At 43.0% G+C, this 230686-nt stretch carries 206 protein-coding genes, 1 tRNA gene, 1 other RNA gene, 2 pseudogenes, 2 riboswitches and 2 other annotated features (1 of these 214 cut by a window edge); of the genes and pseudogenes, 165 read left to right on the top strand and 45 right to left on the bottom strand.

From position 1 onward, the window contains the following. On the bottom strand, positions 1 to 667 hold the beginning of the coding sequence (locus tag FS736_RS13725) for an NEW3 domain-containing protein (RefSeq protein WP_144478184.1). The gene continues 1844 nt to the left of window position 1, outside the view; only the first 667 of its 2511 coding nucleotides appear in the window; its start codon is at positions 665 to 667; the stop codon falls past the left edge of the window. A 400-nt stretch (positions 668 to 1067) separates the two neighbouring features. On the opposite strand from FS736_RS13725, the gene FS736_RS13720 reads away from it, so the two are divergent. From FS736_RS13720 to argH, 5 genes are read left to right on the top strand one after another with little or no spacing between them, the layout of a single operon-like run. Beyond that, positions 1068 to 2279: an ROK family transcriptional regulator gene (locus FS736_RS13720; protein ID WP_144478182.1), complete on the top strand. Its 1212-nt coding sequence runs from the start codon at positions 1068 to 1070 to the stop codon at positions 2277 to 2279. 15 nt (positions 2280 to 2294) lie between these two features. After that, positions 2295 to 3383, top strand: a complete 1089-nt coding sequence (locus tag FS736_RS13715) for an extracellular solute-binding protein (protein ID WP_144478180.1) — start codon at positions 2295 to 2297, stop codon at positions 3381 to 3383. A 12-nt stretch (positions 3384 to 3395) separates the two neighbouring features. After that, positions 3396 to 4490 carry an ABC transporter ATP-binding protein gene (locus FS736_RS13710; RefSeq protein ID WP_144478178.1) on the top strand — a complete coding sequence of 365 codons (1095 nt, stop codon included), beginning with the start codon at positions 3396 to 3398 and terminating at the stop codon, positions 4488 to 4490. Further along, positions 4487 to 6178, top strand: coding sequence for an ABC transporter permease (locus FS736_RS13705; protein ID WP_144478176.1), 1692 nt, complete (start codon positions 4487 to 4489; stop codon positions 6176 to 6178). The genes FS736_RS13710 and FS736_RS13705 overlap by 4 nt, the downstream gene beginning before the upstream one ends. 41 nt (positions 6179 to 6219) lie before the next feature. After that, positions 6220 to 7710, top strand: coding sequence for an argininosuccinate lyase (gene argH / locus FS736_RS13700; protein WP_144478174.1), 1491 nt, complete (start codon positions 6220 to 6222; stop codon positions 7708 to 7710). Positions 7711 to 7962: 252 nt separating this feature from the next. Here the strand turns inward: argH and pgaD are convergent, their stop codons facing one another. The 3 genes from pgaD to FS736_RS13685 form a co-directional block, all read right to left on the bottom strand. Beyond that, positions 7963 to 8331 carry a poly-beta-1,6-N-acetyl-D-glucosamine biosynthesis protein PgaD gene (pgaD, locus tag FS736_RS13695; RefSeq protein WP_144478172.1) on the bottom strand — a complete coding sequence of 123 codons (369 nt, stop codon included), beginning with the start codon at positions 8329 to 8331 and terminating at the stop codon, positions 7963 to 7965. A gap of 9 nt (positions 8332 to 8340) precedes the next feature. Beyond that, the gene (gene pgaC, locus FS736_RS13690) at positions 8341 to 9579 is read right to left on the bottom strand and encodes a poly-beta-1,6-N-acetyl-D-glucosamine synthase (protein ID WP_260983604.1); all 1239 of its coding nucleotides are present in this window, start codon (positions 9577 to 9579) and stop codon (positions 8341 to 8343) included. Between the two features lie 234 nt (positions 9580 to 9813). Continuing rightward, positions 9814 to 11448 (bottom strand): bifunctional metallophosphatase/5'-nucleotidase, encoded by a 1635-nt coding sequence (locus FS736_RS13685; protein WP_186326787.1) that lies wholly within the window; start codon positions 11446 to 11448, stop codon positions 9814 to 9816. Between the two features lie 243 nt (positions 11449 to 11691). On the opposite strand from FS736_RS13685, the gene FS736_RS13680 reads away from it, so the two are divergent. Then, entirely contained in the window at positions 11692 to 12399 is a 708-nt protein-coding gene (locus FS736_RS13680; RefSeq protein ID WP_186326786.1) for an N-acetylmuramoyl-L-alanine amidase, read from the top strand. Positions 12400 to 12517: 118 nt separating this feature from the next. On the opposite strand, the gene FS736_RS13675 is transcribed toward FS736_RS13680, so the two are convergent. Next, positions 12518 to 13624, bottom strand: a complete 1107-nt coding sequence (locus FS736_RS13675) for an acyltransferase (RefSeq protein ID WP_144478393.1) — start codon at positions 13622 to 13624, stop codon at positions 12518 to 12520. 260 nt (positions 13625 to 13884) lie between these two features. On the opposite strand from FS736_RS13675, the gene FS736_RS13670 reads away from it, so the two are divergent. Beyond that, positions 13885 to 14151, top strand: a complete 267-nt coding sequence (locus tag FS736_RS13670; protein ID WP_144478168.1) for an IDEAL domain-containing protein — start codon at positions 13885 to 13887, stop codon at positions 14149 to 14151. Positions 14152 to 14235: 84 nt separating this feature from the next. On the opposite strand, the gene FS736_RS13665 is transcribed toward FS736_RS13670, so the two are convergent. Further along, positions 14236 to 14727: a sigma-70 family RNA polymerase sigma factor gene (locus FS736_RS13665; RefSeq protein WP_144478166.1), complete on the bottom strand. Its 492-nt coding sequence runs from the start codon at positions 14725 to 14727 to the stop codon at positions 14236 to 14238. A gap of 666 nt (positions 14728 to 15393) precedes the next feature. On the opposite strand from FS736_RS13665, the gene FS736_RS13660 reads away from it, so the two are divergent. From FS736_RS13660 to FS736_RS13640, 5 genes are all read left to right on the top strand, one after another. Beyond that, positions 15394 to 15945 carry a competence protein ComK gene (locus tag FS736_RS13660; protein ID WP_186326785.1) on the top strand — a complete coding sequence of 184 codons (552 nt, stop codon included), beginning with the start codon at positions 15394 to 15396 and terminating at the stop codon, positions 15943 to 15945. Positions 15946 to 16243: 298 nt separating this feature from the next. Further along, entirely contained in the window at positions 16244 to 16519 is a 276-nt protein-coding gene (locus tag FS736_RS13655) for a glycerol-3-phosphate responsive antiterminator (protein WP_260983603.1), read from the top strand. Between the two features lie 226 nt (positions 16520 to 16745). Further along, entirely contained in the window at positions 16746 to 17570 is an 825-nt protein-coding gene (locus tag FS736_RS13650; RefSeq protein ID WP_144478160.1) for an MIP/aquaporin family protein, read from the top strand. A 50-nt stretch (positions 17571 to 17620) separates the two neighbouring features. After that, positions 17621 to 19111 carry a glycerol kinase GlpK gene (gene glpK, locus FS736_RS13645; protein ID WP_144478158.1) on the top strand — a complete coding sequence of 497 codons (1491 nt, stop codon included), beginning with the start codon at positions 17621 to 17623 and terminating at the stop codon, positions 19109 to 19111. A 129-nt stretch (positions 19112 to 19240) separates the two neighbouring features. Continuing rightward, positions 19241 to 19414, top strand: coding sequence for an FAD-binding protein (locus FS736_RS13640; RefSeq protein ID WP_144478156.1), 174 nt, complete (start codon positions 19241 to 19243; stop codon positions 19412 to 19414). A gap of 112 nt (positions 19415 to 19526) precedes the next feature. Here the strand turns inward: FS736_RS13640 and FS736_RS13635 are convergent, their stop codons facing one another. Continuing rightward, a complete protein-coding gene (locus tag FS736_RS13635) occupies positions 19527 to 20213 on the bottom strand; it encodes a C40 family peptidase (protein WP_144478154.1) in 687 nt (228 codons plus the stop codon). 906 nt (positions 20214 to 21119) lie between these two features. Between FS736_RS13635 and FS736_RS13630 the strand changes: the two genes are divergently transcribed. The 4 genes from FS736_RS13630 (at position 21120) to FS736_RS24340 (ending at position 26096) form a co-directional block, all read left to right on the top strand. Beyond that, on the top strand, positions 21120 to 21770 hold the full coding sequence (locus FS736_RS13630) for a 5-bromo-4-chloroindolyl phosphate hydrolysis family protein (RefSeq protein WP_144478152.1): 651 nt from the start codon (positions 21120 to 21122) through the stop codon (positions 21768 to 21770). Beyond that, positions 21770 to 22948 carry a toxic anion resistance protein gene (locus FS736_RS13625; protein ID WP_144478150.1) on the top strand — a complete coding sequence of 393 codons (1179 nt, stop codon included), beginning with the start codon at positions 21770 to 21772 and terminating at the stop codon, positions 22946 to 22948. The genes FS736_RS13630 and FS736_RS13625 overlap by 1 nt, the downstream gene beginning before the upstream one ends. A gap of 182 nt (positions 22949 to 23130) precedes the next feature. Further along, the gene (locus tag FS736_RS13620) at positions 23131 to 25608 is read left to right on the top strand and encodes an SH3 domain-containing protein (protein WP_144478148.1); all 2478 of its coding nucleotides are present in this window, start codon (positions 23131 to 23133) and stop codon (positions 25606 to 25608) included. Positions 25609 to 25796: 188 nt separating this feature from the next. After that, positions 25797 to 25887: riboswitch (cyclic di-GMP riboswitch) on the top strand. Between the two features lie 47 nt (positions 25888 to 25934). Continuing rightward, entirely contained in the window at positions 25935 to 26096 is a 162-nt protein-coding gene (locus tag FS736_RS24340; RefSeq protein ID WP_186326783.1) for a hypothetical protein, read from the top strand. A 466-nt stretch (positions 26097 to 26562) separates the two neighbouring features. On the opposite strand, the gene FS736_RS13615 is transcribed toward FS736_RS24340, so the two are convergent. Then, on the bottom strand, positions 26563 to 27021 hold the full coding sequence (locus FS736_RS13615; RefSeq protein ID WP_144478146.1) for a hypothetical protein: 459 nt from the start codon (positions 27019 to 27021) through the stop codon (positions 26563 to 26565). Positions 27022 to 27266: 245 nt separating this feature from the next. On the opposite strand from FS736_RS13615, the gene galE reads away from it, so the two are divergent. Beyond that, positions 27267 to 28286, top strand: a complete 1020-nt coding sequence (gene galE / locus FS736_RS13610; protein WP_144478143.1) for a UDP-glucose 4-epimerase GalE — start codon at positions 27267 to 27269, stop codon at positions 28284 to 28286. A 475-nt stretch (positions 28287 to 28761) separates the two neighbouring features. Next, positions 28762 to 30624, top strand: a complete 1863-nt coding sequence (locus FS736_RS13605; protein ID WP_186326782.1) for an LTA synthase family protein — start codon at positions 28762 to 28764, stop codon at positions 30622 to 30624. A 175-nt stretch (positions 30625 to 30799) separates the two neighbouring features. Here FS736_RS13605 and FS736_RS13600 read toward each other — a convergent pair whose 3' ends face one another. The 3 genes from FS736_RS13600 to FS736_RS13590 form a co-directional block, all read right to left on the bottom strand. Then, complete coding sequence (locus FS736_RS13600; RefSeq protein ID WP_144478139.1) at positions 30800 to 31816, bottom strand: acyltransferase family protein; 1017 nt, start codon at positions 31814 to 31816, stop codon at positions 30800 to 30802. A gap of 208 nt (positions 31817 to 32024) precedes the next feature. Beyond that, a complete protein-coding gene (locus tag FS736_RS13595) occupies positions 32025 to 35972 on the bottom strand; it encodes a S8 family serine peptidase (protein ID WP_144478137.1) in 3948 nt (1315 codons plus the stop codon). Between the two features lie 188 nt (positions 35973 to 36160). Then, on the bottom strand, positions 36161 to 38131 hold the full coding sequence (locus tag FS736_RS13590; RefSeq protein WP_144478135.1) for a S8 family serine peptidase: 1971 nt from the start codon (positions 38129 to 38131) through the stop codon (positions 36161 to 36163). A 188-nt stretch (positions 38132 to 38319) separates the two neighbouring features. Between FS736_RS13590 and FS736_RS13585 the strand changes: the two genes are divergently transcribed. The 12 genes from FS736_RS13585 to FS736_RS13530 all read left to right on the top strand — a co-directional run bounded on the left by FS736_RS13585 (position 38320) and on the right by FS736_RS13530 (position 52899). Continuing rightward, positions 38320 to 40494 (top strand): N,N-dimethylformamidase beta subunit family domain-containing protein, encoded by a 2175-nt coding sequence (locus tag FS736_RS13585; protein ID WP_144478133.1) that lies wholly within the window; start codon positions 38320 to 38322, stop codon positions 40492 to 40494. A 413-nt stretch (positions 40495 to 40907) separates the two neighbouring features. Beyond that, entirely contained in the window at positions 40908 to 41792 is an 885-nt protein-coding gene (gene galU / locus FS736_RS13580; RefSeq protein WP_144478131.1) for a UTP--glucose-1-phosphate uridylyltransferase GalU, read from the top strand. Positions 41793 to 41812: 20 nt separating this feature from the next. Continuing rightward, positions 41813 to 42490, top strand: coding sequence for a sugar transferase (locus FS736_RS13575; RefSeq protein ID WP_144478129.1), 678 nt, complete (start codon positions 41813 to 41815; stop codon positions 42488 to 42490). Between the two features lie 33 nt (positions 42491 to 42523). After that, entirely contained in the window at positions 42524 to 43642 is a 1119-nt protein-coding gene (locus FS736_RS13570) for a polysaccharide pyruvyl transferase family protein (RefSeq protein ID WP_144478127.1), read from the top strand. A gap of 21 nt (positions 43643 to 43663) precedes the next feature. Continuing rightward, positions 43664 to 44332, top strand: a complete 669-nt coding sequence (locus FS736_RS13565) for a CatB-related O-acetyltransferase (protein ID WP_144478125.1) — start codon at positions 43664 to 43666, stop codon at positions 44330 to 44332. Beyond that, positions 44325 to 45785: a lipopolysaccharide biosynthesis protein gene (locus FS736_RS13560; protein WP_144478123.1), complete on the top strand. Its 1461-nt coding sequence runs from the start codon at positions 44325 to 44327 to the stop codon at positions 45783 to 45785. Before FS736_RS13565 ends, FS736_RS13560 begins: the two co-directional genes overlap by 8 nt. 6 nt (positions 45786 to 45791) lie before the next feature. Further along, positions 45792 to 46883 (top strand): polysialyltransferase family glycosyltransferase, encoded by a 1092-nt coding sequence (locus tag FS736_RS13555; protein WP_144478121.1) that lies wholly within the window; start codon positions 45792 to 45794, stop codon positions 46881 to 46883. Positions 46884 to 46905: 22 nt separating this feature from the next. Beyond that, on the top strand, positions 46906 to 48708 hold the full coding sequence (gene pssD / locus FS736_RS13550; protein ID WP_144478119.1) for a PssD/Cps14F family polysaccharide biosynthesis glycosyltransferase: 1803 nt from the start codon (positions 46906 to 46908) through the stop codon (positions 48706 to 48708). Beyond that, positions 48705 to 49202: a glycosyltransferase gene (locus tag FS736_RS13545; protein ID WP_144478117.1), complete on the top strand. Its 498-nt coding sequence runs from the start codon at positions 48705 to 48707 to the stop codon at positions 49200 to 49202. The genes pssD and FS736_RS13545 overlap by 4 nt, the downstream gene beginning before the upstream one ends. 12 nt (positions 49203 to 49214) lie before the next feature. Next, the gene (locus tag FS736_RS13540) at positions 49215 to 50852 is read left to right on the top strand and encodes a cytidylyltransferase domain-containing protein (RefSeq protein ID WP_144478115.1); all 1638 of its coding nucleotides are present in this window, start codon (positions 49215 to 49217) and stop codon (positions 50850 to 50852) included. Next, entirely contained in the window at positions 50849 to 51904 is a 1056-nt protein-coding gene (locus FS736_RS13535; protein ID WP_144478113.1) for an N-acetylneuraminate synthase family protein, read from the top strand. The genes FS736_RS13540 and FS736_RS13535 overlap by 4 nt, the downstream gene beginning before the upstream one ends. 218 nt (positions 51905 to 52122) lie before the next feature. Further along, a complete protein-coding gene (locus FS736_RS13530; protein ID WP_144478110.1) occupies positions 52123 to 52899 on the top strand; it encodes an alpha/beta hydrolase family protein in 777 nt (258 codons plus the stop codon). A 104-nt stretch (positions 52900 to 53003) separates the two neighbouring features. Here FS736_RS13530 and tagU read toward each other — a convergent pair whose 3' ends face one another. Then, on the bottom strand, positions 53004 to 53945 hold the full coding sequence (gene tagU, locus FS736_RS13525) for a polyisoprenyl-teichoic acid--peptidoglycan teichoic acid transferase TagU (protein ID WP_144478108.1): 942 nt from the start codon (positions 53943 to 53945) through the stop codon (positions 53004 to 53006). A gap of 157 nt (positions 53946 to 54102) precedes the next feature. On the opposite strand from tagU, the gene FS736_RS13520 reads away from it, so the two are divergent. The 18 genes from FS736_RS13520 (at position 54103) to FS736_RS13435 (ending at position 76610) form a co-directional block, all read left to right on the top strand. Further along, positions 54103 to 54504, top strand: coding sequence for a hypothetical protein (locus tag FS736_RS13520; RefSeq protein WP_144478106.1), 402 nt, complete (start codon positions 54103 to 54105; stop codon positions 54502 to 54504). 156 nt (positions 54505 to 54660) lie between these two features. Then, positions 54661 to 56364, top strand: a complete 1704-nt coding sequence (locus FS736_RS13515) for a cell wall-binding repeat-containing protein (protein WP_144478104.1) — start codon at positions 54661 to 54663, stop codon at positions 56362 to 56364. A gap of 155 nt (positions 56365 to 56519) precedes the next feature. Next, complete coding sequence (locus tag FS736_RS13510) at positions 56520 to 57707, top strand: processed acidic surface protein (protein WP_144478102.1); 1188 nt, start codon at positions 56520 to 56522, stop codon at positions 57705 to 57707. 4 nt (positions 57708 to 57711) lie between these two features. Further along, the gene (locus FS736_RS13505) at positions 57712 to 58338 is read left to right on the top strand and encodes a class D sortase (RefSeq protein WP_260983602.1); all 627 of its coding nucleotides are present in this window, start codon (positions 57712 to 57714) and stop codon (positions 58336 to 58338) included. 175 nt (positions 58339 to 58513) lie between these two features. After that, a complete protein-coding gene (locus FS736_RS13500; RefSeq protein ID WP_144478100.1) occupies positions 58514 to 60694 on the top strand; it encodes a SpoIID/LytB domain-containing protein in 2181 nt (726 codons plus the stop codon). A 361-nt stretch (positions 60695 to 61055) separates the two neighbouring features. Beyond that, positions 61056 to 62567 carry a cell wall-binding repeat-containing protein gene (locus FS736_RS13495; protein WP_144478098.1) on the top strand — a complete coding sequence of 504 codons (1512 nt, stop codon included), beginning with the start codon at positions 61056 to 61058 and terminating at the stop codon, positions 62565 to 62567. 293 nt (positions 62568 to 62860) lie between these two features. Beyond that, a complete protein-coding gene (locus FS736_RS13490) occupies positions 62861 to 63919 on the top strand; it encodes a glycosyltransferase family 4 protein (protein WP_144478096.1) in 1059 nt (352 codons plus the stop codon). A gap of 68 nt (positions 63920 to 63987) precedes the next feature. Then, entirely contained in the window at positions 63988 to 65226 is a 1239-nt protein-coding gene (locus FS736_RS13485) for a glycosyltransferase (RefSeq protein WP_186326781.1), read from the top strand. Then, positions 65223 to 66563 carry a flippase gene (locus FS736_RS13480; RefSeq protein ID WP_144478092.1) on the top strand — a complete coding sequence of 447 codons (1341 nt, stop codon included), beginning with the start codon at positions 65223 to 65225 and terminating at the stop codon, positions 66561 to 66563. Before FS736_RS13485 ends, FS736_RS13480 begins: the two co-directional genes overlap by 4 nt. 51 nt (positions 66564 to 66614) lie before the next feature. Then, on the top strand, positions 66615 to 67631 hold the full coding sequence (locus FS736_RS13475) for a Gfo/Idh/MocA family protein (RefSeq protein WP_144478090.1): 1017 nt from the start codon (positions 66615 to 66617) through the stop codon (positions 67629 to 67631). Positions 67632 to 67654: 23 nt separating this feature from the next. Next, complete coding sequence (locus FS736_RS13470) at positions 67655 to 68989, top strand: nucleotide sugar dehydrogenase (RefSeq protein WP_144478088.1); 1335 nt, start codon at positions 67655 to 67657, stop codon at positions 68987 to 68989. A gap of 74 nt (positions 68990 to 69063) precedes the next feature. Next, positions 69064 to 70125: a non-hydrolyzing UDP-N-acetylglucosamine 2-epimerase gene (gene wecB / locus FS736_RS13465; protein ID WP_144478086.1), complete on the top strand. Its 1062-nt coding sequence runs from the start codon at positions 69064 to 69066 to the stop codon at positions 70123 to 70125. A 3-nt stretch (positions 70126 to 70128) separates the two neighbouring features. Then, complete coding sequence (locus FS736_RS13460; RefSeq protein ID WP_144478084.1) at positions 70129 to 71346, top strand: glycosyltransferase family 4 protein; 1218 nt, start codon at positions 70129 to 70131, stop codon at positions 71344 to 71346. A 16-nt stretch (positions 71347 to 71362) separates the two neighbouring features. Further along, a complete protein-coding gene (locus tag FS736_RS13455) occupies positions 71363 to 72496 on the top strand; it encodes a glycosyltransferase family 4 protein (RefSeq protein WP_144478082.1) in 1134 nt (377 codons plus the stop codon). 21 nt (positions 72497 to 72517) lie between these two features. After that, positions 72518 to 73627 carry a DegT/DnrJ/EryC1/StrS family aminotransferase gene (locus FS736_RS13450; protein WP_144478080.1) on the top strand — a complete coding sequence of 370 codons (1110 nt, stop codon included), beginning with the start codon at positions 72518 to 72520 and terminating at the stop codon, positions 73625 to 73627. A gap of 18 nt (positions 73628 to 73645) precedes the next feature. Continuing rightward, positions 73646 to 74356, top strand: a complete 711-nt coding sequence (locus FS736_RS13445) for an acyltransferase (RefSeq protein WP_144478078.1) — start codon at positions 73646 to 73648, stop codon at positions 74354 to 74356. Between the two features lie 83 nt (positions 74357 to 74439). Then, positions 74440 to 75936, top strand: coding sequence for an O-antigen ligase family protein (locus FS736_RS13440; RefSeq protein ID WP_144478076.1), 1497 nt, complete (start codon positions 74440 to 74442; stop codon positions 75934 to 75936). Beyond that, positions 75933 to 76610, top strand: coding sequence for a GumC domain-containing protein (locus FS736_RS13435; RefSeq protein ID WP_144478074.1), 678 nt, complete (start codon positions 75933 to 75935; stop codon positions 76608 to 76610). Before FS736_RS13440 ends, FS736_RS13435 begins: the two co-directional genes overlap by 4 nt. Before the next feature lie 23 nt (positions 76611 to 76633). On the opposite strand, the gene FS736_RS13430 is transcribed toward FS736_RS13435, so the two are convergent. Both FS736_RS13430 and FS736_RS13425 read right to left on the bottom strand, forming a co-directional pair. After that, the gene (locus FS736_RS13430; protein WP_260983601.1) at positions 76634 to 77581 is read right to left on the bottom strand and encodes an LCP family protein; all 948 of its coding nucleotides are present in this window, start codon (positions 77579 to 77581) and stop codon (positions 76634 to 76636) included. 174 nt (positions 77582 to 77755) lie between these two features. Further along, the gene (locus FS736_RS13425; RefSeq protein WP_144478070.1) at positions 77756 to 78394 is read right to left on the bottom strand and encodes a YigZ family protein; all 639 of its coding nucleotides are present in this window, start codon (positions 78392 to 78394) and stop codon (positions 77756 to 77758) included. 396 nt (positions 78395 to 78790) lie between these two features. Between FS736_RS13425 and FS736_RS13420 the strand changes: the two genes are divergently transcribed. The 27 genes and pseudogenes from FS736_RS13420 to prfB all read left to right on the top strand — a co-directional run bounded on the left by FS736_RS13420 (position 78791) and on the right by prfB (position 107233). Continuing rightward, positions 78791 to 79933 (top strand): sensor histidine kinase, encoded by a 1143-nt coding sequence (locus FS736_RS13420; protein WP_144478068.1) that lies wholly within the window; start codon positions 78791 to 78793, stop codon positions 79931 to 79933. Positions 79934 to 80003: 70 nt separating this feature from the next. Continuing rightward, entirely contained in the window at positions 80004 to 80687 is a 684-nt protein-coding gene (locus FS736_RS13415; protein ID WP_144478066.1) for a response regulator, read from the top strand. 150 nt (positions 80688 to 80837) lie between these two features. Then, the gene (gene sda, locus FS736_RS13410) at positions 80838 to 80999 is read left to right on the top strand and encodes a sporulation histidine kinase inhibitor Sda (protein ID WP_260983600.1); all 162 of its coding nucleotides are present in this window, start codon (positions 80838 to 80840) and stop codon (positions 80997 to 80999) included. 236 nt (positions 81000 to 81235) lie between these two features. Further along, positions 81236 to 82075, top strand: coding sequence for a DegV family protein (locus tag FS736_RS13405; RefSeq protein ID WP_144478064.1), 840 nt, complete (start codon positions 81236 to 81238; stop codon positions 82073 to 82075). Between the two features lie 320 nt (positions 82076 to 82395). After that, a complete protein-coding gene (locus tag FS736_RS13400; protein WP_144478387.1) occupies positions 82396 to 83808 on the top strand; it encodes an ATP-dependent helicase ComFA in 1413 nt (470 codons plus the stop codon). Continuing rightward, positions 83805 to 83996: pseudogene (locus FS736_RS25415) on the top strand (double zinc ribbon domain-containing protein); the annotation flags it as partial. The gene FS736_RS13400 and the pseudogene FS736_RS25415, both read left to right, overlap by 4 nt. A gap of 3 nt (positions 83997 to 83999) precedes the next feature. Continuing rightward, positions 84000 to 84506, top strand: coding sequence for a ComF family protein (locus FS736_RS13395; RefSeq protein ID WP_313959728.1), 507 nt, complete (start codon positions 84000 to 84002; stop codon positions 84504 to 84506). Between the two features lie 29 nt (positions 84507 to 84535). Further along, complete coding sequence (locus FS736_RS13390; protein WP_144478060.1) at positions 84536 to 84937, top strand: TIGR03826 family flagellar region protein; 402 nt, start codon at positions 84536 to 84538, stop codon at positions 84935 to 84937. Between the two features lie 78 nt (positions 84938 to 85015). After that, on the top strand, positions 85016 to 85285 hold the full coding sequence (flgM, locus tag FS736_RS13385; protein WP_144478058.1) for a flagellar biosynthesis anti-sigma factor FlgM: 270 nt from the start codon (positions 85016 to 85018) through the stop codon (positions 85283 to 85285). A 56-nt stretch (positions 85286 to 85341) separates the two neighbouring features. Then, positions 85342 to 85812 carry a flagellar protein FlgN gene (locus FS736_RS13380; RefSeq protein ID WP_144478056.1) on the top strand — a complete coding sequence of 157 codons (471 nt, stop codon included), beginning with the start codon at positions 85342 to 85344 and terminating at the stop codon, positions 85810 to 85812. A gap of 18 nt (positions 85813 to 85830) precedes the next feature. Next, on the top strand, positions 85831 to 87381 hold the full coding sequence (flgK, locus tag FS736_RS13375; RefSeq protein WP_144478054.1) for a flagellar hook-associated protein FlgK: 1551 nt from the start codon (positions 85831 to 85833) through the stop codon (positions 87379 to 87381). A gap of 10 nt (positions 87382 to 87391) precedes the next feature. Further along, positions 87392 to 88282, top strand: a complete 891-nt coding sequence (flgL, locus tag FS736_RS13370) for a flagellar hook-associated protein FlgL (protein ID WP_144478053.1) — start codon at positions 87392 to 87394, stop codon at positions 88280 to 88282. A gap of 60 nt (positions 88283 to 88342) precedes the next feature. Next, complete coding sequence (locus tag FS736_RS13365) at positions 88343 to 88933, top strand: DUF6470 family protein (RefSeq protein WP_144478051.1); 591 nt, start codon at positions 88343 to 88345, stop codon at positions 88931 to 88933. A 14-nt stretch (positions 88934 to 88947) separates the two neighbouring features. After that, entirely contained in the window at positions 88948 to 89391 is a 444-nt protein-coding gene (gene fliW, locus FS736_RS13360; protein WP_144478049.1) for a flagellar assembly protein FliW, read from the top strand. A 4-nt stretch (positions 89392 to 89395) separates the two neighbouring features. Continuing rightward, positions 89396 to 89614: a carbon storage regulator CsrA gene (gene csrA / locus FS736_RS13355; protein WP_144478047.1), complete on the top strand. Its 219-nt coding sequence runs from the start codon at positions 89396 to 89398 to the stop codon at positions 89612 to 89614. A 151-nt stretch (positions 89615 to 89765) separates the two neighbouring features. Beyond that, positions 89766 to 90935: a flagellin N-terminal helical domain-containing protein gene (locus FS736_RS13350; protein WP_144478045.1), complete on the top strand. Its 1170-nt coding sequence runs from the start codon at positions 89766 to 89768 to the stop codon at positions 90933 to 90935. Positions 90936 to 91028: 93 nt separating this feature from the next. Beyond that, positions 91029 to 91116, top strand: a riboswitch (cyclic di-GMP riboswitch). A 56-nt stretch (positions 91117 to 91172) separates the two neighbouring features. Continuing rightward, positions 91173 to 94877, top strand: coding sequence for an OmpL47-type beta-barrel domain-containing protein (locus FS736_RS13345; RefSeq protein ID WP_186326780.1), 3705 nt, complete (start codon positions 91173 to 91175; stop codon positions 94875 to 94877). 138 nt (positions 94878 to 95015) lie between these two features. Further along, a complete protein-coding gene (locus tag FS736_RS13340; protein ID WP_144478041.1) occupies positions 95016 to 98465 on the top strand; it encodes an Ig-like domain-containing protein in 3450 nt (1149 codons plus the stop codon). A 113-nt stretch (positions 98466 to 98578) separates the two neighbouring features. Continuing rightward, entirely contained in the window at positions 98579 to 98947 is a 369-nt protein-coding gene (gene flaG, locus FS736_RS13335; RefSeq protein ID WP_260983599.1) for a flagellar protein FlaG, read from the top strand. 13 nt (positions 98948 to 98960) lie between these two features. Further along, complete coding sequence (locus tag FS736_RS13330) at positions 98961 to 100463, top strand: flagellar hook-associated protein 2 (RefSeq protein ID WP_144478039.1); 1503 nt, start codon at positions 98961 to 98963, stop codon at positions 100461 to 100463. 32 nt (positions 100464 to 100495) lie between these two features. Next, positions 100496 to 100897: a flagellar export chaperone FliS gene (fliS, locus tag FS736_RS13325; RefSeq protein WP_144478037.1), complete on the top strand. Its 402-nt coding sequence runs from the start codon at positions 100496 to 100498 to the stop codon at positions 100895 to 100897. After that, complete coding sequence (gene fliT / locus FS736_RS13320) at positions 100897 to 101241, top strand: flagellar protein FliT (protein WP_144478035.1); 345 nt, start codon at positions 100897 to 100899, stop codon at positions 101239 to 101241. The genes fliS and fliT overlap by 1 nt, the downstream gene beginning before the upstream one ends. A gap of 9 nt (positions 101242 to 101250) precedes the next feature. Next, on the top strand, positions 101251 to 101637 hold the full coding sequence (locus FS736_RS13315; protein ID WP_144478033.1) for a DUF8042 domain-containing protein: 387 nt from the start codon (positions 101251 to 101253) through the stop codon (positions 101635 to 101637). A 174-nt stretch (positions 101638 to 101811) separates the two neighbouring features. After that, positions 101812 to 102357 carry a ribosome hibernation-promoting factor, HPF/YfiA family gene (hpf, locus tag FS736_RS13310; RefSeq protein ID WP_144478030.1) on the top strand — a complete coding sequence of 182 codons (546 nt, stop codon included), beginning with the start codon at positions 101812 to 101814 and terminating at the stop codon, positions 102355 to 102357. A 108-nt stretch (positions 102358 to 102465) separates the two neighbouring features. Beyond that, the gene (locus FS736_RS13305) at positions 102466 to 103308 is read left to right on the top strand and encodes a DUF1028 domain-containing protein (RefSeq protein WP_144478028.1); all 843 of its coding nucleotides are present in this window, start codon (positions 102466 to 102468) and stop codon (positions 103306 to 103308) included. Positions 103309 to 103507: 199 nt separating this feature from the next. Then, positions 103508 to 106021: a preprotein translocase subunit SecA gene (secA, locus tag FS736_RS13300; RefSeq protein ID WP_144478026.1), complete on the top strand. Its 2514-nt coding sequence runs from the start codon at positions 103508 to 103510 to the stop codon at positions 106019 to 106021. Positions 106022 to 106122: 101 nt separating this feature from the next. Further along, positions 106123 to 107233, top strand: a protein-coding gene (gene prfB / locus FS736_RS13295) for a peptide chain release factor 2 (RefSeq protein ID WP_144478023.1) whose coding sequence is annotated in 2 segments (ribosomal slippage) — positions 106123 to 106194 and positions 106196 to 107233 — 1110 coding nt in all. Because the reading frame shifts where the segments join, the coding sequence is not laid out codon by codon here. 228 nt (positions 107234 to 107461) lie between these two features. On the opposite strand, the gene FS736_RS13290 is transcribed toward prfB, so the two are convergent. Both FS736_RS13290 and FS736_RS13285 read right to left on the bottom strand, forming a co-directional pair. After that, positions 107462 to 108322: a nuclease-related domain-containing protein gene (locus FS736_RS13290; protein ID WP_144478021.1), complete on the bottom strand. Its 861-nt coding sequence runs from the start codon at positions 108320 to 108322 to the stop codon at positions 107462 to 107464. Positions 108323 to 109381: 1059 nt separating this feature from the next. Next, positions 109382 to 111949: a CoA-disulfide reductase gene (locus FS736_RS13285; protein ID WP_144478019.1), complete on the bottom strand. Its 2568-nt coding sequence runs from the start codon at positions 111947 to 111949 to the stop codon at positions 109382 to 109384. Between the two features lie 419 nt (positions 111950 to 112368). Here FS736_RS13285 and FS736_RS13280 point away from each other — a divergent pair, with 419 nt between their 5' ends. The 7 genes from FS736_RS13280 to FS736_RS13250 all read left to right on the top strand — a co-directional run bounded on the left by FS736_RS13280 (position 112369) and on the right by FS736_RS13250 (position 120206). Further along, entirely contained in the window at positions 112369 to 113208 is an 840-nt protein-coding gene (locus FS736_RS13280; RefSeq protein ID WP_251543288.1) for a YitT family protein, read from the top strand. A 51-nt stretch (positions 113209 to 113259) separates the two neighbouring features. Continuing rightward, on the top strand, positions 113260 to 113571 hold the full coding sequence (gene cccB, locus FS736_RS13275; protein WP_144478017.1) for a cytochrome c551: 312 nt from the start codon (positions 113260 to 113262) through the stop codon (positions 113569 to 113571). 448 nt (positions 113572 to 114019) lie between these two features. Then, the gene (gene ftsE, locus FS736_RS13270; RefSeq protein WP_144478015.1) at positions 114020 to 114706 is read left to right on the top strand and encodes a cell division ATP-binding protein FtsE; all 687 of its coding nucleotides are present in this window, start codon (positions 114020 to 114022) and stop codon (positions 114704 to 114706) included. Next, a complete protein-coding gene (gene ftsX / locus FS736_RS13265) occupies positions 114696 to 115589 on the top strand; it encodes a permease-like cell division protein FtsX (protein ID WP_144478013.1) in 894 nt (297 codons plus the stop codon). The genes ftsE and ftsX overlap by 11 nt, the downstream gene beginning before the upstream one ends. A 116-nt stretch (positions 115590 to 115705) precedes the next feature. Continuing rightward, positions 115706 to 117031 (top strand): murein hydrolase activator EnvC family protein, encoded by a 1326-nt coding sequence (locus FS736_RS13260; RefSeq protein WP_144478011.1) that lies wholly within the window; start codon positions 115706 to 115708, stop codon positions 117029 to 117031. A gap of 201 nt (positions 117032 to 117232) precedes the next feature. Next, positions 117233 to 118684, top strand: coding sequence for a S41 family peptidase (locus FS736_RS13255; protein ID WP_144478009.1), 1452 nt, complete (start codon positions 117233 to 117235; stop codon positions 118682 to 118684). Positions 118685 to 119012: 328 nt separating this feature from the next. After that, on the top strand, positions 119013 to 120206 hold the full coding sequence (locus FS736_RS13250) for a PDZ domain-containing protein (RefSeq protein ID WP_144478007.1): 1194 nt from the start codon (positions 119013 to 119015) through the stop codon (positions 120204 to 120206). Positions 120207 to 120252: 46 nt separating this feature from the next. On the opposite strand, the gene FS736_RS13245 is transcribed toward FS736_RS13250, so the two are convergent. The 4 genes from FS736_RS13245 to FS736_RS13230 form a co-directional block, all read right to left on the bottom strand. Beyond that, positions 120253 to 121377: a Ger(x)C family spore germination protein gene (locus FS736_RS13245; RefSeq protein ID WP_186326779.1), complete on the bottom strand. Its 1125-nt coding sequence runs from the start codon at positions 121375 to 121377 to the stop codon at positions 120253 to 120255. Next, complete coding sequence (locus FS736_RS13240; protein ID WP_144478003.1) at positions 121358 to 122485, bottom strand: GerAB/ArcD/ProY family transporter; 1128 nt, start codon at positions 122483 to 122485, stop codon at positions 121358 to 121360. Before FS736_RS13240 ends, FS736_RS13245 begins: the two co-directional genes overlap by 20 nt. 16 nt (positions 122486 to 122501) lie before the next feature. Next, positions 122502 to 124007, bottom strand: coding sequence for a spore germination protein (locus FS736_RS13235; RefSeq protein ID WP_260983598.1), 1506 nt, complete (start codon positions 124005 to 124007; stop codon positions 122502 to 122504). A gap of 128 nt (positions 124008 to 124135) precedes the next feature. Then, the gene (locus FS736_RS13230) at positions 124136 to 125473 is read right to left on the bottom strand and encodes a sodium-dependent transporter (protein ID WP_144478001.1); all 1338 of its coding nucleotides are present in this window, start codon (positions 125471 to 125473) and stop codon (positions 124136 to 124138) included. A gap of 85 nt (positions 125474 to 125558) precedes the next feature. Then, positions 125559 to 125783: a binding site (T-box leader), on the bottom strand. A gap of 117 nt (positions 125784 to 125900) precedes the next feature. Here FS736_RS13230 and iadA point away from each other — a divergent pair. Beyond that, on the top strand, positions 125901 to 127070 hold the full coding sequence (gene iadA, locus FS736_RS13225; protein ID WP_144477999.1) for a beta-aspartyl-peptidase: 1170 nt from the start codon (positions 125901 to 125903) through the stop codon (positions 127068 to 127070). A gap of 250 nt (positions 127071 to 127320) precedes the next feature. On the opposite strand, the gene FS736_RS13220 is transcribed toward iadA, so the two are convergent. The 4 genes from FS736_RS13220 to FS736_RS13205 are packed head-to-tail and all read right to left on the bottom strand — an operon-like array spanning position 127321 to position 130307. Next, positions 127321 to 128514: a chromate transporter gene (locus FS736_RS13220; RefSeq protein WP_144477997.1), complete on the bottom strand. Its 1194-nt coding sequence runs from the start codon at positions 128512 to 128514 to the stop codon at positions 127321 to 127323. Continuing rightward, positions 128511 to 129305 (bottom strand): ABC transporter permease, encoded by a 795-nt coding sequence (locus FS736_RS13215; protein ID WP_144477995.1) that lies wholly within the window; start codon positions 129303 to 129305, stop codon positions 128511 to 128513. The genes FS736_RS13220 and FS736_RS13215 overlap by 4 nt, the downstream gene beginning before the upstream one ends. After that, entirely contained in the window at positions 129305 to 129940 is a 636-nt protein-coding gene (locus FS736_RS13210; protein ID WP_144477993.1) for an ABC transporter ATP-binding protein, read from the bottom strand. The genes FS736_RS13215 and FS736_RS13210 overlap by 1 nt, the downstream gene beginning before the upstream one ends. A gap of 58 nt (positions 129941 to 129998) precedes the next feature. Then, on the bottom strand, positions 129999 to 130307 hold the full coding sequence (locus FS736_RS13205; RefSeq protein ID WP_144477991.1) for a PadR family transcriptional regulator: 309 nt from the start codon (positions 130305 to 130307) through the stop codon (positions 129999 to 130001). Between the two features lie 269 nt (positions 130308 to 130576). On the opposite strand from FS736_RS13205, the gene FS736_RS13200 reads away from it, so the two are divergent. From FS736_RS13200 to FS736_RS13175, 6 genes are all read left to right on the top strand, one after another. Continuing rightward, positions 130577 to 131635, top strand: a complete 1059-nt coding sequence (locus FS736_RS13200) for a YncE family protein (protein ID WP_144477989.1) — start codon at positions 130577 to 130579, stop codon at positions 131633 to 131635. 87 nt (positions 131636 to 131722) lie between these two features. Beyond that, a complete protein-coding gene (locus FS736_RS13195) occupies positions 131723 to 132364 on the top strand; it encodes an NAD(P)/FAD-dependent oxidoreductase (protein WP_186326778.1) in 642 nt (213 codons plus the stop codon). A gap of 182 nt (positions 132365 to 132546) precedes the next feature. Beyond that, positions 132547 to 132792, top strand: coding sequence for a FeoA family protein (locus tag FS736_RS13190; protein WP_144477987.1), 246 nt, complete (start codon positions 132547 to 132549; stop codon positions 132790 to 132792). Next, positions 132792 to 133487, top strand: coding sequence for a FeoB small GTPase domain-containing protein (locus FS736_RS13185; protein WP_144477985.1), 696 nt, complete (start codon positions 132792 to 132794; stop codon positions 133485 to 133487). The genes FS736_RS13190 and FS736_RS13185 overlap by 1 nt, the downstream gene beginning before the upstream one ends. Continuing rightward, the gene (locus tag FS736_RS13180; RefSeq protein WP_144477983.1) at positions 133487 to 134887 is read left to right on the top strand and encodes a nucleoside recognition domain-containing protein; all 1401 of its coding nucleotides are present in this window, start codon (positions 133487 to 133489) and stop codon (positions 134885 to 134887) included. The genes FS736_RS13185 and FS736_RS13180 overlap by 1 nt, the downstream gene beginning before the upstream one ends. Before the next feature lie 202 nt (positions 134888 to 135089). Beyond that, complete coding sequence (locus tag FS736_RS13175; RefSeq protein ID WP_144477981.1) at positions 135090 to 135611, top strand: hypothetical protein; 522 nt, start codon at positions 135090 to 135092, stop codon at positions 135609 to 135611. Positions 135612 to 135647: 36 nt separating this feature from the next. Here the strand turns inward: FS736_RS13175 and FS736_RS13170 are convergent, their stop codons facing one another. Beyond that, the gene (locus FS736_RS13170; protein WP_260983597.1) at positions 135648 to 137180 is read right to left on the bottom strand and encodes a multicopper oxidase family protein; all 1533 of its coding nucleotides are present in this window, start codon (positions 137178 to 137180) and stop codon (positions 135648 to 135650) included. A 210-nt stretch (positions 137181 to 137390) separates the two neighbouring features. Here FS736_RS13170 and FS736_RS13165 point away from each other — a divergent pair, with 210 nt between their 5' ends. The 18 genes and pseudogenes from FS736_RS13165 (at position 137391) to uvrA (ending at position 159290) form a co-directional block, all read left to right on the top strand. Then, entirely contained in the window at positions 137391 to 137909 is a 519-nt protein-coding gene (locus FS736_RS13165) for a hypothetical protein (RefSeq protein ID WP_144477979.1), read from the top strand. Between the two features lie 24 nt (positions 137910 to 137933). Then, the gene (locus FS736_RS13160; protein WP_144477978.1) at positions 137934 to 138803 is read left to right on the top strand and encodes a hypothetical protein; all 870 of its coding nucleotides are present in this window, start codon (positions 137934 to 137936) and stop codon (positions 138801 to 138803) included. A gap of 107 nt (positions 138804 to 138910) precedes the next feature. Beyond that, positions 138911 to 140317, top strand: coding sequence for an MATE family efflux transporter (locus tag FS736_RS13155; protein ID WP_186326799.1), 1407 nt, complete (start codon positions 138911 to 138913; stop codon positions 140315 to 140317). 111 nt (positions 140318 to 140428) lie between these two features. Continuing rightward, on the top strand, positions 140429 to 140911 hold the full coding sequence (locus FS736_RS13150) for a hypothetical protein (RefSeq protein WP_144477974.1): 483 nt from the start codon (positions 140429 to 140431) through the stop codon (positions 140909 to 140911). Continuing rightward, entirely contained in the window at positions 140898 to 141386 is a 489-nt protein-coding gene (locus FS736_RS13145) for a hypothetical protein (RefSeq protein WP_144477972.1), read from the top strand. Before FS736_RS13150 ends, FS736_RS13145 begins: the two co-directional genes overlap by 14 nt. A gap of 73 nt (positions 141387 to 141459) precedes the next feature. Next, the gene (locus tag FS736_RS13140; protein WP_144477970.1) at positions 141460 to 142308 is read left to right on the top strand and encodes an ABC transporter permease subunit; all 849 of its coding nucleotides are present in this window, start codon (positions 141460 to 141462) and stop codon (positions 142306 to 142308) included. Next, positions 142305 to 143234 carry a peptide ABC transporter permease gene (locus FS736_RS13135; RefSeq protein ID WP_144477968.1) on the top strand — a complete coding sequence of 310 codons (930 nt, stop codon included), beginning with the start codon at positions 142305 to 142307 and terminating at the stop codon, positions 143232 to 143234. The genes FS736_RS13140 and FS736_RS13135 overlap by 4 nt, the downstream gene beginning before the upstream one ends. 213 nt (positions 143235 to 143447) lie before the next feature. Beyond that, positions 143448 to 145295, top strand: coding sequence for a GAF domain-containing sensor histidine kinase (locus tag FS736_RS13130; protein ID WP_260983596.1), 1848 nt, complete (start codon positions 143448 to 143450; stop codon positions 145293 to 145295). Next, positions 145270 to 145926 carry a response regulator gene (locus FS736_RS13125; RefSeq protein WP_144477964.1) on the top strand — a complete coding sequence of 219 codons (657 nt, stop codon included), beginning with the start codon at positions 145270 to 145272 and terminating at the stop codon, positions 145924 to 145926. The genes FS736_RS13130 and FS736_RS13125 overlap by 26 nt, the downstream gene beginning before the upstream one ends. 156 nt (positions 145927 to 146082) lie before the next feature. Continuing rightward, on the top strand, positions 146083 to 147510 hold the full coding sequence (locus FS736_RS13120) for a S8 family serine peptidase (RefSeq protein ID WP_144477962.1): 1428 nt from the start codon (positions 146083 to 146085) through the stop codon (positions 147508 to 147510). Between the two features lie 304 nt (positions 147511 to 147814). Then, entirely contained in the window at positions 147815 to 150274 is a 2460-nt protein-coding gene (locus FS736_RS13115; RefSeq protein ID WP_260983595.1) for a S8 family serine peptidase, read from the top strand. Between the two features lie 121 nt (positions 150275 to 150395). Continuing rightward, positions 150396 to 151076, top strand: a complete 681-nt coding sequence (locus tag FS736_RS13110; protein WP_260983594.1) for an HAD family hydrolase — start codon at positions 150396 to 150398, stop codon at positions 151074 to 151076. Beyond that, positions 151069 to 151476, top strand: a pseudogene (locus FS736_RS13105) (GNAT family N-acetyltransferase). The gene FS736_RS13110 and the pseudogene FS736_RS13105 overlap by 8 nt, the downstream one beginning before the upstream one ends. Before the next feature lie 146 nt (positions 151477 to 151622). After that, on the top strand, positions 151623 to 152198 hold the full coding sequence (locus FS736_RS13100) for a helix-turn-helix domain-containing protein (RefSeq protein WP_260983593.1): 576 nt from the start codon (positions 151623 to 151625) through the stop codon (positions 152196 to 152198). Between the two features lie 128 nt (positions 152199 to 152326). After that, on the top strand, positions 152327 to 153568 hold the full coding sequence (locus FS736_RS13095) for an EAL and HDOD domain-containing protein (RefSeq protein ID WP_144477958.1): 1242 nt from the start codon (positions 152327 to 152329) through the stop codon (positions 153566 to 153568). A 327-nt stretch (positions 153569 to 153895) separates the two neighbouring features. After that, positions 153896 to 154123, top strand: coding sequence for a CsbA family protein (locus tag FS736_RS13090; protein ID WP_144477956.1), 228 nt, complete (start codon positions 153896 to 153898; stop codon positions 154121 to 154123). 300 nt (positions 154124 to 154423) lie between these two features. Further along, positions 154424 to 156403 carry an excinuclease ABC subunit UvrB gene (gene uvrB / locus FS736_RS13085; RefSeq protein WP_144477954.1) on the top strand — a complete coding sequence of 660 codons (1980 nt, stop codon included), beginning with the start codon at positions 154424 to 154426 and terminating at the stop codon, positions 156401 to 156403. A gap of 7 nt (positions 156404 to 156410) precedes the next feature. Next, positions 156411 to 159290, top strand: a complete 2880-nt coding sequence (uvrA, locus tag FS736_RS13080) for an excinuclease ABC subunit UvrA (RefSeq protein WP_144477952.1) — start codon at positions 156411 to 156413, stop codon at positions 159288 to 159290. A gap of 62 nt (positions 159291 to 159352) precedes the next feature. Here the strand turns inward: uvrA and FS736_RS13075 are convergent, their stop codons facing one another. After that, positions 159353 to 160222, bottom strand: a complete 870-nt coding sequence (locus FS736_RS13075; RefSeq protein ID WP_186326777.1) for a polysaccharide deacetylase family protein — start codon at positions 160220 to 160222, stop codon at positions 159353 to 159355. 287 nt (positions 160223 to 160509) lie between these two features. Here FS736_RS13075 and FS736_RS13070 point away from each other — a divergent pair, with 287 nt between their 5' ends. Genes FS736_RS13070 through FS736_RS13055 form a run of 4 tightly spaced genes read left to right on the top strand, consistent with a single transcriptional unit; the run spans position 160510 to position 162525 of the window. Further along, positions 160510 to 160824, top strand: coding sequence for a magnetosome magnetite crystal formation protein family (locus FS736_RS13070; protein WP_144477948.1), 315 nt, complete (start codon positions 160510 to 160512; stop codon positions 160822 to 160824). Between the two features lie 12 nt (positions 160825 to 160836). Continuing rightward, complete coding sequence (locus FS736_RS13065) at positions 160837 to 161952, top strand: DUF4097 family beta strand repeat-containing protein (RefSeq protein ID WP_144477946.1); 1116 nt, start codon at positions 160837 to 160839, stop codon at positions 161950 to 161952. 13 nt (positions 161953 to 161965) lie between these two features. Further along, positions 161966 to 162157: a PspC domain-containing protein gene (locus tag FS736_RS13060; RefSeq protein ID WP_144477944.1), complete on the top strand. Its 192-nt coding sequence runs from the start codon at positions 161966 to 161968 to the stop codon at positions 162155 to 162157. 2 nt (positions 162158 to 162159) lie between these two features. Then, positions 162160 to 162525 carry a phage holin family protein gene (locus tag FS736_RS13055; RefSeq protein ID WP_144477942.1) on the top strand — a complete coding sequence of 122 codons (366 nt, stop codon included), beginning with the start codon at positions 162160 to 162162 and terminating at the stop codon, positions 162523 to 162525. Between the two features lie 65 nt (positions 162526 to 162590). On the opposite strand, the gene FS736_RS13050 is transcribed toward FS736_RS13055, so the two are convergent. The 5 genes from FS736_RS13050 to nagA all read right to left on the bottom strand — a co-directional run bounded on the left by FS736_RS13050 (position 162591) and on the right by nagA (position 166622). Continuing rightward, a complete protein-coding gene (locus FS736_RS13050) occupies positions 162591 to 163313 on the bottom strand; it encodes an N-acetylmuramoyl-L-alanine amidase (protein ID WP_313959727.1) in 723 nt (240 codons plus the stop codon). Positions 163314 to 163430: 117 nt separating this feature from the next. Next, complete coding sequence (locus FS736_RS13045) at positions 163431 to 163658, bottom strand: DUF2164 domain-containing protein (RefSeq protein ID WP_144477938.1); 228 nt, start codon at positions 163656 to 163658, stop codon at positions 163431 to 163433. 278 nt (positions 163659 to 163936) lie between these two features. Next, on the bottom strand, positions 163937 to 164659 hold the full coding sequence (locus tag FS736_RS13040) for a GntR family transcriptional regulator (protein WP_144477936.1): 723 nt from the start codon (positions 164657 to 164659) through the stop codon (positions 163937 to 163939). A 42-nt stretch (positions 164660 to 164701) separates the two neighbouring features. Beyond that, positions 164702 to 165427, bottom strand: coding sequence for a glucosamine-6-phosphate deaminase (gene nagB / locus FS736_RS13035; protein WP_144477934.1), 726 nt, complete (start codon positions 165425 to 165427; stop codon positions 164702 to 164704). A 22-nt stretch (positions 165428 to 165449) separates the two neighbouring features. Then, positions 165450 to 166622 (bottom strand): N-acetylglucosamine-6-phosphate deacetylase, encoded by a 1173-nt coding sequence (gene nagA / locus FS736_RS13030; protein WP_144477932.1) that lies wholly within the window; start codon positions 166620 to 166622, stop codon positions 165450 to 165452. 247 nt (positions 166623 to 166869) lie between these two features. On the opposite strand from nagA, the gene hprK reads away from it, so the two are divergent. The 13 genes from hprK to hisIE all read left to right on the top strand — a co-directional run bounded on the left by hprK (position 166870) and on the right by hisIE (position 178329). Further along, positions 166870 to 167805, top strand: a complete 936-nt coding sequence (gene hprK, locus FS736_RS13025; RefSeq protein ID WP_144477931.1) for an HPr(Ser) kinase/phosphatase — start codon at positions 166870 to 166872, stop codon at positions 167803 to 167805. Between the two features lie 320 nt (positions 167806 to 168125). Beyond that, positions 168126 to 168938 (top strand): prolipoprotein diacylglyceryl transferase, encoded by an 813-nt coding sequence (gene lgt / locus FS736_RS13020; RefSeq protein ID WP_144477929.1) that lies wholly within the window; start codon positions 168126 to 168128, stop codon positions 168936 to 168938. 61 nt (positions 168939 to 168999) lie between these two features. Continuing rightward, complete coding sequence (locus FS736_RS13015) at positions 169000 to 169944, top strand: nucleoside recognition domain-containing protein (RefSeq protein ID WP_144477927.1); 945 nt, start codon at positions 169000 to 169002, stop codon at positions 169942 to 169944. Beyond that, positions 169934 to 170578: a pyrophosphatase PpaX gene (ppaX, locus tag FS736_RS13010; protein WP_144477925.1), complete on the top strand. Its 645-nt coding sequence runs from the start codon at positions 169934 to 169936 to the stop codon at positions 170576 to 170578. Before FS736_RS13015 ends, ppaX begins: the two co-directional genes overlap by 11 nt. 1 nt (position 170579) lies before the next feature. After that, positions 170580 to 171122 carry an acyltransferase gene (locus tag FS736_RS13005; protein ID WP_144477923.1) on the top strand — a complete coding sequence of 181 codons (543 nt, stop codon included), beginning with the start codon at positions 170580 to 170582 and terminating at the stop codon, positions 171120 to 171122. 543 nt (positions 171123 to 171665) lie between these two features. Further along, positions 171666 to 172841: an ATP phosphoribosyltransferase regulatory subunit gene (locus FS736_RS13000; RefSeq protein WP_144477921.1), complete on the top strand. Its 1176-nt coding sequence runs from the start codon at positions 171666 to 171668 to the stop codon at positions 172839 to 172841. Then, positions 172838 to 173461, top strand: a complete 624-nt coding sequence (hisG, locus tag FS736_RS12995; protein ID WP_144477918.1) for an ATP phosphoribosyltransferase — start codon at positions 172838 to 172840, stop codon at positions 173459 to 173461. Before FS736_RS13000 ends, hisG begins: the two co-directional genes overlap by 4 nt. Before the next feature lie 28 nt (positions 173462 to 173489). Next, positions 173490 to 174755, top strand: coding sequence for a histidinol dehydrogenase (hisD, locus tag FS736_RS12990; protein ID WP_144477916.1), 1266 nt, complete (start codon positions 173490 to 173492; stop codon positions 174753 to 174755). A gap of 25 nt (positions 174756 to 174780) precedes the next feature. Continuing rightward, the gene (gene hisB, locus FS736_RS12985) at positions 174781 to 175368 is read left to right on the top strand and encodes an imidazoleglycerol-phosphate dehydratase HisB (RefSeq protein ID WP_144477914.1); all 588 of its coding nucleotides are present in this window, start codon (positions 174781 to 174783) and stop codon (positions 175366 to 175368) included. Between the two features lie 192 nt (positions 175369 to 175560). Next, positions 175561 to 176202 carry an imidazole glycerol phosphate synthase subunit HisH gene (gene hisH, locus FS736_RS12980; protein WP_144477912.1) on the top strand — a complete coding sequence of 214 codons (642 nt, stop codon included), beginning with the start codon at positions 175561 to 175563 and terminating at the stop codon, positions 176200 to 176202. Continuing rightward, positions 176199 to 176930, top strand: a complete 732-nt coding sequence (hisA, locus tag FS736_RS12975) for a 1-(5-phosphoribosyl)-5-[(5-phosphoribosylamino)methylideneamino]imidazole-4-carboxamide isomerase (protein ID WP_144477910.1) — start codon at positions 176199 to 176201, stop codon at positions 176928 to 176930. Before hisH ends, hisA begins: the two co-directional genes overlap by 4 nt. Beyond that, positions 176930 to 177688, top strand: coding sequence for an imidazole glycerol phosphate synthase subunit HisF (gene hisF, locus FS736_RS12970; protein WP_144477908.1), 759 nt, complete (start codon positions 176930 to 176932; stop codon positions 177686 to 177688). The genes hisA and hisF overlap by 1 nt, the downstream gene beginning before the upstream one ends. Continuing rightward, the gene (gene hisIE / locus FS736_RS12965) at positions 177685 to 178329 is read left to right on the top strand and encodes a bifunctional phosphoribosyl-AMP cyclohydrolase/phosphoribosyl-ATP diphosphatase HisIE (RefSeq protein WP_144477906.1); all 645 of its coding nucleotides are present in this window, start codon (positions 177685 to 177687) and stop codon (positions 178327 to 178329) included. The genes hisF and hisIE overlap by 4 nt, the downstream gene beginning before the upstream one ends. Before the next feature lie 25 nt (positions 178330 to 178354). On the opposite strand, the gene FS736_RS12960 is transcribed toward hisIE, so the two are convergent. Next, the gene (locus FS736_RS12960; RefSeq protein ID WP_144477904.1) at positions 178355 to 179326 is read right to left on the bottom strand and encodes a nuclease-related domain-containing protein; all 972 of its coding nucleotides are present in this window, start codon (positions 179324 to 179326) and stop codon (positions 178355 to 178357) included. A 478-nt stretch (positions 179327 to 179804) separates the two neighbouring features. Here FS736_RS12960 and FS736_RS12955 point away from each other — a divergent pair, with 478 nt between their 5' ends. The 7 genes from FS736_RS12955 (at position 179805) to FS736_RS12925 (ending at position 186787) form a co-directional block, all read left to right on the top strand. Next, on the top strand, positions 179805 to 181313 hold the full coding sequence (locus FS736_RS12955) for a tetratricopeptide repeat protein (RefSeq protein ID WP_144477902.1): 1509 nt from the start codon (positions 179805 to 179807) through the stop codon (positions 181311 to 181313). 222 nt (positions 181314 to 181535) lie between these two features. Further along, positions 181536 to 182486 carry a thioredoxin-disulfide reductase gene (gene trxB, locus FS736_RS12950; protein ID WP_144477900.1) on the top strand — a complete coding sequence of 317 codons (951 nt, stop codon included), beginning with the start codon at positions 181536 to 181538 and terminating at the stop codon, positions 182484 to 182486. 556 nt (positions 182487 to 183042) lie between these two features. Next, positions 183043 to 183501, top strand: coding sequence for an NUDIX hydrolase (locus FS736_RS12945; RefSeq protein ID WP_144477898.1), 459 nt, complete (start codon positions 183043 to 183045; stop codon positions 183499 to 183501). 83 nt (positions 183502 to 183584) lie between these two features. After that, a complete protein-coding gene (gene rapZ / locus FS736_RS12940; RefSeq protein ID WP_144477896.1) occupies positions 183585 to 184478 on the top strand; it encodes an RNase adapter RapZ in 894 nt (297 codons plus the stop codon). After that, positions 184475 to 185458 carry a gluconeogenesis factor YvcK family protein gene (locus FS736_RS12935; RefSeq protein ID WP_144477894.1) on the top strand — a complete coding sequence of 328 codons (984 nt, stop codon included), beginning with the start codon at positions 184475 to 184477 and terminating at the stop codon, positions 185456 to 185458. The genes rapZ and FS736_RS12935 overlap by 4 nt, the downstream gene beginning before the upstream one ends. Positions 185459 to 185562: 104 nt before the next feature. After that, complete coding sequence (gene whiA, locus FS736_RS12930; protein ID WP_144477892.1) at positions 185563 to 186510, top strand: DNA-binding protein WhiA; 948 nt, start codon at positions 185563 to 185565, stop codon at positions 186508 to 186510. Between the two features lie 19 nt (positions 186511 to 186529). Continuing rightward, positions 186530 to 186787 (top strand): HPr family phosphocarrier protein, encoded by a 258-nt coding sequence (locus tag FS736_RS12925; RefSeq protein WP_144477890.1) that lies wholly within the window; start codon positions 186530 to 186532, stop codon positions 186785 to 186787. 62 nt (positions 186788 to 186849) lie between these two features. On the opposite strand, the gene clpP is transcribed toward FS736_RS12925, so the two are convergent. Beyond that, positions 186850 to 187455: an ATP-dependent Clp endopeptidase proteolytic subunit ClpP gene (gene clpP, locus FS736_RS12920; RefSeq protein WP_079506851.1), complete on the bottom strand. Its 606-nt coding sequence runs from the start codon at positions 187453 to 187455 to the stop codon at positions 186850 to 186852. A 362-nt stretch (positions 187456 to 187817) separates the two neighbouring features. Between clpP and FS736_RS12915 the strand changes: the two genes are divergently transcribed. Further along, positions 187818 to 187889 (top strand) — tRNA-Arg (locus FS736_RS12915). A 155-nt stretch (positions 187890 to 188044) separates the two neighbouring features. Here FS736_RS12915 and FS736_RS12910 read toward each other — a convergent pair. Further along, the gene (locus FS736_RS12910; protein WP_144477888.1) at positions 188045 to 188203 is read right to left on the bottom strand and encodes an anti-repressor SinI family protein; all 159 of its coding nucleotides are present in this window, start codon (positions 188201 to 188203) and stop codon (positions 188045 to 188047) included. A gap of 151 nt (positions 188204 to 188354) precedes the next feature. Continuing rightward, positions 188355 to 188954 carry a TetR/AcrR family transcriptional regulator gene (locus FS736_RS12905; protein ID WP_144477886.1) on the bottom strand — a complete coding sequence of 200 codons (600 nt, stop codon included), beginning with the start codon at positions 188952 to 188954 and terminating at the stop codon, positions 188355 to 188357. 225 nt (positions 188955 to 189179) lie between these two features. On the opposite strand from FS736_RS12905, the gene rpoN reads away from it, so the two are divergent. The 14 genes from rpoN (at position 189180) to ssrA (ending at position 204086) form a co-directional block, all read left to right on the top strand. Then, positions 189180 to 190523 carry an RNA polymerase factor sigma-54 gene (gene rpoN, locus FS736_RS12900; RefSeq protein ID WP_144477884.1) on the top strand — a complete coding sequence of 448 codons (1344 nt, stop codon included), beginning with the start codon at positions 189180 to 189182 and terminating at the stop codon, positions 190521 to 190523. 155 nt (positions 190524 to 190678) lie between these two features. Further along, a complete protein-coding gene (locus tag FS736_RS12895) occupies positions 190679 to 190939 on the top strand; it encodes a glutaredoxin family protein (protein WP_144477882.1) in 261 nt (86 codons plus the stop codon). A gap of 123 nt (positions 190940 to 191062) precedes the next feature. Continuing rightward, on the top strand, positions 191063 to 192088 hold the full coding sequence (locus FS736_RS12890; RefSeq protein WP_144477880.1) for a sugar-binding transcriptional regulator: 1026 nt from the start codon (positions 191063 to 191065) through the stop codon (positions 192086 to 192088). 50 nt (positions 192089 to 192138) lie between these two features. Continuing rightward, positions 192139 to 193146 carry a type I glyceraldehyde-3-phosphate dehydrogenase gene (gene gap, locus FS736_RS12885; protein ID WP_079506865.1) on the top strand — a complete coding sequence of 336 codons (1008 nt, stop codon included), beginning with the start codon at positions 192139 to 192141 and terminating at the stop codon, positions 193144 to 193146. 129 nt (positions 193147 to 193275) lie between these two features. Further along, on the top strand, positions 193276 to 194460 hold the full coding sequence (locus FS736_RS12880) for a phosphoglycerate kinase (RefSeq protein WP_144477878.1): 1185 nt from the start codon (positions 193276 to 193278) through the stop codon (positions 194458 to 194460). Positions 194461 to 194610: 150 nt separating this feature from the next. After that, a complete protein-coding gene (gene tpiA / locus FS736_RS12875; RefSeq protein ID WP_144477876.1) occupies positions 194611 to 195372 on the top strand; it encodes a triose-phosphate isomerase in 762 nt (253 codons plus the stop codon). Next, on the top strand, positions 195365 to 196906 hold the full coding sequence (gpmI, locus tag FS736_RS12870; protein ID WP_144477874.1) for a 2,3-bisphosphoglycerate-independent phosphoglycerate mutase: 1542 nt from the start codon (positions 195365 to 195367) through the stop codon (positions 196904 to 196906). The genes tpiA and gpmI overlap by 8 nt, the downstream gene beginning before the upstream one ends. 18 nt (positions 196907 to 196924) lie before the next feature. After that, positions 196925 to 198223: a phosphopyruvate hydratase gene (gene eno, locus FS736_RS12865; RefSeq protein WP_144477872.1), complete on the top strand. Its 1299-nt coding sequence runs from the start codon at positions 196925 to 196927 to the stop codon at positions 198221 to 198223. 341 nt (positions 198224 to 198564) lie between these two features. Further along, on the top strand, positions 198565 to 199314 hold the full coding sequence (locus FS736_RS12860) for a polysaccharide deacetylase family protein (RefSeq protein WP_260983592.1): 750 nt from the start codon (positions 198565 to 198567) through the stop codon (positions 199312 to 199314). A 126-nt stretch (positions 199315 to 199440) separates the two neighbouring features. After that, positions 199441 to 199674, top strand: coding sequence for a preprotein translocase subunit SecG (gene secG / locus FS736_RS12855; RefSeq protein ID WP_144477870.1), 234 nt, complete (start codon positions 199441 to 199443; stop codon positions 199672 to 199674). A gap of 166 nt (positions 199675 to 199840) precedes the next feature. Beyond that, positions 199841 to 200587 carry an alpha/beta hydrolase gene (locus FS736_RS12850; RefSeq protein WP_144477868.1) on the top strand — a complete coding sequence of 249 codons (747 nt, stop codon included), beginning with the start codon at positions 199841 to 199843 and terminating at the stop codon, positions 200585 to 200587. Between the two features lie 34 nt (positions 200588 to 200621). Continuing rightward, positions 200622 to 203003, top strand: a complete 2382-nt coding sequence (rnr, locus tag FS736_RS12845; RefSeq protein WP_144477866.1) for a ribonuclease R — start codon at positions 200622 to 200624, stop codon at positions 203001 to 203003. A gap of 122 nt (positions 203004 to 203125) precedes the next feature. Continuing rightward, a complete protein-coding gene (gene smpB / locus FS736_RS12840; RefSeq protein WP_079506883.1) occupies positions 203126 to 203593 on the top strand; it encodes an SsrA-binding protein SmpB in 468 nt (155 codons plus the stop codon). A 157-nt stretch (positions 203594 to 203750) separates the two neighbouring features. Then, positions 203751 to 204086: a transfer-messenger RNA gene (ssrA, locus tag FS736_RS12835) on the top strand. Between the two features lie 419 nt (positions 204087 to 204505). Here ssrA and FS736_RS12830 read toward each other — a convergent pair. After that, positions 204506 to 204913: an LAGLIDADG family homing endonuclease gene (locus FS736_RS12830; protein ID WP_144477864.1), complete on the bottom strand. Its 408-nt coding sequence runs from the start codon at positions 204911 to 204913 to the stop codon at positions 204506 to 204508. A gap of 266 nt (positions 204914 to 205179) precedes the next feature. On the opposite strand from FS736_RS12830, the gene FS736_RS12825 reads away from it, so the two are divergent. The 8 genes from FS736_RS12825 (at position 205180) to hpaB (ending at position 212087) form a co-directional block, all read left to right on the top strand. Beyond that, complete coding sequence (locus tag FS736_RS12825) at positions 205180 to 206091, top strand: YIEGIA family protein (RefSeq protein WP_144477862.1); 912 nt, start codon at positions 205180 to 205182, stop codon at positions 206089 to 206091. 3 nt (positions 206092 to 206094) lie between these two features. Beyond that, positions 206095 to 206301 (top strand): capping complex subunit for YIEGIA, encoded by a 207-nt coding sequence (locus tag FS736_RS12820; RefSeq protein WP_144477860.1) that lies wholly within the window; start codon positions 206095 to 206097, stop codon positions 206299 to 206301. A gap of 428 nt (positions 206302 to 206729) precedes the next feature. Continuing rightward, positions 206730 to 206897, top strand: coding sequence for a hypothetical protein (locus FS736_RS24335; protein WP_186326776.1), 168 nt, complete (start codon positions 206730 to 206732; stop codon positions 206895 to 206897). Between the two features lie 295 nt (positions 206898 to 207192). Beyond that, positions 207193 to 208098 carry a hypothetical protein gene (locus FS736_RS12815; protein WP_144477859.1) on the top strand — a complete coding sequence of 302 codons (906 nt, stop codon included), beginning with the start codon at positions 207193 to 207195 and terminating at the stop codon, positions 208096 to 208098. Between the two features lie 38 nt (positions 208099 to 208136). Beyond that, positions 208137 to 209270: a glycoside hydrolase family 25 domain-containing protein gene (locus FS736_RS12810; protein WP_144477857.1), complete on the top strand. Its 1134-nt coding sequence runs from the start codon at positions 208137 to 208139 to the stop codon at positions 209268 to 209270. A 218-nt stretch (positions 209271 to 209488) separates the two neighbouring features. Beyond that, positions 209489 to 209929, top strand: coding sequence for a GNAT family N-acetyltransferase (locus tag FS736_RS12805; RefSeq protein WP_144477855.1), 441 nt, complete (start codon positions 209489 to 209491; stop codon positions 209927 to 209929). A 135-nt stretch (positions 209930 to 210064) separates the two neighbouring features. After that, positions 210065 to 210478 carry a hypothetical protein gene (locus FS736_RS12800; protein WP_144477853.1) on the top strand — a complete coding sequence of 138 codons (414 nt, stop codon included), beginning with the start codon at positions 210065 to 210067 and terminating at the stop codon, positions 210476 to 210478. Between the two features lie 172 nt (positions 210479 to 210650). Further along, positions 210651 to 212087, top strand: coding sequence for a 4-hydroxyphenylacetate 3-monooxygenase, oxygenase component (hpaB, locus tag FS736_RS12795; protein WP_144477851.1), 1437 nt, complete (start codon positions 210651 to 210653; stop codon positions 212085 to 212087). Between the two features lie 325 nt (positions 212088 to 212412). Here the strand turns inward: hpaB and FS736_RS12790 are convergent, their stop codons facing one another. Continuing rightward, entirely contained in the window at positions 212413 to 213147 is a 735-nt protein-coding gene (locus FS736_RS12790) for a YwaF family protein (protein ID WP_144477849.1), read from the bottom strand. A 120-nt stretch (positions 213148 to 213267) separates the two neighbouring features. Here FS736_RS12790 and FS736_RS12785 point away from each other — a divergent pair, with 120 nt between their 5' ends. Together FS736_RS12785 and FS736_RS12780 are read left to right on the top strand one after the other, a co-directional pair. Next, on the top strand, positions 213268 to 213699 hold the full coding sequence (locus tag FS736_RS12785) for a DUF2935 domain-containing protein (RefSeq protein ID WP_144477847.1): 432 nt from the start codon (positions 213268 to 213270) through the stop codon (positions 213697 to 213699). A 151-nt stretch (positions 213700 to 213850) separates the two neighbouring features. Further along, positions 213851 to 214414: an FAD-dependent oxidoreductase gene (locus FS736_RS12780; RefSeq protein WP_144477845.1), complete on the top strand. Its 564-nt coding sequence runs from the start codon at positions 213851 to 213853 to the stop codon at positions 214412 to 214414. Positions 214415 to 214472: 58 nt separating this feature from the next. Here FS736_RS12780 and FS736_RS12775 read toward each other — a convergent pair whose 3' ends face one another. The 4 genes from FS736_RS12775 to FS736_RS12760 all read right to left on the bottom strand — a co-directional run bounded on the left by FS736_RS12775 (position 214473) and on the right by FS736_RS12760 (position 215924). Beyond that, positions 214473 to 214661 carry a DUF2188 domain-containing protein gene (locus FS736_RS12775; protein ID WP_313959722.1) on the bottom strand — a complete coding sequence of 63 codons (189 nt, stop codon included), beginning with the start codon at positions 214659 to 214661 and terminating at the stop codon, positions 214473 to 214475. A 191-nt stretch (positions 214662 to 214852) separates the two neighbouring features. Beyond that, a complete protein-coding gene (locus tag FS736_RS12770) occupies positions 214853 to 215293 on the bottom strand; it encodes an Hsp20/alpha crystallin family protein (RefSeq protein WP_144477843.1) in 441 nt (146 codons plus the stop codon). Positions 215294 to 215317: 24 nt separating this feature from the next. After that, entirely contained in the window at positions 215318 to 215560 is a 243-nt protein-coding gene (locus FS736_RS12765) for a spore germination protein (RefSeq protein WP_144477841.1), read from the bottom strand. Positions 215561 to 215654: 94 nt separating this feature from the next. Then, positions 215655 to 215924 (bottom strand): spore germination protein, encoded by a 270-nt coding sequence (locus FS736_RS12760; RefSeq protein ID WP_144477839.1) that lies wholly within the window; start codon positions 215922 to 215924, stop codon positions 215655 to 215657. Between the two features lie 227 nt (positions 215925 to 216151). Here FS736_RS12760 and FS736_RS12755 point away from each other — a divergent pair, with 227 nt between their 5' ends. Both FS736_RS12755 and FS736_RS12750 read left to right on the top strand, forming a co-directional pair. Continuing rightward, positions 216152 to 216448 carry a spore coat protein gene (locus tag FS736_RS12755; RefSeq protein WP_395883517.1) on the top strand — a complete coding sequence of 99 codons (297 nt, stop codon included), beginning with the start codon at positions 216152 to 216154 and terminating at the stop codon, positions 216446 to 216448. A 76-nt stretch (positions 216449 to 216524) separates the two neighbouring features. Then, positions 216525 to 216953, top strand: coding sequence for a cell wall hydrolase (locus FS736_RS12750; RefSeq protein ID WP_144477837.1), 429 nt, complete (start codon positions 216525 to 216527; stop codon positions 216951 to 216953). A 25-nt stretch (positions 216954 to 216978) separates the two neighbouring features. On the opposite strand, the gene FS736_RS12745 is transcribed toward FS736_RS12750, so the two are convergent. Further along, entirely contained in the window at positions 216979 to 217212 is a 234-nt protein-coding gene (locus FS736_RS12745; protein ID WP_144477835.1) for a hypothetical protein, read from the bottom strand. A gap of 157 nt (positions 217213 to 217369) precedes the next feature. Between FS736_RS12745 and FS736_RS12740 the strand changes: the two genes are divergently transcribed. Together FS736_RS12740 and FS736_RS12735 are read left to right on the top strand one after the other, a co-directional pair. Further along, positions 217370 to 217825 (top strand): MarR family winged helix-turn-helix transcriptional regulator, encoded by a 456-nt coding sequence (locus FS736_RS12740; protein WP_144477833.1) that lies wholly within the window; start codon positions 217370 to 217372, stop codon positions 217823 to 217825. A 1-nt stretch (position 217826) separates the two neighbouring features. Further along, positions 217827 to 220946 carry an MMPL family transporter gene (locus tag FS736_RS12735; RefSeq protein ID WP_144477831.1) on the top strand — a complete coding sequence of 1040 codons (3120 nt, stop codon included), beginning with the start codon at positions 217827 to 217829 and terminating at the stop codon, positions 220944 to 220946. Between the two features lie 37 nt (positions 220947 to 220983). On the opposite strand, the gene FS736_RS12730 is transcribed toward FS736_RS12735, so the two are convergent. Together FS736_RS12730 and brnQ are read right to left on the bottom strand one after the other, a co-directional pair. Continuing rightward, positions 220984 to 221616, bottom strand: coding sequence for a DsbA family oxidoreductase (locus FS736_RS12730; RefSeq protein ID WP_144477829.1), 633 nt, complete (start codon positions 221614 to 221616; stop codon positions 220984 to 220986). Positions 221617 to 221896: 280 nt separating this feature from the next. After that, positions 221897 to 223228 carry a branched-chain amino acid transport system II carrier protein gene (gene brnQ, locus FS736_RS12725; protein ID WP_144477827.1) on the bottom strand — a complete coding sequence of 444 codons (1332 nt, stop codon included), beginning with the start codon at positions 223226 to 223228 and terminating at the stop codon, positions 221897 to 221899. A gap of 95 nt (positions 223229 to 223323) precedes the next feature. Further along, positions 223324 to 223567: a binding site (T-box leader), on the bottom strand. A 711-nt stretch (positions 223568 to 224278) separates the two neighbouring features. Here brnQ and FS736_RS12720 point away from each other — a divergent pair. From FS736_RS12720 to FS736_RS12710, 3 genes are all read left to right on the top strand, one after another. Next, the gene (locus FS736_RS12720) at positions 224279 to 225169 is read left to right on the top strand and encodes a selenium metabolism-associated LysR family transcriptional regulator (RefSeq protein ID WP_144477825.1); all 891 of its coding nucleotides are present in this window, start codon (positions 224279 to 224281) and stop codon (positions 225167 to 225169) included. 89 nt (positions 225170 to 225258) lie between these two features. Beyond that, a complete protein-coding gene (locus FS736_RS12715; RefSeq protein ID WP_144477823.1) occupies positions 225259 to 225531 on the top strand; it encodes a ubiquitin-like small modifier protein 1 in 273 nt (90 codons plus the stop codon). Between the two features lies 1 nt (position 225532). Then, on the top strand, positions 225533 to 225805 hold the full coding sequence (locus tag FS736_RS12710) for a MoaD-like domain-containing protein (RefSeq protein WP_144477821.1): 273 nt from the start codon (positions 225533 to 225535) through the stop codon (positions 225803 to 225805). 337 nt (positions 225806 to 226142) lie between these two features. Here the strand turns inward: FS736_RS12710 and FS736_RS12705 are convergent, their stop codons facing one another. Then, on the bottom strand, positions 226143 to 227984 hold the full coding sequence (locus FS736_RS12705) for an aldehyde ferredoxin oxidoreductase family protein (RefSeq protein WP_144477819.1): 1842 nt from the start codon (positions 227982 to 227984) through the stop codon (positions 226143 to 226145). Between the two features lie 142 nt (positions 227985 to 228126). Between FS736_RS12705 and FS736_RS12700 the strand changes: the two genes are divergently transcribed. Together FS736_RS12700 and FS736_RS12695 are read left to right on the top strand one after the other, a co-directional pair. After that, on the top strand, positions 228127 to 229155 hold the full coding sequence (locus FS736_RS12700; RefSeq protein WP_222125070.1) for a ThiF family adenylyltransferase: 1029 nt from the start codon (positions 228127 to 228129) through the stop codon (positions 229153 to 229155). Positions 229156 to 229212: 57 nt separating this feature from the next. Then, on the top strand, positions 229213 to 230580 hold the full coding sequence (locus FS736_RS12695) for an FAD-binding oxidoreductase (protein WP_144477817.1): 1368 nt from the start codon (positions 229213 to 229215) through the stop codon (positions 230578 to 230580). Positions 230581 to 230686 lie beyond the last annotated feature (106 nt).

The following is a 230686-nucleotide window of genomic DNA, read 5'->3' as shown; positions in this document are numbered from 1 at the left end:
CCGTGTCTTTTGATTCGGCAGGGAGGAAGAGCTTTTTAATCTGCCATACTGATAATCCTTCTTTTAACTGTTCAGGGTAGACTGAAGGATCTGCTGCATCTTCAAATGCTTTCTCACTCAGGATTTCCATTGCGCGGTGATGACCGTGCTGTGTCGGGGAGTTCCTGAATGAAGGCATGACGATATCCGGCTGGTATGTCCGGATGAAACGGATCAAACGCTCGTACGCAACATCTTTATCCCATTTTGAAAGTGTCTCATCAGGGCTTTTTGAAAAACCGAAGTCGTAGATTGCATCGTTCGTGGTTTCGCTTAAGTGATAAGCGGTAACACCAGTGATCTTGGCGGCTTCGATCATTTCGCGGGAACGGATGATTCCAAGGCCATTTCCAAGCTCATTGCCGATTTCGTTCTGGCCGCCTTCACCGCGGTTCGCGATCATGCTGGCGGTTTTAACGCCGAGTCCTCGTGACAGATACGCTAAAAAGTCGCTTCGCTCATCATCGGGATGGGCGCCGGTATTCAGGAAGGTCACGGTCGTGTCGAGTGGCTTCACTGCATTCCAGAGTTCGACGTCAGGCTCCTGGGTCTGGGCAGCTGAACTGCTTAAGGGCAGCATGGAAACGACTAGCAATAACGAGAGCAAACCAATAAAGTACTTCCTCATTTTTGTAACCCCTTTCATTTTTGAGTTTTGCTGAGAAATAATGAACACTCCTTCCTCTGTATGTATTTGTAGGTTAGTTAATCTGCCTAACTAACAACAGATATAACACCTAATTCAAGATAATCATAGTTAGATAATATTGTAAAATAAATAATTGTCAGAATATTAAAAATGGTTATTTATATCCATTTTGCAGGTGGGTAAATGGAACCAACTGGATATTTTATTTTATAAGGAAGCGACAGATCAAGAATATCTTTCAAATTGAAAAAATATATTTTTCTTAAACACGATTTTAAATTTTCAGAACTTTATGGTTGTAAACGGTTACAAAGTAATGTATATTTTTAGTTAATTAGTAAATCTTACTAACCAAAAAGAATTTTAAGGCCGTGATGTTATGAATCTAAGTGGAACACCGGTACAGCTGAAATCACTCAACAAGAAAAGGGTGCTACAGTGCATTCAGGAAAGTTCACCGATCTCCAGGGCGGAAATAGCCGCGAAAATCAATATCAGCAAGCCAACCGTATCATTACTGGTTGATGAATTGATTCAGGAAAAGTGGATTTTTGAGAAGGGGATTGGTGAGTCGACGTCACAGGGAGGCAGAAGGCCAATCCAGCTGTACTTCAATGAAAAGGCAGCATACATAATCGGAACGGATATTGGCGGGACGAAAGTGAAGACGGTTATTTGCGATTTGAATGGGAACATCGTTGCGAGTAGCAGTTTTAACACTTGCCAGTATCTAGACTCAGGGCTGCTGAAGCAGATTGCCAGAGAAATAGAGTTTATGGTGAACAAGGAAGGAATCGAAGACGAGAAGATCCTCGGAATGGGTGCAGGCGTTCCGGGAATCACTGAGACGGCAAACGGGATTGTCGTTGAGGCCCCGAGCCTGAACTGGGTCCGGTATCCTTTTATTACAGAGGCGAAGCGTCATATTCCGTACCCGGTTCATGTCGATAACGATGTGAATGTCGCAGCGCTTGGCGAGCAGTGGCTTGGAAATGCGCGCGATAAGCAGAGTGTGCTGTTCATCGCCGTCGGCACGGGAATCGGCAGCGGAATTATCATCAACAATCAGCTATACCGCGGCTCGTCCAGCGCGGCTGGTGAAATTGGCTACATGGTGACGGACAAGAATGATATGAAAAATGAGTTCAAGCCGATTTTTCACCGCTATGGCTATCTTGAAAGCGTAGCCGGCGGTAAATCGATTGGAGACAGGCTGACAAGGTGCATCCAGAAGGAGCCGGAGCATCCCTTGCACCAACAAGCACTTGCCTCCGAGCTGTCGGGGGAGGTGGCGTTCAAGCTGGCGAAAAGTGGTGATCAGATTGCGCTTAAAGTCATTGATGAAGCCATTGAGCATCTGGCATATGGGGTTGTGAATGCTGCCAGTTTGCTGAATCCAGAGATTGTTATTTTAGGAGGTGGTGTTCTTAAATCATCCGATTTCATTCTGCCGAAGCTGCAGGAGATTGTGAATCAATACCTTCCTAGTTCAGTCCAGCTGAAGACGTCCCAATTGGGTGACAACGCAGGGGTTCTTGGTGCCGTGTCACTGTTCATGAGGGAACATGAAAGTTTGATTAAATACCATTAATGAGGGGGAGTTTCTGTGAAACACAAGAAGAAAGTTTCAATTATCACGGCTTTGACTTTATCTGCATCACTATTTTTAGCGGCATGCAGCTCTGAAGAGGGATCTAGCAAACCGGCAGGAGATAATGGCTCCAAAGACAAGCTGGAAGATAAAGTGGTGATTTATTCTCCACACGGAAAAGATATTTTATCAGAATTCGAGAAGCAGTTTGAAGCTGAATATGACGTCGATGTCGAATGGCTTGACATGGGTTCCCAGGAAGTCCTTGACCGTGTCCGTTCTGAAAAGAATAACCCTCAGGCAGACGTATGGTGGGGAGCCCCATCCGTCATGTTCGACCAGGCCAAGGACGAAGGACTTTTACAGCCGTATGAACCTTCCTACTCCGGGGCATTGGCTGATAATTTCCACGAAGCAGACTGGAACTGGTCAGGAACAAGCCAGACACCTGAGGTTATCATGTACAACAGCAAAGAGCTGACAAAGGAAGAAGCGCCGAAGGATTGGGATGACCTGCTTGATCCGAAATGGAAGGATGAAATCATCATTCGTTATCCGCTTGCTTCCGGTACGATGAGAACGATCTTCTCTGCGATGATCTACCGTGATTTCAAGGATTCCCAGGACACAGCAAAGGGTTATGAGTGGCTTGAAAAGCTTGATGCGAATACGAAGGAATACTCTGCTAACCCGGAAATGATGTACAACAAGGTTGCCAAGGGTGAAGGTTCCGTCTCTGTCTGGGCAATGCCAGATGTTGTCATGCTGAAGGAAAACAAGAACTATCCATTTGAGTTCATCGTTCCTGAAAGCGGAACGCCAGTCCTGACTGAAGGAATCGCGATCGTGAAGAATGCGCCGCACCAGAAAGCGGCTGAAGCATTCTATGAGTTTGTCAATACGCCTGAAGCGGCGAAGCTTTTAGCAGAAAAATACTACCGCATCCCTACTCGTGATGATGTGAAGGATCTGCCGAAGTGGATCACGGATACTGAAATCAAGGCGATGGATATCGACTGGAAGGTCTTCCAGGACAATAGTGATGCGTGGATGAAGTATTGGGATGAAAACATTAAGAGCGGAGAAAAAGAAATCAAAGAATAGGATGTGTACGGTATGGCGTCGATAAAAATAGAAAATGTCCAAAAAGCCTTCGGAAAGGTAGTGGCAGTTGATCATTTGAATCTGGAAATCAATGATGGGGAGTTCTTTACCTTCCTCGGACCGAGTGGCTGCGGCAAGACGACAACGCTGCGGATGATTGCCGGATTCTATTATCCTACCAAAGGTGTCGTGCGATTTGGCGATAAAGATATGACGCGTGTACCTCCTGAAAAAAGAAATACGGGCATGGTTTTCCAAAACTATGCCCTTTTTCCTCATATGACGGTCTTTGAAAATGTCGCGTTTGGATTGAAGGTAAGGAAGATGGCCTCCAGTGAAGTAAAAACCAGGGTGCACGAGGTCCTTCGCAAGGTCAGGCTCGAGCAATACGCCGATCGTCAGGTGAGTCAGTTGAGTGGAGGTCAGCAGCAGCGTGTGGCTCTTGCGAGGGCATTAGTGATTGAACCTGAAATCCTGTTGCTGGATGAGCCGTTAAGCAACCTGGATGCGAAACTGCGCGACGAGATGCGGGCGGAGATCCTCAGGCTGCAGAAAGAATATAAGATTACGACGATTTATGTTACCCACGACCAGGCAGAGGCGCTGTCGATGAGTGACAGGATCGCTGTCTTCAATTTCGGGGTGTGCCACCAGGTGGGGACGCCGTCGGAGATTTATAATGAACCGGCCAATGACTTTGTTGCCAGTTTCATAGGCGAGATCAATCTTCTTCCTGTAAAAGTGGAGCAGGTTGACGACGCTCTTGTCACTGTCTCGGCTGGTGAAAATCAATTTGTTGTACATAATACGCCTTTTAATTTTAGTAGGGAAAACGAAGATCGTGAATTGTCCCTCTCGGTTCGTCCTGAGTCCGTGAAGATTCTTGATGAAAAGGTTGATAGGCACAATGTTTTTAAAGGAATAGTTGAAAAAGTACAGTTCTTCGGAACGATCATCAATCTGGCGGTAAAGGTCAATGACTTGCTGCTTGAGGTGAATGTGCTGAATCATGTTTCAGCGAATCTGAAGCCGGGAGCGGATGTATGGGTTGAGCTTCCTGCCGACCAAATCAGATTGATTCCGATGTTAAGCGGTGATGTGTCATGATGAAAAATCGCGATAACCGGCTGACATTATATTTGCTGATTCCAGTGCTGCTTGTCTTGATTGCCTATGTCCTATACCCATCAATAAGGACGATTCTTGAAAGTCTGCAAAAAGAGGGCAGTTTTACATTTGGGAACTTTGAGGACTTTTTCTCGCAGGAATCGAAGACGAATCTGCAAGCGTTGTGGAATTCGGTCTATATATCTGTCCTCAGTGTTTTGGTGAGTGCGGCAATCGGGATTCCGCTGGCGTTTATTTTTAACCGGTATGATTTCCCTGGCAGAGGTTTTTTCGCAACGGCTGCGATCATGCCGATCGTCCTGCCGTCATTGGTAGGGGTTATGGCATTCATGTTCCTTTATGGGGAAACTGGGCTTGTGCCGAACGCGATTAAGGATTTGTTTGGACTGGAAGAAGTGCCTTTTAAAATCGGCGGGATTTCAGGCATCCTGATTGTTCATGCTTATACGATGTATGTTTATTTCTACATGACGGTGTCATCGGCAATCCATAAAATCGACCCGTCGCTTGAGGAGTCGGCATACAATCTGGGCGCCAGTCGTTTCCAGGTGTTCTGGAAGGTGACGTTCCCGCTGTTGACCCCCGCAATCGTTGCCGCTTCGCTGTTGGTGTTCATGATTTCGATGGCCTCCTTCAGTGCGCCGTTCTTGCTGGCGGGCGGATTCCGGGTGCTGAGCCTGCAGATTTATTTTTCGAAGATTAATGGAGACATGGAAGTTGCTGCGACTCAATCTGTCATTCTGTCGATTGTGTCGATTTCCTTCTTATTGTTCATGCGCTGGTACCAGAACCGCAAGGACTACCGGATGGCGTCAAAGGGAATTGGCGCGCACCGCAGTGAAGTGAACAATCCGGTGCTGAAATGGACGATGGTGTTCATTGGCGTCATCGGCGTTATCATCCTGCTGCTGCCGCATTTCACGATTCTGCTGCTGTCGCTCGTTCCGGATGGAACCTGGACATGGCAGACGTATCCGTCGGTGTTTAACTTTGAAAACTATCGCTTGCTGCTCGAAGACCCGAATATCTTCAAGCCTCTGAAAAACAGCTTGCTGTTGTCAGTGATCGCGACGGCGGGGAACCTGGTGTTCGGTGTGCTCGCTTCGTATGTGTTGGTTAAGCGGAAGTTTGTCGGCAAAAGCTTTGTTGATATCCTCGTGATGATTCCGTGGGCATTGCCGGCGACGGTCATCGGGATGAACTTGATCATTGCTTTTAACGAGCCGAATATTTTCTCGTTCGGGAATATCCTTGTCGGTACATTCTGGATCTTGCCGCTTGCATACTTTATCAGGCATATTCCGCTCGTTGTCCGCTCGACAAACGCTGTTTTGGAGCAGCTGGATGACTCGATTGAGGAAGCCTCAAGAAGCCTTGGGGCAAAATGGTTCTACACATTCCGTAAGGTTATTTTACCAATCATTATGCCTGGCGTGCTATCAGGGACTTTGCTGGCATTTGTGGAATCTGTCGGTGAGTTCCCGACATCGGTATTGCTGTATACGATTTCAAACAGGCCGATTTCAATTGAAATCATGAACCAGCTGCGGATGTTCAATATGGGCCAGGCAGCTGCATATGGGATGATTCAGATTGTCTTGATCGCAGTCGTCTTGCTTATTTCGAACAAGTTCTTCGGGGTCAAGGCCGAACAGTCGTTATCTTAAGGCTGGAATATTAGCATAATCATAGAATCGGAGATGAAAATATGAACAAGCTAGAAGAGTTTATCAAGAATGAAGGGGCGGCTTTTCCCGGGAAGACGTATATTGAGGCACTGCTGAAGCCGGTCTTCAATGACCAGCGGGATTATTTGTTCCATGTCATGTTTGATATCCACCGGGCGCATGTGATTATGCTTGCTGAACAGGGGATTATCGAAAAAGATGAAGCGAAAGTGATGCTTGAGGGGATTAATAAGGTTGCCGTGACGGATGTCGGGCAGCTGAGTTATGAGCCGCAGTTCGAGGATTTATTTTTCATGATGGAAGCGAAAATCGGCGAGGAAATCGGCGCTGAGCTTGCCGGTAAAATCCATATCGGCCGCAGCCGCAATGATATGGGGGTCGCAATGTACCGCCTCGTGCTCAGGGAGCATCTCGTCAATTTGCTTGCAAGTGCCTATCAATTGAGCGAGGCGTTGCTTGAGCAGGCTGAGAGCCATACCGATACGATCATTACTGGTTATACACATACGCAGCCAGCCCAGCCGACGACACTGGGGCATTACTTCCTGGCTATCTATGATGTTTTGGGACGCGATATTCAGAGACTATGGGCGGCTTATCGGACGGTCAACCAGTCCTCGCTTGGGGCTGCTGCCCTGACGACGACGGGATTCCCGATCAGTCGTGAGCGTACTCGGGAATTGCTAGGGTTTGACCGGATTGTCGAGAATTCCTATGACTCGATTGGCGGAGGGGATTACCTGCTTGAGACTGCTTCAGCATTGATGACGAGCATGGTGAACACCGGCCGCTGGATCCAGGACTTCCTTCAGCATGTCACACGCGAATTCGGTTCTTTTTACGTCGCCGATCCTTACGTGCAATGCAGCAGCATTATGCCGCAAAAGCGCAATCCGGTGTCGATTGAGCATTCCCGCTCGATTGCCAGCAGTGCTTATGGGGACGCGCTTGCCGCTTTCAATATGGTCCACAATACACCATTCGGCGATATCGTCGATACAGAAGACGATTTGCAGCCGCACTTGTACCGAGCTTTCAATAACGCCAACCGCGTCTGGAAGCTGATGTACGCGGTGATTGCGACACTGAAAGTGAACGGAGAGCACACGAAAGAAATGGCGAAGAAGTCCAGCATCACGATTACAGAACTGGCGGACACGTTGGCCCGTGAATATGGCGTTCCATTCAGGAAAGCCCACTCGATTGCAAGCTTCATTTCCAAGGAGACTGTTAAAGAAGGAAAAGAACTTTACGAATGGGACGTCGAAGCGATTAACACGGTGATTCAGCAATTCGTCAACGTGTCACTCACAGAAGAAGAATGGCAAAAAATCATTTCGCCAGAATACTTCATCGAAATTCGCGACTTGCCAGGCGGGCCAAGCCCGAAAGAGGTTATGCGGATGATTGGGGATAGAAAAGAGAAATTAAGCAGAGACCTGGAGAAATACACAGAAAAAGTACGTGTATTGGATGAGAAGAGGAAAGAGTTGGTTGGATTTAGGTTTTAATATCGGGCAGGGAAGCCCTTTGCCTCCTTTTTAATTCGACAGGTGTGTCACCACCCGAAATTATCGAAAGGGAAGCACTAACCTTTGCTTCCAATGGTTCAAGATTCTGCTTCATGTCTCCATAAAAAAGAAGCACAGTAACTACACTATATTTCGATCACCGGGAGCAGCAATCCGCAGGAAGCAAGCAAAAGATTAAAAAGATAAGACAAGGGAACGGTTTCTGAATGGAATAACCGTCCCCTTGTTTTTTTAGTTTCGTTCAATATAGCTACCTTTTTTAATGGTTTCCAGTTCGACTTCTGTCATCTGAAAATACTCAGCCAGATCTTTTTCATTTGTTTGCGGCGGGAACGTCCTTCTTTTAAGGTGGCCGTATTTTCGCCTGTTATAGGAACTCCACCAGCTCAAGGAAGCAGCACTTGTGATGCCCACAAGGAATGTGAAGAGCAGTATGGAATTTGCATTGTCCAAGTTTAATTCAAGAAAAGTGAAATCAAGGTTTCGTTCAAAGTGAGAACTTAAGTTATATAAGAACAGGATGAGAAATAGCCAGCCGAAAAAAGTGAAAAACAGATCGATGATTTTTCGCGGTTTGGACTGTTTGCTGTTGATGATCATGGCTTCTCCTTACAGGTGGAGCCCGCGGTCGGGACTCTCCCAGGTTGCGAATTGGTTTTTATTTTTCCTAAGGATTTTTAATCCTCTAGGAAGCGCCCTGATAACAAGCAGGGCATTGATATGCCAGTAAAGGATTGGGTACCAGATTCCCCATAGCATGTATTTCAGGATCCCTTTTTCATACTTCCTCTCAATATAAAGAGCGACCAGGAATTGCAGTAGACAAATAATAGATAGGTAGTTTCCTATCCATAATATCGGCAGGATGAATTCCTGATGGAATATATAGTTGTACAGCATCATCAGCAGAGAGATAAACCAGGTGATTGACCAGACGACGCTAAGTACCTGTTCGATATAAACCGGGTATAATCTTCGCTGGCGCCAGTCGAGAAAGATATCCATATGGCGCAGGGTGACTTCGATGCCGCCCTGAGTCCATCGCAAACGCTGCTTCCAAATTCCTCTCAATGTTTCCGGTACGAGCATCCAGCAAAGCGCCTTCGGTTCGTACCGGACATCCCAGAACCTTCTTTGCAGCTTCCAGGTAATCCCGATATCATCAGTAATAAGGTCTGTATCCCACATTCCTGCATCCAGCAGGGCTTTTTTACGAAAAACAACAAACACTCCGGAAACCGTCATGACTTTTCCAAGCACTCTTTGCGTCCTTTTTATCAGTCCGATAATACTCGCATACTCAACCAGCTGGATTTTTGCGAGCAGGCTTGTCCGGTTGCGGATTCTAGGATTGCCTGTCACCGCACCCACTCTTTCCCCGTTATTGGGTGTAATGAAATGAGGGACAATATAGGTTAATGCGTCTTTGTCGAGGATGGCGTCACTGTCAATCGTCGCGATGAGTTCGCCTTTAGAAGCCAAAACTCCCTGTTTCAGGGCATTCGCTTTTCCTTTGTTGTTCACGACATTGACAACACGCAATTTCGGGTACAGTTCCAGCAACGATTTGAGTATATCCATCGTGCGGTCTTTGCTGCCATCGTTGATAACGATCACTTCAAAATAGGGATAATTGAGCTCTGAAGCATATTTTACCGTTTCCTCAATTGTCTGTTCCTCATTGTATGCCGGAATCAACAGGGAAACAAAAGGCAGCTCCTCTATTTTGTGTTCGAGAAAGAAATCCCGTTTCTCTTTTTTTACATAATAAATCAAACTTCCAGTAATCCAAACAATTCCCATGACCAGTGGATAATAAAATAGAAACAGCACCAAGAAGTTGATCAAATTCGCACCCGTCCTATTAAAATGTGAGTTGTAATAAGAAGATATTACTTTGTGGGTGATAGAAATAGCAATCTATTTTTGGTGGAGAATGTGCTGCCAAATTATGGAGTGATTATATTTATGCCATTAGAGAGAGGGAGGAAGAATTAGTCCGGTGTAATTCTGCGGAGTAATGTAGTATTTTTAAATATAAAAATGCCCAGCAACCATCTCGGTTTGCTGGGCACTTCTTCATTAGTTTGCTAGGTCGATAATTCGGCCTTCAACAGCAGGACTTACTGTCTTGTTTTCTTGCTGGTTCACATATTCAGTGAAGATTTCCCAGTCAACGAAACCAGGTTCGCTTACACGTCCCTCGCTATAAGCTTTTCCGAATACATCATATCCGTCTCCGCCTTTAGCAGTAAAAGTGTTTGTTGCAACTGCATATGTTTTAGTAAGATCCAGGCCTACGTAGTTGACGCTATCTTCCTTCACTTCAACTGACTGAACACGCTGGCCAGCCGGAAGAGAACTGTCATAAGTGAATTTTAATCCTGAGACCTGCAAGAATCCTCCAAATGCTGTTGGGGCGTCCTTGACGCTATGCTCCAATGCTTCTTTGATTTCAGCGCCAGTAAGCTGCATGATTCCTAAAGAATTTCCGAATGGCATGACTTCTAGTACCTTCGCCATCGTAATGTCTCCCGCATTAACGGAAGTACGGATCCCGCCGCCGTTTTGGACCGCAATTACTGTATTAGGGTTGATCGTTTTTGCTTTTGCGAGCATTCCATCCGTAATCAGATTTCCAAGATTCGTTTCAACTGTTCTTGCCGCAGGGTTTCCACCAATCAAATCAACAGCAGTTGTCCCGATTACTGTGTTTTTCATCTCATCAACAGCAGGTTTGTATTTTTCGTTCAGGATTTTAGCTGCTTCTTGATCATCTTCGAAATTTTTCACATCCAACAATTCGCCAGCATATTCGATAACACGGCCATTTTTATTAAATTTAACATCCAGGGTACCAAGGAACTTGCCATACTCATTTGCCTGGACGATGACTGTCGGTTCTTTGCCGGCTTCCACTAAAATTGGCTCGTCCAACTTAACATGAGTATGACCGCCTACGATGACATCGATGCCTTCAACTTCTTCAGCAAGTGTGAGGTCATTGTCTCCTCCGCCATCATTCAGACCGATATGAGTCAGCGCAATGATTTTATTGACTCCTTGCTTTTCAAATGCTTCAACTGCAGCTTTTGCTTCATTGATGTAGTCAGTGAATTCGACACCCTCTCCAGGGCTTGAGATATCAACTGTTTCAGCCGTCGTGAGGCCAAAGATACCGATTTTCTCCCCATTTACCTCTTTTACGATGCCTTTGTAGACTTCCCCGTCATCTGCTTTAGAAGAGAATTCATTATTTGATAGCATATTCATATTTTCATCATTATCAAAGTTTACGTTTGCATCAACGAAGGGGAATTCCGCTCCTTTTACGAAATTAGCAAGAGTGGCGGTTCCTTTATCAAATTCATGATTTCCGAAAGTCATGGCATCATAGCCCGCCAGATTCATGAACTCCAAATCTGCCAGTCCCTGAAACTCGTTAAAATAGAGGGTGCCTGAAAAAACATCCCCTGCATCTAATAATAATGTATTAGCGTTCTCTGCGCGCACTTGATTAATCGCCGAAATTCTTTTAGCAACTGAGTCTAAATGCGCATGCGTATCATTGGTATGCATGACTGTTAACTCGTAAGGCTTGCCAGGCTTCTTGCCTTTCATGTTCGCCGATGCTGCAGGAACAGCAATTGATGACAAAAGAATAGCAGAAGCAGCTACTGATAAAAGTTTGCGGTAGATCTTGTCCCGATGCTTCATTAACAATTTTCCCCCTTGTAATAAAATAGTTTGAACCTAACCTAAGCAGGAAGCCAGGTGCCAAATCACTTTTATTCTATCAAATTTATATTAATGATAAGTAAATTAATTGAAAAATAAGAGAATATAGTTCAAAAGAATCGTATCAATAGATCTAAATGATTCTTTTTCCATTTGGAAGGAGTTTAGATAATAAACACGAATTAGGATAGTAAGATGATAGAAGAATGTTGGGGGAGAAGAATGAATAAGAGGCTAGTAATGGCCGTATTGGCTATTTTTATTTTCATGGCAGGCGGGTGTTCTCAAAGGTTTGAGGAAGAGGCTGTGGCAAAAACGAAGGCTGAAAATCCGAAGCTGGCTTCTTCCGGAATTCAAGTTCCGGTGAAGAAGGACTTCATGCCAAATATGAATTTTGTGCCAAGGAGCGATATAAAAACTCATGTGGTATTGCATTTTATCAGCAATGCCGCCAATAATCCCAAGAATCCTTATGTATATGAAGAAATCAGGCAGATTTTCATTGATTACGATGTTTCTCCTCATTATATGATTGACCGTGATGGTGACATTTACTTTTTGTTGCCGGAAAGCCGCAGAGCCAGGCATGCGGGAAAGGGAGAACTGTTGGATTTCCCTGATTACAAGGATAGCCTGAATGACTATTCTATTGGAATCGAACTGATGGCAATTGGAACAGAAGCTGAAATGAAATCTGTGATGACCTCCAATGACTATAAAAAAATCCCACAAGAACATATCGGTTACACCGAAGCACAATATAAATCTCTTAATCTGCTGCTTGATGACATCCTGGCAAGGAATAAAAAGGTTAAACGAGACAGAATACATATCATTGGTCATGATGAATACGCACAGGAACGAAAGACGGATCCAGGAAATCTGTTTACCTGGTCAAAGATAGTAGGAGAGAAACGACAGGATGAGTAGTAGCAGCTCCTCCATAAATGACCAGTGTTTTTTTAAAAGTAACTATTAATGCAGCTCGAGCACCAAAACTGCAAAATTAAAAGAGAGCTGCTTTTTTGCAAGCTCTCATTTTATTTTGCTATTTAGCAACAGATACTTCATTAACTCTTGGTTGAATCTGTTTATTACTGCCAGAGACTTTAAGTTTAGGGACAGTTAAAATATAGCTGCTGAAGGGAAGCCGCTGTATTAGTTTTGTAAAAATGATTGTCCCTAAAAGAATGATTCCGAAAGTAATAGGGAATAAAGAAGTTTTCCAAAAAATTTGCGGAGCAAATCTATCGAATATGTTAATCACAAATGGATGGATAAGATAAATAGCCATTGATAGGCTGCCTATTTCCTTTAGGAATTTATCAAATATATTTATCTTTTTTAAACTGTCCATGATACCTGCCATAAACAATGTCAAAATAGGAATATTAATGAAGTTGGTTACCCTGTTAGAAGGGATGGAACCGACACTTCGGTACTCCATTACTGCTAATATGACCACCATTACAGCAACCAGACTTAGGGAGAATTTGAACTTCTTGGAAAAGGATTGAAGGGGCTCCCAATAATAAGCTAAAAATCCTCCAAAAACAAAGAAGAAAATCCATTCCGGCAGGAAAGCACGCTGGCTTATTACTAATGCTGGCATTCCTTCAAAGAAGGCAGAAACATCAACTTTCACAAAGTACCAGTTAATGATTGCTGCTAGTATCAATATGAGGGGCCAGACTATTTTTGAACGGATTAGCTGCAATAGTGGAAAAATAAGATAGAACTGAAAGACGAGTGCTATGAAATATAAGTGATGGAAAGCATTACCTGATAGAAAGTTTACCAGGAATAAATTTGAACCGTCCTTCATTGGATTGATTTTTAAAGCGAAATATGAAAATAAAAGATAAAAGATACTCCAAATTAAAAAAGGAATGCCGATTTTAGTAAACCTGCTTGAGACAAACTTATTGAGTTTAAATCCTTTTTTCCTTGTCTGGTAGAACAGCAGGAAACCGCTTATCATAGCAAACATCGGTGTACCAAAGCGGCTGATTTGATTAATAAAAAAGGTATAATCATTATACTGTTTGCCATGTTGATAGAAATAAGCAGCTGAAACATGGACAAGGAGGACCATTAAACTTGCGATTGCCCTGATATAATGAATTTCATAAATATGCTCACATTTATTGCTCATTTCCATCTCACAACCTTCTTATAAATGTAGAGAAATCCTTCTACATCATATAAGAGAAAAAGTTAGATTTCCTTATTTTAATTATCATTTAACCATTTTGTATTATTTTTTTAATATAATTACTATTTATTGGATGAGTTCTCTTTATCATTTCTAATCTAATTCTTTTTTGAAAATTGAAAATCGCTGAATATGTTATATTCCTGTAAAATTGGGTAAATAGTAAGTAACAATTACCTAAAAGAAAGTAGGGATTGAAAGTGAAGAACGACAAGAACTCTAATTATTATAAACAAGAAATGAATTTGAATATGTACATGGACACCATTCATGATCAAGACAACACTGAATTGATTTTGAATAGGGAAAAAACAAGGTATACAGAAGGTGCCAGCAAAATTATCGAAAAGGTTCAGATGGAGTTCTTGGAGAAAAGAAGAGCAGAGGAAATTGATTTGGCTCTTGCGAACAGGGATAAAGAAAGGTTTATGAAATTGACTTCGGAAAACTGGAAGGATGCTTTGTAGAGTGAAAGTAACAAGGATATTGAGAATATAAAAACGCCTGAAACCATGAATGAATTGTCGGTTTCAGGCGTTTTTTTTTTCAGGTTAATCTGCTACTTCCATCCATTGCTCCTTAAGCTTCTTTTTCGCACTGCTCCGCCACTGCTTGACCGCTGACAGGGAGACATTCTCTTTATCGGCTATTTCCCTGACTGATAGGAAATCGACGCAAGTGTAGATGACCCACTTTGTTTCTTTTTCAGTAAGCATCTGGCAGTAGCTTAGTAAAAACTCGACTTCAAGTGGATGGTCAGTGTTCGTTTCTTCGACGGTTTCCCAGTATTCCTCTTTTGGATGAACACTTCGTTCTTCCAGCCGATTGTTTCGGTTCATTTCATTCAGGATGTGTCCTTTCACGAACGTATATGCATAGTTGGTGAAGTCGCCTTTTTCTGGATTAAAGGCCTCAGAAGCCTCCCATAGACCGACAAGCCCGATATGAAAGTAATCTTCTTTATTTTTATAGATATTCAGTGCGCGGATGATTTTATGGATCATCGGTTCATATTGTTTCGCCAGCTGTTCAAAGCTTTCCATTTTGCAATCCTTTCGGGATCGCGCGCGTTCCATTGTATTCCCGGGTAGCTCTAACATACTCCTGGAACAGAAGAGGGTACCAATCACGAAAATTCATTTTTTAAAGGCAAAATGGCTAAAAAACTTCAAAATATGCTTCAAAACTGATTTTTGGAGACCTTATTAAGAAAAAGCTGTAAATTAGCGAAGAAATCAAGGATGGAAAGTGAAATTGTGAATTATTTTAGACAATTACCAAAAAAATTTTTCTTAATGGATAGGGGGTTACTTACTCTCGCCACTATAGTAGTAACACCATAGCATTGGCCCGAAATAAAGAAAAAACGGGCCTAAATGCTGGCCCGCTGAAAAATATATTATACTAATAAAATGAAATTTTGGCAATATTCCATAAGAACTAGAATTCATGTAACATAAAAATACAGATTTACATAGAAATACCACTATCAATATAATAATACCTATAGGGCTATACGCAGCCACCAAGATCATTTTTACATAAAGCTCTGTTCAAATAGACAGGAGGGTATGATGAAAAATAAAAGTGAAAAGCCCCGGGAAAATAGTCAGGCGGACATTTCCCGAGGACAAGGTGTGTTGGGTATGCCAACTCTGTTAGTATACCTTTTTTGTGAAATAAAACAAATACAAAGGAGGTCAAAAATAATGAATCTAATAAGTGACTATACAATTAATCAGGAAACAGTATTGCTGACTGGGGAATACAACGAATACGGAAAGCTTTGCGCGAGAGTAATTGAAGGAGAAGTCCCTTATCTGATCGATAAGAAACCACTTGAAATCATAAATAAAACATTGCTCGGTTTAGGGTCAGACTTCAATGCCGGCCGGAAGAGCTCCAGGGAAATACTCGGAGAAATCTATATGTGTCCGATCAAGATTAACTGCAATCTTGGTATCTGGCTGTTCCCGACTAAGTCATACAATGATGACTTTTGTGTCTGGTTTTCCCTGGCACATGTAAAAGGAACAAAAGCAATCGGCATCCGAAAAACAGAAGTATACCTAAGCTATAATCACACCTTTGTCATCAACATGAAAGAATCCCATTTCAACCAAAGAAGAAAGAAAGCGATAGAATTGCGCGAAGAGATGATGAAAAACTCCCAGGGAATGCTCACCTTCTACGTCGAAAAGCCCAAAAAAGGCTTGACGATTCGGGAAGGTGAAGGGAGAAACAGGTACAGGATAAAGTGAAAAAGAGAAGTGCCTGGGAATTGGGGCAGAGATCCACTTTAGACGAAATGGTTGACATCGCAAGAAGGTTACTGGACTAGAAAAGCCATTGATGGTGGGATACCAGTCAACAGCCAGTGTCTTCTCCTGAAAATTCCATCAGGCACTTGGCGGGAAAGCCCGAACAGATTAGATAGAACCACCAGGATCCACGTCACATAAATCCGTTCTTCATCATCCTCCAGAAACACATAATCGATGAATATACCATTTCAGGGACTCACCACTTAAGTTTTTAGAATGAAAGTTAATCAAACGTTTGATTAAGGGGAGAACTCCAGGGGCCTGGGGTTCTTCTTTATTTAACTTTATCATTGCGTTCCAGCGTGTGTTACTTCTCGATTCCCATACACTTGAGAAGACGAAGCCGGATCATATTGAAGTCCTTCCGGGCGTAGTACTCGAGCTTATTGCTGAAGTGAATGAAAGGATGAATATCCAGCTTTTCGAAGGAGGGTTTATCAGGAGTATAGAACTTGAAGCTGGTGCAAAAACGGTTACGAACGTCAAAAAAATCATGTTGGAAGCATTTTGAATAATTTCACTGTTACTAAAAAAAATCAAAATAATGAGAAAAAGTCGTTGACAGCGTTTTCAACATTCGGTATACTTCATGGTACAAGTTAAGAATGTGACGGAGAATGGGAGATTCACACAGAAATGCCTAGGTTTTTTTTAGGCATGCTGTTTGTGGATCTCCCTTTTTTGTTTCTTCTTGGCTGTATACACATTAACAAGGACACACGAAAGGGGAACTGTGTATGTCACCATTTATGGGAGAGGTAGTTGGCACGATGATTTTGATTGTCTTCGGTGCGGGGATTGGTGCTGGCTCATCGTTGAAAAATTCTTATGCGAAGGACGCCGGCTGGATTGTCATTACGATAGCGTGGGGACTTGCGGTTACAATGGGAGTTTTTGCGGTAGGATCGATAAGCGGGGCACATCTTAACCCTGCGGTTACTCTGGCGCTTGCGATTGATGGCTCATTTCCATGGGCAGATGTACCAGGCTATATGCTGGCCCAGATGATTGGGGCGATCATCGGGGCGACACTAGTGTTCCTGCATTATCTTCCACATTGGAAGGCAACCGATGACCCTGGTGTAAAATTGGGCGTTTTTTCTACAGGCCCGGCAATTCCAAACACTTTTTCAAATCTATTCAGTGAGATTTTCGGCACTTTTATTCTTGTTTTAGGATTATTATTTATCGGAGCAAACAAGTTTACTGAAGGGTTGAACCCTATTGCAGTTGGATTATTGATTGTTGTAATTGGAATGTCTCTTGGCGGTACAACAGGATATGCGATTAACCCGGCACGTGATCTCGGCCCGCGTATTGCCCACTTTGTGCTGCCGATTCCAGGCAAGGGAGGATCGAACTGGGGCTATTCTTGGATTCCGGTTGTTGGCCCGCTACTGGGAGGTTCACTTGGAGCAGTCGTTTATAAAGTGCTTTTCAAGGGAGCAATCACAGGGACTTTTTGGAGTGTAGTTGGTATAGTAGCAGTAGTACTGGCATTAGCTTATACAGTAGGGAAAAAACAAGAAGGGCAATTGGATACATCTAAAGTTGGCGCATAAAAAACGATAAACTTGAAAGCGTTTAAGTCGATAAGGGGAGGAAGAATGAAATGGAAAAGTATATTCTATCTTTAGACCAGGGAACGACAAGTTCAAGGGCGATTCTTTTTGACAAAGCGGGAAAGGTTGTACATGTTGCGCAAAAGGAATTCACGCAGATTTTTCCGAAACCGGGCTGGGTGGAACATAATGCAAATGAAATTTGGGGCTCTGTTCTCGCTGTTATTGCGAGTGTATTATCTGAAGCAAATGTTAAACCTGGGCAAGTAGCGGGAATAGGAATTACAAACCAGCGCGAGACTACAGTGGTATGGGATAAAGAAACAGGCGTCCCTGTCTATAACGCAATCGTCTGGCAATCACGCCAGACAAGCGGCATTTGCGATGAACTTAAGGAAAAAGGCTACAATGATCTTTTCCGTGAAAAAACAGGTTTGCTCATAGATGCTTATTTCTCAGGCACAAAAGTGAAATGGATCCTTGACAATGTAGAGGGTGCGAGACAAAAAGCAAATGAAGGAAAGCTGTTATTCGGTACGATTGATACCTGGCTGATCTGGAAGCTTTCTGGTGGACGTGCCCATGTTACGGACTATAGCAATGCTTCACGCACGCTCATGTTCAATATATATGACCTGAAATGGGATGAAGAGCTTCTTGATATTCTTGGAGTACCAGCTTCCATGCTTCCGGAGGTTAAGCCTTCTTCTGAGGTGTATGCGAACACAATTGGTTACCATTTCTTCGGCCAGGAAATTCCGATTGCCGGGGCAGCAGGCGACCAGCAGGCGGCATTGTTCGGCCAAGCGTGCTTTGAGGAAGGAATGGCGAAGAACACTTACGGAACAGGTTGCTTCATGCTGATGAACACTGGTGAAAAAGCGGTGAAATCAGAGCACGGATTATTGACAACCCTTGCCTGGGGCTTGAACGGCAAGGTTGAATATGCTCTTGAGGGAAGTATTTTCGTGGCTGGGTCTGCGATCCAATGGCTGCGTGACGGCCTGAGAATGCTTAAAAGTGCTAAAGACAGCGAAGATTATGCGGCAAAAGTTGAATCAACTGATGGTGTCTATGTGGTTCCCGCGTTCGTCGGATTGGGAACACCTTATTGGGATAGCGATGTCAGAGGTGCGGTATTCGGCCTGACACGCGGAACTAGCAAAGAGCATTTTGTCCGTGCTACTCTTGAGTCACTAGCATACCAGACGAAGGATGTATTATCAGCAATGGAAGCTGACTCAGGCATCGAATTGAAAACTCTTCGCGTTGATGGCGGGGCGGTCATGAACAACTTCCTGATGAACTTCCAGAGTGATATCTTGAATGTTCCGGTTGAACGACCTGTTGTAAACGAAACTACTGCACTGGGCGCCGCCTATCTGGCAGGACTTGCGGTTGGCTACTGGGAAAGTCAGGAAGAGATTGCGTCACAATGGGCAATCGATCGTTCATTCGAACCGAAGATGACCGATGATATCCGCGACCAGCTTTACGACGGCTGGAAAAAAGCAGTCAAGGCTGCAATGGCTTTTAAATAAATCTCAAGTGGCATTTTCTACAATGATTACAAATTAATAAATCGGCAGGAGATTAGAGAGACCGCGAAGCATTACCGTCAGTTTGGTAATACTTCACGGTCTCTTTTCCTGTTTAAGGAGGAAAACACCATGTTCACGAATCTAAAACGAAATGATATTATCTCCAATTTGAAAAATAATAAATTTGATTTACTCGTAATCGGCGGCGGCATTACGGGAGCCGAAATCGCTTTGGATGCAACGGCGGGAGGACTCAACACTGCAGTGCTTGAAATGCACCCAAAAAGTAATTTACATCTTTAAGAGGTCATTTGCAAAAAGATGAAGTAGCCTTCATAGCCATGCATTTCGGCGGCTGGATCAAACGCTCGAATGCATGAGAAACAAAAAAAGTGGCTCGATAGCCACTTTTTCTTTATAATCTTTTGGCGCCAACAAGTCTTGGCTTCCAATATGGATTGTTCATGCTTGCAACAGATACACCCTTTGAAGTTGCAGAGTGGATCATTTGTCCATTCCCAATATAAATCGCAACATGTGTTACTTTTTTGCCGCCGCTGGTTGCGTAGAATAATAGATCACCAGGCTGGTAGGAAGAAACTTTTGTGCCGACGTTATACATTTCTGCAGCAGTTCGAGGCAGCTTCTTTCCGGCTTTTGCGAAAGAGTAGGTCACTAATCCTGAGCAGTCAAATCCATTTGGATTATTTCCGCCCCATTTATACTTAACTCCCATATTACTTTTGGCAGTCGAGATTGCTTTAGCTTTATAATTGGCTGGTTTGGCTGCTGTCGTTTTTGCAGCTGAAGCCTTTTTAGCAGGAGCTTTAGGTGCTATGTATTTTGAGCTTACATAACCCGCCTTCCCTTTTGCTGATACCTTCGCCCAGCCTTTTGACTGGGAAGAAACAGTTACAAGCTGATTCTTAGAAAGTTTGGTAACAATTTTTCCGGAAGTGGAAGGTTTGTTTCGCATATTTAATGTTCCAGAATTAACTTTTACATAATAAGTGGTTCCAGAGGCAGAGGCTTTATCAAAAGACGGTGCGACAGTGGCTACTAAGGTGATGAGCAATAAAGATGCTAGAATTCTCTTAAACAAGTAGTTTTACCCCCGTTAGTTAAAAGTTAAACCTAGTATATAGCGAAAGGGGTTACAAACAAATAACGGAATAATTACATTTATATTACAATTTACGACAAAAGCTGCCAGATTTGGGTGACGAAACGAGCAGATAAATTGTCATATGTGCCTCGGAGATTTCAATTATGTGGGATGAGGGGGGGTGTGTGGACAATAGAAATTAGGAAAAATACTATGAAAGACTGCTATATTTGTAATTTAAGATTTCTATTATAACAGTCTTCCTCTATCACTGCTTTTATATCCATTACAGCTAAATTCACTCCGTTTTTTATTTCTCATTAATTTTTTGCTTTTTAGATTGATTACTGACGACTGTTAATAACAATAATTTTTCCTCCGGGCTCAACATGCTCCAGCTGCCTGCTTTTACTCTCATGTAAAAACACTCCTTATCATTTGAATTTTTTTACTTTTTCTTCTTTAATCCTTATATACCGCCTTTTTTAAAAAATCAAACAACAAAAATTTCTACAAATTACCAGTTGTTTCTACAAGCTTGTCCTTCTCTTTCCTTCTCTTTTGTCGATGGGAGAAGAAGGCAGAAGAAAGGTGAGGGAAAATTTCATAATTTGAATGAAAGTGCCATTATCTTTTTTTGGTGCAATTATTGATCTAAATGGTGCAATCATAGAGGATGACGGTGCAATTACGAACTTTGAGCGTGCATTTATTGCTCTAAACCGTGAAAATATCCAATCAACTCAGTCCCAGGACCTAGAAGTCATTACAGACCGAGTCTGTAGAAAAATAGCGTGCTTTGAAGTATTGTATAAGTAAGAAAACATTTATTTACAGCGAATGAAACATTCTGCGTCTCCTATTCGTATAAATAGGAAGATTCAAAAACAGGAGTCGATATTAATGAATAAATTCCTTTTACGTTTCATACAAACCGGTGCCGCAATTCCGTTTTCGGCATTCATGTGGCTGCTGACTTATGCTGGATTTGGCCAGACATTCTGGATGTCCTCGCTTTATGGGGTGATTGGCGGCGGTGTTATGTTTTTCGGAGTCGGGTATTATTATCAAAAACGAATTCTTGAAAAAAACAGACTCACGATGAAGGAATACAAATATATACAGAGAAATCTTAAAGAAGCTAATGTGAAGATAAAGAGAATCCAGAAGTCGCTCTTTTCGATCCGGCATATCCGTTCACTGAAAATAAGAATGGAGCTTTTGCGTATGGTAAAAAACATCCAAAGGCTAAGCAACCGGGAGCCGAGAAGATTTTTCAAGGCAGAACAGTTTTATTTTTCACATTTGGATTCGATTATGGAACTGAGTGAAAAGTATGCTTTTCTTTCTTCGCAGCCGGGCAAAAACCGTGAGCTTGAGCGATCCTTATATGATACTCAGGATACATTAAAAGAACTTAACAAGATCGTTGAGAAAGATTTGAGTTATATGCTGGCTGACGATATTGATCATTTGAATTTTGAAATTGACGTAGCAAAGCATTCAATCAAGAAGCTAAATGAAATTCCTGATGAGACCAGGAGGTTGAAATAATGGCAGACAAAAACCCTGACCTATTAAAAAATACCGGCAATATCATGGATGATATTTTAACAAACCCTTTTGGCGATTCACCTGAATTGCAGCTGGAGCGTAGCCCGCAGCACCAGGAAAGCAAACCGGTTAAGCTGATAGATGTCATTCCGGAGGAAAATCGCCAGAGAGCTTTCCAATTGGCGGAGCAGATTGACCCGAAAAACCACCAGGCGATGATTCTATATGGTACACAGGCACAAGGAAAGCTCCTGACTTTTTCGCATGCGATGCTCGAGCATGTCCAGAAAAAGGATGTCGGCGAAGTGGGAGAGGTCATCAATGATTTGATGAAGCATCTCAATAATATGAACCCAGATGAACTTAGTACTGAAAAGCCCTCTTTCTTTTCACGAATGTTTGGCAAGCTTTCGGGTTCTGTCCAGGAGATCCTTTCAAAGTATCAGAAGACGGGTGCGCAAATCGACCGGATCAGCGTGAAACTCGACCGAAGCAAAAATGTGCTTCTATCTGACATCGGGATGCTCGAGAAACTATATGAAACAAATAAAGAATATTTTAATGCCTTGAACATTTACATTGCTGCGGGGGAACTGAAGCTTGAGGAGCTCCATGAAAAGACGATCCCTCAGTTAAAGAGAGAAGCAGAAGCTTCCCAGGACCAGATGAAATTCCAGGAAGTCAACGATATGATCCAGTTTGCCGACCGTCTGGATAAACGCCTTTATGACCTGAAGCTAAGCAGGGAAATCACAATCCAGAGTGCGCCGCAAATCCGCCTGATCCAAAACACGAACCAGGCACTGGTCGAAAAAATCCAGTCATCGATTGTGACAGCCATTCCACTCTGGAAAAACCAGGTTGCCATCGCTCTGACACTGATCAGGCAGCGGCACGCGGTGGAGGCTCAGAAACAAGTATCCAAGACGACAAACGAACTCCTGCTGAAAAACGCAGAAATGCTTAAAACAAATACAATTGAAACCGCGAAAGAAAACGAACGCGGCCTTGTCGATATCGAAACATTGAAAAAAACCCAGGAAAACCTGATCACCACATTGGAAGAAACATTGAGGATTCAGGAGGAAGGGCGGACGAAGAGACGCCAGGCAGAGCTGGACCTTGCGACGATGGAAAATGAACTGAGGGTAAAGTTGTTGGAAATTAAAGATAAATAATAGCAAGGCCGGATCCTTGAAAAGGGTTCCGGCCTATTTTTATGCAGTCATAGCTGTTCTTTAGGGCTGAAGAAATTTTTTTAAAACCTATAAAACTGGAAGTCTACAAAAAGCCTTCTTTTTACCGATAAATAAATTAGTAACACTTTTTACTGATAGTCACTCTGGTCTGAAGAAAATAAATGAGTGGAAGTGAATATATGAAGCAATATGGCAGAGTATTATTTATGTCTGCAGCTCTTTTAGCCGGCAGTACGTCACTGCCTGGTGCACCTTTTATTAATTACGGGGAAGCAGCATCACCGGTTATTCTTAGCAATTCGGTTTATCAAACTACTGCTAATTTAAACATGAGGACAGGGGCGGGAACAAAGTACAAAATCATGATGACCATTCCAAAAGGCAAGCAGATTACTGCTGTATCGCGCTCTGGGGATTGGTACAAGGTAACCTATTCTTATGCTGAAAAAGGAAAAAAGGTTTCACGGACTGGGTGGGTAGCAGGTTCTTATATTATGAGGGTTTATGCTGAAGCAGCTAAACCAATCACAGCTTCGCCTAAAAGCACACAACCGGATAAAAAACAAAATGTCAGTGCCAATAAAGCGAATACTCCTGTAATCAAGTATCAAACCACTGCTAACTTGAATTTACGCTCAGGACCAAGTACCAAAAACGGTATCATTAAAACGATTCCAAAAGGCACGGTTGTTTCATCTTCTGAAAGAAACGGAGAATGGGTCAAGGTTTCCTATACCTACACAGTGAACAAAAAAATCACTTCAGCTACAGGCTGGGTGAGTGCGGGTTATCTTAAGGAGTATTACCAATACTCCAATATAAACGGTACTTATCTGACGAAAAAAGAAGCTCAACTTTACGCATCCCCGGACAAAAAGAAGAATGCTATTTTAAAAGTAAGCAAGGATAATGGGTTTCAGGCAACTCAAAAGGTTATTAATAGTGCGGGGGAAACATGGTTAAAAGTCGTATATAATGGGAAACCGGTTTATGTGCAATTGACTGAAGTGACTGCTCAAAGTGGAAAATCCTTCAGCCAAATGAACTTTACCACCAACAAGGATACTTATTTGTATTCATCTTATGGAAATATATATACGAAACTGGTGAAAATCCCGAAAAATACCATAGTGAGTTCCAAGTATAGTGTTGGAAACTGGTATAGTTTCAGTTTTGCGGGAAAATCCGGGTATGTTTTTGGTGGAGAAATGACAAGCTATACGCCGCCGGCTACCAAGCCTGCGCCAGTCCAGCAGGTCCCTGTTCCTCAGGTGCCAGTCGAGCAGGCGCCGGTGGAACAAGAACCGATATCTCCTGCACCTCAGATCCAGGATCCAGTGGTGCCAGTGACAGCAAGCCCATCACAAGAGCCAGAACAGCAGCTGGAGGTGTCAGAAACAGCTATTTCTGGAAAAACCTATGTAACTGCAGCTAATTTAAACCTGAGAAAAACAGCTGCGACTGATTCTGAAATTCTGGCAGTACTGCCTTATGGGTCGCTGATCAATCCTACTCATACAGTATCCAATGGATGGTTCAAGACTGTATTTAACGGAAGAACCGGATACGTTTCGGGAGGATACATAAAGGAGGTTGTGACTGGAGATCCGCTTCATCGGGAAGGTTATCAATTTATTGATCTGCGAAAGCCCTCCAGGGTCACGGCTGCACAGATTAACCAGTATATCGATAACAATTTGAGTTCAGGCAGGATCAGCGTATTAAAAGGGAAAGGACAAGCTTTCATAGATGCGGGGAACAAATATGGCATCAATTCTTTATATCTGGCAGCCCACGCCGTCCATGAGAGTGCATTTGGCACTTCGAATATTTCCTTAGGGAAATATAATCTGTTTGGATTTGGAGCATTTGATGCTGCTCCTTATATAGGTGCGGTCCGCTTTGCTTCAATTGAACAAAATATTGATTATATTGCACAGGAATTGGTGTCTACCTATCTTAATCCGGCAAGCTGGAAGTATAAAGGTGCCTATTTGGGCTATAGTACCAGAACAGTTTCAGACAATAGCAGATTGGATTCGAATAGCGCAGGGATGAATTTCTATTATGCCAGCGATGTCAAATGGGGGCAAAAGATAGCAGCCCATATGCAGAAGATTTACCCTTATAATAATGCTGAATATAATATCGCTGCCAATTCGAACTTGTTTTCATATCCATCCAGACCTGAAGGGAAGGATGGTTTTCCATCAGGTATTTCGGCAGTGGCCAAACAGGATATAAAGCTTGTAAATCAAAAGGGAAGTACCGTTGCATCTCAAACTTTGAAAAAAGACCAATTGTTCACCATACTTGAGAAGCATAACGATTATTGGGTAAAACTCTCAGTCGATAATAGAGATTATTGGACAAATGATATTAAGTTCGATCGCTATAAAGAGTTCATCACAGTTAAGAATCTGGGCAGAGTGACAGCGTCTTCGTTAAATGTACGGCCGATTGCTTCCACTGCTCAGGCTCCAATAGCAGCATTGAAGCTGAATGATTTTATTCCCCTTTCTGTAGATTCTGCTGGCAATGTTATTATGGATGGTACGAAGTCTTGGTACAATGTCAAGCTTGCTGATGGGAGAACGGGCTGGGTTAGTGCCCAGTATGTCATTCTGGAATTAAAATAAGAAATAGATAGAATGTGAGTGTCCAGTAATTATTTTTCGGACACTCATTTTTTAGATGAAAATGTTTAATAAATATAGAAAAAGGGTATAAATTCGAAGTATTTTCCAATATAAAAAACAGTTAATAGGTCTAAAGTCCCTTAACAAATATGATGGAGTTCGGTACTTTAGATACATACACATAAATCGTACGATAATGGCAAAACCATTGAAAAATGGTGACGCAAAGCTACAGGGACTAACTTCACTATAATGTGATCATGTCAGCCAGTTTCCGAATACGACTTCGTCTCCTGCGATTTATGTATTTTAAGGAGGAATATGTGTTGAAATCACTTGTAAGGTTGAAATGCAAAATTCATTTGTTTTTACAGCAATATAATGAAGCATTGATGCAGGATGCGGTGTGTGATAAGCTAAGAGCCCATTTAAAACAAAAAGCCAGTTACCATGGGCAACAAGCAATTTCACTTAGGATGAAAATGTAGGAGCAGGCTTCGGTATGCTTCTTTTATTTTTTACTATAGCTCCTTTGTTGGTTTCTCAAACAAAAGTATTTTTAGGATTTTACATGCATCCTCTGTTAATTAGCAGAAAGAAAAGAGCCGCGTGATCAGTCAGAATGTGATAGATAGTATAATATTCGGGAAGCAGATATCAATACGAAAACATTTTTAACCAAAGATTTTTTTTCGGGGCCTGTTCCAAAATTTAATATAGGTAAACCCTTCCTTGCATTTAAATACTTTGATCCCGACTAGTTTAAGAGGTGTGAATACTTCCTTCATCTGCAATAATGGCATCCATTGGTCCTCCTTAAAAGGTATTATCTTTATTTTAATTTAATAGTGAACGTTTTTGTATAAAATGTTCTCGATAAGAAACGACAGCATTCTTTCTTTTTCAATATGGCAGCATGGGAAAATTCACAGGAGAAGTGATATCCAAAGCCTCTTAATGATTATAATCCCATAAAATCACCAGTTCTTTTTTGTAGTTCACTACATAGACCTCCTGCGAGAAATGGAACTTTCCGTACTTTCCAGAATATCTCTGTTTCACTATAAATTTGTAAGCCTTTTTATAGGATTTTTCCCCTTTAGCTGGTTTCCAGCCTTTTACTTCTGTGGCATCTTCTATTTCATAAGCAAACGTTTCTGCACCAAAATGGCCATTAAATACATGGGCACGATCCTGGATGAAAGCAGCCTTGGGGAACTTTTCTTTTATAAAGGGGTGCAGTAATTTCCATGATTCAGAATAATTGCCATCCTGCTCAAATGAGTAAAACTTGCTAACTAATGATTCTGCCTGTTTAGAAGGAGATAAAGTGATTAAGTTAAAAAGAAAAAAAAGAACTGCCATTATAAAAATAGCCAAAATGATTCCTTTTTGACGGTGTTTTTTGCGCATAAAATAGCTCCTCTGTATTTGATGGCACACTCCTTTATTAAACTTATATGTAGAAAAAAAGCAGGTATGATGATATGGGAGTAATCAATTGAGGAAGGCTGACATTAATGAGAAAATCGGTTGATTTTGGAAAACTTTCAGTTGAAATTCAGTTCCTGCTTTTAGCAATTGACTTAATTTGTTATATTAAGATTGCATACGTTGAAAGTAATAAAAATTGTTTTTTTATAATTAGGAGGTCCTCAATGGCTATTCTAGTAACAGGGGGTGCCGGCTACATCGGCAGCCATACATGTGTGGAATTATTGAACGCTGGCAAGGAGATTATCGTTGTTGATAATTTCTCAAACAGCAAACCGGAATCATTAAAAAGGGTGAAGGAGCTTACAGGAAAGGAATTCTCCTATTACGATGTGGATTTGCTTGACCGGGAAGCCCTGGCAAAAGTATTCGCGGAAAACCAAATTGAAGCAGTTATTCATTTTGCGGGATTGAAAGCAGTAGGAGAATCAGTCTCCATGCCGCTTCATTATTATCATAATAATATTACAGGTACTTTAGTGCTTTGCCAGGTGATGCAGGAGTTTGAGGTTAAGAAGCTGGTGTTCAGCTCATCAGCTACGGTATATGGCATGCCGGAAAAAACGCCTATTTCAGAAGACTTCCCGCTCAGCACAACCAACCCATATGGCAGCACAAAATTGATGATTGAACAAATCTTAAAAGACTTGAATGTAGCGGACAATAGCTGGAGCATTGCATTGCTGCGCTATTTCAATCCAATTGGGGCACATGAAAGCGGACGGATCGGAGAGGATCCAACTGGAGTCCCTAATAATTTGATGCCGTATATAACCCAGGTTGCGATTGGAAAACTTGAGGAATTACAGATTTTCGGTAATGACTATCCAACAGTAGATGGTACTGGGGTCCGGGATTATATCCATGTCGTGGACCTGGCGGTGGGCCATTTAAAGGCGTTAGAAAAAGTCATGGAATCTAACGGAGTAGAAGCATACAATCTCGGAACTGGAAGAGGTTACAGTGTTCTTGAGATTGTCCACGCCTTTGAAAATGCTTCAGGAAACAAGGTACCGTATAAAATCGTGGACCGGCGTCCTGGTGATATTGCTGTTTGTTTTGCTGACCCTAGTAAATCCAAAGAAGAACTTGGCTGGGAAGCGGAACGAGGAATTGAAGAGATGTGCAGGGATTCGTGGAGATGGCAGCAAAGCAATCCTAAGGGATATGAAGTGTCTAAGTAAAAGAAACAGCACCCACAATGAAGCGGGTGCTGTTTTTGTATCGATTATTGCTTTTAAATCTATGCCTTCTAGCTTCGTAATACTATTGCAACAATGTTTAAGAAAAGAGCAAATATAAAAAGCTGCCTAAAAGTTTTACCCATCCAAGCATTGATATCCAAAGCGGTATACTTAACGAAATTCCCCATGATAATCCAATCGCAAAATTACCTTCGTGCTCCATGATATCACTTCCCTGGATTTTTTATTTAATATACCCACTTTTAAATGGAGAGTAACCTATCTTAATATTATTCATCTTCTACTTGTTATATCCTTTATTTTTGAAAACCAAAAAAACTACAAAATGTGTAAAAAGTATGTAGAATTTCTAGGTTTTAGGGAGAAAAATATTAAAATAGGTTTAAGTTTTTGTAAATTTATGTTAAAAATAGTAAGAACACTATATTTAGCATTGTGAATGGAGTTGTATTCATTGCGTTTATCATATAATAAACGGTTTATATTATACACTATATTATTACCTCTAATAGTAACCACTGTCTGGAGTCTAAGAACATTCTACTTTGTTCATGAATTAGAGTTAAATCCCCATAAAAAATTTATTTTATTTTCTTCTGGCGGCTTAAGTCTGGTGCTGACTAGTTTGCTAGTCTTGAGAAAATCAAAGTTTTATAGCTTTATTGCCGGTTTACTGTATTTAGCTTTAAGTATGTTGTTTTATGGAGATGTCCTTTATGAGAGATATTATGATGCCATTCTTCACATTGAGATGGCAGGTCAGGCTAATCAGCTGGGAGATGTTGCAGGATCCGTCATTAGTTTGATATATGCCAGTGATTTTATATATTGGATTGACATACCGTTTGTTTTATTCTTTTTTTACTGGTTTAACCGGAAAGTTGCCGAAGAAAGAAAATCTATGCTTTCTTCTTTGTTTATGGTAACAGGTATTGCTATGCTATTATTCACCGCTTTCTTCCCATTAAAATCGTCATTTTCGGATCAGTACATGGTATCTTTGACAGGGGTCCTGCCAGCACATATCTATTCGGAAGGTCATTCACTCTTTGCCGATACCCTTGCAGAGGAGCCTGTAAGTGTAACCTCTGCACAACTAACAGAGATAAGAAGTGAATTTGAAAAAAATCAGATGCTTCAAAAAACCTCACCCTATTATGGACAATTTAAAGATAAGAATATCATTATGGTTCAAGCAGAATCTCTGAATACTTTCCCTATTGGACTGGAGGTTGAGGGGCAGGAAATTACCCCTAATCTAAATAAGCTGATCTCAGGAAGTCATTATTACCCTAATGCTTATTTACAGATTGGGCGAGGAAATACATCGGATGCAGAATTCGTTGCCAATAATTCTTTATATCCAATGTCGCCAGAGGGAATTTACAAAGGCTTCCCTCAAAATAATTATCTGTCACTAGCCAATATATTAAAGAAAAGAGGATATCAAACTAGCGCCTCTCATGGTAACTCTCCTGAATTCTGGAATAGACAAGCAGCTTACGAAAAGCAGGGGTATGAAGAGTTTTATCATGCCAATCACCCTTCTATTAAAAAGGATGACGTGATTGGGATGGGAATATCAGATGCTAGCATGTTTTCCCAGATGATTGATGAATATAAGCAGTCAGAAAAGCCTTTTTATAGCTTTATTATTACGCTCAGTTTGCATAGGCCATTCGAGATGCCTGACCCATATGAATTTCTTTACCTCTCCGAAAAGTTGGAGGGAACCTCAACGGGGAATTATCTGCAAAGTGTTAGTTACTTTGACAAGGCTGTTGGCAAATTCATTGAAGATCTAAAGAAAGAAAACCTATGGGATAATACCATATTTGTATTATATGGGGACCATTACGGATTGCTGCCAAAGAATCAAAACGAATTAAAGGAATTGCTGGGAATTAAGTTTGGTGAAAAGGAACAATTCAATGTTCCTTTAATTATCCACCATCCTGGACAGGTTAAGGGGTTTGTGAGTACGAAGGTCACCAGCCAGATGGATATATATCCGACTATTTCTTCCTTGCTCGGGATAGATGAACCGCTGGCTCAATTTGGGAAGCCGCTGGATATCGATCAAGAAGGATTTGTAGGTTTTGCTTATGAAACAACAAGATACACCTTTTATTCTGACCGATATGATTATCATGCATCACATAAAGGCACGTTTGACTCAGGGACTTGTATAGACAACAGAACCGGCCAAAAAGCGAATATTGAAGCATGCAGGCCCGGTTATAACAAATTGATGAAGGACATAGAAACCTCTCAATTTCTTTTGGAGAATAACCTGATCAACGATATTTTTAAATAGCATAATCCCATCTAACATTCTTAACTGTTCTGTTTTTGGGGTGCAAATCAAATAAGTGACAATAAAAATGGCGTGCAAACTGACAGCAGTTTGACATGCCATTTTTGGTTTCTTGTGTATAAGAATTTTATTCGCAAACTTTATATGCTGGTAATCCTCTGCATTTCTCTTTGCATTATTTTGCGCTTTTTTCTTTCAAAATAAAGGTAATGTTATGGACCCATTGTGTAACAGGGGCAGCCAGGAACTTATCTACAGGTCTGTACAATAATATAGGTATAACGAGTGCTAATAGGGTTGTTGTCAGATAATAGTAAGGGAATTTATAGTATTCAGTTATACCTGAGTATATATATATTTTATTTATACTTTGATACACAAAGATGTGAAGGATATAGATGTTCAATGAGTAAGATCCCCAATTGGATAAATAACTTTTTTCTCCAGGATTTTGAACAGCGTATACCAATAAATAGTAGGTAGCAGACATTAAGAAAAGTACATTTAAACTAGAATGGTAGTATGACAATAAAGTTAATATCAAGATAGAACTGATTAAACCCGCTAAGGGCCACTTGAGTTTTGAAATATCTTTATTTCCTAAATAAAAACCCATAGCTAAATAGAAAAATCCTTTTGCAAATCCTCCATACATAAATACATCGTTGAAGTTAAGAATACCAACTAAATTTGAAAAATAAAGAATAGCAGCCAAGACAAAAATCATTTCGGATTTTATAGAAAGGCGTAAACAAATAAATAAAAGAAGTGCTGAAATTATTAATGCTGTCAAAAACCATAAATGAAATGATCCTATAGTGCCATTGATCAAACCTTGAAATGTAAGGCCTTTCAAGAAGGAGTTGATTCCGTTCCAGAAGGCGGTGCCTAACAGTAATCTATCAGTGAAAGTGATAAGTAATTTAAATAATAAATAAAAGACAGTGAAGGAAATATAAATGGATAAAATCTTTTTTAGATAGCCTGGAAGGTAGGATACTGTCTTCCCAGAAAGAAAATAACCAGATGCCGCAAAAAAGAAAGGTACGGCAAGATCCAGCAATGGCCTGTATGAATAATAATTCGTTAGTGTAGCAAGGTTAAACTGTTGAAGCGAACCGGTGGTGTGGATTAGAACAACAGCAATAGCTGCAAAGAATTTTAGTTTATCGATTGTGTGATTGTATTTCATGCTGCCTCCAACGAATTATGCCGTCTAATTATGTCGAATATTATTTTAGCACATTCATTTAACAGGTTCACTGAGAGCTTTTTCCTAATTTTTAATCTTTTGAATTTAGTAAAAATACCTATCGAGAAATCCTTTTGGAATAAAAAAAGCCTGCAGGCCTGTCTAAAAATTAGACTGGGTCTGCAAGCATAATGCAATATTTTATTCGTTAATTCAATGGCGTAAACTTTGTTAAATCTAAAGCGTCAATATTTACATATGTGCCTGCTGAAGCGTTATTCTTTTTCCCGGTTGGGACAATCTTGATTGTGTGGTTATTATTGTCAGATGGTTTATATTCATAGACGTTCACTTTATATTTGCGGCTTGATGCATACAAATCGATCTGCTTGACTTTGATACCATCGATGTATATATCGGCGAGTCCCATGTTTGTATCCTTTAAAGCGTAAACCTTAAGTGATGTTCCACTGAAAGAGTATGCCAGACTGGCTGATGTTGAATTCGCCCGGCCAATGCTGCCTCCAGAAGCGCTGGAATAGCTTATCTTACTCCATGTTCCTGTGTATTTAAGATTTGAATCTGTATTTTCCATACGTTTTGTTGTCTGCACCGATGCTGTGAGGCTATATTGCCCAGCTCCGCTCTTTGCGGTTGGAACTATATAATATAGTCCTGTAGTTTGCGGTGTAAAAGTCACTTTCTCGGTTGAACCAGATAAGGCAGACTCTTTTAATGGAGTTGCACCATAAATCGTCGTCGTTCCGGTTTTAAAGAATTTAAGATTAAAGTCAGCTGATGATGGACCAGTAAGGACGAATTGATATGTTTTTCCCTGTTCCAATTGCTTGGACCAAACGTCATTGAGGTCCTTTGAAGCTGAATTTAAAGATCCTTTTACGGTACTTGATGATAAATTAATATGTCCCTTTGTATCGTCGTCGTAAACAAAAGTGAAGGACGTGGACATCGGTGTTTCCTGAGTATCTTTTGTATTAATCACAATGCTGTATGCATACGTTTTGCCCGGCAATGCAGTTGTATCATTGAAGCTGACAGCTGAAACTGGAGTAGTATTCAGCTTTTTATATTCAGTTTGCGTACTTTCCTTACGGTAAACATCATAGGAAGCTGCCCATGAAACAGAATTCCAGGAAACGACCGGATGTTTCTTCGCAGTGTCATAATAGACATTCAGAGAAACAGGATTACTTCTCACTATGAATCTGTCAATATTGATTCCGGCAGCACTCTTGCGGGCTGCAGCATCTGTTTTTCCTGTCCAGACAATCTTCACCTTATGCTCGCCATAGGATGAATAATCTTTTCTATAGATTCTTTCCTTTGCTTTGAAACTTGATGAATACAACGATGGTGAACTCTGTTTTACTCCATCGATATAGACATCTGCAACTCCCTGATTATAGTTTTTGAAGCCTTGCCATTCAAAACTGTACCCCACAAAAGAAAAGTTGACTTCACCTTGCGAATTAAGAACGCTTGCTGTTCCTTTTGATAAAGCAGGGTCTTCTATATAGTCCCAATTGCCCCAGTATGACAAAGCATCTGAATTATCTTCATAGGAGCCTGCAAAATTCCCAACAGAAAGCTTATATGAACCTGAGTTTTTAAATGCATAGACATCTATGAAATAAACATCTGTAGCTGGTGCTGTAAATTTAATGGATTCTTTCGATGTGTTTTCGTTCTCAGAATAACCAACCATTCCGCCCGCATTTGATATATCTGCTGCAGAGCTGTCATATAAATATAAGTCAAAGTCGGTTCCTGCCTGTCCTGTTAAGGAGATATTTAATACTTCGCCTTCTTTTAGGGCGACTGCATAGACATCATCTTTATCTGTTGTAACATTGACACTGCCATTTAGAATGTTCTTAACTAAAGGTGTGCCAGGGAAATTGTTGTCATCAAAGAAATTGAGCTTGCTTGCTTTGGCTAATTTCCCGCTATTAATAAGACCTTTTAGATTTGGCAGCTCTTTCCCTTTATGGCTTAAATAAAGCTTTGTTAATTCTGGTGACATTTTAGGATATAAGCCTGCAAATAAGGCAGCAACACCAGTAACATGCGGTGTAGCCATAGAGGTACCATTATAATAATCGTATGCTTGTTTATATGCAGAGACATACTTTAGATTCACTGTTGCTGAAGGTCCGGTTGACTGGATAAAATCAGCAAAAGGATATGGAGATTCAAAACGGTCTACTTCATATGAAAGGCCTTCGTAAATGCCGCCAGGAAGCCCTGATACATTCAGGTTTGGTCCCATGTCAGGATAAACATTCAAGCTTAACAACTCCTGTACGAAAGGAGAGGATTCCTGTCCATAAATGGCATCCTGTCCTGTCAGCAGAAGACGGCCGCCGTTAGATAGGTAGTTTGATAGCGTATCAATATCAGCAGAGGTAAGTGTTGTTCCTTCATCGGCACCTATTCCAAGCCCGTGTCCTGTGAACCAGACCACAGCATCATATAAAGACAAATCTACCCCGCTATCCATTAATGAAGAATCAAAATCCAATGACTGTACTTCATAGTTATAACCTTCAAGAAGGTTTTCATAAGTTGAAAGATAGTCCTTGAAATATTCCTGTAATTCAGGAACTGGAATTTCACTTGCAATATCATGTTCATCATCCTGGACGAGCAGGATTTTTTTCGTTTGATCTTTAGGAATATCAAGGAAGCTGAGTGCTTTATCAAATGCATCTGATCTTTGGTTCTCATTTATTTTTTCATACCCGACCCCGTCGAATACAGCCTTGAAATTCAGTTCTGTGTTATTTATTTGTGCAGAGGCGCCTAAATTTTCAACCCCAAGAGCAGAAGCTATTTCAACGTCAGGGTATTTAGGGACTGTGCTCAGAATGTTAACGCCGGGTGCTGCCACATCAACGGAGTTGAATCCGTAATTAGAAAAGTCTGCAAGATTACCCATGTTGTCTAAAGCCGCAACGGATAGTATATTTGCACTTTCAAAGCTTGATGGAAAAGACTGGTACATATCATTATTCATTCCATCATTTCCGGCAGCTGCTACAAACAGGCTGTTGGAGTTATTGATTGCCTCCTCTAATAGTGGATCATATTCTCCGCCGCCCCAGCTATTGTTTGTGATTTTAATACCCATGCTTTTTGCATATTCAATTGCTAAAATGGCATCTGAGGTCGTGCCTCCCCAGGGACCTAAGAATTTAATAGGCAGTATCTTAACATTCGGGGCAACTCCAACCACCCCTTTGTTTCCTGTTCCTTCTAAAACGGCTGCAATGGTACCTGATACATGAGTTCCATGTTCGTCTCCATCAAGAGGATCGTACACAGTATTGTCATTATTGACGAAGTCCCATCCATGGACATCGTCCACATAGCCATTCTTGTCATTATCAATTCCGTCGGATGCCATAGCTCCAGCTTCACCAGGATTGGTCCATATAATATCTTTCAAATCTGGGTGGCTGATATCTACTCCTGTGTCAATTACCCCAACCACTACCTGTGATAGCTTACCAGCATAACTGGTCCTTGCTTCTTTCGCATCTACATCAATATCTGCAATACCTGGGATATTTTTAATTGCCTGGCCAGTGTTATGAATACCCCAAAGCTGATCATAATAATTTGGTGCATCATTGATCTCGCTTGCATAGTACTTATAGTTTGGCTGGACAGATTCTATTGTGGGATCCTTTTTTAACTCTTTGATTACAGTTGATGCTGATTTGCCCTTTGGAATTTTTACAACTTCAGCATTTACTGATTTCAGTGTCTTGGATGAATGTAAAGAAAACTTTTTGTGAAGGGTTTGTATTTTACTAGAATCAGTTTTTGCTTTGTATTTGATAATTAATTCATTTGTAGCAGTTTTTTCTTTATGGCCATCTTTATTATTCGCTTTGTTCTTTAATTTTGTTTCTAAAGGATTTTCTGCTTTCTTTTTCAGTGAAACAGGACTTCCGTTCTTCTTGTCAGCTTGTACCTGACTTTTCTTTACTTTTTCTTTAAATTTGGTTTTGCTGATCTGTGAAACTTTATTTCCTTTTGCAGAAGATATAGCAGAAGCTGGATATGGAAGTATACTTCCCATCACTAATAATAAAACTAAAGTTAATGATAGAATTCTAGTTTTTTTCATCTTCTTTTCCCCTAATAAGATATTTTTCTACCGGACATGACAAAAAGCCTAAATATCCCTCCCTTTATTTTCCTAAAAATAGTATAAATGGGTTAATTTCTTTAAGATACAAATACTTTTAGACAAAATCCGCTATTTTTTTCTAAAATATAAAAAACCAATTGATTAGCAACTGGTTTTTTAAACGGTTATTTACTAAGCGAAGATAGGACGTTACTGCCAACTGAACCTGTTCCACCTAAAATAATGTAAGTTTGGATCTTGCGTTTTGCCAAAGTGTCTGAAACTGAACCCGGCAGTGTATCCTTTCCAGTAAGCAGGATGGTGGCATTTTCCTTTGTGATTAATACGGATCCGGTTAATGCATCTGCAAAAGTTGTTCCTGTGGCAAAGTAGAGTTTCCCAGTATTGGCGAAATACTTATTAAATATATTCAATGCGACCTCGTAGCGGTCTTTCCCGCCAATACGAACTGGTTTCGGCATCTTATAGGAGACATTTCTGCTCACACTTGCCTCTCCGCCCACAATAATTGTATTTTGGACATTCTTCTTTTGGATTACCTCTAAAGTTTCCCTAGAAGCAGCTTCTGGACGAGTGAGCAATATAGGAAATCCATTTTTTGCAGCAAATGGTGCGATGGCCAACGCATCAGGATAATTCAAGCCGTTAGCTACTATGGCGGTCTGATAAGTTCCTAATTCCAATGCAATGTTCTTTGAAACTTCAAATCTGTTTTGTCCGCCAATCCTTCTTACGTTTTTTCCCATACCCCTCAATTCTTTCGCAATCGAGTCATTAAGACTTCCACTCCCGCCTATCAACACAATGTTCTTAGCCTTTAATCTTGTGATCTCCTGTTTAGTTACTGGATTTAGGCTGCCAGCTTGAGTCAAAAGGATAGGTGAATTGTATTTGTATGCTAACGGTGCTGCTGATAAAGCATCAGCGAAAGCATTATAATTGCTGATAAATACAGTATCAGCTGAATCCCAGCCTTTCTGGGAAATGTTAGCGGAAACCTCGAAGCGGTCTTTACCTGATAGCCTCTCCGGAGTGAGTGGTGTTTGGACTAACCCCAATCCATACCAGGAATCTTTTCCAGAAGCCCCTAGATCCAGAGCATTCCTTCCCAGCTTTTCACGCAGCGCAGAGGCAGATAAATCAGGGTACATTTCTTTCAATAATGCAAGGCTTCCTGTTACAAATGCGGTAGCCATGGAGGTTCCGGAATAGCTGACATATTTGTTATCCAAATGTGTACTTACAATTCCCACTCCCGGTGCAGAAAACTCAATAGCATTTCCCGTTGCGGAGAAGCTCCCTCTAACTTTATTTTGATCAACTGCAGACACGGCAATTACAGCAGGGTATTTAGCAGGGTACGCAACATTATCTCCATTGCCAGTACTCGTTCCTTCGTTTCCTCCCGCGGCGACAATCAACATTCCGCTTTTATAAGCTTTATTCAGAGCTCTTTCCAGTACATAAGAAGGTTCCATGGAGCCAAGGCTTAAATTTAAAACATCCATATTATTAGTAATTGCCCAATCGATTGCAGCGATCATATCGGACAGATAGCCTTGCCCATTTCTGTCTAAAACCTTCAGTGCATATAACCTGGCGTCTGGCGCAACTCCTACGATGCCTAATCCGTTGTTCTGTGCCCCTACTATCCCGGCAACGTGGGTTCCATGTCCAGAATCATCTTTATAAGAAGCAGTATAGGACACAAACGATTTGCCGCCTGCTATTTTTAAATCTTCATGTGGAGAAATACCGCTGTCCATTATTGCAACCTTTACATTCTTGCCTGTGTAATGACTGTTCCAGGCTTTTTGGGTTTGAATGGCTTTTACTCCCCACTCAACCATTTGGCCGCTTTTTTCGACTCTCTGCTCATCTTCAATTAATAAAATTTGTGAGTTTGACTGTAGTGATAATATTTTTGCTTCATTAATATTTATTTTTACAGCGGGAATATTCTTATACTCCTCGATAATGACTCCCTCGTATGACTCAATTAAATGCCGGTTAACTGCATCCCTGAAAAGAACAATTTTCTCAGTTGTTTCCTTACCTAACGCCTGTTGGGGAGTGACCAGGAGACAAAGAGTAAAAGTTGTCAAAAACGTGAGTGATATTAGCTTAATCTTCATTATGTTTCTCCTTTGATAGTAATCCTGTGCAGAGGGAAATTTTTTTAAAAATTAGTCACTATTTTAATCGGCTAAATCGTCTAAAAGTTAATTGGAATTAAATTGTTAATTTCAATTAAGGCTAAGGAAGAAGGTCCGATAATAGAAAAGGAGATATATAGAGAATAATATTTGGGGGAAGTTTTAGGATGAGGATGAAACTGTTGTTTATTATTTTGGTGTTTTTTGTACTCGGAAGTACAAAGCACGCAGCGGCGGAAGGTAACGTTTCAAGGTTAAGTGGAAATGACCGTTTTGATGTAGCTATTGAGGTTGCCGTAAAAGGGTGGCCTGGCGGCAGCGAGAAGGTATATATAACAAACTACAAAGCATTTGCAGATGCCCTTGCGGTAACGCCGTTAGCTTATAAGGATAATGCGCCTGTTCTATTGACACAGGCAGATATTCTGACAGATAAGACGAAAAAAGAGCTGAGTAGATTGAACCCAAAACAAGCGATCCTTGTTGGAGGGCCAGCAAGTATTTCTAATAGCATTAAGACTGAACTTGAGAAAATGGGGATAGCTGCATCAAGAATAAGCGGGAAAGACAGATTTGAGGTATCCTCCAATATTTCAAGATCATTAGGGCCTTCTGATACTGCCATTATCGCTAATGGTTTGAAATTCCCAGACGCCTTATCGATTGCACCTTATGCAGCAAGAAGCGGCTATCCGATTCTTTTGACTGGAAAGGACCGTCTTCCGGATATAACAAAAAAGGCATTGGAGGGACGGACAAAGGTAATTGTTGTGGGAGGAGAGGGCAGTGTAGGGCCGGAGGTATTTAACAGCTTGCCAGGCAGAAAACGGATAAGCGGAAAAGACAGATTTGAAGTGTCTGCAAACGTGATTAAGGATTTAAATTTAAATACCAACCGGTTCTTTATTTCAACCGGTTTAACTTTCGCTGATGCCTTAACCGGATCCGTGCTTGCGGCGAAACAGGAAGCCCCTATGCTTCTTACGATGCCGGCAAATGTGCCGGAGTCCATAAAAAAAATACTGCTTCCGGGTAATGCAGAATCTATCACAGTTCTTGGGGGAACATCGTCGGTACAGCAATCGGTTGCCGGGAACTTATATCCTATAAAAAATACCCATTCAATTGAAGGGTACTCGAATAAATTAAGCTATTATCCAGGTGAGACAATAGAATTAAAGATTCATTCTCCTCAGGCGAATTTTTCAATAGATTTTATGAGATATGGTAAAGAGGAAAAAATAGTTTCCAGCATAAATAATAATATTAAAGGTACCGTTCAAAATTATTTCAATGATGCCTATAAAGAGGGGGCACTTTGGGATACTGCTTATAAGTTCACGATACCGTCCAGTTGGAGTACTGGTATGTATGCGGCAAAGGTATACGATGGCGCAAATAGCTTTTTTATAACCTTCATTGTAAAGGAAAAAACGCCTGCCTTTACGGATATCGGAGTATTGGCATCGACAAATACCTGGCAAGCATACAACAGCTGGGGCGGGAAGAGTTTGTACAGCTACAGTATTGTAAATGGAGCAAGAAAATATAATGAATTTGTCAGTTTTGACAGACCTAACCCCGGTGCAGATCCATCCGGAAATATAGGACACCTCGCTAACGGTGAAAAGCATATAATAGGCTGGCTAGAGAGGAATAACCATTCATACAGCATGTTTACCGAAAGGGACTTTAACGATAATCCAGCCCTTATCCGTAAATTCAAAACCATTATCATTAGCACCCATAGTGAATATTGGTCAACCCGAATGTATGACGGACTTCAAAACCATCTGAAAAATGGAGGCAATGTATTATATCTTTCAGGAAACGGAATCTATTGGAGGGCTGCTCTAAAGAGTGATCAGATTGAAGTAAGAAAAGATGGCGGCAAACACTCATTTACAGGTGAACGCGGAGGCTTGTTTTATCAAACTGGAAAGCCAGAAACAGCACTAATAGGAGTTGGCTACAGATCAACAGGGTTTTCTGTACCTGCTCCATATAAGGTGAGCAATGCAGACCACTGGATTTTTGCTAACACAGGCATAAAAAATGGAGACCTAATCGGTACACAGGGTCTAAACAAAATAAACAATTCAACAGGAGGGGCATCCGGCTGGGAAACTGACCAGGCGGACAGATATACGCCAAAGAATGCTATCATACTCGCAAAAGGAACTAATACAATCGGTGCAGGGGCACATATGGTTTATTATGATCATCCCGGAGGCGGGGGTGTATTTTCTACTGGTTCGATTACCTTTGGGGGGAGCTTGGCAGTGGATGCTAAACTTACTAGGATTATGAATAATGTTTTGGGTGAATTTAAAAATAGATAAAAAATTAAATGTTTTTGACCAAACATTAATAGTTATACAAATATCCTAATAGCTTGTAGATGATCTGCTGTGCTGATGTATCTACAAGTTTTTGCTTTTTAATCTGCCAAATTGCTATAATCTTTAAACTTTTCGAAGAAGAATAGTAGTATAATTAAAATGCCGAAAAGTTTAATTTTATTTTGAGGGTTGTCACAAATATGTAACATAAGTTTAAAGTGCCTAATAATTGGTAATCGTCGAAAGATGGTTGAATTATTAGGTTTTTGTAATAAAATGTAATGGTAAGCATTATTTAGTGTTCTAATCAGAGAAAAATTTCCATTGTTGGAAAAAGGGATGTATGCTAAACTGTTTTGGTGATTTCGATTGTTACGAATAAATTATAATTGTGTTTCAAAGGTGGGGTTTACTTGAAAAAAGTTAAAAAGGCTATAATTCCTGCTGCTGGATTAGGAACCCGTTTTCTGCCAGCAACCAAGGCAATGCCAAAAGAAATGTTGCCTATCGTGGATAAGCCTACTATTCAATATATAATAGAAGAAGCTGTAGCGGCAGGGATCGAGGATATTATAATTGTAACGGGCAAAGGAAAAAGAGCAATAGAAGACCATTTTGATAACTCGTTTGAACTAGAGCAAAATCTTGTGGAAAAAGGAAAGTTTGATATTCTTGAAAAAGTTAGACAGCCATCCATGGTGGATATTCACTATATCAGGCAAAAAGAGCCAAAGGGTCTGGGTCATGCTGTATGGTGTGCGCGAAAATTCATTGGTGATGAGCCCTTTGCTGTATTACTTGGAGATGATATTGTTCAAGCTGAGGAACCTTGTATAAAACAACTAATACAACAATATGAAATAACAAATTCTAGTGTTGTTGGAGTACAGGAAGTTCCACATGAAGAAACATCAAGATATGGCATCATTGACAGCGGGAACCAAAAAGGAAGACTTTTTGAAGTTTCTAAACTTGTGGAAAAACCTAAAAGTAATCCCCCATCGAATATGGCAATTATGGGGAGATATGTTTTAACTCCTGAAGTTTTTGAATATCTTGAACAGCAGGAAATTGGTGCTGGTGGAGAAATACAGTTAACGGATGCTATTAACCATTTAACTTTTGGGAATAAGGTATTCGCATATAATTTCCAAGGGGTGCGACATGATGTAGGAGAAGTTCCTGGTTTCCTAAAAACAAGTATAGAATTTGCTTTACAAAGGCCTGAGTTGAAGGAAGAAATACTGCAGTACTTACAGGATACACTACAAAAGGAAAAGAAATTTCTCACTAAATAGTAGGATGTGAAACAATACTTATGGGATTACAGGATTCAAGAATTGATAGCATACAAGCTTCCTATATATATAGTAATGAAATAGAAGAAAAAAAGGTTTATAGCTTTCTAAAAAGGAAGATTGACTTTGTAGGTGCGTTAATGGGACTAATCATTTTGGCCCCGCTATTTCTATTTATTGCGTTGCTAATTAAATTAGAGGACCAAAAAGGCCCGATTTTTTTTAAGCAAACTCGAGTCGGTCGTAATGGTAAAGTGTTTCAAATGTATAAATTCCGTTCAATGGTAATAGATGCGGAGAATATTCTTCAAAAGCTATTGGATAGGAATGAAGTGTCTGGAGCAATGTTTAAAATGAAAGAAGACCCGCGCATAACTAGGATAGGTAAATTCATCCGTAAAACCAGCATTGATGAATTGCCTCAATTGTGGAATGTAGTTAAAGGTGAGATGAGCCTAGTTGGTCCAAGGCCTCCTTTACCAAGAGAAGTCGATGAGTATACAGAGTATGATAAACAAAGGCTGATGGTAACTCCAGGATGTACTGGTTTATGGCAGGTAAGCGGAAGGAACAATTTAGGGTTTAAAGAAATGGTCAATTTGGACTTAGAATACATCAAAAAGAGAAGCGTTTTATTCGATCTGAAAATTATCTTTAAAACTTTCAGGGAAATTGTAGCTTCCAAGAATGCTTATTAAAATACTGCTTAGAGGAACTGAAAGGAAGATAACATGTATATTGTATTGACTGGCGCGAAAAAGAATGTGGGCGATTTTCTTATTAGAGACCGCTCTTTAAAACTTTTAAAACATTTGAAGCCTACAGAAGAATTTAAAGAGTTTAATTCTTGGGAACCACTTGATGAAAAACTCGATATTGTTAATCAATCAAATGGTATCATCATTTGTGGTGGGCCAGGATATAAACAAGATATGTATCCGAATGTGTACCCCTTAACAAAGAACCTTGATGATATTAAGGTCCCTATATATATCCTTGGCGCAGGGTGGTACGGTGTAACTGGTGACCAGGAGGTTATGAATAATTACAAATTTACCGAGAGTGCAAAAGCATTACTTAACAAAGCAGCCCAAAACAATGGTCTTAGCTGCCGTGATTATTTCACAAAAAGAGTAGTTGAAATGAATGGGATTAATCCTATTAATATGACTGGATGTCCAGTGTTGTATAATCTTGAATACTTGAATACGGGTGTACGTAAACCTTCTGAAATTAAAACGATTGTATTCACTACGCCACAGGATCCTCTGTATGCAAATCAGAGCATTCGCCTAATGGAATCATTAAAGAAAGAATTTCCAGATGCAAAAATCTATGCTTCTTTCCATAGAGGTACCGGTAGGGAAGAGGGCACTGGATTGCTCGAGGGAATCCACCTTGAAAAGATGGCACAAGAGGCAGAAAGACTTGGATTAGAAGTAATGGATACTTCAAGTGATCTATCCAAAATTGATTTTTACAGTGAAACTGACCTTCATATTGGGTATAGAGTTCATGCACATCTCTATTTCTTAAGCGAAAGAAAACCAAGTTTCTTAATCAATGAAGATGGACGCGGTACTGGTTTTTGCAATTTACTCAATTTAAGCGGAATTAATGCATATAAGAGTAATTCAATCGGAAATGCTTCTGTTAAGTTCCAGAATAAATGGATTAAAAAAGGCATTAATAAATCAATCGGTAATTTCAAAGCGAAAAATGATATTAGCGATGAAGTCATTTCCTATATGAAGGAAGAAATCCACAATGGATTTAACCGTTTTAATGGAATTGACGAAGTGATTGATGGGTATTACAAAAATATGAAGCAGTTTATTGAATCGATTTAGTTATTAAAGGGATGTTGACTAGTGTTATTTAAAAAAATCAAACATCAATTCTATAAAATTAAAACATTTCTGTCTTATAGAAAAAAAGGCGTACAATTAAATTGGAAAGCTGATGTTTCTGAATCAAAAATTGATTTAGGGGCTATCATATCCCATCATGCTTCTTTAGTCCATTCTTCAGTAGGAGAGTATACCTCTATTGGCAGATATTCTAAAGTGAATTATTGCGATATAGGGAAATTTTGCTCAATATCTTGGGATGTTACTATAGGAGCTACGAATCACCCTGTCAAAAATATTACTACTCATGCTTTCCCTTACGTTCCATATGCCGGTTATTTTGTAAATGAAAATACTCAACATAAAGTACGCACGAAAGTTGGAAATGATGTATGGATTGGTTGTAACAGTGTCGTAGTTCCTGGAATAGATATCGGAAATGGTGCCATAATAGGGGCAGGGTCAGTAGTAACAAAAGATGTTCCGCCATACGCGATCGTAGCTGGTGTCCCTGCGAAAATTATTAGGTACCGTTTTACTGAGAGTGAAATTGGGTTGTTAGAAAAGCTCTCTTGGTGGGATTGGCCAAGGGAGCAAATTAAAAATAATATAGATTTATTTCAAACTGAATTGAATGCAAGTATTCTAGATGAAATTAAAAAAAGAGGGTTAAGTAAACACAGTGAATAAGGATATAAGAAGTATTGGTATCAATGGAATAATTTATATTATTGCCGCCTTGTTATCTAAAGGCTTAAATGTTGCTTTGCTCCCTGTCTATGCAAATTATTTGACTGTAGAGCAATTTGGCGCTGTTTCACTGTTGCTTTTATTTAAGTCGATTATGATAAGTATTCTTGGTCTTGGTCAGGTCGTGACAATTAAAAAAACTTATTATGAGTACGAGAGTGCCGGAAGGGATTTTCGTACCTTTTTTTCGACATTACTTATTGGCACTTTCGTTATAGATTTACTTCTTGTTATAATATTCACTAGTTTTGGTGAAGAATTATTTAAATGGTTCCTTGATGGAGTAAGTTTTTGGCAATTTGGTATATATGTCCTTGTTTCTTCATTGCTGATTATTCCATATCAGCTATTGCTCAAGCTGTATCAAACTAGAAATCAATCAGTTAAATATTCATTATTAGAGATACTATATATGTCTTTAGATTCAATTATAAGTCTGGCCCTGATCATTTTTCTTACTATGGGTACGGCCGGAAGAGTAGTTGGTATATTTGGATCTACAATTATAATTACATTAATTGCAATAGTCCTTATAAAGAAAGAAATAAAACCTTCATTTGAAAAGAAAACTTACAGAAAGACATTATTGATTGGACTTCCAATCATTCCACACAGTCTTTCTGGGTTCGTTATAAATTTATCTGATAGAATATTTTTGAACAAAGCTCTTAATTTAGAAACTGTAGGCATTTATAGTCTTGGTTATCAAATAGGACAAATAATAGATATCATATCGTTAGCATTTATTGAAGCATGGTCTTCTTACTTTATGAGATACGCCAATAAAATGAAAGAATATAGTTTATTCATTTCTAAGTTCTCACTCTATTATGTTATGCTAACTCTTTCTATTTCTGTGACTTTCTCGCTCTTCGCAAAAGAGCTGATAGATTTGTTCTTTGATGACAAATATAAAGAGGCTGTGAAGATAATACCTTTAGTTGTCGCAGGTTATGCATTTAAGAATGTATACTACCTAAGTAATCAACAGTTAATCTTTAAAGAAAAAACTAACTTATTATTAATGTCAACGGGTATATCAGCCATTCTGAATCTAATCTTAAATTACTTATTTATCATTACTTTTAATTGGGGGATGTACGGAGCTGCCTTTGCATCAATTATATCTTTTATTGTAATGAGTGTAGTTTCTTATCAGAATGGGCAAAAAATCTTTTATATACCTTACTATAAAAAAGAGATGTTAATGATGTATGGAATGTTTACACTATTACTGACTTTTTTATACTTATACCAGCAATTAAATAATCTTCTTTTAGTGAAAATTTTCCTTAATTTAGCTTTCCTTCTTGTTATGACCCTGTTTGTGCCTAAAGGAGATTTAGCTGTACTTAAAAATAAAGTATCAGTTCTTTTAAAAAAGAAAGGATAAATCCCATTGAAAAATGCTTTTGTTTGTTGCACTCCCTTTCATGTAATAGTTACTCTTCAATTGATTAATACGCTTTTTAAAGATGAAAAGAATGATATTTTTATTTCAAATCATTTTGCTTCAGCTGAAAAAGTCTTTCGAAACTTGAAAAAAGAATCAAAAAACATCAGCAACATAGCAAATGTTTTTTTCGTCAAGGATAAAGAAATAAGTTATGATAAGTCTTTTCTAAAACATAAAAAAATAAGAAGTTTTGCATTTGATAAACCTGAAAATTTCATTGGAGAACAACTCACATTAGATTATGATAGTTTGAATTTGTTTACTCATAGCTTTTTCACAAACTTGCTTGTAAACCATTCTTTCAAAAAAAATAAAAAGCTAAGTATAAATTTTGTTGAAGAAGGCAGGATGTCCTACGTAATAAGTAGTCATGAAACTAAAAATCGTATTAAGAATATAATCAATAAAGTTATTAGTCCATTCGGTTTTAGGATTTTTAACATATCTCTTGGGAGTAAACTTTTTTTATTTCAACCTAGTTTATACGTAGGAGATTTTAATGGAGGGATAGTGAAAATTCCTTCTATTAATAAAAATAGTGAAATTAAGGGTTTGATTAACAAAATTTTTGATTATATTCCTCAACCGGATTTTGGAAAAACAAAGTTTATATTCTTTGATCAAAGTTTTTCGATTGATGGAAACGAACAATTAAATGAGTATAAGGTAATTGAAGACTTAATTAAGAATTTTAATATTAATGATTTATTAATAAAACTACATCCGAGAGATTCAATTAATAAATATGAAAAGTTCAAATTAAGTAACGTTAATAATTCTAACTATCCATGGGAATTGATTTATCTCAATGAGAATCTTCATGGAAAAACACTTATTTCTATAAATTCATCTGCTGTATTTACACCTCGAATAATATTTGGAATAAATCACGACATTGTGCTTCTCAAGAGAATGTATGGATTCATTGATGATCCTTTGGATCAGTTTTTAATTGCTTTCAACCATAATTTCAAACAAACGAAGGTTTTACAACCTGAGTCGTTTAAGAATATTGACAACTTAATGCCAAAATAAAAAGACTTAAGGAGTCGATCATGTGTCTTCAATAGGTAAGTATTTATTAAAATATAAGAAATTGTTATGGTTAGTAATGATTCTATTAATTTCAGTTGTATTTCTAGTATCTAATTCAAATTTTTATCTTTTTATACTATATTCGATATTAATAATGTTATACGTTCATATTGAGTATGATTACGAGCAGATAACCAATCCAATAAATTTATTTATGATGTATTCTTTCTTACTTTGGTTCTTACCTTTTATTTTAATTAAATGGTTTAGCACCTTCGAAATTGCTAATTATATTTATGACTATACTGTCATCGGATATACAGCGCTAATTTTTGTTTTTTCTTTTTTGCAAAATAAGAAAGTGTTTATAGGTAATTTTAGAGGAGACAATACTTATTTAGGCGTTTTAGGAAAAATCGGTTTGTTAACTTCGATAATTTTCACCACTTTATTTTTTATTAGAGCAGGAAATATTCCTATTTTTGCTGAAAATCCTGAAATCGCACGTGTTGCTGCTATGCAGGGAAATGGCTTTATTCATAGAATAAGCTATATATCCTTATCAATTGGTGCTTTAGCTTTAACGGCATATGATTATATAAAATATAGAAAAGTGAGACTATCTACTATTTTAATAGTTGTGTTACTAGTATTGTTTAATTCTCTGACTGGTCCTAGGTCTCAGAGTTTAAAAGTATTAGTTCAAATGTTTCTGTTCTACATGGTTCTTAAAAAAGGAAGAATTAATTTAAAGCTGTTTGCTTTATTAAGCTTTGTGCTTTTATCCCTCACTGGAGTACTAGGTGCATTAAGAGGCGGCAAGGAAGGTTTAACAGAAGGCTTTTTTCATTTAATGAACCGCTTATATATGAATCCGATAAATCTTCAGCGAATTGTGGAATTATTTAAAACAAATGAATTTTGGTATGGCAAGTCAATCATATATGACTTTGGAGTTTACCTCCCTGGTAGTCAACCGAATTTGGGTACAATTTTAAAAGGAATGACACATGCAAAATTCCAAGGTGGAGGCATAACAGTTACTTTAATTGGAGAAGGGTATCTTAACTTTGGATTATTTGGTTTAGTGGTTTACCCTGTTTTGGCTGCCATTCTTTTTTACTTGGTATTTAAATTATTGACAAAAAAAGAGAGAGTTGATCACTTATTGTTGTTAGTAATATTAAACACATCAATGATGGGATTTGTTTCTATGGGGATTTTTCCAGTCTTAGCGGGAGATACAATTCCAACAGTTGTTGTTTTTTTAGGACTTGCAATTATAGCTCAAGTGTTAACAAGTGTGCTACAAGAAAAAAGGAAGGTACAACCATCAATGTTTAAATATAATTTACAGGAAGAAAACAAGAAAAACTTAAATATTTGTCTCGTCGGTTCGAGTGGAGGTCACTTAACTCAGTTGTATCAACTAAGACCCTGGTGGGAAAAGCACAACCGATTTTGGGTTACGTTTGATAAACAAGATAGCAGATCGCTTCTTAAGGATGAACAAAAGTATTGGTGCTATCATCCAACCAATAGAAATATCAAAAATCTAATTAAAAACACATTCTTAGCAATCAAGATTTTAGTTAAAGAAAGGCCTGATATTATAATATCTACTGGTGCCGCCCCAGCTATTCCTTTTTTCTATTTAGGGAAGCTGTTTGGGTCAAAGTTAATTTACGTTGAGGTTTACGATCGGATAGATTTACCGACTCTAACTGGGAAGATCGTTTATCCGATTACTGATAAGTTTATTTTGCAGTGGGAAGAACAAAAGAAGCATTACCCTAAGGGGGAAGTATTAGGAGGGGTGTTATGATTTTTGTGACTGTTGGCACTCATGAGCAGGCTTTTGATCGTCTCTTAAAAAAGATGGATGAATTAAAAGAAAGCGGAAAGCTAAAAGACGATGTATTTATTCAAACCGGTTACTCTGATTATACGCCCCGTTTTTGTGAATATAAAAACATGATAGGCTTTGATGAAATGTATCACATGACTTCTGAAGCTGATATAGTTATTACACACGGTGGGCCTGGTAGCATTATGCTCCCCATGTCAATGAATAAAAAGCCAATCGTGGTTCCACGGCAACATAAGTTTGGTGAACATGTAGATGATCATCAAGTGCTTTTTTCAAAAAGGTTGGAGGAAGAGAATAAAATTCTTGCAGTTATTGATATAGAGGATATTGAAGAGTATATTTTTAATTATGATAAATATAAAGGTAATAATGTTGCCTTGGATTCAAACTTACCTTCTTTTATTAAAAGACTAGATGAGATAACAGATAGCTTAATGAATAATATTTAAGGAAGGTGTAAAATGAAAAATATTGCCATTATTCCTGCACGTGGCGGTTCAAAAGGAATACCAAGAAAGAATATCAGACTATTGAACGGGAAGCCGTTAATTAGCTATTCTATAACTGCTGCACTTGGTTCGGATTACATTGATGAGGTTATTGTAAGTACAGATGATGAAGAAATAGAATCTGTAGCCTTGAAGTATGGAGCGCGTGTAATACGCAGGCCAGAAAGTCTTGCAACCGATGAAGTTCCACTTGATCCGGTAATATTTAATGTAATCTTAAAGCTCGAATCAGAAGGCTATGACCTAAATTATATTGCAACCATACAGCCAACCTCTCCATTGATTAAAACAGAAACAATTAACCAGGTGTTTAAAACATTGATTGATAATGAATATGATACTGTGTTAACAGCGGTAGATGACCGTCATTTATCCTGGGGGAAAAATGCAGAAGGATTTTATCCAAGATATACTGAAAGAAAGAATCGTCAATACTTACCGAGTGAGTATAGAGAGACAGGGGCAGTGTTAGTTTCAAGGCGTAATGTAATTTCTGAATATAACAGGATAGGAAAAAGTGTATCCTTATTTGAGGTTAAGAAAGAGGAAAGTATCGATATAGATAATCCTACCGACTGGTGGGTAGCCGAAAAACTGTTAAAGCAAAAGTTAATAGCAATCCGGGTGGATGGCTACAATGAAATTGGTCTTGGACATATTTATAGAGCATTAACAATTGCGAATCATATTATTGACCATAAGGTAATATTCTTGATGGATGAAAGATATCAACTTGGAATAGATGTTATTAGGTCTCAAAATTTTAAAATTGAACTTATAAATCATGAGAATTTATTTGAAAAGATTTCTGAAATTAATCCTGATATCATTATTAATGATATTTTAAATACTACTAAGGAATATATACTGAAATTGAAAAATAACGGTATAACTGTTTTCAATTTTGAGGATCTCGGTGATGGTGCTGAATTTGCAGATGGAGTCTTTAATGCACTATATCCAGGAAGTGTACCAGCCGAAAATTTTTATACTGGAGAAAAGTATTATTGTGCCAGAGCAGAGTTCTTAGATGCTAAAACAAATCCCATACGTGATAAAGTTACCAATGTTCTTATTACATTTGGAGGTACGGATCCTAATAATCTGACAAAGAAAACTTTAGAAGCAATTGGGAACAACCAAGAACATTTTGAAATTACTGTTATCGTGGGGCCCGGCTATGAACACTCTCATGAACTGAAGGAAATAGTTACGAACTTTAGAAAGAAAATTAATGTACTGCAACACGTAAAGAACATGGCGGAACATATGGCAAATGCAGATATCATTTTTTCATCGGCAGGAAGAACAATGTATGAAATTGCTATGGTGGGTACACCCGCAGTGATTATATCTCAAAACCATAGAGAGATGACTCATCTATTCGGCCATAATTACAACGGTTTTATTAATTTAGGTTTGCATAGCAATGTATCTAGGGAGGAAATTGTTAGTACATTTGCCCGCTTATTAAGTGACAAAGACTTAAGGGATTTGATGAGCAGGAGAATGCTAAAGCATGATTTGCGTAAAGGTATTGAGAGAGTTTATTCTATTATTATGAGTGAAGGAATGGAGCTGGAAAAATGAGTATAATGAAAATAAACAATACATTAATTAGTAGAGATGGTTCTAATATTTATTTAATCGCTGAAGCTGGTGTTAACCACGGAGGAGATCTGGAGCTTGCAAAAAGAATGATTAAAGATGCTGCAGAGGCTGGAGCAGATGCAATTAAATTCCAAACATATAAGGCAGGAAAACTTGCTTCTAAAAATTCGCCTGCTTATTGGGACCAAACAAAAGAAAAATCTGATTCTCAGTATCAGTTATTTAAAAAGTATGATACGTTTTGGGTGGATGAATATAAAATCCTTGCTGATTACTGTAAAGAATGTGGGATTGACTTTATGTCGACTCCATTTGATTCTGAATCTGCAGAGTTTCTTAACGAACTTATGCCGGCATACAAAATTGCTTCTGCTGATTTAACGAATCATCCATTTTTAAAACAAATTGCAAGATACGGAAAGCCAATTATTTTGTCCACTGGAGCATCAACAATTGGTGAAATTGATGAGGCGGTTCGTGTGATTGAAGAAGAAGGAAATAAAAATATTGCTTTATTGCACTGTGTATTATCATATCCAACCAAAGATGAAGATGCTCATCTAGCAATGATTACACATTTAAAGGAAGTCTTTCCTAAATATGTGATTGGCTATTCAGATCATACTGTACCTGACCCATCAATGATGGCATTAAACACGTCTGCTTTTTTAGGAGCCAGAATCATCGAAAAGCATTTTACTTATGATAAAACTCTAGAAGGTAATGACCATTATCATGCAATGGATGCTGAAGATATTAAGGTCTTTAAAAACAATATGAAGATTTTCGAGGCTGTGTTAGGACAAAAAGAAAAAGAGCCGTTAGAAGCAGAAAAACAAGCGATAAAATTTGCAAGGAGAAGTCTAGTTGCAAATTGTGATATAAATGAAGGTACAGTGATTACTGAGGAAATGTTAACCTGGAAGAGACCAGGAACAGGAATCTCTCCTAAACATATGGAGATGGTTGTAGGAAGAAAGGCTAGGAAGAATATACAGGAAGATGATATTCTCGTTTGGGAAATGATTTAATAAAATAGAAGTGCTCTTTTTTAGAGCACTTTTTTATTTCTAATGTTTTGCTAAACTGGTGGTTTCCATTCCATCTGCTTGCTTTTCTCTGTCGCGTTTGCCATTGTTCTAGAAGTCCACCCTATATTAAAGTAACCTATGAAGTACATCATTTAGTGAAATAAAAGACTAAACAATAATTACTTCAAGTAATTAAGTATATTTATAAAGGAGTAATAATGAAAAAAATCGTATTAATAGTAATAACACTGTTCCTTGCTTTTTTGTATTTTAACTCTCAGCCAAAGGACATTTTAAAGGTTGTGAATGGTCAAGAAGTTTATATCAGTAGGCCATATCAGTTAGTACCATTAAAGAGATATCCAGTAGTCATGGCGATTCCCGGAAACGGGAGAGATGCACGCAACTATTATAAAGATAACAAAAAAGGTTTAGACTTTTACACTCGTCAAAGGGATTTAGCAATGCAAAGCGGGGCTATTTTTGTGGTCGTTTCAAATACCTCAGAACCATGGGGCAGTAACAAAGAGTTGCAAAATCTTATAAAGACATATGACTTTGTTCAGGCTAAATTTCCTGTTGAAAAAAAGTGGACTATCTGGGGAACATCTGAAGGGGGGGTTTCGATGAACAGAATGGTAATTGAATATCCCAATAGGGTGAAAAGCGTGATAGGAACATTTCCTGTTTATGATTTAGAAGATATGTTTATAAACAATCAACCAACAAGAGAGAGATGGAAGTCAAAACAAAAAGTAGAAAGAATAAACCCTGCACAGTTTCCCAAAAAACTAGCAAAGAAACCATACCTTATATTCCATGGTAAAGATGATGAAGTTGTTCCAGTAAACCATTCTATTAGACTTAAGAATGAATTAGTCAAGAATGATGGTGAAGTGTATCTTAATATAGTCAAAGGGGGACATTCATCAAATAACATGAGGCTTTACAATGATGAAAAGATTAAAGAATTCTTAAATAAAAGCTTTAAATAGCTTAAAAGGTCATTGAAGTTTCAATCTCTCTTTAGATGTATTTCATTTAAAAATACAAGAAATGCACCCCTTTTTTTCTAAAAAGGGGTGCATTATATTTTAAACTAAATTTCTAGCTGTTTTTTTAACATAGATTGAAGTCTGCTTTTTTCTTCTTCAGGTACAATATAATAATAAACTCCGTCTATCTTTGATCCTTTACCTTTAACTTGTTCCTGTGTCATATCCTTACTTGCGGCTTTGTACTTGCTTTGGATTGTTACCATATCGTCGAATTTTAAGCTTGTTTTAACATTGCTTCCAAGAGCCTTGAAGATGTCGCCATAATTAGTTAATGTACTAAGGCTAGCACCTTCCTTAATTACCGCTTGGATGATTTGTCTCTGGCGTGCCTGTCTGCCAAAATCTCCTCTAGGGTCTTCATAACGCATTCTTGAATATTTCAATGCTTTCTCCCCGTTTAGGTTAAGCTGCCCTTTCGGAAAGTGAGTACCTTCATAAGTGAAGTTTAAATCATTATTTACAGTTACACCGCCAACAGCATCCACAATGTCCTTGAAACCTTCCATGTTAATTTGAACATAATGGTCAATTGGAATATCCAAAAAGTTTTCAACAGTCGCTATAGACATATCGACTCCACCAAATGCATAAGCATGGTTTATTTTATCTTCATATCCTTTACCAACGATTTCAGTTCTTGTATCTCGAGGTATACTCAACATTTTTACAGAGTTACTATTAGGATTTATAGTAAGAACAATCAGTGAGTCAGACCGACCTCTGTCTCCTTTTCTTTCATCCACTCCCATGAGCAAAACTGAAAATGGCTCTGCTTTCTTAAATGATAATTCTTTCGTTCTTTTTTCTGATTTTCCTCTTTCTAATGGCTCATGCATTGTATCTACTGCTGTAGAAAGAGAGTTATATACGGAATATACATAACCTCCAACTATTAAAAATAAAAATACAAAAGTGAAGATTAATATCTTAAGCCATTTTCGCTTTTTCTTCTTTGTGGTATTTTTGTCTATTCTTGAACTCATATGTGTTTCCTCCAATTAAAAATGAACAACATATATAGAATACCAAAAATAAACAATAAAAAAAATATAATTTTTTACCAGAATATACGATTTTTCGACATTCGATGCCACAAATTTAATATAATGGTATTACTTGTTAGAAAGGGAGTTAATCATAATGAAAGAATTTATAAAAGTATTAGCTGAGATTGTCAATTCCATACATGATATTATTATGGAAATGGCAGCCAATGCTGGGCTTAACTTCTCAGATAAAGACCTCCATTTATGGGTATTTGGGTTTATTGGCATCGTTTCATTTTTTTCAGTACATCTCATTTTTAAATTACTAGCACAATATAGTATTACAGCCATTTCTTTTATATATACTTTTACAGTAATGCTAGTCCTTGTTTTTGCAATCGAAATTCAGCAAAAAATCACTGGCAGGGGACAGATGGAGTTTGATGATGCTGTTGTAAGCCTATGGGGTTTTATACTCTTCTTCGCAATTTTTCTCGTTCTCAAGGGGAGTTACTTGCTCATTAAGAATCTGATAAAAAACAGAACTAATGGATAAAGTTATTGATTTGTTTTCTAACCTAAAAATACACTCTGGACTAGAGTGTATTTTTTTGGATATTTATGAAAAATCCAGTTCTAACTATGTTACAATAATTTGGTATATTTCGAACAAATAGGAAAATAGATTTAAAATACATAAAGGGAGCTAGACATGAAGAAATATTTATCTATCATTCTTGTAAGTTTATTGTTGCTTTTAATTTTCCCATCCCTAGAAGGTTCAGCAGAAGTAACTGCTAAACGGATGGATGGGAAAGACCGATTTCAGGTTGCGATTAATGTATCCAAAGAGGGGTGGCCTGCCGGAGCACCAGTTGTTGTATTGGCTAACTACAAGGCATTTGCGGATGCACTGGCTGGTTCTCCATTCGCCTATCAGCAAAATGCACCCATCTTGTTAACAGCTCCTGATTCACTGGATTCAAGGGTGTTGACAGAGATTAAAAGATTAAAACCGCAAAAAATTATTTTAATTGGTGGTACTGGCAGTGTTTCTACCAAGATTTCTTCAGCATTGAAGGCAAATGGCTTTAGTAATATTGAAAGAATTGCCGGGAAGGACCGTTTTGAGGTTGCCTATAATATCTCAAAGAAATTGAAGTCTACTTCAACAGCAGTAGTAGCGAATGGCCTGAATTTCCCTGATGCTTTGGCGATTGCGCCATATGCAGCGAAAAAAGGCTACCCAATCTTGCTGACAAAGAGCAATGAATTGCCTGTAAAGATGAAGGAAGCTATTAGCCAGCTTGGCATTAAATCTACGATTATATCAGGTGGAGAAGCCAGTGTAGGGAAAGTTGTTGCTGGGCAGCTCCCAGGTGTGAAAAGAATTGGCGGGAAGGATCGCTTTGAGGTTTCTGCTAATATAGTTACCCAACTGAGCCCGAGTCCTGCCAAGGCCTTTCTGGCGACTGGGATGAGTTTTGCCGATGCTCTGACTGGCTCTGTTCTTGCAGCAAAACAGGGAGCCCCTTTGTTGTTGACACATTCAACAATGATCCCGAATTCCGTTTATACCGTTATTAAAAACCAAAACATAAATGATTTTGTTATTTTAGGGGGAACTGCTTCGGTCCCTAATGACACTTTCCTAAAATTGACTGGACAAATGCCATTGCTTCCTCTAGAAGGAAAGACCATAATGCTTGATCCCGGCCATGGCGGTAAGGATCCGGGTGCAGTTAAAAATGGTTATTATGAAAAAACGTTAAACAATCAATTTACTGAAAAGCTTGCAGCTAAACTTAAGGCTATGGGAGCGAAGGTGCTGTTTACCAGACCGCCTGGCCAGGACATATTCTTGGATCTGGCAGACAGAACATCTATTGCTAATAAAACGACTGCAAACTTATTCATCAGTATCCATCACGATTCGAATGTTTCTACAAGCCCAAGAGGTTTAAGCACTCATTATAGTTCTTATCGTCCTGCTATTGAAACGAAAGATGTGTATGTTTTATCAGGTGGAGTGAAATATCCTTTTGTACGAGAAGATACTGAACGAAAAGTATTTATTGTGAAAAGCGGCTCCACATATAAATCTTTGAGTTATCAAGGGAACAATGTAGCATATGATCCTACTCCTTCTCTTCAAGCTCAAGATAGTAAAGTGTTGGCTCAAAATTTTGCAAAGGCACTTGTATACCCGGGAATAGGAATAACAACGACATATTCCTCTACTGGCACTAAAGATCATAACCTTTTTGTTACACGATGGACTAAAATGCCATCCGTTTTAATAGAACTTGGATTCATTTCCAATCCAACGGAAGTAAAACTTTTGGCTAGCCAATCTGTGCAGGATAAAAGAGCACAGGCATTGGCAAATAGTATTAAAAGCTTTTATTCAAATTAATATAAACCAAGTTTCCCGCCTTCCTGTTATAGGAAGGTCTTTTTAAATTACCAGGAGAATAGTCTTTCAAAAATTCCAAAAAAACCCTCTACCGGAAAATCCTTATTCCATATATACTAATTTGGTAGACATATAATATTTAGGGGGAATTATTTTTGAAGCGTTTACTTTCAGCTTTATTATCGGTTGTCCTGGCATTTGGTTTGCTGCCTTATTCGGCCTTTGCGGAAGTTAATCCGCAGAGTGAGGAGTTTAAGAGTTTTTTACAGGAAATAGGTATGTCTGAAGAAGAGTTTACTTCCTATTTATCAGAAACTCACGATTACAGTCTTGAAGAGTTTGAAGATTTAACGGAACTGAAAGATTACCTGGGACCTCTTGTGAATGAAACTAACCTTCAAGAACTGCTTAAAGAATTCGTAATGACGGAAGAAGAACTCATAAAGTTGCTTGAGGAAAACGAAAAATCACTTGACCAATTTATTTTTTATGAAGACCTTTACTGGGAAGTGTCTGATTACCTGTATACTGCTGAATTGACTCCAATTACAGATGAAAATCTCCAGGAACTGCTTAATGAATTTGATTTTAAATCTAAAGAAGAGCTTGAAGCTTTCTTGAATAAATATGATGATTCACTTGAAAACTATGACAATATGGAAGACTTGTACATGACCGTGGCCGAACATATTTTCATGGAATCCAAAGATGAGCTGATTAACACGCTTGATAGTTTTGGTCTTTCATTGGCTGAAGCCAATAATTTAGCAAACCATTTACTCGCAATCCTTGAAAACCCTGATTTGGATCAGGAACAGTTCCTGGTCAAAATGGAAGAAATCGGACAGCGTTTAATGAACTTCCCTGAGTTCGAAAGCGCAGAAGACTTATCTGCTGAAGATATCGCTGAATTCATTGATGTATGGAATGATTTACTTAACCTTTTTGATTTAAAGGTGGAGTACTATCTGTCCAAAGATGGTAAGGAAACCGCCATCTCTTTTGAGTCCCTTTTAAAAATGGATTCAACAAATGGAGCAGACCTGATCATTAAGATTCTATCCAAAGATGGCAAGTTATTAGCGGATATGAAAATAACAAAAGAAATGTTTGGATCGGATTTTCTTCAGGAAACAGGGAAAACGATTGAAAAAACAAAAGAAACTGCAGAAGAAGTAACAAAGGCAGCCGAGAAAGTACCTGCTGTGAAGGTTGCTAAAACGGTAAAAGGCGGAAAGCTGCCAAACACGGCATCTGACTATCTTCCGAACGCTTTGGCTGGTTTTGCCATGTTCCTATTTGGAATCTTTGCAATCAGAAAAGTGAGAGTTAAAGGTGTTTAGGAAATTGAAAAAAAAGAGAAGAGCCGGTTACCTGGTTCTTCTTTCTCTATCAGTTAGTATAGTCATATTTGGTTTATGGTTTAGCAGTACCAATGGTTATAAACTTCTTAAAGGCTATTGGCTTTATCAGACTCATCAGTCAGATGAAGAAACTTTTACTGCAAGCGCTGCTAATATAACGAAGAACCCTGTCAGAAAAAACATTCTTTATCCAGAGAGACCAAAAAAAGGCGAAGAGATTGGCAATCTTCATATCCCCAAGCTTAAGGCCAATCTGCCAATCTACCATGGGACAGATGAGGACGAGCTTGAAAAAGGCGTTGGACATTTTTCCGGAAGTGTTCTTCCTGGAGAAAAGGATAACTCGGTACTATCGGGACATAGAGACACAGTGTTCAGGAAGCTCGGGGAAGTCGGTAAAGGGGACTTGCTGGTTGTTTCCACATCTGCTGGGGAGTTTACCTATAAGGTAAGGAAGGTCCGAATTGTAGATGCCGATGACCGAACCGTGATAGTACCTAAACCACGTGCCACTTTAACCGTTACCACCTGCTATCCATTTGACTTTATCGGGGATGCTCCAGATAGGTATATTTTGGTAGCGGATTTAATTAAAAGCGAGAAAATGTAGAGCCGGTATGCTTGCAACGCACCCGGCTCTTTTCATTTACATTAAATTTATATTAAAAATTCCATTTACTCATTTGACAATATTTGATAAATTTAGTGATAGGTTCGTATATTAGTAGAAAAAGGGAGGGTTATTGTCATATTTTGCTTGTTTTAACAACTAGGGAGGGTAAAAATTGATAAAGAAAAAGATTTCCTTCATTCTAATTTTAGCCATTTGTGTCACGTTGATGCCGTTTACTTCTTATGCCCAGGCTGCGAATATTTCCGTCAAATTAAGCAATTATATTGGAAATACTCGTGCGATCAATATTACAACTGTTGGTGATTATAAGCTTGCGAATGGAAACATTAGAATGTCAGGAAATGACCGATTTGCTGTTGCCAACAATGTAGCTTCCAGTGGCTGGAGTCAAGCTGATACAGTCATCCTGGTTAACTACAAGGCATTTGCCGATGCCTTGGCTGCAACACCATTCGCCTATTACAAAAATGCACCTATACTTTTAACATTACCCAATGAATTAGAAAGTCAAACATTGAAAAAGTTAAAAGAATTGAATCCAAAAACTGTTTATATTGTCGGTGGAACTGGAAGTGTATCTACAAATGTAGGTAGCCAACTTCAAAGTTTTGTACCTGATGTGAAAAGGATTTCTGGCCGGGATCGATTTGAAGTAGCTCAAAAACTTGCTGCTCAGATACCTAACAACGGGAAAGCAGTAGTGGCAAACGGGCTGGTATTCGCCGACGCACTTTCCATTGCTCCTTATGCTGCTAAAAACGGTTATCCTATTTTGTTAACCGCGAAAGATTTTCTTCCGGAATACACTCAGGACGCCTTGGCTGGAAAAAGCAGCACACTGATTGTTGGAGGTACAGGCAGTGTAAGTACTACAGTTGGAAGCAAATTGCCTTCAGCAACCCGAATAGGCGGCGCAGACCGCTTCGAGGTATCTGCTAACATAGTAAGAGAATTGAATCTGCCTGCAGACACAGCATTCATTTCTACTGGCTTATCATTTGCTGATGCATTGACCGGATCAGTTTTGGCTGCCAAACAAGATGCACCGTTATTATTGACAAGACCAGAAAGATTGCCGGATTCAATTAAAACGATTATTTCCGAGAAAAAAATATCAAGCTTTACCATTTTAGGCGGACCGGCTTCTGTTAATGAGTCAGTGGTTGCCAGTCTTCCGAATGAAGTTCGGCTCGCTGCCGGTTCAGCGTATTCAGTAAAAAATGAGAATAGCAGACTGGTTTTATACAAGGGCTCTCAAAAATTAAAGGATTTTGGCAATTCTGAGTTTGCATTGATTCCATCTCGTTATAACACTAGTAACCAGATCAAATTAAACAATAAGCCATATATGGGCAAAATGGAATTCTTCCTCGAAAACGGATATGTTAGACCGATCAACAGAGAAATCCCATTTGAGGACTATCTAAAGGGTGTAGTACCTCATGAAATGCCTGCGAGTTGGGGAGTTGAAGCTCTCAAAGCACAGGCGGTGGCTGCCCGTACCTATTCAATCAATTCTGTAGGGAAAGTTGTTGCAGATACACAGGGCTTTCAGGTATATGGTGGTGTTACATGGGTTGATGATTATTATCAGCAGCGTACCAATCAGGCTGTTGAAGGGACTGCAGGTAAAGTATTAAGATACAATGGCAATCCAATTTCTGCTGTATTCTCGTCAAGCAATGGCGGATATATAGAATCGAATGCCAACGCCTGGGGGACGACTCTTGTTCCATATTTATCTGCGAAAGCTGATTCTTATGATCCTGAAATTCCATGGTCCATACCTATGAAAAAGACACAGATTAACATGGAGCCTTATAAAGATAATCTGAAAAATCCAGGTCACTGGTGGAGTTCTATTAAGGAGTCCGATACAAGTGTTGCTAACAGCATCAAGAATTGGCTGTACAAAAATGGCTATGCAAACACGGAAATAAAAATTGTATCGATTAATGGATATTCGTTATCGCCTGAAAAGACATCAGGAAACCGAAGTGTAAGTGCCACGTTGGATATTGATTTCTTTGTTCGTTATCCTTCAACAAACACTTATAAGCTGAATTCAGAAAAAGAGATTGATAGAATTAACCTTAAACGCACTTTAAGCATTGGTGCATTCCGCTCTATGTTTGGCGGCAGCGTGTTTAAAAGCCATCTCTTAGATCCTGTGACTTATAATAAAGACACAGATATTATGACGATCAGAGGAAAAGGATACGGACATGGCGTAGGAATGAGCCAGTATGGCGCTAAAAACATGGCTTCGTCCGGAAAGTCATATGTAGAAATTTTGAAACATTACTATCCAGGGGCAACCCTAGGAAATTAATTTACTATTATTTAAGGGACAGACTTTTCCAAAGTCTGTCCTTTTTGGTATGTTCACACTATCGTGGATCTCAAATTTCGACACTTCAGGGACATGAATTTTTAAAGGGTTAGTTTGATCACCAATCCTTATACTAAGGAGGTATTAGTGTTTTAGTACACATTTCTTATATAACAGTCAATTTTAAAGTATCTTTTGGAGTGGATTCACAACAAAAATATTCTATATAATTCCTCTATTAAACTTATTTTCCAATACCATAAGGCCAATCTACCAATTTTCATTTTTTTTGGAAATTTTATAGAAATTTGTCGATTCGGTCCGATAAAATAAGAGAGATAACAACTAGGGAGGCAAGATAATGAAAAAAGTTTTTGTGGCTTTTCTGTTCGCTGCTGCTTTTTGTTTTATAGCTGTTTTACCGGCATCGGCAGAGGGCTACACAATCAGGTTGGGCGGACAGGATCGGTTTGAGGTTGCAGTAAATGTTTCTAAAAAGGGATGGACATCTGCAAATACAGTCATCCTTGCTAATTATGATGCTTATGCAGATGCATTGGCTGCGGCGCCTTTGGCATATAAATATAATGCGCCAATTTTATTAACACAGCCAGGAGTATTGACTGCAGCAACAAAAGCAGAGATTGATAGATTAAATGCAACAAATGTTATTGCTGTGGGAGGTTCAGCCAGTATTTCTGACAGTGTATTGTCTGAAGTCAGAAAGATGGGATTGAAAACTGAAAGAATCTCAGGAGCCAATCGTTTTGAGGTTGCAAACAATATCGCACTCCGTGTAGGAAAAAGCAGTAAAGTAGTTCTTGCCTATGGCTTGAATTTTCCGGATGCTCTTGCAATTGCTCCATATGCAGCAAGAAATGGATATCCAATTTTATTAACGAATACAAACACATTACCTGGTTCTACTAAAGCGATTATCGATCAATGGGGAGTAAGCCAGACGATTATCGTCGGTGGTGAAGGCAGTATTTCAAGAAATGTATATAATAGCGTTCCTAATCCATACCGAATTGATGGCCGAAACCGTTTTGAAGTCGCTGCTAATATTGCTAATAAGTATTTCAGCACTCGGTCTCAGTCTTCTATTGCAACTGGAATGACGTTCGCCGATGCATTAACTGGAGCTGTTTTTGCAGCAAAAAGAAATGAGCCTATTTTATTAACAACAGCTACCTCGGTGCCGACGGAAACAAGAAGCGCTATTATCAACAACGGATACCAAAGTTTCTTTGTTTATGGAGGTCCGGGTTCCGTTTCTGAGGGGATTTTCAATTCTTTGGCCATTTCTGTTGTTGGCAAGACAATTATGATTGACGCAGGTCATGGTGGTACTGACCCTGGTGCAAGCGGGTATACAAGTGGTGGCACAAAGTTGGTTGAAAAAGATTTAGTACTTGATATGTCAAAAAGAATTCAATCAAGGTTGACAAGCTCCATGTCGAAGGTTTTGATGACGAGGACAGGAGATACCTATCCTACGTTAAATGAGCGTGTAGCAAAAGCTAATAGTTCTGGGGCTGATATCTTTGTCAGTATGCACGTTAATTCTTATTCGACATCTTCACCACACGGAACAGAAACATGGTGGAACAGCACATACGAATCCGCCGACAGTCAGTTATTGGCAGAAGAAATCCAAAAGGAACTTATCGCAACACTTGGAACCTATAACCGCGGTGTCAAACATGGAGATTTTAGGGTTATAAAGGATACGAAAATTCCAAGCGTATTAGTCGAAGTTGCCTTTGTGTCTAATAAAGATGATGCAGATCTTTTAGCAAATTCAACGTTCAGGCAAAAAGCAGCTGATGCTGTGTACAGAGGCATTATTAATTATTTCAATAAACAATAAAAATATCCCTATTGGATTTATTATCCGATAGGGGTTTCCTTTTATTACAACGGTTTTTATCGCCTGTTTTAATGGAAAATAAAAATAATTGACAAGAAGGCCTTGCAGGATAAAAATAAAGAAGAAATATAAAAGGTTTCATCGGGTATAAAAAAGGAAAAACATTAACAAGGATATGACAAGCCCTGAAATAAATGTAACTAAAAATTAATGGATTAAAAATTGAATATAGCTTGGATTGTGATACACTTAGTGAGGGTTTGAAATTACCTTTTTACAGAGGGGAAGTCTATATGACTGCACAATTGATACTAGCTTTTTTCGTCTCGTTCCTTACTGTTTTAATCTTGACACCATTTGTTATAAAATTTGCGCACAAAATTGGCGCTACTGATAAACCAAACCATAGAAAAGTACATGCTAAAGTTATGCCACGCCTTGGAGGGCTGGCCATTTTCCTCGGAGTGGTTGCTGGATTCTTTACTGCAGGGCTCCAAAATGAAAAGTTAACCGGCATAACAATAGGTGCGATCATTATCATCGTTCTTGGGATTCTTGATGATAAATATGAACTATCGGCAAAGGTGAAGTTGCTTGGCCAGATTGCAGCCGCAGGAATCGTTGTAAGTACAGGATTAACAATTGACTTCATAAGTATACCTTTTATGGAAAAATTTAATCTTGGCATATGGGCAATCCCTGTTACGATTTTTTGGATTGTTGCAATCACAAATGCCATTAACCTGATCGATGGCCTTGATGGCCTGGCTGCGGGGATATCTTCAATCGGTATAGCGACTGTTGCTTTCATGGCGGGAGCAGCCGGCAAACCGCTAATTTTAGCACTGGCCCTAATATTACTGGGCAGCACGCTTGCATTTCTATTTTATAACTTTCATCCGGCCAAAATTTTCATGGGTGATACTGGGGCTTTATTTTTAGGATATTCTATTGGTATCCTTTCGTTGCTTGGTTTATACAAGAGTGTTACATTATTTAGCTTTATTGTGCCAATAATAATATTGGGTGTCCCAATATTTGACACTACTTATGCAATTATTCGAAGAGTGGTCAACAAGAAACCGATTGGCGCTCCCGATAAAAGCCATTTGCATCACCGTATTTTGGCAATCGGACTTTCACATCGTAACACGGTTTTAGTCATTTATGCTTTAGGCATTCTTTTTAGTGTAGCGGCAGTTGTATTTGAAACCTCGACATTATGGGGATCACTGCTGATTGTTTTTGGCTTGCTCTTGCTTTTCCAGATCATTGCAGAAGTGATTGGTCTAGTGAATGAACGTCATAAACCATTAATTAAGATGTACCGAAAAGTAACCGGTAAACATTAAGTGAAAAACCGTTTGTGGCAAAGCTGACAAACGGTTTTTCAAATATACTTTTGATGTGAGTGATGACAATGGAAAAAGAATTGGTATTAATAACGAATCGGTATCCATTTTATCCGGGTGAGGAGTTTTTAAAGCTCGAGTTGGATTTTTTATGTGAAAAGTTTCGCAAAGTACATATCATACCGGTTAATAGCGCAGACCATACCAAACAAAGAGAACTGCCCCACAATGCTTCGGTCCATTTGGTACCTGCTTTTCAAAAAAAGAATGCTGTCTCTTTTAAGATGAGTGCATTTCAAGATGCGCAGGGACGCAGATGGCTTCTGGAAGAAAGAAAAAGAGCAGGCAACTTTGGCCTTAAGGGGTTCGGCAAACTTGTATCATGGACTGCAAATGCTATTCATCTTCGGAATTATATAGAAAATATAATATTTAAGGAACAAAACCCGTCAAAATTTGTGGCTTATTCGTACTGGTTATCGCTAGCACCAGGAATTGCGTTCCTTAAGGAGAAGTACTCTGATCTCTATGCTATTTCAAGAGGGCATGGCGGAGATATCTACGATTACCGCCACAGTCCTCCTTATTTGCCATATAAGCAGACTTTAATTCATCAGTTGGATAAAATATATCTTATTTCCCAGAATGGTGCTGAATATCTGGCGGAACAGACTGGCGGGAGCGCTTCGAGTCTGGAAGTTGCTCGGTTGGGAACTCAGAAGCCGGAAGGTTTGTCACATGGTTCTTCTGATGGTATTTTCCGAATTGTCAGCTGTTCTTATGTAGTTCCTGTTAAACGTCTGGAACTCCTTGTGAAAAGTCTTGCTGAGTGTCAGTCGAGAATCCACTGGACTCATATTGGAGGAGGGCCAGGACTAAATGAATTAGAGGGCCTTGCAAAAGAACTTCCTGCTAATATTACAACTGAATTCACTGGAAATATGGCAAATGATGAAATTGTTCCTTTTTACCTGAAGAACCCTATAGACCTTTTCATTAATGTCAGTTCCAGTGAAGGCATACCTGTCGCAATAATGGAAGCCTTTAGCTGCGGAATTCCTTCAGTAGCGACAGATGTTGGCGGGACTGGGGAGCTTGTGGATGAAACCAATGGAAAGTTGATCCCGAAGGATTTCGAAGTTACTGAGCTGGCGAAACTACTTGATCATCTATCGCGTCTTTCTTTTAGTGAGAAGGAGCATCTTAGGAAATCCGCTTATCAGACCTGGAATGGTATGTACAATGCTGAAAAGAACTATTCTGATTTTGCAGGGGAAATTTCCGGATATGGTGGTACTGGTTCATGACAAAACCAAACAGCTTTCTAAAAAACAGCTATATAACTTTGGTCCGGCAGTTTACAAGCATTGTTATTGGAACTCTCTTAATAATCATTATTGCTCGAATGCTGGGACCAGAATTGCAAGGTAATTACGCTCTAATCACAAACTTTCCAGCAATTTTGATGATGTTTATCAACTTAGGGATAAACATTTCGACTGTTTACTATGTAAGCCGGCAGGAAATTGACCCAGGCGAGAGCTTTTTCAATAATTTAATTATTGGTGTAGTTTTAAGCTTAATTGGAATTATTGCAGGCTTTATTTCCATCTATTTTTTTGGAGATAAGTTATTCAAGGATTTAGACGATTATTCCTATGTATACTTTATCCTGATTGCGATTCCCTTCATGTTGCTGAACACGTTTTTTCAAACTATATTTCAGGGGATCCAGGATTTTAAAGTATTCAATACCATCTTAGTGATTACTCAAATTACGAACCTTTTACTTGTAGTGGTCTTGATCGTATTATTCGATTTTGGATTGATGGGGGCATTGATTGCTTTTATAAGCGGTCATGCTTTAACACTTCTTTTCATTCTCGTATTTAGCGTCAAAAGATTTAACTTGACCCGGAAAAACTTGAGATTGAATATTCCGTACTTAAGAAAGTCCTTTCATTACGGGTTTAAATCTTATATGAGCAACCTGGTAACCTTTATGAATTACCGGATTAATATATATTTGCTTGGCTTTTTTGTTGGCAATGGAGCAGTAGGTCTTTATTTTACAGCGTTGACCCTGGGTGAAAAGCTTTCAGTCTTTACCCAGTCCATCTCCTCTGTCTTATTGCCTAGAATCGCTGCTATGGGAACGGAGGAAGAACGCAATCATTTGACTTCCATCGTCAGCAGGTTCACGCTTGTGTTCATGCTTGTTCTATCAGTGGTTATTTTTTTCACTATTGATTTCCTGGCTCCGGTTTTAGGGCATGAATATAAAGAGACACCGTTCTTTTTGAAAATCCTTCTTCCCGGGATTGCGCTGCTCGCGGTGGAAAAAATATTATCCAACGATATTGCAGCCAGAGGGAAGCCAGAAATCAATATGTATGTTTCAATCTTTAATGTTATTTTCAGCACCATTCTAAACGTTTTCCTTATTCCTATGTATGGGGCAACAGGTGCAGCGATTGCTACATCTATTTCATATAGCCTTAGCTTTATAATCAAGGCGGTTTTCTTTAAGCGGGTGACAGGAGAAGCTTTTAATAAGTTTCTTTTATTTAAAAGGGAAGATTTTTCTTTAGTTAAAAAGATGTTATTAAGACAAAAATTTTTCAAAAGGCTAATTAGGAGTTAACAGGACTGATTCAACTTTGGTGCCTAAATAATTCGTGAAGGAGATAATCTGATGGTGAATTTTGCTATTGTCGGCTGCGGCCATATTGCTAAAAAACATGCAGAAGCAATTACTAAGGCTGAAGGTGCGAACCTTGTTGCTGTTTGTGATACAGACCAATCAAAGATGGAGCCATTTATTGAGCAATATAATGTGCAAGGCTATACGCAGTTAACTGAAATGTTGAAAAATGATGAAATACATGTGATCAACATTTGTACTCCAAGTGGATTCCATGCAAATATAGCGGTAGAATCTGCGAATGCCAAGAAGCATATCGTCGTAGAAAAGCCGATTGCTATGACTCTTGAAGATACAGATGCAATTATTCATGCATGCAAGGAAAATGATGTGAAATTGTCGGTTGTCCATCCAAATCGCTTCCGTCCAGTAATGATAGAGCTTAAAAAGGCAATGGATGAGCAAAAGCTAGGCAAACTTAGCCATGCGAATGCAACGGTAAGATGGAATAGGAATGATGAGTATTATAACCAGGCCCCTTGGCGCGGCACAAAGGAGTTCGATGGCGGAGTGTTAATGAACCAGGCCATCCACAATCTCGATTTGATCCTTTGGCTAATGGGGGATGTTGAGGAAGTCTACAGTATGGAAGCTACAAGGCTTCGCAATATTGAATCAGAGGATGTATCGACAGGCGTAATCCGTTTTAAAAATGGCGCTTTGGGTATAGTAGAGGCAGCCACAACGATTTATCCATCCAATCTTGAAGAAACGATCAGTGTTTTCGGCGAAACTGGCACCATTAAGGTTGGCGGCAAAACAGCCAGTCTGGTTGAACATTGGAATGTTCAGGACATGACAGCAGAAGCTGTGAATGATATTGTAGAAACTGTAAAAAATGACCCTATAGGGAAGCCTGGACATCAGTGCATAATTGAGGACATGGTTGAGGCGATTAAAGAGGATCGAGAGCCTATAGTAACCGGCCTTGACGGAAGAAAAGCGCTTGAGTTGGTAAGGGCATTTTATGAGTCAGCAAGTTCTAATAAACCTGTTAAAATAAATTAATGAAAGAGAATGAGGGATTAAAGATGAACGAACAAGTACAATTAAGCCAAATCGGCCAGGAACTTCTTGAAAAGATTACGAACAGAACCGCTACCATTGGTGTAGTCGGACTTGGTTATGTGGGACTTCCGCTTGCAGTAGAAAAAGCGAAGGCTGGATACCAGGTAATCGGCTTTGATGTACAGCAAAAGAGAGCTGATATGGTTAATCAGGGAATTAACTATATTGGGGATGTAGTGGACGAGGAATTGAAAGAGATTGTCCAGGAAAAGAAATTGTTTGCTACAATTGATTACTCAAAAATCCAGGAAGTTGATGCAGTAGCCATCTGTGTTCCAACTCCGCTTGATACTTATCAGCAGCCGGATACTTCCTATGTTGAGAGCTCTGGTAAGGAAATTGCAAAATATCTGCATAAGGGCATGCTGATTGTTCTGGAAAGTACAACCTATCCAGGAACAACAGAAGAAGTATTAAAGCCAATTCTTGAAAGCAGCGGCTTAAAGTGCGGAGAAGATTTCTTCCTTGCTTACTCACCTGAACGTGTTGACCCGGGTAACAAGCACTATAATACGAAAAATACTCCAAAGGTTGTTGGCGGGATCACACCTGCTTGTACTGTAATCGCTTCTGAAATGTACAAGAGTGTTCTTGAAGGGGATGTGCACCAGGTCTCCAGCCCGGCAGTTGCTGAAATGGAGAAGATTCTTGAAAATACATTCCGTCATATCAATATTGCATTAGCTAATGAAATGGCGATTCTATGCAATAAGATGGGCATCGATGTTTGGGAAGTAATTGATGCGGCTGCTACAAAGCCATATGGTTTCATGCCGTTCTATCCTGGACCTGGATTAGGAGGCCATTGCATTCCTATCGACCCATTCTACCTCACTTGGAAAGCAAGGGAATATAACTATCATACCCGTCTGATCGAGCTTGCCGGCGAAATCAACAATGGCATGCCTGAATTTGTTGTGAATAAGGCAATGTATGCACTTAATGGCGAAGGAAAGGCATTAAGAGGATCAAAAATTGCCATTCTTGGTGTTGCTTACAAGAAGGATATCGATGATGTTCGTGAATCTCCAGTTCTTCCAATCGTTGAAACTTTAAGGGATGAAGGGGCAGAACTGATGGTATGCGATCCGCATGTTAAATCATTCCGTTCATGTGACATCTTTGTAGAAACAGTCGAGTTATCTCAACAGGTTCTTGAAGAAGCGGATCTTGTGGTCATCACTACAGATCACACTGCATTTGATTACGAGATGATCGGCAAATACAGTAAAGTACTGTTCGATACAAGAAACGCAATGAAAAATTATCAAAAACCAGAAAAATACGTTAAGCTATAAACAAAATTGGATAAGTAGCATAGAGAGTATTCTATGCTACTTCTTCATATGTCTTAAACAAAGGGGATTCTTTTATGAAGTTTCTGACTGTGATTGGAGCACGGCCTCAATTTATCAAAGCAGCTCCTGTATCTAGAGAACTTAGGAAATTACATACAGAAATATATGTCCATACAGGACAGCATTATGATAAAAATATGAGTGATATCTTCTTTGATGAATTGAATATTCCTAAGCCGGATTATCATTTAAATGTGGGATCGTCTACTCACGGAAAACAAACAGCTAACATGCTTGAAGGTATTGAGCAAATTATCTTTGATGAAAAGCCTGATTACCTGCTTGTATATGGAGATACGAACTCCACGATTGCGGGCGCAATGGCAGCAGCTAAATTGCATATCCCTGTCATCCATATCGAAGCTGGCTTAAGAAGCTTCAATAAGAGGATGCCGGAAGAAATTAATCGAATCATGACTGATCATATTTCTGAATACCTATTCTGTCCAACAGATACAGCAGTTCAAAACCTAAAAAACGAGAATGTGACCAGGAATGTTTTTAATGTCGGCGATGTTATGTATGACGCTGTCCTTTATAACCGTAATCTTTCTAAAGAAAAGTCAACTATATTGACTGATCATAGGCTGGAAAAAGGCGAATATTACCTAATTACTGTCCATCGTGCGGAAAACACTGACGACCCTGCCAACATTAAAAATATCATCGAAGCATTTTCAAAAATTGAAGGGAAAAAGGTGTGGCCAATCCATCCGCGCACAAGAAATATCTTAAGCGGAATGGGATTAGACCTGAGTTTGGTGCCTGATCTACAGGTAATTGACCCTGTTGGGTACCTTGATATCCTTTCGCTTGTAAGCAATGCGAAGAAAATCATAACTGATTCGGGTGGGATGCAAAAGGAAGCTTACTTCCTTGAAATTCCATGTGTCACATTACGTGAACAGACAGAGTGGGTTGAAACACTTGAGGATGAAGCTAATATTCTTACAGGTACAGATGTGGGAAAAATATTGGAGGCAATCCAAAAAGACGTTCGGCCATCGTATAAAGACTATTTTGGCGATGGACAAGCTTCAGCTAAAATAGTTCAGCATTTCAACAAAGAGGTTTAACATATGAGAATTACATTTTTAAGTGAAAATTTCCCTCCTGAAACAGGTGCTCCTCAAATCAGGCTTTATGAGGTGAGCAGGGAACTGATTAAGCGTGGTCATGAAGTTGAAGTGCTGACTGCATTTCCTCATCATCCAGACGGCATCATTCCTGATGAGTATAAGGGGAAGTTTTATCAATTTGAACATCTTGATGGAATCCCGGTACATCGGAGCTGGATCTATCCAAGTCCAAAAGGGAGTTTCTGGCTGAGGTTAATTTCTTATTTTTCATTTACTTTCAGTGCTTTCTACTCGGTGTTTAAATCACAGAAAACTGACGTGATTATCTGTACATCACCACCATTGTTTTTAGGGATTACTGGCTACTTTGCATCAAAAATCAAAAGAGCCAAATTTGTTTTCAATGTGGCTGATATTTGGCCCGAATCTGCAGTCGAACTGGGTATACTGAAAAATAAGACATTTATCAGGATGGCTGAAGTACTTGAGAACTGGCTATATAAAAAATCCTGGAAGATCGCAACAGCGACTGAAGGAATTCTTGAGTATATGGTGAAAAAGGGGAAGAAACGGGAAAATGTATTCCTCCTGCCGAATGGCGTTAACACAGAGACATTTTCGCCGAGGGAAGCAAACAAAGATTGGCTCGAGACACTTGGATTCGAAGGCAAGAAAGTCTTTACCTTTGCAGGAAGGGTTGGTTATGCCCAGGGACTTGACTCAGTCTTAAAAGCCGCAAAGATTGTTGAAGGATTAAATCCTGATGTGAGATTTCTAATCATTGGTGATGGACCCGAAAAAGAGACGCTTATCAAGCTGAAGGATGATTTGAAACTTACCAACCTTGTCTTCCATGATTCTGTGCCAGTAACAGAAATGCCCAATGTTTTTTCAATCACCGATTTTTCGATTGTTTCTCTGAGGAATATTGAGTTATTTAAAGGAGCACGTCCGTCTAAAATCTTTCCGGCACTAGCCAGCGGTGTCCCTGTATTATATTGCGGAGTCGGGGAAAGTGCAGAATTGATTGCGAATAACCATTGTGGCATTATTGCTGAACCTGAAAACCCGGATGATATTGCCAATAAGATTTTGGACTGTGCAGCGATGGATTCTCAGGAGTATAAGCAATATTCGCAGTCGGGAAGAAAATTTGTAGAAGAGTTTTATTCCTGGAAGTTCATTGTGGATGATTTGTTAAAAAATATTCAGGATTAACTAAGGTAGTGAAAAAATGAAGGTTTGCCATTTAACATCAGTACACTCTGCAAATGATACGCGTATTTTTATAAAAGAATGCCAGTCGCTGCAAAAGGCAGGTCATGAAGTTTATTACGTGGTTCCCAATGTAGAGGATTACGAGCAGGCAGGAGTGAAGATCCGCGGAATTCAATCCACTGCAAGGGGTCAATTAGACCGAATGCGGAATACAACAAAACAAGTGTATATAAAAGCCCTTGAGATCGATGCAGATGTTTATCATTTCCATGACCCAGAACTGATGCCAATTGGATTAAAACTAAAGGCAAAAGGAAAAAAAGTCATTTATGATGTTCATGAAGATGTGCCTGAACAGGTTTTGTCAAAGCAATGGATCCCAAGGCCACTGCGGAAGTTCATTTCAGTGATGGTAAAAAGTTACGAGAGGTATGCTTCGAAGAAATTTGATGCGATTTCAACAGCGACACCAACCATTTCTGAGAGGTTCAAGACCTACAACGAAAATACAATAACCATTCACAATTATCCTCTTTTACATGAGCTTTCTGCGGATTATAATGACAAAGTGGACCAGTCAAAAAATACCGCACTCTACATCGGAGGTATCTATGTTTTAAGAGGAATCAAGGAAATGGTACAGGCTGTTGAGAGGCTTAATGAAACTGTACCATGCACCTTCGTGCTTGCTGGATCTTTTGCACCTCCAGCACTTGAAAATGAAGTCAGAAGCATGGACGGATTCAAATATACCGACTTTAAAGGTTTTCTTGATAGGGATGGAGTGAAAAAAACATTGGCGGAAGCAGATATGGGACTTGTCCTATTGCACCCTGAACCGCGATTTGTCGTGTCTTTGCCAATCAAGATGTTTGAATACATGTCAGCTGGCGTACCTGTGATTGCTTCAAATTTTCCTATCTGGCAGGAAATAGTGGAAAACAACAACTGCGGTATTTGCGTTGATCCATTGAATGTCAACCAGATTGCTGACGCAATGAAGTGGATTTTGGAAAATCAAGAAGAAGCTGCCCAAATGGGACGAAATGGCCGTCATGCTGTTGAAACTATCTATAATTGGGAAGCAGAAAGCAAAAAGCTCGTGGAAGTATATGAAAAGCTTGAAGGCAGTTTATCTGCTTCATATTAAATGAAAAGAGGTAAAAATAAGATGAACGTACCAATGCTTGATTTATCAGAACAATACCAAACACTTAAAGGTGAAATAATGGAGGCTTTGGACGATGTGATGTCAAAATCACATTTCATTCTTGGAGCCAATGTAAAGAAATTAGAAAGTGATGTAGCGGCGTACAGTGGCGTTTCACACGGTATCGGTGTAGCGAACGGCAGTGACGCATTGCATATCTCCTTGCAGGCTTGTGGAGTTACACAGGGGGATGAAGTAATTGTCCCATCATTTACATTCTTTGCAACGGCTGGTGCGGTTGCAAGAGCTGGTGGCACTCCTGTATTTGTTGATATTGACCCAAAAACCTTCAATATCGACCCTAAGAAAATTGAAGCTGCTATCACTGAAAAGACCAAGGCTATTGTTCCTGTTCACCTGTATGGTCAAATGGCTGATATGGATGCAATTGTAGAAATTGCAGAGAAACATAATCTTGCAGTTATTGAAGATGCTGCACAGGCAATAGGTTCTCTATATAAGGGCAAAAAGGTTGGTGAACTGGGAACAACAGCTTGCTATAGCTTCTTCCCGACTAAAAACCTTGGTGCGTATGGAGATGCTGGCATGATCGTCACAAAAGACGATGAAATCGCAGAAAGAATGCGTGTTATTCGTGTGCACGGCAGCAAGCCGAAATACTACCATCACGTCCTTGGCTACAACAGCCGTCTTGACGAGCTCCAAGCGGCAATTCTTAATGTTAAATTCCCGCATTTGGACGAATGGAGCAATCTTCGTCGTGAAAAGGCAGAAAACTATACAAAATTATTGAATGAGAGTGTAAAAGATATTGTCACTCCTTTTATCGAAGAACATAACCACCATGTATTCCACCAGTATACTCTTCGCGTTCAAAGAAGGGATGAGCTTCAGGCCTTCTTGAAAGAAAATGGTGTCAGCACAATGATTTACTATCCAAAGCCATTGCACCTTCAGCCTGTATTTGCTGAGTTGGGTTATAAAGAAGGAGACCTTCCAGAAACAGAAAAAGCATGTGCAGAAGCATTATCACTGCCAATGTTCCCAGAATTGAAGCTGGAACAGCAGGAATATGTAGTAAGCAAGATTGCTGAATTTTATTCAAAATAAGGGATAGGGAGGGTTTATATGAATACTCCAAGAATGGGAAATAACGTAGTAATCGGAGAAAATGTAACATTTGGAGAGAATATCTCCATTGGCCACAACGTCATCATTTATGATGGTGCTAAAATTGGCGACAATGTCCTGATCCAGGATAATGTCGTCATTGGCAAGCAGCCTAGCAGGGCAAAGAATTCTATCTTGCCTGATGTTAAACAGCTTCCGCCAACCGTTATTGGCTCAGGATGTACAATTGGTACATCCTCAATCATCTACGCTAATGCAGAATTAGCAGATGATGTGTTTGTAGCGGATCTAGCTACCATCCGTGAAAGAGTTACAATTGGCGAAAAGACAATCGTTGGACGCGGAGTAGCCGTTGAAAATGATTGTAGAGTTGGCGTGAAGTGCAAGCTTGAAACAAATTGCTATATCACTGCTTATTCTGAACTTGGTGATTATGTTTTCGTGGCTCCGGGAGTAATAACTACTAACGATAATTATATGGCCCGTTCAGCCGAAAGATATGATAAATTCAAGGGCATTACAATTAAAAATGGCGGCCGTATTGGTGCGAATACGACTACACTTCCTGGTATCACCATCGAAGAAGATGGAGCTGTTGGTGCTGGAAGCATCGTAACAAAAGATGTTAAACAGGAAGAACTTGTTGTAGGTACGCCTGCAAAAGTTATCCGTAAAGTTCCAGACAACCAGCTACTTAGAAATCAATAACAATTCATACAGGGGGTTGGTGTTTTACACCTGCCTCCTGTACAATGTAATGGGATATAAATCAAGGTTGAAAGGTGAAAAGGATGCAGAACTTACATAATCTTAAACTTATCCAGCAAATAATAGCGGCCTTTTTGATTTCAATCCTATTGGCTTGGAGCATAGTCAATCCTTTATCTTCAATTAGTCCTCTGATCATATTAGGAGCAGCAGTTCTTACTTCGTTCATCATTCCAGTCGTTTTTACTGTTCTACGTAGTTTGTTGCAAAAATTTGGACTTAGACAATTACTGCTCTATGCATTTATTGTCTCGTCTTTTATTGGACCAGGCCTTATTTCCCTCAAAGTTGGCCCCTTATCATTATTTCCATACCGTTTTTTTCTGCCTTTTGCTATAGTGATTTTTCTTCAGATCTGGCTAAAAAGCAGGAGCATGTCTTTATACGGTAAGGAACCATTAAAACCAGTATTAGTATACATGCTTTCTTGGATTTCCTTTGCATTATTATCCTTGCTATGGGCCCAATCCATTAATGATGGTGTTAAGGATATATTTTTTCTGGTATCAGGCATTTTCTTTATCTTTCTTTTTGTCACAGCTTTTAAAAAGAAGGAAGACTACCAGGCTTTACTTTATATATGGGTATTAGTAATGATTCTGATGCTTGCGATTGGATACTTGAATTACTTAACACATTATCAGCTGCCAGTTTCTCGCCTTAATAGTATGGGTGACTACGTGAAGCATAGACCTACTGCTGTATTTGCAAATGAAAACGATTATGCGAGTTACCTGGCATTAAGTTTCTTCTTCGCCTTCGCAGTCTTTCACAGGTACAAGCCGGGCAAGCTAAAGGTTAAACCTATAATAATAAGGCTGACAGCAGGGTTTTTAGGACTTTCGGCCATATTCCAAATATATGTAAGCGAGTCCCGTGCAAATCTGCTTTCTTTAATTGTTGGACTGGCATTCTGGTTCCTCTTTTATACAAGTTTAAAGGAAAAAAGATATTTGGTAGTGCTTGGAATAATAGCCGGAATAAGCGTTATGGCAATATTTCCTGATAAGCTTATAAGTATTTTAGATACTGTTGGTAATCAAGTCTTTAGTGCGCTTGTTCCTTCCAATAACGAAGAAGCTTCAACGGATATACGAATTAATTTATTAAAGAATGCTCTGATCTTTATAACGGGATCCTTTGGGATGGGGATTGGAGCAGGTAATGTGGAATACTATATGGCACATTATGCTGAATTTCCAACTGCAGGAATAGTGAATATTCATAACTGGTGGGCTGAAATTTTTGTACACTATGGAATTTTTATTTTTATAGGTTATGTAATTTTGTATTTATGGCTAATTTTCAGCTTAATGAAGCTTTATCGTATTTCCGAGACCTGGAAGGATAAAATGGTTACACAGGCATTGAATACCAGCCTGGTCGCTTTTTCTTTAGCAAGTATTAGTCCAAGTTCATTTATGACCCTTAACTATTCTTGGATTTTGATTGCTTTCACTATTAGTTATATCAATTTTCGTTTTAAAACCAAGGATCAACTAAAGGAGATAAAAGAATGAATGACCTATTAAAAAGAATTATCAATCGTGCAAAGAAACTAGCTATTTTGCTCTTGTTGATTCCAATCCTTACAGCCGGAGCGGCATATTTTATGGCATCACAAATTCCGGCAACGTATACAGCTAAAGCAGAAATTATGTTGGGGAACTTCGAGAATACGTTTCGAACAAATCCTAATGTCATGAAAAAGTACGTGCAATCAACTAAGTTTCTAAAAAAAATCAATGAAGATTACGACTTAGGGTTGGATGTGGGACAGGTGAAGCCAAGGTTCTCAGTCAATGCACTTGCTTCAGAGGGTGTTATAGAGTTAAGTTACAGGGGAACTGACCATGAAAATTCCAAAGATGTATTGAATAAATTAGTAGAAGGCATTTTAAACGAAAGCACAGAGAGAATTGAAGAGAAGAAAACAGAAATTGAAACCCGAATGAAAACAATTGAAGCTATTGAAACGCAAGAGGAAGCAGTTAAGAGAGAATCCGACCTTCATGATTTGCAAGTTGATTATGATAACCTGCAAAACTCATTCATCACTGAGGAAGTAACTGTAGCAACAAATAATGGTGCCTCCCCGGTTCAGCGAGCTGTATTAGGATTTCTGATTGGGATCATTTTAAGTTCATTGATTTTACTGCTCCCTATACTATTTCGTGAAGAGGAAAAAAATTAAGCTGCCCATTTAGGGCAGCTGTTTTAATATTCGATATCCTCGGACGGTGTCTCTTCTTCTGATGTCGTAGACAGTTCTAAATGGTTTTTAAGCTCTGTTGTTACTTCCTCCAAATTGTCTGGATCGACACCGAAATAATAAATATTATTAATATAATTATCATAGCCCTTTAATTCCAGCTGTTCTATGGAAGAGGAATTGAAGTTAGGGTATTTCTTTCGGAAGGCAAGTGCCTCTTTTACCCGCATATTTGTTTCTATATTGCCACCAATTTCGGATGCAATATCGTCGATTTTCAAGAGTGTCTTTGGTGAGGATAAACGATCAATGACACCTGTAACGATTTGTCTCTGGCGGTCATTTCGGCCAAAATCCCCTCGTGGATCTTGCTTTCTCATTCTTGCGTATACAAGTGCTTCTTCTCCACTCAGTTTTTGGGTTCCTTCATGGAAATAAAACCTTTCCCAGTTACGGTTAATATCGTTAAAATCAAAAGGGACATCTACGGTTACTCCGCCTACAGCATCGACAATATTGGTAAATCCTTTAAAGTTAACGGTAGCGTAATAATCGATCGGAATATCAAGGAACTCTTCGACTGTTTCAATTACCTTTTCTTTTCCGCCTATCGAATAGGAGTGATTAATTTTATCTTCCTTATATCCTGGGATATTTACTAATGTATCCCGTGGTATACTCACGAGCTTCATTGTTTGTTTGTCCGGATTGAAGGTTGCTACCATAATTGTATCTGAACGGCCATGATCATTTTCATCGGTATAATTTTCAATTCCTAATAGAAGGACAGAAACAGGGTCGGTTGATATATACACCGGTTCCTCACGAAGAACAGATTTCTCTTCACGGCCTTCAAGCTCTTCATATGAATCTTTTGCAACTGCGTATGTCTGGAACAACAGGTAGCCAGAAAAGCTGACCAAAGAAATAAATATCAATATAAGAAAAAGCAAAAGGTTTCGTCTTCTTCGCTTTTTCTTTTTATAGGTTTTAGCACTCCGGTTTGTTGGAGGTTGATTTTGGGATTTCATAAATAACATCCTTTATATAAATCGAATAATCCTGCAATATTTAATTATAATATATGATACTCGGTTTTTTAATAAGTTTTTAGAAAAAGACAAATATTACATGGGAATATCAGCTTCCATATAAACAACTTCACCTTCGGTTGTAATGCTTTGCCCATTCGTCATTTCAACCATCCACTCTTTAAAAACTTCTTTTTGTGCTTCCTCAACATAGGCTTCAATTTCCACTTTATCCATGTAGTGAATGTCCTTCAGCTGATAAACGGAGGACCTGAGTTCGTTTTCCACTTTTCCAAGCAAAGTATATTCGATGGTGGTATGCATTATTATCATGAGTTTTCGTTCCACAATACCTGTAGCAGCAAGTCCCTCGGATGTCGCTTTACCGTATGCTCGTATCAGGCCGCCAGCTCCTAACTTAATACCGCCAAAGTAGCGGGTAATGACCACAACAGTATTCTTTAAGTGCTTCTTTTTCAGTACTTCAAGAATCGGCACCCCAGCTGTCCCGCTTGGTTCTCCATCATCATTTGCTTTTTGGATTTGGTCGTTTTCACCAATCATATAAGCCGAGCAATTATGGGTTGCGTTCCAATTCTGTTTTTTGATTCTCTGGATGAACTCCTGAGCTTCTTCCTCTTTCTCGGCTCTTTGTATATATGCGATGAACCGGGATCTTTGAATCTCGATTTCATGTTCTCCGTATCCTTTTACCGTATAGTAACTAACAAGCAAATCTGGCTCACCTCTCTCGAAAATTTCCCAACCCTATAATCGACATCGTTTGTATGTTCGACACGGGTACTTAGTGCTACAATTCATTATAAGTTGACGGCAATCGAGGAACAATGGTGTCTTATGATTGTAATATAACTTTAATACAGTAAATGTATGGGAATGTTATAATAGTTAGTGGTCTGACAAGGTAGATTTTACTTTTGGAAAAATAATTTTGTTTTTAAATTGGAGTTTAGTGCCTAGAATAATAGGATATAAGACTTAGGCTGAAAAATCAATTCTGTGTCTTTGTATCGATTTTCGGCAAAAATGGCATGATTTTCTTGTTGAAAATTAGTAACAAATTAGTTTTCAAGTTAAAATATCTTTAGTGCCACCCTTGGGGGAGTTTACATGGCGATTAAAAAATTCGACACGAAAGCCCTCGATCTGATATTAGAAAAGATGATCGAAACTGTTGGAGACAGCAAGGACGAAATCTTCCGTATAGGTGAACAGTGCCGGACGGATTATGAGTCTATTACTGGCGAATTGAAAGAGATTAAAAGGAAGGTCGCGCAAATCGTAAATGATGGCGACAAACTTGACTCCCAAGTAAGAAGAGCCAGGTTAAGGCTTTCAGAGGTAAGCAAGCATTTTAAGGACTATTCTGAAGCACAGGTGCGTGAAGCTTACGAAGTTGCTCATAAGCTGCAAATGGACCTGACAATGAACAGGCAAACTGAAAAGCAACTGCGTGAAAAACGGGATGACCTGGAGCGCAGGCTGGTGGGCTTGAATGAGACGATTGAACGAGCGGATCATCTTGTATCTCAAATCTCAGTTGTTATGAACTATATGATGAGTGATATTAGACAAATGGGAGAAGCACTCGAGACCGCTAAAGAAAAACAGGATTTCGGGCTGAAAATCATTGAAGCACAGGAAGATGAGCGAAAAAGGCTCTCCCGTGAGATTCACGATGGACCTGCCCAGATGATGGCAAATGTGATGATGCGTTCTGATTTGATTGAGAGGGTTTATAAAGAGCGTGGTGCAGACGAGGCAATTCGTGAAATTCGAAGTATGAAAAAAATGGTCCGATCAGCTTTGTATGAGGTCAGAAGAATCATTTATGATTTGAGGCCAATGGCTCTTGATGATCTTGGATTGGTTCCTACCCTCAAAAAGTATTTGCAGACAATCGAAGAGTATCATAGGACAACCAGAATCGAATTCACTAATATCGGTGAGGATAAAAGGCTGCCATCTAAGTATGAAGTAGCACTTTTTCGGATGATTCAGGAATCTGTCCAAAATGCTTTAAAGCACGCGGAAGCAACCTCAATTCATGTAAAGCTGGAGATAAAGAGAGATCACGTAATGACAGTCATAAAGGATGATGGCAAAGGCTTTGATATAAATGAGAAGAAACCTGAGTCATTTGGTCTTCTTGGTATCAAGGAAAGAGTCGAACTTCTTGAGGGAGAGCTTACCATCCATTCAAAAATTGGCACTGGGACACTGGTCATTATCCAGGTTCCGATGATCTTATAAAAAGATAGAGGCAGTCGATCTGCCGGTATAGAGAAAAATAGAGACAGAAGCCATAAGGGAGGCGAATGCTATGACAACAAAGATTGTCATTATTGACGACCATCAACTTTTCAGAGAAGGGGTAAAACGGATTCTGGACTTTGAACCGACATTTGAAGTCGTTGCTGAAGGAGACGACGGCAGCGAAGCAACTACGTTAGTGGATCAATACCAGCCAGATGTTGTCATAATGGATATCAATATGCCAAATATGAATGGTGTTGAGGCAACAGCTGAATTGATTGAGAAGTATCCTGCTTCTAAGGTCATTATTTTATCGATTCATGATGATGAAAATTATGTCACACATGCTCTTAAGACAGGAGCAACTGGGTATCTATTGAAAGAAATGGATGCTGATGCTTTAGTTGAGGCAGTGAAAGTAGTTGCAGACGGTGGATCTTATTTGCACCCAAGAGTCACTCATAACCTTGTAAAAGAATACCGTCGACTGTCAGCTGATGAAAACGGTGGTGACAAGTACATATCGCAGGTTGAAATCCGTCGTCCATTACATTTGCTGACACGTCGTGAGTGCGAAGTACTTCAGCTTCTTGCAGATGGAAAGAGTAATAGGGGAATTGGCGAAGCACTGTTCATCAGTGAGAAGACAGTCAAGAACCATGTAAGTAATATATTGCAGAAAATGAATGTAAATGACCGTACTCAGGCAGTTGTTGTAGCGATCAAGAATGGCTGGGTAGAAGTAAGATAATTTTTCACAAACCACATTTGTCGAATCGGCAGATGTGGTTTTTTGTCGATTACTGCAGTTTGGTGTTGGAAAAATACGACAAAAAAACCGCCAGAGATTTACAAAAATATAATATTATCCGATATAATTAAGGAACAGTAAATCTAAGGGGTGGTCAAAATATCTTCTCTATGGGAACTGACAGATGAAAAGTTAATAGAAGCTTATCATAAGGCTACTCTATTAAACTTAGATGAAAATTTCATTGAAATGCTAATAGAAGAAATTGATAACCGAGGAATAGAGAGCTTTAAAATTGAATATGTTTCTTAATTATGTGACACTGCGCAAGCGATTGCCAGTGTTTTTTCTTTACACTCACTGGTTGTCCCAAAAAAATCGTGAAAAGTTCTAAAAGGGAATCCGATAAAAAACAATCGACTCGAGTTTTTTTCATTTCTATTCTCTTTATCAAAATAGTTTTCCTGAAAGAATGCATTTTACAAGAAGTTCATATAAAATGGGATTGTACTGACTGTAGAGAATAACATAAGGATGGTAATATAATAATGAAAACGGCAGTTGTAACGGATAGTACTGCGTACATCCCGAAAGAGTTGCGGGAGAAATGGAATATCCACATGATTCCGTTAAGCGTGATATTCGATCATGAAACATATAGAGAAGAAATAGATATCAATGCGGAAGACTTTTATGAGGAAGTCAAGCAGCGTGAACTACCGACGACTTCCATGCCTCCAATTGGCGAGTTTGTCGAGCTTTTTGAAAAACTGGCCAAAGACTACGATTCGGTAATCAGCATCCATTTATCCAGCGGAATCAGTGGAACCTATCAGGGTGCAGTGACTGCGGGCGAGATGGTTGAGGGAATTGATGTATACCCCTTTGATTCTGAGATCAGTGCGATGGTGCAGGGGTTTTATGCACTGGAAGCCGCTGAACTGGCAGAGGAAGATGTTGAGCCAGTGAAAATCATCGAGCGATTGAATAAGATGAAAGAGTCAATTCGAGCTTACTTCATTGTGGATGATTTAAGCCATCTTCAGCGCGGCGGACGGTTGTCCAGTGCCCAGGCGTTGATTGGAAGCCTGTTGCAGGTGAAGCCGCTGCTCCATTTTGAAGATAAAAAAATCGTCCCATTTGAAAAGGTACGTACGCGTAAAAAGGCGATGAACCGTGTTGTCGAACTGCTAGCTGAAGATGCGAACAGCGGCGGAGAGTACCGCGCGGCTGTGATCCATGCCAATCGTGAGGAAGAAGCCCTTGAATGGAAAAGCGAGCTAGAGGCCCAGTTTCCGAATGTGGAATTCATGTTAAGTTATTTCGGCCCGGTCATCGGCACCCATCTTGGTGAAGGTGCCATGGGGATGGGCTGGTATAAGAAATAAACTCGGAGAAGTTATTGCAACTATGTCAAAGCGCCATTTCCGTAATAGGAGGTGGCGCTTTTATTCATTATCCACATAATAATGGTAGTTATCAACAAAACGATTCACTTACCAACAACGCTTTTACTCCTCAACTATAATTATCCACAACAAAAACGCTTTCATCTAATTAACCATATAGTTACCAACAAATTAACCCACATTACCCACAGAAAAACACTATTATCCACATATTAATCCACAAAAGGTTGTGATTAACTTTGAATCACTCAATTAAGGATATCCCCAATTCTAAAAATTATGTTGATGAACAGGAACTTATGATCGAGAATATCCCTCGTTTTTCAACGCTATCCACAAGTCCAACTTACTATGAACTTCAGAGATTGTTGACTGGCAAACAACTGCTGTCAGAGGAATTATCTATTCCCATAGACCAAATCCAACAGTACCATGCACATGGTTATCTAGCTTACAGGAACGGAATCATTCGAAAGCCGCTTTCGTGTACAAGATGCGGTACGACAGATTCATCCTGGTTTGCGGAGTTACCGTGTGCACGATGTGGAAAAGTGGAATTGTATTGCCGGAAGTGTCTGATGATGGGGAGGATTAGTGAATGTACAACCCTGATCAGTTGGACAGGACCAGATCTGAAATTTAGAGTTGTGGATATACCACTACTTTGGGATGGACAATTATCTGCTGGGCAGGCAGCTGCTTCTCAACGAGTGCTGGAGGCTGTGCAAAACTCAGCAGAACTCCTGGTCTGGGCAGTAGCGGGAGCTGGTAAAACGGAAGTGTTATTCGCCGGCATAGCAAATGCTTTATCCACAGGCAAGCGGGTTTGCGTGGCTACGCCAAGGACGGACGTGGTCCTGGAACTGGCTCCTCGCCTGCAAAAAGTATTCCCGGACATTAAAGTTGCCGCACTCTTTGGCGGCAGTGAAGACCGTCATGAATTTGCACAAATCACCATTGCTACCACTCATCAGCTACTCCGCTTTTACAAAGCGTTCGATGTCATGATTGTCGATGAAGTCGATGCCTTTCCATATTCAATTGATGAAACCCTTCGATATGCAGTCCAGCAATCAAGGAAGCCAGAATCCTCGTTAATATACTTAACGGCAACACCTAATAAACAATGGCAAAGAGAGTGCCGTTCAGGAATAAGAGATTGCGTCACGATTCCTGCCCGCTTCCATCGTCATCCATTGCCAGTTCCTCATTTTGTCTGGAGCGGTAATTGGGAGAGGCAGCTGAAAAAAGGGAAGCTAAACACCTCGTTAAAAAAATGGGTGGAATCCAGAATTGCCAGCAGGAAGCAGGTGATGATCTTCGCTCCCAAAATAGACCTTATGGACAAAATCCTCATCATTCTTCGCGCACTGACTCCTCTTATTGAATCCGTCCATGCTGAAGACCCAGACAGAAAAGAAAAAGTATTGAGGTTCCGAAATAAAGAAATTCCTATTTTGCTGACGACAACAATCCTGGAGCGGGGTGTTACCATCCCAAATATTGATGTCGCGGTCATTGGCACAGAAAACAGGATTTTTACCGAGAGCGCCCTTGTTCAGATTGCTGGCCGGGCAGGGAGGAGTGCGGAATATCCGAAGGGCGACGTGACCTTTTTTCATTATGGTAAAACAGAAGCGATGCTCAGTGCCCGAAGGCAGATTGTGATGATGAACAAGGCAGGGATCGAGAAGGGGCTGATTGATGTATGAATCATTGTTTATTATGCCATGACAAAATGGAGCCAGACTTATCGTGGCAATACCTTTTTGGTAAAAAAGAAACCCCTAATATTTGTGAGGATTGCAGGGGAAACTTTGCTGCGATAACAGGTGAAGTTTGTATCAAATGTGGCAGGCCATTTGCCTATTTTGAAGAGGGTTTTCGTGCAGGGGATATGTGCTTGGATTGCAAGCGCTGGGAGGAAGATGAGTATTGGAGTGGCAGCCTTGATCAGAATCGGTCCCTGTACCGCTATACCGATTTTACAAAAGAGGTAGTCGCCAGATTTAAATTTCGTGGAGACTATGTTCTGTCGAAGGTGTTTGCTGCAGATCTCCGGCTGTCTTTGCAAGATTTTCAATATGATTATATTGTCCCCGTTCCGCTCAGTGAAGAACGACTCTACGAACGAGGATTCAATCAGGCTGAAGCCATTATCAAGGCAGTTGGGCTCACTCCAACCCATCTACTCTCAAGGATGCATACCGAAAAACAATCGAAAAAATCACGTGCAGAAAGAATTCATATAGAACAAATATTTAAACTTCAAGCTGACATTGATATCCACAGTAAAACAATCATGTTGATTGACGATATATATACTACAGGGTCAACGCTGTGGCGTGCGGCCAAATTATTAAAAGAAAACGGAGCTGCGAGGGTGTATTCATTCACTTTGGCTCGCTAGATGAGATATTATTGAAGGAGGAAGGGACATTGGACCTTCAAAATTGCCCAAGATGTGATTCGATTTTTGTAAAAAATAAATTCCGCGATATTTGTGAAAAATGCTGGAAAGAGGAAGAACAAGCTTATGATCTGGTTTCCAAGTTCATGAGAAAACGGGAAAATAGAGCGGCAACAATCCTGCAGGTTGTAGAAGCAACAGGCGTTTCCGAAGAGTTAATCTTAAAATTTATTAAAGCCGGCAAATTCCAGCTGACCCAATTCCCAAACTTCGGTTACCCATGTGACAAATGTGGAAGTATTATACGTGAAGGCAGACTCTGTGCTGCCTGTGCAAGCCTTTTAAAGGCGGATTTGAAAACTGTTGAATATGAGGAACAACGGAAGAAAGAACTGGCAAAACGCGCGACTTTTTTCACGCATCGAGATTAGGTGAAAAGAATCATTAAATATCGGTGAATACATGCCGATAATAGAAGTAGAAATCGTTCTGAAAGTGAGGTTTAGACGATGAAAATAAACAATAATTTTGGACCAACAGGAATCAATCCATATAAACGCCAAATGAATAAACTAGATGCGGCAGCTGCTGTCCAAAATAAAAAGGCTGATAAAGTTGAAATTTCTTCAACTGCAAAGGAAATGCAGCAGCTTTCCCAGGTATCTGTGGAACGCAACCAAAAGGTTGATGAATTAAAAATCCAGGTGGAGAACGGTACGTATAAACTGGATTCAAAAGAAACAGCCAAAAGTATCATCAATTTCTATCGTAATAAATAGGTAAATACTCGTCTTAGTGACGAGTGTTTCTTTATGCTTAATAAGGAGGGCAGCCCATGTCTGTTGAATCAATGATTAGCATCATGAATAAATTGAACAAAATGCATAAGAGCCTTTACGAATTGACCGTAAAAAAGACCGACATTGTGAAAAAAGGAGATATGGCTGCTCTCGATCAGCTGCTTAAGGATGAACAAGCCCATATGGCGGCAATCAATAAACTGGAGCAAGAACGGGCTTCCGTATCAAATTTAATTTTACCAGGAGCATCTTTACAAAAAATAGCTGAGGCAAATCATGCAGGAAAAGAGCAGCTTTTGCAGTTAAAAGAAGAGCTGCTAAGTGTTATTGCTGAAATCAAGACCCGAAATGAACTGAATCAGCAGTTGATTCATCAATCACTGCAATTCCTTAATTTTTCCAAAAGCCTTGTGATGCCCCAGGAAAAAGAGATTAATTACGGACCGCCAGCCGGCAAAAAAGCAAGGCCTGGCCAATCGCCGGGAATGTTTAACTCAAAAGCATAATAATTGGAGGAACGAAACATGCGTTCAACCTTTATGGGACTAGAAACAGCGCGCCGCGGAATGTTCACGCAGCAGAGCGCATTGCATACAACAGGACATAATATCGCGAATGCCAATACTCCAGGTTATTCTCGCCAGCGTGTAAACTTCGCTCAAACTGAACCGTATCCTTCAGCTTCTCTAAACCGGCCGCTGATCCCCGGACAAGTAGGAACTGGTGTGAAAGCTGAGTCCGTTCAAAGGGTCAGAGAAGGTTTCTTGGATACACAATATAGAAGTGAGAATAACAAATTAGGATATTGGGAAAATCGTGCTGAAGCACTTAGGAAAATGGAAGAAATATTGAATGAGCCTTCGGAGGAAGGATTGTCTGCTGCTATGGATCAATTCTGGCAATCCATGCAAGACTTGGCGGTAAACCCGATGAATGCAGGAGCGAGAGCGGTAGTTCGTCAAAGGGGAATTGCCGTTGCTGACACATTCAACTACCTTCATAATTCCCTGTCAGCCGTCCAGAAGGATTTGCAAAATGAAGTGTCTATTGGCGAGAAACAAATCAACTCCTTGTTAAGTCAGCTGAACGAAGTGAACAATCAAATCGGCAGAGTGGAGCCAAATGGCTATCTGCCCAATGATTTATATGATGAAAGGGACAGACTGCTTGATGAACTATCAACTTTAGTTAACATCAAGACGGATTATGTTCCTTCTGGAGGAAATGCCCTCCCTATTGCAGAAGGGAAATTAATAGTGAAGCTTATTGATGATTCAGGCAAGGAATTGGCTCATTTGCTGAGTGCAGGCGGGTACAGTGAAGTCTCAATCAAATTTGATGGGACGGATCAGTCTGTTAAATCCCTCTCAGTCGGGAAGACGGACCTAGATGTTTCAGAGTTTAAATCAAGCGGTAAACTGAGAAGCCTTATAGATTCATATGGATATGAACAGGGAGGAACCGTTAAAGGTATTTACCCTAATATGCTGGCTGAATTAGATAACCTGGCCTACACTTTCGCTGTGGAATTCAATAAGGTGCACGAAGCAGGAATGAGCCCGAATGAAATCAAAGATGGAACAGATTTGAAGATTCCATTTTTCAGTGACTCGGAATTTACCGCTATATCTGATCGTAAAGGCTTCGCCGGCAGAATTGATATCTCAGCAGACATCCGTGATAGCTTTGACAATATTGCGACTGCTGATGGATCCGATCCTTTGAAAGCTACTATTGGTGATTCATCTAATGCCTTGAAACTTGCGAACGTCATTAATCAGAAGTTTGATTTCGGACTTAAAAATGAACAGTCTGACTTCCGAAATTACTATGAAGGTGTGATAGGCGGAATGGCTGTACTGTCACAGGAGTCAGTACGTTTCGTCCAAAACAGCTCGACGTTGAAACAGGCTGTGGAAAATAAGAGACAGTCAGTCCATTCGGTCTCCCTGGATGAAGAAATGAGCAATATGATACAGTTTCAGCATGCATATAATGCTTCTGCCAGAATGATTACTGTAACTGATGAAATGTTGGATAAAATTATAAACGGCATGGGCGTCGTTGGAAGGTAGGTGAACGTAAATGCGGGTAACACAATCAATGATCTCAGCTAACTCTTTGAGAAATTTAAGTGAAAGTTACCGGAAGATGGGAAAGTCACAGGATATGCTTTCAACCGGTAAAAAGATAACGAAGCCGTCAGATGATCCGGTTGTTGCCATGAAGGGGATGTTCTACCGATCTAACTTGACAGAGGTTGAGCAATATAAGCGAAATCTATCGGAACTTTATGTTTGGCTGGACAACTCGGAGGCGGGCATTGAACAGGCTACCAGTGCAATGCAGAGATTGAGAGAACTCACTCTCCAAGGGAAAAATGGAACGAACAGCGATGAAGATAAAAGGGCTATTGCCCGTGAGGTTGCGCAATTAAAAGAAGGTCTGGTTGAAACTGCTAATACTAAGGTGGCTGGAAGGTATATATTCCATGGGACGGATGTAACGAACCCGCCAGTCACAGATGGAAATCCGCCAGTTGTAGCAGGAAATATGACAGACCCCGCCATTGATAATTACAGGGTAGAAGTCTCTAGAGGAGTTTCGATGAAGGCTAATGTCAATCCGGCAAATGTTTTCAGTCAGGACCTCTTTAATGTTGTTAACTCTATTCAGGAAAGTCTCGAGGGAACCTCTGGTGCCGACTTGGATGACTTGCTCGATCAGCTGGATTCAGTGATGGAAACAGTATCAGGGGAACGTTCGGACCTTGGTGCCCGCTATAATCGTCTTGAAATGCTTGATTCACGAATTGGACAGCAGGAAGTACTGGCCACAAGAGTTCTGTCTGATAATGAAGATGCTGATATTGAAAGAGTCATAACTGATTTGAAGACGCAGGAAAGTGTTCATCGGGCTGCACTTGGAGTTGGGGCTAGAATTATTCAGCCTACTCTATTAGACTTTTTAAGATAAAGCTATTCTATTAAAGAATAGCTTTTTTTATAGATAAAAACCTTTGGGAGTGTGATAACAATGGAACTTCCGCAAATTCGCATCGAATCCAGGATGGCAAAGATAGGGATGGAAACTGAAAGGTCTAAGCTAGAGATTCAACAGAAGCCGGCGGATATTAGCATTCAGCAGCCAAAGGCGGAAATGTTTATTGAAAGAAGGCCATCTAAGCTGACCATAGACCAGACAAAGGCACGGGAAGATATGGATTTAAAGAATATTTCTAAACGAATAGAGGAATTTGCGGAACAAGGTTATCAGGATTGGCTTGACGGACTTGCGAGAGTGTCTCAGGATGGAGACGAATTGATGAAAATTGAAAATGGCTTCAATGCAATTCCAGATATCGCTAAAAGAAACAGTGAACCGCCGGTTTATGAGTTTAATATTGGTTGGATACCATCACCTGGAAGTGTTGAAATATCCTATGATCCTGGTGAAGTAAATATCCAATGGCAAACCCATAAACCAAATATAGACGTTAAAATCAATAAACCGATGATCCATTATACACCAGATAAAACAAGAGTCTTTTTGCAGCAGCAGCCTTCATTAAAAATAGATTTTGATAATCTCCGTTTTGTTGGAATCAATTACGAACAAACTATTTAAGGGAATGAATAAAAATGATAATACAAACTAAGTACCACGGAGAAGTAGAAGTCCAAGAATCAGAAGCTCTTTACTTCGAAAGAGGTATTCCGGGATTTCCGGAAGAAAAAAGCTTTTATGTGTTACCTTTGTCTGAGGACGGTATTTTTTTGATTTTACAATCAGCTGTTTCCTCTTCCATTGCATTTATCATTGCTAATCCTTTTCATTTTTTCAAGGATTATGACTTTGTCCTAGACGATTCTATCCAAAAAGGACTTGAGTTGGTAACAGCGGACGATGTTTCCGTTTACTCCATCCTTACAGTAGAGGAGCCGTTTAAAAAAACAACTGCCAACCTTCAGGCTCCACTGGTCATGAACCGCAAAAATAATAAAGCGAAACAGGTTATATTGAATGACTCAAAATTCCATACTAAACATCGTATTTTTCCTGAAGATGTAAGTGAAAAGGGGTGATATCATGCTTGTACTGACTCGAAAGAACGGGGAAACAATTAAAATTGGGGATGATATTGAGATCACCATCATTTCTGCCAAAAACGATAAAGTCAAAATAGGAATAAAGGCCCCGGAGGATATAGAGATACTAAGAAAAGAAGTATTTGATCAAATCCAGACGGAGAACGAGGAAGCGACCAGAGATATCGGCGGGATGATTAGTTTCTTTAAAAAAGAATAAAAAAATAAATTATATTTTTTTCTAAAAAAACTATTAAAAGAGTTTTTTTACAGACGATAAAATAAGTGTAAAGAGAATGGTGCGGCCGACCTATTCTTTCAAACTAATGTTCACATGGATGTGGACTCAAATTTCAAGGAGGAAATTCAAAATGAGAATTAATCACAATATCGCTGCTTTAAACACTTACCGTCAGTTCTCTGGTGCTGCTAATGCACAGAGCAAGTCAATGGAAAAGTTATCTTCAGGTCTTCGCATCAACCGCGCTGGTGATGATGCTGCAGGTCTTGCAATCTCTGAAAAAATGCGTGGCCAGATTCGCGGTCTCGAAATGGGAGCAAAAAATGCTCAAGACGGCATTTCTCTAATCCAGACTGCTGAAGGTGCACTGAATGAAACTCACTCTATCCTACAGCGTATGCGTGAGCTTGCAGTACAATCTTCAAACGATTCAAACACTGATGCTGATCGTACTGAGCTACAAAAAGAAATGGATCAGCTAGTTGAAGAGATCGATCGTATCGGTAACACTACTGAGTTCAACACAAAGAAGCTTATCGACGGCTCTAAGAGCGGTGTAACTGAACAGCTTGGTAAAGTTAATTTTGATAACCAAGGTGAAACAGCACTATTCACAGCTGTTAAAGCTACTACTGCTGCAGTAGCTGGAACTCCTGGTACCGAAGCTGATGAAACAATCAATGTGAAAATCACTGATTACGATGCAGCTGCAGCTACTTATACATTAGAGTGGACTACGCAGGATGGACAAACTAATACTGTTGCTGGTGTGGCTGCTGCTGGTGGAGATCAGACAATTGCTACAGCTGATGGATCATACGTTTTAACTCTTGGTGCAGTAGGAGTAGAAGATATCGGAAAAGAAGCTACTTTCACTTCACGTGCTTCAGTTGAAGAATATGCTAATAACACTTTAAGCTTCCAGATTGGAGCTAACTCTTCTCAAACTATGAACGTAGATATCAATGATATGAGAGCATCTGCACTTCATGTTGACAAAATTGATGTTTCTTCTGCATCAGCTGCCGAAGCTTCTATCTCTGCAATCAACAAAGCAGTCGAAGATGTATCTGCTCAGCGTTCTAAGCTTGGTGCATTCCAAAACCGTTTGGAGCACACAATCAACAACCTTGGAACATCTCAAGAAAACTTGACAGCTGCTGAGTCTCGTATCCGTGACGTTGATATGGCGAAGGAAATGATGGAGCAGACTAAGAACTCTATCCTTTCTCAAGCTGCCCAAGCAATGCTTGCTCAAGCTAACCAACAGCCGCAAGGCGTACTTCAGCTTCTTCGTTAATCAGCATGAAATAAAGAGAGATCTTATTTATAAGATCTCTCTCTTTACTATCTCAACATAGGACTTTTGATGCCGTATTAAATAACTATTAAATTGTGAAAAAGGCAAATCATAGGAAACTATGAGACGCAAAGCCATGGGCCTGAACCAATCTAATATTGGATGGCAGCCGGATACCACTTGAAATTTCAACCTGAATTTCGGATGGCCTTTTTCATTAGAAAAAGGAGAAAAAATATGCTAAAAAAATTATCGATAGTCATGATTTTTATCATGACTTTTAATCTGCTCTCCCCTTTAGCGAATGTATTTGCATATGATATATTGACTCCAACAAACCTAAGGGCAAACCAGGCATACCCAGGTAACATCATCCTGACATGGGATAAGGTAACGGGGGCAAGCGGCTACAAAATCTATGAGGTCAGTAACGGACAGCAGACCCTCGTTAAACAGGTAAGCTACACAGATATCGAAACGACGGTTTTTAATGTTCCGGAAGGGACTTTTAACTATGCGGTGACAGCATTCAGGCAGACTCAAGAAACCTCACTTTCCAACACCGTTACTGTAGAAGTTATTTATCCCGAAATGCAAAAGCCGTTGAATCCAAAATATTCTATAACCAATGGTAATGACTATGTATTAACTTGGGACAAGGCAGCGTATGCAACAGATTACTATATCTATCGGGTAAGTGACGGGAAAAGGGAACTGGCAGGGACAACCAAGAACCTGACATACACTCTTGTGAATCACCCTGAAGGCAGCTATACGTATGAAATTACCTCCTATGTAGCCCGTTTTGGTGAATCTGCTGAGGGAGCGAGGCTGGATTTTACCGTTGTTCACCCGGAACTGCAATCGCCAATCGTCTCATATGCAGTCCAAAACGGAAATGACCTGGTATTTTCCTGGGTGAAAGTTCCTTATGCGACCAATTATAAAGTCTATGAGATTATTAATGGACAAAGGGAGCTTCTGGCAACTACTAAGCTTGCCAACCAATTGATTTCAAATGTGTCACAAGGCAGACATGTATATGAAGTTACTGCTCAAAGTGACCGTTTTGGTGAATCAGAAGTGCCATTCCGGATAGAACTGGATATGGTTCATCCAGAAATGAAATCACCAGGAAACTTCACTTACTCTTTTACAAATGTAAACGACATTAATTTGAGGTGGGCGCAAGCTGAATTTGCGAACTCTTATAAGCTTTACCAGATTATTGACGGTGAGAAGAAATTAATTCTGTCTACTTCTGCGTTGAATACGACATACAGAAACATGCCAGAAGGACATTATATCTATGAATTGTCAACGGTGTCTGACCGTTTTGGTGAATCTGCTACCGTTTCGAGAGTAGAGTTCGATCTTGTGCATCCGGTGATGAAAGCGCCTGAAAATCTGAATTTAACTGTTCAGAATGGCAGTGATTTTGTTCTTCGATGGGACGCAGCAGAGAATGCAACTGCATACAAGATTTATCAAATCAAGGATGGAGAGCGTGTGCTCGTAAGTACCAAGACTGGCAATGCAGCAACCTTCTACAATATGCCGGAGGGTGAGTACATTTATGAAGTTACATCATATAGTGACCGATTCGGCGAATCTCAGGATGCGTCCAGACTTGAATATTTTTTAGGTTTCCCGGAGTTAAAAGCGCCAACTCTGACTGGAACAGTTGAAAATAGAAATGTTGTCATTCTGGATTGGACAAAGCAAGAGTATGTATCAGGATACAGAATTTATGAACTAGTTGATGGGGTCAGAAAATTCATAGGTACTACAACAAGTCTGCAGTTTAAATTTAACGCAAATCCAGGCCAGCATCTTTATGAGGTAACATCTTATAATTCCCGTTTTGGCGAATCAGATTATTCAAACCAGGTTTCTCTTTACATTGAGCCTGAATTGACTGCACCTGTTGTGAACAATCCGGCACAGACGAAGGATAATGTAATAATCAGCTGGGACCCTGTTTCTAATGGGGATTCCTACAATCTTTATGAAATCGTTAATGGTGAACCCGTATTTATTGGCAACACCTCGGATACCACAGTTACAATAAACAACCCTCAGCCAGGAGAACACGAATATTGGATCGTTCCAGTGTCTGAATCTGGTACCGAAGGAGATGCCTACACTTCGGTTAAAGTTGTCGTTGAGGAAACAGATACTGCGGCTCCTGTAACAGTTTCTGACTTTGCAGAGGCATGTTCGAAAGAAGCAGTTACTCTGACACTGACTGCTGAGGATGCTGATTCTGGAGTAGATAAAACCTTTTATTCAATAAATGGCTCTGAATATGTTGAGGGAACAAGCATTTCCTTGATTGAAGAAGGGGAGTACCTTGTTTCATTTTACAGTATTGATAAAGCTGGAAATGAGGAAGAAGCAGTAACACAGGAAGTGCATATTGATAAAACAGCTCCTGAAACGGTGTCAGACGCAACCGGAAAATGGACCAATAAAGAAGCTGTTTTAAACCTCACTGCCAGCGACAACCTTTGCGGAGTTGAAAAGACCTTCTATTCTGTAAATGGATCAGACTTTATTGAGGGAGAAAGTGTTTCACTATCTGAAGAAGGAATCCATGTGATCTCTTTCTACAGCATTGATAAGGCTGGGAATGAAGAGGAAATTAAAACGGCATTAGTAAAGTTGGATACTACTGCTCCAGAAACTGAGGCAGCAGTAAATGAGGCTGATTTTACAGTAAAGTTAAACGCTGATGACAATCTTAGCGGTGTTGGCAAAACCTTTTACTCTGTCAATGGTAGCAGCTATTTTGAGGGCACTGACTTCCAATTGAAGAACGAAGGTTTACATTTAATTCGTTACTATAGTGTAGATAATGCCGGGAACATTGAAGAAGCAAAAATCAAAACAGTCCTGGTTGACAAAACAGCACCTGTAACAATATCTGATATTACGGATGGCTGGTATCAGGACCAAGTAACCGTCACCTTGAGTGCAACGGATAATTTGTCTGGTGTTTCAAAGACTTATTACTCTGTTGATGGCTCGTCATTTGCTGAGGGGTCCAGCTTCGAGTTATCTGAACAAGGTGTTTATGAAGTTTCGTACTATAGCGTGGACAATGCAGGTAATGTTGAAGAGGTTAAGACAGAAACTGTAAGCATAGATACGCAAGCGCCTGAAACAAAATCCAACATTGAGGATAGCTGGTATAAGGGAGAAGTCGAGGTAAGTCTTTCTGTCACTGACAATCTGAGCGGCGTTGAGAATACCTTCTACTCTGTCGATGGGTCTGAGTATCAGGAAGGAACATTGTTCAAGCTTACTGAAGAAGGAATTCATGAAGTATCTTACTATAGTGTAGATAAGGCTGGAAATAAGGAAGCAGTCAAAACTGAAGAAGTTATGATTGATAAAACAGCTCCGACTGTAAACTTTGAATCAAGTGAAGAATACAAGCTAAGTGATTCTATCCTCCTTGATTACCAGGCTTTTGACAACCTGTCTGGTATTGCTTCAGAAGAGGTTTTTGTAAACGGTATGCCATTCAAAAAAGGAGATACTCTTACTTTTGACCAGGCAGGAAAATACCAAATTCAGATTATCGTAACTGATAATGCAGGATGGTCTACAACCGTGCAAAAAACTATAGATGTTTATATTCCGGTCAATCTGGAAGTTTTACCTAGAGTCATGCTTGGCAATAAGGGTACCTTTACTGTTAAAGCATCACTTCCTCAAGGTATGAAAGGCAGCTTTGATCTTTTGACTGCGACTTTAAATGGAGTCCCGGCTCTGAGTGATCAAAAGGGACTGTTCCAACAAGCTAAACAGGGACAATTCAAATTTGACCGACCAGACTTCGATTGGAATCAAGACTATGTCTTTGTTGAATTTAAAGCCCTAGTAGATGGAAAGCTTGTAAAAGGCAGTACGTATGTTAAAGTCCTGGTAAAATAACCAGATTTATAGCTCATTTAAAAACCTATCATTGTCTTAAAGACAACGGTAGGTTTTTTATCACATTTTGATGGAAAATAATTCAATATAGTAGGTAATTTGATATAATGAATTTATACAATAAAGGGGGAAGACAACATGAATGGCAAAATAAGAAAAAATTTATCGGTTCTGCTCAGCATAGTCTTATTGCTTTCAATCGTTATTACTAATGTCCCGACAAGGGCACTCGCTGTTGCCCAGTCCTCGGGTGGACCGATTATCCTAATGGGGATTGATGCTGAAGATGGAGGCCCGGGCGGACACGGACCTATCTCAGTCTATCAAAATATTATTAACTCCATTCGTGCGAAAGTGACCAATGGGGGATCTGGCATTCTCGTTTTTGGTGCAAATTCACAATATGTAACGGATTTCTGGAATGCCATAGGAAGTGGAACTGGCCAAAAAGTCCAATTTGTTGATGAAGCATCGATTGATACTCAAGGTTTCACTGGATATGCCATGCTGGCAGTATCCAGTGATGAACATAATACCTATGGTGGACTAACGCAGATACAGCATAACAAACTTGTGGTCCGTCAGAATGATATTGCATCTTTCATTAATAATGGCGGTGGATTGATCGGCTTTGCATCTGATTTTACTAATCCTTATGCCTATCTTGGTGCTGTAGGGAATATCTCAGCTAATATTAATCTAGGGTATTCAGATGTTACACCGAATGCAGAAGGACAAGCGATTGGTATTACAGACGATTTGGATATCTGCTGCTGGCATGATGAATATAATACATATCCTGATTTTTTGTCAGTCTTGGCAACGTCTCCTTCAGGCAATCCAGCGGTTATTGGTGGATTGGATATAAGCGTGCCTTCAAAATTGACCGCGACTCCGAGTACTGTTTCTATTGCCCAAGGACAAAATCTTCCTTTAAAAATTACGATGGATGATGGTGTAACAATTTCCGAAGTTTCGAAGGCTTCTTCGGGTACGAAATACAGCAGCAGTTCAGAAAACGTTTTGGTAAATGCGGACGGGATTATTTCATTGCAGCCTGCCGCACAGATTGGAGATACGGCTGTCATAACAGTAACACATCAAACATATACCACAACTGTTAACGTAAAAGTGGACGAGCCTGTCAATTCAGTTCAGCTTTTACAACTCAATGCTGGACAAGAGGTTCTGCTGGGATCTGGGGAGAAACATCAATTATCAGTGAGTGCTCTTTACTCTGATGGTGCTAGAAAGGATGTTACCTATGCTTCAATGGGCACCACATATGAGAGTAGTGATCCTGCATCCGTTCTTGTAAGTCCGAATGGAATGATCTTGGTTACTGATGGAGCAGTGTCAGGAGAGGCTGTTCCAATTATTGTGAAAAATCAGGATAAAACGGCTGTAGTAAACATTAAGATCAGCGAGCCACCTGTATCCCTTCTCGTGACACCAGAAACGATGCAGTTAAAAAGTGGACAATCACAGCAATTGACGGTTTCAGCCATATTTGCTGATGGATCAAAAAAAGACGTGACAAAGAGTGCATCATATTTAAGCGGAAGCACAAGTCTTGCAATTGTAAGCAACAGCGGCCTAATTACCATCCCGAAAACTGCACGGGATGGCCAGGTATCAATCAATATCAAGTATGCAGGTATATCATCTGCAACTATTATTGATGTATCTTCAATCAGGGAATTTACCGGCATTCAAATTTCACCTGAACAAATAACATTAAAACAGGGAAGCAGTCAGGGGCTTAAGGTTATTGCAAATTATTCTGATGGCACAATGGAAGATGTTACAAGTGCAACAGCGTATAAAAGCGGAAACGAGAGTTTAGCAGTTGTCGATCATCATGGAGTAGTAACAATCCCATCTTCATCTACAGGTGGAACAGTGACAATTACAGGAGTATATAATAACCAAACAGTTTCTTCTAAAATAACTGTACCTGCACTGCCTGTATTAAACTCGTTGAAAATCACCCCTTCCACAGTGACTTTAAAAAGAAATGAGACTCAGCAATTCCAAGTCATCGCAGAATACTCAGATGGAACAAGTGTTGATGTCACCTCCCAGGTTGCTTATCAAAGCAGCAATGAGAGTCTGGCTATGGTAAATTCTTCAGGTTTAGCTACTGTAGCGGGGGATGCTTCTGGCGGGTCTTTATATATTAGAGGTTCTTTTGGGGGTAAAGGAACAGCTGCTACTGTAACAGTTCCTAATCCTCCAATAGTAACTGAACTGAAATTTACTATTGATAAACAGACCTTACTTACAGGTGAAAAGGCACAGGTAACAGTGATCGCTAAATATTCAGATGGTACAAGTGAAGATGTTACTGCAAATGCAGGGCTGACAAGCAGCCTTCCTGGCCAAGCTTTTGTTGACCCTGCTACTGGACAGGTCACTGTCCTCGATTCTGCAACAGGAGGGACGGTTTACATTCGAGGAAGTTATGGAGGAAAGGGAGGAGCAGCTTCTTTTACCATACCTGCTGCCCCCACTGTATCAAGTCTGACCTTTACACCAGCCGCAAAAACAGTCAAACCAGGGGACTCTGTACAGATTAATGTCATGGCAAATTATACAGATGGAACAAGTGTAGATGTAACTAATCAAGCATCTCTGATAAGCTCAAATGCTACTCTTGCCTCGGTGGATAAAACTACAGGCTTGGTGAGCATTCCAGCGACAGCTCCGAATGGAATTGTCAATATCCAAGGTTCGTTTGGAGGGAAGGGAGGTTCAACTTCACTTACAGTTAGTAAGCCATACATTGTTGGTTTATCCTTTAATCCTGATAAGGCAACACTAAAAGCTGGGGAAACTATTCAAATAGGCGTTACTGCAATCTATTCCGATGGTTCTGCTCAGGATGTTACATCTCAAACAGCCTTTACAACTAGCAACGTAAATCTTGCGACGGTAAATCCGGCCGGACTTGTCACCGCTGTCTCTCCAACTACTGGCGGGTCACTTTATATACGGGGTACTTTTGGAGGAAAAGGAGCGGCTTCAACCATAACAATTGATCCTCCGGCATCAGTTTCGAATTTAAAGTTCACGCCTTCAAGCGCATCTTTAAAGAATGGTGAGACGCTACAGTTGAATGTTGTCGCGGAGTATTCGGATGGGACTTCTGAGGATGTTACATCAAGAGTCTCATTTACTAGCAGCAATCCGTCCCTTGCAACAGTAGATTCAGCAGGCCTAATAACAGTGCTGTCAACAGCAACACCTGGAACTGTCTATATTCGCGGAAGCTTTAATGGAAAGGGCAGCTCTGCAACAATCACAATACCTGCTAAACCAACAGTACAGAGCCTTACATTTAAACCTTTATCTATCACTCTTTTAAAAGGGAGTATGTATAACGTACAGGTAATTGCCAATTACTCTGACGGCAGTAACCAGGATGTAACAGCTTTTACTCTATTCAGTACCAGCAATGCTAATTTAGCAACAGTCGATGGGAACGGACTGATCAATGTTTTGCCTCTTTCGGCGGGAGGAACGGTTTATATACGTGGATCCTATGGAGGGAAAGGCGGCGCAACAACTGTTACTGTTCCTAAATAAAAAAGTTTAGAGGAATCTTCCAGGAAGATTCCTTTTTATTTTAAATAAGATTTAAACAAAATGGATTTTTTGACGATAATAATATTAAAAGATTGATATTTCAGGGGGAGCACATGATGATTAACTCGATATCATCAAACTTCAATTCCTCACAGCCAAGAATTACCCAAAAGGGTGAAACAGACTTAGTAAAAGGAATAGAAAAAGAGTTTTTACCGCTAAACATAAATCAAGGGGCGGCAGATAGTTTTGTTTTTCCTAAAGAAAAGGTAGAGGAAATGGTTGGAAATCTAAATCTTTTCATCCAGAACTCACCGACTTCGCTAAAATTTGAATATCATGAAAAACTGAATGAATATTACGTAACGATTGTGGATGATGTTACACATGAAGTTGTAAGGGAAATACCGCCTAAAAAAATGCTGGATTTCTACGCAGCTATGACAGAGTTTCTGGGAATTTTAATGGATAAAAAGGTCTGAAGGTGATGATACTATGGCAAATTTAAGGATAGGCGGCTTAGCCAGCGGGATGGACATTGACCAACTCGTAGGTGATTTGATGAAAGCAGAACGGATACCGTTGGATAAGCTTGCTCAAAAGAAGCAGTATTTGGAATGGCAGAGAGATGATTACAGGGAAATCAATAAATCACTGCTAGAGCTGGACAGGCTTATGTTTGATGGCATCATGAAACAAGGCTCTTACATAAAAAAATCTATTTCGGTTTCAAATCCAGAAGCTGTATCTATAAAAAATATTAATTCTACTGCTGATTTTTCAGGGACTATTGAAGTTGGAAGCCTTGCGAAATCTGGAAGTATGTATTCAACGGCATCTGCTTCAATTGTTCCCACAACCAAACTAAGCAGTTATGGAATTACAGCACAGACTTTGAAAATTCAGGCGATCGACAAGGATGGTAAGCTTGGTTCGATAAAGGAAGTCACTATTGACCCAGCAGTCGATACCATGGATACTGTGGTAGCTAAGATAAACAGCCAGACAGATGTCTCCGCTTATTTTGATAAAGATAAAGGGACCATGTCGATTATTGCAAAGAACACGGGTGATATTGCTGGCGGTTCAGAAATATCCCTGTTGAGCGACGGAAACTTTTGGTCAGCGTTGAATATGGCGGCAGATAATGAGGCAGCCAAGACAGCAGGGTTTGGGGCATCGGGAACCAATGCTTCGTTAACCTACAATGGAATGCCGATCGAAAGGTCAAGCAATACTTTTGTGATCAATGGAGTTGAAATTTCTTTAAAAGACAGAACAACAGGTCCAGTAACCTACTCTTCAACAACTGATACTGATGCTATTCTTGAAACAATCGTCAGTTTTGTTGAAAAATATAATTCTTTAATTGAAACAGTTAAAGGTGAGCTGGGAGAAAAACGATATCGGGATTACCAGCCGCTGACTAATGAGCAAAAAGAGGCAATGAGCGAAAAGGATATCGAGCGCTGGGAGGAAAAGGCAAGGAGCGGAACCCTTAGAGGTGACTCAATTTTATCTGGGGCATTGAATAAAATGCGAATGGATCTCTACTCATCCGTTTCAGGACTTGCAGGAACAAATCAGCTTTCTAAGATAGGAATCACTACTTCCAGCAATTATTTGGATGGCGGAAAACTAGTCATCGATACGGATAAGCTTAAAGCAGCTATATCAGAGAATCCCAATGGTGTGTATGAGCTATTTTCTAAGGAAGGAACAGGAGAAAGCCAGGGACTCGCTCGTAAGCTCAGGGAAACGATAAAAACAACAATGCTGAACATTGAAAAGCGAGCAGGCAAAGCATCTAGTATAAATAACTCCTTTACACTAGGAAGAAACTTAGAAAGCTTAGATAACCAAATTGATCGTTTCCAGAATCGTTTGATTCAAGTAGAAGATCGCTACTGGCGACAATTCACGGCAATGGAAAAAGCGATACAGCGTTCAAACAGCCAGTCAATGTATTTAATGCAGCAATTCGGCGGAGGAATGTAACAAAATTCCCTTTCGATAAAGGAGAGTAAAAAATGGCAGTAAACAATCCATACCAGTCCTACCAGCAAAACTCAGTCAATACCGCTTCTCCAGGTGAATTGACATTGTTGTTATATAACGGATGCTTAAAATTTATCCACCTAGCGAAAAACGCAATTAAAACAAATGATATACAAGCAAAGAATACGAATATCCAGAAGGCTCAAAGCATAGTTCAAGAGCTGATGGTTACTTTAAACATGGAACTTGAAGTCTCGGAGAATATGATGTCATTATATGACTATATGAATCGCCGGTTGATCGAGGCAAATGTTAAGAATGATACAGCAATCCTGGAGGAAGTCGAAGGGCTTGTCACTGACTTCCGCGATACTTGGAAGCAGGTCATCCAGTTGAATCGCCAGAAGCAGCATAGCAAGGGTGGCATGGCTTAGTGAGCGCAGTTAAAAAGTTTCACGAGGCAACAACTGAGTTGATTCATATTTTGCAAAATTCTCAGGGAGAGCTGGATGAGAAAATTTCAAAAGTGGAAGAGTTTTTGGATAGGCGTGATGAGCTAGTGAAAGAGATTTCGCCTCCATATACGCTGGAGGAATCGGAATTGGGCAAGCAAATCATCCAGTTGAACGCTAGGCTTGAACAGCTTTTAAAAGCAGAAAAGGGCTCGATCCAGAAAGACATCAAGAACCTGCAGGCAAAAAAACAATCAAACACGAAATATGTCAATCCATATCAAAGCCTCTCAACGGACGGCATGTTTTACGATAAAAGAAAATAGGTGAATGGATTGATTGCATTAAGCGAAGAACAATACTTCCTGGCAAGGCAATACATGGATTTGCTTGAAACGGTAGAAGAGGCATTTAAATACATCAAAGAAAGCTTCAATAATCTTTCTTACACGGAAGGTGACAGGCTTTTAAGTGATATATTTCATGCGTTTACCCAGATGATTAATACCAATTTTGTTTTAGCGGAATATTTTAAGGAACAGACATCAGTTTTGAATAGCCTTGTCAGGTTCGAGGCAGTGGTCGAAAAAGCGGAAATGCTTGATGGGAAGTTTAATGACCAGAACGCAAAGCAAAAAATCATTCTAGAGGATATACATCCTGCATACTCTTCCTGGAAGCTGATTGTGGAACAACAATTAAAACCATTTATACAAGTATAACCGCCTTTAATCGGGCGGTTTTTCCATAGTCGGACAACCCTCAACAAACTATCCACTATTCCGACAGTAAAAACAGACATAAAATCGTCAAATCTTCTGACTGTTTTTGCAGGAGTTCTTTGGGGTAAAATAGAATTAGTAATACATAGTCATATCCCAAAGGAGGAGTCCACTATGAACTACAACATTCGTGGAGAAAACATTGAGGTAACGCCAGCAATCAGAGAGTATGTTGAGAAGAAGATTGCGAAGCTTGACCGGTATTTCACCGAGTCACCCAATGCCAATGTGAACGTGAACCTGAAAGTTTATCAAGATAAGAAATCAAAAGTTGAAATTACGATTCCGATGAAGGACCTTGTGCTTCGCGCCGAGGAAGTTCATGAAGATATGTATGCTGCGATCGACCTGATCACAGATAAGCTTGAGCGCCAGATCCGCAAGCATAAAACAAAGGTCAACCGCAAGTTCCGTGAAAAGGAAAGCTTAAAGGATTACGCTCCGATTTTCACAGATGTTGAGCAGGTTGAGGAAGACGAAGACCTTGAAGTTGTCCGCACAAAGAGCTTCGATCTGAAGCCAATGGACAGCGAAGAGGCGATCCTGCAAATGAACATGCTTGGCCACAGCTTCTACGTGTTCACAAACGCAGAAACAAATCAAACAAACGTTGTTTACAAGCGTAACGACGGCCGTTATGGTTTGATTGAAGCTCAATAATCATCTAACAATCAACCCACAGTCAGAAATTGGCTGTGGGTTTTAATTTGTTCTTTAGAAGGAAAAATTATGCCGAGTGCCGAAATAATTTTCCAGGAGGCGATATATATGACATTTTCAATCGTAGGTTATGATCCTCAGGAAAAAGAATGGGGAATTGCGGTACAATCTAAATTCCTTGGCGTAGGAGCAGTTGTACCTTTTGCGAAAGCGGGAGTGGGAGCTGTGGCTACTCAGTCATACGCGAATACGGCGTATGGGCCACAGGCGCTCGAATTGATGGCGCAGGGGAAATCGGCTGAAGAGGCCATGGAGTTGATCACAAAGGACGACCCTGACAAGGAAATGCGCCAGGTCGGCTTGATTGATGCCGAGGGCAATCCAGCAACTTTTACGGGTACATACTGTTATGACTGGGCAGGCGGGATAACAGGCAAGCACTTTGCAGCACAGGGAAATATTTTAGTGGACGAAAATACTGTAAAAGCAATGGCCGAAACGTTTGAAACAACAGAAGGCTCGCTTGCACAGCGGTTGCTTCAGGCGCTCAATGCCGGCCAGCAAGCTGGTGGCGACAGCAGGGGCCAGCAGTCGGCGGCATTATTAGTTGTTAAAGAGAAGGGTGGATACGGCGGATACAATGACCGCTATATCGATCTTAGAGTAGATGACCATCCGGACCCAATCACGGAGTTGATCCGCATCTATAGTCTGCAGCAGCTTTATTTTGCCAAAGCAAAACCTGAGAACGTTGTAGCAGTCGAGGGAGAGGTCAGGGAAACAGTCGTGCACCATCTAAAGCGTCTTGATTACCTAAAGTCAGACCCTGCAGATGATGCTGAACTCCACAAAGCGCTTACAGCCTACATCCACACCGAAAACTTCGAAGAACGGGAGCAGGAGAAAGGCAAGATCGATCTGGAAGTTTTGGAGTTTATGAAAAATCAATAATCCTTGAGTCCCCCTGTCAGCCGGCAGGGGGACTTTTCCCTTTGGTTGTCACCCCTTGTCCTAAGTGGTAAAATAGTAAGAAGCAATAAATCGAATTTTTTTAAAGGGATTCGGTGCATTCAGGGCGAATCTTTTTTCTTTGGGATTATTTTTTACGATTCGAATTCAACGAGATTCAATAGATAAAAGGAGCGTCTGTATGGGGATTTTAACGAAAATTTTCGACCAGAATAAACGCGATATTAAAAAATTGACAAAAATGGCGGATCAAATCGATGCGCTTGCAGTTGATATGGAAAAGCTGTCTGATGACCAGCTTAGGGAAAAAACGGAAGAGTTCAAGAATCGCTACCAGAATGGTGAATCGACTGATGATCTGCTTGTTGAAGCATTCGCGGTTGTCCGTGAAGGCGCCAAGCGTGTTCTTGGCCTGTATCCTTATAAAGTCCAGCTGATGGGTGGTATCGCTCTTCATGAGGGAAATATCTCTGAGATGAAGACTGGTGAAGGTAAAACCCTTACAGCAACAATGCCGGTGTACCTGAACGCCATCACTGGCCGTGGCGTGCACGTCATCACTGTCAACGAATACCTCGCGAGCCGTGACGCCGTCGAGATGGGCCAGCTGTATGAATTCCTTGGATTGACTGTCGGCCTCAACCTGAACAGCATGACGAAGGAAGAGAAGCAGGAAGCCTACCGTGCTGATATCACTTATGGTACGAACAACGAGTTTGGCTTCGACTATCTGCGCGATAACATGGTGCTTTACTCAGACCAGAAGGTTCAGCGCCCGCTGCACTTCTGCGTCATCGATGAAGTTGACTCAATCTTGATTGATGAAGCGCGTACGCCGTTGATCATTTCCGGCTCTGCGCAAAAATCGGCTGCGCTTTACATCCAGGCGAATGCATTCGTCCGCACATTGAAGCGTGAAGAAGATTACACATATGATGAAAAAACGAAGGGTGTCCAGCTGACGGAGGAAGGGATCACTAAGTCAGAAAAGGCTTTCGGCATCGATAATCTTTTTGACATCAAGCATGTGACATTGCTGCACCATATCAACCAGGCGATGAAAGCACAGGCGAGCATGCACAAGGATGTTGATTACGTCGTCCAGGACGGCGAGATTGTCATAGTTGACCAGTTCACTGGCCGTCTGATGAAGGGCCGCCGCTACAGCGAAGGTTTGCACCAGGCGATCGAGGCGAAGGAAGGCCTTGATATCCAGAACGAAAGCATGACGCTTGCGACGATCACATTCCAGAACTACTTCCGTATGTATGAAAAACTGTCCGGTATGACCGGTACAGCGAAGACAGAGGAAGAGGAATTCCGCAATATCTATAACATGAACGTTGTCGTCATCCCGACGAACCGTCCGATTGCCCGTGACGACCGTCCGGATTTGATTTACGCATCGATGCAAGGGAAGTTCAAGGCAGTTGCTGATGACATCGCTGAGCGCCACCAGGCGGGACAACCTGTTCTTGTTGGTACAGTTGCTATTGAAACGTCTGAAATCATTTCTGCGTTTTTATCGAAAAAAGGCATCAAGCATAATGTCCTGAACGCGAAAAACCATGAGCGTGAAGCGGAAATCATCGCTGAGGCCGGTCATCAGGGTTCGGTTACGATTGCCACAAACATGGCGGGCCGTGGTACGGACATCAAGCTTGGTGAAGGCGTTAAAGAGCTTGGCGGCCTTGCTGTTATTGGTACTGAGCGACATGAGAGCCGTCGTATCGATAACCAGCTCCGCGGACGTTCCGGACGTCAGGGAGACCCTGGTGTCACGCAGTTCTACCTTTCAATGGAAGATGAACTGATGCGCCGTTTCGGTTCTGACAATATGAAAACGATGATGGAACGCCTTGGCATGGATGATACCCAGCCAATCCAGAGCAAGATGGTTTCAAGAGCCGTTGAATCTGCGCAAAAACGTGTTGAGGGCAACAACTTCGACGCCCGTAAGCAATTGCTTCAGTACGATGATGTTCTTCGCCAGCAGCGTGAGATCATCTACAAGCAGCGTGACGAGGTTCTTGAATCTGAAAACCTTCGCAGCATCGTTGAAAATATGATCAGATCTTCATTGGAACGCAATGTTTCCGCCCATACGCCAGCAGGCGAAGATATGGAAAGATGGGATCTGAACAGCATCATCGATTACGTGAACGGCAGCCTGCTTCATGAAGGTGACATCACTGTTGAAGACCTTCGCGGCAAAGAGCAGGATGAAATCATTGAAGCGATCATGGCGAAGGTGAAAGAGCGCTATGATGAAAAAGAAGAAATGTTGACTGACGAACAGATGCGTGAGTTTGAAAAAGTCATCGTGCTTCGTTCCGTTGACTCGAAGTGGATGGACCATATCGACCAGATGGACCAGCTGCGCCAGGGCATCCACCTTCGTGCGTACGGTCAGATCGATCCACTGCGTGAATACCAGCATGAAGGTTTCGCAATGTTCGAGAGCATGGTTCTTTCCATCGAAGACGATGTTGCGAAATACATCATGAAGGCTGAAATCCGCAGCAACCTTGAGCGCCAGGAAGTAGCAAAAGGCCAGGCGGTGAATCCAAAGGAAGACGAAGGCGGAAAAGTGAAGAAGAAGCCAGTCGTCAAAACAATGGATGTAGGCCGTAATGATCCATGTATTTGCGGCAGCGGCAAGAAATACAAGAACTGCTGCGGCAAAGCTGAATAAACTGATACAAGAGGCCGGCGGGCAACCCGCTGGTTTCTTTTTTTAGACCAGATGTGAAATTCATTTAGCAAGACGCTATAATATACTATGAGGTGAATGATATGGAATTAGCAGATATCAGGAATGAGCTTGAGAAAACAGCTAAGAAATTAGCGGACTTCAGGGGGTCTCTTTGACCTCGAAAATAAGGAAGCGCGAATCGCAGAGCTAGAAGACGGCATGCTTGCGCCTGACTTCTGGGATGACCAGCAGAAGGCACAGGTCGTCATCAATGAAGCCAATGCGCTTAAAGAACAGGTAAATGTTTTTAATGAGCTTAACGAGACATACGAAAATCTTGATTTAACTTATGAGCTTGTAAAAGAAGAAAACGATGCAGATCTCCGTGAAGAACTGGAGAAGGAGCTTGTCGAGTTCAAAGAGCGCATGAGTGAGTTCGAGCTTCAATTGTTGTTGAGTGAAGAGTACGATAAAAATAACGCAATTCTTGAATTGCACCCGGGTGCCGGCGGAACCGAGTCACAGGACTGGGGTTCGATGCTGTTGCGTATGTACACACGCTGGGCGGAGAAGCGCGGCTTCAAGGTTGAGACTTTGGATTACCTTCCTGGTGACGAAGCGGGCATCAAGAGTGTCACTTTAGCGATCAAAGGTCATAATGCTTATGGATATTTAAAGGCGGAAAAAGGCGTACATCGATTGGTTCGTATTTCGCCGTTTGACTCTTCAGGGCGACGCCATACTTCATTTGTTTCCTGCGAAGTTATGCCGGAATTCAACAATGAGATCGAGATCGATATCCGTACTGAAGACCTGAAGATTGATACGTACCGTGCAAGCGGCGCCGGCGGTCAGCATATCAACACAACTGACTCAGCCGTCCGGATTACGCACTTGCCGACTGGTGTCGTTGTATCATCCCAGGCAGAACGTTCACAGATCAAGAACCGCGAAACATCGATGAAAATGCTGAAAGCAAAGCTTTACCAGCGAGAAATCGAACAGCAGCAAGCCGAACTCGACGAAATCCGCGGCGAGCAAAAAGAAATCGGCTGGGGCAGCCAGATCCGCTCCTACGTTTTCCATCCATACTCCATGGTCAAAGACCACCGCACCAGCGCCGAATCAGGCAACGTGCAGGCAGTCATGGATGGGGATATTGATATGTTTATTGATGCTTATTTGAGGTCTAAGTTGAGTTTGGGTGAGTAATTTGTGGTCCCCCGCCGGGTTGGCGGGGGATTTTTGTGTTAATTGGGCTGCAGTTTTTATTAATTGCACGGTCAAACGTCATAATTGCACCCTATTTGAAGCTAATTGCACCATCAACTAGAATAATTGCACGTTCATTCAAGATTATTGCACTGTAAGCTGCTAGAATTGCACCGTCATCCTAATAATGGAAAAACCTCCTCGGCCACATGGAAGAGGAGGTTATAATCATGCTTGAAAATACACTCTATTTTTTGTACTACCTGTATGCTGTAAACTCATATTCCTCAATAAGTTGGTAGAAGTACTTCGTGACGGCAAGCAGAGGAAATTCCTCAATTGCTTATTTGTCATCGTTGGCCCAATTAGCAAAAAGTAATCAAGAATAGCTTGTTCATGCGCATGAGATGAAGTAATTCCGCAATGGGAGCAGTACCATTTCCTTGAGATTCTTTCCATGTGGAAGTGCTCACAGGTTGGACATTGAATACCAGGAATGATGTCAGAAGGGGCTAAATTATACTTGTTAATGTCGGCTTTCTCTGGTTCATGGCTTTTAATCAAAAGTTTCGTTAATTTTTTTATATCTTTGAGCGAAAGGACTTCTCTTTGGTGACGATTTTGAAATTCGTCAACTTTAAAGACCAAATGTCCTCCTTTACAAACTCGATGATAAATTTCTTGATTTTTACTGGGATTTTGAAGGATGGAGCCGTGATTACTATAGGTGACGAGGAATTCTAAAGGAGGTGGGGTGATGTTGTGTTTCTTCAGCCAACTTCTGAATTGATACACTTGTCTTTTTACCTGGTCAACCGGGCAGTCGTATACTTCCGTTGTGTCATTATATCTTCGGAAAACTTGTTTGAAGGCAGGGTCAAATTCGATGCTTCCAGGCATATTCTTATTTTCGATCAGCAATGCGAATTTGGTTGATAAAAGTAGGAAATCAATTTGGAAGTAATTAGTGCCATGTGGAATACGGAGATCCTGGAGGATATGAAAATCGTTTTCGTTCAAAAGGCTGAGATAATAATCCATCTCCTGTTCGCCTTTAAATCCTGCTCTTTTAATCAGTAAATCTTTCAAGATATCTTGCCTCTTTGGGTGGGTTGGAGAAGTTCTTCTAAGCAGCGCTTCATTAACGAGGATTCTGCGGGGGACCGTTCTGTGTTTCGCTATCAAACATTGTCACTCCTTTAGGTTGATGAGTGTATTATTCGACATAATCGGTAAAAACCCTGTTAAAGAGGGAGAATTATTTACTCGGTTGTTGTTATTTAAAAAAGGACATTTTACTGCCCCAACCCTCAATTACCTATTTACAACAACCACAGGCTCGAGGTGAGGAGAATATTCCAGATGAGGAGCTTAATTCAGTAAGCAAGCACGAAACAAGTAAGAAGTAAAAAAGGTAACTTTCAATTAACCATCGGAAAACCCCTCAATTACCTATTTACAACAACCCCAGGCGCGAGGTGAGAGAATAATCCAGGTGAGGAGTATTCCAGTAAGCAAGCACGAAGCAAGTAAGCAGTTAAAAAAGGTAACTTTCAATTAACCATCGGAAAACCCCTCAATTACCTATTTACAACAACCCCAGGCGCGAGGTGAGGAGAATATTCCGGATGAGGAGCTTAATTCAGTAAGCAAGCACAAAACAAGTAAACAGTTAAAAAAGGTAACTTTCAATTAAACATCGGAAAACCCCTCAATTACCTATTTACAACAACCCCAAGCTCGAGGTTTGGAGAATATTCCAGATGAGGAGCTTAATTCAGTAAGCAAGCACGAAACAAGTAAGGAGTAAAAAAGGTAACTTGCAATTAAAATCTAGATTTACGCTAATATATTGCGCAAATCTGCTTAGCACAGTACGCAAGTCGTTTTTGTGGAGGGGCGAAGGTAGAAAAAGGTCAAAAAGTAGACTTTTTATCGAATATAGCTGTTCACTTTTGCTACTGGAAAAATTATTCTGTTAGTAAAAAGAGATAATTGCACCGTTGTTTAAGGTTATTGCACCATGTTTTGCAATAATTGCACGGTCCTCCTAATTAATTGCGCCAATAATCGAGATAATTGCACCGTCTTCCTAAATAAGGAAAAAATCAGAAAAAAGCAGCCCTCCTAAGAAGGCCGCTCCCAATACTATATAAACAAATTCAATCCAGAATCCTCAGCATCTCCAAGATATGCTGCAACTCCGCCGATTTCGACTCCGTCGATTAACTCTTCTTTGGAAATCCCCATGAGGTCCATGCTCATGCCGCAGGCGACAAGCTTAACACCGGCGTCCATAGCGTTTTTCATTAAGGTTTCGAGGCTGTCGACATTTTTGTTGGCCATGACGGTCTTGATCATCTTGGCGCCCATGCCGCCCATGTTCATCTTGGATAATGGCAGGTCGTTCGCGCCTTTCGGCATCATCATGCTGAACATTTTTGCCATCATATCCTTCTCGGTGGCCGGTGCGTCGTTGCGCTTCAAGATGTTCAGTCCCCAGAAGGTGAAGAACAAAGTTACCTCTTTACCCATCGCCGCGGCTCCGGATGCGATGATGAAGGTTGCGATGGCTTTATCAAGGTCACCGCTGAACACGACCATTGTCGCACCGTTTTTGGCAGGGGCGGCTGTTGGCACATCGGTTGGAACTTCCACCGGTGCTGCCATGGTATTCATAGGCACAACGACGTTTCCTTTCATGATTTGCGCCTTGAATTTCTTATCTTCAAACTTGTTGCTGACCAGCTTGTTGCCGGTCTTTTCGCACCATGCCTTGATGTCCTTCGCGAAGCCTGGGTCAGTTGCATGGACTTCCATCACCTCGCCGTCCTTCATGTCACCGATTGTTTTGTACACCTTCATGATTGGGCCAGGGCAGGATAAGCCGCAGGCATCAAGGGTGGTTTTTACAGTCGGTGGAGCAACTGGAGCTGCCGGTGCAACTGGAGCCGCCTCAACGGCCAATCCAACACTGCTCTGGGCCGCACCCGCAGCAATCTCTTCCATCGCAAGATTGCGCTGAGCCACACCATTATCGCTAATTGGTGTACCACAGTTTTCACTCGCATCTGGCTCGAACACGCAAGAGTAAGTCTTGTATCCGCCATCCAGGTTGCGAACATTGAACCTAGCCTGCTTCAGGATACGAGAAGCAAGGTACCCGCGCAGGCCGACCTGGCAGTATACATACACTTCTTTCGTCGGAATCTCGTCTAGGCGGTCGCGCAGCTCGCCAAGCGGGATGTTGACAGAACCCTCAATCAGGCCCATGTCGCGCTCGATTGGCTCGCGGACGTCAATCAGGTAGCCGCCGTTTGCAAGGATGTCATTGATTTCATGCCATTGAACGGTTTCCACAAGACCTTCAGCGATATTCTTCGCTGCATAGCCCGCCATGTTGACTGGATCCTTTGCAGAAGAGTATGGCGGCGCGTATGCCAGCTCAAGATCCGGAAGGTCAAAAATCGTCATGCCGCCTTTGATGGCAGTTGCTAAAACATCGATTCGTTTGTCGGCGCCATCATAAGACACCGCCTGAGCTCCAAAGATTTTTCCTGTCTCGCGGTCAAAGATCAATTTAAGTGCGATAGGGAAGGCGCCTGGATAGTAGCCAGCGTGAGAGCTTGGGTGAACGTGAACGACATCGTAAGAAATGCCAAGGCGCTTCAATGTCTTTTCGTTATTGCCTGTTGCGGCAACTGTCATGTCAAACACCTTCGCAATGGATGTTCCGAGTGTTCCCTGGTACTTGGAGTCGATGCCGTTGATATGGTCAGCGACGATGCGTCCCTGGCGGTTGGCCGGCCATGCGAGCGGAATGTGAGTCGCCTGGCCGTTGATATAATCTTTTACTTCAATCGCGTCACCGATAGCGTAGATGCTTTCATCGGCTGTCTGCAATCTTTCATTAACACGGATTGCACCGCGAAGTCCAAGCTCCAGGCCTGCTTCCTTAGCCAATTTATTTTCAGGAGTAACGCCAATCGCAAGTATTACCAGATCAGTATCGATTTGTTTGCCGCTATTCAGGTTGATCAGTTTACCGTTGTTTTCAAAAGATTTCACACCATCTTCTAGGATCAGGTTCACGCCTTTTTCCCGTAGATGTTGGTGTAAAATAGAAGCCATCTCAAAGTCGATCGGCGCCATGATCTGGTCAGCCATCTCGACAAGTGTCACTTCGACGCCGCGTTCCCAAAGGTTTTCGGCCATTTCGACACCGATGAAACCGCCGCCGATGACTGTTGCTTTCATCGGCTTCCGCTCATCGACATATGCCTTGATTTTATCAGTGTCCGGAATATTGCGAAGTGTGAACAATGCTTCAGCTTCATCGATACCCGGAATCGGAGGTTTAATAGGACTCGCTCCAGGTGATAGAACCAGTACATCATAATTTTCTTCATATGTTTTACCTGTTTTTAAATCATGGATTTCCACTACCTTGCGTTCACGGTCAATTCGCGTCACTTCGCTTAGGTTGCGGATGTCCATATTGAACTTTTTAGACATGCCTTCAACTGTCTGCACAAGCAATGCATCGCGCTCCTGGATGGCACCGCCGATATAATAAGGAAGGCCGCAGTTGGCAAAAGAAATGTATTCACCGCGTTCGATCATCACGATTTCTGTTTGTTCATCCAATCTTCTCAACCGGGCAGCTGTTGTAGCTCCGCCAGCAACTCCACCTACGATTACCACTTTTTTAGCCATCTATATTACCCTCTTTCTGGAGAATTTTATTGTGTAGCGTTGAGCAATCCTTGTTAAAAAAATAATTTCATCTTATTACAGGAAAGACTAATCAATATGACCGCCTCCTTATACGTGAAATATATCACAAAGTACGACTAGGGGTAAGGGTATTTAAAGAAACGTCAAAAATTGTTCATAATTTCACAAACTCACCCAGAGAAGTCAAAAAAATTAGCTTTAAAATCTTTCTTTTCCTAATTGACCCGGGGCAGCCTATTAAAAGACGGCGTACCTCTTCATATATAATCGAAGTCTTTCTTTCATCCTTTAATACGGCGCACTGCTAGCGTTTACAGAAAATTCGACACATGCTATACTCACTGACGGCATTAATGGGAAAAGGGGATAGGACAGTGAAAAAACGGCGGAATCAAAAGATGAATCCAGCTTTGGACAAGCTGATTGAATATGTATATGTGTTGATAGGTTCAGGGATTGTGGCTATATCGTTTAATGTGTTCCTGCTGCCAAACCGTGTTGCTTCAGGCGGAGTGAGCGGGATCAGTACAATTTTGGATGCGACGCTTGGCTGGGAGCCAGCGTATGTGCAGTGGGCATTTAATATTCCGTTGTTTATTGCCGGGGTTGTTTTACTTGGAAGGCAATATGGGTATAAAACTCTTGCAGGGACCATTTTTCTTCCATTTGTTGTGTTCCTGACGAATGATGTGAAGCCTTGGACTCTCGATCCTTTGCTTGGGTCATTGTTCGGCGGTATTGGTGTCGGTCTGGGCCTTGGGATTGTATTCAGAGGAAATGCATCAACTGGCGGTACGGATTTGGCCGCGCAAATCATCCATAAGTACACGGGACTTTCACTTGGAACCTGCGTGGCGTTGATTGATGGGCTGATTGTATTGTCTGCAGCGATTGTCTTTGATATTGAACGAGGTCTTTATGCTTTGATCGGGCTTTATGTGACTAGTAAAACCATCGACCTTGTGCAGGTTGGTATCGGTCGCTCGAAGATGGCGATGGTCATCACGAACCGCCAGGATGAAGTTCGTGAAGCGATTTTGAATAAAATTGACCGCGGAGTGACAAAACTATCAGCATACGGCGGCTATACCGATCAAGAACGGCCAATCATTATGTGTGTAGTGGACCAGACGGAGTTCACAAAATTGAAACAATTGGTTCAATCCATTGACCCTGCTGCATTTGTGATTGTAATGGATGCTTCAGAGGTATTGGGTGAGGGTTTTAAAAGGGCTTAGTATTGGTATAAAATAGTCGTGTATGCAAAATTTTCTTAGGGGGAGTTAAGTTTGAAGAAGAAATTATTAGCTCTATTAATGGGAACCTCCTTGGCACTGGCAGCCTGCGGCGGTGGCGGCGATGAAGCTGGCGGCGACAAAGCTGGTGCAGATCCGGAAAAGCTTTTTAACCAAAAATGTTCAAGCTGCCATGGCGGAAATCTTGAAGGCGGCGTAGGGCCAAAATTAAGTGATGTAGGTTCACGTCTATCCCAGGATGAGATTGAAAGTACAATCGCCAATGGTAAAGGGTCAATGCCTCCAAAATTACTTGAAGGTGACGATGCATCTGCAGTTGCTGAATGGCTGGCAAACAAAAAATAACATTTAAAAGGAAACGTTCTGATCATCATCAGGGCGTTTTTTTTGCGCTTATTTTTCCAGTCTGCTGTCAGGTAAAATGCTGTCCTTATGCATTTTAGAAAAATCGCCAAATTATTTAGCAATTCAGCAAGCTTCACAATTTGTACATACAAGTTTTGACAAAATCTCGTAACACATGTGTAATAAAACTAAAAATTCGACAAATACACACTTGCTGCAAATAGTGCATTTTACTTGGTAAATAGCTAGATTGGCAAGTGAAATGCTTTGTGAATTAGTAGATATATTACCCTTCAGAGGAATATAATGGGACTTTTTGTTCAATTTGAAAAGAAACTGTAATATATAAAAGGGTTTATTTGATAGAGCTAGATGCTATAATAGGTTTGTTACAAATTGTCGAAGAAAAGCCGAGTGATAAGACTAACTATCTAAGGTGATACAAAAAATGATTGATATGCAGGATGTTTACAAGACTTATTCCAACGGTATCATGGCCGCAAATGGAATTAATGTTCATATAGATGCAGGTGAATTTTTATACGTGGTAGGACCCAGCGGTGCTGGGAAATCTACTTTTATAAAAATGATGTACCGTGAAGTGAAGCCTTCTAAGGGTTCCATCATTATAAATGGTGTTAATCTCGCAAAGCTTAAGGACAGCAAAGTACCATTGCTGCGCCGAAATATTGGCGTCGTATTCCAGGACTTCAAATTGCTCAATACTCTTTCAGTCTATGAAAATGTCGCGTTCGCGATGGAGGTTATTGAGGAATCGCCGCAATATATCAAAAAGCGAGTAATGGAAACTTTGGATCTAGTCGGGTTGAAGCATAAAGCCAGATCGCTTCCGACTGAGCTTTCAGGCGGGGAGCAGCAGCGTGTTGCCATCGCTCGTTCAATAGTGAACGCACCAAAAGTGGTAATCGCCGATGAGCCAACTGGTAACCTTGACCCGGACACTTCATGGGAAATTATGAACATATTCGAAGAAATTAATATGAGGGGAACCACGATTGTCATGGCCACCCACAACAAAGAAATCGTCAACACAATCAAGCATCGCGTCATCGCGATAGAGAACGGCCGGATTGCGCGTGATGAAATGAAAGGTGATTACGGATATGAAAGCTAGAACATTCCGCCGCCACATTCGTGAAAGCTTTAAAAGCTTAGGCCGGAATGGCTGGATGACGTTCGCATCCGTAAGTGCCGTAACGGTTACCTTGCTTTTGGTCGGTGTCTTTTTCGTCATTATGATGAATTTAAATAAAGTCGCAACCACAATCGAGGAGGATGTAGAAATCCGAGTCCATGTGGATGTAGCTGCGAACGACAAAGATAAAAAGGTATTGGAACAGCGGATCAACCAGGTATCTGGAATTAAAAAAGTGACCTATTCTCCGAAGGAAAAAGAACTCGAAAGCCTGATTAACAGTCTGGGAGATGAAGGGGAAGCCTTCCAGTTATTTGAGCAGGACAATCCTTTAAACGATGTGTTCGTCGTAAAGACGAAAAATCCTACTGACACAATGAAAGTCGCGAAGCAAATAGAGAAGCTGGAGTATGTAGCAACTGTAAAATATGGTCAGGGCAAGGTGGAGAAACTTTTCGGTTTTATAAAAGTAAGCCGTAATGTCGGACTCGTCTTGATTGTCGGACTTCTTTTTACTGCAATGTTCCTGATTTCTAATACGATTAAGATTACAATCATGGCGCGTAAACGAGAGATTGAGATTATGAGACTCGTTGGGGCCACAAATGGTTTTATCAGATGGCCATTCTTCCTTGAAGGCCTATGGCTGGGTATCCTTGGAGCAGTGGTGCCGATTGCCGTCGTATCAGCAGCGTATTATTACGCTTACGACTTCTTGAACGAAAAGCTAAAAGATCATTTCATAAGATTGCTAGAATTCAACCCGTTTGTGTACCAGCTGTCTGCGATCCTGATTATCATGGGTGCGGCAATTGGAATCTGGGGAAGTCTCATGTCCGTCCGCAAGTTCTTGAAGGTGTAAAGGATCAAATTTCCGGTATCGCCGGAAATTTCTCCTAAACACTACATAACCAATAGACGATAGATAGAAAGACAAAGTTACGAAACTATCATGAGTAAGAGAGGGGAAAAGATCTAGTGAAAAAGCAGATACTCTCACTAGCAGTAGTCAGTACTTTAAGCCTGGGTTCTTTAGTAAGCCCATTATCAGTAAATGAAGCAAAAGCAGCAAGCATCTCGGAAATGCAAAAAGAAAAGAATGCATTGCAAAATAAACGTTCAGGCATCAATTCTGAAATCAATAAAAATAAATCTAAGATCGGTGAACTGCAAACTGAACAGCAAAGTCTGAATGACCAGATCAAAAAACTTGATTTAGGTGTTGAAGACGCAGAAAAGAAAATTGAAGTAAAAAATGCGGAAATCGCACAGACTACCGCTGAAATCGAGCAATTAAAAGTAGAAATCGCTGAATTGATCAAGCGTATCGAAAAACGCAATGAATTGCTTAAGGACAAGGCACGTTCTTTCCAGGAAAATGGCGGTACTGTAAACTATATCGATGTCCTTCTTGGAGCACAAAGTTTCAGTGATTTCGTTGACCGTGTAAGTGCGGTAACAACAATCGTACAGGCTGATAAAGATATCCTTGAACAGCACAGATTGGATAAGGAAGAGCTTGAAAAGAAGCAGAATGAAGTAGAAACAAAGCTTAATAACCTTCAGGGAATGAAGAAGGAACTAGAAGCATTAAAAGTGAAGTTGAACGATCAAATTAAAGAAAAGAACAAGCTTATGAGTACTCTTAAGCATGAAGAAGAGCAGATGCATGCGGAGAATCTAGAAATGTCAGAAGCCGCGGATGTTTTGGCGGCACAGGAAGCTGCAATGGCTCAGGCAATTCAACTAGAAAAGAAACGCCAGGCTGAGATCGCAGCCGAAAGAGCGAGACAAGCTGAGCTTGCAAGACAAAGGGCTGCGGCTGCTGCAAAAGCGAAAAGCAGCGGTGGCGGAAGCACTTCAACTCCAGCTCCAGACCCAGAACCAGTAGCGGCAGCACCATCATCAGGCGGTATGATCATCATGCCGGCAAGCGGACGCATCTCATCTGGACTTGGCAGCCGTTGGGGTTCATACCATGCAGGAATTGATATTGCCAACCGTGGATCGAACGTACCAATTCATGCTGCGGCAGATGGTGTTGTCATTCGCTCTTATTATTCCTCAAGCTATGGGAATGTTATTTTTGTAGCACACTCAATTAATGGACAAACATGGACAACTGTTTATGCACATATGAGTGCGCGTATGGCTAGCAATGGTCAAGTGGTTTCCAGAGGACAAAGAATTGGCACAATGGGCAATACTGGACAATCTTATGGACAGCACTTGCACTTTGAACTGCACAGAGGATCGTGGAACGCTTCTAAATCAAACGCTGTAAACCCAGCTGCATATTGGTAATAAATTCAGGAAGAGACCTCAAATCTCTTCCTTTTTTATTTTCCCGTTTAATAGTCTTAGAAACTTGTAAAATAAATCCAAACGGGACCTTCCTGCAAAATTAAACCTTCATACCCTGTCCCTCTTCGTCATATAATGGGAATCATATAAATTTTTACGGCAGAGAAGCAGTTGATGCGGTAAACAGGGAGGAGTTTGGCAATGGAGCGTAAGTGGATTGCCATTTTGATGGCGGGCTCGCTGCTGACTGGGGCGGGGAGTACATACGCCGGGATGCAATGGTACGAGAGTAAGGCTGGGGTGCTGGACCGTCAGATTGTCCCTTTTAAGGATAGTGCGAGGGCAGAATCAGGCGAGCAGGGCAGTATTGAAAAAGTTGAGCAGGCCTACAGTTTGATTTTTAATAGTTATGTGGAAAAAGTAGAGGGAAAAAAGCTGGTTGAGGGTGCCATCAAGGGCATGCTGTCGACTTTGGAGGATCCTTATTCGGTCTATATGGACAAGGAAACTGCTAAGCAATTCAATCAGACACTGGAGTCATCATTTGAGGGGATTGGCGCTGAAGTCAGTTCAGTAGATGGAAAGATCGTGATTGTTTCGCCTTTTAAAAATTCGCCTGCAGAAAAAGCGGGTTTGAAGCCGAACGACCAGATTCTGAAGGTTGATGGTGAAAGTATCGATGGGCTGGACTTGTTTGAAGCGACAACGAAAATCCGCGGGAAAAAGGGGACCCCTGTGGTACTCGAGATTGGGCGGAAAGGCTTGAAGGATCCACTTCAGGTAAAAGTGGTCCGTGATGAAATCCCGCAGATTACCGTTTATAGTGATATGAAAAAGGTAAATGGCGAAAAAATTGGATACCTGGAGATAACCTCTTTTTCTGAGGAAACATCCAAGGAATTCAATAAAGAACTGAAGATACTGGAAAAAGAGGGATTGGATGCGCTGGTGATCGATGTTCGCGGTAATCCTGGCGGGCTGCTTTCGAGCGTCGAAGAGATTCTACGTGAGCTGATTCCTAAAGATAAGCCGCTATATCAAATCGAGGAACGCAGCGGCGATAAGACACGATATTTTTCCAATTTGGCTAAAGCGAAAGACTACCCGATTGGCGTGTTGACAAATGACGGAAGTGCATCAGCAGCGGAAATCCTGGCCGGGGCATTGAAGGAAGCGGGCGGCTATCCTATTATCGGCGAAAAGACCTTCGGAAAGGGAACAGTCCAGCAGGCTGTGCCGATGGGCGATGGAAGCAATATCAAGCTGACGCTGTTCAAATGGCTGACGCCGGATGGCAACTGGATCCATAAGAAAGGCATCGAGCCAACCGTCGAAGTCAACCAGCCAGCTTTGTATCACACACATCCGATCCAGGCTGAAAAACCGCTGAAGCTGGATATGAATAACGAGCAGGTCAAGAACGCCCAGGAGATTCTTGCAGGCCTTGGATTCGAGCCGGGGCGTACAGACGGCTACTTCAGCGATAAGACCGAAATCGCCGTCAAGGCATTCCAGCGTAACAATAGCATGAACGTAACCGGCGTGATCAACGCCAAAACAGCCAGTGCTCTCGAGGAAGCTGCCAGGGAAGCGATGAAGCAGGAAGAGAACGATTTGCAGCTGCAGACTGCGTTGAGGCTGCTGGCAAGGTAATCAACTACAACTCCATTTTTAGAAGACGCTGTACCTTAGTCAGGGGTGCAGTGTTTTTTTTGTTAGTTTATGGTAAACGTAGAGAATATGCTTCATTTCGTAGAGATTATAGCCTCTTCCGTAGAGAATAAGCAGCATTCCGTAGAGATTCCAGACCAAACCGTAGAGAATAACCCGGATTCCATAGAGATTAGTTGCTATCGACCGAAATAAACCTCCACAAGAAAAAAATCCCATCCCATTTCCGCAAGTATTAATAGGTTTTACCCCCTAGATTTGATAGAATAAGCTTAATAATATGTAATTTTACGGGGATGGTGACATAGGGGTGGCACAGGATTGGTTCATTGAGCTTTTGAAGGGGACGGGCAGGCTTCTGCTTCACCCTGTGTTCTATTATTCTTTTATTATAGCTGCGGTCCTTGGGGTTGCGCGCGTGAAGCGGGAGCGGAAAAACTTCACGGTCCGGTCGGAAGATGCTTATTTTGAGCTAAGGCAGCTGTTTCCGCTTGGTCTGCTTGTCGGTCTGCTGATTTCCGCAATCACTATTGGAGCAGGGCTTACGATACCATTCGCGGCGATTGTTTTAATTGCGGCGGCGACATTGCTATTGAGCTTTACCGCGAGAGTGAGGCTGCTGGCTCCTGCCTATACGGTTGGCGCTGCTTTTTTTGCTCTAGCTTTTCTGTCGGGCAAAAACATCGAGCTTCCGCTGGCCGGCGATTTATTTTCAAATTTGGATGAAAAAATATATCCTTCCATCGCGATTTTGCTGGCACTGCTGACAATCGGTGAAGGATTCCTTATTTTAAAGAATGGCAAAAAGGGAACTTCTCCAAAATTAGTTAAAAGCAAGCGCGGCCAGACGGTCGGTGTTCATGAGGTGAAACGGCTGTGGCTGGTTCCGGCATTCATGCTCATTCCAGGAAACATCCTGACCATGCCGTTCGAGTGGTGGCCGGTGTTCACGCTTGGCGACAATACATATTCATTGCTTCTCATTCCATTCGCGATCGGCATGCATCAGCAAATCCAGGGCATGCTGCCGAGGGAGGCCATTCAGCAGCAGGGCAGCCGGGTGATTGGACTTGGCATCCTGGCCGTACTGATTGCTGCAGCCGGGTACTGGTACCCCATCGCGGCCATCGCAGCCGTGTCTATCGCGATCATTGGCCGCGAAGCTTTGACTTATACCCAGCGGATGCAGGAAGAAAGCCATCCGTTCTATTTTTCCAAAAAGAATCATGGCGTAATGATTCTCGGCATCCTGCCAGGATCGCCAGCCGATAAAATGGCCCTGGAAGTAGGGGAGCTTGTCACAAAAGTCAATGGCACGAACGTCAATGACGAAAAAACATTTTACGAGGCTCTTTCGCGAAACAGGGCACATTGCAAGCTGGAAGTGCTTGATACGAATGCGCAAATCCGTTTTGTGCAACGGGCGTTATATGAAGGCGATCATCACGAACTTGGTATCCTTTTTGTTCAGGATGAGAAAAAGTGGGACAGTGAAGTTGGATAAGAAACCAAAGCGGGAGCCATCACACGAGACTCCCGCTTTTTTCGTATTATTCCACAACCCCTGTCCGCAGAATCTCGAAGTCCACCTTTACATTAACCTTGCTATCCGGATACATCTTGTGCCATTTCGATGCAGTCAGGTTTGTGCCTCTGACGCTTTTACGGTAAATTTCGCCAAACCCGAATGGATCTGCTCCGGCCACGCGCGCCTTTTCAACCAGGTTCTCAATTTCGGAGGTGATTTTTTCACTAAGTCTGTCTTCCAGTTTTTTTAGTAGTACTGGGTTCTTAATGTCCATTACTTGATTGACCTCAAGCAATCTTGTTGTTAATTTGATTTTCATTTCGAACTGGAGGTTGTCTTTGTTGAGCAGGTTGATATCACTTTTGCTTGTGATCGTATCCAGGACCACGGACATTTGGTCAGGAGCTTTAATTGACTCCGGAATACCAAAACCGCCTTTTGGGATGGTTATTTCTATTGCTCCTGTTTTATATCGGTCATTGACCAATTTCAGAAAAAATGCTTCATCGGGATTGGCCTTGCTGACCATTTTATCATTCTTGAACAACGCCATGCCGGTAATGATAATTTCTCCGTTTTCCCCCCTTATAGTGGGCAAAACCGGGTCAGTTCCTGCAGCATAATAATCTTGCATGACTTCCTGCAGAGTTGACGAGGGGATTTTTTCCCCTTTTATATTTTGATCTAGTTCCTTATAAATGAGCTGGCTGATATCGGAAAACCCCGCGTTTTTCTGTTTGAGCAGTTTATGTGTACTGCCTTCAACGACTGCAAGATAGGTGAGATTGCTGATAGCCGGATCCCGTGCCAGGGTGTCTACGAGATTGATGATACCTAGCTGTGCGAACTCTTCGCTGACTAGTGCTACCCGGAGTTGACCTGATTGCAGCTTTTTAGGGCTTTTTAAATCAGCTTTGTTTTTCGCCCCTTTGCTAGTCTCTGATTTTGCGGAAAGGATAATGGAATTCTGAGCTGCCTCTGGATCAATTTGCAACAGTACCATTGTTACAAGAACATTTTTATCTTCTGTCGTATCATATCCGATTGTTGTGACCAAACCCATTCGCTCCAATGTTTTCGGATCAGCACAGCCGGAAATGATGATGACAAGGATCGCAATGATGATTTTATTCATTTTTTTGTACATTGGCCTCATCCTTTTTTCGGAAAAATTTCTTTTTGACTAGAACTGCACCGAATAGCAGGAATGGATAGATAAACACGATATAGAAGGCACCTTTTGCGAAATAATCGTTCATCATATTGATTTGTACCCTGGTGAGTGGATAAAGCAGGGTCAAGAATAAAAATATCAGCAACTTCCAACTGACTTTCTGTTCCTTTTTACCAAAAACCCTTGAAATACCTCGGGTAGCCGCCCACATATAGAGCATCAAGTTCGGCATGATCAGCAACACCCAGAAGGTAATAGCCACGTATTCAAATCTTTCTATGAAAGGAAAGCGGACGATTGTTAAGAGAGAGAGAGTTCCCCAAATCGTCCGTTCCAACTGTCCTCCGCTAAAATAGGCCAGGGAGACCACCATAATCGTGAGGTAAAGGATGGTGGTAAAAAAAAGGCCTACTTGCATATATTTGTGGACCTTGTCTTTTTCTTTTAAAAAAGGATAGATTACATAGATGATCTCAAAGCCGACGACAGTGAATGTCATTTGTTTTGTACCCCTTAAAATTTCCGGAATGCTCGCTTCGAACATCGGAAATAAGTAATCCCAATTGGCGAACTGGAAGGGATAGGCAAGCAGGAGAATTAGCCAGAAGGACAGACCTACACTAAAGAAGCATACTCCTACCACTGTCCTCAGTCCTCCATTTAGTCCGTAGTAGACAAGGTAGAGAAGAGTAAGGGAAATCAGCCAGTCCGGTACTTCAGGGAAAATCCACGCCTGGATAACTTCAATATAATTTCGGACAATGATGTGGAATCCTCCAAGAAAATAAATGACAAATAAGATATTGAGCATGTTCCCGAACCATTTTCCAAGTACATCATATTGAATTCCATAGAGGTCCGTATTCTCATAGGCTTTCAAAGTCTTGACCATGATGAACCCAACGATTGCAGTTGCAACACCACTCAAAATAACGGAAATCCAGGCATCATGCTTTGCTTCCATATAAATGACCCTCTGGAATCCCTGGATGCCTACGCCTACCTGCATGGAAAAAATCACGAATACGAGCAGCATGGTATTGACCATACTCTGCGGTTTTACCTCGATCAGGATTTTCATTCATAACACCACATCTTTATTCTTTGGTTTTTTGGGCTCTGAATTTCATTTTGTCATCTGGTCTTGCCTGTTTTGGACGACTATTGGTCCAGCCAATCGGGAGACGGATGATGCTGTCCCGCCAGTCTGCAAATCTCGGCGGGTAAAAAGGAGCCAGAAATGGGCTTCCAAGACTGGATTGGCGGATCAGGTGGATCAGCAGGAAACAAAAGCCGAACATCAGCCCGTAAAAACCCCAAAAACCAGCTAAAATAATTAAGGGAAAGCGCAGGATCCGTATGACATTGCCCATCGTATAGTTTGGTGTTGTAAAAGAGGCAAGGGCGCTAACGGCAATGATGATGATCAGGATGTTGCTTGTGAATCCGGCATCTACTGCAGCTGTACCAACTACAATACCGCCTACGATACCCATTGTCTGGCCGACTTTCGTTGGCAGCCGGGCTCCTGCTTCCCGGAGGAGCTCAATCATTGTTTCGAGCAATAATGCCTCAATAATGGGCGGAAAAGGAACACGCGATCTTGATTCACCGAGCGGGACCAGCAATGTCTGTGGAATGATTTCGTAATGGAATGTCAAAGACGCAACATAAATGGCGGTGAAAAAAATCGAGACTATCATGGAAAAAACGCGCAGGATCCTGATAAAAGTGGCAATCTGCCATCTGACACTTTCATCCTCCATGCTCTGAAAAAATTCGATGAAGGTTTGCGGTGCTCCGATGACCTGGACACTGCCATCCACCAGTACCACTACTTTTCCGTTCAAAAGCCATGCACAGGCACGATCTGGTCTTTCCGTCAGCAGCATTTGCGGGAAAATTGCCAGTGAATTGTCTTCGATAAGCTGGATCAAGAAAGAGCTATCAAGGACTGAATCGATGTCGATGCTCTGAATCCGTTCACGCATTCTGTCAACCATCTCTTCATCGGCAATATCTTTTAAATAAAGCAGCGCAACCGCAGAATTCGTTTGTTTTCCTACTTTAAAACTTTCATTGCATAGATTGGCATTTGTAAGAAAACGGCGAAGCAGTGATATATTCGTTGCCAGACTCTCATTGAAGGCGATTTGCGGTCCCATCACCTGGGATTCATTTTCCGGCCTGGTCAATGAGCGGTTTTCCTGGGTAGCCACAACTGCGCTGATAATGACAGGGTATCCAGTAGAATGGACCAGTACGGCACCTTTCAGTATCGAATCGACACCATCTTCAACGTACTTATGCTTCAAAGTGCTCGAAACCGTTATGCTCTTTAAAGCTTCATCCGGTGTAGCAGAGGTGCCAGCCAAACGCGATAAAATATCCTCATTCAACATTTTCTTATCAGTCAAAGTGTCGAGGAAAACAAGGGTGAAACCATTGGCCAATTCTTTTGTGTTTAGGTCGGCACTATGATGAAGACGCTCTTTCATAATGTTGATGAATTCATCTTTGGATACGGGGATTAACTCCTTGTCGTCGAGATTTTTTTCATTCATGCTGTCAGGAGCTTCACGTTTCTGTTTCTTGAAGAACATAAAAAATCCCTCCGATGCCAGTCATCTACACAAAAGGTTTTGCATTATAGGGAAAAATTATACTGATGATAGATTTTGTGATTGTATGTATCAACTAAAAAAGAAGCTGGCGTAATGCCAGCTTCCTTTTATATGAGGCCTAGTGAATCAAGGAATACAATGATGATGACGATTGGAACGATGAACCTCATGACATTGTACCAGAGATTAAAAAGCCAGCTGCCTGTTTTGGAATGTTGGAGAAGCTCCTGCCTTAAAACTTCTTTCCTGATTTTCAGCGGAACGAAAATCGAAATCAGCAGGACTCCAAGCGGCATCAGGATATTGCTTACCAGGAAGTCGGCTGTGTCAAAGATGTTTTTTTCGAAAACCGTTGCATCCGCCAGAATTCCAAAAGCCAGGGCGGATGGGATGCCGAGAAGGAAGATCAATCCGCCGGCAATCCATGCGAATCTGGCGCGCTTTTTACGATCGCCTTTTGCAAGAGTGGCGACGACAATTTCAAGCATCGAGAATGCCGATGTCAGTGTCGCGAACAGGAATAACGCTAAAAACAGCAGCAGGAACAGCTCGCCGAAAACCATTTTTTCAAAAACCGCTGGCAGGACGACAAATAGCAGTCCCGGACCTTCAGCAGGTTCAAATCCGAGTGAGAATACAGCCGGAAAGATCGCCAGTCCGGCAAGCAGTGCGATGAACAGGTTCATCCCGACAACTGACAGGGCCGGCTGTACAAGGCTGCCTTTTTTCGGCAGGTAGGAGCTGTATGTCACCATTACTGATACCCCGATGCTCAGGGAGAAAAAGGATTGTCCCATCGCGAATAAGATGCTTTCGGAGGTGATGCTTGAAAAATCCGGAGCGAGGAAGAACTTTACTCCAGTTAACGCGTTATCGAGCGTGAGTGAACGGACGATCAAGATGATAAAAAGCAGGAACAGGGCTGGCATTAGGATTTTACTCGCTTTTTCAATGCCAGACTGGACGCCTTTGGCGACTACCACGATGGTCATCAGCAAGAACGCAGCCTGCGCGGCGAGTACACTCCACGGATCGCTGATCGTCGTCCCGAACAGCTCACCATAATCGGCGCCTTCCTGGATCACTCCGCCAGCAAGCCCCTTTACAAAATAAACACTGATCCAGCCGCCAACCACACTGTAAAAGCTAAGCAGCACGAAGCTGGTAACGACACCGAGTATCCCGATCAAATACCATTTGCTTTTAGGCGCGATTTCTAGATAAGCACGGATCGCTTCTTTTCCAGTACTGCGGCCGATCACGAATTCCGCAAGCAGCAGCGGCAGGCCGATGAACAGCGAAAATAAAATGAACATGAGGAAAAACGCTCCGCCGCCGCTGACCCCCGTCACATAAGGAAGCTTCCAGATTGCCCCGATTCCGATTGCCGAACCGGCTGCGGCAAGGATAAATCCAATCTTTGATGACCATTGCTCTTTCTCCATGTTGATTCTCCCTTTTCTCTCTATTTCAGCTGAGCCGCTGGACGTCCGGGCAAAATAAAAAGCCACGCCGCTATCCAACGATCTGGATAGGGACGTGGCTGAACACGCGGTACCACCCTATTTGGAAGCAAAAATACGCTTCCCGCTCAAGTTAATTGGATAACGGCCAAGTCCGTTCCTTTTTTACAATGTGTATTAAAGGAAAAGCTCCAAGAACGAAATTCACCAGGACTTTGTATCAGTTTTCACCAACCACTGATTCTCTAGTAACAGGGAGACCGGCTTAATAAACTCTCTTCAATGCTTCAACTTATTAAAATGTAATACTCGAAATTATAGTATGATAAGAATATACTGTCAAGCTTCTTTTTCAGAGAATTGAAACAAGCTATAATTGAGGAAACAGCAGGAAGTTGGAGGAGAGTGCATGCTGACACTTATTAAGAATGGCGAGATTTACGCACCAGATCACATTGGTAAAAAAGATATTTTAATTGTCGATCGGAAAATCGGATTCATCCAGGATGAAATCGAAGTTCCAGAAAAGTTCGTCGATGTGAAAGTTATTGATGCTGAGGGCAAGACGGTTGTACCAGGCTTCATCGATTCACATGTCCACCTGATTGGCGGCGGCGGAGAAGGCGGGTTCCGTACCAGGACACCGGAAATCCAGCTGACCCAGGCGACAACTGCCGGCATCACGACGCTGGTCGGTGTTCTCGGCACTGACGGCACGACACGAACGATGCCGAGCTTGATTGCCAAGGCAAGAGCGTTAGAAGAAGAAGGCATCACTACCTATGTGCAAACGGGCTCCTATCAGGTCCCTGTCAAAACGCTTACCGGCAAAATTGAGGACGACATCATTTTGATTGATAAAGTAATCGGAGCGGGCGAGATTGCGATCGCCGATCATCGTTCATCCCAGCCGACTGCCGAGGAGCTGGCCAAAATCGCTTCGGCAGCGAGGATCGGCGGGATGCTCGCTGGAAAAAGCGGCATCGTCAATGTCCATGTCGGCGACAGCCTCGACCATCTGAAGCTGATCGAGGAGGTCGTCAAGAGTACCGACATCCCGATCCGGCAATTTTATCCGACCCATATCAACCGGAATCCGCATCTGTTTGAAGCGGGCATTGAATACGCAAAAAAAGGCGGCTGGGTTGATTTCACTACCAGTTCCATTCCAAAGTTTTTGGAAGAGGGAGAGGTCAAATGCAGTGTTGGTCTCAAGCGGATGCTCGACGCGGGCGTCGACATCAGCCAGATTACCTTCACATCGGACGGACAGGCGAGCCTGCCAGATTTTGATCAAAATGGTGAACTAATCGGTTTGCAGATTGGCCAGGTTTCGTCTTTATATTATGCTGTTAAGGAAGCCGTTTTATCAGAGGGGATTCCGCTCGAAACGGCCATCCGTGTCATCACGGCGAACCCGGCAGCCGTTTTAAAGCTTTCACAAAAAGGCTGGATCCAAACAGGACGTGACGCAGATCTGGTGCTGCTGGATAAGGACCTTGAGATTGATACGGTCATCGCAATGGGAAAAGTAATGGTAGAAGATAAAGTTCCGCTAGTGAGAGGGACATTTGAATGATTAGAAGAACCTTGACCATGAGCGGTCAAGGTTCTTTTTGACTTGGTCGATATATCTGTAAATGTGGTCGATATATTCGGAAAAGTGGTCGATATATTTGAAAATCCGCCGAAATAATTAAAAATGTGGTCGATAAAATCAGATTTTCGCCAATAAACCTATTTTACCGGAATTCGGAAGCAGGAATATGGGTGCGAAATCAATGAAACCTTACCCAAATAGCAAAAAAACGGGCAAAAGCCCGTCCTTTTTAAAAAATCATCGACAAAATCATTCCCCCAACCGCACCAGTAACAACGACTATCCAAGGAGCAAGCTTCCAATACACAAGCATGCTGAACAAAACTGCTGCAAACACGAAATCAACAGGCGCGAGAATGGAACTTGTCCAGATAGGATGATAGAACGCCGCAATCAGGATGCCGACAACGGCGGCATTCACGCCCATAAGCGCTCTGCTGATCTTGCTGTTCCTTCTCAATGCATCCCAGAAAGGCAGTGTCCCAAGGATCAGCAGGAATGCCGGAAGAAAAATTGCCGCTGTCGCGAGCAGTCCGCCCTTCCAGCCGCTGATGACTGCTCCGATATAGGCAGCAAAGGTAAATAAGGGTCCGGGTACTGCCTGGGCAGCGCCATATCCAGCGAGGAAGGCTTCCTCACTCAGCCAGCCTGTCGGCACGAATTCGCGTTCAAGCAGAGGCAAAACTACATGTCCTCCGCCAAAAACAAGGGAACCTGATCGGTAAAAGCTATCAAACATGGCAATCCAATTAAGTGAAGTCGCTTCCCGTAAAATCGGCAGGAGGATGAGCAAACCGAAAAAGAGTCCCAAGCTGATATACCCAACACCTTTGGAAATTGAGAAAGTCATCAAATCGTCTGCAGATGCAGTATGGGACTTGAATAAAACATATCCTAAAATTCCAGCGATTATGATGACTCCAATTTGCGTGAACGCTGTTTGCCACAGCAGGGTTGCAGCGAGCGCAAATAAAGCAATCGTCTTCCGCGGCAGATCGGGAGTAAGCTTCTGTGCCATCCCGAGTATAGCGTGGGCCACTACCGCGACAGCGACAATTTTCAAACCATGAATCCAGCCTGCGTCTCCAATATCGAATCCCTGTAAAATTAAAGCGAAGATGATAAGTGCCAAAACAGAAGGCAGGGTGAATCCAAGGAATGCGAACAATCCTCCGATCAATCCGCCGCGCATCAGCCCCACACCGATTCCGACCTGGCTGCTTGCCGGGCCAGGCAGGAACTGGCATAATGCCACGAGATCCGCATAGCTTTTTTCGTCCATCCACTTCCTGCGGCGGACATATTCTTCATGGAAATAGCCTAGATGGGCGACAGGCCCGCCGAAAGATGTCAGGCCGAGCCTGGTCGAAACCATCAAGATTTCCAGCAGCGACTGGAAAGTTACACTTTTTTTCTCTCTCATTTCTTATTCTCCTTCATAACTAATTGAAAACGCTCATTGAAAAAAGATTTATAGGCCATCTGCAAATACAAAATCACCGTCAGTGACACGCTTCCGACAATCCCAAGCATGATGGCGATCTGGTATTCCACGGCAACGATGGGGGAGGTGCCGGAAAGAATTTGACCCGTCATCATTCCCGGCAGGAATATGATTCCCATCCCGACCATTGAGTTGATGGTTGGCAGCATCGCAGAATCGAAAGCTTCGTTGACGACCTTCCTGGCGGCGTCCTTCGGTGTGGCGCCAAGCATCAGGGCGCCCTCGATCTCATCCTTGTGCGATGTAAATCCCGAAATTAAATTATTCACCCCGAGCGAAACACCGGTCATCGAATTTCCGATGATCATCCCGGCAATCGGGATGAAATAACGCGGTTCGTACCATGGAGTAACATCCAGGACAACGAGAATGAAAAAGAACAAACTCGATAGGATTCCGATTGCCATAGCATAAGCAATATACTTTTTCATCCCGCTTCCAAGAGGGTGCTTTGTACGTTTGTACACATTATAAATGGCAAAAATCTGCATGATGGCAATGATCAGCAAGGTATACCAGGGGTTAGGATTATCAAACAGATAGACGAGAAGGTACCCGACCAGTACAAGCTGGATGGACATTCGCACAGTAGCCAGCAGGATTTCTTTTTCCCGGCGGATTCCGCGAACCCTGACAATGATGATTAATATCAGGATGAAGATATAGGCAGCAGCAAGCTGCAGTAACGATAGATCCATTACACCATCCATCAGAGCCCCTCGCTTCCAAGGGAGTATTGGGACAAGTCAATCGTATTCTCGGCTGCGAGCTCTGCCAGTTCCTTTGAATGAGTGATCATAATGACTGTTTTCGAATGCTTTTTTGCATACTCGTAAAATCTTGTTAGCACAGTACGGGCTGTTTCTTCATCCAGCGCGGAGGTCGGCTCGTCCAGCAAAAACACCTCGGGATCCAGCAGCATCGCCCTGGCCCAGGAAAGACGCTGTTTTTCGCCGCCAGACAGGTTCTCCGCTTCATCGCCCAGCTTTTTATCAAGCATGAATAATTCGAGCATTGTCTCCATTTCCTTAACACTTGCTGCTTCTTTTCCGGAAAAAGAAAGGCCAATCTGCAAATTATCTTCAATACTGCCCTGAAAAATGACCGGCGCCTGCGACACCATAACAACCGTTCTTCGGAGCTGAAGCGGATCGAATTCGTTGATTGGTTTGTTTTTATAAAGAATCTTCCCATCATCAGGGCTGGACAGATCATTCAAAAGCCTCAATAGCGTCGACTTCCCGCTTCCGCTCGGTCCAAGGATGCAGGTGAATTGATTTTCCGGAATCGTCAGCTGATCGATTTGTAAAATACCGTTCACAGTCACATTCTGAAGTTCAAACAAACTGCTTCACTCCCTTCATCCACTGAATTCTGGTACACATATATCTTCGAGCCTCTGATCAATCCTTGATTTCCTTGAAGAGTTCGTACGCTTTCTTTTGGGCTTCCTCAAGCACCCTGTTTCCTTTGTCTGTTGTCCGATAGTATTTGCGTATTTTTCCCTCGACCTTTCTTTCTTCTTTTATCAGCAATCCATCTGATTCCATACTGTGCAAAATCGGATATAGAGTCCCGGCGCTCAAACTGTAGCCGTGTTCTTTAAGCTCTTCCAGCATCCACAACCCAAAAATCTCTTGCTCTTTTGCATGATGCAAAATATGGATCTGGATGAACCCGAGAAAAAGTTTCCTGAGAACTTTATCCTCCATGTAAAATTCCTTCTTTCCCTGATATCGAAATCCAATAACGAAACTCGATATCATTTTAACTTATCAAGAAAATAAATCAATTATTTTGCTACTATCCTTCCCTAATGAAAACAAATAGTAAATTCTACTCCGGAAATTTGCAGATTTTATCAATTTCAAAAAGCTGTAAAATTTCTCAGCTTTATATTTTGGTTTGTGATGAACTTAACATTTTCGCAGGAATGGGCGGGATTATCATGGTGGTAGATTTCCGAAAAGGAGGGCTCAAAATGAGTCGTTTAAATGTAAAAATGATTAGCCTGTTTGCTTCTGTTGGACTTGTTCTTGCAGGGTGTGGGACGGGTGCTGCTACTAAGGTTGAAAAGAAACCTGAAGTGAAAGCGGCCAAACAAGAACTAGTTTCAGAAAAATATTATTTCACCGCGAATGAGGGCGGGACCATCAGCAAGATCAATGTAAAAGACAATAAGGTGGCTGGTACCATCGAGGCGGAAGGAGTGGTTCATAATATCCAGCTTTCGCCTGATGGAAAAGTTGTTGCCGCAACACTAATTCCTGAGTCTGGGCACGGGCATGGCGGTCACGAAGGAGGAACTTCTGGAAAAGTAGTATTCTATGATGCCTTTACAAATGAACTGTTAAAAGAAGTGGAGGTTGGGAATCATCCGGCGCATGTTGTGTACTCAGGGGATGGCAAATACGTATTGACAACAAATAACGAGGATGACACCGTTTCAGTCATTGACGCGGCAGCCTATAAAGTGATCAAAACCGTTCCCACAGGCAATGGCCCACATGGTTTCAGGGTTTCTCCTGACAGCCAATTCGCCTATATCGCCAATATGGGTGAGGACACAGTAAGTGTAATCAATCTGGAAACATTCCAGGAAGAAAGAATGAAAATAGGAAGTACACCTGTGACAACAGGAGTGACCAAGGACGGAAAGACCCTGGCAGTAACCCTTTTCTCAGAAAACTCACTAGCCATAGTCGATCTAGAAACGAAGCAAGTGGCCAAGGTGGAAGTTGGTACAGGCCCGGCACAGGTCTATATTGGTCCTGACAGCAAGTATGCGTATGTCGCGAACCAGGGTACCGAGGAATCCCCTTCAAGTTCCATGTCAATAGTTGATTTGGAAGCAAAAACGGTTGTCGATGAGATCAAGACAGGAAATGGAGCGCATGGTGTTACTGTTAGCAATGACGGAAAGTTCGCCTATGTCACCAATATGTTCGATAACACAGTCAGTATCATTGACTTGGCTAGCAAACAAGTAAAAACAATCAAGGTTGGGGAAATACCTAACGGAATCACGATCATGAATTGATTCGAAAAATCCACACATTCTCCACTTTTTCACGGTATGATGGAAATAAATTCATTCTATATAAGCGTGAAGGAGGATGGAGATAAATTGGAAACGACTGAGAAAACCATAAAGCTGGCCGTTAATGGCGGCATTGATTTTGGCTCCAAACTGAATGCCAGGCAGCTGCTGGCCCTGGCGAAATATCTGGGAGAGGACCAGGAGCTGGAGCTGACGACGTTTCAGCAGCTGTATATCGAAATACCGGAAAGCCGAAAAGAAGAGGCAATCGCAGAGTTTGAACAGGCTGGCCTCAGCTGTTATCCAGTTGGGAGCTTTGTGAAAAGTCTCCGCACATGTAATTTTTGCAAAGGAGCGGAGGAGGAAGGGATGCCCGTTGCCATTGAACTGAACAAAAGGATCGCCGGCAAAGCTGTCCCTTTTACCCTGAAGCCAGCGTATACCGGCTGCCCGGTCGGCTGCGGTGAACCGCTCATTAACGATATCGGCATAATGAAAGTGAAAGACGGCTACAATCTATATGCCGGGGGAAAATCAAAGGGGCAGGATGCTGCACCGGGAAGCCTGTTATATGAACAGCTTACTCCGGATGAGCTTTATCAAAGAGTTGAGAGTCTCATAGACATATATAATGAGAATGGGAAAAAGCGCGAGCCGGTCCATAAATTCATTGCCCGGTTTGGAAAAGAAGAGCTGTTGGAGATGATTAATACAGCGTGTCAAAAGTAAAAATAAGATGATTTCATATTCTGCTATCCAAGGCTGGAGAGCATATGGACATATCCAATTTTCTGGATTTGTCCATATGCTTTTTTGTTTTATAAAAATAATTTTGACACTTTCTCCACACTTACATATAATAAAAAACAAAAGTTGCACTAAGGAAACTTTTTAAGGTGGAGGAAATATTAATGAGCGAATCAAAAAAAGTCCGTTTATCCGATGGTGAAAAAGGAAACGTCATTAAGCTGACGTGCATATCAGTTGAAGGGGTCATGCGGAGAAGGCTGCTTGATTTAGGATTTGTGCCTGGGGCGATCGTGGAAGTAATCAGGAAAAGTCCTTTGGGTGATCCAATTGCTTTTCGCGTAAGCAATACTACGATCGCTTTAAGGAAAGATGAAAGCATAAAAATCGAAGGGGAGCTGATGGACTGATGAGCAGGCAATTTCGTGTCGCGCTGGCTGGAAACCCTAATACGGGGAAAAGTACATTGTTCAATGTTTTGACTGGATTGAAGCAGCATACGGGAAACTGGGCGGGAAAGACGGTTGAATTAAAGGAAGGTTCCTTTCAATATAAAGGCAACACTTTTAAACTAGTCGATTTGCCTGGTACCTATTCGCTTTACTCCAATTCTCTTGATGAAGAAGTGGCCCGCAATTATATTGTGTTCGAAAAACCTGATCTCACACTCGTCGTATTGGACGCTACTGCACTGGAACGGAATTTTAACCTGGCTTTACAAGTTCTTGAGATGACCGGCCAGGTAATCATCTGCATCAATTTGATTGATGAGGCTGAGAAGATGGGGATTAAAATTAATGAAAAGATCTTAATGAGGCGGCTAGGGGTACCGGTCATCAAAATCTCTGCCAGGAATAAAACGGGCATTTCGGCGCTGCTCGATGCCATGGACCGGCTGATGAGCGGTGAGATCACATGTAATCCTGTACCGGTCACCTATGATGAAGAAACCGAAGAAAAAATTGCAGTCCTCATTCCGCTGGTAAAACAGCTTCGGAATAGCCGAATTCCATCCAGATGGCTTGCTTTGCGCTTACTTGATGGAGATAAAGCGCTGCTTGAGGAAATCAGCAAGCGGCAACCGTCAGAGGAGGTGTTGCAGTAATGGAATCTCAATCATTGGATCAAAATCAGCTTTTGGAAGAAATTCTTCATCAAGCTGAAAAACTATCAACCTCCGACTCTCGTGACCGCATCGTTGAGAAGCTCTATCAGAATAGCAGTCAATTGGTTCAGGCCGGAGTTACTTACACGAAAAATAAACACTCTCAGCGCACTGAAAAATTAGATGCGATTTTCACCTCGCCCATCCTTGGTTTCCCGATCATGCTGGTGATGCTCGGGGTGGTCTTTTATTTAACGATTGCCGGCGCAAATGTTCCATCTGCCATGCTGGCTGAATTTTTTGGCTGGATTGAAGGATACCTCACTTTGTTTTTTGAAATGATCAATGCACCTGAATGGCTACATGGTGTACTTGTTCTAGGTTTCTATCGTGGCACAACATGGGTGATCAGTGTCATGCTCCCGCCGATGGCGATTTTCTTCCCGACATTTGCCCTCTTTGAAAACTATGGCTATCTCCCGCGTGTTGCCTTTAATATGGACCGACTTTTTAAGTCTGTTGGCGCACATGGAAAGCAATCGCTGACAATGGCGATGGGTTTTGGGTGCAATGCGGCAGCGATGATGTCTACGAGAATCATCGAGTCGCCGCGGGAAAGAATGCTGGCGATCCTTACGAATAACTTCGTACCTTGCAACGGAAGATGGGGAACACTGATTGTCCTTGCTTCACTATTCATGGCTTCAGGTTTTACGGGCGGAATGGCAATGGTCGTGACGACTTCGGTCATCGTGGGGATTGTATTGTTTGGCATCATCGTGACATTCTTTGTATCCTGGATTCTTTCAAAAACAATGCTTAAAGGAGTTCCGACACATTATACATTGGAGCTGCCTCCATATCGAAAGCCGAAAATATTCGATACTGTGATCAGGGCTTCTCTGACAAAATCGCTATCCGTTCTTAACAGGGCGGTTAAAGTCGCGGCGCCCGCAGCCGTCCTGACATGGGTTTTCGCCAACATCGATATAGGCGGAACCAGCATCCTCCTGCATATTGTGCAATTTTTAGATCCTCTTGGGCAATCGCTGGGGCTGGATGGATATATCCTTATGGCTTTCTTGATTGGCCTGCCGGCAAATGAAATTGTATTGCCGGTACTGTTGATGGGTTATTTATCCACAGGGGAACTGATCGATGTGGAAGGAATCGGGGATTTGAAGCAAATCTTCCTTGATCAGGGCTGGACCTGTCTGACAGCTCTCAACATGATGTTGTTTTCACTCCTTCATTATCCTTGCGGAACCACACTGATCAATATTTATAAGGAGACAAAGAGCAAGAAATGGACTTTTATGGCATTCATGATCCCGACTGTCATCGCCTTACTTGTAACATTTGTGATCGCCCAACTGGCAAAGTTATTAGGCTGGGTGTGAAAATAAGCATAAGGGCCAAATAAGTGGGTTGGTCCTTATGCTTTTTGTTTTATCCAAGGCCCGACCAGCAAGCGACACCGTTATTTTTAAGTTGGCAGCGTTTGTTGTTGGCCTGAACGAGATGCTTGCGAATTTGTTCTTTGCCTAATATAGAATGGGTTTCAGGGTATAGGATAGAATAATTAGACAAGGAGTGAAGCGTATGTCCCAAGATGCTTTGTCAAAATGGATTAAGCTGGGTGGCTACATAGTTACTGCTGCATTTGCTGGTATGTTGATCCTCGGTTTCTTCACTGGTGAAACTGATTTGTTGAGCGATCTTTACGAGAAGGTCGGAACAGCAGCCGAAATAGGAGCGATCGCAGCCTTTGCACTATGGCTGGCCAGACTTCTATTCCTGCAATTAAAAAAACGGAAAGTTGGATTTTTGAAGTGGGCCCAGATAGCATACAAGCTTTTGAGGGAGCATCATACACTGATTGGCTGGGCTGCTTTTTCAGGAGCGATTGCGCATGGCTCTTATTTTTTCCTGCAGACTAATGAAGAATGGGAAAGCATCTACAGCGGATTAGCGACATTGATAGGATTTGCTTTTCTTGTAACCTTTGGCTTGATCCTGGACAAGTGGGCAAAGGGGAAGAAGTATCTCGCGTATAAAAAAATCCACCGGGCAATCGCGATTGTTTTTGGGATTGCCTTAGGGGTCCATCTCCTGATCGGTTAATGCCACAAAAAAAAGACTCCGGGGATGTCCGGAATCTTACTCTTCTACCGTGAATTGTCCCATCATCCCGGCGTCCTCGTGCTCCAGGATGTGACAGTGGTACATGAACAAACCTTTATGGTCGAATGTCGCAATCGCACGCACTTTTTCTCCAGGTGCGACCAAAATCGTATCTTTCCAGCCCCGTTCGTTTGCAGGTGGCGGATTTCCATCCCGGTCCAAAATCAGGAACTGAGTGCCATGGCCATGGAATGGGTGAGCCATTCCCATATTATTGCCCATCATGCCCATGCCCTCGTTCGAAATTTCCCATATCTCTGTATCATGAAGTTTGAGCTGCTCGTCAATCCGATCCATATCCATCTGTTTGCCGTTGATAGTGACATTGCTTCCCATTCCTGACATGACAAACTCTCTTGTCCTGGAAGCCATGGATTCATCGACTTGCGGAATGTCAGCCAATTGGGAGGGAAGTTCTTTTGGCCCTTTTTCCTCGCCAGTTACGACGAATTTCATGAATGAGGTGCCCTGGTCTGTCAACTCGACTGTCTGGCCCTCTTCATATTCGGAAAAATCCACAATCAGCTCTGCCCGCTCGGCGGAGCTTAAAATGAGGCTGTTCAGCTTCACAGGCTTTTCCATCAGACCGCCATCCGTACCTATCTGGTAAAATTCCTGTCCATTGCTCAATGCGAATTGATAGATCCGCGCATTCGACCCATTGAGCAGCCGGAAACGAACCTTTCCTTTCGGAACCTCAACATACGGATTGATGGCTCCGTTGACCATAATGGTGTCACCCTGGAGACCCATCATCACGTCGTGCATGCTCAAATCATAATCAAACTGGCCATTTTCATCCAGCTGTTTGTCCTGGACAATCAATGGTATATCATTCACACCATATTCATCTGGCAGGTCCAGTTTTTCACTTTCTTCATCATCGATTAAAAATAACCCGGCAAGCCCTTTATAAACATGTTCTCCTGTTTCATGGAGCAGGTGCGGATGGTACCATAATGTTGCCGCGTTTTGTTCGATTTTAAATTGCGGATTCCAGGTAGTCCCTGGCTGGATTCCGTTGTGAGGACCGCCATCATCCTCACCATCCACTTCGAGACCATGCCAGTGTAGAGTGGTTGCTTCACCAATCTCATTTTTCACTTTGACAGAAACGTCATCGCCCTTTTTGACGCGAATGACTGGGCCAAGGTAATCGCCATTATACCCGAATGTATCTGTAGCTTTTCCTTCTAAAAACTCCATCGAACCTTTTTGGGCAACAAGAGTGAATTCTGCTTTGCCCGGGTCGGGATTCTCATCTTCAAGAATCGGAGGAATCGGGAGTGGCTTTTCTCCCTCGGCAAAAGATTCATTCTTCATATCCTCAACCTGGCCGGAACCGCCGCCCATCATTCCGCCATTTCCCATTCCGCCACCGTTCATCATTCCGCCGCCTTGGCCGGGCATATTCCCTCCCATGCCTCCGCCCATCATCCTCATGAATAACCAGCCGCCTACTAGGACTAAGACAAGGATGATCAGTGCTGCTATACCAAACTTTTTCACTTTTTTTGCGCCTCCTTTGTAGCCTTGGCCATCGTTGATTCTGACATTATACCTTTGGTATACCTCGTGTAGTATTTTATAAGCGCTATTTTTCAATTGCAAACAAAATAAACCGTATCAGCTAAATATGCATTTTCTATGGAGTTTATCCTTCCCTGAAAGTGGTAGTGGTTATTTGAGGCAATGAAAAAAGTAAGGAGGAATATTCTTTTGTTACTTCCAGCGTCTGATTTAGGATTGATCACATCCCACTTACCTGCCCACGACGGCATGCTTATGAAAGTGAAGCTTTTGGCAAAAGAAGCAAAGGATGAAAAACTGATAAATTTGCTAAATTTGAAGGCAGGTATCATACGCAGCCATGTGCGCATTATGATGGATATGCTTGATCCAGATAAAAGCGGCTTCGAGAAGATTCCTGATTTCGATGAGCTTCCCCAGAATCAGTTTGAAACGACAACGAGAGGCAGCAAAAAGATGGACAGGCATATCGCGATGGAAATCAAGACATCTGCCGAGGCGATGGCAAAGGATAATTTCGTCTCCGCTCTAAAGATGAAGGATCCTAAAGTGAAGGAAGCACATATTGAAATGGCACTGCAGCAAGTAACGCTCCTCGAAATGATTACAGAGTTCCTTAAAGAGAATGAAGCGGACGTAACACCTCTCGGTACTGTGGATGAACAAAAGAAGGTAGTGAATCATTTCAGTCATATTATGGAAGAATAAATTTTTAGAATGGAGGTTGAGAGGATGAATCGTGAACATGACCATGATAGCCGCCACAGCTCTATGCAGCAGGATGGCTTAACGGGAGAAAACAGATCGGCCGCCGATCACTCTGCCAACCCACATCAGGACAATAGCATGCATGATTCCCATGCAGGCCACCCAGGGGATCACGGTCACGGCCAGCTTTTAGGTGAGCAGCGTGCTGTGAAGGTCGAGGTGGAGTGGAAGTCAAATCCTGAACCGATTGAAAGCAATCAGAAAACGGAGATTATCATTGATATTAAAGATGCATCTGGCAAAGCGCATGAGGTATTTACCACTGTCCATGATAAAGAAATGCATCTCCTGGCTATTAAAAAGGATTTATCGGTATTCCAGCATCTTCACCCTGCTTATCTCGGAAAGGGGAGATTCCAGATTAAAACAACCTTCCCTAAAGCCGGCAGGTATAAACTGTATGCCGATTTCCTGCCGGAAGGGGCAAATCAGCAGCTGGCAACTCATGAACTTGTGGTTACTGGACATGAAGGCGATGAAGAAATCAACGCCGATAAAGTCCTGAGAAAAACGGTAGATGACCTTGAAATCGAACTGATCCTTCCAACGGCCAGGGTGGATGAACCGGTTAAGTTGATTTTCGAATTAAGAGATCATGCGGGAGCTCCTGTTACGGAACTCGAGCCCTATCTTGGTTCTGCAGGGCATGTCGTGATTGTCAGCGAGGATATGAACGAATTCCTTCATGTCCATCCAGCCGATGAAAACACGAAGGGCCCCAGGGTGGAGTATATGACAAGCTTCCCAAGGGAAGGATTGTTCAAGATTTGGGGGCAGTTCAAGTATAAAGGCAAGCTCTATACCGTTTCTTTTGTGATAGAGGTACAGGAGTAAGCCATACTAAAAACGATGCGCACACTTTGATAGTGTGCTTTTGTTTTCATTCCTCAGCAAAGGAGGTTAATGTATTGAAGGATAAGGTCATTGAGGGGAAAATCACCATGCCGCAGACGGATAAAGGCCGGCTGAAAATCATTACTGTACTGGCAATACCGGCAGTCATCGAGAATTTTTTTCAGACGATCCTTGGCTTTGTTGATACATACTTTGTATCTAAAATTGGCCTTGCCGAAGTTTCAGCTGTAGGGGTGACCAATGCGGTCCTTGCCATTTATTTTGCGTTATTCATGGCAATTGGGGTAGCAGCCAATGTCAGGATTGCGAACTTTCTCGGTGCAAACTTGCCGGAAAAAGCAAGGCATATATCACAGCAATCGATCGTTCTTGCTGCTGCTTTTGGAATCATAACGGGTATCATCACATTGATTTTTGCAGAGCCTCTTCTCAAATTGATGGGGATAGAAGCAGAAGTTCTCGAGGCTGGAGCCCTCTATTTCAGGATTGTCGGGATTCCGTCAATCGTGATTAGCTTTATGTTTGTGTTAAGTGCCATTTTGAGGGGAGCAGGGGATACAAAGTCTCCGATGAAGGTCAGTATTGTCATCAATATCATCAATGCCGTTTTGGATTACGTCCTTATTTTCGGATTTTTATTCATACCTGAAATGGGGATTGTCGGTGCCGCGCTGGCAACGGTATTCTCGAGGCTGATCGGCAGCATTGCATTATTCTACTATGTGAATCGTACAGAAACCCTTGCCTTCCGCAAGGATTACTGGAGTATTGACAAGACTCACCTTAAGGAGCTGACAACCCTGGGAGCACCGGCGGCAGGTGAAAGGCTGGTCATGCGCGCAGGACAAATCGTCTATTTCGGCTTCGTCGTTGCGCTCGGGACGAATGCATTTGCAGCCCACCAGATTGCCGGGAATGTAGAGGTCTTTTCTTATATGATTGGCTATGGTTTTGCGACAGCGGCAACCATCCTTGTCGGGCAGCAGATCGGAGCCGGAAATATTGAAGAGGCCAAGCATTACGCGAGGCTTTCGACCTATCTTACTGTTGGCTTCATGACCGTACTCGGTGCGTTGCTCTTCTTTCTTGGTGACTGGGCAGGCAGCTTTTTCACCGAAGATCAGCAGGTTATTGACAATATCGGTACAGCCCTGAAAATCTCGGGAGTTTTCCAGCCATTCCTGGCCGTATTGATGGTGCTGACAGGGGCATTTCAAGGTGCGAATAATACCAAGTTCCCGATGTACCTGACAGGCTTTGGCATGTGGGCAGTGCGCACGGTGCTTGTCTATATCCTTGGAATCAAACTGGGCTGGGGACTAGCAGGAGTCTGGATCGCAATTGGCGCCGATATCGCATTTCGTGCGGTGGTCCTGGCGATTCAGTTCAAAAGAGGGAAATGGATGGCGCTCGAAAAAGCACCAGATCCAGAATCACACTGCCACCCGCAAACTGCAAAAGAAAACATGTCCGCCTGCGCCAATAACTACTGAAAACAAGCATACGGTTCCGGCTGTATGCTGTTTTTAATTCAGGTGATTAGGATGTTTGAAGATGGACAAAGTAAAGAGTGATGAATTGAAATTTATTAAAGGATGTTTATTATGCCTCTCCCACTTTATCTTTCATTGGCAATCCTGGCCATTCTTCATTTATTTTCCATGCGGAGACCGCTGAACCTCTTGCAGAATTCCATTATATATATGGTCATTGTGTTTTTAGCGACCCTTTTCATCACAATAGTACGGATGGAACTGCATTTAATGGAAAAGTCGAGTGGCAATCTGGATTACCTGTCATTTCTGCTTTATCGAAACCTTTTGCTGCCAGCTGTCGTCGTAATTTTTATCAATTATTACCTCCTGAAGGAATCGGGAAAAAACATAGCTTTGCTTTTACCAGCCTTTTTATTCATCCTGGTTGGAATGGATTGGTTTAACGACTATTTTGGAATCATTAAGTTTATCCGCTGGAATCTTTTTTACAGTGGTATTATTAATGCCATATACTTGTTGATCGCCCTTGGAGTCTTGAGGATGCTGCTGAATATCAACGTCCAGGAGAGCAATAAAGATGAAAATTTATGAGGATGCTTTTAACCAGAATGAGTGGTTCATCATTGGCAGCCTCATTGTGCTGCATGGCGCCCTTTGGTTTGCGCCGAAGCTTTTCAATAAGCTGGAAACGATTGCCTACTACTTTTATGGGGTCAATGTTGTCTTGTTTTTCGACCATACCATCAGTGTCAAGCCGTGGGATTTTTATGATGTGAATGATCGCTCCGCCTTTCAGTTCATGGACTTCCTTAGTTACATATCCTATGGGCCATACAGTTATTTCTTTGTTTACTTCTATGAAAAATACAAGATTTCTGGTGTTAAGGTGATTTTTTACGTTTTGATCTGGTCGGCATTTTCAATGCTGATGGAGTGGATTGGGCTCCAGATTGGCTTGCTTCATTATGACAAGGGCTATAAGATGTATTGGTCTTTCCCGATCTATCTTTTTGTTCAAACGCTGCTGCTGGCTTTTTACCGCCTTATTAAAAAGGAGCGCACCTGATGGAAGTTACTGTCATATTTTTTAAAAATTTCATATAATTAGGGAGGAACTCAAATAAAGGGGAAATATTTCGATGATTAAGACAAGTACCACACGTTTGCTCCGCCTTCTGATCCAATACATAACAGGTGTGCTCATTTTCATCTTCATCGGCAGTCTGCCAGTCCTCCTGAGGGATTTGACCTTTGATACGGAAGGATATTTCAAAAGCATAAAGGACCTTGCCATCAAGATTTTCACATTGACTGGCCTGACATACAATGGCCAGCATGAGATGCTGCCGGCGGTGATGGGCCGCTTTTTCTATTCGATGACGACATTGGGCACGGCTCTTATCGCGGCCACAGCTGCGGCGTTCCTGCTGTCCTATTTGCTCGTTCTCTTTTTTGAAAAGCAAAAAGACTATATTCTAAGCTTCATAGAAATCATCCGGTCCGTTCCTGATGTGCTATGGATGTTCCTGCTGCAGGCGGTAGTGATCTGGGTTTTTAAGACCTTTGGCGTGAAATTCGTCCAGACGACTTCGCTTGGAACCGATCACCAGGCTTTCCTGCTGCCGCTGATCAGCCTGAGCCTGCCGCTTTTTCTGTTCCTGACGCAGATTATCGTCCTTAAAATCTTTGAAGAATTGGATCAGCAGTACATTTTGCTGGCAAAAGCAAAAGGCCTGTCGTATTTTTATATGCTGAATGTCCATGTGCTCCGCAATATCAGCCAGGATTTGCAGGGTCACTTCAAGACGATTGTCTGGATGATGCTTTCAACGCTTGTCATGGTTGAATACATATTTAACCTGGACGGTTTGATGCTGTTCAATATCAAGCATATATCCGTCGAACTATTCGTGTTTAGCTGCATTCTATTTTTCACGCCGTTTTTCCTGATTTACAGACTAATAGATTTTAGAAGGTTAACCTTATGAGCAAATTGCTGAAAACGAAGAAATTCATATTTGGAGTATCCTTTTTGACGATTCTTCTGGTCCTGAGCATTTTGAACACCGTTGTGAACGACGGGAAAATCAGGCAGGTTCCTTTCGTCTACAATGAAGATGGAAGCCTGGACGAGGCTCCGCCGTATCCGCCATTTGATGTTTTTGTTTTGGGGTCGGACATGTATGGCTATGATATGCTCCATACGGTCATTGAGGGAGCGAAATATTCAATCGGCATCGTCTTGATTGTCGCTTTTTTAAGGATGGTTTTATCGGTTGTGCTCAGTTATTTCCTTTTCAGGGTCCCGGAACGGATCTTCAAGCTGCTAAAAGCGATTGCCGAGCCTTTGTCATTTTTCCCACAGACGCTGATTGCCTACTTCCTGCTGGCCACGGTCGTCATGTATACGATCAACGGCTTCAATCACCCTTTATGGGTCAGGGTGGTCTATGAATTCATCATTTTGGTATTGATCGCGCTGCCGGCCTTGACTGTCCAGCTGATTGAGCAAAAGCGCCGCATTTGGAAGGAGGAATTCATCGAGTCAGCCATTACACTGGGAGGAAGCAAGCGCCATATCTATTTCAAGCACATCCTTCCGCAGCTTTATGAAGAATGGATATTGATGTTTGGCCAGCAATTCCTGCAGGTGCTTACGCTGCTTGTCCACCTTGGTGTCATGCTCGTCCTCTTCGGCGGGACGATCTTGGGCGAAGGGCCGCCTTCCTCGGTCACCCATGAATGGTCTGGATTGATCGGCCTGAACAAGCGCTTTATGCTTGCATATGAATGGATTGTCTATGTGCCAATCCTGTTTTTCGCCATGACCGCCCTGAGTGTGGCAATGATTAACAAGGCCCTGAGCGACTTTTTCAGCCATAAGGATATGGTAAGGAAGAACAAGGGAGTATAACACTTTTGTACTATAAAAATACCCCGTTTGATGAATAGTCATTTTCCAAAGCTTTTGTCATAATAGTGTTCAACGAAACTCTATATGAGTTTGGCCCATTCATTGGCTAGTGGCACCCCCATTCGGCCAGTGAATGGGTTTTATTTGTAATATAGAACCTGTCGTTATAAAATTAATTAACTGAAAATTCTAAACGCGATAGGGGTGAAACAAGTGAAACAAAAAAGGGAGTGGTATGCGAAGCTGTTCATGAATTCAGTTACACTGCTTGGCTGGGTACTCATCCTTTATTCATTTGTAAAAATAGAATTGCCTGCTGAACCGGTTGTTTTTGCACTTCTGTTCTTATTCCTGCTTATTAGCGAGTACTACCCAATGCCGGTGTGGAGGGGTCATACAGCCATCACATTTCCCGTGGTCTACGTGTTGTTCTTGCTGTATGGATTTTCGTATACTGCGATTGCTTATGCAGCTGCCGTCCTGATCGTGAACATCATCCATAGAAGACCGCTTCGGACGGTTTTGTTCAATCCCGCCCAGCTGGTGCTGAGCTTTTACTCTGCCGCCATGCTTTTGCCTGTAATGGAGCCTTTGCTTGCGATAATTGCACCCGCACCGATTTTCCAGGGAATGCTGGGTTATCTTTTCCTGTTGGCAGTCTATGTACTGGTAAACAATGTGATTGTCGACCTCGTCCTTTTCATCAGGCCGCAGCATTATTCGTTTAAAGTTTGGAAGCAAAAAACGATCACAGAAATGAATAGTGCGGCAATTTCATTGATTTACGGCATTACCCTTTATGTGGTCGGCAGCCAAAACCGCGGTGAAATCGATGTCTTTGCCTACTTCTTCTTTTTCTCGCCGCTTGTCGGGATTTCCCTTTTGAGCGCGACGGTTGCGAGGCTGAAAAGGGAGAAGAACCGATTGAAGCTGCTTTTTTCGATCACCTCCGAGTTGAACCAGATGCTTCCTTCACAGGACTGGCTGTCGGCATTAAGCGGCAGCTTCAACGAATTGATTGGAGCAGAGGCAAGTTCATTATGGATTAAACGGGATGGCGAATGGGAACTTAGCTTCAAAGATGGGAGGACCATATTGAATTGCGAGCTGCCATCAGAGGCGTTTGCTGAATTTGACGGCATGCGCAGTCCTGTTGTCTATAATGACCGCAAAAAAGATGGCGGTGTGGCAGCTGCGTGTTTTGAAGATGACGTGAAGGCGTTCGTCTACTCGCCCCTTGTCATCGAGAATGAAACAATCGGGATGTTCATCGTCGCGAGGAGCCGGACGAAAAGCTTTGAAGACCATGATGTCCAATCAATTGCGACACTGGCCAACCAGCTTGCTGTCATTATCAAAACAAGGATGCTTTTTACTGAAAAGGAAAAGCGGATTGTCCTTGAAGAACGGAACCGGATTGCCCGCGATATCCATGACGGTGTGGCTCAGACTCTTGCCGGGGCGGTCATGAAGCTTGAGACCGCGGGTAAGAAGTTCACGAAAAATCCAGAAGAAACAAGGAAGCTTGTGGACGAAAGTGTCAGCGGCCTCAGGGAAAGCCTGAAGGAGGTCCGCGAGTCGATTTATGCATTGCGTCCATATCCGACGCAGAAAGCGACCCTGGCAGAAGCGATTCTTAGAAAAATCGAAGCTGTCCAGAAGGAATACAAGATGGATATCGAATTCGAGATCAGAGGCAAGGAGCAGGAGCTTAGCCCGATGGTCGAAAAGGTTCTGTTCGACACCTTCCAGGAGAGCCTGCACAATGCCATCAAGCACTCACAGGCAATGAAGGCACAGGTTCTCTTAAGCTATCAAACGGAGCATATCCTTTTGAAAATCAAGGATGAAGGAAAAGGATTCTCGCTGTTCCAGGCAATGCTCAAGGCGAGGAACCAGCCGCATTTCGGCATCCTGCAAATGAACGATGCTGCTGAAAAAATCAACGCTTCCCTGCAGATCGACAGCAAGGAAGGCTCGGGAACGGAAGTGAGCATCACCGTTCCTAGAATGGGAATCGAGGGGGAAAACATACATGATCAGGCTCATGCTAGTGGATGACCATGCTGTACTGCGCGATGGGCTGCGAAACATCCTGTCCGTTGAAGAAGATATCGAAGTCGTCGGTGAAGCTGTTTCCGGGGATGATGCCCTTTTGAAGGTGGAAAATTGTCAGCCGGATATGATTTTGATGGATATCAACATGCCGATGAAAAATGGTGTCGAAGTCACTGGCATTTTAAAAAAGAAATACCCGAATATCAAAATTCTTGTGCTGACGATGCATAGCCACGAGGAATACTTCATGTCCGCAATCCGCGAAGGAGCGGATGGATATTTATTGAAGGACGCGCCATCCGACCAGGTCGTCGAAGCGATCAGGACCGTCGCCCGCGGCGAATCGGTCATTCATCCCTCGATGACCAGGAAACTGCTCGCCTTTCACCAGCAAAAACAAACAGAGCAGGAGGACACGACCCTGACTGAGCGCGAAAAAGAGGTGCTTCTTTGCCTGGTGGAAGGCCTCAGCAACAAAGAAATTGCCGACCGCCTGTTCATCAGCGACAAAACGGTGAAAATCCACGTCAGCAAAATTTTCAAAAAGCTGAACGTCAAGAGCCGTTCACAGGTTGTCATCCATGCTGTCCAGCATCAGCTCGTACCAATCCCGCCGACATCGAGCGGAGTATAAAGAGAGTCCTCATGACGGGGCTCTTTTTCTTTTAGATACTACTTTGGTAGTATCGAAGATTAGTACAGAAGATATCATTTTTTAAACCCAATGCAGAATGGTTTTCGTGTAAATATTGTGGGAATATTAAGGAAAAAATAAGGGGCTGAAAAATTAATGAAGTTAAAAGCTGCATTTTTATCATTTATTCTCACGGCCGCGACAGTCTTTGCTGCGATGGTTCCAGGGACGGCGACTAAGGCAGTTGAGCCTGGTACAGCAGTTGTGGACTCTGAACTGGCGGAAACCCTGCTGAAGAGCATCACGCCGGTCGAAGCAATCGTCACTTTTAATAGTGATGAAGGGGTCCTGCCGGAGCAGGTGAATCTTTTGGAGAAGCTTGGCATCACGAAGGGCCTGACGCTGAACAAATTGCCGATCGCGGGAATTCTCGCGACAAAATCGCAGGTTGATCAGCTTGCTCAAAGTGACCAGGTGGTATCCATCTATTTGAACAAAAAGCTGGAGTACGAAAACGCCAAAGCTACGGATCTCACCGGTGTGGACCAGGTTCGGACAGATGACACAATGAGAAAGCTTAACGGCGGCTTGCCGGTCACTGGAAAGGGAATTGGCGTCGTCATCAATGACAGCGGGGTCGACGGAACGCATCAGGATCTGGAATTCGGCAGCCATCTCGTCCAGAATGTGCTTGGATCCACCAACCTGAATGCACTAAGCACGCTTTTGCCTGTTTCATATGTTGAAAATGTGCCGAACACTGATTCAAGTTCCGGCCATGGCACACATGTAGCTGGTATTGTAGGCGGAACTGGCGAAATGTCTGGCGGGAAATATGAAGGGGTTGCTCCTGGCGCGAACCTGATTGGCTACGGATCAGGCGCAGCGGTCGCAATGCTTGATACTCTTGGCGGATTTGATTATGCGCTGACCCATCAGCAGCAATACAATATACGCGTCATCACGAATTCCTGGGGAGACACGGGTGACGCCGGAACTGACTTTGATCCCTACAATCCTATTAATATCGCAACAAAAAAACTGTACGACAGAGGAATCGTGACGGTTTTCTCTGCAGGGAATTCTGGTCCGGACGCAAAAACGATTTCCGGGAATTACAAGAAGGCACCATGGGCAGTGACCGTTGCAGCCGGGGATAAATCAGGAAAGCTCGCCGACTTTTCATCACGCGGTGAAGAGGGCCGGGGAGGAACCGTCACTGTCGACGGCAAGACATGGAAATGGGTCGATCAGCCGACAGTGACATCACCAGGAGTCGACATCATTTCAACCAGGGTCATCAGCCCCCTCGTGGCGCTTGGAGCAACCTCTGACGCTGAATATATAGAGCCGGCATACCTGCCTTATTACACAACGATGAGCGGAACATCGATGGCCGCACCGCACGTCGCCGGCATCATTGCTCTTATGCTGGAGGCAAACCCGTTGCTGTCACCTTCCGAGGTAAAATCAATCCTTGAAAACACCGCCACAGCAATGCCGGATTACGCTGAGTGGGAAGTCGGCGCCGGTTATGTGAATGCTTATAAAGCGGTAGATGCAGCTTTTAAAATGAAAAAGTGATGATTAGTTGATCTCCCTTGCCGTTGCGAGGGAGATTTTTGCAATGCTGAAGTGAGAAAAAAACTAGCAAATGACGCGCATCTCAATGGAATAGGAAATCAAGATTAACCTGAAAACTACACCGTAATCCAAATTTTGGAAAACCATAAATACATCAGCACTACTCCATCTACAACTTTTGTACGATGCCAAAATAGTCATTCCGGAAATAAAGTTTATAACCTTTGAAGAATAGTTTTGCAGCGGGGATTTCATGATAATTAAGTTAGGAATATTCAAAATTTTTATATAGTGAGAGGAGAATATGATGAAACGTTTTATGTATCTGCTGCTGGCATTCCTGCTGTTTATGCCGTTTTTTGCCGTTCCACAGGGGAAGGCGAGCAGTCTTGCGGTAATTGACCCGCTTGTCACCGAGGCGCTTGACACGGCAAGTTCACTGCAAGTCATTGTCACTTTCAAGGGGGACAGCGCACCAACAAGCTCCCAGCTATCTCTGTTAAAAACGCTCGGAATTGAAACGGGAGTAAGCATGAAGTCCCTGCCGATTGCCGGGGTCATCGCGACAAAGGATCAGATTGAGCAGCTGGCGGCAAATCCGGAAGTTCAATCAATCTATATGAACAAGAAGCTCTCTTACTTCAACGCAGATGCCACAGCGATCACCGGCGTCGATAAAGCGAGGACAGACGACAGCTTCCGGAAAGCAAATGGAGGACTGCCGGTTTCAGGAAAAGGAGTAGGTGTCGTCGTGAACGACAGTGGCGTTGACGGAACGCATAAGGACCACGAATTGGGTAAAAATCTGGTCCAGAATGTAATGGCCCAGACAAATCTGAATGCACTGGCTCCTGGATTGCTGCCAATCAGCTACCAGGAAAATGTCCCCAACACTGACTCGAACTCAGGACATGGTACACATGTTGCCGGAACGGTTGGCGGAACGGGGGCGATGTCAGGCGGCAAATATGAAGGTGCAGCACCTGGCGCTGACCTGATTGGCTATGGCTCAGGAGCGGCATTATTCGTCCTTGATGGCATTGGCGGGTTTGACTATGCGATCACTCACCAATCGCAGTACAATATCCGTGTCATCACGAATTCATGGGGTTCATCAGGTGACTTCGATCCAAATGATCCGATCAATATTGCCAGCAAAAAAGCGCACGACCGCGGCATCACAGTTCTCTTTGCGGCAGGAAATGAAGGTCCCGGGGAGAACACTCATAATCCGTACGCTAAAGCTCCATGGGTCATTTCCGTTGCAGCCGGAGTAAAAGATGGCACACTGGCTGATTTTTCTTCAAGGGGAACAAAGGGTGTCGGCGGTACTTTTACAATGGATGGCGAGGAATGGACATGGAAGGATGAACCGACAGTGACGGCTCCGGGAGTGGATATCGTTTCAACCCGTGTCCTCGCGCCGGTATCAAGCCTGTCAGCCGACCAGGATGCGCAAACAATCGAGACCGCTTACCTGCCTTATTACACAACCATGAGCGGGACCTCAATGGCGACGCCACATGTTGCCGGGATCGTCGCTTTGATGCTCGAAGCGAATCCGCAGTTATCACCGGATGAAATCAAATCCATCCTTGAACAGACCGCTACGAATATGCCAGGCTATGAAACATGGGAGGTCGGTGCAGGTTATGTGAATGCCTATGCAGCCATCGATCAGGCATTCAATGATACTGCCTATGGATCAACCCTGAACTCAACCCAGACATTCTATAGCAATGTTGATTCATCAACGGAGCGAAAGGAATTTTCGGTTGATTATAATCCGCTCACATTTATTTCGGATAACAAATATGAATTCACTGTCGAAGAAGGCATGTCAAGCATTGTGGCAAAAGTAGACGGAGCGGGTCTGATGGAGCAAACGGGCAATCCAATCAACCTGGTGCTGATTGCTCCGGACGGCAAGGAATACAGCTCAGGTGTAAGCCTGCTGTTCCCGCTCTACTATGACCGCACCGTATCGGTCACATCACCTGTACCTGGTGCATGGAAGGCTGAAATCCGCGGGCTTCGCGGGGCAGATGCCAATCCGCTAGGCCTGGCTCTTCCAGAAACGGTAAAAGGAGAGATGGCGTTCACGAAGGTCAGCGGTTTCTCCGGATTGAATGATATTGCCGGACACCCAGCAGCTGAAGCAATTAAAATGGGGGTGGGCGACCGTTTATTTGATGGCTTCTCGAATGGCGCCTTCAAACCTGATGCACTTTTAACAAGAGCTGAGCTGGCAAAATACCTGGTAATGGGAGCAGAAATCAAGCAATCACTCCCAGCAGCCCCAAGTTTCACGGATGTTTCAAGCTCAGACATTCCATTCATTGAAGCAGCAACTGCCAAAGGAGCCTCCTTCCGGGATCAGCAGCATATCCAGAACGGAGTCATTCTTCCTAAAGCAACAGGCAAATTTGCGCCAAAGGATGGCGTGACTCGCGCAGAATTGGCATACTCACTCGTCCAGGCATTGGGCATGCAAAAAGAGGCGGAAGAATTCGATGGCCAGCTGACAGTACAGTATAATGATGAGAGAATTGCCATTTCAGATGCAGCAGAAGTTCCGGAACATCTGAAAGGCTATGTTCAGATGGCGCTGGACCTGAACATCCTCAATGCGAACTTCGCTGTAACACAGGGTCCATACGATTTAAAACCAAAAGTAACAGCAAGCTTCAGCCCAACTGCAAAAAACACACGCGGAGACTTTGCAGTTGCGATGACACGTTACTATAATGCATTTCTGAAATAGGGTAAAATGTGAACAGGCCTAAAATGGTCTGTTCTTTTTTGCATGGGCTAATCCCTGGCAGCGTCCATAGTTCAGAAAGTCATTAAACAAATACGATTCTTTTGAAAGAGGAGGAATTCAGTTGCGGAATATTGAGGCTGTCTTTTTTGATTTGGACGGTACCCTCCTGGACCGTGAAACATCTCTCGTAAAATTTATTGAAGCCCAGTACGACCGCTTTCAAAGTGAATTGCAAGTGATAGACAAACAGGTCTATAAAGAGAGATTCATTGAATTGGATGCCCGCGGATATGTATGGAAGGATAAAGTCTTCAGCCAGCTCTTACAAGAATTCAACATAGCGTCACTGATATGGGAAGAGTTGATGGGAGATTACATAATGAATTTCAAGCATTCGTGCACAGGATTTAATAACCTGAACAAGGTAGTTGGGAAACTTAAGCAAATGGATCTGGGGCTGGGCATCATTTCGAATGGCAAGACTAATTTCCAGATGGACAATATAAAGGCTTTAGGAATTGAGGGTTACTTTGATACCATTCTCATCTCTGAAGCAGTGGGATTGAGGAAACCTGACTTTCGAATCTTCAGGAAGGGGATTGACGCTCTTGGTGTATCAGCATTTGGCAGTATATTTGTAGGTGACCATCCAGAATATGATGTGGCTGCCTCCAAATGTGCCGGGATGATTGGGATTTGGAAGAGTAATGACTATTGGCACAGCGCGGAAGCTGATTTTATCATTAAAGAATTAGAAGAGTTGTTAGGGATCATCGAAAAAGGAGCTGAAAATCATGACTGATTTTAAGGTTACATATCATCCCCCAAGCATTTCAGACTATATCAATCTTCGCCTCGAAGCAGGTTTGAGCGTGAAATCGGAGAAAGCCGCGCGAATCGGACTGAAAAATTCATTATTTGCTGTCACTGTTTATGAACATACCACGCTAGTGGCGATGGGAAGGATCATTGGCGATGGCGGGGCGTTTTTTCAAGTAGTAGATATCGCCGTCAAGCCGGCTTATCAGGGTAAGGGATTGGGAAGACTTGTGATGGAGGAGCTTTGCACATACCTTGAACAACATACATAAGAAGGTTCTTATGTCAGCTTGATTGCGGATTCACCGGCAAATAAGCTGTATGAAAAATTTGGTTTTGACTATACTTATCCTGCTTCCTATGGAATGTATCGTAAGTACTAACAAGTGGTAATGGAAGGAAAATCCTGCGCTAATAATTGTTGGGAAAATTGGTTTTTTACCCCATGTGGTATTCTTCTTGGATTCTAAATGTGTTTTAATTAGCAAAGTGAAAAATAAAGCAGCAGTAATTTTAGATTGAAGGATGGTTGAGATCTAAGATGAAATACGCGCCTGAAGATATACAGCTAATTAAAGACCAGCTTGGCAGCCAATCATTACCTAGCATTGCCAGAAGGCTGAATCGCAGTCTTACAGCCCTTGAAGTGAAGATCACCAGATTGGGACTGTCCCACACGAAATCTTACACGGGAATGCTGACCGCCGGAGAACTGGCAAACATCCTTAAGATAGACCGAAATACCGTGATGCAATGGGTCCTTAATCATGAATTGGATTCCCATCAGCGGATTACCCGCAATAAGAAGAAATTTACCTTCATCAACATTGATGATTTTTGGGCGTGGGCTGAAAGTAAGCGCCATAAAATTGACTTTTCCAAACTAGAGCTTGATGCACTCCCTCCTGAACCGGAGTGGGTGGCAGAAGAGCGTAAAACCGTTCGGCAAGTCACGAATTATAAAGCATGGACGAAAAAAGAAGAGAAGCTCCTGATGGAATTCTACTGCTGCGGCAAGTCGTTGGGCGAAATCTCTGAATTGCTCGGGAGGACGCGAGAATCCATTCGCAAAAAAATCAATAGAGTTATTCATAATAAGCAATGAGAAAAATTGAAAATCCTGGCGACTCAACATTAATCTTGTAATACTTGTAAAATAATAGTATATTTTTCCTATCGAACTATTGTTAAATAGTAACAGATTAGTTGTGAACGTCCCCGGGAGGATTCAGTATGGATATTTATGTTGCCAGGCAGCCTATATTTGATTTGAATGAGAAGACTGTTGCGTATGAATTGCTTTACAGGAGCAGCGCAGTCAATACTTATCAGCATACAGATGGGGACCAGGCTACAACGGACGTTATTGTGAATAGCTTCTTGAATATCGGGGTCAAAGACTTATCGAATGGCAAACCTTGTTTCATTAATTTTACTGATAATCTATTAAAACTTGGTGTTCCTTCTTATTTCAATCCATTATCAATTGTGGTGGAAATTCTTGAAACCGTTGAATTGAATGATGAGATCCTGAAAATTTGCCAGGAATTGAAATCGCATGGATACACTATTGCGCTGGATGATTTTTTTGTTTCCCAGTGGAACGAACTGACGGTCCGATTATTGGACTTTATTGATATTATCAAAATCGATTTCAGGACGACCAGCCGAACGGACAGGCAGGAAATGATCCGCTTTTTAAAGGGAAGGGACATCCGGTTTCTTGCTGAAAAGGTCGAAACGATCGATGAATATCTTGAAGCGAAGGAAGATGGGTTCGTATTCTTTCAGGGTTTTTACTTTAGCAAGCCGGTTATCCTGAACAGCTATGATATCCCATCTTATTATCATTCCTATTTTCAGATTCTGAAAGAAACCGAGAGCCCGGAACCAGACCTGGAAAAAATAAAGGATGTCATTGAAAAGGATATATCCCTTTCCTACAAACTGTTAAGATTGATCAATAACCCGGTTTTCAGGCCGCGGAACGAGATTTCCTCGATCAAGCAAGCCATTATCCTTTTAGGGCTTAATGAAATAAAAAAATGGATCTATGTACTGGCCATCAGGGGAGCAGTCACAGGTACCGGCAATTCCAAGGAAAGGGAAATCATTGAATTGTCCCTTAAGCGGGGAAAGCTGGGGGAACTGATTGGCAGGAAGGTAGGAAGAGAGGTATTGGCCTCTAAGTATTTCCTTCTCGGAATGTTTTCCCTGATGGATTCCCTGCTGCACCATCCGATGGAGGACTTGCTTCAAGACTTGCCTCTCAGCAATGAATTGAAGGATGCCTTATCGGGTGAAAAGAATGATGAATACGTCATGCTTCAATTTTTAATAGATATTGAGCATGCCTTCCACGAAAATCTTGAGCTTGCTTTCAACCCGACCACGATGAGCAAGGAAGAGCTCTTCAGGCTTTATGGAGAGGCGAGTGACTGGGCAGCCAAGGTATTGACTGAAGTGAATCCATAATCTTTAAAGCATGCTGCTGCATGCTTTTTCTTTTAGGCTCTTTTCTCAAACTTTATTGCTATTGACTACTAAATGGGATTGAATGATAGTTTTCTTCATAAAATAAAAGCTTATCATGAGAAAAGAGCTTGCACACTTAAAAACGAACTGCAAAATGGCTTTATAGCACGTTAAAATCGGCTTTAAGATTTTAACAACATCTTTCGGAAACAACCTTCATTTGCAAAGTAAATTCTTGTAACCTGCCGCTAAAAAAGCTATATTTTTTACATAGATAAAGTCATTTTGAAAAAGTTCGAAATTCTCTCTGAATGAGGTGTTTTTCCATTGGTGCTGAAATATTTGTCCGCACTGCTCCTGCCTGGTTTCATGGTCGTGTTTTTTTCCCGGGTTGCCTATAATCATGTCCTTGCGCTTGTATTGACGGTCGCATTGATCGCGGCTTCTGTTTATAAAGGGTATACGGATACCTTTCTGCTGATCGTCGTTGACGCTTTCTCGTTGACGTTTGGCTTCTTTCTGGCCAATCAGATGAGGAGTCGGAACAAGAAATAGCTGAAAAAAGTTAAATCAAGCCTGTCGAATTCTGTTCGGCAGGTTTTTCCTATTACAGCAGGCAAAACCGAAGTTCAATCAAACATTTGATTAACAATCATTCGACATTGCTCAACAGTGTCTTTTAAAAGAAGAATAGTAATTCGAATGTTTGTTCGCTTTTTGTTGGTTTGTTTTACCTGCTTTGTGGTAGAATGAGGATATGACTTTTTTGACAACCGTGTAAGGCTTATATATAGGAAGGTTCATATTCCACTGCGAAATGAACCCGACAGAAATTAAATTACAGGAGGCTTTTCTGTGAAGGACCAATTTGAATTAGTCTCGAAGTATTCCCCGCAGGGAGACCAGCCTGCGGCAATAACAGAGCTGGTGAAAGGCATTCGCGATAACAAGAAGCACCAGACGCTCCTTGGGGCGACAGGAACAGGGAAGACGTTCACGATTTCGAATGTCATCAAGGAAGTGAACAAGCCGACGCTTGTCATTGCCCACAATAAGACATTGGCAGGGCAGCTCTACAGCGAGTTCAAGGAATTTTTCCCGAATAATGCGGTTGAGTATTTTGTCAGTTACTACGATTACTATCAGCCGGAGGCCTATGTGCCTCAGACGGATACATTCATTGAAAAAGATGCGAGCATCAATGATGAGATCGACAAGCTGCGCCACTCAGCTACTTCGTCTTTGTTCGAGCGCAAGGATGTCATCATCATTGCCAGTGTATCCTGTATCTATGGTCTCGGTAATCCGGATGAATACCGTGACATGGTCGTGTCGCTCCGGACTGGGATGGAGATTGAGCGGAACAAACTGCTCCACAAGCTGGTTGATATCCAGTACGAACGGAATGATATTGACTTCAAGCGCGGGACGTTCCGTGTCCGCGGTGATGTTGTCGAGATCTTCCCTGCATCACGTGATGAGCATTGCATGAGGATTGAGTTTTTCGGTGATGAGATTGACCGGATTCGCGAGGTCGATGCGCTCACTGGCGAGATCATCGGTGAACGTGATCATGTCGCGATTTTCCCGGCATCCCACTTCGTAACCCGCGAAGAAAAGATGAAGATCGCGATCGAGAATATTGAAAAAGAACTAGAAGAGCGCCTTGAAGTGCTTCGTGCCGAGGAGAAATTGCTTGAGGCTCAAAGGCTTGAGCAGCGGACAAGGTATGACCTTGAGATGATGCGCGAGATGGGCTTCTGTTCAGGAATCGAAAACTACTCGCGCCACCTGACTTTAAGGCCGGCGGGTGCGACTCCTTATACATTGCTTGATTACTTCCCCGATGACTTTTTGATTGTCGTCGATGAGTCGCATGTTACATTGCCGCAAATACGGGGAATGTTTAATGGTGACCAGGCACGTAAACAAGTGCTTGTTGACCATGGGTTCCGCTTGCCGTCAGCGATGGATAACCGTCCGCTGACATTTGCCGAATTCGAGAAGCATGTCAAACAGGCGGTGTTCGTCTCGGCGACTCCAGGGCCGTACGAACTGGAGCATACACCGGAAATGGTCCAGCAGATCATCCGTCCTACTGGATTACTTGATCCGACAATCGATGTAAGGCCGATTGAAGGCCAGATCGATGACCTGATCGGCGAAATCCAGGAGCGGACGAAGCGGAATGAGCGTGTACTGGTAACAACCTTGACGAAGAAAATGTCAGAGGATCTGACCGATTACCTGAAGGAAATCGGCATCAAGGTCCAGTACCTGCACTCAGAGGTCAAGACGCTTGAGCGGATTGAAATCATCCGCGAGCTGCGGCTTGGTAAATATGATGTCCTTATCGGAATCAACCTTTTGAGGGAAGGATTGGATATTCCGGAGGTATCGCTGGTGACGATTCTGGATGCCGATAAGGAAGGCTTCCTCCGTTCAGAAAGATCGCTCATCCAGACGATCGGACGTGCAGCGAGGAATGAAAACGGTCATGTCATCATGTATGCGGACAAGATGACCGATTCGATGACAAAGGCGATCAGTGAAACGAAGCGCCGCCGTGAAATCCAGGAGGAATATAACAAAAAGCATGGCATCACACCGCAGACGATCCAGAAGAGTATCCGCGACGTGATCCGTGCGACGATTGCTGCCGAAGATCAGGAAGCGTACAGCCCGGCAGAAGGTCTGAAGAAGCTGACAAAGAAAGATCGCGAACAAGTAATTTTAAATATGGAAAAGGAAATGAAGGAAGCAGCAAAGGCCCTCAACTTCGAACGGGCAGCCGAGCTGCGTGACCTCATTCTTGAGTTGAAAGCGGAAGGATGACGATAACATGGCTATGGATAAACTGATTGTCAAAGGCGCCAGGGCCCATAATTTGAAAAATATAGATGTCACCATTCCGAGAGACAAGCTTGTTGTGCTGACAGGACTTTCCGGTTCAGGGAAGTCCTCGCTGGCGTTCGATACGATTTACGCTGAAGGGCAGCGCCGCTATGTGGAATCATTGTCTGCATACGCGCGCCAGTTCCTCGGCCAGATGGACAAGCCGGATGTCGATTCAATCGAAGGATTGTCTCCGGCGATTTCCATCGACCAGAAAACAACAAGCCGGAACCCGCGTTCAACAGTGGGAACGGTGACCGAGATTTATGATTATTTGCGACTGTTATTCGCAAGGGTGGGAAGACCAACCTGCCCGGTGCACAATATAGAGATTACCTCACAGACGATTGAACAGATGGTCGATCGCGTGCTGGAATATCCGGAGAGAACGAAGCTGCAAATTATGGCTCCGCTCGTTTCCGGCCGTAAAGGCACCCATGCAAAAGTCCTTGAGGATGTAAAAAAGCAGGGCTATGTCCGTGTCCGCGTTGACGGGGAAATGCTCGACCTGGGTGACGAAATCGAGCTTGAAAAGAACAAGAAGCATTCGATCGAAGTCGTCATCGACCGGATTGTCATCAAGGAAGGCATAGCTGCACGCTTGGCGGACTCACTTGAATCTGCACTCAAGCTAGGTGAAGGCAATGTGCTGATTGACGTGATGGGCGAGGAAGAATTGATGTTCAGCGAAAACCATGCCTGCCCGATTTGCGGTTTTTCAATCGGTGAGCTGGAGCCGCGGATGTTCTCATTCAACAGCCCGTTCGGTGCCTGCCCGGAATGTGACGGACTCGGCGCAAAGCTGGAGGTTGATGTCGACCTGGTCATCCCGAATAAGGAGCTTTCATTAAAGCAGCATGCCATTGCCCCGTGGGAACCGACGAGCTCGCAATACTATCCGCAGCTGCTTGAGGCAATCTGCAATCACTATGGAATCGATATGGATATGCCGGTAAAGGATCTCCCAGACAACCAGATGGAGAAGATTCTCTATGGTTCCACTAAAGACAGGATTTACTTCCGTTACGAGAACGACTGGGGACAGGTCAGGGAAAATTATATTGTTTTCGAAGGCGTATTGAAGAATGTGGAGCGCCGTTATAAGGAAACTAGCTCTGACTATATCCGCGAGCAGATGGAGAAGTATATGGGCGAGCACGCCTGCCCGACATGCAAAGGCTATAGGCTGAAGCGTGAAACCCTGGCGGTACTGGTTGACGGCCGCCATATCGGTGAAGTAACAGCATTATCGGTTGAGGAAGCACATCAATTTTTCGAGGGCCTTGAACTTTCTGAAAAAGAAATGAAAATTGCCAACATGATTTTCCGTGAAATCACTGAGCGGCTTGGCTTCCTGATAAATGTGGGTCTGGATTATCTGACGTTGAGCCGCGCTGCCGGAACGCTATCCGGCGGGGAAGCTCAGCGGATCAGGCTGGCAACCCAGATTGGTTCGCGTCTAACCGGAGTGCTTTATATCCTTGATGAGCCGTCCATCGGTTTGCATCAGCGCGACAATGACAGGCTGATTGATACGCTGAAAAATATGCGTGACATCGGCAATACCTTGATTGTCGTCGAACATGATGAAGATACGATGTTAGCGGCTGACCACCTGATCGATATCGGTCCTGGTGCTGGCATCCATGGCGGGGAAATTATCTCCCAGGGTACGCCGGCAGAGGTGATGGATGATCCAAATTCGCTTACGGGCCAGTATCTCTCAGGCAAAAAATTCATTCCGCTGCCAATCGAGCGCCGCAAACCAGACGGCCGCTATATTGAAATCAAAGGCGCAAAGGAAAACAACCTGAAAAATGTCAATGTGAAGTTCCCGCTCGGAACCTTCATGGCCGTCACAGGTGTATCCGGTTCCGGCAAAAGTACCCTGATCAATGAAATCCTTCATAAATCGCTGGCGATGAAGCTGCACAGAGCAAAAAGCAAGCCAGGCGAGTTCAAGGAAATAAAAGGTATCGATCACCTCGACAAGGTCATCGATATCGATCAGTCGCCAATCGGCCGTACGCCAAGATCAAACCCGGCAACCTATACGGGTGTGTTCGATGACATCCGTGATGTGTTTGCGTCGACGAATGAAGCAAAAGTCCGCGGCTATAAAAAGGGCCGCTTCAGCTTCAATGTAAAAGGCGGCCGCTGTGAAGCCTGCCGCGGAGACGGTATTATCAAAATCGAGATGCACTTCCTGCCTGACGTATACGTCCCATGTGAAGTATGCCATGGCAAGCGTTACAACCGCGAGACTTTGGAAGTGAAATACAAAGGAAAGAATATTTCAGATATCCTTGATATGACGGTTGAGGCAGGGGTTGAATTCTTTGCTAATATTCCGAAGATCGCCCGCAAATTGCAGACGATTTACGATGTCGGCCTTGGCTATATCAAACTCGGCCAGCCGGCGACGACTCTTTCCGGCGGGGAAGCCCAGCGCGTCAAGTTGGCATCCGAGCTGCACCGACGCTCAACAGGACGTTCGCTTTATATCCTGGATGAGCCGACAACCGGTCTGCACGTCGATGATATATCCCGCCTGCTTGTCGTCCTCCAGCGTCTCGTCGAAAATGGCGACACCGTGCTGGTCATCGAACATAATCTCGATGTCATCAAAGCCGCTGACTATATCGTCGACCTTGGCCCGGAAGGAGGAGACCGCGGCGGCACCATCGTCGCTACCGGCACTCCGGAAAAAATCGCCGAAGTGGAAGAATCTTATACCGGCCGGTACCTCAAGCCGATATTGGAACGCGATAGACTGCGGATGAAAGAGCAGATCGAGGAAAAAGAAAAAAGTACTAGCAATGCGTAATCTATATGAAAAAATCTCTTCCTTTTCGGGAAGAGATTTTTTGCGTAAAGAATCATACTACACTATTTCAACTGAATCGGTGTCATCTGTGCATCGAGCGCTTTAAAATCATAATTCTGCTTTTTCAGGAATTCCAGCAATTGAGGCAGCTGGATAAGGGTTTCTTCTCTTTCATGCAGAAGGATCACGAGCGGCTCATCCTTCTTGGCTTTGTCTGCTACCTGGGCGATTGTATTGGCAACCAGCCGGTTATCGCGGTAATACCAGTCTTTGCTGTCTACGTTCCAGTCCCACAACTGGTATCCTTTGTCACTGACGGCTTTTTTATAAGGATCCTTCATGTAAGGGGCGCTCCCATATGGTGTGCGGATCAGGGTCGAATCGATTCCTGTGATTTCTTTGATGGTCTTTAGTGTCTGTTCCATTTCAGCGACAACGGTTTGCGGAGACTGATAGATTTTCGTTTTGTCATGGGTGACACCATGCGCTCCAAGGCTGTGGCCGGCTTCTGCCATCCTTTTTACCGCATCGGGAAAGTTCCTCATATTGCCGTCCAGCATAAAAAAGGTAGCTTTTGCGTCAAACTCATTTAGAATCGATAAAAGTTGGTCTGATACCTTGTGCGGTCCGTCGTCAAATGTTAAGTAGACAGTTTTTGAAGGAGCTTTGGCTGGTTCTTCAGAGGGAGGGTTAACTACGTCTGGAGTCGGTTGTTCTTTATATCGTGTTTCACTTACTATAAATCTAGGCGGCTTTGTTTCAAGTTTTTTTAACACATGGTCAGTGCGATGATAAGCTGGTTTGAGTTCCTGATGTTGGCAGGAACTATGGACCACTGGCTTTTTCACCTGGCTAGCCACGGCGGAAGAGGAAGTGACTAGCCACCCAACTAAACAAACAACAGTGCACCATCTGGCTGTTTTACTTTTCAAGCTGAACACTCTGCATCCCTCGCTGATTTCTAATTTAATTTCACTTACTTAGACGGTAATATTTCATGTTTGTTACAGGAATATTTCTATATAATTACAGGATAATAGTTCATCAACATTATTTGAATAAGAAAATAGTGGAATTTGCCTATTGTAGAGTTCACGGAAGATTCGATAAATAATGGGGGTGTAGACAAGGGTTTGAAAGCAGTTTGTCGAATTAATTTCATAAAGAAATGAAACTTCTTAGACTCCGCTGCGTATTAATTGCTAAGGAGATGAAGAGGATGGATACGAAAAGGATTCTGTCAGCTTTGTGCTATTTCAGTATTATGTTCGCCGGGATCTTGTTCCCCCTTGTTGCTTATTTAGCTTCAGAGGATGGAGATGTAAAGTTCCATGCGAAGAAAGCGCTAATGTCACATCTTATACCACTGATTCCTGTGCCGCTTATTTTAATTGCGGTGTTCATTGATTTTAACGGAGGAACAGGGGGATTCCCTGTATTCCTGTTCAGCAGTGCGATTTTAATGGTTATATTGAGTTTCATTGTCCTTATATGGAATTTGGTTAAAGGAATAAAGGTGCTTAATACAAATTGAGGAGGATGGACCATGAAAGAAGAAAGAAAACGGATTTTGAAGCTTGTTGAAGAGGGAAAGATGACGGTGGAAGAAGCTTTGTTCCTGATCGAGCAGCTGGAGCAGGGGAAAACACAGAACCAGGAAAAATCAACCGCTCTTTCAACAAATGTGAATTTTGAAGAAGCCAAAAAAGCTGAATACAAAAAAGAAGATTACAATACGTATAATTTCAACACTGTAAAAGATAAGGTGCTTGATTTTGTAGATTCCGCTTTCAAAAAGATCAAGGATTTCGATTTGGACCTGAACTTTGGCCATTCCGTTGATATCACGCATATTTTCCAGCAGGGTGATACTTATTTGAACCAGGTGGACATTGATATGGCAAATGGTTCGGTAAAAATAGTGCCATGGGAACAAAAGGATGTGCGAGTCGAGTGCAGTGCGAAAGTGTATCGGGTCGAAAACCAGGATGAGGCACGCAAGAAGTTTTTAGAGGATGCAATCTTCACGATTGAAAATCAAAAGCTCCGTTTTTCGGTGCAGCAAAAGTGGATGAAGGTGGATGCAGTCATCCATATTCCGAAAGAAGAATATGAAAATGTCCGGATCCGCTTGTTTAATGGAACCATCGATGGTGAAAACTTAACAATAAAGGATTGCCGGGCAAAAACGGCAAACGGCAAAGTATTGCTCGGAAACCTTGAGTGCGGCAAGCTGGAAACGGAAACTGTGAGTGGCCAAATCAGCATCCAGCGAAGTGCAATCAGAGAACTTGAAGCTGAAACAATCAATGGCGCAATCAAGGCCGATGGCTTTTTTAATCATGTCGATCTTCAATCTTTTAATGGAAATGTGACATGCACCGTAAAGAACCAGGATTGCGAAAGCGTGGAAGTGAAGGCCACGACAGGAAGCATAGAGGTGACCCTGCCGGAAAAAACACCAGCCAGTGGTGAACTCAAATCGAATCTTGGCGGCTTTACCATCGAGCTCGATGGCATACAGGTCGTTGAGGAGAAAAGTGATATGGTCCAGAAACATCTTCGCTTCAAGCCTGCTGATGGCGGGCAAAAGGCTGTCAGGCTCTATGCTGACACCAAAACAGGTTCAATTGCAGTAAAAAAATTATTACAACAGCAGTAGGAAGGTGTTAACCATGAAATTATCCCGTTCCCGGACGAACCGTATGCTCGCAGGAGTGCTCGGCGGGATGGCAGAATCCTTTGGAGTGAAGGCAGCCCTGCTGCGAATCCTGTTTGTGATTCTGCTGTTCAGTACGGCATTCTTCCCGATGGCCGTCCTTTATCTTGTATTTGTGTTTGCACTGCCAAACAGGGAGGAATATTAAAAATGAGATGGCTGTTGGGAATCGTCATTAACGCAGTCCTTTTCATGGCACTTGCCGGGTATTTCGAGAATGAGATTTATCTGTCTGGTTTCGGTGCTGCATTAGGCGCCAGCTTCATTCTTTCAATCTTGAATATCCTGGTTAAGCCGATTTTAATCATTTTGACACTTCCTGTCACAGTCCTTAGCCTCGGACTGTTCCTGTTTGTCATCAACGCAGTCACACTGATGCTGACAGACAGACTGATGGGGAGTTCGTTTGAAATAGCCGGTTTTGGCATGGCGCTTCTTACAGCGGTGATCATGTCCATCGCAAACCTGGTCATCCAGAACACGGTGTTGCGCGAATCGGATAAAAAACGCAGGTAACATCTTCAAATGAACCTCATCTAGATAAAAAAGAAAAGGCCAGCACGTAAAGTGTCGGCCTTTTCCTATTCCTGCTCAATATAAGCTTCAAAGCCCGCCTTCCTTAAACGTGCGGCAAGTTCTTCAGCGTTACGCTCATCTTCGAACGCTCCAGCCTGGACTTTGTATAATCCGCCTTTTCTGGCTGTAGCGGCAGATTTTGCAGCCGAAGGTGAGGGAGCAAGGGATGGTGCCGCATTGTCTTTTCGCTGGAGCTTGAACTGCTCTGCCAAAGCTTTGACAATGCCTTCTGCTATCGTTCTTCGGTACGTTTCGGAGCGCAGCAGCTCTACTTCGTTACGGTTTGTCATAAATCCGCCCTCCACCAGGACGGCATCCATTTTTGTTTCCCTCAGGACATGGAAATCAGCAGTTCGTACCCCACGGTTCTCGAGACCTGTAGCGATGACAAGATTGCGCTGGATTTTTTGGGCCAGCTGATTCGCCACAGGCGGCCTGGATGGATAGACATAAGTTTCAATACCGCCGACATTATTCCAGCCCCCGCTGCCAAACGCATTGGCATGGATCGATACAAATATATCCACATTCAGGCTGTTCGCCTTGTCTGTCCTTGCTGTCAATGACACATCTCGCTGATCGGAATGAGAAAAATACACGGTGACATTCTTGTAGTTTTCAAGCAGCTGGTTCGCATAATTCGCCACGGCCCTGTTAAACTCATATTCTCTCAATCCATCAGGACTTCGCTTACCCGGGGTGTTGTAGCCATGCCCAGCATCAAGCATGATCTTCAAGTTTATCACACCTTCCGTTAAAAGATTTCCTCATCAGTATATATATGACTAAATCCAGGAAAAGGACATATTGAGATCAGATAAAGGGGGTTATCCATACGTTGTTTCTTATTTGTTCAGTTCAAATATGTCATCCAGACGCTGTGATATGAAATCGTGGCCGTCCTGGATTCCTTTATTATAAAAGTGAGGTGCGAGCTTATTCGCAAAAAATTCAAGAATCAGCATGGCAGCCAAATCTCCCAGTTCCTCACCCCGTTCTTCAAGGAAATATTGCTTGATCTCAGCGGTCATTTGATTCCTGGCAAAATCATCAATCTGGAAGTTCTTAAGCATCTTATCTACTCCTTATTGTTTATTACCCCCATTTTAAGGCAATCAGACAAACTATTCGACAAAGGCGTTCGATTATTTCCGTGGAAATAAGCTAAATTTTCTTTTGACATCGACAATAGAGCCATTACATGAAATTTTTGTAGGAATTTATAAAGAGGGAGCGACAGTAATGAAAAGCTCGTTTAGCCTTTGAATGATTACTTACCAGGCAGGGGGGGGGTTCAGTGTGAAAAAGTCACGAAAAAAGACCCGGCTGGGGGTCTCTGAAAAAATAGTCATTACCTCTGCATAGTATGAATGAATTTGTAGCGGTCGGCACGATAGGCTGATTTTACGTATTCGAAGGGGGTGCCATCCTTTAGATATGAAGTCCTGTGTATCAGCAGGACTGGCGAGCCTCTGTCGATTTCCAGCAAGGGCAATTCGTGTTCCTTCGCAATTGTCGCCTCGATTTGCTGTGTCGCTTCATGGATCGTCAGGGATAGTTTTTCCTCGATGTACTCGTAAAGGGAATGATTAATGATTTCCTCTGTCAATCCCTTCACCAGATTGGCAGGTAGATAGGTGGTTTCAAGAGCCAGCGGGGCATCATCGGCAAGTCTGACACGCGTGATTTCAAATACAGGTGTATGTTCACCAAGATGAAGCATATCGGCAATTTGCCGGCTGGCGGGAATGATTTCGAATGACACCAGCCTGCTGCCAGGAGTAAGCCCGCGCTCCTTCATGTCTTCTGTAAAGCTTGTCATTCCCTCCAGGCGATTTTCGACTTTCTTTTGATTGACGAAGGTGCCTTTCCCTTTTTGGCGGTACAGGTATCCATCATTCACAAGATTCGTCAACGCTTGCCTGATGGTCATTCGGCTGATTTTGAAGAGGTCGGCATAAACGCGTTCCGAGGGAATGGCTTCATCAGGCTTGAGCTCGCCGCTTTCAATCTGGCTTTTAATATATTCTTCAAGCTGATGATAAATCGGTATGGGTGAATTTTTATCAATCATAGGTCATTCTCCTGACTGCATATCGTTTCCGGTATAGCGGAATCAAAGCATTGCTGCCGCTTCTTTATCGGCAAAAATCGTAACATTCGGGTGTTTTTTCAGTACAGAAGCAGGAAACTCTTCGCTGACCTCGCCTTCCATCAAGCGGGCAAGCGCCTCAGCCTTGGTAATCCCGGAAACAAGCAAGAAGATTTCCCTGCTATCCATGATTGTGGCAATTCCCATAGTGATCGCCTGCCTCGGGACATCATCAAGAGAAGCGAAAAAACGCGAATTTGCCTTACGTGTGCTTTCCGCCAGGTCAATGAGGTGCGTCCTGCTGTCGAATGATGTTCCTGGTTCATTAAAACCGATATGCCCATTCTGTCCAATCCCGAGAACCTGCAGGTCGATGCCGCCATACTCACGGATGAACTGTTCATAACGTGTGCATTCTTTGCCAAAATCCTTTGCTGTCCCATCAGGTATATGGGTCTGCTCAATTGGGATATCGATGTGTTCAAATAGCTTCTCACACATGAAGTAGTGGTAGCTGTGGTGATCCTTTTTTGGAACGCCAATGTATTCATCCAGGTTGAATGTGTTTACTCGTTGGTAGGAAGTCCTGTTCAACTGATGGTCTTTAATAAGTTCCTGATAAAGTCCGGTCGGTGTACTTCCGGTAGCAAGGCCAAGATTGAGCGCTGGATTCCCTTTGAGGCGGGAGAGGACTTGCGCTGCTGCCTGCTGGCTAAGCTCTGCGTAATTCAATGTTTGGATCAGTTTCACATCATCACCTCTTTCAAAATGGTTATAAGCGGGTATAGCTGATGATACCCCGGCAAAAAGTCATGGCAACATCGTTGTTGCTGTCCAGCACAACAAGATCGGCATCCTTCCCGGCAGCAATGCTTCCTTTTCGATTGAAAACTTTAAGCTGCCTGGCAGGATTCTCACTGGATAGCTTTACTGCATCCTCAAGACTGATGCCGGTGAATTTCATCATATTCTTCAGGGAATCCTTCATTTTTAAAATACTGCCAGCAAGAGTTCCATCTTCTAAAAGTGCCTTTCCGTCCGCAACACTCACTGCTTGCCCGCCAAGGTCGTATATGCCGTTCTTAAGGCATTTCGCCCTCATGGAATCGGTAATCAGAATGACACCATCTTTTCCCTTTGACCGTATCGCTAGATCAAGCATTTCTGGAACGACATGGATTCCATCCGCAATCAGCTCGATTTTCAACTCATCCAAAAGCAGCGCAGCTCCTGCGACTCCTGGATCGCGGTGATGTATCCCGCGCATACCATTGAATAAATGGGTCACATGGCTCGCGCCGGATTTTACAGCTTCAGACATCTGGGCGTATGTAGCATCAGAATGGCCAACCGAAGCAATGACACCATTTTTGGCCAAATGTGCTATAAGTTCATTGCCGTTCTCTTTTTCCGGCGCCAGCGTGACAAGCCTGATATTGTTCCCTGATGCTTGCTGCATGTTCTTGAATAGCTCGATATCGGGTTTGTTGATGTATTTCTCTGGCTGGGCCCCTTTACGTACTTCATTGATGAAGGGTCCTTCCAGATGGATCCCGAGCATCTCCGCTTTTCCTGGATAATTATGACTGCCCATATAGTCTTCGGCATTTTTCAAAGCTTTGAAAATGGCGGATTGTTCCTGTGTGATCGTTGTAGCAAGAAAACTGGTCGTTCCTTCCTCTGGCAGGAACGACGCCATGGTGGTCAGGGCTTCAATGGTTGCGTCCATCGTATCGGCTCCGCCGGCTCCATGGATGTGCACATCAATGAACCCGGGAACAATTGTGCTATCTTCCGGCAGTTCCACTACATCTGCATGATGCTCGGGGAGGGAAGAAACAAGTCCGATATCAGCAATTATCCCGTCTTTTATATAAAGATATCCTTTTTGAATCAACGTCTCTTCGGTTAAAATCCTGGCGTTAACCAGCAATAATTCTTTCATCCTATCACCCGAAAATTGTGTCTTATTTCTTTCTATTATACAAATCTCACCTTTGGGTTGTCTATACCACTATACATAATTTGATTATGGCTTCAACTGGTATAGACATATATTGAGAAGTATACAATTTCAAAAACAACAATGGTGTTTTTTGACTCCTTATATTTGGTTCTGTCTGAAAAAGTGCTAAAATATAAAGTATTGTGATCATGTGGAAAAAAATGTCCTAATAAAGGAGGAAGTTTCTTTGCCAAAAGTCCGCACTAAAGACATCATCGAGAAATTCGACATGGAATTGTTAAGTGGAGAGGAAGGCATCAACCGTCCGATTACGACCACTGATATCTCAAGGCCGGGACTCGAGATTGCCGGTTACTTTGAATATTATCCTGCGGAGCGCCTGCAGTTGCTTGGTAAAACAGAATTGACCTTCTTTGAAAAACTGAACCCTCGCGAAAAGACAGAGCGGATGGAAAAGCTTTGTACAGATATTACGCCAGGCATCATTGTTACAAGGGACATGGAAGTTCCGGCTGAACTGATTGAAGCGGCCGAACGAGAATCTGTTCCGGTCATGAGATCGAAGCAAAAGACAACAAGGCTTTCGAGTCATCTGACAAATTACCTGGAGAGCAAGCTTGCACCAACTACTGCCGTACATGGTGTACTGGTCGATCTATATGGGATTGGCGTTCTGATCACAGGCAAAAGCGGTGTCGGTAAAAGTGAAACTGCGCTTGAACTGGTCAAACGCGGACACCGGCTGGTAGCGGATGATTGCGTCGAAATCCGCCAGGAAGATATCGGAACACTCGTCGGTAACTCGCCAGATCTAATTGAACATCTGCTCGAAATCCGCGGCGTGGGCATCATCAATGTCATGACACTGTTCGGGGCAGGAGCGGTACGCTCACATAAACGGATTTCCCTGATTATTGATCTCGAAATCTGGGACCAGAAAAAATCATATGATAGATTGGGCCTTGATGAAGAAAAAATGAGAATCCTCGACACCGATATCACGAAGCTGACGATTCCGGTCCGTCCAGGCCGTAACCTCGCTGTCATCATTGAGGTAGCCGCAATGAACTTCAGGCTGAAGCGCATGGGGATGAACGCAGCAGAGCAATTCACCAACAGGCTTTCTGACGTCATCGAAGACGGCGACCATGATGAACGGTAAATTGACACAACCATGAATTTCAGATAGGTATTTCTATAGTAGAACGCAAGAAAATAATGCATTGTAAAGCGATAAAGTTTACAAAAAGAGCCTTAATCAAACGTTTGATTAAACACGGCTAAAGTGCTGGTATAAATGGTTTTTTCATTTTTTAATATATAAAAATTCACTTCGAGAATTGTCCAGCTCCAGCGCCTAGCCCCTCGAGTCGCTTCGGTCCGCCCAATGAAGTCAAAGAACGACTTCAATGGTCGGCCCTCCAGCGCTTGTCGGGGCTGGACATGGCGCTTGCGCTTTTCTTGTGAAAAAGGGGAAATGATATGGAAAAGAATATTCAGCCGATCGACCCGATTGCCTTTTCGCTTGGCCCGATCCAGGTGCACTGGTACGGCGTCATCATCGGGCTTGGAATTGCGCTCGCTTTATGGATTGCCATGCGCGAAGGCGAACGGCGCGGATTGCCAAAAGATATATTTGCAGACTTGATGCTCTGGGCGATTCCAATCGCCATCATCTCAGCAAGGATTTATTATGTTATCTTCCAGTGGGATTATTACGTACAGTATCCGGGCGAGATTTTTAAAATCTGGAATGGCGGGATTGCGATTCATGGCGCGTTGATCGGAGCTGTAGCCACTACTTATTTCTTTACGAAGTCAAGGAATGTTTCATTCTGGAAGCTTGCGGATATCGCCGCTCCGAGTATCATCCTTGGCCAGGCAATCGGCCGCTGGGGCAATTTCATGAACCAGGAGGCACATGGCGGAGAAGTCACCCGGGCATTTTTGGAGAACCTGCATCTTCCTGAATTCATCATCAACCAGATGTATATCAATGGCACATACTATCACCCAACGTTCCTGTATGAATCTATCTGGAATCTGCTTGGTTTTATCCTGCTTATGTCGTTGCGCAGGGTCAACCTGGGCCGCGGGGAACTTTTCCTCAGTTATGTCATCTGGTATTCAATCGGACGCTTCTTTGTCGAAGGCATGCGCACAGACAGCCTGATGCTGACAGACACGCTAAGGATTGCCCAGACTATCTCAATCGCACTGATTGCTTTTGCGATTGGTTTATGGATTTACAGGAGAGCCAAGGGTTATTCAAAAGTAAGATATTTAGATAACTAGAAAAATTACGGACCAACTCAATACATTAAATATAGGCTGAAAAAGTGGGAGAGATGCTTCAATGGGTTCTTCATTGAAAAGAGGGTTGATGGTTGGCTTGAATACAACATGGGCACTGGGGAAAGTGATTTTTCCGGTGACCCTGATTGTTTCAATCCTTAAATATACTCCTGTCCTGCCGTGGCTCATCGACTTGATCACACCGCTGATGTCGTTGTTCGGCTTGTCGGGAGATGCGGCGATACCGCTTGTCATAGGGAACTTCCTCAATCTGTATGCGGCAATCGGAGCAATACTGACTCTTGATTTGACGGTAAAAGAAGTGTTCATCATCGCCGTGATGCTGAGCTTTTCGCACAATATGCTTGTCGAATCAAGTGTGGCCGTCAAGGTCGGCGTCAAGCTTTGGATCATTGTCCTTGTCCGGCTGGGGCTAGCGTTCTTATCGGCGATCATCATCAACCTTGTCTGGAATGGCGGTTCCGAAATCGCAAAATATGGCATGGTTCCTGCCAAAGGGGAAGAGGTTTCTGGCTGGGGATCAATTCTTCTTGAAAGTGTCACCAAAGCCGGTATCGGCATTTTCCAGCTGGCGCTCATCGTCATCCCGCTGATGGTCATCGTTCAGATCATGAAGGATAAGCAATGGCTTGCCGTTTTTTCAAAATGGATGGCGCCGGCGACAAAAGCGCTGGGCATGAAGGAAAACACCTCGACGACCATGGCAGCCGGCCTGCTGATCGGCCTCGCATACGGTGCGGGTGTGATGATCCAGGCAGTCCAAGAGGATGGAGTCAGCAAAAAGGATGTCACACTAGCGTTCATTTTTCTTGTGGCCTGCCACGCAGTCGTTGAAGATACACTAATTTTTGTTCCGCTTGGAATCCCGGTGCTGCCGTTGTTATTGATTCGCCTTGGAGTGGCGATATTATTGACGACAGCAGTAGCGTTCATCTGGAACCGGGCTGACCTTGCCAAAAGAAAGGAAGCAGTATATGAGCAATAAAATAGATACGGTATTGTTCGATCTCGACGGGACTTTGATTGATACGAATGAATTGATTATTTCGTCTTTCCTCCATACAATGGAAACTTATTTTCCGGGCCAGTACAAACGGGAGGATGTCCTTCCGTTTTTAGGGCCATCGCTCAAGGATACATTCGAGCCGATGGATCCTGAAGGCTACGAGGAAATGATCAAAACCTACCGCACCTACAATCTGGCAAACCATGACCTGCTGGTAAAAGGTTTCGAAGGTGTGTACGAAACTGTAAGGACTCTGAAAGAGAATGGTTTCCACCTTGGAATCGTCACGACAAAGCTTTCTGATGTCGTCCAGATGGGCCTGAAGCTGACGGGGCTTGATGAATTTTTCGACGTCGTCGTCGCACTGGATCATGTCGAAAAAGCAAAGCCAGATCCAGAGCCGCTTTTAAAAGCATTGGACATGCTTGGTTCTTCCCCGGACCGAGCAATCATGGTCGGCGATAACCACCATGACATCCTTGGCGGCAAAAATGCCGGCACAAAGACAGCTGCCGTTGCCTGGTCTATCAAGGGCAGAGAACATCTGGAGCAATACAATCCGGATTATATGCTGGAAAAAATGGCTGATATCCTGCCGATTCTCGGGGTGTAGGATGAGACGTACGACACGTTATCGTGTAGAAGGCGCCAATTCACTCTGGCATGTTTATAAAACCGTCCCGTTCTGGAAGGTCGTCAAGAATTTTGTCGTCATCCAGGTCGCACGCTACACGCCATTCCTCGGGATGAAAAACTGGCTGTACCGTACATTTTTGCGGATGAAAATCGGTGAACAGACTTCTTTTGCGCTGATGGTCATGCTGGATGTCATGTTCCCGGAAAAAATTTCGGTCGGACGCAATACCGTCATCGGCTATAACACCACCATCCTTGCTCACGAATATTTGATTAAGGAATATCGTCTTGGCGATGTCGAAATCGGCAGTGAAGTCATGATTGGCGCCAATTCAACGATCATGCCCGGCATCAAGATCGGCGACGGCGCCATCGTCTCCGCTGGGACACTCGTCCACAAAGACGTACCCGAGGGCGCATTCGTCGGCGGCAACCCGATGCGAGTCATCTATACAAAAGAAGAACTAGCTGAGCGCTGGGCGGATGATGAAATTTATGGAACAAAAAGCGAACGGAAATGATTCCGCTTCGCTTTTTTTGTTTCTGAAAGGGACTTGGTCGATATAATTGAAAATCCGCCGAAATATTGCAAAATGTGGTCGATAAAATCAAAAATCCGCTGATATATCGTGAAAAGTGGTCGATATATTTCGATTTTCGCCAAAAAAGTATAATTCTTCATCTCTATACCCCCATGTGAGCTGCAATTTCATCAGTAATGAATACCTTTTTTACATCCTCTTATAAAAAAGCCCCCTTTTTAGAAACCATTATGAAAAATTATAAACATGAAGAGCTAATGGTTGACGGATAATAGAATGAACGGTACACTACATATAACTTCATCTTGTTACCATATTAGCGAACTAAAGGATTCCGATAATTAAATTAAAAGTGAACCAAGTGACTAAAGCAAAGAAAAACAAATGGTTAAATATAAAGTAAACCAAGTGACTGAAGCAAGGTTAACTAAATGATCAAATTAAAAGTTAGCCGCACAGGCAACGAACTAATGAGTTCCAATAAATAAACCAACCACATCGGCAACGAAGAGGGTGACCATATTGAGTAGATTATTCATGTTTGAAAAACCGCTTGGCATGCGGGATACACTGCCGGAGCTGCATGAAGCGAAGGAAAGGGTCCGCAGCTCAATAGAAATGGAGATGAAACGCTGGGGTTTTCAGTTCATCGAAACACCGGCCCTCGAATATTACGAAACGGTCGGAACGGCATCGGCAATATTGGATCAGCAATTGTTCAAGCTGCTGGACCAGCAGGGGCACACACTGGTGCTGCGCCCTGATATGACTGCGCCGATCGCCAGGGTTGCGGCGTCCAAGCTTTACAAAGACCAGATACCATTAAGACTGGCTTATTCGGCGAACGTCTACCGTGCCCAGCAGCGTGAAGGGGGCCGGCCGGCAGAGTTTGAACAAATCGGGGTCGAGTGTATCGGCGATGACTCTGTCAGTGCTGATGGCGAGATGATCTCGTTGGCGATTTCCTCGCTGAAAAAAGCAGGATTGGAACAATTCCAGCTGTCAGTTGGGCATGTCGGCTTCGTCAACGAATTGTTCGTGCAGATCCTTGGCAACGAAGAACGCGCCAGGGAATTGACGAAATTTTTATATGAGAAGAATTATGTTGGCTACCGGGAGCATGTCAAATCATTGCCGTTGTCATCGATCGATTCGCAGAGGCTGCTTGCCTTCCTCGAATTGCGCGGCGGCCCTGAGGTGATCGGCAAAGCGCTCGAACTGGTCGAGAATGGAAAAGGCAGGGCGGCGCTTGACGAACTGAAGCTGCTCTGGGATGTCATCGAGGACTTTGGAGAAAGCAGCCGAATCAAGTTCGATCTAACAATTGTCAGCCATATGAGCTACTATACAGGAATCCTATTCGAGGTTTATGCCGGAATGGTCGGTTTTCCGATCGGCAATGGCGGGCGCTACGACAAATTACTCGAGAAATTCGGCAAAACAACTGGAGCGACAGGATTTGCCATCAGGCTCGACCGTCTGCTTGAAAGCCTCGGCGATCTTGGGGAATCAGAACCTGTCACCTGCATCCTTTTCAGTCCGGAACGAAGAAAGGAAGCCTACCAGTTGGCCGCGCAAAGAAGGGCGGATGGTGAACAAATCGTCCTGCAGGACATTAGCGCAGTCCGTAATCTGGATGCGTGTTCGAATGTTTTTGCCAATGTCGTTTTCCTTGTAGGGAAGGAGGGAACGCAATGAATGAACAGCTGACGATTGCGATGCCGAAGGGCAGGATTTTTACCGAAGCAGTCGAACTTCTGCGCAACGCGGGATTCGATCTTCCTCCTGAATTCGATGATTCGCGCAAGCTGATTATCGATGTTGAAGAAGAGAATTTCCGCTTCATCCTCGCCAAGCCAATGGATGTGGCTACATATGTGGAGCATGGTGTCGCCGATCTCGGGATTGCCGGGAAGGACGTCCTGCTTGAAGAAGAACGCGATGTGTACGAGCTGCTCGATTTGAAAATAAGCGGCTGCTACCTCGCTGTCGCAGGCCTGCCTGATACAAAAATGAATGATGTCGCACCGAAAATCGCGACGAAGTATCCAAACATCGCTGCCGCTTATTTTCGTGAACAGGGCGAGCAGGTCGAGATCATCAAATTGAACGGATCGATTGAGCTTGCGCCGCTGATTGGCCTTGCCGACCGGATTGTCGATATCGTTTCAACCGGCCGGACCCTGAAAGAGAACGGCCTTGTCGAATACGAAACAATCACAGGCGTAACCTCGAGGCTGATCGTGAACCCGGTCAGCTACCGGATCAAGGACGAGCGCATCAGTGAACTGATCAAAAGACTGAATGAAGTAATTTAATCGTTGAATCTGAAAGGATTTGATTTTGGTGGAAATTTTACAGATAGACGGCAATTTGTCACTGAAACGGACCGTAGATGGCGGAACAGAGGAACAGCGGAAGGCCGTGCAGGCAATCATCGCGGAAGTCAGGGCTTCGGGCGACCAGGCTCTCAAGGCTTTTACTGAAAAATTCGACTCAGTGACGCTGGATGAATTCCGCGTAACACAAGAAGAAATTTCTGAAGCCTATAAAATAGTCAGCAGTGAGTTAGTGGACATCATCACCGAAGCGGCAGCGAATATCCGCACATACCACGAGAAGCAGCTGCGTCCATCATGGATGACGACAGAGGAAAATGGCACGATGCTCGGCCAGAAGGTGACACCGCTCGATTCAGTCGGTGTATATGTCCCGGGAGGAACCGCCGCATACCCGTCATCTGTATTGATGAATGTCATTCCCGCCAAAACGGCAGGTGTGGAGCGAATCGTGATGGTGACGCCGCCAGGACATGATGGAAAGCTTCCGGCAGGTGTGCTGGTTGCGGCCGACATCGCCGGGGTAAAAGAGATCTATAAAGTCGGCGGAGCACAAGCGATTGCAGCTCTGGCATATGGAACGGAAACAATCAAGCCGGTCGATAAAATCACCGGCCCTGGCAATATTTATGTCGCTCTCGCCAAGCGCGAGGTGTTCGGCGATGTCGCAATCGACATGATCGCAGGCCCAAGCGAAATCGGAATCCTCGCCGATGAGACAGCGCGCGCCAATGAGATTGCGGCCGACCTGCTTTCCCAGGCGGAGCATGATCCGCGTGCGTGTGCAGTCCTGGTGACAACATCACGGACTCTGGCAGAGGATGTGCTGGACGAGGTGTATAAACAGCTGTCGCACTTACCGCGAAAGGAAATCGCCACAGCGGCGATTGAGGACTTTGGAGCGATCTATGTTGCCGCTGATTTGGAAGAAGCCATCGCAGCAATCAATCAGCTGGCCCCGGAGCATCTCGAAGTCATCACGGAAAATCCAGTCGAATTGCTCGGTAAAATAAAGCATGCAGGAGCGATTTTTCTAGGCAGATACAGTTCGGAGCCTGTTGGCGATTATTTTGCCGGACCAAACCACGTCCTGCCAACGAATGGAACAGCGCGCTTTTCGAGTCCACTCAGCGTCGAGGATTTCCAGAAAAAATCAAGCGTGATTTTATACAGTGAGCAAGCAATGAACACCAATGGTGAGAAGATAGCTGAATTTGCAAGGCTTGAGGGGCTTGAAGCCCATGCCCGTGCAGTAGAATCTCGACTGAAATAAGAATTTTTAATCCGGAGGTAAGGTAATGGAACGGACTGCAACAGTGAACAGATATACAAATGAAACGAAAATAGATTTAACGTTTGGCATCGATGGGGAAGGGAAATCCTCTCTCGAAACCGGCGTACCTTTCCTATCCCACATGCTCGATCTATTCGCGAAGCACGGGCAATTTGATTTGTCTGTGGACGCCAAGGGTGATGTAGAAGTTGATGGCCACCACACAACCGAAGATATCGGCATCTGCATCGGCCAGGCTCTCCGTGAAGCACTTGGCGATAAAAAGGGAATCAAACGCTACGGAAACGCATTTGTCCCAATGGATGAGGCACTTGCCCAGGTAGTAATCGATTTAAGCAACCGCCCGCACCTTGAAATGCGCGCAGAATTCCCGTCGCAGCAAGTCGGTACATTCGATGTCGAGCTGGTCCATGAATTCCTTTGGAAACTGGCGCTGGAAGCGAAGATGAACCTGCATGTCATCGTCCATTACGGTAAAAATACTCACCACATGATCGAGGCGGTATTTAAAGCTCTTGGCCGTGCGCTAGATGAAGCAACGACCATCGACCCGCGCGTAAAAGGCGTTCCATCAACGAAGGGGATGCTGTAAAGATCTCATAAATTGAAAGGGAGCTGAACAGAGGTCTTCAAATAGAAGGAAAAGATCTCATAAATTGAAAGTTAACTGAACAGAGGTCTTCAAATAGAAGGAAAAGATCTCATAAATTGAAAGTTAACTGAACAGAGGTCTTCAAATAGAAGGAAGCTGTAAACAGTTCTTCAAACGGAAGGAAGTTAAACCATGATTGGCATCGTCGATTACGGCATGGGCAATCTGTTCAGCGTCAGCAAAGCGCTTGAACGGCTGAATGCGCCCTATTTTATCTCACAATATAAAGATGGATTAATGGAAGCAGATGCATTGCTCGTTCCGGGTGTTGGCTCATTCCGTGACGCGATGGACGTGTTGAATCGGACTGGACTTGCTGAAATGATCCGTGATTTCGCAGCGACCGGCAAGCCTGTGCTCGGCATTTGCCTTGGCATGCAGCTGCTTTTTGAAGAAAGCACAGAGAATGGCAAGACGAAAGGGCTCAGCCTCCTTCCCGGAAAAGTCGTGCGTTTCAGCGGCCGAACATCAGATGGCGAGGCCTATAAGGTTCCGCATATGGGATGGAACAAGCTCCGTTTTACCGGTGATTCGCCATTGCTCGCTTCACTTGAGGAGGATTACGTGTACTTCGTCCATTCCTATTATGTTAAAACCGATGACCAGGACGTGCTGACTGCGGTCGGTGATTATTATGATATTGAAGTGCCGGCCATCGTTGGCAGGGGAAATATATACGGCATGCAATTCCATCCGGAGAAAAGCAGTGACATGGGAATGGGGCTGCTCCGCAATTTTACGGAATTGGCGGCAGAAAGGAAGTCTGAGCAATGAAATTCACGATCTACCCGGCAATCGACATGCGCGGCGGAAAATGTGTAAGACTGCTGCAGGGCGATTATGATAAAGAAACTATCTATGGGGATTCCCCTTTTGAAATGGCAAAAAAATTCGCCGCTGAAGGAGCGGAGTGGATTCACATGGTCGACCTTGACGGTGCAAGAGATGGCAAGCGTGTCAATGACCAGTTTGTCATCCAGGCCGCCCAGAAGCTTGGCGTGAACGTCCAGATCGGCGGTGGGATCCGCAGCGAAAACGATATCAACCACTATCTAGAGAATGGCGTCACCCGTGTCATCATCGGCAGCATTGCTGTTTCAAATCCCGAGTTTGCAGAGGAAATGGTCCGGAAGTATGGTACGAAAATCGCAATCGGCCTTGATGCTAAAAATGGATTCGTGGCAACACACGGATGGCTTAACACTTCTGAAGTAAGTGCAGTCGAGCTTGGCAAAAGATTCGCTGATGCCGGAGCAGAGACTTTTATTTTTACCGATATTGCAACCGACGGAACGCTTGCCGGCCCGAATGTCGAGGCAACCCGTCAGCTGGCAATGGAAACAGGCAAAAGTGTCATCGCGTCCGGCGGTGTCAGCACGCTTGACGATTTGGCGGCCCTCCGCCAGCTTGGCGAAGATGGCATCAGCGGCGCAATTGTCGGCAAAGCCATCTATGAAGGCCGTTTCTCGGTAAAAGCTGCGCTGGAAATGGGGAATGCCTGATGCTGAGCAAGCGAATCATTCCCTGTTTAGATGTTAAAGAAGGCCGTGTCGTAAAAGGAATCCAATTCGTCCAGCTTCGTGATGCCGGCGATCCGGTTGAGCTTGCAAGATTCTATGATGAGCAGGGCGCAGACGAGCTTGTATTCCTTGATATTTCCGCGTCTGTCGAAGGCAGGAAGACGATGGTCGAGGTTGTCAGGGAAGTAGCCTCCGAACTGGCGATTCCTTTTACAGTAGGAGGGGGAATAAATACCCTTGAGGACATGAAGAGAATGCTCCGCTCTGGTGCCGATAAAGTGTCACTGAATACGGCAGCTGTGAACAATCCGAAACTGATTTCGGAAGGCTCTGATTTCTTCGGAGCCCAGTGCATCGTCGTTGCAATCGACGCGAAATATGACCCGGAGCTCGGTACATGGCGAGTGTATACCCATGGCGGACGCACGCCGACAGAATGGAAAGTTATCGACTGGGCGAAGGAAGCCGTTCGCCTTGGTGCAGGTGAAATCCTGCTGACGAGCATGGACAGCGATGGCGAAAAGAATGGTTTTGACCTCGCATTGACGAGAGCGGTCAGTGAAGCGGTAACCGTTCCGGTGATTGCCTCAGGCGGTGCAGGAAATGCGGACCATTTTGTCGATGCATTTGTTGAAGGGAAAGCAGATGCTGCACTCGCTGCTTCGATTTTCCACTACCGTGAAACATCTGTAAAAGAAGTGAAATTCCATCTGCGCGAAAAAGGAGTGACTGTACGATGAAGATAGAAGACTTGAAGTTCGGTGACAATGGATTGATTCCCGCAGTTGTTCAGGATGCTTCCACCCGCGAAGTGCTGACTGTTGCATATATGAATGAAGAATCGCTAGGCAAGTCGCTCGAAACACGCGAGACCTGGTTCTACAGCCGTTCACGCCAGGAGCTCTGGCATAAAGGCGCAACAAGCGGGAATACCCAGAAAATCGTCGAAATCAAATACGATTGCGACGGTGATGCATTGGTCGTTCTCGTTGAACCAGCCGGTCCGGCGTGCCATACAGGTGCTGTCAGCTGTTTCTCGGAGAACCTCCTCGATAAGACTGTCACAGAAAACACAGCTTTAACTGATTTCGCCGTCATGCTTGAACTGGAAAAAACAATCCGCGAACGTGAACAAGACATGCCAGAAGGCGCCTACACCACTTATCTTTTCGAAAAAGGCGTCGACAAGATTTTAAAGAAAGTCGGAGAAGAAGCCGCTGAAGTCATCATCGCCGCCAAAAACCGCGACCCCGAAGAACTGAAGTGGGAAGCCGCCGACCTGCTCTACCACCTGATGGTCCTGCTGCAGGAACAAAAGCTTCCACTGAAAGAAGTACTCGGTGTATTGAATAAAAGGAAGAAGCCCAGCGCAGGAGAGTGATGCGCTGGTTTTTTGCTGTGAACAATTAATCAAAGAAGCTTTTTCGTGGAGAGTATGTCCGGCCTTTGGTCGTGCCAAGAAAGTTCAAATCCATATTCGTTAAAAGTCGCTTTGCCGTTGAAGATGATTTTACATTCGTGAAGTCGCGGAATTGCTTACTATTAATTGAAGGGCCGTATATGAGGAAGTAATCCCTCAATGCCTGAATATGCGCATCCCCAGTTTTATGTCCGCAATTTTTACAAGTCCACTTCCCTTGATGGTAATCCATGCCGAATGTCTCGCAGGCAGGGCATTGCACCCCCTTAACCATTTTCTCAAATGGAAGATTCATTGTTTTGGGGTCGGGAACCAATGGTTCATGCGCCTTCACTAATTGTCTGGCGATTTTCTTCATGTCATTTTTAGTGAGGAGAGACTGGGTATGCTTTTGGTAGAAAGGAGGAAGCTTGAAGGCAACATTCGATGACCTGAAGACTCTGTAACTGACTTCCTTGTCATTGGTGGGATTTTTAATGATGGCTTGCGTATTGCTAATCGCTACAAGAAATTCAATTGGCGGAGGCGTAAAGTGATGCTTATTAAGAAAAGCCTTTAACTGATATGCCTGGTTTTTTGTCTGGAGTATCGGATCAGGAAAAACTTCTTCTATATCGTTTTGGATTCTGATCAGCTGATTGAATTCTGGAAGGAAAATGAGTGTTCCTGCATAATTCTTGGAATCAATGATGAGGAGAAAATAAGGAGTGATTATGAGGGTATCGATTTGGAAGTGGGTACTGTTAATCGGGATTCTTAAATCGTTTAAAATCACCATTTCAGTATGGTCAATTTGCTCTAAGAAGTAATCCAGCACCTTTTCGCCTTTGTAACCTGCCCTTTTTCGGTAGAGCTTCCTCTCGAATTCTGTTTTTCTGAAGTCATCTGAAGGAAAACGCCTTACTATGGCTTCTAAAATCATGATTTCTCTAGGATATTCTCTTGTTTTGCCAATCAAAGTCTATCACTCCTTAAAATTTTTACTTCTATATTCGATATCATCCTCGAAAACACCTTCTTTATTAAGAGGGATATAAACTTATTGGCGAAAAATAAATTTATTCGACCACTTTTTTGATTAATTTGGCGGATTTTTAATTTATTCGAACACATTTCACGATAATTCGACCACTTTTCTCATTAATTCGACCAACTCCTGAAAAACGGCTCGCTATTGGAATCGCATTCTAAAATAGTCTCCACACCAAATGGAGTCGAATTCACAATAATCCGCGCAAATCCAGAAATCAATCTCCCCACCCACAATTTCACTCCCACACCTTCTCGAACCATCTGTCCTTATGTTATACTACATTAGTTAAAGTTGCTTCGATAAAACACTGTATGTGTATTCTTATACAAACCACTAGGCACAATGGATTTAATTTTACTAAAAGGGTTCAACGGATATAGCTTTACTAAAATAGGAGGATCACATGGGAAAAGACTCTAAAGCAACGAAGCAAAAAGGCCAATTGCTGTCTTTCGTTCCTACTGGTGAGTATTATTTCGCCAAAGGGGTCAAGGCTTTCCACAAGCGGGATCTGAAGAAGGCTGAGAAGTATTTCGAGCGTGCGATGCATCTTGAGCCGGGCGAGCCGATGATTGTTTGCCAGCTGGCGATCGTGCAGTCGGAATTGGGTGATTATCAGCAATCTAACCGTCTTTTGCACTTGGTCCTCGAAGAACTGGATGAAAACATGGCGGAGTGCCATTACTTCCTGGCGAATAATTACGCTCATATGGGTTTATTCCGCGATGCGTTCAGGCATGCGAATTTATACCTGGAAGTGAATGAAGACGGCGAGTTCGTAGAGGATGCGAATGACCTTCTGGAGCTTCTGACTATGGAAGCGGAAGAAATGGATGAGGATTATTATGAAGAGGATGACCTGATCGTCAAGCAGGAGGAAGCGCGCAATCACCTCGAGTCAGGTGAGTTTCCGCGGGCGATCGAGATTTTCCAGGAGGTCATCGAGGAGTATCCGGAGTATTGGTCGGCATACAATAACCTGGCGCTGGCGTATTTTTACCTTGGGGAAACGGTCAAGGCCCGTGACATTCTGAATGATGTGCTCGAGCAGAATCCCGGGAACATGCACGCGCTCTGCAATGCGCTTGTATTTGCGCATTACCAGGGCGAGGAGAAGGAAGGCCAGGATCTTAAGGATTCACTGGAAAAAATCCATCCGATTCATGTTGAGCACCAGTTCAAGCTTGGTGCCACGTTCGAGCTGGTCGGAGAATATGAACTTGCTTACCGCTGGCTGAAAAAGCTGCAAAAGTCAGGTTTTGAAGGCGACGGTGCTTTCTATTACTGGCTGGCGCATGCGTCTTATTTTACCGGCAGGGAAAATACGGCACGGACAGCGTGGAAAAAGGTTCTCGAGTACAATCCGGAAAAGGACGGAATGGAGCCCTGGGCAGAAAAGCAAGGCGTGAAGTTCGAAGCTCAGGTTTCGGCGATACTGAACCAGTTGAACAGTGATTATCCGGAGGAACGCCTTTTTGCGCTATTCCTCACATCTGTATCAGCGAAGAAGAAAGAAATTCTCGCAGCGGATACATCAACGGATAAAATGACGGAGATGGAAAAATCATATTTTGCCTATGTAACCTCCGGCAAACTGAGCAGCAGGGAAGAAGAAGTCAAGGGCGCGCATGAAACGGCGAAGCTATTGTACGATCACCACCAGCCGATCGGCAAAAATGAAGCCGGCGTCTACATCATGTGGTTTTCGGTATTCGAGCAGGCGGCAAAGGCCGGCTACGATTTTAAAAACAAGAAAGCATGGGCAGCAGCTGTCGATTATCTCTGGGATAAGCTGAGAAATATCAGCACGACGAAAGCGGCAGTCGCGAAGAAATACGGATTATCCGTATCCACGCTGTCCAAATACATCAATTTGGCTAGTGAGTTTCTTCATGAAGAAGACAGCATATAAAGGATAAACTGAGTCTGCAACCCGCAGGCAAAGTTTATCCTTTTTTTCTTTTTAAAGTATACAATCAAGGGTATTAGAAACTATATATGTCAATTCCGTGAACTTAAGCATATTTTTGGACTATGCAGCACTTGTTTTATAGGATATGTTTATGCAGGAAATACTATTTCCGAATGGATTACGGAAATTAGCGGACTATGATATTCAAAGGAGTTGTACACCATGTCAGAAGAGAAAATTTACGACGTCATCATCATTGGTGCCGGACCGGCAGGGATGACCGCTGCTGTTTATACTTCACGCGCGAACTTGTCGACACTGATGCTTGAGCGCGGCGTTCCAGGCGGACAGATGGCGAATACAGAAGAGGTTGAAAACTATCCAGGCTTTGATCACATTCTTGGGCCAGAGCTTTCAACTAAAATGTTTGACCATGCGAAAAAATTCGGTGCAGAATATGCTTACGGTGATGTAAAAGAAGTCATCGACGGCAAAGAATATAAAACCATCAAGGCAGGCAGCAAGGAATACAAAGCTCGCTCTATTATCATCTCTGCAGGTGCGGAGTACAAGAAGATTGGCGTTCCTGGCGAGCAGGAGCTTGGCGGGCGCGGTGTTTCCTACTGTGCAGTTTGTGACGGCGCATTCTTCAAAAACAGGGAACTTGTCGTTGTCGGTGGCGGAGACTCCGCAGTTGAAGAGGGTGTTTACCTAACTCGCTTCGCTTCAAAAGTGACGATCGTTCACCGCCGTGATGAGCTTCGTGCGCAAAAAATCCTTCAAGACCGCGCATTTGCCAATGACAAAATTGATTTCATCTGGAATCATACAGTCAAGCAAATCAATGACAAAGATGGCAAAGTCGGCAGCGTGACGCTTGTATCCACACTGGATGGTGCTGAACAGGAGTTCCCGGCTGATGGCGTATTCATCTACATCGGAATGGTTCCTTTGACTAAGCCATTCGAAAGCCTTGGCATCACGAACAGCAACGGCTACATCGAAACGAATGAACAAATGGAAACAAAGGTTCCCGGCATTTTTGCAGCTGGTGACATCCGTGAAAAAACGCTGCGCCAAATCGTGACCGCGACAGGCGACGGAAGTATCGCTGCTCAAAACGCCCAGCATTATGTTGAGGAATTGATCGAGGAATTGAAAGCGAACGCTTAATATACAAATGTCCGGCCCGCCGCAATGATTTGGCGGGCTTTTAATTTAATTAGAACTGGAAAAAACATCACACCGCGGCATAAATTAACAAAAAGTAATTATTTATTAATTCTTCTGTAACAGTAGTGAAACAATCATGGGGTATTATAGGAGTAGAAATTGACCCCCTTTTAAAAATATAATCCTTTGACGGCACAGGTTATCCTGTGCTCTTTTTTTATACATAAAAATGAAACAGGCATTTGCAAGCGAATATAACACTTTTTATATTGGGAAATTTTCGCGGGTCATTGTCTTTACACTTCATAAAAATTATCCCGCTTTATAAAAAGAACTTTTCTTGTCAAAAATATCATCTTTCTATTCATTGTGGGTAAAAACTAAAAATAGTATAATGGAAAGAATAAAATGTCGGGCAAATGACGAATGACTGTTTCATAGAAAATTTTGCTAAAAGGCTTATATGTCCGGAATCCATTAAAATGAGAAACAAGCAGACATACCGCCCTTTTGCGGCGGGACTTTTCTTGCGCATATAGATGAAGAGGTGGATTTGATGCAGCGCGTCACGAATTGTGTTTTAGTGAAAGAGGATAAAATTTTGCTTTTGCAGAAGCCGCGCCGCAATTGGTGGGTGGCTCCTGGCGGAAAGATGGAACCGGGTGAGACTGTCAAGGATTCCTGTGTCAGGGAATTCCGTGAAGAAACAGGGATTTACCTGCGTAATCCGCAAATCAAAGGGATCTTCACATTCGTCATCAAGGAAGATGACCAGGTAGTTTCTGAGTGGATGATGTTCACTTTTTATGCCACTGAGGCAGACGGGATCAATCTTGATGTTTCAGACGAAGGCACCATCTCCTGGCACGAGCTTGATGATATTAAGGATTTGCCAATGGCAGCAGGAGATTATCATATTCTTGAATATATGATTCATGGACAAGGAATCATTTATGGCAACTTTACTTATACACCGGATTTTGAGCTGATCAGCTACAGGCTCGATCCGAATTGATACGATAAAAAATGGCTGTTTTCGTATTGGCGGCTGCCTTTCAACGAAAAGGCCTTAATAACTAATTTTCAGGGGGAAGAGAAATGAGTACCGGTTCAACTACTGATACCCAACTGGTCATCATAACAGGTATGTCTGGCGCGGGGAAAACGGTCGCAATCCAGAGTTTTGAGGACCTTGGCTTTTTCTGTGTCGACAATCTGCCGCCGACATTGCTGCCGAAATTCCTTGAGTTGATGAAGGAGTCTGGCACAAAAATGAATAAGGTGGCATTGGTCATGGATTTGCGCGGGCGCGAATTCTTTGATTCCCTGTTCAAGGCGCTTGATGAACTGGCGGAAACTTCATGGGTGACGCCACAGGTGCTGTTCCTGGATGCAGATGACTCTACACTCGTCCGCCGTTATAAAGAAACGAGACGTTCGCATCCACTTGCTCCATCAGGCTTGCCGCTTGAAGGCATCCAGCTTGAACGCGAGCTGCTGGAAGAACTGAAGGGCCGAGCACAGCTTATTTATAAAACAACCGGCATGAAACCAAAGGACCTCCGCGAAAAAATCCTTGAAGAGTTCTCGGTGAACAAAAAGACGATATTTACCGTGAATGTGATGTCCTTTGGGTTCAAGCATGGATTACCGATTGATGCCGATCTCGTTTTCGATGTCCGCTTCTTGCCGAACCCGCATTATATTGAACATATGCGTCCAAAAACTGGTCTTGATGAAGATGTATCGACATACGTTTTAAAATGGAACGAGACATCCAAGTTCCTTGAAAAGGTGCTAGACCTTTTGAGCTTCATGCTTCCGCATTATAAGCGGGAAGGCAAGGCACAGCTGATCATCGCCATCGGCTGCACGGGTGGCCAGCATCGTTCAGTAGCGCTGGCTGAACATATCGCCAAATATTTCGAGAAAGACTATCATACCCGCGTGACACACCGTGATATCGATAAAAGGAAGGGACTTACGACATGATGACAGATGGACTGCCAAGAATCGTCATCATTGGAGGCGGAACAGGCCTCCCAGTCCTGCTCCGGGGCTTGAAAAAGCATCCGGTCGACATCACTGCGATTGTCACAGTGGCTGATGATGGCGGAAGTTCGGGCCGCCTGCGGGAAGATATGCAGATTCCCCCTCCAGGCGATATCAGGAATGTCCTGGCTGCCCTTTCGGATGTGGAGCCGCTGATTGAGGAAATGTTCCAGCATCGCTTCAATACATCCAATGAATTATCTGGCCACTCGCTCGGCAACCTGATCCTGGCGGCGATGACGTCGATTACCGGCAATTTCGTCCATGCAATCCAGGAGATGAGCAAGGTGCTGAATGTGCGCGGAAAAGTCCTGCCGGCAGCAAACAGGAGTGTCATGCTGAATGCGGTGATGGAGGATAACAGCATTGTCAGGGGCGAATCGAAAATTCCTTACTCAGGGAAAAGAATCAAGCGGGTTTTCCTGAATCCTGAAGGCGTAAAGCCATTGCCTGAGACGCTCCAGGCGATCAGGGAAGCGGATTTGATTGTCATCGGACCAGGCAGCTTATATACAAGTATCCTGCCAAACCTGCTCGTGAAAAAGCTTGGCAAGGAAGTTTGCAAAGCGAAGGCGCGGAAGGTGTATATCTGCAATTTGATGACCCAGGCGGGAGAGACGCATGATTTTGCGGCAAGTGACCATATTAAAGCGATTTATGATCATATGGATTGTGCTTTTATCGATACGATTTTGGTAAACAGTGAGACCATCCCTCCTGATGTCGAGCTGCGATATAAGGAAGAGCTTGCCCAGCCTGTCGTTTTTGATCTGGACCGGCTGAATTCTTTAGGAGTCGAGGTCGTACAGGATGAAATCGCAGAGCTGGATGGCAATGTCATCAGGCATGATACAAAAAAAGTTTCAGAAATTTTATATTCTATGATAATAGATGAAACCAAAAAGAGGTATAACGCGTAGATATAGGATGCAAGCGTTTGTCTCGAGAAAAAGATTTTAAAAAAGACAACTGCTGCGTTTGCGTGAACAAGGGCGCCAGCACCAAATAACCAGGGGGTGAAGAGGTGTCGTTCGCTTCGGAAACAAAAAAAGAACTCACGAATATTGACGTGAAGGGCTGCTGCGCCAATGCGGAACTGTCCGCTTTGATCCGGATGAATGGTTCCCTTTCCTTCTCTAATCGCAAACTCATCGTAGACGTACAGACTGAAAATGCCGCGATTGCCAGGCGGATCTATACCCTGATCAAGAAAAGCTATCAGGTACAGGTAGAGCTTTTGGTGCGAAAGAAGATGCGGCTGAAAAAAAATAATGTTTATATTGTCCGCCTGAAGGAATCAGCCAGAGAAATTCTGGAGGATTTAAAGATTTTAGGAGAAGGCTTTGAAATTAACTATGAAATTTCACCTGAATTGGTGAAAAAGAAATGTTGTAAGCGTTCTTATTTAAGAGGAGCTTTCCTTGCAGGAGGTTCGGTAAATAACCCGGAAACTTCCTCCTACCATCTTGAGATTGCCTCGATGTATCAGGAGCATAATGATTCATTATGTGAGTTGATGAACACGTTTGGACTCAACAGCAAAACGCTGGAACGGAAAAAAGGATTTATCACCTACTTGAAGGAAGCGGAAAAAATCACTGAGTTCTTGAACATCGTTGGCGCCCATAATGCGCTGCTGCGTTTTGAGGATATCCGGATTGTCCGTGATATGAGAAATTCGGTTAACCGTCTCGTAAATTGTGAAACGGCTAACTTGAATAAAACAATTGGGGCTGCCCTAAGACAGGTAGAGAATATCCGCTACATACGGGATACAGTCGGCCTGCAAATTTTACCGGATAAGCTGAGGGAGATTGCTCAGCTCCGTGTCGATTACCAGGATGTCACCCTGAAAGAGCTGGGCGAAATGGTCAGCGGGGGAAGTATCAGCAAATCAGGAATCAATCACCGGCTGCGAAAAATTGATGAGATAGCAGATAAACTGCGTGCCGGGCAAACTATAAATAAATAGGGATAGAGGAGGAAAAGCAATGGTTGAAAAACAAGTGGAAGTCAAATTGAAAACTGGGCTGCAAGCACGTCCCGCTGCATTATTCGTGCAGGAAGCAAACAGGTTCTCATCCGATATTTTTCTAGAGAAGGATGGGAAAAAGGTAAACGCAAAAAGCATCATGGGCTTGATGAGTCTTGCAGTAAGTGCCGGCGCATCAGTGAACCTGATCGCGGATGGAAATGACGAAGAAGAAGCCGTGTCGAAACTGGCTGAATACATCCAGAACGAAAATTAAGCTGAAAAGAACCATAAAAAAACTCGCTCCGTTTGAAGAGCGAGTTTTTGTTTTGGTTTTGATTATTTATCCTTTTTTTCTTCCAATACATTGCGAGTGATGATCTGGTCGACAAGACCATATTCCTTCGCACGCTCAGCTGTCATGAAGTTGTCGCGGTCAGTATCTTTCGCGATGACTTCAAGCGGCTGGCCAGTACGCTCTGAAAGGATGCCATTCAGCTTTTCACGAAGGAAAAGGATACGCTTCGCAGCGATTTCGATTTCAGTTGCCTGTCCCTGTGCACCGCCAAGTGGCTGGTGGATCATGACTTCCGCGTTTGGAAGTGCATAGCGCTTGCCTTTTGTTCCGGCAGCCAGAAGGAATGCACCCATGGATGCAGCCATACCGATACAGATTGTCTGTACATCCGGCTTGATGAACTGCATAGTATCGTAGATTGCCATACCGGCAGTGATGCTGCCGCCCGGGCTATTGATGTAGATGGAAATGTCTTTTTCCGGATTTTCAGCTTCCAGGAAAAGCAGCTGGGCTACGATTGAGTTGGCAACATTGTCATCAATGCCGCTTCCCAGCATAATGATGCGATCCTTTAAAAGGCGGGAATAAATATCATATGCCCTTTCGCCCCGATTCGTTTGTTCAATAACTGTAGGAATCAAGTTCATGTTTGTTTTCCTCCTTTAACGTAAGATCATTTCACCGCTTTAAACAAGGTTTTATAATCCCTTTTTAAAAGCAAATGACTGCCCTTTAATAGACAGATTGCAGGCTGGCATAAACTGGTTCGTTTGCCAGAACACCTATGTAGTTTAATGATACACGCATGGTCAATAAAGGTCAAACGAATCGCTTTTAAAGCCTGCATAAACTGTTCGACAATATTTATATTCCAATTTACTGTACCGTATCCATCTTACCCAAGATTGGCATTTTTAAACAATGGGCTGGCACTGATGGCAAAAAATCATTCTTGCAAACCGTGAAGACTTATCCTATAATAGGTAAGCGTAACGCTAACTTCAAACATGCCCTCGTGGTGCAACGGATAGCACGTAAGATTCCGGTTCTTGAGATGTGGGTTCGATTCCTGCCGAGGGCGTTACAAAAAAATGAGTTCCTATGTTTGTATGTTTTATATACAAGCATGGGAACTTTTTTTGTTTTGGTATTCATTCAACTGCTGCAAACCCTATGGGTACAATCCCTGAGAAAGGGGATCTTTGTTTTACCCATACATGCGAAATCGCATGTGTTTTAAGGACTCGGCCGTAAAAACTCCGATTTAGATTTTTGGTATGAGACGTCTTCTAAAGAACCCTGCTGGAGAAACTGCCGGACCTCCTCTATAGGAATCCCCATTTGTTTAGCCTGCATCATTAAGTACAACCACTCTTGTTCTAACTCTCTTTCCATGATTCATTCTCCTCCACTCAAATTAGGTCTTTTCCAAATCAATTTGATCTTTTCCACGGTATTCAGTGATTTTTGGCGTTCGCCAATCCAGTGGTATTCAAGGAGATTTAATTATGGCGATGCAAGGGTCAATTCCAATAGCGAAAAATGATCAGACGCTTTTCGGTAACATTCCGTTTAGAAGAAGTTGAACAATCTCAGAAGAAAGTTCTTCAGGAGTTTTTATTCCGGGAAATAATTTGGTCATCGTGAGGCGCTCGATAATGCCAATCAAAATATCTGACACCAAATCCATGTCGAGTTCAGACTGAAAAATACCATTTTCAGCTTCAAACATTAAGTTTTCTCTTATTTGGACCGCTAACTGTTTTTTCAATTCTTTAGACTCTTGAGGATGATAGAAACCAATGAGTGTTAAATCTTGATTCTCAATAAAGAAAGTAAAGATTCCTGTTAAGCCTTTACTGATCGTCGTTGATAAGGAGTCAGGATTAATTCCGGGTTCTAATCGACTTTCTTTTGTGAGATGAAAAAGCCTTTTGCGAAACGAGTCGATTAATTCCTTAAAAATTGCCTCTTTACTTTTAAAGTAAAGGTAGAATGTTGGCTGGGTTAAGCCTGCCCTTTGAACGATTGTGCTGATTTTGGTTTCGTAATACCCTTTTTGGGCAAACTCTTCTGCTGCGATTGTAAGCAGCAAAGCCCGGCTTTGTTCACCGCTAGCCCCTTTCTTTCTGCCTCTTTTACTCATTTAATAACACCTTCTAAAATATATTACTCAGTAGTATTATCTTATAATTAATATCACTGAGTCAACTGAAATTTCAGATAATAAAGTAAAACCGCCTTACATATTTATCCGTTTCGTTAATACTATATTGACACTGGTAAAACATGAGAGTTTTCTTGTCATGCCAAATTCTTTCCATACACCAAACCCGGTTTATCATGTAAAATGAGTGCAGGGGTGATTTAGATGGATCTGAAAGCTGGATTGTTTCAAAAACAGACGTTAAAATTGGCGATGACTCAGGAGCTGACTCAGGCAATTGCGCTTTTGCAGTACTCAGCCCATGAGCTTGCGGCTTTTCTTGAAGCTAAATCGATGGAAAATCCCCTGCTGCAAGTAGACTTTAAAAATATCACTAACTTTGATTCGAATATGGATCGTAAGAGAAAAAGTACAAAAAGGACATTCGAACGTGACCAGAAAAATTTGATTGAACAGATTGGTTCTGGCGAGAGTGAGACGCTTGAAGAATATCTTCATGCCCAGCTAAACTCCTTAAAAGCATCGCCAGAGGAAAAACTGATATTACCAGTGTTGATTGAAAATATAGATGAAAACGGTTACTTGAAAATGGATCGCAATGATCTTGCAAAAAGGTTTGCTGTGGATGAGGAAATCATTGATTCCGCCTATTTCAAGCTGCAATCATTGGATCCTGCCGGTATTGCGGCAGGAGACCTTCAGGAGTGCCTGCTGCTCCAGTTGACAAGGCAGAAGCGGACCTCAGCCAATCAACTGGCGATCACGATCATCCGTGACCATTTCCTTCTCTTTGCTGAAAAAAAGTGGAAAGCACTCTCGAAAATGCTGAATATAGAATTGAAGGATATCCAGAAGGTCCATGACGAGATCCAAAAGCTTAATCCGAAACCAGGGGCAGCTTTCCAGCGTGGAAAGCCAGCCTATATTGTTCCGGATGTAGTGGTGAAACGTGAAGGTGATGAACTTTCCGTAAGCGTATATGATGCTTTGATTCCGAAAGTCTCTTTTAACGATGGCTATTACCGACAGCTATCACAGCATAAGGATCAGGAAGTCAATAAATTCCTCCAGGAAAAGCAGGGGGATTATCAGTGGATCCGCCGCAGCCTCGAACAACGCAAGGAAACGCTGGTGAAGGTGTCCGCAAAGATCATCGAAAAACAGCCGGACTTTTTCATGAAAGGTCCTTCCCACCTGAATCCGATGACGATGAGGGAGGTGGCGGATGAGCTGGAGATCCACGAATCAACCGTCAGCCGGACTGTACGTGAAAAATACATGCAGACACCATGCGGAACCTATGAATTGAAATCGTTCTTTACAAGTGGGGTTGCCACCACCGAGAACGACCAGGCCTCATCGCAAACTGTAAAGGCGGCAATCGAGAACTATATAAAGGAAGAAGATAAAAGAAAGCCGATTTCCGACCAGGCTATCGTTGAAATGCTCGAGGATCGTGAAGGGATGGTCGTGTCGCGGAGAACCGTCGCGAAATACCGCGACCAGCTGGGGATTCCATCCTCTTCGAAACGGAAACGATTTGATTAGGGTATAGCAAATTCACGTTGAACCTGTTGGTGATATGGATGATATTTCCGTTTTGCGAATAAAGCCCCGTAATTTGCGAATAAAGCTTCTGTATTTCCTAATAAAACCAAATGTTTGCGATTAAATAAGATTCCACTCAGTCAAAGGAGCCAGAAATGAAAAAAACAGTCAAACTTTATTCCCGACCGCGCTGCCATTTATGTGAGACTGCACGGGAAATACTAGAAGAACTGCAGCAAAACTGGAATTTTACAATAGAAGAGATCAATATCGACCTCGATGATGAGCTTGTCGAGAAGTATGGAATCATGATTCCGGTCATCGAATTGGACGGCGAGGAGCTTCAATACGGGATTATTAACAAAAAATTCATAAGTGAAGCGTTTTCACGAAAAAACCTTGAGTTTATTGGTTGATTAAGGTTTTCACTCCTGTTAGAATGAAATCTGTAGCAGGGGTGATTTTTTTTACCGCGAGTGGGACATAATATGTCTTGGCGGGACATTTAACGTCCATCACTTATAAAGGAGAATATCAACATGGACTTTTCGCTCATTGATATTCAAAAAAGAATATTGCCCGATTTATTGCAAGTTATGCAAAAACGATACCTCATCCTCCAATACATAAATGTGATGCAGCCTGTTGGCAGGAGAAATCTTTCGGTCAGCCTGAATTTGACTGAACGGGTTTTGCGTTCTGAGGTGGAGTTTTTGAAAGACCAGGATCTGATCTCGATGTCGGTTTCGGGAATGACGCTGACCAAAGAGGGAAAAGATATACTGGAAAGTCTTGATAGAGTAATGCGGGACATAATGGGTATAAACACATTAGAGTATCAGCTCGAAAAGCGCATGGGCATTCGAAGGGTCATAGTTGTCCCAGGGGACAGCGACAAGTCGCCATGGGTGAAAAGTGAGCTGGGGCGTGCGACAGCCAATAGTATGAAAGAGCTCCTAAAAAGCAAGGATGTCATTGCGGTAACAGGAGGATCGACTATGGCGGCTGTGGCGGAAAGCCTTACTCCCGACTTTGGCGAAAAGGATTTAGTTTTCGTGCCGGCAAGGGGCGGAATCGGCGAGGACGTCAAGAATCAGGCAAACACGGTTTGCGCGATCATGGCGGATAATACGAATTCCCGCAACCGGGTCTTTTATGTACCGGACCAAGTCAGCACCGAAGTTTACAAGTCCTTCATCAAAGAACCGCTGATTTATGAAGTATGGAATTTGGTTAAATCAGCGAGCATGGTTTTACATGGTATTGGAGACGCTATTACAATGGCGGAACGCCGTAATACCAGCCCTGAGGATTTGCAGAAAATCCTTGATGGAAAAGCAGTCGGCGAGGCTTTTGGCTATTATTTCAATGAAGAGGGTGAAATCGTCCACAAAGTGCTGACGATTGGCCTTCAGCTGGATGATCTCGCAAATATAGGCAATATCATTGCGGTTGCCGGCGGACAGTCAAAGGCAAAGGCGATCAGGTCCTATATGAAACAGGCGCCTTCCTCGACCATCCTGGTCACGGATGAAGGAGCCGCTAAAACATTGTTACAAGGGTAACACCTTAATATAAACAACACCTTTTATAGGAATCAAAGGAGGAAATACTCATGGCAGTAAAAGTTGGTATTAACGGATTTGGACGTATTGGACGCGTAGTTTTCCGCGCGGCATTGAAGAACCCTAATGTGGAAGTAGTTGCAGTTAACGATTTAACTGATGCAAACATGCTTGCTCACCTTTTAAAATATGATACTGTTCACGGAACATTGAACGAAGAAATCACAGTTGACGGTGACTACCTTGTAGTTGACGGCCACAAAGTGAAAGTACTTGCTGAAAGAGATCCAGCTCAACTTGGCTGGGGCGACCTTGGCGTAGAGGTAGTAGTAGAATCTACTGGCCGTTTCACAAAGCGTGCTGACGCTGCTAAACACCTTGAAGCAGGCGCAAAGAAAGTCATCATTTCTGCTCCGGCATCTGACGAAGATATCACAATCGTTATGGGTGTTAACGATGACAAGTACGATGCAGCTAACCACCACGTAATCTCTAATGCATCTTGTACAACAAACTGCCTGGCTCCATTTGCGAAAGTTCTGAACGACAACTTCGGAATCAAGCGCGGTATGATGACAACTGTTCACTCATACACAAATGACCAGCAAATTCTTGACCTTCCGCACAAAGACTACCGTCGTGCGCGTGCAGCTGCGGAAAACATCATTCCTACAACAACTGGTGCTGCAAAAGCAGTTTCACTAGTATTGCCTGAACTTAAAGGCAAATTGAACGGTGGAGCAATGCGTGTTCCAACTCCAAACGTTTCACTAGTTGACCTTGTTGCTGAGCTTGAAAAAGACGTAACAGTTGAAGAAATCAATGCTGCATTCAAGAAAGCTTCTGAAAACGAACTTAAAGGTATCCTTGGATACAGCGAAGAGCCACTAGTATCTAGCGACTACAATGGCTGTGCAAACTCTTCTACAATCGATGCACTTTCAACAATGGTTATGGAAGGCAGCATGGTAAAAGTTATCTCTTGGTATGACAACGAGTCTGGCTACTCTAACCGTGTAGTTGACCTGGTTGATTTCATCGCTAAAAAAGGTCTGTAAGCAAATATTGGATTAACCATCCATTTACGACTATAATGTAGTGGGATGAAAAGGGGAGCGGGGTAAATTCCCTCTCCTCTTTTTCTGCTTAATCGCGCATATGCGCCATTTTAAAGGAGGTCTCTAGCCTTGAACAAAAAGACAGTAAAAGATGTGGATGTAAAAGGAAAACGAGTTTTTTGCCGCGTTGATTTCAACGTGCCGATGAAGGATGGACAGGTTACGGATGAAACAAGGATCCGTGCAGCACTGCCAACAATCAAGTACCTGGTTGATCAGGGTGCAAAAGTCCTTCTTGCAAGCCACCTTGGCCGTCCAAAAGGGCAGGCTGTTGAAGAATTGCGTTTGACTCCAGTAGCAAAGCGTTTGTCTGAGCTGCTAGGCAAGGATGTAAAGAAAACAGATGAAGCTTACGGCGACACTGTAAAATCTGAAATCGACAGCATGAACGAGGGCGATGTCCTGCTTCTTGAGAATGTCCGTTTCTATCCAGGCGAAGAGAAGAATGATCCTGAACTTGCAAAAGCATTTGCAGAGCTTGCAGATGTATATGTAAACGATGCATTCGGAGCTGCTCACCGTGCCCATGCTTCAACAGAAGGCATCGCCAAGTATATTCCAGCTGTCTCTGGCTTCCTGATGGAAAAAGAGCTTGAAGTACTTGGAAAAGCATTGTCAAACCCAGAGCGTCCTTTCACAGCGATCATTGGCGGCGCGAAGGTAAAAGACAAAATCGGCGTCATCGATAACCTGTTGGAAAAAGTAGATAACCTGATCATCGGGGGCGGACTTGCTTACACATTCGTAAAAGCACAGGGCCACGAAATCGGCAAATCTCTTTTAGAAGAAGATAAAATTGAATTGGCTAAAAGCTTCATGGAAAAAGCTAAGGCAAAAGGCGTGAACTTCTACATGCCGGTTGACGCAATCGTTGCCGATGATTTTTCTGCGGATGCAAATACAAAGGTCGTAGCGATCGAAGAAATTCCTGCAGACTGGGAAGCTCTTGATATCGGACCGAAGACAGCTGAAACTTATCGCGATGTCATCCAGAAGTCCAAACTGGTTATCTGGAATGGACCAATGGGTGTATTCGAAATCGATAAGTTCGCAGAAGGAACAAAAGCTGTAGCACAAGCATTAGCCGATGCAAGCGATACATATTCAGTCATCGGCGGAGGCGACTCTGCAGCAGCAGTAGAGAAGTTCGGACTGGCTGAAAAAATGAGCCACATCTCCACAGGCGGCGGCGCTTCACTTGAATTCATGGAAGGCAAGCAGCTGCCAGGAGTAGTCGCATTGAACGATAAGTAAAATTTTATTTCGGAGCGGTGCTGCAGCAGTGTAAGGGTGCGGATCCTGATGACTGATGCCCCGCCCGCAATGTAAGACCCAACATCCAGAGGGTAATTTTTAAAAGTGACAAACGCAGTATAATCAGCAATCTTGAAAGGAAGTGTCAGCATGCGAAAACCAATCATTGCAGGTAACTGGAAAATGCATAAAACGCTGCCTGAAGCTAAAGATTTCATCGAAAAAGTAAGCGGACTTGTTCCCTCAAAGGACAAGGTTGAATCCGTTGTATGTGCTCCTGCTCTGTTCCTTGGACAGCTCGTTGAATTAACACAGGAATCAGATCTTGAAATTGGCGCACAAAACATGCACTTTGAAGAAAACGGTGCTTTTACAGGCGAAGTCAGCCCGAAAGCATTGCAGGATATCGGTGCGAAATACGTGATTATCGGACACTCTGAACGCCGTGAAATGTTCAACGAGACTGATGACACAGTTAACAAGAAGACATTGTCTGCATTCAAATATAATCTGACTCCAATCGTCTGCTGTGGCGAAACGCTTGAACAGCGTGAAAACGGCGAAACAAATGAGTTTGTCGGCGGCCAGATCAAAGCTGCGCTTAACGGACTTACTGAGGAGCAGGTTAAACAAACGGTCATCGCCTACGAGCCTATCTGGGCAATCGGAACAGGCAAATCTTCCACAGCTGAAGATGCGAACGAAACTTGCTCGCACATCCGCAAAGTGGTTGCAGAGCAATTTTCACCAGAAGTGGCTGAAGCGGTCCGTATTCAGTACGGCGGAAGCGTAAAGCCAGCTAACATCAAGGAATACATGTCCCAGCCTGACATCGACGGCGCATTGGTCGGCGGAGCAAGCCTTGAGACAGATTCCTTCTTGCAGCTATTGGAGGCAGGTACGAATGAGTAAAAAGTCACCAACAGCATTAATCATTCTGGATGGCTTTGCATGCCGGCCTGAGTCTAAAGGCAATGCCGTTGCACAAGCGAAAAAGCCAAATTTTGACCGCTATTGGAACAGTTTCCCGCACGCGAACTTAACGGCAAGCGGTGAAGCGGTCGGTCTTCCAGAGGGCCAAATGGGAAACTCTGAGGTAGGCCACCTGAACATCGGTGCCGGCCGAATCGTTTACCAGAGCCTTACACGTGTGAACATTTCCATCCGTGAAGGTGAATTTGAAAAAAATGAAACCTTCCTTGCAGCGATCAAGCATGCAAAGGAAAAAGGCACTGCCCTTCACCTGATGGGGCTGCTGTCTGACGGCGGCGTGCACAGCCATATTGAGCATATGTTTGCTCTTTTAAAGCTTGCGGCTGATGAAGGCCTGACAAAGGTTTATGTACACGGATTCCTTGACGGCCGTGATGTTGGACCGCAAACTGCACCAGGCTATATCAAACAAACTCTTGAAAAAATGAGTGAAATCGGAGTAGGTGAATTTGCAACGATTTCCGGGCGATACTATTCAATGGACCGCGACAAGCGCTGGGAGCGTGTGGAGAAATCTTACCGCTCAATGGTGTATGGCGACGGACCTACGTATTCGAACCCAATGGAACTCATTGAAGATAACTATCAAAATGGAATCTTTGATGAATTCGTTGTTCCATCTGTCCTTGTTAAGAAAGATGGCTCACCAGTTGCGACGGTTAAAAACGACGATGCTGTGATTTTTTACAACTTCCGTCCGGACCGTGCAATCCAGATTTCGAACACTTTTACAAATAAAGACTTCCGTTCATTCGATCGCGGCGAAGGCCATCCTGAGAACCTTCACTTTGTGTGCTTGACACACTTCAGTGAGTCGGTTGACGGTTATGTGGCGTTCGAGCCTACCAACTTGGATAACACTATTGGTGAAGTGATTTCCCAGGCTGGCATGACTCAGCTTCGCATCGCTGAAACAGAAAAGTATCCGCATGTAACGTTCTTCATGAGCGGCGGCCGTGAGAAGGAATTCCCGGGCGAGCAGCGGATCCTGATCAACTCGCCAAAGGTTGCGACATATGACCTTAAGCCTGAAATGAGTGCCTACGAAGTGACAGATGCATTGATCAAAGAAATCGAAGCAGATAACTTCGATGCGATTCTCTTGAACTTTGCGAACCCGGACATGGTAGGACATTCTGGCATGCTTGAGCCAACCATAAAGGCAGTTGAAACAGTTGACGAGTGCCTCGGACGCATCGTTGACCTGATTGTTTCTAAAGGCGGAACAGCGATCATCACTGCTGACCACGGAAACGCTGATGAGGTTGTTACCCTTGAAGGCAATCCGATGACCGCTCATACTACTAACCCGGTTCCAGTCATTGTGACCAAGGAAGGCGTGGAGCTTCGTGAAGACGGAATTCTGGGCGACCTTGCTCCGACAATGCTTGAATTACTGGGACTGAACCAGCCAGCTGAAATGACTGGAAAAACTTTAATCAAAAAACTTTAATTATAAGGAGAGATACTTATGCCATTTATTACAGACGTATACGCACGTGAAGTATTGGATTCCCGCGGAAACCCAACAGTTGAGGTAGAAGTTTTTACAGAATCAGGAGCTTTCGGACGCGCACTAGTTCCAAGTGGTGCTTCAACTGGTGAATACGAAGCAGTTGAACTTCGTGACGGCGACAAAGGCCGCTACCTTGGAAAAGGTGTTCTGAAAGCAGTTGAAAACGTGAACGAAATCATCGCTCCTTTCCTTGTTGGCGAAGAATTCAACGTTCTTGACCAAATCGGTATCGACCAGGCTCTGATCGAATTAGATGGTACTGAAAACAAAGGCAAGTTAGGCGCTAACGCAATCCTTGGCGTTTCCATGGCTGTTGCACACGCTGCTGCAGACTATCTTGACCTTCCTTTGTACCAATATCTTGGCGGATTCAACTCCAAGCAGCTTCCAGTTCCAATGATGAACATCGTGAACGGCGGCGAGCACGCTGACAACAACGTGGACATCCAGGAATTCATGGTAATGCCTGTTGGCGCTGAAAACTTCCGAGAAGCACTTCGCATGGGTGCGGAAATTTTCCACAGCCTGAAGTCTGTTCTTAAAGAAAAAGGCTTGAACACAGCTGTTGGTGACGAAGGCGGATTCGCTCCAAACCTTGGTTCAAACGAAGAAGCACTTCAAACAATCGTGACAGCTATCCAAAAAGCAGGCTACAAGCCAGGCGAGCAAGTAATGCTTGCTATGGACGCTGCATCTTCTGAGTTCTACAACAAAGAAGACGGCAAATACCACCTTTCTGGAGAAGGCGTTGTTAAAACTTCTGCAGAAATGGTTGACTGGTACGAAGAAATGGCTTCTAAATACCCAATCATCTCAATCGAAGACGGTTTGGATGAAAACGACTGGGAAGGCCACAAGCTATTGACTGAGCGCCTTGGCGGAAAAGTTCAGCTTGTTGGTGACGACCTGTTCGTTACAAACACTAAAAAGCTTGCTCAAGGTATCGAGCAGGGCGTTGGAAACTCAATCCTGATCAAAGTTAACCAAATAGGTACTTTGACAGAAACTTTCGATGCAATCGAAATGGCTAAGCGCGCAGGCTACACTGCAGTTATCTCTCACCGTTCTGGTGAAACAGAAGATTCAACAATCGCTGACATCGCTGTTGCAACAAACGCTGGCCAAATCAAGACTGGTGCTCCATCACGTACAGACCGCGTAGCGAAGTACAACCAGCTTCTTCGCATCGAAGACCAGCTTGGTGAAACAGCTCGTTTCAATGGAATCAAATCTTTCTACAACCTAAAGAAGTAATCTAACGAGGGATTCATTCCCCCTAAAACCGAACGCCGGTAGCATGACGATGCTGCCGGCGTTTTTTTTTGAGCCGCTAATGGACAATTAGAAGAGAAGAAACGCGAAAAGTGTCCGATAGAAGGTCTCTAATGGACAAATAGAAGAAGAGAACCCCGAAAAAGTGTCCGATAGAAGGGCTCTAACGGACAAAAAGAAGAGGAGAACCTGGAAAAGTTTCCCGTAGAAGTCTAATTGAATGGATAGACAAAACATGGAATCATTCTCAGGAAATAAACTCGCTAGTAAATCCGCACAATAATAGATAAAAACTCATTAAATGATGATTGGAGCGGATTCATATGAAGAGGGTTACCCTGGCTGCTGTCTTGTTGATGGTTTTTACACTATATAATGTCATGCCTGCATCTGCCACTCCATCCTCTGTAAAAAGAGAGAAGTTCGAAAAGACGGGTCACGTATTCTGGGATATCCCGGTAGAGGAGAAGCTTGTGGCATTTACGTTTGATGACGGGCCGGATCCTACCTATACTCCGCAAATCCTTGATGCTCTGAAAAAATACAAGGCCAAGGCGACGTTTTTCGTGATTGGCGAGGAGGCGGAAAGATATCCGGAGATCGTGAAACGCCAGGCTGCAGAGGGGCACGAAATCGGCAATCACACCTATCGGCATCATTTCCGGGACGGCTATTCCCCGGCAATGTTGAAAAAAGAACTCGCTAAAAACTCGGAAATCATCGAAAGCCTGACTGGAACATCGCCCACTCTGTTCAGGCCGATTGCCGGCTATTATGACAAGGAAATCGTCGATACGGCGATTAAGGGCGGCTACAATGTCATCCTTTGGTCATGGCATCAGGAAACCCGGGATTGGAGCAGGCCGGGAGCAGCGAAAATCACACAGAATGTCGTTTCCGATGCTCGGCCAGGTGATGTGATTATTTTTCATGATGCTGGCGGAGACCGTTCACAAACGGTGAAGGCGGTTGAGGACATCCTCGAGATTTTATATAAGAATGGATACCAATGCACGACCGTTTCCGATCTGCTGTACAGATCGAATTCGCTGCTTCCTGCTTCAATAAACTAGCGGGAATGGACAAGTGTGACATGTACGTGCCCAATAAAATTCACAACAATTCGGACAAGTATTGTTTCATTCCCGAAAATGTGATAAATTTAAAATACTGTTAGCAGTTTTATCGGGAGGTACGTCATGCATACATTTTTAACCGTTCTTTTAGTGATTGTGAGCCTTGGGCTTATTGCGGTTGTTCTTCTTCAGTCAGGCAAGAGTGCTGGTCTATCCGGTGCGATTTCCGGCGGCGCTGAGCAATTGTTTGGTAAGCAGAAGGCAAGGGGACTGGATTTAGTCCTTCACCGAGTCACGGTTGTTCTATCTGTACTATTTTTTGTCCTGACTATTGCCGTTACTTATTTCAAACTATAATACAAACAATGACCCGGCTTCCACAAGAGGCCGGGTTTTATTGTGTGCAAAAAACCTCACATATTTATACTGAATATGGGTATTTACATATATAAAGGCTTTTAATTGAATGTTACAAGCATGTTTGTTAAAACTAAGGAAGAAATCAGATAGAGGGAGTAGGAAAATGAGAAAGTTAGTGCCAAGACCATTTACATTTAAAGCTGGAAAAAGAGCGGTATTACTGCTCCATGGATTTACCGGCAACTCAGCGGATGTCAGGATGCTGGGACGATTTTTAGAAGGAAAAGGTTATACGAGCCATGCACCAGTTTTTAAAGGACATGGGGTACCGCCTGAAGAACTTATACATACTGGACCTGCAGATTGGTGGCAGGACGCGCTTGACGGATATGAATTCCTCAAGAGTGAAGGATATGAGGAAATAGCGGTTGCCGGATTATCACTGGGAGGCGTCCTGTCCCTGAAGCTTGGATATACAAAGCCGCTAAAGGGAATCGTGCCAATGTGTGCACCGATGCATCTTAAGACAGAAGAGTTGATGTACCGGGGCGTGCTTGAGTATGCGCGGGAATACAAGCGGATGGAAGGCAAGCCGGAAGAGCAAATCGAGGCGGAGGTAAAGGAACTCGAACAAAAATCCATGTCCACCTTGAAAGACCTTCAGGAATTGATCAAGGAAGTCCGCGGAAGCATCGACCTGATTTATGCTCCGACATTTGTTGTCCAGGCGCGCAATGACGTGATCATCGATCCTGACAGCGCAAACATCATTCACGATAGCATCGAGTCTGAACATAAAAAACTCAAGTGGTATGAAGAATCAGGACATGTCATCACGCTTGATAAAGAACGTGACCAGCTGCATGAAGATGTTTATGAGTTTCTTGAGTCGTTAGATTGGAAAGAATAAAGGAAAAGAACCCTAAATAGAAGGAGGGATTCATATGGATGAGAATATTAAAGCCCATATAGACAGGCTGTTGCATTATATGAAGGATGAAGCCTACAAGCCGCTTACCGTACAGGAGCTTGAGAATGCCTTTGGAATCGAGGACTCCTCGACATTCAAGGATTTTGTCAAAGCGCTTGTGGTCATGGAAGAAAAGGGCCTCGTAGTCAGAACCCGAAGTGACCGGTACGGCCTTCCGGAAAAAATGAATCTAGTGCGCGGCCGTTTCAGCGCACATGCTAAAGGCTTTGCTTTTGTCATAACAGAAGAGCAAGGAATGGATGACATCTTCATTCCCCCGAATGAAACGAGTAATGCGATGAACGGTGACACAGTCCTTGTCCGCGTATCGTCAGACAGTTCTGGCCAGCGCCGTGAAGGGACAGTAGTGCGCATCCTTGAAAGAGGAGTATCGCAAATTGTCGGCACTTATACAGAAAGCAAACACTTTGGTTTTGTCATTCCTGACGATAAGAAATTCACAAGTGATATCTTTATTCCAAAGGAAGCCGGCATGGGGGCAGTCGAAGGGCATAAGGTTGTCGTAAAACTGACGAGCTACCCTGAAGGACGCAAAAGTGCAGAGGGAGAAGTCACCGCGATTCTTGGCCATAAAAATGACCCTGGTGTCGATATCCTTTCTGTCATCCACAAACATGGACTGCCGATGGAATTCCCAGACGAAGTTATGGAGCAGGCGAATAATGCTCCAGACCAAATCAATGAGAGTGAAATCGCAAACCGCCGTGACCTTCGCAATGAAGTCATTGTTACGATAGACGGCGCAGATGCCAAGGACCTTGACGATGCAGTCCAGGTAACAAGGCTTGAAAACGGCAACTATAAACTTGGCGTTCATATCGCAGATGTTACGTACTATGTAACCGAGGATTCACCAATTGACCGTGAAGCAGAAGACCGTGCGACGAGCGTTTATTTGGTCGACCGGGTAATCCCGATGATTCCGCACCGTTTATCAAATGGTATTTGCTCGCTGAATCCGAAAGTGGATCGCCTGACCTTGTCATGTAATATGGAAATCACACCTGAAGGCCAGGTCGTAGACCATGAAATCTATCAAAGTGTCATTAAGACGACTGAGCGGATGACGTATTTTGATGTAAATCGTATCCTTGTTGATAAGGACGAAGAAACCCGCTCACGTTATGAGTCTTTGGTACCGATGTTCGAATTGATGGAAGAACTGGCAGCTATACTTCGTAAAAAGAGGATGGCTCGCGGGGCAATCGACTTTGATTTTAAAGAATCGAAGGTACTGGTCGATGAAGAAGGCCATCCAACTGATGTTGTGATACGCGAACGCTCGGTTGCTGAAAAGCTGATCGAGGAATTCATGCTTGCTGCGAACGAAACGGTTGCAGAGCATTTCCACTGGCTTGAAGTGCCATTCATCTATCGTATCCATGAAGATCCTAAAGAGGATAAATTGAGAAAATTTTTCGATTTCATTACCAACTTTGGTTACCTTGTAAGAGGTTCTGCAAATGGAGTACATCCAAGGGCGCTCCAGGAAATCATTGAAGAGGTTCAGGGAAAACCCGAGGAAATGGTTGTATCAACTGTCATGCTCCGTTCGATGCAGCAGGCCAAATATTATCCTGAAAGCCTTGGACACTTTGGACTTTCTACAGACTATTACACGCACTTCACATCGCCGATCCGCCGTTATCCTGACTTAATTGTCCACCGTTTGATCAGGACTTATTTAATCGAGGGCAAACTCGATCAGGCAACGAAGGAAAAATGGAATGCGATGCTGCCGGATATTGCCGAGCACTCTTCCAATATGGAACGCCGGGCGGTCGAAGCGGAACGTGAAACAGATGAGCTGAAGAAAGCGGAGTACATGGAAGACAAGGTTGGAACTGAATATGATGGAATCATCAGCTCCGTTACGAATTTTGGTATGTTTGTCGAGCTGCCTAACACCATCGAGGGTCTTGTTCATGTCAGCTACATGACGGATGATTATTACCGCTATGATGAACGCCACCTGGCGATGATTGGTGAGCGAACAGGCAATGTCTTCCGAATCGGCGATGAAATTACTGTCCGAGTCATCAAGGTAAACAAGGATGAACGCTCCATTGATTTTGAAATCGTCGGCATGAAGGGTACACCAAGACGTGAGCGCCCGGCACAGCCAAAGATCTTCAAGACAGGCAGCAGCGAGAAAAAACCGCGCCGAGGAAAAGAGGAAGAAGGCAAGCGCGGAGGCAGAAGCTCGGGAGGCAGAGGTTCAGGTGGCGGCAGAAACGGCTCAGGCTCAAGCACCGGTTCAAAGCCAAAGAGCAAGAAGAAGAAATTCTTCGAGAATGCTCCAGCCGCAAAACGCAAATCGAAGAAGAGAAAATAGGCAAGGCGTGAAATGAGAGCTCCTGATGAAGGGGCTCTTTATTGCCCTCCAGCCTTGCGCTTTTCGTTGTAGGAGAAGGCTTTATTTGCTAAAATGAGAGAACATAGAAGGGGGAAGTTTTTATGCCAAAAGGTGAGGGAAAAGTCGTCGCGCAAAATAAAAAAGCGAACCATGACTATTTCATCGAAGAAACGTATGAGGCCGGAGTCGTCCTCCAGGGAACAGAGATCAAATCAATCCGCAACGGACGTGTCCAGCTGAAGGATTCATACGCAAAAGTCCATAATGGTGAGCTATTCTTATACAATCTGCACATCAGCCCATATGAACAGGGAAACCGTTATAACCATGATCCGCTTCGCACAAGGAAGCTTCTGCTCCACAAACGCCAGATCAACCAGCTGATTGGGGAAACAAAGGAAGCAGGCTATGCGCTTGTGCCATTGAAGATTTATCTGAAGAATGGTTTCGCGAAGGTTTTAATCGGTCTTGGTAAGGGTAAAAAGAACTACGACAAGCGTGAAACACTGAAGAAGAAGGAAGCAGGCCGCGACATTGAGCGTGCATTCCGTGAGCGCCAGAAAATGTAAGCTTGTCAGCTGAGGAAGAGTGTACCAGTTGAAAAAAGTCCTCAGTGTGTTATAATAATAACTGTCACCAGCGAGTGACAACATAACTTTTGCTCGGCTTAACCGAGTTCTCCTAACGTCTGTATCACAGATACAGCAACCTTTTATATGGGGACGTTACGGATTCGACAGGGGTAGTTTGAGCTTAAGTGGCGAGTCGAGGGGATCGGCCTCGTAAAAACGTCAACGCCTATAACTGGCAAACAAAACAACAACTTCGCTTTCGCAGCTTAATACTGCATAGCGGTTCGCCCCTCCATCGCCCATGTGGTAGGGTAGCGGACTCACTCTAAGTGGGCTACGCCGGATTCCACCGCCTGAGGATGAAGGAAGAGAACAACCAGGCTAGCTGGCCGGCCGCCTGTCGGTAGGCAAAAGGACCAGCGAATCGCCAATATGCCGACTACACTCGTAGAAGCTTAAGTGCCAATATCTTTGGACGTGGGTTCGATTAGTAATTAGTCGCCTTGCGTGGCAACATGCAAGTGAAAATCCGGCTTTATCGGTGAAACCTAAGTCGTGAATAGCGATAAGGCAATGCCGAGTGGTATGTGGAGCAATCCAACAGCCATGTATCGACTTATAGGCTGCCATCCTGGCAGTACTAGGATGCGTGATCGATCCGGGAATCCGGATAAAACTACATCTCGCATAAGACGCCGGAGGACCTGTTAGATGCAGGTTCAAGATATAGTCAGTGCCATGACGAAAGCATGGAATAGCACGTCCCACCGTCTCCACCAATACATATGTTGGTGGATTTTTATTTTGACTGTAAAACATCAGCTTTCCGGCTGATGTTTTTTATTTGGGAGTTAATAATGAATCATTAATAGTAAACTAAGCGAATTACTAACAATCATAAATTATTGCTTAAATAGTAAAGAAAGAATCCTCGAATGCCTTTTTAGCTACTAACATTTCCGGTTTATACTTTCCGTTTCGGGGTGTAACCGACTCATAATGCTCCAATATCCATTGAGCCCGGAGCCGTTTCCGTTCAATTCTTAAAAAGGGGTGGGTGTGTCTTAAAGTGGACAATACGTCAATTTTATTCTTTATGCTCAATGTATAAGAGTTCTTATGGGTATCAGGTTTATAATTTTTCTTATTACTAATAACTCCTCCAATTATAGAATGGATATACACCAAAAGTTCTTTATCTGTCGATGGAATGGTGATCATCGGCCGCCGATGTTCTTGCTGGTGCATTCTTGTTAATGTTATGCTGCCTTCTCCATCTATAATGCCAGCAATATAGCTGGCTTCCCAAATCTCCATTTCCTTCCTCTTTTTAAGGAACGTATGTTCTTGTGTTGATTATAAACTTTAATTGCCCATATCGAAAGTTTTTGATTTGCATTTCATTTATAGAATAGGATTTAGTTTCTTACCTATGACGTTAAAGAAGCTCGGGTTTTCCATATATCCTTTCCTTCCTCTTATGCTATAGATCTGTGTTTGATTTATCTCTCTCAACCTGGACTTGCTTATGTATTTTTCTAAAACTAAATGGGAATGACTGCTGATAAATGAAGGAGGTAGCCATGAAAGAAGGTATGATATCATCAGAGCATATCGTTATGATTATTACGGCTATTTGCGTTGGAACATTGGCTCGGGTTCTGGCAATTAAAGAAGACTTCAGACAATACCCCAGCTATCCGAATGGCTATATGATCCATCTTGTTACTGGGTTTGTTGCTGCTGCCCTTGGTGCAGTTGCCATTCCGGCGTTAATGACCAAAAACTTTGTCGCAGTTACATTCCTGACACTTGCCATCCAACAGTTCCGGGATGTAAGGAAGTCTGAAAGGGAAAGTTTGAAAGATGTAGAAAACACCGAGTATGCTTATCGTGGAGATGCGTATATCGACGGAATAGCAAAGACATTCGAAGCAAGAAATTATTTTTCTCTGATTGTTTCTTTTTTGACGGCTCTCACTATTCAAATTGTGGACAGTGAGTCGAAATTGGTCAATATCATTTCGGGTACAATTGTCGGTGCAATAGGATTTTACATATTAAAAAGATTTTCAAAAGGAAAAACAATTGGTGATGTTGCTGAAGTAGAAGAAGGAAAGATTGAAGTGAAAGGATCGGAATTGTTTGTGGATGGTATATATGTGACAAATCAGCTTGGAACGGAAAATGCCGCTAAAATGTTTGAAAACGAAGGTATGGCTGTGGTCATTTATCCTCACGAGGAACATTTTCGGATCGCTTTGGACAACTATGGACAAAGGCAGGCTGCACTTTTTGAAGCAACAAGGGCCCTGGGGGTAAAGAGATATCATTTTACAAGGAAGGAATATGAAAAAGGAAGGATTGTTGTGACACTCGTTCCAATCATTAAAGACAAGGATAAGCTGATTGAAGCTGTCAAAAAGACTCCTTTGCTTGAAAGTACGAAAAAAAGCCATACAGTCATGAAAACAAACCTTGTCGGAAAGGAATAAACAATGGGAAGAGAATCTTCAGAGAGACCAGGCTATGAGATCCTGGCATTTGTCACTTTAAACAAGGAAAGAATACTGGGGGGCAGCCAGCTTACCCTGTTAGCTGAGAATGAAGAACAGCAGAAGTTGATGGTTCAGGACGTGGCCAAAGCAATGAAAGCTGATGTCGTTCAGATGAAAAGTGGAGATTATTTAGTGTTGAGAGTTTAATTTTAATTGACTCCTCCTAGGCATAAGGGCAGCCTTTCTGAGTTCAGAAGGGCTTCTTTTGTTTTTATGAGTACTGGACAAACTCGTAAGAAATCAATTCTAAAAAGTGGAAATTTGACAGAGATTCAATGAGAATATAAGATTTTTAATATATGAATTCATGAACATGTAATGGGTAATAGCCATTCCTAGTAAATTATATAGGTCGCTTGCAAACAGTACCAGACATATTAAACTGTTCCTGAAAGAAGATAAAGCTTTGCAAATTCCAATAAAAGCCAAAAGAGTATTTAATATTGCTTTGCCAGCGATTGGATTTTATAAAGTTTACTTCGTGCAGGAATGTTTATTTGGTACCGAAAAAATAGACAGGTAATAAAAGACCTGGCGTGAATAGTCGCTAAGAAAACAATTCGGGAGTGATATACATGCAATTTATATTAGGTTTTAACTTGATGGAGCTTATGCCAACAATTATTGTGTATTCTATTTTGTCCATTTTGGCTATTGGCGTTATCTATCTATTAAAGAAAAAGTCAGATAAAGAATTAAAAGAATTGGATGAAAAAATGAAATCCAACGATAAAATCAAATAATAATAAGGCTGTCTAATAATGGACAGCCTTAATTACCTGAAAAAGTTAACTTATTTTAAAGGGATCCTATGAGCCGATTTTCCAACTCGAAAATCGGCTTTTTTATTTTGCTAGACAAATAGTCGAAAAACGAACTCTTTGATTTAAGGTCATTAGACTTAGTCAATCATAGGGGTTAATTGGGTTAAAAGAACTCTTTTAGTTTAAAGGAAAAGCAACCGTCGAAAATCCAAAGTTTATGTCGAATCCTCTCCATGGAAGTGATGAATCCTTGCTTCTGAAAGGGGGTGAGATAGTGCGCATCCGGCATGTTATTCTGATGGGTGTTTTTTTAGGAGCGGCCTCTTTCTTTCCGGATAATGCATTTGCTGAGAAAAATGGTTCAGCCGGTCAGCCGGTGACTCAAAAATCTGAAGTACATACTCAAGTTACACGTAAAGCAGATTCTCCAGAGGCCACGAATAAAGAAATCCCCGTTAATCCTGACAGCGTAAATAAGAAGCCGGAACAGGCGGGTCAGAAACCTGTCCAGAAACCAGTTCAGAAGCCTGATTCCCGGCCAACCCAATCGATTAAATCTGTTCAAAAGTTACCGGACAAGACGGATAGGAGTAATGAAAAGATTATTCCTTCTATAAAAAATAAAATAAAGGCTGGGAAACCTACTGAATCTGCTGTAATGCGGAAAGGCCAGGCACCGGTTCAGGCAAAGCCAAAAGTTGTCACTGCTGAGTCTGCTAAGGCGTCAAAGGTTCAAGCTCCAAGTAAAAGGTTTTACGAGGCAGATGAATACAGCCACATTCAAGGCGGAACCGATGCCAGGCCAGAGATTTCTTCAAAAAATGAAAAGCCTTCCGTTTCAAAAAAGAAACGCAGTACTCTTCGTTTGGCGAAGGAACCTTTAATAGAGGGCAAACAAGAAACTCCTTCTGGAGATAAGAAGAATCCTAGATTCATTGAAATCATGAGTAATCCTCCACAACGAACGCAAACGCCTGGAGGGCAATCAAATGAGCAAATAAGCTCGGGGTCCGGCACAATGAGCTTCATTGCAGGTTTGCTTGAAGGGAATGATTACTTTGGTGGAAATCATGCCCGTATCCATAATTCCTGCCATGCTTATTACTTTCATCAATGGATTAATGCTCCACCTTCACCACCGCCGAAGGCAGCTCCTTTTTTCTTAATGTTTACTGCTTAATTAGCTAAAAAAACATAGTAAAAGGGAGCAAAATGAGAATGAAAAATATAAAGAAACTGGTAAAAACTTTCGTCGCAACAACAGTATTGTCATTTGGTATTATTTCTGGAGGCCATTTCACTGAAGCTGCTGCACCTAATCAAGCAAACAGTGCGCAGAATCTTCAGGGACGTGAAAAAGCAACCTCTGTGACTTCAGCAACTCCTAAAAAGGCCGAGCTTACTGTCCAGCCTAAAGAAGAAACAAAGCCGGAGGTAACTGCATCTAAAGCAGAAGCCAAACCAGAGGTAACTGCGCCAGAGGCAGAAGCAAAGCCTGAAGCTGATACCCAGCCTGAAACAGAAGAAAAGATTGTAGAGCCTTCACAGTCTAATAGCGCTGAAGCCCAGCTAAAGAAAGAAAATAAAATCAGCAAATCGCAGGCAGGTTTGCATGCAAGTGAAACGGCAAGATCGCATGCTGCCGCAAATTCAGCGATTTTCTCTAACAGCCCATCAGAAGAAAAGACCGAACCTGAAGTTCAAACGGAATATTATTATGGAACTGATTCAGCTACGTCTATACCTAATCCTGCTGGGAATGATTTTTATCTTGGGAAGTTGGGATATGGAAGCGTCGTTCAATTTGACGCAGGCACAGGCAGCGGGAAATTCTTCAGCAGTGCCAGAGCAGAGGATGCTGCATATATTTATGGTTACTGGTTTTTAACTGGTATGCAACAGGCACCTGCGGGTATTTCTGCAAGTGAATGGGGAGCGCAGCAGGCAAAATTGGCACTAGAAACCTATGAAGCTATGAAAAGCGTCTATGGTTCGAAAGTAAGACCTGTTATCTTTATTGATGTTGAACCAGCATCAACTGGTACGAAAGAATATGACTATGCGAACAATCAGGCGATCTATACCGCTTTTGTCAATTATCTGAATCAATATGGGGAAGGCGTTAAGCCTGGTACCTATTCCTCAAAATGGAGCTGGGAAGTTTCAATGGGGGAATTTTCGCCAAGCACTCCGGGAGCTTACTGGGTGGCCTATTACCCGGGTGACATTCCTGAAGATTTAACAATCAGCAATCCAGACTGGGGCAATTTCCCGGGAACAACCGAAAAGGCACAAATTTGGCAGTATTATGGCGGGGAAAATGACTATAATGTAGCCTGGAAACTTCCTTAAGACCTATAAATCTTTCAAAACCCTAAGCCTGACTTTTCCTTAAGGGGAAAGTTAGGCTTTTTTCTGTTTCTGCTTCGATAGCGGGCTTTTGTAAATTAAAAGACGTTTCAAACTCCCGCTATAGCTTGTCTTTTTATTTTCTGTACACCATGACAAACACTCGTTTCATGGTTTTGCTATATATTAAAACATAATATTTTTGAATCGAGGTATGTTGAATGGCAATCAGAAGAGCAACTCAGGAAGAGGCGAACCATCTTATTCAGCTGTCCGGGAAAGTGATGAAGGAAAGCTCGATGGGATATGCTGAAAATAGTGTGCAGAATGCGTATAATCTGTTTATGCCCGTAATTCAAAATGGAGGCTATTTTCTCATCGATATAGAACAACGCAAGCTGAGGGGATGGATTCTCCTGGTTACAGACTTGAATCCTGCGAAGAGCCAGGTCATGGGAAATTTGCTAAGTGTATACGTATTCCCAAAGTACAGAAAGTCCGGTGTCGCCCGGGAACTTACGGTAGCCGCGATTAATGAGTTTAAGGCGCTGGGAATCAGGACGATCCAGCTTAATGTGTTCAATGGAAACCCTTCAAGATTACTCTGTGAAAACTTAGGATTCAAGCCTATCTCGACGGTGATGGAATTGAATATCCAATAATCCATTCAGCATCTGGTCATAGGATTGATCTCCTACTGTTCCATCATTGCCGTTTAGAATCAAGGTTTGGCAGAACTGGGCCCAGACAAAATCGGCGGAACATGCATAAACATGGAGAAGAGGAGGTTTTTAAATATGCATCCATATGTAAATGGTTATCAACGAAATGATTATAGATTTGGCGCTGGTCTTGGCTGGTTGCCGTTTTTAGGCGGTTTAGCAGGTGGATTCCTTGGCGGGGCTTTGGCAGCTCCCCGTCCATTGCCGCCGCCACCTTTCGGTTATCCGGGAGCAGGCTTTCCTGGAGGAGGCTACTTCCCCCCTGGAGGATATCCTGGACCAGGATTCGGTGGCTACCCAGGTGGTTATGGCGGTTATCCAGGAGTGGGGGCAGCAGGCTATCCAGGTCCGGCTGGAACCGGCTACCCAATAGCACCAGGCGGCGTTGGATACCAAGCAGATGGCTATCCATTCTACGGAAATTCAAATTTAGATTCATTCGGCTCTGGCTATCCGGAAAATGCTAATAAAGCTCTCTCTAAATTCTAACTAGTGAAAAAGGGCCTCAAAGGAGGTCTTTTTTCATGGCCTTTTTCACATTGCTTGATACTTTGCGTATAACCTCATGAACTTCTTTAAAATAAACCATGCAATACTGCAGAAAAACTTGAATAGATATAGGCATGACGGTAAAAAGCAAGGAAAAGTCAGGAGTGGGGATATGCCTGCAATCAATGGAACACAGTTGAAAGAAAGAATCGGTAATTTGCAAAGCAATATTTGGTTTGATGGACAGAAAGTCACGGGAGACATCGTAGCACATCCTGCCTTTAAGGGAGTGATCAATAGTAAAGCCCGCTTGTATGATTTTCAGCTGGAAGAGGGAAATTTGCCGCTGATGACCTATAAATCGCCTACAACGGGAAACCGGGTTGGCCGGTCTTTTCATCCCCCCCTCAAAAAAGAAGACCTGGAACTCAGGAGGCTTGCTGCCGGGGAGTGGGCAAAGCTGACTGGCGGAATGATGGGGAGGACCCCTGATTACATGAATACAGCCTTAATGGCTCTTGGTGCTTCAGCACATGTCTTTGAAGGGAAAAATAAATTAGGCAGGAATGTGACGTGTCTTTATGAAAAGGCAAGAGAGAATGACCTTACCTTTTCCCATACGTATGTCACGCCGCAGGTGAATCGTTCGCTCGCGTATTTTGAAGAGAAGGAGCAGCCAATTTCTGCCCGAGTTGTCAAGGAGACAGCTGACGGGATTTTCATTAAGGGTGCCAGGTTATTGGCTACACAAGGAGGCATCACAGATGAACTGATGGTTTTGCCGGCCGGCGGGAAATTCATCGAAGAGGATTATGTATATGCCTTTTCGATTCCGAGCAGCACAGAAAACTTAAAGTTTGTCTGCAGGGAATCTTTTGTCTATAACGACTCCCACTTTGACCATCCACTGGGGTCACGATTTGAAGAAATGGATACGATTGTGATTTTCGATAACACCTTTGTGCCGTGGGAAAGAGTTTTTTTATATAAAGATATTAATGCAGCCATGAATCTGTTCAACGAAACCAATTTCAATACCTTCCTGGTTCATCAGACATTATCAAGGCAGCTTACGAAATCCAGGCTGTTCCTGGGAACTGCCCAATTAATTACGGAAACGATCGGGATTGGCGAATATCAGCATGTAAAAGAAAAAATCAGTGAAATTATATGTGGTGTGGAAATGATGAAAGGGCTGCTATTATCCTCAGAAATGCAGGCGAGGGAAAATAGTTCCGGCTTGATGGTACCGGATGCGAGCCCTCTTACTGTTGCAAGTCTTATGTTTCCAAAGTTTTATCCAAGATTCGTAGAAATCCTTCAGCTGCTGGGGGCCAGTGGAACCATCACCATTCCGACAAGCAATGATTTTAAATCGGATCTAAGAAGTGACCTGGACCTGTATTTGCAGGGAGCAGATACCGAAGCGAAGGAAAGAGTTCAATTGTTCAGATTGGCATGGGATATGTGCTCAAGCGCTTTTGCGGGAAGAGAAACCATCTACGAGCGATTCTTTTTCGGCGATCCGGCCCGGATTTCAGTCGGGTTGTACAATCAGTATGACAAGAAACCAGCGGTGGATTTGGTCAACGATTTATTGAAAAGTTGAATGATAGAAAATGTAAAGTCCGGAGATTATTCTCCGGGCTTTTTGCTGTTTTTGGCATGGATTGGCTTTTGTAAATAACATTTCTTTCATCTTGGCTCTGTTGAAGCCCAATGTTGTTTTTACACACCTGTTGATTGTAGTGGAGGGCGCGTAGACTCCTGCGGGCGCAGCTGGTCAGGTGAGACCCCGCAGGAGCAAAGCGACGAGGAGGCTCAGCGCCAGCCCCGCGGAAAGCGAAGCGCCTGGAACGAAAATCAACAGTCTTGTTTAACAGAGCCTTCATCTTAAAAAAATCTTGGTGCAGAATGCAATAATGTTCCCAAAGTCAATTATGCTGTTTTTCCTGATTCATGCGTCTGGCAACCCAGAACGGGAAATACAAAATCACGAAGGTGATCAGCGCAATTATCTCCAGGGAAAGGATATACCATGGCCATGGTCCAAGAAAATCAATGATCGATGGATTGACTGGCTTTTCGGAGATGTACATATAGTTGCCTTCAATCAGGAAGTTGACGACGAAAATTATGAGCGTATAGACGTTCAACCAGAGAAATGCTTTCCAAATGGACTTTCCAGTCGGCCGGTAACCTGCCACAAATATCATGAACAGATTGGCTACGACCGTTCCCCCGTGTGAAACGAAGAAATGGATATATCGGTAATGGGGAAAGGTGTATAGGCTGATGTCTGGTGTGATCATGGCCTGCAATGCACTGCCGACGCCGACAAAATAAGTGAATTCAAACAGTGCATATCTCTTGTTTAATAGCAATATGGCAGAGAGGATGAGGGAAATACTGCTTAAGTGAAGTGGCAATGAATACTGATAGTTCCAGTGTCCGCTCCACCAAAGCCATATTTGCAGGCTTACTTCGGAGGCTATAAGCACCACGAATAATCCGATACGGGCAGCACGGTTGATCCCGTGTTTCCGTAAAGGCTCCCGGAACAAGAAGAGCAGTATGATCATTATAAAGAAAGCAGTGAGTGTCAAAAGGTGGACGCTTGAAAACAACTGAAAAACAGTTTCCGTTCCCGGTTCAAAAAACCCCTTCATAATTGTGCCGCCCTTCGAAAAAAGATTTCCATATCCTTACTTTATCATATTATCAGATGACATATATATCAGTTGAAAAACATACATTTCATACGATTACAGTTTGAGGAGGGTGGGTTTATGCAATTTTACTATGGACAACAGATGCCCTTGAGGATCTTGGATGAAGCCGAGTTCTGGAAGCATCAGGAGGAGGAGCATACCGTCGTAATCCGCGAGCTGACACCTGATTTAGAACAGGAGTATGTGGATGCCCTGAAAGAATGGGAAAAGGTATTGGGGGAGACCCGCCATCAAGTTTTGAGATTCATAGAGACGGTGACGAGGACGGGCAATTACATACCTGCCCAGCTGCATCAGCATGTACTGAAACTAACCTCCTTCTATTTACAGCAAAGCCTCGAATTCATTCAATTGTGTGAACAAATCAAAACAGAAAGTGAAGCTGTTAAAAGGAATCCAACAGCAAAAGTGGTATTGGATCATATCATCCGTGAGTCAGAATATTTTGTGGGGATTGCCCAGGCACTTCTGTATCAGCAGACAACTTAATAGCATATCTAAAATCAGCCAGTGAATGGCTGATTTTTTATCTCTCATTGTTTATAAAATGCTGAGACCAACCTCCTAGTTTTAAAACTTTCGCTAATAGAAAGAAGTCTGTTATGATTATGTTGAAATAAAGAAAAGGAGGAATTTTCCTATGTATGATGTAGCAATTATCGGCGCGGGTCCTGCAGGCGGAAGCGCAGCGATTTTCGCAGCAAAGGCTGGCAAGAAAACAGTTGTGCTGGACAACAATAAAAGCGTAACGAAGCGTGCATGGATGGAGAACCACTATGGCGCACCTGAAATTGCAGGTCCTGACTTGGTAGAGACAGGCTTCAAGCAAGCCAAAAAATTCGGTGCTGAGTTTGTTGAAACGACTGTGACTTCTGTAAGCAAAACAGACAGCGGCGTTAAAGTCGTGACTGAAAACGGCGAGTATGAAGCAAAGCATGTCATTATCGCTTCTGGAATGATGACTGATGTAGCTGAAGCATCTGGCCTTGCAACAAAAGATGGCACAGAGCCAAGAATCAAGACGATTTTTGACGTCGATGCTGCCGGAAAAACAAATGTTGAAGGTGTTTGGGCTGCAGGCACTTGCGCAGGGGTCAGCATGCACACAATCATCACAGCTGGCGACGGCGCGAAGGTAGCCATCAACGTCATCAGCGAGCTGAATGGCGAGCGCTATGTAGACCATGATGTTCTGAAAGCATAAATAGTTGAAGCCTTGCAGGAATCTGCAAGGCTTTTATTCTGGTAAAGGTTCAGCAACTCTAGTTGCTATAATTAAACTGATCCTCGATCTTCCCGTCTTCATTGTGAATATATGCCATTGTGCCGGCCTCCTCAGCCATACGCTTGGCTTCATTCACAGCCTCTGATCTTGAACCAGTGGTAAGTTCAGGGTCATCTTGTCCCTCTTTTTTGACAGCCCACCCCTCTTTGTCATGGGGGCACGGCATGGAATCTTGCTTCATCTGTTCCGGCTCGGTCCTCGAAATATTCATCACGTTCCATATCATCATTCTTGTTTTGAGCCATCTTAATCCCTCCTTGGTTTTTTGTTTGCACCTGGAAAAGGTATTAAGACTTTACCCGCAAAAAACGATCAAAAACGCGCCTGGACAGTATGGATATTTTTGGTGAATCATCCTCAGAGGATCCTGTTATCTTCCTGTCTGTCTGCCGTTCCAGCAGTCTGCCGTGGGTAGGTCACCTGTAAAATCCCATCTTGGAAGGTAGATTGAATGAACCTTGTCTCGGTAGGTTCGGGAAGCGGGATCAGGCGCTCGAATTCACCATAAAATCTTTCCCTTTTCACCTCCATATCAGCAGGGAACAAGGTTCTTGAAATACCCTTCACCACCAGAGTATCTCCCTGTCTTAGAGCCACTGAGAGATCGCTCCTGCTTAAACCAGGAACCTCAAGGATCAGGCAGATGGCGGAATCATTTTTATAAATATCATATAGAGGGAAATCATCAGCATGAACCATTCTCTCCGGGATACCATGATTGAATAATCCACGCCAAAAGTCATCTTTTTGGTATTTATTCGTCAGCTCGAGCCACATTTTCACTTTCTCCATATCCATGTCATGGCCCTCCCAATGAAGGTTTTAAATTTGATTCGCAATCGGAGCAGAAGGGTTGGCAATCTGATCCTGATCGCTGACATCCGGATCAAAAATCCCGGTATTCTGTAAAGAAGATGATGGTGAGAAATCACCGAGAGAAAAATTGACGCCGAAGTTCTTGCTGTTTGCCGTGTGGCTATTATGGACTGTTGGTCCAACATCCAGGTTTCCGTTTTGAGTGATTCCATTGACTTTGATATTAAAAATATTAATTTGGTAAGGCATCGAAAACCTCCTTATCAGTACTAAATGCTGCACAAGCATGTTGCATTTTGAAATTCTTTTTTTACACGAACCCACCATTTTAGTAAAAAAGAGACTAAATGATGGGTTCATCAACCGGGGCCAGAGGGACGCCCTGATAGGTGGAGTCAGCTGTCGCAATCGCAGCTTGATCATTTAAATCCGGATCAATATAGACATTATCCATCAATGCTTCTGTTGGTGATGCATCACCAAATGAAGAATTCATTCCCTGGGACTTATCATTTGCTGTATGGCTGTTATGGATGGCTGAGCCAATGGTGATGGAGCCATTTCCCGAAACGCTGTTAACTTTGAAATAAAAGAGGTTAATCGTGACTGGCATAGCTTTTCATCCTTATTCCGTCTTTGAGGTACTATATGCAGTCTTTGGCCCAAATGTTCTTTGATATTACGGGAAGCTGCTCTTCTCGAATAATGGACAAATACCTATGAAATTCTTTTGGATATGGATAAATACCCAGGAAATTTCTGTGCTTCTGCATAATCTTTAGTAACCTTTTGGGAAAAGGGATATTTTAGCTATTCATGAAATAAAGAGGAGGTAATACAATGGATGCTTCTAATCAGTATTCAAGTGTAATCAGCCAGGTGCCATTCAATCAAAATGACCTAAGGTTTGGCCGATTTGGCTTTGGCAGGCCGTTTGGCTTCGGAAGGCCATTTTTTGGGAGGCCATTTTTCGGAAGACCGTTTTGGGGAGGACCATTTTTCGGGGGTCCATTTTTAGGAGGGTTAGCCACTGGATTGCTTGGTGCAGCACTGTTCAGTCCGTTCTATGGGTATGGATATGGATTTGGTTACCCATATTATGCGCCATACCCATACTATGCTCCATATTTTTGGTGACAGAGATAAACAATATTATGTGATAGCACAAGCCTTCCGAAAATAAGATGTAATATTAAACAGCGGAGGTTTTGCCATGGCAGTTGTGAAGCATACAGAGGCGGATATCAGTTTGTTGGCGAGACTTCTGAGGGCAGAGGGTGAGGGGGAAGGCCAGCAGGGAATGCTGATGATCGGAAACGTAGGAATCAACCGAATCCGGGGGAATTGTTCTGACTTTATCGGACTAAGGACGATTCCGCAGATGATTTATCAGGAGCACGCATTTGAAGCTGTCCAGAAGGGTTATTTTTACCAGAGAGCCAGGGAAGTGGAAAAGAGGCTTGCGAGGCGGGCTGTGAAAGGCGAACGTCTATGGCCGTCCAAATTCGCACTCTGGTATTTCCGGCCGCCGGGCGATTGTCCTTCTACCTGGTACAACCAGCCGCTCGCCGGCCGTTTTAAGCTGCACTGTTTCTATGAGCCGACAGGAGAAGAGTGTGAAAACATCTATAATACATTTTGATGTTCTGCCAATTTTATTTTGGCAGTCATTTTTTTGTGAGATAAGAAAGTATAAAATTCACTTTGAGAATAATCCAGCTCCAGCGCCTAGCCCCTCGAGACACTTGTCTAGTGTCGCCTCCTAGAAACTCCGAAACTTCAACTCCGCCGGCAGAAGCAAAAAGCGCTTCTTTGTCGGAGTCTCCAGTTTCTGCGTTTCTGGGCAGTCGGCTATACTTTTCGATTTCGGTCCTGCCAATGAAGTCAAAGAACGACTTCACTGTCAGGCCCTCCAGCGCTTGTCGGGGCTGACCAAGGCGCTTGCGCTTTTTGTTCTTGACAGCAAAATGAAATGGGATTAAAGTTAAATAGCTTAATAGTTAAACAGTTTAACTATTAAATAATAGAATGACTTTAAGGCGAGGTGTCTACATAAATATGTATGATAAATCTGTCAAGGATTTAGTGGATCACTATATCCATGTTTCCTTTTCGGTGAACAAGATTGCCGAGGGGATGGTCAAGGAAGAAATCGGTTCGGACTTGACGAACGACCAGCACTATACATTGCGCTACATCAACAAAGTGGGTTCATGTACATCCTCGGAGCTGGCTGAAGTATTCGATGTCAAAAAAAGCGCGATCACCGCCATCATCACGCGTTTGTGGGAAAAGGGGCTTATCCTAAGAACAAGGGATGAAAATGACCGTCGATTGGTCTATCTGACTTTGACTGACAAGGGAAATGAACTATTCCAAAAAACGGAGGAGCGGATCCAGGCCCTGGTGGAATCGATTATTACCAGGTTCGATCAGGATGAAATCATCCAGTTCCTTAAGACGTACGACAAACTAAATGAAATTTTAATAGAAAGAAAGAGCAGGGTGGAATAAAGTGAACTTCATTATCAAGCAGAAATGGTTAGTCATTATTGCATGGATTCTGGTGGCTGCAGGTCTGTTCATGGCTGCACCGAATATGGCAGAACTTGTCCGGGAAAAAGGGCAGATCACCGTGCCTGACGAATACTCCTCGACACTCGCTGGCAAAATTATGGATGAGGTCAGGGAGCAGGAGGGCGGAGGCGATGAGACACAGGTCGCACTTGTCTTCCACAGCGAGAAAAAATTGACAGCAGCAGAAATCAAGGAAGCGGAAAACGCAATCCGTGAACTTGAAAAGAATCGCGAGGAAATCGGGATCACGGATATCTTGACACACTTCAATGAGGAAAGCCTGAAAGAACAGCTTGTCTCTGAAGATGGAAAGTCAATCCTGTCCTCGGTAACGGTCAGCTGGAATGACCGCGAACCGGCTGAAGTAAGGAAGCTGCTCTATGACACAATTGAGGATGTTGACGTCGACCACTACTATACGAGCCAGTGGCTGATCAACGAAGATTTAATGACCAGTTCGGAAGAAGGATTGAAAAAGACGGAAGGAATTACGGTCGTCTTTATTCTTGTCGTCCTTCTCCTTGTATTCAGGTCCGTCATCGCTCCGGTCATTCCATTGCTTACAGTCGGTATGGCATACCTGGTTTCACAGTCGATTGTATCGGTGTTAGTTGACCAATTTGATTTTCCGCTCTCAAACTATACGCAGATTTTCCTTGTGGCCGTATTGTTCGGGATTGGAACGGACTACTGTATTTTGCTGCTCAGCCGTTTTAAGGAAGAGCTCACGCATCAAGAAAGTGTCCCTGCTGCGATTGTCGCTACCTATAAAAATGCAGGGCGCACAGTATTTTTTAGCGGGATAGCAGTTATGATCGGCTTTGCCGCCATTGGCTTCTCACAATTCATTTTATATCAATCCGCGGCTGCCGTAGCAATCGGAGTCGCCATGCTTTTGGTCGGATTATTCACTATTGTCCCGTTTTTCATGGCGTTATTAGGCCAAAAGATATTCTGGCCTTCAAAACAAAGCGCAGAGCATGGTGAAAGCAAGTTATGGGGCACTGTCGGAAGATTCTCACTGGCACGCCCATTCCTGAGCCTGCTGATTGTTGCTGCAGTATGTGTGCCGTTTTTGGTGGCTTATGATGGGGATCTGAGTTACAACTCACTGGATGAAATCAGCGGAGATGTAAACTCGATTAAGGCGTTTAATGCGATTGCCGGCAGTTTCGGCCCAGGCGAATCGATGCCAACACAAATCATCTTGAAAAATGACGAAAGAATGGACTCGGCTGAATACATTGAACTCGCTGAAAAAATCAGCACCGAGCTGAAAAAAGTCGACATGGTCGATACAGTTCGTTCGGTCACAAGGCCAACAGGAGAGCCAATCGAAGACTTCTTCGTCTCCAAACAGGCCGAAACACTCGGTTCAGGACTGGGTGAAGGAAAGGAAGGCCTGGATAAAATCAGCGATGGCCTCAATGAGGCTGAAACTGAATTGTCAAAGTCAGCACCCGAATTGGAAGGGGCTGCTGACGGCATAAACGAATTGATCAATGGAACAACTGCAATTAAGTCAGGTCTTGGCGAAATCCAGACCAACCTTGGCAAAATTGAGGATGGCATTCGCAAGGGTTCTGCGGGGTCTGATCAGATTCAGGCAGGATTAACAGAAGCAAAGTCCGGGGCTGAAGAATTGCTCGCCGGCTATAAACAGCTGCAATCCAGGTATGTGGAGATGCAGGCTGGCCTGGCACAGCTTGAGGCGGGATATACAGAGGCCGGGGGCGGAATTGCAAAACTGTCTGGCGGAATATCAGAAGCAAATGGCCAGCTATTCGGCTATTTGGAAAATAGAGACCAGACATTGAAAGCAGACCAAAACTATCATCAAATTAAAGGACAGCTGCAATACATGCAGACTGAACTGGCAAAAGCTTCAGCAGGTCTGGATCAACTTAATGAGGTACTGCCGCAGCTTACAGGCGGCATGGCAAAAGCAAATGAAGCCTTTGCCGGAGCCTTGGCACAACAAGCAAATTTCGGCCCGGGACTCCAACAGTTGATCGACGGCATCGAACAGCAGCAGGCAGGATTGAATCAGCTTGCTGACGGACAGGGGAAAATCGTCGATAATTTCCCTAAGCTGACAAATGGCTTGACTGGAATCAATGCGGGCCAACAGCAGCTTCTGGCTGGTTTTGGCGGATTGGGTACTCAGTTAGGTCAGCTCACGGACGGACTCAGTCAGAGCACTGATGGGCTGAATCAGGTTTCTGAAGGACTTGGTTCCGCTCAGGAATATCTGAACGGCCTGGCCAAAACTGATTCCAATGGTTTTTACCTGCCTGAGGATGTGCTTGAAAGTGAGGACTTCGCCCAGGTATTTGATGTCTATTTTTCAAAAGACCGAAAAGTCATGACGATGGATGTCATTTTTGAAGCAAATCCTTACTCAAACAAAGCGATGGCACAGATTCCTGAACTTAAGGAAGCCGTTGAGCGTGCAACGAAAGGGACGAAGCTTGAAAATGCAGATGTAGCCGTCGGCGGGATAACAAGCACGAATGCGGATCTCGACACGATGTCTGGCCAGGATTATACCCGCACAGTGATTTTGATGCTGCTTGGCATTGGTATCATCCTTGTATTCTTGTTCCGCTCCATCATCATGCCGATTTACATTATCGGCTCATTGATATTAACGTATTATACTTCAATGGCGATCAATGAAGTGATCTATGTCGATATTCTCGGATACTCAGGGATCAGCTGGGCGGTACCGTTTTTCGCCTTTGTCATCCTGGTTGCCCTTGGTGTCGACTACAGTATCTTCCTGATGGACCGTTTCAATGAATATAAGGATTTGTCCATCTCAGAGGCAATGCTGCTTTCGATGAAAAAGATGGGAACGGTCATCATCTCGGCAGCCGTCATTCTCGGCGGAACTTTCGCCGCGATGATGCCTTCGGGAATGATGTCGTTGCTGCAAATCGCATCAATCCTCCTTGCGGGATTATTCCTGTACGCGTTCATCATGCTGCCGCTGTTCATCCCGGTTCTTGTGAAGAACTTTGGCGAAGCAAACTGGTGGCCGTTTAAAAGAGCATAATGGAAAAGAGGCAGCCGATCAGCTGCCTCTTTTTGCATTAACACCTATCCATTCCACAGGACATTCCTTCATTGGGGTCGTCCATTTCTGAGAGGATAATTTGTTCCAGTGCTTCTTTCGACCTCATCCCCGGAACGACCCTGTCTCCAACGATGAACGTCGGAACAGCAGTGATGTCCACCTCGTTATAAGCATGATCCAGTGCTTGTTGATGAGCCTCTTTATACTTACGGGTTTCGAGCGCGTGACGATATTCATCTTGATCGAGACCAACTTCACCGGCAAGCATTGTCAAAACCTTAAGGTTCCCAATATCTAACCCCCTCTGGAAAAATGCCCTGAGCATATGGTCATTATACTCGTTTCCTTTTCCATGCTCCTTCGCATACTGATATCCCTCAAATGCAAGGTGTGTGTACGGCTGGGGAGATACATCGGGAAGGACAATCTCCACCCCCATCCGCTCAGCCATAGGATAAACAGATTGCTTCCAGGTGCTTTGCAGGTAATGTTCCTCAGGCTTTAACGTTTTGTTCGGATAGGGCCTTAATTCAAAAGGCATCCATTCAAGTTCGACATCCTTCCCATCGATGGCTTCCTTCAGCGGAAACTCCGCCAAAAAACAGAATGGTCAAACATAGTCTGAATAAATTTTGATTTTCAGTGTCATAGCAGCCTCCTCCATATTCTTAACAGTGTTAGGGTTTGTTTGGATTATACCTTTTTACTCTCTGACTAAACTTGCAGCAGGTTTTTCATTGCTAAAATCAATTCAGTTCGAAGGCAGGATGATGCAGGAGTTCATAGAGATGGGAAGATTCATGACGGGATCAACATGGGAATATTGCGGTCAGGAAGAAAGTCGAATCTAAGCCGTAAAAAAAGCTGTACAGAGTTAAATCTGTACAGCTTTTGTGCCTTCATATACAATTTACCTGCCAGTCATCAGGTTACTCAGATGCGGGATTTAAACCTTTGGAAGGAAGAAGCTTGTCCAATATCCATCCAGCCAGGCCGCCGACCAGAGCAGGCAGAAGCCAGCCCAGACCTTCTGCATAAAGCGGAAGCGATTGAAGAAGAGCCATCAGTGCATCTGATTCAACGCCAAATGTTTTCAATCCATCTATGACACTGACCATTCCAGCGGCAAAAACAGCTCCGACATAGACCCCTCGCGCTCCTTTGAAAAAGCGCTCAAGGAAAGAAAGGATGACTAGAACGATCGTGATTGGATATAGAACGATCAAAACAGGTACTGAAATCGAAATGATCTGGTTTAAGCCAAGGTTTGCGATTAGCAAGCTGACCAATGTCACAGACAAGGCGAACACCTTATAAGGCACCTGTGGCATCATCTTGTTGAAAAATTGGCTGGTTGCCGCTACAAGACCAACAGCAGTCGTAAAGCAGGCAAGAGTCACAATCAATCCTAACAGCAGCATGCCCGGTACACCGAACATCAACTTCGCAGAAGCTGTTAAAATCTCACTGCCATTTTCGAATTGACCTCCCGAAGCCATCTTTGCTCCCATCAGGCCGACTGTTACATAGACAAAAGCCAGGCCAATTCCGGCAATGATGCCTGCTTTTAATGTTTCCCTTACAATCTGTTTGCGTTCCAGCGCCTTTTTCTGCTGGACAGCTCCTACGACAATGATGCCGAATGCCAGCGCCGCAATGGTATCCATTGTCAGGTACCCTTCAAGGAAACCTGTGGCAAATGGTGCAGCGGTGTATTTTTCAGAGACAGCTCCAAATGATCCGTCCAGTTTGAAAAAGCTGCCGAGTACCAGCAGAACGATGGCAGCGAGCAAAACAGGCGTTAAAATGCTCCCAATCCGCTCAACCATTTTTGATGGATTCAATGTCACCCAGTAAACAAGTGCAAAAAACGCAACTGTGAAAAGCAAGAGGACAGTCGTATGCGAACCGCCCTCTGCCAGGAATGGCTTGACGGACATTTCAAAAGCAACATTGGCGCTTCGCGGAATCCCGAAAAACGGTCCAATCGACAAGTATACTGCAGCGCTGAAAACAACTGCAAAAACAGGATGGACCCTTGACCCGATTTCTTTTACGCCGCCCTTTGCCATTGAAATGACAACGACCGTCAACAACGGCAGCCCAACCCCGGTCACGACAAAACCAAGCATGGCCGGCCAGAAGTTCGCTCCTGCTTCCTGCCCTAAAAATGGCGGGAAAATCAGATTCCCTGCTCCAAAAAATAATGCAAATAACATTAAACCGATTGTGAGTGTATCTTTACCTTTTAAGCTTCCCATCCTTTTTCTCCTCCTAATATAATGTTTTGGCACTGAGAGTATAGGAATTTCGGAACGGAATGTTATATGTTGAAAAATAAAAACCCGCCCCTAAAACTAGGGACGAGTTATCCTCGCGTTACCACCCTGATTCCGCAAAAACAAAAGCGGCCCTCATCAACGTACCATCATACGTGTTCCCTTTAACGGCGGACAATCCGGCAAAGCTTACTGCCAATAAGGTTCAGCATTGCATCTCAGAGATGATGCCCCTCTATAACCTGAACACCGGTTTGCAGCAAATCACCGGCTCTCTGTAGATCAGTTCCATAAAGGACGTGTTCTCGTCATCGATTTTATTATTTTGAAATATATTAACATGAACTATAATAATATTCAGATAATAATATGTCAATACTATTCACAAAGGAAAGTTTTTCATTAGGCACTTGAACACTGGAGATTCAATTGAAAATCCAGGAAGTGGTATTTTATAGACATTTTGAAGCACCTCACACCCCGAAATGTCCAAGAAGTGTTTTTTAATAGACATTTTGAGGCTGTACACGCCCCGAAATGTCTAAGAAGTAGTGTTTAATAGACATTTTGAAGCTGTACACGCCCCGAAATGTCCAAGAAGTAGTGTTTAATAGACATTTTGAGACCCAACACGTTCCAAAATGTCTAAAAAACCGCGTTTAATAGACAATTTGAGGCCCAACACGTTCCGAAATGTCTAAGAAGAGGTGCTTAATAGACATTTTGAAGCTCATCACACCCCGAAATGTCCAAGAAGAGGTGTTTAATAGACATTTTGAAGCACGCCACATTCCGAAATGTCCAAGAAGTGTTGTTTAAAAGACATTTTGAAGCTCCTCACGCCCCGAAATGTCCAAGAAGTCACGTTTAATAGATATTTTAACTCTCGTCATACGCCGAAAGGTCTAAGAAATGCCTTGAATGGACTTGCTGAACTTAACTATTCTTTAAACTCTATATAAAATATAGTGTCTTTAACAGTACAATCCATATTAAAATGGGGTTATATAAGTCTGAAAATGGAGAAATGCCATGAATCTTAAAAAGCTTGATGCGTTCATTATGGTTGTAGAGAAGAACAGTTTTTCAGAGGCTGCAGCTGCGCTTAAAAGTTCCCAGCCATCGGTTAGCCTGAAAATCAAAAGTCTGGAAGATGAACTTGGATTCGAACTGCTCGACAGGGGGGCGGCTGGAATCAGGCCGACGTCTGCAGGAATGCTGGTGTACAGTGCTGCAAAGGACATTAAGAGCAGGTGGAAGACACTCGAAGATGAACTCGGGGAATTTCACGGTACGTTGACAGGGACTCTTACCATTGGTGCGAGCACGATACCGGGCACATACCTGCTTCCAGGCTGGATCAAGAAATTTCGGATTCTGTTTCCGAAGGTGGATGTAAAGATTGATATTGGCGATTCGAAGAAAGTGCTCGATCAATTGCAGAATCATCAGATTGACGCAGGCATTATTGGGATGAAAGTCGACTCACGCCTGGTGACGAGCAAGCCGATTGTCTCAGATTCACTGGTTTTGGTCACACCTGTGGAGCACCCATTAACCCTTGCAGAATCACCGGATTTTCCCCAAATACAGCAATATGATTTCGTCCTCCGTGAAGAAGGATCAGGAACACGGAAAATGATGGAGCATTACTTGGTGGAAAATGGTCTGTCGCTTGATGATCTGAACGTAGCTGTCTCGATCGGAAGCACTGAATCCGTGATCGCAGCCGTGGAAGCCGGACTCGGCATCAGCTTCGTTTCCAGACTCGCAGCAATGCCTGCTGTGAAAACAGGACGTATAGCCATCATTGATAGCTTTGCTCCGTACGACAGGGAGTTTTACCTTGTGGCACAATCGGATGCCGAAAATCGCCCGCTGATCAAGCAGTTCACCGACGCAGTCATGGATTCTAGTTTGTAAGATAAACGATTCCCTTTTAAATAGAAAGTGCGGATGACAATTTATAATTTTCACATTATTATTAGGGGTAGGAGAAAGGGGCGTTTTGGATGCAGGTTAAAGTATTTGCTAATCTCAGAGATATTTGCGGAGGCGTGACGGTCGAAGTGAAGCCTGATGGGGAACGGGTAATGGATGTGCTTGATAAAATGTGCGAAATGTTCCCGGATTTGCACGAAGAAATTTTCACAGAAGAAAAGACGCTAAAGCCATTTGTACACGTTTATATCAATGGCCGTAACATCGTCCATGACCAGGAACTCGAAACGAATGTAAAAGAAAGCGACCAGTTCGCATTGTTCCCTCCTGTTGCCGGTGGCTGATATGGTAGATAGAATACTAGAATTCCGCGGAATCAACAGGGATCATCTCGGCATGTATTTTGAAGAACTGGGCGGCCGACTCGTAACCGATTCCTTCCCGTACGTGTATGAAGCGGAAGGATGGAGAGCGGAAATTTTTAGCGAGGATGAACTTGCTTTTACAAAAACATTCATCGTTAATGCTGTTCATATCCGCTTTGCGGCGGAAAGCATGGATGAGCTCGAACACCTGATCAAAAATTACCGTTATAAAACAACCCGGGTAGGCGGGTAGCAAAGGTTTCGGCAACTTTTTGCCGGGGCCTTTTTATTTTTGCAAAAAATCTATATGTAATTCATATTCCCGACTGATATCGAGGATCGTAATCGTGGATTACGCTAATAAGAAGCGAATATACATCCTGTAAGATGGCACTTTTAATTAATTCGACCACATTTCAGATTTATTTGGCGGATTTCAAAATAATTCGATCACATTTCAAGTTTTTTTGGCGGATTTTAAAATAATTCGACCACATTTCCTATTAATTCGACCAAGTTGCTTCATCCGCAATATCTGCACCCTTAAACAAAAAACCAGGCGAGAAAGTCACCTGGTTTCTCTCAAACTATTAAACTTCTTCTGTAGCCGGAGTTGTTTCTTCGCCAATGATGCCCAGTTCGCGAAGTTTTTCTTCGGTAACGACGCCATCCTTCCAGCCGCGGACATTGTAATAGTCTTCCAGCATGATATCCATGCGTGAGACAAGTCCTTCACTGTTGCCGGAAGCACCTTCTTCAGTAAAGCGTTTTGGAAGGAAGTCATCCTCACGCTTGTTGAAGCCGGCTAGGTTATTGTAATAACGCTCAAGGTTGTAGATTCTTTCCCCTGCAAGCATGACATCATCCGCTGTCATTGGGATGCCTGTCATTGTGCTGTATTGCTCAGCGTAGTGCTCGGCGTTTTCAGAGAAAGAAGAGAACTTACAGATATTCATAGAGTCAGAGAATGAAAGCAGGTTCTGGAATACGTTCAGAAGCTCAGCTTTTCCTTCTGCTACTGTACGGTCAGTTGGCTCTGGAATACCGGCGATTTCAGATGCGATTGTGTAGCCGCGAAGGTGGCAGGCACCACGGTTACTAGTCGCATAGCCAAGGCCGATTCCCTGGATTCCGCGCGGATCGTAAGCTGGGATGGACTGGCCTTTAACGGACATTGACAGTTCAGGAACTCCCCATGCAGCAGTCGCGCGTGCAGGACCTTCAGCAAGGATTCCGCCGAAGCCTTCACGGAACGCGATTTTGCGAGCAATCTCGATCATGCCGTCAGCATCGCCCCAGTCAAGCTTCTCTTCAACGATGCCTTTTTCATAGGCTTCCATTGTGACAGAGATGGCGTGGCCTAGCTCGATTGTATCCATTCCATATTCATTACAGATATCGATTAAGTATGCGATCGCTTCAGAGTCGCTCAAACCGCTGTTCGCTCCAAGCGCCCATGCAGATTCAAACTCAAAGCTTTCTACGCGAGTCTTATATTTGCCTTCCTTGACTTCAACCTCGATCTTGCAGCCAACCGGGCAAGCGTGGCATGTGTTGTTAGCAACGAGAATGTGCTCGTTTACCCACTCGCCGGAATGCTTCTCTGCTTCATCCCAGTGTGTCAATTGAGAGTTTCGTGTTGGAAGCGCTCCCACTTCATTGATCAAGTTGGTAAGGACGTTTGTTCCGTATACTGACAAGCCGCCTTTGTTAGGAGCAGTAAGGCCGCCTTCAAGAATCGCTTTAACAGCTTTCTTGTTAGCCTGATTGTAGTCATCTTTTTGAGCAGGCTCAGGCATGTTGCCCTTTTGAGCTGCCTTGATCACGATTGCCTTCAGTTTTTTGTAACCTGCAACCGCACCAGTACCGCCGCGTCCAGCCGCACGGTCATGCTCGTTCATGAAACCGGCAAAACGCACTCCGTTTTCGCCAGCCTGGCCGATCGTCATAACGCTGAGGTTTTCTTCGCCATGAGCATCTTTCAAAGCCTGTACAGTCGCGCGCGTGCTCAATCCCCACAATTGAGAAGCGTCGCGGATTTCTGCCTGGCCATCCTCGATATACAGGTAGACCGGTTTGTCGCTCTTGCCTTTGAAAATCACGTTGTCGATTCCAGACCACTTCAGACGGGCAGCTGTCCATCCGCCCATATGAGAGTCAGTAACCGTACCGGTAAGCGGTGACTTTGTTACGACAGCAAGACGTCCGCTCATTGAAGAACGAGAACCTGTTACAGGGCCAGTCATGATACATAGAATGTTTTCTTCTGATAGAGGCTCAACTTCTGGTCCGTTGTCCAGTACATACTTGACTCCAAGGCCGCGGCCGCCGATATACTTCCTTACATCTTCTTCATTGATGCCACGGTAACCGACAGTGCCATTGGTTAAGTCAACTACGACTTCTTTGTTTTTAAATCCCCCAAGATTCATCTTAACTAATCCACCTCTTTCACTTTTAATAGTAAAAAGTCCCTAAGAGGGTAAACCCTCTTAATATTTAGTATAGTGAAAATTTTCCCTAAAAAAAAGCTTTATTTAAAGATATAATCTAAATAGAAGTGAGGGGATATCCATGAATGAAATGGAGCGTTATTCTAGACAAATTTTATTCAAGCAAATTGGCCGTGACGGACAGAAGAAACTGCTGGCTAGTTCTGCAGTCATCGTCGGCATGGGGGCACTGGGGGCAGTGATCTCGAATCATCTGGTTCGCTCGGGTGTGGGGCATGTGCGCTTCATCGACCGTGACCTGGTCGAGCTGTCCAATCTCCAGCGCCAGACTCTCTATGATGAAGAAGATGCGCGCGAGAACCTGCCGAAGGTCATCGCTGCTGAAAAAAAACTGAGGAAAATCAATTCCGAAGTGAGATTGGAACCAATTATTGCCGACCTAACGCTGGATAACGCGGAGGACCTGCTTGCTGGTTTTGATGTGATCGTCGATGGGACCGATAATTTCATGGCACGGTATCTCATAAACGATGTCGCTGTGAAACATGGAATTCCATGGGTCTACGGCGGGGCAGTGAGCTCAAGGGGCATGTTCGCTGTCATAAAACCAGGTGAGACTCCGTGCTATCGCTGTCTTTTCCCGTCTGTCCCCGCAGGACTTGGGGATACTTGCGACAGCATCGGTGTGCTTTCACCGATCACGGATATCATCGGTTCGTTCGAAGCGGTCGAAGCTTTGAAGCTGCTTGTCGGAGCGGAGTCGAATCCCAATCTTGAACAGATGGATATCTGGCATAACTCGTTTTTGCAAATGGATGTCAGCCAGGGGCGCAACCCGGAATGCCCGGCATGTGTCCATCAACAATATGAATTTCTCGATCGCTCATCAGAGCAGCAGATCAACTATGCATCGCTCTGCGGGCGCAACACGGTCCAGATCAATCCTCGGCAGAAGGCAAAAATGGACCTTGAAAAGCTGGCAGGCAGGTTGAAAAATAATGGGGAAGTAAAAGGCAACCCGTTCCTGTTACGTTTTATGCCTGATGATGAAATCACCATGGTCATCTTCCAGGATGGACGTGTACTTGTCCACGGAACGAATGATCTGGTAAAAGCTAGAACCTATTATGCGAGATACATGGGGTCCTAATTTGAAAACTACATAGGATTACAGCAAGATAAATTTAACGATAAAGGGGAGAGGGATTTGGCAGGCTATATTGATGAGCTGAAAAGAGTGATCGGAGAAGAATGTGTAAGTGTGAATGAAACGATTTTGGAGCTTCATGGCCGCGATGAGTCGTACCATGAACCGCGCCTGCCTGATGTCGTCGTTTTTCCGAAGGATAAAACAGATGTCAGCAAGGTCCTGAAATTTGCGGACGAAAGAAGGATTCCGGTCGTGCCATTCGGTTTGGGAACCAGTCTTGAAGGCCATGTCATTCCGGTGAATGGAGGGATCTCCCTCGACATGTCGCAGATGAATGCGATCCTCGAAGTGAAGGAAAATGACTTTCTGGTTAAAGTCCAGCCCGGCGTGACCAGGTCCGTATTGAATAAAGAACTGAAGAAATACGGCTTGTTCTTCACTGTCGATCCAGGTGCAGACGCGACACTTGGCGGGATGGCGGCAACGAATGCGAGCGGCACGACTTCTGTCAGGTATGGCATCATGAGGGACCAGGTCCGGGATCTGGAAGTAGTACTCGCCAATGGTGATATCATCCATACCGGCAGCCTGTCTGCCAAGTCTTCTTCAGGGATCCATCTGAACGGCATGTTTGTTGGCTCGGAAGGAACGCTTGGGATCATAACAGAGCTCACATTGAAAGTGTACGGAATTCCGGAAGCGATTACTGCAGCAAGGGCGGTTTTTCCTTCTGTAAAAAAAGCTGTCGATGCCGTAGTCGGCATTCTGGCAGGCGGCATTCCTGTCGCCCGGATTGAGTTTGTCGATGGGGAATCTGTCAAAAAAGTAAATGAATACATGGAAACTCAGTACGAAGAAGACACAACGTTATTCATGGAGTTCCACGGCAACGAAGCAGGGCTCGCTCAGGATGTCGAGTTCGCCACGGAAATATTGAAGGACCACGGCTGTTCGAACTTCCAATTCGAGGCTGATTCCAAAGCGCGAAACCAGCTGTGGGAAGCAAGGCATAATCTGCTTTACGCCTACAAACACACCGCCGGAAACAAAAGCATCATGCTGACAGATGTCAGTGTCCCGGTCTCAGAATTGACCGGAGCGATTCTCCACACCCGGGAATTAATTGACGCTTCATTGATTGAAGGCTCGATTGTCGGCCATGTCGGTGACGGCAATTATCATGTTTTGCTGCTGCTTGATAAAGAAAATCCCGAAGAGGTAACCGAAGCTGAACGAATCAATGAAGAAATTGTCCACTATGCGCTGAACCGCGGCGGAACCTGCACCGGCGAGCACGGAGTAGGATTGGGAAAAGCCAAATACCAGCGCCTCGAGCACGGAGCTGCCTATGAAGTGATGAAAACGATCAAGAAAAGCCTCGATCCGAATGGGATACTGAACCCAGGTAAGATTTTTATAGATTAACGAAAAAGAAAGCGGCCATTATGCCGCTTCAGTTTGTAGACAAAAGGGGTTCGGAATGCACTCATTCCGAACCCCTTTTTGGATTTCATCGGTTTTTTCAAATGAA

This window comes from Cytobacillus oceanisediminis 2691 (assembly GCF_007678455.1).
Taxonomy (GTDB): domain Bacteria; phylum Bacillota; class Bacilli; order Bacillales; family Cytobacillaceae; genus Mesobacillus; species Mesobacillus oceanisediminis_A.
This window is presented reverse-complemented; position numbering and strand designations above follow the sequence as displayed.

What these genes read in the sequence shown, in the direction of transcription:
- galE (WP_144478143.1), top strand. Translation starts at nt 27,267, where the DNA reads ATGGCTATTCTAGTAACAGGGGGTGCCGGCTACATCGGCAGCCATACA.
- FS736_RS13350 (WP_144478045.1), top strand. Translation starts at nt 89,766, where the DNA reads ATGAGAATTAATCACAATATCGCTGCTTTAAACACTTACCGTCAGTTC.
- FS736_RS13220 (WP_144477997.1), bottom strand. Translation starts at nt 128,514, where the DNA reads ATGAGAGAGAAAAAAAGTGTAACTTTCCAGTCGCTGCTGGAAATCTTG.
- FS736_RS13255 (WP_144478009.1), top strand. Translation starts at nt 117,233, where the DNA reads ATGGAGCGTAAGTGGATTGCCATTTTGATGGCGGGCTCGCTGCTGACT.
- FS736_RS13600 (WP_144478139.1), bottom strand. Translation starts at nt 31,816, where the DNA reads ATGAAATACAATCACACAATCGATAAACTAAAATTCTTTGCAGCTATT.
- FS736_RS13530 (WP_144478110.1), top strand. Translation starts at nt 52,123, where the DNA reads ATGAAAAAAATCGTATTAATAGTAATAACACTGTTCCTTGCTTTTTTG.
- flgL (WP_144478053.1), top strand. Translation starts at nt 87,392, where the DNA reads ATGCGGGTAACACAATCAATGATCTCAGCTAACTCTTTGAGAAATTTA.
- FS736_RS13435 (WP_144478074.1), top strand. Translation starts at nt 75,933, where the DNA reads ATGAATGACCTATTAAAAAGAATTATCAATCGTGCAAAGAAACTAGCT.
- FS736_RS12945 (WP_144477898.1), top strand. Translation starts at nt 183,043, where the DNA reads ATGCAGCGCGTCACGAATTGTGTTTTAGTGAAAGAGGATAAAATTTTG.
- brnQ (WP_144477827.1), bottom strand. Translation starts at nt 223,228, where the DNA reads ATGGGAAGCTTAAAAGGTAAAGATACACTCACAATCGGTTTAATGTTA.
- ppaX (WP_144477925.1), top strand. Translation starts at nt 169,934, where the DNA reads ATGAGCAATAAAATAGATACGGTATTGTTCGATCTCGACGGGACTTTG.
- rpoN (WP_144477884.1), top strand. Translation starts at nt 189,180, where the DNA reads ATGGATCTGAAAGCTGGATTGTTTCAAAAACAGACGTTAAAATTGGCG.
- FS736_RS12890 (WP_144477880.1), top strand. Translation starts at nt 191,063, where the DNA reads ATGGACTTTTCGCTCATTGATATTCAAAAAAGAATATTGCCCGATTTA.
- fliS (WP_144478037.1), top strand. Translation starts at nt 100,496, where the DNA reads ATGGCAGTAAACAATCCATACCAGTCCTACCAGCAAAACTCAGTCAAT.
- FS736_RS13015 (WP_144477927.1), top strand. Translation starts at nt 169,000, where the DNA reads ATGGGTTCTTCATTGAAAAGAGGGTTGATGGTTGGCTTGAATACAACA.
- FS736_RS13405 (WP_144478064.1), top strand. Translation starts at nt 81,236, where the DNA reads ATGAAAACGGCAGTTGTAACGGATAGTACTGCGTACATCCCGAAAGAG.
- FS736_RS13460 (WP_144478084.1), top strand. Translation starts at nt 70,129, where the DNA reads ATGAGAATTACATTTTTAAGTGAAAATTTCCCTCCTGAAACAGGTGCT.
- FS736_RS13005 (WP_144477923.1), top strand. Translation starts at nt 170,580, where the DNA reads ATGAGACGTACGACACGTTATCGTGTAGAAGGCGCCAATTCACTCTGG.
- FS736_RS13215 (WP_144477995.1), bottom strand. Translation starts at nt 129,305, where the DNA reads ATGGATGGTGTAATGGATCTATCGTTACTGCAGCTTGCTGCTGCCTAT.
- FS736_RS24335 (WP_186326776.1), top strand. Translation starts at nt 206,730, where the DNA reads ATGCAATTTATATTAGGTTTTAACTTGATGGAGCTTATGCCAACAATT.
- FS736_RS13235 (WP_260983598.1), bottom strand. Translation starts at nt 124,007, where the DNA reads ATGTTCTTCAAGAAACAGAAACGTGAAGCTCCTGACAGCATGAATGAA.
- FS736_RS13345 (WP_186326780.1), top strand. Translation starts at nt 91,173, where the DNA reads ATGCTAAAAAAATTATCGATAGTCATGATTTTTATCATGACTTTTAAT.
- FS736_RS13620 (WP_144478148.1), top strand. Translation starts at nt 23,131, where the DNA reads ATGAGTGGAAGTGAATATATGAAGCAATATGGCAGAGTATTATTTATG.
- FS736_RS13545 (WP_144478117.1), top strand. Translation starts at nt 48,705, where the DNA reads ATGATTTTTGTGACTGTTGGCACTCATGAGCAGGCTTTTGATCGTCTC.
- FS736_RS13625 (WP_144478150.1), top strand. Translation starts at nt 21,770, where the DNA reads ATGGCAGACAAAAACCCTGACCTATTAAAAAATACCGGCAATATCATG.
- eno (WP_144477872.1), top strand. Translation starts at nt 196,925, where the DNA reads ATGCCATTTATTACAGACGTATACGCACGTGAAGTATTGGATTCCCGC.
- FS736_RS12935 (WP_144477894.1), top strand. Translation starts at nt 184,475, where the DNA reads ATGATGACAGATGGACTGCCAAGAATCGTCATCATTGGAGGCGGAACA.
- FS736_RS13135 (WP_144477968.1), top strand. Translation starts at nt 142,305, where the DNA reads ATGAGCAAATTGCTGAAAACGAAGAAATTCATATTTGGAGTATCCTTT.
- uvrA (WP_144477952.1), top strand. Translation starts at nt 156,411, where the DNA reads ATGGCTATGGATAAACTGATTGTCAAAGGCGCCAGGGCCCATAATTTG.
- FS736_RS13175 (WP_144477981.1), top strand. Translation starts at nt 135,090, where the DNA reads ATGTCCCAAGATGCTTTGTCAAAATGGATTAAGCTGGGTGGCTACATA.
- FS736_RS13675 (WP_144478393.1), bottom strand. Translation starts at nt 13,624, where the DNA reads ATGAGCAATAAATGTGAGCATATTTATGAAATTCATTATATCAGGGCA.
- flgM (WP_144478058.1), top strand. Translation starts at nt 85,016, where the DNA reads ATGAAAATAAACAATAATTTTGGACCAACAGGAATCAATCCATATAAA.
- secG (WP_144477870.1), top strand. Translation starts at nt 199,441, where the DNA reads ATGCATACATTTTTAACCGTTCTTTTAGTGATTGTGAGCCTTGGGCTT.
- hisF (WP_144477908.1), top strand. Translation starts at nt 176,930, where the DNA reads ATGCTGAGCAAGCGAATCATTCCCTGTTTAGATGTTAAAGAAGGCCGT.
- FS736_RS13445 (WP_144478078.1), top strand. Translation starts at nt 73,646, where the DNA reads ATGAATACTCCAAGAATGGGAAATAACGTAGTAATCGGAGAAAATGTA.
- FS736_RS12910 (WP_144477888.1), bottom strand. Translation starts at nt 188,203, where the DNA reads ATGGAAAGAGAGTTAGAACAAGAGTGGTTGTACTTAATGATGCAGGCT.
- FS736_RS12790 (WP_144477849.1), bottom strand. Translation starts at nt 213,147, where the DNA reads ATGAAGGGGTTTTTTGAACCGGGAACGGAAACTGTTTTTCAGTTGTTT.
- FS736_RS13065 (WP_144477946.1), top strand. Translation starts at nt 160,837, where the DNA reads ATGAAAGAAGAAAGAAAACGGATTTTGAAGCTTGTTGAAGAGGGAAAG.
- FS736_RS13230 (WP_144478001.1), bottom strand. Translation starts at nt 125,473, where the DNA reads ATGGAGAAAGAGCAATGGTCATCAAAGATTGGATTTATCCTTGCCGCA.
- FS736_RS13705 (WP_144478176.1), top strand. Translation starts at nt 4,487, where the DNA reads ATGATGAAAAATCGCGATAACCGGCTGACATTATATTTGCTGATTCCA.
- flaG (WP_260983599.1), top strand. Translation starts at nt 98,579, where the DNA reads ATGATGATTAACTCGATATCATCAAACTTCAATTCCTCACAGCCAAGA.
- FS736_RS13185 (WP_144477985.1), top strand. Translation starts at nt 132,792, where the DNA reads ATGAGCAGGCAATTTCGTGTCGCGCTGGCTGGAAACCCTAATACGGGG.
- hisG (WP_144477918.1), top strand. Translation starts at nt 172,838, where the DNA reads ATGAATGAACAGCTGACGATTGCGATGCCGAAGGGCAGGATTTTTACC.
- FS736_RS12760 (WP_144477839.1), bottom strand. Translation starts at nt 215,924, where the DNA reads ATGCCAGTCACGATTAACCTCTTTTATTTCAAAGTTAACAGCGTTTCG.
- FS736_RS13420 (WP_144478068.1), top strand. Translation starts at nt 78,791, where the DNA reads ATGGCGATTAAAAAATTCGACACGAAAGCCCTCGATCTGATATTAGAA.
- ftsE (WP_144478015.1), top strand. Translation starts at nt 114,020, where the DNA reads ATGATTGATATGCAGGATGTTTACAAGACTTATTCCAACGGTATCATG.
- FS736_RS13660 (WP_186326785.1), top strand. Translation starts at nt 15,394, where the DNA reads ATGAATCTAATAAGTGACTATACAATTAATCAGGAAACAGTATTGCTG.
- secA (WP_144478026.1), top strand. Translation starts at nt 103,508, where the DNA reads ATGGGGATTTTAACGAAAATTTTCGACCAGAATAAACGCGATATTAAA.
- FS736_RS12955 (WP_144477902.1), top strand. Translation starts at nt 179,805, where the DNA reads ATGGGAAAAGACTCTAAAGCAACGAAGCAAAAAGGCCAATTGCTGTCT.
- fliW (WP_144478049.1), top strand. Translation starts at nt 88,948, where the DNA reads ATGATAATACAAACTAAGTACCACGGAGAAGTAGAAGTCCAAGAATCA.
- hisIE (WP_144477906.1), top strand. Translation starts at nt 177,685, where the DNA reads ATGAAGATAGAAGACTTGAAGTTCGGTGACAATGGATTGATTCCCGCA.
- hpaB (WP_144477851.1), top strand. Translation starts at nt 210,651, where the DNA reads ATGCCTGCAATCAATGGAACACAGTTGAAAGAAAGAATCGGTAATTTG.
- rapZ (WP_144477896.1), top strand. Translation starts at nt 183,585, where the DNA reads ATGAGTACCGGTTCAACTACTGATACCCAACTGGTCATCATAACAGGT.
- FS736_RS12825 (WP_144477862.1), top strand. Translation starts at nt 205,180, where the DNA reads ATGAAAGAAGGTATGATATCATCAGAGCATATCGTTATGATTATTACG.
- clpP (WP_079506851.1), bottom strand. Translation starts at nt 187,455, where the DNA reads ATGAACTTGATTCCTACAGTTATTGAACAAACGAATCGGGGCGAAAGG.
- iadA (WP_144477999.1), top strand. Translation starts at nt 125,901, where the DNA reads ATGCTGACACTTATTAAGAATGGCGAGATTTACGCACCAGATCACATT.
- FS736_RS13380 (WP_144478056.1), top strand. Translation starts at nt 85,342, where the DNA reads ATGTCTGTTGAATCAATGATTAGCATCATGAATAAATTGAACAAAATG.
- FS736_RS13440 (WP_144478076.1), top strand. Translation starts at nt 74,440, where the DNA reads ATGCAGAACTTACATAATCTTAAACTTATCCAGCAAATAATAGCGGCC.
- smpB (WP_079506883.1), top strand. Translation starts at nt 203,126, where the DNA reads ATGCCAAAAGGTGAGGGAAAAGTCGTCGCGCAAAATAAAAAAGCGAAC.
- FS736_RS13720 (WP_144478182.1), top strand. Translation starts at nt 1,068, where the DNA reads ATGAATCTAAGTGGAACACCGGTACAGCTGAAATCACTCAACAAGAAA.
- FS736_RS12925 (WP_144477890.1), top strand. Translation starts at nt 186,530, where the DNA reads ATGGTTGAAAAACAAGTGGAAGTCAAATTGAAAACTGGGCTGCAAGCA.
- FS736_RS13485 (WP_186326781.1), top strand. Translation starts at nt 63,988, where the DNA reads ATGGAAAAAGAATTGGTATTAATAACGAATCGGTATCCATTTTATCCG.
- FS736_RS13245 (WP_186326779.1), bottom strand. Translation starts at nt 121,377, where the DNA reads ATGTACAAAAAAATGAATAAAATCATCATTGCGATCCTTGTCATCATC.
- FS736_RS13455 (WP_144478082.1), top strand. Translation starts at nt 71,363, where the DNA reads ATGAAGGTTTGCCATTTAACATCAGTACACTCTGCAAATGATACGCGT.
- FS736_RS13240 (WP_144478003.1), bottom strand. Translation starts at nt 122,485, where the DNA reads ATGAAAATCCTGATCGAGGTAAAACCGCAGAGTATGGTCAATACCATG.
- FS736_RS13060 (WP_144477944.1), top strand. Translation starts at nt 161,966, where the DNA reads ATGAAATTATCCCGTTCCCGGACGAACCGTATGCTCGCAGGAGTGCTC.
- FS736_RS13115 (WP_260983595.1), top strand. Translation starts at nt 147,815, where the DNA reads ATGATGAAACGTTTTATGTATCTGCTGCTGGCATTCCTGCTGTTTATG.
- FS736_RS13200 (WP_144477989.1), top strand. Translation starts at nt 130,577, where the DNA reads ATGAGTCGTTTAAATGTAAAAATGATTAGCCTGTTTGCTTCTGTTGGA.
- FS736_RS13340 (WP_144478041.1), top strand. Translation starts at nt 95,016, where the DNA reads ATGAATGGCAAAATAAGAAAAAATTTATCGGTTCTGCTCAGCATAGTC.
- FS736_RS13330 (WP_144478039.1), top strand. Translation starts at nt 98,961, where the DNA reads ATGGCAAATTTAAGGATAGGCGGCTTAGCCAGCGGGATGGACATTGAC.
- FS736_RS13650 (WP_144478160.1), top strand. Translation starts at nt 16,746, where the DNA reads ATGTCACCATTTATGGGAGAGGTAGTTGGCACGATGATTTTGATTGTC.
- FS736_RS12830 (WP_144477864.1), bottom strand. Translation starts at nt 204,913, where the DNA reads ATGGAGATTTGGGAAGCCAGCTATATTGCTGGCATTATAGATGGAGAA.
- FS736_RS12770 (WP_144477843.1), bottom strand. Translation starts at nt 215,293, where the DNA reads ATGGATATGGAGAAAGTGAAAATGTGGCTCGAGCTGACGAATAAATAC.
- FS736_RS12720 (WP_144477825.1), top strand. Translation starts at nt 224,279, where the DNA reads ATGAATCTTAAAAAGCTTGATGCGTTCATTATGGTTGTAGAGAAGAAC.
- FS736_RS12860 (WP_260983592.1), top strand. Translation starts at nt 198,565, where the DNA reads ATGAAGAGGGTTACCCTGGCTGCTGTCTTGTTGATGGTTTTTACACTA.
- FS736_RS12780 (WP_144477845.1), top strand. Translation starts at nt 213,851, where the DNA reads ATGTATGATGTAGCAATTATCGGCGCGGGTCCTGCAGGCGGAAGCGCA.
- FS736_RS13570 (WP_144478127.1), top strand. Translation starts at nt 42,524, where the DNA reads ATGTATATTGTATTGACTGGCGCGAAAAAGAATGTGGGCGATTTTCTT.
- hisA (WP_144477910.1), top strand. Translation starts at nt 176,199, where the DNA reads ATGAAATTCACGATCTACCCGGCAATCGACATGCGCGGCGGAAAATGT.
- FS736_RS13470 (WP_144478088.1), top strand. Translation starts at nt 67,655, where the DNA reads ATGAACGAACAAGTACAATTAAGCCAAATCGGCCAGGAACTTCTTGAA.
- FS736_RS12750 (WP_144477837.1), top strand. Translation starts at nt 216,525, where the DNA reads ATGGCAGTTGTGAAGCATACAGAGGCGGATATCAGTTTGTTGGCGAGA.
- FS736_RS13160 (WP_144477978.1), top strand. Translation starts at nt 137,934, where the DNA reads ATGAATCGTGAACATGACCATGATAGCCGCCACAGCTCTATGCAGCAG.
- FS736_RS13190 (WP_144477987.1), top strand. Translation starts at nt 132,547, where the DNA reads ATGAGCGAATCAAAAAAAGTCCGTTTATCCGATGGTGAAAAAGGAAAC.
- FS736_RS12740 (WP_144477833.1), top strand. Translation starts at nt 217,370, where the DNA reads ATGTATGATAAATCTGTCAAGGATTTAGTGGATCACTATATCCATGTT.
- argH (WP_144478174.1), top strand. Translation starts at nt 6,220, where the DNA reads ATGAACAAGCTAGAAGAGTTTATCAAGAATGAAGGGGCGGCTTTTCCC.
- FS736_RS13585 (WP_144478133.1), top strand. Translation starts at nt 38,320, where the DNA reads ATGAGGATGAAACTGTTGTTTATTATTTTGGTGTTTTTTGTACTCGGA.
- FS736_RS13140 (WP_144477970.1), top strand. Translation starts at nt 141,460, where the DNA reads ATGATTAAGACAAGTACCACACGTTTGCTCCGCCTTCTGATCCAATAC.
- FS736_RS13575 (WP_144478129.1), top strand. Translation starts at nt 41,813, where the DNA reads ATGGGATTACAGGATTCAAGAATTGATAGCATACAAGCTTCCTATATA.
- FS736_RS13040 (WP_144477936.1), bottom strand. Translation starts at nt 164,659, where the DNA reads ATGATTGATAAAAATTCACCCATACCGATTTATCATCAGCTTGAAGAA.
- FS736_RS13050 (WP_313959727.1), bottom strand. Translation starts at nt 163,313, where the DNA reads ATGCTTGATGCTGGGCATGGCTACAACACCCCGGGTAAGCGAAGTCCT.
- FS736_RS13125 (WP_144477964.1), top strand. Translation starts at nt 145,270, where the DNA reads ATGATCAGGCTCATGCTAGTGGATGACCATGCTGTACTGCGCGATGGG.
- FS736_RS12785 (WP_144477847.1), top strand. Translation starts at nt 213,268, where the DNA reads ATGCAATTTTACTATGGACAACAGATGCCCTTGAGGATCTTGGATGAA.
- lgt (WP_144477929.1), top strand. Translation starts at nt 168,126, where the DNA reads ATGGAAAAGAATATTCAGCCGATCGACCCGATTGCCTTTTCGCTTGGC.
- FS736_RS12850 (WP_144477868.1), top strand. Translation starts at nt 199,841, where the DNA reads ATGAGAAAGTTAGTGCCAAGACCATTTACATTTAAAGCTGGAAAAAGA.
- rnr (WP_144477866.1), top strand. Translation starts at nt 200,622, where the DNA reads ATGGATGAGAATATTAAAGCCCATATAGACAGGCTGTTGCATTATATG.
- FS736_RS13205 (WP_144477991.1), bottom strand. Translation starts at nt 130,307, where the DNA reads ATGGAGGATAAAGTTCTCAGGAAACTTTTTCTCGGGTTCATCCAGATC.
- FS736_RS12805 (WP_144477855.1), top strand. Translation starts at nt 209,489, where the DNA reads ATGGCAATCAGAAGAGCAACTCAGGAAGAGGCGAACCATCTTATTCAG.
- FS736_RS12895 (WP_144477882.1), top strand. Translation starts at nt 190,679, where the DNA reads ATGAAAAAAACAGTCAAACTTTATTCCCGACCGCGCTGCCATTTATGT.
- FS736_RS13710 (WP_144478178.1), top strand. Translation starts at nt 3,396, where the DNA reads ATGGCGTCGATAAAAATAGAAAATGTCCAAAAAGCCTTCGGAAAGGTA.
- FS736_RS13490 (WP_144478096.1), top strand. Translation starts at nt 62,861, where the DNA reads ATGACTGCACAATTGATACTAGCTTTTTTCGTCTCGTTCCTTACTGTT.
- hpf (WP_144478030.1), top strand. Translation starts at nt 101,812, where the DNA reads ATGAACTACAACATTCGTGGAGAAAACATTGAGGTAACGCCAGCAATC.
- FS736_RS12765 (WP_144477841.1), bottom strand. Translation starts at nt 215,560, where the DNA reads ATGCCTTACCAAATTAATATTTTTAATATCAAAGTCAATGGAATCACT.
- gpmI (WP_144477874.1), top strand. Translation starts at nt 195,365, where the DNA reads ATGAGTAAAAAGTCACCAACAGCATTAATCATTCTGGATGGCTTTGCA.
- tagU (WP_144478108.1), bottom strand. Translation starts at nt 53,945, where the DNA reads ATGAGTTCAAGAATAGACAAAAATACCACAAAGAAGAAAAAGCGAAAA.
- glpK (WP_144478158.1), top strand. Translation starts at nt 17,621, where the DNA reads ATGGAAAAGTATATTCTATCTTTAGACCAGGGAACGACAAGTTCAAGG.
- FS736_RS12820 (WP_144477860.1), top strand. Translation starts at nt 206,095, where the DNA reads ATGGGAAGAGAATCTTCAGAGAGACCAGGCTATGAGATCCTGGCATTT.
- FS736_RS13180 (WP_144477983.1), top strand. Translation starts at nt 133,487, where the DNA reads ATGGAATCTCAATCATTGGATCAAAATCAGCTTTTGGAAGAAATTCTT.
- FS736_RS12715 (WP_144477823.1), top strand. Translation starts at nt 225,259, where the DNA reads ATGCAGGTTAAAGTATTTGCTAATCTCAGAGATATTTGCGGAGGCGTG.
- FS736_RS13280 (WP_251543288.1), top strand. Translation starts at nt 112,369, where the DNA reads ATGAATCCAGCTTTGGACAAGCTGATTGAATATGTATATGTGTTGATA.
- FS736_RS13145 (WP_144477972.1), top strand. Translation starts at nt 140,898, where the DNA reads ATGAAAATTTATGAGGATGCTTTTAACCAGAATGAGTGGTTCATCATT.
- FS736_RS13480 (WP_144478092.1), top strand. Translation starts at nt 65,223, where the DNA reads ATGACAAAACCAAACAGCTTTCTAAAAAACAGCTATATAACTTTGGTC.
- FS736_RS13415 (WP_144478066.1), top strand. Translation starts at nt 80,004, where the DNA reads ATGACAACAAAGATTGTCATTATTGACGACCATCAACTTTTCAGAGAA.
- FS736_RS13155 (WP_186326799.1), top strand. Translation starts at nt 138,911, where the DNA reads ATGCCGCAGACGGATAAAGGCCGGCTGAAAATCATTACTGTACTGGCA.
- FS736_RS13285 (WP_144478019.1), bottom strand. Translation starts at nt 111,949, where the DNA reads ATGGCTAAAAAAGTGGTAATCGTAGGTGGAGTTGCTGGCGGAGCTACA.
- FS736_RS13595 (WP_144478137.1), bottom strand. Translation starts at nt 35,972, where the DNA reads ATGAAAAAAACTAGAATTCTATCATTAACTTTAGTTTTATTATTAGTG.
- FS736_RS13495 (WP_144478098.1), top strand. Translation starts at nt 61,056, where the DNA reads ATGAAAAAAGTTTTTGTGGCTTTTCTGTTCGCTGCTGCTTTTTGTTTT.
- FS736_RS13540 (WP_144478115.1), top strand. Translation starts at nt 49,215, where the DNA reads ATGAAAAATATTGCCATTATTCCTGCACGTGGCGGTTCAAAAGGAATA.
- FS736_RS13365 (WP_144478051.1), top strand. Translation starts at nt 88,343, where the DNA reads ATGGAACTTCCGCAAATTCGCATCGAATCCAGGATGGCAAAGATAGGG.
- FS736_RS13520 (WP_144478106.1), top strand. Translation starts at nt 54,103, where the DNA reads ATGAAAGAATTTATAAAAGTATTAGCTGAGATTGTCAATTCCATACAT.
- nagA (WP_144477932.1), bottom strand. Translation starts at nt 166,622, where the DNA reads ATGAAAGAATTATTGCTGGTTAACGCCAGGATTTTAACCGAAGAGACG.
- FS736_RS12905 (WP_144477886.1), bottom strand. Translation starts at nt 188,954, where the DNA reads ATGAGTAAAAGAGGCAGAAAGAAAGGGGCTAGCGGTGAACAAAGCCGG.
- FS736_RS12800 (WP_144477853.1), top strand. Translation starts at nt 210,065, where the DNA reads ATGCATCCATATGTAAATGGTTATCAACGAAATGATTATAGATTTGGC.
- trxB (WP_144477900.1), top strand. Translation starts at nt 181,536, where the DNA reads ATGTCAGAAGAGAAAATTTACGACGTCATCATCATTGGTGCCGGACCG.
- hisH (WP_144477912.1), top strand. Translation starts at nt 175,561, where the DNA reads ATGATTGGCATCGTCGATTACGGCATGGGCAATCTGTTCAGCGTCAGC.
- FS736_RS13685 (WP_186326787.1), bottom strand. Translation starts at nt 11,448, where the DNA reads ATGAAGCATCGGGACAAGATCTACCGCAAACTTTTATCAGTAGCTGCT.
- FS736_RS13450 (WP_144478080.1), top strand. Translation starts at nt 72,518, where the DNA reads ATGAACGTACCAATGCTTGATTTATCAGAACAATACCAAACACTTAAA.
- tpiA (WP_144477876.1), top strand. Translation starts at nt 194,611, where the DNA reads ATGCGAAAACCAATCATTGCAGGTAACTGGAAAATGCATAAAACGCTG.
- FS736_RS13400 (WP_144478387.1), top strand. Translation starts at nt 82,396, where the DNA reads ATGATCGAGAATATCCCTCGTTTTTCAACGCTATCCACAAGTCCAACT.
- FS736_RS13095 (WP_144477958.1), top strand. Translation starts at nt 152,327, where the DNA reads ATGGATATTTATGTTGCCAGGCAGCCTATATTTGATTTGAATGAGAAG.
- gap (WP_079506865.1), top strand. Translation starts at nt 192,139, where the DNA reads ATGGCAGTAAAAGTTGGTATTAACGGATTTGGACGTATTGGACGCGTA.
- FS736_RS13535 (WP_144478113.1), top strand. Translation starts at nt 50,849, where the DNA reads ATGAGTATAATGAAAATAAACAATACATTAATTAGTAGAGATGGTTCT.
- FS736_RS13120 (WP_144477962.1), top strand. Translation starts at nt 146,083, where the DNA reads ATGAAGTTAAAAGCTGCATTTTTATCATTTATTCTCACGGCCGCGACA.
- FS736_RS12775 (WP_313959722.1), bottom strand. Translation starts at nt 214,661, where the DNA reads ATGCCGTGCCCCCATGACAAAGAGGGGTGGGCTGTCAAAAAAGAGGGA.
- ftsX (WP_144478013.1), top strand. Translation starts at nt 114,696, where the DNA reads ATGAAAGCTAGAACATTCCGCCGCCACATTCGTGAAAGCTTTAAAAGC.
- FS736_RS13515 (WP_144478104.1), top strand. Translation starts at nt 54,661, where the DNA reads ATGAAGAAATATTTATCTATCATTCTTGTAAGTTTATTGTTGCTTTTA.
- FS736_RS12710 (WP_144477821.1), top strand. Translation starts at nt 225,533, where the DNA reads ATGGTAGATAGAATACTAGAATTCCGCGGAATCAACAGGGATCATCTC.
- FS736_RS12755 (WP_395883517.1), top strand. Translation starts at nt 216,152, where the DNA reads ATGGATGCTTCTAATCAGTATTCAAGTGTAATCAGCCAGGTGCCATTC.
- flgK (WP_144478054.1), top strand. Translation starts at nt 85,831, where the DNA reads ATGCGTTCAACCTTTATGGGACTAGAAACAGCGCGCCGCGGAATGTTC.
- FS736_RS13615 (WP_144478146.1), bottom strand. Translation starts at nt 27,021, where the DNA reads ATGCGCAAAAAACACCGTCAAAAAGGAATCATTTTGGCTATTTTTATA.
- FS736_RS12700 (WP_222125070.1), top strand. Translation starts at nt 228,127, where the DNA reads ATGAATGAAATGGAGCGTTATTCTAGACAAATTTTATTCAAGCAAATT.
- csrA (WP_144478047.1), top strand. Translation starts at nt 89,396, where the DNA reads ATGCTTGTACTGACTCGAAAGAACGGGGAAACAATTAAAATTGGGGAT.
- FS736_RS13070 (WP_144477948.1), top strand. Translation starts at nt 160,510, where the DNA reads ATGGATACGAAAAGGATTCTGTCAGCTTTGTGCTATTTCAGTATTATG.
- FS736_RS13665 (WP_144478166.1), bottom strand. Translation starts at nt 14,727, where the DNA reads ATGGAAAGCTTTGAACAGCTGGCGAAACAATATGAACCGATGATCCAT.
- FS736_RS13055 (WP_144477942.1), top strand. Translation starts at nt 162,160, where the DNA reads ATGAGATGGCTGTTGGGAATCGTCATTAACGCAGTCCTTTTCATGGCA.
- FS736_RS12705 (WP_144477819.1), bottom strand. Translation starts at nt 227,984, where the DNA reads ATGAATCTTGGGGGATTTAAAAACAAAGAAGTCGTAGTTGACTTAACC.
- pgaD (WP_144478172.1), bottom strand. Translation starts at nt 8,331, where the DNA reads ATGATCATCAACAGCAAACAGTCCAAACCGCGAAAAATCATCGATCTG.
- FS736_RS13680 (WP_186326786.1), top strand. Translation starts at nt 11,692, where the DNA reads ATGAATAAGAGGCTAGTAATGGCCGTATTGGCTATTTTTATTTTCATG.
- wecB (WP_144478086.1), top strand. Translation starts at nt 69,064, where the DNA reads ATGAAGTTTCTGACTGTGATTGGAGCACGGCCTCAATTTATCAAAGCA.
- FS736_RS12810 (WP_144477857.1), top strand. Translation starts at nt 208,137, where the DNA reads ATGAAAAATATAAAGAAACTGGTAAAAACTTTCGTCGCAACAACAGTA.
- FS736_RS13475 (WP_144478090.1), top strand. Translation starts at nt 66,615, where the DNA reads ATGGTGAATTTTGCTATTGTCGGCTGCGGCCATATTGCTAAAAAACAT.
- FS736_RS13045 (WP_144477938.1), bottom strand. Translation starts at nt 163,658, where the DNA reads ATGCTTAAGAACTTCCAGATTGATGATTTTGCCAGGAATCAAATGACC.
- FS736_RS13630 (WP_144478152.1), top strand. Translation starts at nt 21,120, where the DNA reads ATGAATAAATTCCTTTTACGTTTCATACAAACCGGTGCCGCAATTCCG.
- FS736_RS13640 (WP_144478156.1), top strand. Translation starts at nt 19,241, where the DNA reads ATGTTCACGAATCTAAAACGAAATGATATTATCTCCAATTTGAAAAAT.
- FS736_RS13590 (WP_144478135.1), bottom strand. Translation starts at nt 38,131, where the DNA reads ATGAAGATTAAGCTAATATCACTCACGTTTTTGACAACTTTTACTCTT.
- FS736_RS13305 (WP_144478028.1), top strand. Translation starts at nt 102,466, where the DNA reads ATGACATTTTCAATCGTAGGTTATGATCCTCAGGAAAAAGAATGGGGA.
- hisB (WP_144477914.1), top strand. Translation starts at nt 174,781, where the DNA reads ATGGAACGGACTGCAACAGTGAACAGATATACAAATGAAACGAAAATA.
- FS736_RS13150 (WP_144477974.1), top strand. Translation starts at nt 140,429, where the DNA reads ATGCCTCTCCCACTTTATCTTTCATTGGCAATCCTGGCCATTCTTCAT.